At 70.7% G+C, this 172,773-nt stretch carries 152 protein-coding genes, 2 tRNA genes, 1 other RNA gene, 2 pseudogenes and 1 riboswitch; of the genes and pseudogenes, 108 read left to right on the top strand and 49 right to left on the bottom strand.

Translation table 11 applies throughout. The annotated features are described in order from the left end of the window. Window positions 1-160: 160 nt before the first annotated feature. Genes ACFYT4_RS18250 through ACFYT4_RS18230 form a run of 5 tightly spaced genes read right to left on the bottom strand, consistent with a single transcriptional unit; the run spans window position 161 to window position 5,574 of the window. Window positions 161-1,471 carry a DUF58 domain-containing protein gene (locus ACFYT4_RS18250; protein WP_389269554.1) on the bottom strand — a complete coding sequence of 437 codons (1,311 nt, stop codon included), beginning with the start codon at window positions 1,469-1,471 and terminating at the stop codon, window positions 161-163. Between the two features lie 12 nt (window positions 1,472-1,483). Next, window positions 1,484-2,476 (bottom strand): AAA family ATPase, encoded by a 993-nt coding sequence (locus tag ACFYT4_RS18245; protein ID WP_389269552.1) that lies wholly within the window; start codon window positions 2,474-2,476, stop codon window positions 1,484-1,486. Further along, window positions 2,473-3,660 (bottom strand): DUF4350 domain-containing protein, encoded by a 1,188-nt coding sequence (locus ACFYT4_RS18240; protein ID WP_389269550.1) that lies wholly within the window; start codon window positions 3,658-3,660, stop codon window positions 2,473-2,475. Before ACFYT4_RS18240 ends, ACFYT4_RS18245 begins: the two co-directional genes overlap by 4 nt. Further along, window positions 3,657-4,346 carry a DUF4129 domain-containing protein gene (locus ACFYT4_RS18235; protein WP_389269548.1) on the bottom strand — a complete coding sequence of 230 codons (690 nt, stop codon included), beginning with the start codon at window positions 4,344-4,346 and terminating at the stop codon, window positions 3,657-3,659. Before ACFYT4_RS18235 ends, ACFYT4_RS18240 begins: the two co-directional genes overlap by 4 nt. A gap of 4 nt (window positions 4,347-4,350) precedes the next feature. Then, the gene (locus ACFYT4_RS18230) at window positions 4,351-5,574 is read right to left on the bottom strand and encodes a glycerophosphoryl diester phosphodiesterase membrane domain-containing protein (protein ID WP_389269546.1); all 1,224 of its coding nucleotides are present in this window, start codon (window positions 5,572-5,574) and stop codon (window positions 4,351-4,353) included. Between the two features lie 182 nt (window positions 5,575-5,756). Between ACFYT4_RS18230 and mtnA the strand changes: the two genes are divergently transcribed. From mtnA to ACFYT4_RS18195, 7 genes are all read left to right on the top strand, one after another. Beyond that, window positions 5,757-6,899 (top strand): S-methyl-5-thioribose-1-phosphate isomerase, encoded by a 1,143-nt coding sequence (gene mtnA / locus ACFYT4_RS18225; RefSeq protein ID WP_389269544.1) that lies wholly within the window; start codon window positions 5,757-5,759, stop codon window positions 6,897-6,899. Window positions 6,900-6,903: 4 nt separating this feature from the next. After that, window positions 6,904-7,593 (top strand): two-component system response regulator MtrA, encoded by a 690-nt coding sequence (mtrA, locus tag ACFYT4_RS18220; protein ID WP_187740742.1) that lies wholly within the window; start codon window positions 6,904-6,906, stop codon window positions 7,591-7,593. A 151-nt stretch (window positions 7,594-7,744) separates the two neighbouring features. Further along, window positions 7,745-9,628 (top strand): MtrAB system histidine kinase MtrB, encoded by a 1,884-nt coding sequence (mtrB, locus tag ACFYT4_RS18215; protein ID WP_389269542.1) that lies wholly within the window; start codon window positions 7,745-7,747, stop codon window positions 9,626-9,628. A gap of 85 nt (window positions 9,629-9,713) precedes the next feature. Next, window positions 9,714-11,468, top strand: coding sequence for an LpqB family beta-propeller domain-containing protein (locus tag ACFYT4_RS18210; RefSeq protein WP_389269574.1), 1,755 nt, complete (start codon window positions 9,714-9,716; stop codon window positions 11,466-11,468). Between the two features lie 122 nt (window positions 11,469-11,590). After that, window positions 11,591-12,316: a ComF family protein gene (locus ACFYT4_RS18205; RefSeq protein ID WP_389269540.1), complete on the top strand. Its 726-nt coding sequence runs from the start codon at window positions 11,591-11,593 to the stop codon at window positions 12,314-12,316. A gap of 341 nt (window positions 12,317-12,657) precedes the next feature. Then, window positions 12,658-13,347, top strand: a complete 690-nt coding sequence (gene hpf, locus ACFYT4_RS18200; RefSeq protein WP_389269538.1) for a ribosome hibernation-promoting factor, HPF/YfiA family — start codon at window positions 12,658-12,660, stop codon at window positions 13,345-13,347. A 202-nt stretch (window positions 13,348-13,549) separates the two neighbouring features. After that, window positions 13,550-14,296 (top strand): response regulator, encoded by a 747-nt coding sequence (locus tag ACFYT4_RS18195; RefSeq protein ID WP_389269536.1) that lies wholly within the window; start codon window positions 13,550-13,552, stop codon window positions 14,294-14,296. A gap of 69 nt (window positions 14,297-14,365) precedes the next feature. Here the strand turns inward: ACFYT4_RS18195 and ACFYT4_RS18190 are convergent, their stop codons facing one another. Together ACFYT4_RS18190 and ACFYT4_RS18185 are read right to left on the bottom strand one after the other, a co-directional pair. After that, a complete protein-coding gene (locus ACFYT4_RS18190; protein WP_389269534.1) occupies window positions 14,366-15,529 on the bottom strand; it encodes a winged helix-turn-helix domain-containing protein in 1,164 nt (387 codons plus the stop codon). Window positions 15,530-15,807: 278 nt separating this feature from the next. Further along, entirely contained in the window at window positions 15,808-16,392 is a 585-nt protein-coding gene (locus ACFYT4_RS18185; protein ID WP_389269532.1) for a GNAT family N-acetyltransferase, read from the bottom strand. A 237-nt stretch (window positions 16,393-16,629) separates the two neighbouring features. Here ACFYT4_RS18185 and secA point away from each other — a divergent pair, with 237 nt between their 5' ends. After that, entirely contained in the window at window positions 16,630-19,443 is a 2,814-nt protein-coding gene (gene secA / locus ACFYT4_RS18180; RefSeq protein WP_389269530.1) for a preprotein translocase subunit SecA, read from the top strand. 298 nt (window positions 19,444-19,741) lie between these two features. Here the strand turns inward: secA and ACFYT4_RS18175 are convergent, their stop codons facing one another. Beyond that, on the bottom strand, window positions 19,742-20,170 hold the full coding sequence (locus ACFYT4_RS18175) for an Rv3235 family protein (protein ID WP_389269528.1): 429 nt from the start codon (window positions 20,168-20,170) through the stop codon (window positions 19,742-19,744). 281 nt (window positions 20,171-20,451) lie between these two features. Here ACFYT4_RS18175 and ACFYT4_RS18170 point away from each other — a divergent pair, with 281 nt between their 5' ends. Together ACFYT4_RS18170 and ACFYT4_RS18165 are read left to right on the top strand one after the other, a co-directional pair. After that, complete coding sequence (locus ACFYT4_RS18170) at window positions 20,452-20,958, top strand: DUF6912 family protein (RefSeq protein ID WP_389269526.1); 507 nt, start codon at window positions 20,452-20,454, stop codon at window positions 20,956-20,958. A 57-nt stretch (window positions 20,959-21,015) separates the two neighbouring features. Continuing rightward, entirely contained in the window at window positions 21,016-21,693 is a 678-nt protein-coding gene (locus ACFYT4_RS18165) for an HAD family hydrolase (RefSeq protein WP_389269524.1), read from the top strand. A gap of 273 nt (window positions 21,694-21,966) precedes the next feature. On the opposite strand, the gene ACFYT4_RS18160 is transcribed toward ACFYT4_RS18165, so the two are convergent. After that, window positions 21,967-22,524, bottom strand: a complete 558-nt coding sequence (locus ACFYT4_RS18160) for a DJ-1/PfpI family protein (RefSeq protein WP_389269522.1) — start codon at window positions 22,522-22,524, stop codon at window positions 21,967-21,969. A 613-nt stretch (window positions 22,525-23,137) separates the two neighbouring features. Between ACFYT4_RS18160 and ACFYT4_RS18155 the strand changes: the two genes are divergently transcribed. After that, complete coding sequence (locus tag ACFYT4_RS18155) at window positions 23,138-28,096, top strand: NAD-glutamate dehydrogenase (protein WP_389269520.1); 4,959 nt, start codon at window positions 23,138-23,140, stop codon at window positions 28,094-28,096. 354 nt (window positions 28,097-28,450) lie between these two features. On the opposite strand, the gene ACFYT4_RS18150 is transcribed toward ACFYT4_RS18155, so the two are convergent. From ACFYT4_RS18150 to ACFYT4_RS18140, 3 genes are all read right to left on the bottom strand, one after another. Beyond that, on the bottom strand, window positions 28,451-29,680 hold the full coding sequence (locus tag ACFYT4_RS18150) for a glycosyltransferase 87 family protein (RefSeq protein WP_389269518.1): 1,230 nt from the start codon (window positions 29,678-29,680) through the stop codon (window positions 28,451-28,453). A gap of 63 nt (window positions 29,681-29,743) precedes the next feature. After that, window positions 29,744-30,544, bottom strand: coding sequence for an ABC transporter ATP-binding protein (locus ACFYT4_RS18145; RefSeq protein ID WP_389269572.1), 801 nt, complete (start codon window positions 30,542-30,544; stop codon window positions 29,744-29,746). Between the two features lie 19 nt (window positions 30,545-30,563). Beyond that, window positions 30,564-31,481, bottom strand: a complete 918-nt coding sequence (locus tag ACFYT4_RS18140) for an ABC transporter permease (protein ID WP_389269516.1) — start codon at window positions 31,479-31,481, stop codon at window positions 30,564-30,566. A gap of 130 nt (window positions 31,482-31,611) precedes the next feature. Between ACFYT4_RS18140 and ACFYT4_RS18135 the strand changes: the two genes are divergently transcribed. Continuing rightward, window positions 31,612-32,217, top strand: a complete 606-nt coding sequence (locus ACFYT4_RS18135; protein WP_389269515.1) for a TetR/AcrR family transcriptional regulator — start codon at window positions 31,612-31,614, stop codon at window positions 32,215-32,217. Between the two features lie 325 nt (window positions 32,218-32,542). On the opposite strand, the gene ACFYT4_RS18130 is transcribed toward ACFYT4_RS18135, so the two are convergent. The 4 genes from ACFYT4_RS18130 to ACFYT4_RS18115 form a co-directional block, all read right to left on the bottom strand. Further along, window positions 32,543-33,424, bottom strand: coding sequence for a carbohydrate ABC transporter permease (locus ACFYT4_RS18130; RefSeq protein ID WP_389269513.1), 882 nt, complete (start codon window positions 33,422-33,424; stop codon window positions 32,543-32,545). Then, complete coding sequence (locus ACFYT4_RS18125; RefSeq protein ID WP_389269511.1) at window positions 33,421-34,770, bottom strand: carbohydrate ABC transporter permease; 1,350 nt, start codon at window positions 34,768-34,770, stop codon at window positions 33,421-33,423. The genes ACFYT4_RS18130 and ACFYT4_RS18125 overlap by 4 nt, the downstream gene beginning before the upstream one ends. Window positions 34,771-34,776: 6 nt before the next feature. Beyond that, the gene (locus ACFYT4_RS18120; protein ID WP_389269509.1) at window positions 34,777-36,129 is read right to left on the bottom strand and encodes an ABC transporter substrate-binding protein; all 1,353 of its coding nucleotides are present in this window, start codon (window positions 36,127-36,129) and stop codon (window positions 34,777-34,779) included. A gap of 197 nt (window positions 36,130-36,326) precedes the next feature. Then, a complete protein-coding gene (locus tag ACFYT4_RS18115; protein WP_389269507.1) occupies window positions 36,327-39,905 on the bottom strand; it encodes an FtsK/SpoIIIE domain-containing protein in 3,579 nt (1,192 codons plus the stop codon). Between the two features lie 455 nt (window positions 39,906-40,360). Between ACFYT4_RS18115 and ACFYT4_RS18110 the strand changes: the two genes are divergently transcribed. The 3 genes from ACFYT4_RS18110 to prfB all read left to right on the top strand — a co-directional run bounded on the left by ACFYT4_RS18110 (window position 40,361) and on the right by prfB (window position 44,913). Continuing rightward, entirely contained in the window at window positions 40,361-42,052 is a 1,692-nt protein-coding gene (locus ACFYT4_RS18110; RefSeq protein ID WP_389269506.1) for a protein kinase, read from the top strand. A gap of 391 nt (window positions 42,053-42,443) precedes the next feature. Beyond that, window positions 42,444-43,706 (top strand): protein kinase, encoded by a 1,263-nt coding sequence (locus ACFYT4_RS18105; RefSeq protein WP_389269505.1) that lies wholly within the window; start codon window positions 42,444-42,446, stop codon window positions 43,704-43,706. 100 nt (window positions 43,707-43,806) lie between these two features. Then, entirely contained in the window at window positions 43,807-44,913 is a 1,107-nt protein-coding gene (prfB, locus tag ACFYT4_RS18100) for a peptide chain release factor 2 (RefSeq protein ID WP_389269504.1), read from the top strand. 181 nt (window positions 44,914-45,094) lie between these two features. Here prfB and ACFYT4_RS18095 read toward each other — a convergent pair whose 3' ends face one another. Further along, window positions 45,095-45,610: a hypothetical protein gene (locus ACFYT4_RS18095; protein WP_389269578.1), complete on the bottom strand. Its 516-nt coding sequence runs from the start codon at window positions 45,608-45,610 to the stop codon at window positions 45,095-45,097. Between the two features lie 20 nt (window positions 45,611-45,630). Here ACFYT4_RS18095 and ACFYT4_RS18090 point away from each other — a divergent pair. The 4 genes and pseudogenes from ACFYT4_RS18090 to ACFYT4_RS18075 all read left to right on the top strand — a co-directional run. Then, a pseudogene (locus ACFYT4_RS18090) lies at window positions 45,631-45,904 on the top strand (hypothetical protein); the annotation flags it as partial. A gap of 156 nt (window positions 45,905-46,060) precedes the next feature. Beyond that, window positions 46,061-46,534, top strand: a complete 474-nt coding sequence (locus tag ACFYT4_RS18085) for a hypothetical protein (protein ID WP_389269576.1) — start codon at window positions 46,061-46,063, stop codon at window positions 46,532-46,534. Between the two features lie 152 nt (window positions 46,535-46,686). Beyond that, window positions 46,687-47,070: a hypothetical protein gene (locus ACFYT4_RS18080; RefSeq protein WP_389269503.1), complete on the top strand. Its 384-nt coding sequence runs from the start codon at window positions 46,687-46,689 to the stop codon at window positions 47,068-47,070. 552 nt (window positions 47,071-47,622) lie between these two features. Then, window positions 47,623-48,492 (top strand): hypothetical protein, encoded by an 870-nt coding sequence (locus tag ACFYT4_RS18075; protein WP_389269502.1) that lies wholly within the window; start codon window positions 47,623-47,625, stop codon window positions 48,490-48,492. Between the two features lie 139 nt (window positions 48,493-48,631). On the opposite strand, the gene ACFYT4_RS18070 is transcribed toward ACFYT4_RS18075, so the two are convergent. Further along, window positions 48,632-48,826 (bottom strand): hypothetical protein, encoded by a 195-nt coding sequence (locus ACFYT4_RS18070; protein WP_389269501.1) that lies wholly within the window; start codon window positions 48,824-48,826, stop codon window positions 48,632-48,634. A 264-nt stretch (window positions 48,827-49,090) separates the two neighbouring features. Between ACFYT4_RS18070 and ftsE the strand changes: the two genes are divergently transcribed. From ftsE to ACFYT4_RS18010, 12 genes are all read left to right on the top strand, one after another. Then, window positions 49,091-49,780 (top strand): cell division ATP-binding protein FtsE, encoded by a 690-nt coding sequence (gene ftsE, locus ACFYT4_RS18065; RefSeq protein ID WP_389269500.1) that lies wholly within the window; start codon window positions 49,091-49,093, stop codon window positions 49,778-49,780. A gap of 38 nt (window positions 49,781-49,818) precedes the next feature. Then, window positions 49,819-50,736 (top strand): permease-like cell division protein FtsX, encoded by a 918-nt coding sequence (gene ftsX / locus ACFYT4_RS18060; protein ID WP_389269499.1) that lies wholly within the window; start codon window positions 49,819-49,821, stop codon window positions 50,734-50,736. Window positions 50,737-50,803: 67 nt separating this feature from the next. Beyond that, window positions 50,804-51,964: a S41 family peptidase gene (locus ACFYT4_RS18055; protein ID WP_389269498.1), complete on the top strand. Its 1,161-nt coding sequence runs from the start codon at window positions 50,804-50,806 to the stop codon at window positions 51,962-51,964. Window positions 51,965-51,982: 18 nt separating this feature from the next. Then, the gene (gene smpB / locus ACFYT4_RS18050) at window positions 51,983-52,462 is read left to right on the top strand and encodes an SsrA-binding protein SmpB (protein ID WP_389269497.1); all 480 of its coding nucleotides are present in this window, start codon (window positions 51,983-51,985) and stop codon (window positions 52,460-52,462) included. A 207-nt stretch (window positions 52,463-52,669) separates the two neighbouring features. Beyond that, window positions 52,670-53,065, top strand: a transfer-messenger RNA (tmRNA) gene (ssrA, locus tag ACFYT4_RS18045). A 233-nt stretch (window positions 53,066-53,298) separates the two neighbouring features. After that, on the top strand, window positions 53,299-54,537 hold the full coding sequence (locus ACFYT4_RS18040; RefSeq protein ID WP_389269496.1) for a serine hydrolase domain-containing protein: 1,239 nt from the start codon (window positions 53,299-53,301) through the stop codon (window positions 54,535-54,537). A 136-nt stretch (window positions 54,538-54,673) separates the two neighbouring features. Next, on the top strand, window positions 54,674-55,288 hold the full coding sequence (locus tag ACFYT4_RS18035) for a CGNR zinc finger domain-containing protein (protein WP_389269495.1): 615 nt from the start codon (window positions 54,674-54,676) through the stop codon (window positions 55,286-55,288). 124 nt (window positions 55,289-55,412) lie between these two features. After that, on the top strand, window positions 55,413-56,060 hold the full coding sequence (locus tag ACFYT4_RS18030; RefSeq protein WP_389269493.1) for a sigma-70 family RNA polymerase sigma factor: 648 nt from the start codon (window positions 55,413-55,415) through the stop codon (window positions 56,058-56,060). Continuing rightward, window positions 56,057-56,887, top strand: coding sequence for an anti-sigma factor family protein (locus tag ACFYT4_RS18025; protein WP_389269491.1), 831 nt, complete (start codon window positions 56,057-56,059; stop codon window positions 56,885-56,887). Before ACFYT4_RS18030 ends, ACFYT4_RS18025 begins: the two co-directional genes overlap by 4 nt. A 118-nt stretch (window positions 56,888-57,005) precedes the next feature. Continuing rightward, window positions 57,006-59,522, top strand: a complete 2,517-nt coding sequence (locus ACFYT4_RS18020; protein ID WP_389269489.1) for a HelD family protein — start codon at window positions 57,006-57,008, stop codon at window positions 59,520-59,522. Between the two features lie 425 nt (window positions 59,523-59,947). Beyond that, window positions 59,948-61,384, top strand: coding sequence for an NAD-dependent malic enzyme (locus tag ACFYT4_RS18015; RefSeq protein ID WP_389269487.1), 1,437 nt, complete (start codon window positions 59,948-59,950; stop codon window positions 61,382-61,384). A gap of 332 nt (window positions 61,385-61,716) precedes the next feature. Then, window positions 61,717-61,998: an HU family DNA-binding protein gene (locus ACFYT4_RS18010; RefSeq protein ID WP_004571953.1), complete on the top strand. Its 282-nt coding sequence runs from the start codon at window positions 61,717-61,719 to the stop codon at window positions 61,996-61,998. A gap of 377 nt (window positions 61,999-62,375) precedes the next feature. Here ACFYT4_RS18010 and murA read toward each other — a convergent pair whose 3' ends face one another. Further along, window positions 62,376-63,716 carry a UDP-N-acetylglucosamine 1-carboxyvinyltransferase gene (murA, locus tag ACFYT4_RS18005; protein WP_389269485.1) on the bottom strand — a complete coding sequence of 447 codons (1,341 nt, stop codon included), beginning with the start codon at window positions 63,714-63,716 and terminating at the stop codon, window positions 62,376-62,378. Window positions 63,717-63,958: 242 nt separating this feature from the next. Between murA and ACFYT4_RS18000 the strand changes: the two genes are divergently transcribed. After that, window positions 63,959-64,519, top strand: a complete 561-nt coding sequence (locus ACFYT4_RS18000; RefSeq protein ID WP_389269483.1) for a YqgE/AlgH family protein — start codon at window positions 63,959-63,961, stop codon at window positions 64,517-64,519. On the opposite strand, the gene ACFYT4_RS17995 is transcribed toward ACFYT4_RS18000, so the two are convergent. Then, the gene (locus ACFYT4_RS17995; protein ID WP_389269481.1) at window positions 64,492-65,196 is read right to left on the bottom strand and encodes a response regulator; all 705 of its coding nucleotides are present in this window, start codon (window positions 65,194-65,196) and stop codon (window positions 64,492-64,494) included. The two genes, ACFYT4_RS18000 and ACFYT4_RS17995, sit on opposite strands and share 28 nt — an antisense overlap. Next, window positions 65,193-66,362 carry a sensor histidine kinase gene (locus ACFYT4_RS17990; RefSeq protein WP_389269479.1) on the bottom strand — a complete coding sequence of 390 codons (1,170 nt, stop codon included), beginning with the start codon at window positions 66,360-66,362 and terminating at the stop codon, window positions 65,193-65,195. Before ACFYT4_RS17990 ends, ACFYT4_RS17995 begins: the two co-directional genes overlap by 4 nt. A gap of 113 nt (window positions 66,363-66,475) precedes the next feature. On the opposite strand from ACFYT4_RS17990, the gene ACFYT4_RS17985 reads away from it, so the two are divergent. The 15 genes from ACFYT4_RS17985 to ACFYT4_RS17915 all read left to right on the top strand — a co-directional run bounded on the left by ACFYT4_RS17985 (window position 66,476) and on the right by ACFYT4_RS17915 (window position 83,668). Next, entirely contained in the window at window positions 66,476-67,303 is an 828-nt protein-coding gene (locus tag ACFYT4_RS17985; RefSeq protein WP_389269477.1) for an ABC transporter ATP-binding protein, read from the top strand. Then, complete coding sequence (locus ACFYT4_RS17980) at window positions 67,300-68,115, top strand: ABC transporter permease (RefSeq protein ID WP_389269476.1); 816 nt, start codon at window positions 67,300-67,302, stop codon at window positions 68,113-68,115. Before ACFYT4_RS17985 ends, ACFYT4_RS17980 begins: the two co-directional genes overlap by 4 nt. Before the next feature lie 64 nt (window positions 68,116-68,179). Further along, window positions 68,180-68,461, top strand: coding sequence for a DUF3039 domain-containing protein (locus ACFYT4_RS17975; protein WP_389269474.1), 282 nt, complete (start codon window positions 68,180-68,182; stop codon window positions 68,459-68,461). A gap of 263 nt (window positions 68,462-68,724) precedes the next feature. After that, window positions 68,725-70,029: an extracellular solute-binding protein gene (locus ACFYT4_RS17970; RefSeq protein WP_389269472.1), complete on the top strand. Its 1,305-nt coding sequence runs from the start codon at window positions 68,725-68,727 to the stop codon at window positions 70,027-70,029. 14 nt (window positions 70,030-70,043) lie between these two features. Beyond that, on the top strand, window positions 70,044-71,024 hold the full coding sequence (locus ACFYT4_RS17965; protein WP_389269470.1) for a carbohydrate ABC transporter permease: 981 nt from the start codon (window positions 70,044-70,046) through the stop codon (window positions 71,022-71,024). Continuing rightward, a complete protein-coding gene (locus ACFYT4_RS17960; protein WP_389269468.1) occupies window positions 71,021-71,872 on the top strand; it encodes a carbohydrate ABC transporter permease in 852 nt (283 codons plus the stop codon). Before ACFYT4_RS17965 ends, ACFYT4_RS17960 begins: the two co-directional genes overlap by 4 nt. A gap of 277 nt (window positions 71,873-72,149) precedes the next feature. Continuing rightward, window positions 72,150-73,799, top strand: coding sequence for a beta-N-acetylhexosaminidase (locus ACFYT4_RS17955; RefSeq protein WP_389269466.1), 1,650 nt, complete (start codon window positions 72,150-72,152; stop codon window positions 73,797-73,799). A gap of 288 nt (window positions 73,800-74,087) precedes the next feature. After that, window positions 74,088-74,984: an FAD binding domain-containing protein gene (locus ACFYT4_RS17950; RefSeq protein ID WP_389269464.1), complete on the top strand. Its 897-nt coding sequence runs from the start codon at window positions 74,088-74,090 to the stop codon at window positions 74,982-74,984. After that, a complete protein-coding gene (locus ACFYT4_RS17945; protein ID WP_389269462.1) occupies window positions 74,981-77,110 on the top strand; it encodes a 2Fe-2S iron-sulfur cluster-binding protein in 2,130 nt (709 codons plus the stop codon). The genes ACFYT4_RS17950 and ACFYT4_RS17945 overlap by 4 nt, the downstream gene beginning before the upstream one ends. After that, complete coding sequence (locus tag ACFYT4_RS17940; RefSeq protein ID WP_389269460.1) at window positions 77,107-79,422, top strand: xanthine dehydrogenase family protein molybdopterin-binding subunit; 2,316 nt, start codon at window positions 77,107-77,109, stop codon at window positions 79,420-79,422. Before ACFYT4_RS17945 ends, ACFYT4_RS17940 begins: the two co-directional genes overlap by 4 nt. 101 nt (window positions 79,423-79,523) lie before the next feature. Beyond that, entirely contained in the window at window positions 79,524-80,129 is a 606-nt protein-coding gene (locus ACFYT4_RS17935) for an AAA family ATPase (protein WP_389269458.1), read from the top strand. A gap of 620 nt (window positions 80,130-80,749) precedes the next feature. After that, a complete protein-coding gene (locus ACFYT4_RS17930; protein WP_389269456.1) occupies window positions 80,750-81,451 on the top strand; it encodes a hypothetical protein in 702 nt (233 codons plus the stop codon). A gap of 138 nt (window positions 81,452-81,589) precedes the next feature. Beyond that, window positions 81,590-82,528: a reverse transcriptase family protein gene (locus ACFYT4_RS17925; RefSeq protein ID WP_389269570.1), complete on the top strand. Its 939-nt coding sequence runs from the start codon at window positions 81,590-81,592 to the stop codon at window positions 82,526-82,528. A 112-nt stretch (window positions 82,529-82,640) separates the two neighbouring features. Continuing rightward, entirely contained in the window at window positions 82,641-83,087 is a 447-nt protein-coding gene (locus ACFYT4_RS17920; RefSeq protein ID WP_389269454.1) for a GntR family transcriptional regulator, read from the top strand. Window positions 83,088-83,098: 11 nt separating this feature from the next. Next, on the top strand, window positions 83,099-83,668 hold the full coding sequence (locus tag ACFYT4_RS17915; RefSeq protein WP_389269452.1) for an HD domain-containing protein: 570 nt from the start codon (window positions 83,099-83,101) through the stop codon (window positions 83,666-83,668). Here ACFYT4_RS17915 and ACFYT4_RS17910 read toward each other — a convergent pair. Both ACFYT4_RS17910 and ACFYT4_RS17905 read right to left on the bottom strand, forming a co-directional pair. Then, the gene (locus ACFYT4_RS17910) at window positions 83,656-84,129 is read right to left on the bottom strand and encodes an NUDIX domain-containing protein (RefSeq protein WP_389269450.1); all 474 of its coding nucleotides are present in this window, start codon (window positions 84,127-84,129) and stop codon (window positions 83,656-83,658) included. The two genes, ACFYT4_RS17915 and ACFYT4_RS17910, sit on opposite strands and share 13 nt — an antisense overlap. Then, a complete protein-coding gene (locus ACFYT4_RS17905) occupies window positions 84,129-84,896 on the bottom strand; it encodes a helix-turn-helix domain-containing protein (protein ID WP_389269568.1) in 768 nt (255 codons plus the stop codon). Before ACFYT4_RS17905 ends, ACFYT4_RS17910 begins: the two co-directional genes overlap by 1 nt. Window positions 84,897-85,944: 1,048 nt before the next feature. Here ACFYT4_RS17905 and ACFYT4_RS17900 point away from each other — a divergent pair. The 14 genes from ACFYT4_RS17900 to ACFYT4_RS17835 all read left to right on the top strand — a co-directional run bounded on the left by ACFYT4_RS17900 (window position 85,945) and on the right by ACFYT4_RS17835 (window position 96,585). Further along, complete coding sequence (locus ACFYT4_RS17900) at window positions 85,945-86,226, top strand: DUF6284 family protein (protein WP_389269448.1); 282 nt, start codon at window positions 85,945-85,947, stop codon at window positions 86,224-86,226. After that, entirely contained in the window at window positions 86,223-86,567 is a 345-nt protein-coding gene (locus ACFYT4_RS17895; RefSeq protein ID WP_389269446.1) for a hypothetical protein, read from the top strand. The genes ACFYT4_RS17900 and ACFYT4_RS17895 overlap by 4 nt, the downstream gene beginning before the upstream one ends. Beyond that, window positions 86,564-87,838 (top strand): hypothetical protein, encoded by a 1,275-nt coding sequence (locus ACFYT4_RS17890; RefSeq protein ID WP_389269444.1) that lies wholly within the window; start codon window positions 86,564-86,566, stop codon window positions 87,836-87,838. The genes ACFYT4_RS17895 and ACFYT4_RS17890 overlap by 4 nt, the downstream gene beginning before the upstream one ends. After that, window positions 87,838-88,218, top strand: a complete 381-nt coding sequence (locus ACFYT4_RS17885; RefSeq protein ID WP_389269442.1) for an RRQRL motif-containing zinc-binding protein — start codon at window positions 87,838-87,840, stop codon at window positions 88,216-88,218. The genes ACFYT4_RS17890 and ACFYT4_RS17885 overlap by 1 nt, the downstream gene beginning before the upstream one ends. A gap of 165 nt (window positions 88,219-88,383) precedes the next feature. Further along, on the top strand, window positions 88,384-90,519 hold the full coding sequence (locus ACFYT4_RS17880) for a cell division protein FtsK (RefSeq protein ID WP_389269440.1): 2,136 nt from the start codon (window positions 88,384-88,386) through the stop codon (window positions 90,517-90,519). 141 nt (window positions 90,520-90,660) lie between these two features. Then, the gene (locus ACFYT4_RS17875; protein WP_389269438.1) at window positions 90,661-90,912 is read left to right on the top strand and encodes a hypothetical protein; all 252 of its coding nucleotides are present in this window, start codon (window positions 90,661-90,663) and stop codon (window positions 90,910-90,912) included. A 19-nt stretch (window positions 90,913-90,931) separates the two neighbouring features. Further along, entirely contained in the window at window positions 90,932-91,126 is a 195-nt protein-coding gene (locus ACFYT4_RS17870; RefSeq protein ID WP_389269436.1) for a hypothetical protein, read from the top strand. Between the two features lie 20 nt (window positions 91,127-91,146). After that, window positions 91,147-91,614, top strand: a complete 468-nt coding sequence (locus tag ACFYT4_RS17865; RefSeq protein WP_389269434.1) for a hypothetical protein — start codon at window positions 91,147-91,149, stop codon at window positions 91,612-91,614. Between the two features lie 19 nt (window positions 91,615-91,633). Further along, window positions 91,634-91,924 carry a hypothetical protein gene (locus ACFYT4_RS17860; RefSeq protein ID WP_389269432.1) on the top strand — a complete coding sequence of 97 codons (291 nt, stop codon included), beginning with the start codon at window positions 91,634-91,636 and terminating at the stop codon, window positions 91,922-91,924. 90 nt (window positions 91,925-92,014) lie between these two features. Next, window positions 92,015-92,932, top strand: coding sequence for a bifunctional DNA primase/polymerase (locus ACFYT4_RS17855; protein WP_389269430.1), 918 nt, complete (start codon window positions 92,015-92,017; stop codon window positions 92,930-92,932). Continuing rightward, window positions 92,929-93,093 carry a hypothetical protein gene (locus ACFYT4_RS17850; protein WP_389269428.1) on the top strand — a complete coding sequence of 55 codons (165 nt, stop codon included), beginning with the start codon at window positions 92,929-92,931 and terminating at the stop codon, window positions 93,091-93,093. The genes ACFYT4_RS17855 and ACFYT4_RS17850 overlap by 4 nt, the downstream gene beginning before the upstream one ends. Then, entirely contained in the window at window positions 93,090-94,652 is a 1,563-nt protein-coding gene (locus ACFYT4_RS17845) for a YfjI family protein (RefSeq protein WP_389269426.1), read from the top strand. The genes ACFYT4_RS17850 and ACFYT4_RS17845 overlap by 4 nt, the downstream gene beginning before the upstream one ends. Window positions 94,653-95,031: 379 nt before the next feature. Then, the gene (locus ACFYT4_RS17840) at window positions 95,032-95,217 is read left to right on the top strand and encodes an excisionase family DNA-binding protein (protein ID WP_389269566.1); all 186 of its coding nucleotides are present in this window, start codon (window positions 95,032-95,034) and stop codon (window positions 95,215-95,217) included. A gap of 84 nt (window positions 95,218-95,301) precedes the next feature. Continuing rightward, on the top strand, window positions 95,302-96,585 hold the full coding sequence (locus ACFYT4_RS17835) for a tyrosine-type recombinase/integrase (protein WP_389269424.1): 1,284 nt from the start codon (window positions 95,302-95,304) through the stop codon (window positions 96,583-96,585). A 78-nt stretch (window positions 96,586-96,663) separates the two neighbouring features. Here the strand turns inward: ACFYT4_RS17835 and ACFYT4_RS17830 are convergent. Then, window positions 96,664-96,738: transfer RNA gene (locus ACFYT4_RS17830), tRNA-Cys, on the bottom strand. Between the two features lie 196 nt (window positions 96,739-96,934). Here ACFYT4_RS17830 and ACFYT4_RS17825 point away from each other — a divergent pair. The 5 genes from ACFYT4_RS17825 to ACFYT4_RS17805 all read left to right on the top strand — a co-directional run bounded on the left by ACFYT4_RS17825 (window position 96,935) and on the right by ACFYT4_RS17805 (window position 101,992). Further along, a complete protein-coding gene (locus ACFYT4_RS17825) occupies window positions 96,935-98,440 on the top strand; it encodes an MFS transporter (RefSeq protein WP_389269422.1) in 1,506 nt (501 codons plus the stop codon). Window positions 98,441-98,472: 32 nt separating this feature from the next. Next, entirely contained in the window at window positions 98,473-98,670 is a 198-nt protein-coding gene (locus ACFYT4_RS17820) for an Arc family DNA-binding protein (protein ID WP_389269420.1), read from the top strand. Beyond that, entirely contained in the window at window positions 98,670-99,038 is a 369-nt protein-coding gene (locus ACFYT4_RS17815; RefSeq protein ID WP_389269418.1) for a type II toxin-antitoxin system death-on-curing family toxin, read from the top strand. Before ACFYT4_RS17820 ends, ACFYT4_RS17815 begins: the two co-directional genes overlap by 1 nt. 156 nt (window positions 99,039-99,194) lie before the next feature. Next, window positions 99,195-100,985: a DEAD/DEAH box helicase gene (locus ACFYT4_RS17810; RefSeq protein WP_389269564.1), complete on the top strand. Its 1,791-nt coding sequence runs from the start codon at window positions 99,195-99,197 to the stop codon at window positions 100,983-100,985. A 365-nt stretch (window positions 100,986-101,350) separates the two neighbouring features. Beyond that, window positions 101,351-101,992 carry an IclR family transcriptional regulator gene (locus tag ACFYT4_RS17805; RefSeq protein ID WP_389269416.1) on the top strand — a complete coding sequence of 214 codons (642 nt, stop codon included), beginning with the start codon at window positions 101,351-101,353 and terminating at the stop codon, window positions 101,990-101,992. Between the two features lie 505 nt (window positions 101,993-102,497). Here ACFYT4_RS17805 and ACFYT4_RS17800 read toward each other — a convergent pair. Continuing rightward, entirely contained in the window at window positions 102,498-104,249 is a 1,752-nt protein-coding gene (locus tag ACFYT4_RS17800) for a N,N-dimethylformamidase beta subunit family domain-containing protein (protein WP_389269414.1), read from the bottom strand. A gap of 98 nt (window positions 104,250-104,347) precedes the next feature. Between ACFYT4_RS17800 and ACFYT4_RS17795 the strand changes: the two are divergent. Together ACFYT4_RS17795 and ACFYT4_RS17790 are read left to right on the top strand one after the other, a co-directional pair. After that, window positions 104,348-104,842: pseudogene (locus ACFYT4_RS17795) on the top strand (aldehyde dehydrogenase family protein); the annotation flags it as partial. Between the two features lie 168 nt (window positions 104,843-105,010). Then, window positions 105,011-105,799: a S16 family serine protease gene (locus ACFYT4_RS17790; protein WP_389269412.1), complete on the top strand. Its 789-nt coding sequence runs from the start codon at window positions 105,011-105,013 to the stop codon at window positions 105,797-105,799. Window positions 105,800-105,857: 58 nt separating this feature from the next. Here the strand turns inward: ACFYT4_RS17790 and ACFYT4_RS17785 are convergent, their stop codons facing one another. The 4 genes from ACFYT4_RS17785 to ACFYT4_RS17770 form a co-directional block, all read right to left on the bottom strand. Beyond that, window positions 105,858-106,334 carry a hypothetical protein gene (locus ACFYT4_RS17785; protein WP_389269410.1) on the bottom strand — a complete coding sequence of 159 codons (477 nt, stop codon included), beginning with the start codon at window positions 106,332-106,334 and terminating at the stop codon, window positions 105,858-105,860. A 1,016-nt stretch (window positions 106,335-107,350) separates the two neighbouring features. After that, window positions 107,351-107,941, bottom strand: coding sequence for a PadR family transcriptional regulator (locus tag ACFYT4_RS17780; protein WP_389269408.1), 591 nt, complete (start codon window positions 107,939-107,941; stop codon window positions 107,351-107,353). A gap of 28 nt (window positions 107,942-107,969) precedes the next feature. After that, on the bottom strand, window positions 107,970-108,848 hold the full coding sequence (locus ACFYT4_RS17775) for a hypothetical protein (RefSeq protein ID WP_389269406.1): 879 nt from the start codon (window positions 108,846-108,848) through the stop codon (window positions 107,970-107,972). A gap of 402 nt (window positions 108,849-109,250) precedes the next feature. Continuing rightward, window positions 109,251-109,736: an Lrp/AsnC family transcriptional regulator gene (locus ACFYT4_RS17770; RefSeq protein ID WP_389269404.1), complete on the bottom strand. Its 486-nt coding sequence runs from the start codon at window positions 109,734-109,736 to the stop codon at window positions 109,251-109,253. A gap of 147 nt (window positions 109,737-109,883) precedes the next feature. Here ACFYT4_RS17770 and hppD point away from each other — a divergent pair, with 147 nt between their 5' ends. From hppD to ACFYT4_RS17745, 5 genes are all read left to right on the top strand, one after another. Continuing rightward, complete coding sequence (gene hppD / locus ACFYT4_RS17765) at window positions 109,884-111,029, top strand: 4-hydroxyphenylpyruvate dioxygenase (protein WP_389269402.1); 1,146 nt, start codon at window positions 109,884-109,886, stop codon at window positions 111,027-111,029. Window positions 111,030-111,186: 157 nt separating this feature from the next. Then, window positions 111,187-111,906 carry a response regulator transcription factor gene (locus ACFYT4_RS17760; protein ID WP_389269400.1) on the top strand — a complete coding sequence of 240 codons (720 nt, stop codon included), beginning with the start codon at window positions 111,187-111,189 and terminating at the stop codon, window positions 111,904-111,906. Further along, window positions 111,893-113,908, top strand: a complete 2,016-nt coding sequence (locus ACFYT4_RS17755) for a sensor histidine kinase (protein WP_389269398.1) — start codon at window positions 111,893-111,895, stop codon at window positions 113,906-113,908. The genes ACFYT4_RS17760 and ACFYT4_RS17755 overlap by 14 nt, the downstream gene beginning before the upstream one ends. Before the next feature lie 128 nt (window positions 113,909-114,036). Further along, on the top strand, window positions 114,037-114,471 hold the full coding sequence (locus tag ACFYT4_RS17750) for a hypothetical protein (protein WP_389269396.1): 435 nt from the start codon (window positions 114,037-114,039) through the stop codon (window positions 114,469-114,471). Window positions 114,472-114,570: 99 nt separating this feature from the next. After that, window positions 114,571-115,167 carry a class F sortase gene (locus tag ACFYT4_RS17745; RefSeq protein ID WP_389269394.1) on the top strand — a complete coding sequence of 199 codons (597 nt, stop codon included), beginning with the start codon at window positions 114,571-114,573 and terminating at the stop codon, window positions 115,165-115,167. Window positions 115,168-115,280: 113 nt separating this feature from the next. Here ACFYT4_RS17745 and ACFYT4_RS17740 read toward each other — a convergent pair whose 3' ends face one another. Both ACFYT4_RS17740 and ACFYT4_RS17735 read right to left on the bottom strand, forming a co-directional pair. Further along, window positions 115,281-115,835 carry a GNAT family N-acetyltransferase gene (locus ACFYT4_RS17740; RefSeq protein ID WP_389269392.1) on the bottom strand — a complete coding sequence of 185 codons (555 nt, stop codon included), beginning with the start codon at window positions 115,833-115,835 and terminating at the stop codon, window positions 115,281-115,283. Continuing rightward, a complete protein-coding gene (locus ACFYT4_RS17735) occupies window positions 115,835-116,848 on the bottom strand; it encodes a hypothetical protein (RefSeq protein ID WP_389269390.1) in 1,014 nt (337 codons plus the stop codon). The genes ACFYT4_RS17740 and ACFYT4_RS17735 overlap by 1 nt, the downstream gene beginning before the upstream one ends. A 778-nt stretch (window positions 116,849-117,626) precedes the next feature. On the opposite strand from ACFYT4_RS17735, the gene ACFYT4_RS17730 reads away from it, so the two are divergent. Both ACFYT4_RS17730 and ACFYT4_RS17725 read left to right on the top strand, forming a co-directional pair. Beyond that, entirely contained in the window at window positions 117,627-118,271 is a 645-nt protein-coding gene (locus ACFYT4_RS17730) for a hypothetical protein (protein ID WP_389269388.1), read from the top strand. 741 nt (window positions 118,272-119,012) lie between these two features. Beyond that, on the top strand, window positions 119,013-119,621 hold the full coding sequence (locus ACFYT4_RS17725) for an SAM-dependent methyltransferase (RefSeq protein WP_389269386.1): 609 nt from the start codon (window positions 119,013-119,015) through the stop codon (window positions 119,619-119,621). A gap of 98 nt (window positions 119,622-119,719) precedes the next feature. Here ACFYT4_RS17725 and ACFYT4_RS17720 read toward each other — a convergent pair whose 3' ends face one another. Then, window positions 119,720-121,294 (bottom strand): hypothetical protein, encoded by a 1,575-nt coding sequence (locus tag ACFYT4_RS17720; protein WP_389269384.1) that lies wholly within the window; start codon window positions 121,292-121,294, stop codon window positions 119,720-119,722. 109 nt (window positions 121,295-121,403) lie between these two features. Here ACFYT4_RS17720 and ACFYT4_RS17715 point away from each other — a divergent pair, with 109 nt between their 5' ends. Beyond that, entirely contained in the window at window positions 121,404-122,780 is a 1,377-nt protein-coding gene (locus ACFYT4_RS17715) for an FAD-binding oxidoreductase (protein WP_389269382.1), read from the top strand. A gap of 169 nt (window positions 122,781-122,949) precedes the next feature. Here the strand turns inward: ACFYT4_RS17715 and ACFYT4_RS17710 are convergent, their stop codons facing one another. Beyond that, complete coding sequence (locus tag ACFYT4_RS17710; protein WP_389269380.1) at window positions 122,950-123,432, bottom strand: SsgA family sporulation/cell division regulator; 483 nt, start codon at window positions 123,430-123,432, stop codon at window positions 122,950-122,952. Between the two features lie 507 nt (window positions 123,433-123,939). Here ACFYT4_RS17710 and ACFYT4_RS17705 point away from each other — a divergent pair. Both ACFYT4_RS17705 and ACFYT4_RS17700 read left to right on the top strand, forming a co-directional pair. Further along, window positions 123,940-125,496, top strand: coding sequence for an RDD family protein (locus ACFYT4_RS17705; RefSeq protein WP_389269378.1), 1,557 nt, complete (start codon window positions 123,940-123,942; stop codon window positions 125,494-125,496). Window positions 125,497-125,712: 216 nt separating this feature from the next. Continuing rightward, the gene (locus tag ACFYT4_RS17700; RefSeq protein WP_389269376.1) at window positions 125,713-126,534 is read left to right on the top strand and encodes an RDD family protein; all 822 of its coding nucleotides are present in this window, start codon (window positions 125,713-125,715) and stop codon (window positions 126,532-126,534) included. 43 nt (window positions 126,535-126,577) lie between these two features. Here ACFYT4_RS17700 and ACFYT4_RS17695 read toward each other — a convergent pair whose 3' ends face one another. Beyond that, window positions 126,578-126,901, bottom strand: a complete 324-nt coding sequence (locus tag ACFYT4_RS17695) for a hypothetical protein (protein ID WP_389269374.1) — start codon at window positions 126,899-126,901, stop codon at window positions 126,578-126,580. Between the two features lie 383 nt (window positions 126,902-127,284). Between ACFYT4_RS17695 and ACFYT4_RS17690 the strand changes: the two genes are divergently transcribed. Together ACFYT4_RS17690 and ACFYT4_RS17685 are read left to right on the top strand one after the other, a co-directional pair. Then, the gene (locus ACFYT4_RS17690) at window positions 127,285-129,702 is read left to right on the top strand and encodes an immune inhibitor A domain-containing protein (protein ID WP_389269372.1); all 2,418 of its coding nucleotides are present in this window, start codon (window positions 127,285-127,287) and stop codon (window positions 129,700-129,702) included. Between the two features lie 145 nt (window positions 129,703-129,847). After that, window positions 129,848-130,156: a hypothetical protein gene (locus ACFYT4_RS17685; RefSeq protein ID WP_389269370.1), complete on the top strand. Its 309-nt coding sequence runs from the start codon at window positions 129,848-129,850 to the stop codon at window positions 130,154-130,156. A 288-nt stretch (window positions 130,157-130,444) separates the two neighbouring features. Here ACFYT4_RS17685 and ACFYT4_RS17680 read toward each other — a convergent pair whose 3' ends face one another. Continuing rightward, window positions 130,445-131,032 (bottom strand): isochorismatase family protein, encoded by a 588-nt coding sequence (locus ACFYT4_RS17680; RefSeq protein ID WP_389269368.1) that lies wholly within the window; start codon window positions 131,030-131,032, stop codon window positions 130,445-130,447. Window positions 131,033-131,409: 377 nt separating this feature from the next. After that, a complete protein-coding gene (locus ACFYT4_RS17675; RefSeq protein ID WP_389269366.1) occupies window positions 131,410-132,753 on the bottom strand; it encodes a nicotinate phosphoribosyltransferase in 1,344 nt (447 codons plus the stop codon). Between the two features lie 136 nt (window positions 132,754-132,889). Between ACFYT4_RS17675 and clpS the strand changes: the two genes are divergently transcribed. The 10 genes from clpS to ACFYT4_RS17625 all read left to right on the top strand — a co-directional run bounded on the left by clpS (window position 132,890) and on the right by ACFYT4_RS17625 (window position 141,396). After that, a complete protein-coding gene (gene clpS / locus ACFYT4_RS17670) occupies window positions 132,890-133,204 on the top strand; it encodes an ATP-dependent Clp protease adapter ClpS (protein WP_389269364.1) in 315 nt (104 codons plus the stop codon). Further along, window positions 133,204-133,803 carry a DUF2017 domain-containing protein gene (locus tag ACFYT4_RS17665; RefSeq protein WP_389269362.1) on the top strand — a complete coding sequence of 200 codons (600 nt, stop codon included), beginning with the start codon at window positions 133,204-133,206 and terminating at the stop codon, window positions 133,801-133,803. The genes clpS and ACFYT4_RS17665 overlap by 1 nt, the downstream gene beginning before the upstream one ends. A 1,040-nt stretch (window positions 133,804-134,843) precedes the next feature. Further along, window positions 134,844-136,214, top strand: coding sequence for an amino acid permease (locus ACFYT4_RS17660; protein ID WP_389269562.1), 1,371 nt, complete (start codon window positions 134,844-134,846; stop codon window positions 136,212-136,214). A gap of 68 nt (window positions 136,215-136,282) precedes the next feature. Continuing rightward, entirely contained in the window at window positions 136,283-136,705 is a 423-nt protein-coding gene (locus ACFYT4_RS17655) for a Mov34/MPN/PAD-1 family protein (RefSeq protein ID WP_389269360.1), read from the top strand. Window positions 136,706-136,774: 69 nt separating this feature from the next. Beyond that, window positions 136,775-136,860, top strand: a riboswitch (cobalamin riboswitch). Window positions 136,861-136,920: 60 nt separating this feature from the next. Further along, the gene (locus ACFYT4_RS17650; protein ID WP_389269358.1) at window positions 136,921-137,907 is read left to right on the top strand and encodes an ABC transporter substrate-binding protein; all 987 of its coding nucleotides are present in this window, start codon (window positions 136,921-136,923) and stop codon (window positions 137,905-137,907) included. Beyond that, a complete protein-coding gene (locus tag ACFYT4_RS17645) occupies window positions 137,904-139,070 on the top strand; it encodes a FecCD family ABC transporter permease (RefSeq protein WP_389269356.1) in 1,167 nt (388 codons plus the stop codon). Before ACFYT4_RS17650 ends, ACFYT4_RS17645 begins: the two co-directional genes overlap by 4 nt. A gap of 74 nt (window positions 139,071-139,144) precedes the next feature. After that, window positions 139,145-139,909 (top strand): ABC transporter ATP-binding protein, encoded by a 765-nt coding sequence (locus ACFYT4_RS17640; RefSeq protein ID WP_389269560.1) that lies wholly within the window; start codon window positions 139,145-139,147, stop codon window positions 139,907-139,909. A gap of 66 nt (window positions 139,910-139,975) precedes the next feature. Further along, a complete protein-coding gene (locus ACFYT4_RS17635; RefSeq protein WP_389269355.1) occupies window positions 139,976-140,080 on the top strand; it encodes a putative leader peptide in 105 nt (34 codons plus the stop codon). A gap of 78 nt (window positions 140,081-140,158) precedes the next feature. Beyond that, window positions 140,159-140,446 (top strand): MoaD/ThiS family protein, encoded by a 288-nt coding sequence (locus ACFYT4_RS17630; protein ID WP_389269353.1) that lies wholly within the window; start codon window positions 140,159-140,161, stop codon window positions 140,444-140,446. Continuing rightward, complete coding sequence (locus tag ACFYT4_RS17625; protein WP_389269351.1) at window positions 140,446-141,396, top strand: PLP-dependent cysteine synthase family protein; 951 nt, start codon at window positions 140,446-140,448, stop codon at window positions 141,394-141,396. Before ACFYT4_RS17630 ends, ACFYT4_RS17625 begins: the two co-directional genes overlap by 1 nt. Window positions 141,397-141,762: 366 nt before the next feature. Here the strand turns inward: ACFYT4_RS17625 and ACFYT4_RS17620 are convergent, their stop codons facing one another. Next, window positions 141,763-142,221, bottom strand: coding sequence for a type II toxin-antitoxin system PemK/MazF family toxin (locus tag ACFYT4_RS17620; protein WP_389269349.1), 459 nt, complete (start codon window positions 142,219-142,221; stop codon window positions 141,763-141,765). A gap of 199 nt (window positions 142,222-142,420) precedes the next feature. Between ACFYT4_RS17620 and ACFYT4_RS17615 the strand changes: the two genes are divergently transcribed. Further along, window positions 142,421-143,173 (top strand): MBL fold metallo-hydrolase, encoded by a 753-nt coding sequence (locus ACFYT4_RS17615; protein WP_389269347.1) that lies wholly within the window; start codon window positions 142,421-142,423, stop codon window positions 143,171-143,173. A 106-nt stretch (window positions 143,174-143,279) separates the two neighbouring features. Here ACFYT4_RS17615 and ACFYT4_RS17610 read toward each other — a convergent pair whose 3' ends face one another. Both ACFYT4_RS17610 and ACFYT4_RS17605 read right to left on the bottom strand, forming a co-directional pair. Continuing rightward, window positions 143,280-144,545, bottom strand: coding sequence for a PTS transporter subunit EIIC (locus ACFYT4_RS17610; RefSeq protein WP_389269345.1), 1,266 nt, complete (start codon window positions 144,543-144,545; stop codon window positions 143,280-143,282). A gap of 252 nt (window positions 144,546-144,797) precedes the next feature. Beyond that, window positions 144,798-146,093: a PTS transporter subunit EIIC gene (locus ACFYT4_RS17605; RefSeq protein ID WP_389269343.1), complete on the bottom strand. Its 1,296-nt coding sequence runs from the start codon at window positions 146,091-146,093 to the stop codon at window positions 144,798-144,800. Window positions 146,094-146,345: 252 nt separating this feature from the next. On the opposite strand from ACFYT4_RS17605, the gene ACFYT4_RS17600 reads away from it, so the two are divergent. The 4 genes from ACFYT4_RS17600 (at window position 146,346) to rdgB (ending at window position 149,052) form a co-directional block, all read left to right on the top strand. After that, window positions 146,346-146,579, top strand: coding sequence for a glucose PTS transporter subunit EIIB (locus ACFYT4_RS17600; RefSeq protein ID WP_389269341.1), 234 nt, complete (start codon window positions 146,346-146,348; stop codon window positions 146,577-146,579). Between the two features lie 324 nt (window positions 146,580-146,903). Continuing rightward, complete coding sequence (gene rph / locus ACFYT4_RS17595; RefSeq protein WP_389269339.1) at window positions 146,904-147,644, top strand: ribonuclease PH; 741 nt, start codon at window positions 146,904-146,906, stop codon at window positions 147,642-147,644. A 217-nt stretch (window positions 147,645-147,861) separates the two neighbouring features. Next, entirely contained in the window at window positions 147,862-148,245 is a 384-nt protein-coding gene (locus tag ACFYT4_RS17590) for a hypothetical protein (protein ID WP_389269337.1), read from the top strand. A 204-nt stretch (window positions 148,246-148,449) separates the two neighbouring features. Further along, window positions 148,450-149,052: an RdgB/HAM1 family non-canonical purine NTP pyrophosphatase gene (gene rdgB / locus ACFYT4_RS17585; protein ID WP_389269335.1), complete on the top strand. Its 603-nt coding sequence runs from the start codon at window positions 148,450-148,452 to the stop codon at window positions 149,050-149,052. A gap of 68 nt (window positions 149,053-149,120) precedes the next feature. Here the strand turns inward: rdgB and ACFYT4_RS17580 are convergent. The 3 genes from ACFYT4_RS17580 to bcp form a co-directional block, all read right to left on the bottom strand. Continuing rightward, window positions 149,121-149,203 (bottom strand) — tRNA-Leu (locus ACFYT4_RS17580). Between the two features lie 53 nt (window positions 149,204-149,256). Next, complete coding sequence (locus ACFYT4_RS17575; RefSeq protein ID WP_389269333.1) at window positions 149,257-150,282, bottom strand: HNH endonuclease; 1,026 nt, start codon at window positions 150,280-150,282, stop codon at window positions 149,257-149,259. A gap of 161 nt (window positions 150,283-150,443) precedes the next feature. Continuing rightward, window positions 150,444-150,911 (bottom strand): thioredoxin-dependent thiol peroxidase, encoded by a 468-nt coding sequence (gene bcp / locus ACFYT4_RS17570; RefSeq protein ID WP_389269331.1) that lies wholly within the window; start codon window positions 150,909-150,911, stop codon window positions 150,444-150,446. A 127-nt stretch (window positions 150,912-151,038) separates the two neighbouring features. On the opposite strand from bcp, the gene ACFYT4_RS17565 reads away from it, so the two are divergent. Beyond that, on the top strand, window positions 151,039-151,359 hold the full coding sequence (locus tag ACFYT4_RS17565) for a DUF3618 domain-containing protein (protein WP_389269329.1): 321 nt from the start codon (window positions 151,039-151,041) through the stop codon (window positions 151,357-151,359). A 199-nt stretch (window positions 151,360-151,558) separates the two neighbouring features. Then, window positions 151,559-151,915 (top strand): GroES family chaperonin, encoded by a 357-nt coding sequence (locus ACFYT4_RS17560; protein WP_389269327.1) that lies wholly within the window; start codon window positions 151,559-151,561, stop codon window positions 151,913-151,915. A 39-nt stretch (window positions 151,916-151,954) separates the two neighbouring features. Here ACFYT4_RS17560 and ACFYT4_RS17555 read toward each other — a convergent pair whose 3' ends face one another. Next, window positions 151,955-154,327 (bottom strand): transglycosylase domain-containing protein, encoded by a 2,373-nt coding sequence (locus ACFYT4_RS17555; RefSeq protein WP_389269325.1) that lies wholly within the window; start codon window positions 154,325-154,327, stop codon window positions 151,955-151,957. Window positions 154,328-154,492: 165 nt separating this feature from the next. Between ACFYT4_RS17555 and ACFYT4_RS17550 the strand changes: the two genes are divergently transcribed. The 5 genes from ACFYT4_RS17550 to ACFYT4_RS17530 all read left to right on the top strand — a co-directional run bounded on the left by ACFYT4_RS17550 (window position 154,493) and on the right by ACFYT4_RS17530 (window position 159,336). Next, window positions 154,493-155,293 (top strand): ABC transporter permease, encoded by an 801-nt coding sequence (locus tag ACFYT4_RS17550; RefSeq protein WP_389269323.1) that lies wholly within the window; start codon window positions 154,493-154,495, stop codon window positions 155,291-155,293. 43 nt (window positions 155,294-155,336) lie between these two features. Further along, complete coding sequence (locus tag ACFYT4_RS17545) at window positions 155,337-156,101, top strand: ABC transporter permease (protein WP_389269558.1); 765 nt, start codon at window positions 155,337-155,339, stop codon at window positions 156,099-156,101. Between the two features lie 3 nt (window positions 156,102-156,104). Then, entirely contained in the window at window positions 156,105-157,064 is a 960-nt protein-coding gene (locus ACFYT4_RS17540) for an ATP-binding cassette domain-containing protein (protein WP_389269321.1), read from the top strand. A gap of 47 nt (window positions 157,065-157,111) precedes the next feature. Continuing rightward, complete coding sequence (locus tag ACFYT4_RS17535; RefSeq protein WP_389269319.1) at window positions 157,112-157,801, top strand: DUF1707 domain-containing protein; 690 nt, start codon at window positions 157,112-157,114, stop codon at window positions 157,799-157,801. Window positions 157,802-157,998: 197 nt separating this feature from the next. After that, window positions 157,999-159,336, top strand: a complete 1,338-nt coding sequence (locus ACFYT4_RS17530; protein WP_389269317.1) for a DUF445 domain-containing protein — start codon at window positions 157,999-158,001, stop codon at window positions 159,334-159,336. A 432-nt stretch (window positions 159,337-159,768) separates the two neighbouring features. On the opposite strand, the gene ACFYT4_RS17525 is transcribed toward ACFYT4_RS17530, so the two are convergent. Then, complete coding sequence (locus ACFYT4_RS17525) at window positions 159,769-160,734, bottom strand: CHRD domain-containing protein (protein WP_389269315.1); 966 nt, start codon at window positions 160,732-160,734, stop codon at window positions 159,769-159,771. A gap of 209 nt (window positions 160,735-160,943) precedes the next feature. Between ACFYT4_RS17525 and ACFYT4_RS17520 the strand changes: the two genes are divergently transcribed. Next, window positions 160,944-161,459: a hypothetical protein gene (locus tag ACFYT4_RS17520; protein WP_389269311.1), complete on the top strand. Its 516-nt coding sequence runs from the start codon at window positions 160,944-160,946 to the stop codon at window positions 161,457-161,459. Between the two features lie 197 nt (window positions 161,460-161,656). Here the strand turns inward: ACFYT4_RS17520 and ACFYT4_RS17515 are convergent, their stop codons facing one another. From ACFYT4_RS17515 to ACFYT4_RS17505, 3 genes are all read right to left on the bottom strand, one after another. Beyond that, window positions 161,657-162,199, bottom strand: a complete 543-nt coding sequence (locus tag ACFYT4_RS17515) for an excalibur calcium-binding domain-containing protein (protein WP_389269309.1) — start codon at window positions 162,197-162,199, stop codon at window positions 161,657-161,659. A 628-nt stretch (window positions 162,200-162,827) separates the two neighbouring features. Then, window positions 162,828-163,022, bottom strand: a complete 195-nt coding sequence (locus tag ACFYT4_RS17510; RefSeq protein ID WP_389269307.1) for a DUF397 domain-containing protein — start codon at window positions 163,020-163,022, stop codon at window positions 162,828-162,830. Continuing rightward, a complete protein-coding gene (locus ACFYT4_RS17505) occupies window positions 163,022-163,867 on the bottom strand; it encodes a helix-turn-helix domain-containing protein (RefSeq protein ID WP_389269305.1) in 846 nt (281 codons plus the stop codon). Before ACFYT4_RS17505 ends, ACFYT4_RS17510 begins: the two co-directional genes overlap by 1 nt. 205 nt (window positions 163,868-164,072) lie before the next feature. Here ACFYT4_RS17505 and ACFYT4_RS17500 point away from each other — a divergent pair, with 205 nt between their 5' ends. Further along, window positions 164,073-164,720 carry an ATP-binding protein gene (locus ACFYT4_RS17500; protein WP_389269303.1) on the top strand — a complete coding sequence of 216 codons (648 nt, stop codon included), beginning with the start codon at window positions 164,073-164,075 and terminating at the stop codon, window positions 164,718-164,720. Between the two features lie 354 nt (window positions 164,721-165,074). Here ACFYT4_RS17500 and ACFYT4_RS17495 read toward each other — a convergent pair whose 3' ends face one another. Both ACFYT4_RS17495 and ACFYT4_RS17490 read right to left on the bottom strand, forming a co-directional pair. Next, window positions 165,075-168,224 carry a DUF3427 domain-containing protein gene (locus ACFYT4_RS17495; RefSeq protein ID WP_389269301.1) on the bottom strand — a complete coding sequence of 1,050 codons (3,150 nt, stop codon included), beginning with the start codon at window positions 168,222-168,224 and terminating at the stop codon, window positions 165,075-165,077. Between the two features lie 60 nt (window positions 168,225-168,284). Then, window positions 168,285-169,298, bottom strand: coding sequence for an SEC-C metal-binding domain-containing protein (locus ACFYT4_RS17490; protein WP_389269299.1), 1,014 nt, complete (start codon window positions 169,296-169,298; stop codon window positions 168,285-168,287). A gap of 105 nt (window positions 169,299-169,403) precedes the next feature. On the opposite strand from ACFYT4_RS17490, the gene ACFYT4_RS17485 reads away from it, so the two are divergent. From ACFYT4_RS17485 to ACFYT4_RS17470, 4 genes are all read left to right on the top strand, one after another. Further along, complete coding sequence (locus ACFYT4_RS17485) at window positions 169,404-170,240, top strand: class E sortase (protein WP_389269297.1); 837 nt, start codon at window positions 169,404-169,406, stop codon at window positions 170,238-170,240. Window positions 170,241-170,367: 127 nt separating this feature from the next. Next, the gene (locus ACFYT4_RS17480) at window positions 170,368-170,661 is read left to right on the top strand and encodes a DUF6412 domain-containing protein (protein ID WP_389269556.1); all 294 of its coding nucleotides are present in this window, start codon (window positions 170,368-170,370) and stop codon (window positions 170,659-170,661) included. An 86-nt stretch (window positions 170,662-170,747) separates the two neighbouring features. Next, window positions 170,748-171,494 (top strand): YidC/Oxa1 family membrane protein insertase, encoded by a 747-nt coding sequence (locus tag ACFYT4_RS17475; protein ID WP_389269295.1) that lies wholly within the window; start codon window positions 170,748-170,750, stop codon window positions 171,492-171,494. A gap of 207 nt (window positions 171,495-171,701) precedes the next feature. Then, entirely contained in the window at window positions 171,702-172,583 is an 882-nt protein-coding gene (locus tag ACFYT4_RS17470; protein WP_389269293.1) for a fumarylacetoacetate hydrolase family protein, read from the top strand. Window positions 172,584-172,773 lie beyond the last annotated feature (190 nt).

Raw genomic sequence — 172,773 nt, 5'->3', positions numbered from 1 at the left:
CCCTGTGGGAGAGTAGGACACCGCCGAACAAATTGTTGAGGGAAGGCCTCGCATCGATGGATGCGGGGCCTTTCCGCATTTCCCGACCATTTTCTGTTCGTGTGGTGCCGGACCAGGGCGAGTGCTCCTTCCCTGTGCCGGCTCGCGTCCACCGTCAGTTCTACAGGCGACCAGCTGCCTTCAGCGCAAGATATGCATCTGCCAGAGCCGGTGCGAGATTCTCCGGCGTCGCGTCCACGACCGTAACCCCATGCCTTTGCAGCTGTTCTGCCGTACGGCGACGCTGTGCCTGGCTCTGAGTCGCCGCTGCGGCGTTGTACATGGCCTCCACATCTCCTCGTGCGGCGGACATCTCCTGGACATGAGGATCCGCGACCGATGCGACGAGCACGGTGTGCCGCTGTGTGAGCTGAGGCAGTACCGGGAGCAGCCCCTCCTCGATAGGGGCGGCGTCCAGAGTGGTGAGGAGCACGATCAGGGAGCGGCGCGGGGCGCTTTTGAGGGCTGCGGCGCTCAGGCCCCGTGCGTCCGTCTCGATGAGTTCGGGCTCCAGCGGTGCCAGGGCGTTCACCATGGCGGGCAGGAGCTCGCCTGCGGAGCGGCCCAGGACCTGGGCGCGGATACGGCGGTCGTAGGCGAGGAGATCCACACGGTCACCCGCTCGGGAAGCGAGGGCGGTGAGGAGCAGGGCCGCGTCCATGGAGGCGTCGAGACGGGGAATGTCCCCGACGCGGCCGGCGGAGGTGCGGCCGGTGTCGAGGACGAGGAGGATGTGGCGGTCGCGTTCGGGGCGCCAGGTCCGCACGGCGACTGTGGACTGGCGGGCGGTGGCTCGCCAGTCGATCGAGCGGGTGTCGTCCCCGGGTACATAGTCGCGGAGGCTGTCGAATTCGGTGCCCTGACCGCGGATGAGAACGCTGGTGCGACCGTCCAGTTCGCGCAGCCGGGTCAGACGTGACGGCAGGTGCTTGCGGCTGGTGAAGGGCGGCAGGACTCGTACGGTCCAGGGGACGTTGTGGCTGCTCTGGCGCGCTGCGAGGCCCAGAGGACCGTATGACCTGACGGTGACGCGTTCGGAGCGGCGGTCACCGCGGCGGCTCGGACGCAGGTAGGTGGTGATACGGCGGCGTTCGCCGGCGGGCACGGTGAGCGTGTGCCGGGAAGCGGCCTGTTCCGTGTCCCGGGTCCAGCTGCTCGGGGGCCAGGCGTCGCGGAGCTGGGCGCGCAGGGGGCGGTTGGAGGGGTTGGAGACGGTCAGTTGGACGGCTGCCCTGTCGCCGAGTCGAACTGATGTGTCACCGCTTCGGGTGAATCGGAGCGATCGCACTGGCGCGGCGAGGGCGTAGTCGCACAAGATTGCTAGTGACAGAGGCGCATTGACAGCGAGCAACCCCGTCCAGCTGGGTGCGAGCAGGCCCACGGGGAGAGAGCCGAGTGCGGCGAGGAGTGCGGTTCGTCCGGTGAGGGCCATGGGAGCGCCGTCTCAGCGGGGGACGGGGACGTGGCTGAGGATCGCGGTGATGACGGAGTCGGCGGTGACTCCTTCCATCTCCGCCTCCGGCCGGAGCTGGATCCGGTGGCGCAGGGTGGGCAGGGCCAGTGCTTTCACATCGTCGGGGATGACGTAGTCGCGACCGGTGAGCCAGGCCCACGCGCGGGCGGTGGAGAGCAGGGCGGTGGCACCTCGGGGAGAGACACCGAGGGTGAGTGATGGGGAGTCACGAGTGGCACGACAGATATCGACGACATAGCCGGCGATCTCGGTGGAGACCGAGGTTTTGGCGACGGCAGCCCTGGCCGCCTCCAGGTCTGCCGGGCCCGCGACGGTGCGTACGCCAGCGGCTTGGAGGTCGCGCGGATTGAATCCTTCGGCGTGACGGGTCAGGACACTGATCTCGTCGTCGCGTGAGGGAAGGGGGACCGTCAGTTTGAGGAGAAAGCGGTCCAGTTGGGCCTCGGGCAGCGGATAGGTGCCTTCGTACTCAACGGGGTTCTGGGTCGCCGCGACCAGGAACGGCTCCGGGAGCGGGCGGGGGGTGCCGTCGACAGTGACCTGCCGTTCCTCCATCGCTTCCAGGAGGGACGACTGGGTCTTGGGCGGAGTGCGGTTGATTTCGTCGGCGAGCAGAAGATTGGTGAACACAGGCCCGGGCTGGAAGGAGAACTCCGCCGTTCGGGCGTCGTAGACGAGCGATCCGGTGATGTCGCTGGGCATCAGATCGGGGGTGAACTGAACGCGCTTGGTGCCGAGTTCGAGGGATGCGGCCAGCGCACGAACGAGCAGGGTCTTGGCGACGCCGGGTACTCCTTCGAGAAGGACATGGCCTCGGCAGAGCAGGGCCACGACAAGTCCGGTGACAGCGGGGTCCTGGCCGACCACGGCTTTTGCGATCTCGGTGCGCAGGGCCTCCAGGGAGGCGCGGGCGCTGTCCGAGTTCGCAGCCGTCGCAGCTGTCTCGGGGGTCGGGGCGCTCATGAGGTGCGTACCTCTCTTTCGAGGGCGTCGAGTTGGTCTGCCAGGTGGACAAGAGCGGCGTCGTCGGCCGGGGCCGGACCGAAGAGCAGGGCCATGAGGTCCTGGTCGTGGGCGGCGAGGTGGGCCGAGGCAGCGGGGAGCAGGGATTCGGGGGAGTGGGCTGCTGCGGGGGCCACGCCGAGAAGCGCGGCGAGGCGCGTCCGGGTGGCCTCCCGCAGGGTCGCGGCGGCCCGGTCGCGGGCGTTGACCTTGTGGTACAGGCGGGCCCGGCCCTCCGTGGCCTCGGAGGCGCGGATGGCCACGGGAAGCCGCTCGGTGACGAGGGGGCCGAGCCGCCGGGCGCGCCAGACGGCGGCGAGGACAGCGGCTACGAGGAGTTGGAGCGTGCCCCAGAGCCAGCCCGAAGGGATCAGTTCGAAGAAGGAGCTCTCGCTGTCGTCCTGGGCTGCGGAGCCGTCACTGAGCGAGGGGAGGTACCAGACCAGATGGGTTCGGGAGCCGAGGAGTTGCAGGGCGAGAGAGGCGTTGCCGTTCTTGTCCAGGCGGTGGTTGTAGAGGATGTCGGGCGAGCCGAGCAGGACGGTCTCTCCATTGCCCGCGGTATCGATCCTCAGAAGCGTCGGCAGACCGCCGCTCGGGTAACAGCGGTCGGCTCCGGGGACCTTGGTGTCGTAGCGCTCGCCCCCGAGGTCGGCGCTGCCTGCGGTGCGGGCGGCCGGCAGCGTGCACTGGGGGGTGCGGGCCGAAGCCCGGACCGTCGAGGTGGCGCGGACCCCGGGGGCCAGGGTGCCGACGGATCCGGGACCGGGGGAGACGAGCACCGTGCGTCCGCCGGAGGAGTCCGCCGCGGCCCGGAGGCTCTCCTGCTGGCTGTCCGTCAGCAGGTCGGGGGTGGCGACGAGGAGGGTCGTGTCCGGGCCGGCCGCGCCGGTGGCCTCGTCGAGCGTGGTGACGACACGGGTGGAGACCCCGCGGTCCTTGAGGAGTTCGGCGACGGCCCGGCTCCCGAGCCGGTCGGCGGAGCGTGGGTCCAGCCGGCCGTGCTCGTCGCCCGAGCGCAGCGCGGCCATGGTGATCCCGGCCACGATGAGGATGACCACTGCCAGCAGCAGCCCCCGGGCGCGGGTCCACACCTGGCGGCCGGTGGGGGACATGGACGTGGTGCTGCGGGCAACCGCGGTCATTCGGCTGCTCCTTGGGCCGCACCCGTCAGCTGGGGCTTGGCCCGCTCCAGGCGGAGGTCCAAGTCCCGCAGCCGCAGATACGCCTGCTGGTCGGCGGTCCGGCCACCGTATGTGACCTCGTCGAACTCGCGCGCGGCGGACCGAAGTCCATCGGCGTGGCCGGGAAGTGAGCGCCCGCCTTCTGCGGCGGCCTCGTCGGCAGTGCGGCCGGGGCGGGGGTCGAGAAGGGCCCGCTCCTCCAGCGCGCGGACGACGGCCCGCATACGCTCCTGGACGGCCTGGTTCCAGCGTCCGGCAGCCGCGTGGGCCTCGGCGGCGGCACGGTGCTCGGACGCACTGCGCGGTACATCGTCGAAGAGAGAGTCGGCTGTTGAAGGGGTGCGGCGGGGCGTGCCGAGGCGCCACAAGAGGGCGGCGATGAGGGCGGCGGCCACCAGGGCGATGACAACGAGCCCGACCACACCGCCCGGCGCGGCGCCGGCAGCGACGTCCAGGAGACCGCCGACCCACTCCCAGAAGCGGTCAAGGGCCCGTTCGAGGAGGTTCGGGTCGTTCTCGTGGTACATCGGTTTTGTCAGTTCCCGCTCCGCCGCCTCCCTGGCGGGGACTCGGGGAATGTCCACCGGTACGTCATCGTTCGCGCGGATCCGTGACCACGCCGTCGTCACACCCCCCGAAGCCGTCACCCCATCAGCTCCTGGGGGCGTTGCCGGGCGGCTCGGAGCCGTAGCCGGGGAGGCCCGCCGCACGGCCGAGTTCGAGGTCGAGGGCCTCGCGGCGGATGCGCTGGTCGACGTAGAGGAGGACGGTCACACCCGCGGAGATGGGGTACGTGATGGAGGAGGCGATCACTGCGCCGATACCCGAGATGATCAGGTACGCCCAGCCGAAGTCGGGGGCCTCCCCGTTGAGGAAGTCGCTGAACCCGCCGCTGTCCATCGCGACGGCGACCAGGCCGAAGGGCACGGAGATGATCATCGAGACGAGGAGGGTCAGCAGCATCGTCAGTGCGATGATGCCGAACGTCCGCCACCAGGCACCCTGGACGAGTTTGGCGGAGCGGCGCATGGAGGCGAAGACGCCCTGGCGTTCCAGCATCAGCGCGGGCGAGGCGAGAGCGAACCGGATCATCAGCCAGAGGACGACACCGAGGGACGCGAGACCGCCGAGCACCGCGAGTGCCATACCCGCTCCGCCGCCCAGCAGCAGACCGGGCAGGATCGCCACGGCCACGATGGCGGCGCCGATCAGCGGCAGCAGCAGGGTCAGGCCGAGGAGCTGAGGCAGCCTGGGCCGCGCCTCGCGCCAGGCCTCGGAGAGCTTCACCGGCTGCCCCAGCACCGATCGGCTGATGACCATGGTGAGGAGCGCGGTCGTGAAGAGCGTAGCGACCATCGTGATGAGCATCACCGGTCCCAGCGAGATCGTGCTGGACTGCAGGGAGTCGCCGACCTGGCGCAGGGCCTCCGACGAATCGGCGTCGGGGTCCAGTTCCACCGGGTCCGGGAGCAGATAGCGCGCGGCCAGGATGTTGCCGATCTCGGCGATCACGGAGACGCTGATCGTGATGCCGAGGACCGTGCGCCAGTGTGCGCGCAGGGTCGAGACCGCGCCGTCGAGGATCTCGCCCATGCCCAGCGGGCGGAGCGGAATGACTCCGGGCTTGGCCGCCGGCGGTGGTCCCCAGCCGTGTGGCTGAGTCCCTCCCCAGCCGGGACCCGGCTGGGGAGGTCCGGGAGTCCCGCCGCCCTCAGGGGCGCTGGGCGCGGACCACTGTCCTGCGGGTGGCTGCTCGCGGGACCACTTCGAGGCTGGGCCGGTCTGATCGGCGGGCTCGGAGGGCCGGGGCACGTTGGCGTCCTGCCCGTCGGAGGGAGCAGATCCGGGCGATGCCCAGCCCGGAGTGTCGTTCACGGTCGTCCACCTCATGGGTTGGTTGTGGGGTCGGCTCGGCCTGCCGACTTGTGCACAGCACCTGTCCGTGTACGGAGTCGGCAGGCTGGCAGCCATCGTGCCACGCGCTGCCCGCCGGTGGGTGGGCCCCTGCGTCTCCTTCGTGCCTTCATTGTCCGTTCCTCACGGGGCAGACTGGGCAGATGGCTGATCAGTACGCGCAACAGCAAGCCGACGTCGGGCCACCCCCGCTCCCGGTACTGCGCTGGGAGGAGCCTCCCGAAGGTCCCGTGCTGGTGCTTCTCGACCAGACCAGGCTGCCCGCCGAGGAGGCCGAGCTGGTCTGCACCGATGTGCCCGCACTGGTGCAGGCGATCCGGACGCTCGCCGTGCGCGGGGCACCTCTGCTGGGGATCGCGGGGGCCTACGGTGTCGCTCTCGCCGCCGTACGGGGCTATGACGTGGAGGAGGCGGCTTCGCTGCTGGCGGGGGCGCGGCCCACCGCGGTGAATCTGGTGTACGGGGTACGGGTGGCGGTGACCGCCCACCGGGCCGCGGCTGGTGGCGGGGCCGGGGCGGCGGCACAGGCGGCCCTCAGGGCCGCCAGGGAGCTGCACCGGCAGGACGCCGAGGCCAGCGCCCGTATGGCCGCACACGGGCTCCTGCTGCTCGACGAGCTGCTCCCCGGCGGGAACCTCCGGATCCTCACGCACTGCAACACCGGGGCACTGGTCTCGGGCGGTGAGGGCACGGCGTTCGCCGTGGCGCTCGCCGCTCACCGCGGAGGCAGGCTGCGGAGGCTGTGGGTCGACGAGACACGGCCTCTGCTGCAGGGGGCGCGGCTGACGGCGTACGAGGCGGCCCGCAACGGGATGACGTACACGCTGCTCACGGACAGTGCAGCCGGCTCGCTGTTCGCGGCGGGGGAGGTCGATGCGGTACTCATAGGCGCGGACCGGATTGCCGCGGACGGCTCGGTCGCCAACAAGGTGGGAAGCTATCCGCTCGCCGTACTGGCGAAGTACCACCATGTGCCGTTCGTCGTGGTCGCTCCCACGACGACGATCGACCCGGCCACGGCGGACGGGGCGTCGATCGAGGTGGAGCAGCGCACCGGTCAGGAGGTTACGGAGATCATGTCTCCGCAGTCGGCGACGGCTGCGGTGGGAACAGGGGGAGGGCTTCCGGTTGCGCCGCTGGGTACGCAGGCGTACAACCCTGCCTTTGATGTGACTCCGCCCGAGCTGGTGACGGCGATCGTGACCGAAGAAGGCACGTTGTCGCCGGTCACCGGGGGTGGGATCACGGAGCTGTGTGCCAGGTCACGCCAGGTAACGATGAGCTAATGGGATGATGTCGATTATGAAGGGACGAGTCCTTGTCGTCGACGACGACACCGCACTGGCCGAGATGCTCGGGATTGTGCTGCGTGGTGAAGGTTTCGAGCCGTCGTTCGTAGCGGACGGCGACAAGGCACTTGCCGCTTTCCGTGAGGCCAAGCCGGATCTTGTGCTGTTGGACCTCATGCTGCCCGGACGGGACGGCATCGAGGTGTGTCGGCTGATCAGGGCCGAGTCGGGTGTGCCGATCGTGATGCTCACGGCCAAAAGCGACACCGTGGACGTCGTCGTCGGACTGGAGTCCGGCGCCGATGACTACATCGTCAAGCCGTTCAAGCCGAAGGAGCTGGTCGCGCGGATCAGGGCGCGGCTTAGGAGGTCGGAGGAGCCCGCGCCGGAGCAGCTGACGATCGGGGATCTGGTCATCGATGTGGCCGGTCACTCGGTGAAGCGGGACGGGCAGTCCATCGCGCTGACCCCGCTCGAGTTCGATCTGCTGGTGGCGCTCGCCCGCAAGCCGTGGCAGGTGTTCACCCGAGAGGTGCTGCTGGAGCAGGTCTGGGGGTATCGCCACGCGGCCGACACCAGGCTGGTGAACGTGCATGTCCAGCGGCTGCGTTCCAAGGTCGAGAAGGACCCGGAGCGCCCGGAGATCGTGGTGACCGTCCGTGGCGTCGGTTACAAGGCCGGACCGAGCTGACGTGTCCGGCAGCGCCGCTCCGAGGCCCGGGGAGCCGGGAGTCCGTACGGGGCGGGCTGCCGGTCCGGGGCACGGGCCGACGGGTCCGTCGTGGTTCGGCCGTCTGCTGCGTGGCAGGCGGTCGGGCCAGGACGGTGAGCCCGGGCGGCTGATGCTCCGGCTCATCATGCGTTGGGTGCGCCGTCCGCTGCTGCCCGCAGTCCGTCTGTGGCGGCGCAATATCCAGCTCCGGATCGTGGTGACGACGCTGCTGATGTCGGTCGGAGTGGTCGTCCTCCTCGGCTTTGTGGTCATCGGACAGGTGCGCAACGGTCTTCTCGACGCCAAGGGAAGGGCGGCGGAGAGCCAGGCCGCCGGGGGCTTCGCCGTGGCGACGGAGGAGGCGAACGCCCCGCAGGGCTCCGGAGGCCCGGACGGCACGGGAGCGGACGGCCCGACCGCCACGAGTTCCTGGCGGTCCGATCTGGTGGAGCGGCTCGCGAGCGGTGGTCAGGGCGCGTTCAACGTGGTGGCGCTGAGCGCCGACTCGGAACGCCCCAGCTCAAGCCGCGGGCCCCGTACATCGGGCAGCGTGGACCCCGCGTCGATCCCCGACGCGCTGCGGGAGGCCGTGCGCCAGCAGGCCGGGACCCATGAGACGTACATCGAGATCAAGTACAACAACGGCGAGGCCGCGCCCGAGCCGGGCCTGGCCGTGGGTAAACGTCTCAACGACATCGAGGGCAGTTCCTACGAGCTGTACTACCTGTTCCCGCTGGCTCAGGAGGAGCAGTCGCTCAACCTCGTCAGGGGGACCCTCGCGACGGCCGGGCTCTTCGTCGTCGTGCTGCTGGGAGCGATCGCCTGGCTGGTCGTACGGCAGGTCGTGACACCGGTACGGATGGCCGCGGGGATCGCCGAACGGCTGTCCGCCGGCCGCCTCCAGGAACGGATGAAGGTCACCGGCGAGGACGACATCGCCAGACTTGGTGAAGCCTTCAACAAGATGGCGCAGAATCTTCAGCTCAAGATCCAGCAGCTGGAGGAGCTGTCCCGGATGCAGCGGCGCTTCGTCTCCGATGTCTCGCACGAGCTGCGGACCCCGCTGACGACCGTACGGATGGCGGCGGATGTCATTCACGAGGCCCGTGTCGACTTCGATCCCGTGACGGCGCGCTCGGCCGAGCTGCTCGGGGACCAGCTCGACCGGTTCGAGTCGCTGCTCTCGGATCTGCTGGAGATCAGCCGTTTCGACGCGGGAGCCGCGGCGCTGGAGGCCGAGCCCATAGATCTGCGCGAGGTCGTACGGCGGGTCATCGGCGGGGCCGAGCCGCTGGCCGAGCGCAAGGGCAGCCGAATAAGGGTGGTCGGCGACGAGCAGCCGGTCGTGGCGGAGGCCGACGCCCGGCGCGTGGAGCGGGTGCTGCGGAACCTGGTCGTCAACGCCGTCGAGCACGGCGAGGGCCGGGATGTGGTCGTCCGGATGGCGGTCGCGGGCGGTGCCGTCGCGGTCGCCGTACGGGACTACGGAGTGGGCCTGAAGCCGGGAGAGGCGACCCGGGTGTTCAACCGCTTCTGGCGAGCGGATCCCGCGCGGGCGCGGACCACCGGGGGCACCGGTCTCGGTCTTTCCATCGCCGTCGAGGACGCCCGGCTGCACGGCGGCTGGCTTCAGGCGTGGGGCGAGCCCGGCGGCGGGTCCCAGTTCCGGCTGACCCTGCCGCGCACGGCGGACGAGCCGTTGCGGGGGTCGCCGGTACCGCTGGAACCGGAGGACTCGCGGCAGAACCGGGACCGCGCCCTGTCCCAGGACACGGCGCTGAGGACACCGGGGCACCGGCTGGCCTCCGTGCCCGCTCAGGCGCCTGCGGGCCGTGCGCCGCTGCCGGTGCCGCCGCGGGCGCCGGTCGCACCTCGTACGGCCCCCCGCGGGGTGGATCCTGCGGCGCTGCCCGGCAGCGGCTCCAGGGTGGTGGCCCGTCCCGCGGGCGAGCGCCAGGACGACTCCGCCGCACAGGTTGCTTCGGACCGGGAGGACACGACTCGTGGGCGCTGACCCTCGTCGGAAGGGCGGCCGGGGCGCTGTGCGTCTCGGCGCGCTGCTGGGTGGCACCGGGGTGCTGCTGACCGGATGCGCCTCGATGCCCGACAGCGGTGACATCCATGCCGTCAAGGCGTCGCCGCCTGCGGACTCCCAGGTGCGGGTGTACGCGGTGCCGCCCAGGAAGGGAGCGACGCCCGAGGAGGTCGTCGCCGGGTTTCTGGAGGCGATGACCAGCGACGACGCCAATTTCGCGACCGCCCGGACCTATCTGACGCCCGCGGCGTCGCAGAAGTGGCGCCCGGAGGAGCGTACGACGGTCCTCGCCGCCGCACCCGACGTGAACGCCGCAGTGGTGGGCAGCCGGGACAACCCGGGCCGGGACGTACCGCTGGTCGGCAAGCAGATAGCGACCGTCGACTCCCAGCACGCCTATGAGGCGACCACCCTCGACGACTACCGCAAGACCATCCATCTGTCGTTGCAGAGCGGTCCGGACGGCAAGGAGTGGCGGATCGACAGCCTGCCGCCCGGGCTGGTGCTCGGCGCGTCCGACTTCCAGCGCAACTACCGGCCGGTGAACAAGTACTACTTCGCGACCGGATGGAACAAGGTGGTCGCCGATCCCGTGTTCATCCGGCAGCGGACGGACCCGGTGACCCGGATGGACCCGGTGACCCAGTCGGTCAAGGCCCTCCTCGACGGCCCGACGGACTGGCTGAAGCCGGTGGTGGAGTCGCCGTTCCCGACCGGTACGACGCTGAAGGAGGGCGTCAAGTCCCTGACGTTCGACGACCGCAACGCGCTCAAGGTGCCGCTCAACGACAAGGCGTCCCATGTGGGGCGCACCCAGTGCACCAAGATGGCGGCGCAGATCCTGTTCACTCTGAGGGACCTGTCGTCCACCCCGGTCGAGCAGGTGGAGCTGCAGCGTTCGGACGGCTCCCAGCTCTGTGTGCTCCCCCGGGGCCGGGAGGAGACCTACGCGCCGGACAGCGCTACGGGTACCTCGGCCGACCCGTACTTCGTGGACGCCGACTCCCGGCTGGCGAGACTGTCGCGGAGCGCGGAGGAAGCCAGCGTGCCGACGCAGGTCCAGGGGCCGTTCGGGGACGGGCGGGTACGGATGAGCCAGGTCGCGGTGGCCCGTGACGAGCGCACCGCCGCCGCGGTCACCAAGGACCACGGCAAGCTGCATGTCGCGTCGATCAGGACCGGGAGCGAAACCGTTCCCCCGGTGGTGGTGAGCAAGGGCAAGAAGCAGAACGACCGCCTCTCCGCGCCGAGCTGGGACGGGCGCGGTGATCTGTGGATCGCCGACCGCGACCCCAAAAAGCCCGCGCTGCTCCGGCTCGCGGGCGGCAAGGGCCCGCCTCAGGAGGTCCGGATCGTTCCGGGGCTCGACGGGGAGCGGATCGACTCGCTGAGGGTGTCCGCCGACGGCACGCGCATCGCGCTCCTGCTGGAGAAGGACGGGAAGACCACCCTGCAGATCGGGCGGGTGGAGCGTCAGGGCTCACCGGAGGACTCCGTGGTGACCGTCGCGGGGCTCAGGTCCGCGGCTCCCCAGATGGAGACCGTGACGGCTGTTTCCTGGGCCGGCCCCAGCCGGCTCGTGGTGGTCGGACGGGAAGCCGGCGGGGTGCCTCAGGTGCGCTACATGCAGACGGACGGTTCCACTCCCGCGGGCGGGGTGCTGCCGGGGCTCAACCGTGTGAAGGCGGTCGCGGCGTCGAACGAGGAGAGCCGCCCGCTGGTGGCGTACTCCGAGGACGACGGCATCGTGCGGCTGCCGCCCGGGGCCAACTGGCAGACGATGGTCAAGAAGGGCTCGTCACCCGTCTACCCCGGCTGAGCGCCTGCGCCGACCGGCATCGGCCACCCGGACCGCTCAGGAGAATCCCCGGGCCGGAGTGGTTACCCGCGAGTTATCCACAGGGGTGGCGAGCGTCTCGGACCCTTGGCACAGTGGTGGACATGCGGGGGTGGTGGCAGGAAATCTCCGGCCTGGTGCTGCCGGTCGCATGCGGTGGCTGCGGTGTTCCCCGCACGCCGCTGTGCGAGAGGTGCGCGTATGAGCTGTACGGCTCCGCTGCGCGCCGGGCGAGACCGGTGCCCGAGCCCGCGGGCCTGCCGGTGGTGCACGCGGCCGCCCCTTACGCCGACGCGGTACGGGCGGTGCTGCTCGCGCACAAGGAGCGGGGCGCGCTGGGGCTGGCCCGGCCTCTGGGTGTCGCGCTCGCCGGGGCGGTGCGGGCCGCGGTGCCCCCGGCGACGCGGGAGACGGGGCCGCTGCTGCTCGTCCCCGTGCCGTCGGCGCGGCGCGCGGTGCGGGCGCGGGGGCATGACGCGGCGCGGCGGATCGCTCGGGCGGCGGCGGGCGAGCTGCGGCGTACGGGTACGGAGGCGAGGGCGCTGCCGGTGCTGCGCCAGTGGCGTGAAGTGGCCGACCAATCGGGCCTCACGGCCCGGGAGAGGGCGCGGAATCTGGCCGGTGCCCTGAGGGTCGCGGGTGGTGCCGGGAGGCTGCTGGAGGGCGGCCGGGTGGTGCTGGTGGACGACCTCATGACGACGGGTGCCTCCCTGGCGGAGGCGGCCCGGGCGCTCACCGAGGCACAGCGGGTGGAGTTTTCGGGATTCGCACAGTTGAACGCGGCAGTTGTCGCCGCACCACCGTTTTCATTCGAAATAAACCGGAACTGACGGGGAAGGAGCAACGTTGCAGCTAGTGAGAGGAGAATTACCGCCGAACGGAGGTACGCGCTGGTAGCGGGTGCCGACACCGCTCTGATCGAGCTATGTTCGGTTGTGAAGATGTGCGGAATGAGGTCCCGTACCTCACCGAATGCACTGCCGTGCCGTCGGCCAGGGATTCGAGGCAACGGAAAACCTCGAAAGTTGGTGGGGTGGGGATCTTGTCGACTGGGGAGGAGGAGGTGAAAGTCGCCTAGTCCGAGGCTCCGGCGAAACACCGGGGTCTGGTGCAAGAGGGAGACGCTCCGCAGCCGCTGAGTAGGCGGAGCGATCCGGGAACGGAGTTCTGCGTGGACATCGTCGTCAAGGGCCGCAAGACCGAGGTGCCCGAGCGGTTCCGCAAGCACGTGGCCGAGAAGCTGAAGCTGGACAAGATCCAGAAGCTCGACGCCAAGGTGATCAGCCTGGATGTCGAGGTGTCCAAGGAGCACAACCCGCGGCAGGCCGACCGTTCGGACCGCGTGGAGATCACGCTCCACTCACGAGGCCCGGTGATCCGGGCGGAGGCATCGGCCGGCGACCCGTACGCAGCGCTTGACCTCGCCACGGGCAAGCTGGAAGCCCGCCTGCGCAAGCAGCACGACAAGCGTCACACCCGCCGTGGAAACGGCCGGCTGTCGGCCGCCGAGGTGGCCGATGTCGTTCCCGGCGTCGCGGAGTTGAATGCCAACGGCCACCTCCCGGCCGCGGAGAAGCCGGAATCCATTCCCACCACCAGGATCGGCCCGCTCGAAGTCCAGGGCGAGGGCCCGATGGTGGTCCGCGAGAAGGTCCACACCGCGGCACCCATGACACTCGACCAGGCGCTCTACGAGATGGAACTGGTCGGGCACGACTTCTATCTCTTCGTCGACTCCGAGACGAAGCAGCCCAGTGTCGTCTACCGGCGGCACGCCTATGACTACGGCGTCATTCACCTGGAGACCGATCCGCTGGCCGGGTCCGAGGCGGGCGGCGCCGGAGGAGCGCTCGGCGGCTGACGAGGCCGTCACGCAGGATAAGCGGTAGTGGTGGTGCCCCTGACGTGCACTGCGCGCCCCCGGGGCACCACCGTGCGACCACAGGACCACCGCTCTGACGTCCGGGCATGAAAGCATGGCGTCACAGGACCAACCGGTGCTCTGTGCACAGGCGTTGGCTGACACACATGACCTTCAGGCCCTGTCTTCAGGGGGAGGAACGATGGCGGACAGCTTCGGACCGGTTCAACAGGACACGGCCGCCGCCCGGGACACGGTCGTTGAGGCCGCCTCGGGCGGCTCCCGCGCCGAGCCGATCCGGGTTCTCGTGGTGGACGACCACGCACTCTTCCGCAGAGGGCTGGAGATCGTCCTCGCCCAGGAGGAGGACATCCAGGTCGTCGGCGAGGCGGGCGACGGCGCCGAGGCCGTCGACAAGGCCGCCGACCTGCTGCCGGACATCGTGCTGATGGATGTGCGCATGCCACGGCGGGGCGGTATCGAGGCGTGTACCTCCATCAAGGAGGTCGCACCCAGCGCGAAGATCATCATGCTGACGATCAGCGATGAGGAGGCCGATCTCTACGACGCGATCAAGGCGGGCGCCACCGGCTATCTCCTCAAGGAGATCTCCACCGACGAGGTCGCCACGGCGATCCGCGCCGTCGCCGACGGGCAGTCGCAGATCAGCCCGTCCATGGCGTCCAAGCTCCTCACCGAGTTCAAGTCGATGATCCAGCGCACCGACGAGCGCAGGCTCGTGCCCGCGCCCCGGCTCACCGACCGGGAGCTGGAGGTGCTGAAGCTGGTCGCCACGGGCATGAACAACCGTGATATCGCCAAGGAGTTGTTCATCTCCGAGAACACGGTGAAGAACCATGTCCGCAACATCCTGGAGAAGCTCCAGCTGCACTCCAGGATGGAGGCCGTGGTCTACGCGATGCGGGAGAAGATCCTGGAGATCCGTTAGCCGACGGGCCCGGTCAGGGGGCCCGTCGGCGGTCGGTCGGGTTGGCGCGGGACCCGGGGCCTCGCCCGGTCAGGTGAGGGCGGCGATCAGGGGGGCGGTCAGTTCGGGGCGGTCGACCCGCTCGACCCGCACCGCGTCGCAGCCCACCCACTCCGCCGCCTCCCGCAGCGCCCGCGCCATGGGCGCGACGGCCTTGGCCGTCTCCAGCGACACCTGCTTGGCGACGAGCGTCGTGCCCTCGCGAGCCGGGTCGGCACGGCCCAGGAGCCTGCCGCCCGACAGCAGCGGCATGGCGAAGTAGCCGTACACCCGCTTCGGCTTGGGGACGTAGGCCTCCAGCCGGTGGGTGAAACCGAAGATCCGTTCTGTGCGGGCCCGCTCCCAGACCAGCGAGTCGAAGGGGGAGAGCAGGGTCGTGCGGTGACGGCCGCGCGGCACGGTGGCCAGCGCCTCCGGATCCGCCCAGGCGGGCTTGGACCAGCCCTCGACGGTGACCGGCACCAGACCGGAGTCCACCACCACCGCGTCGAACTGCTCGCCCTTCAGCCGGTGGTAGTCAGCGATGTCCGCCCGTGTCCCGACCCCCAGCGACTGCCCGGCCAGCCGCACGAGCCGCCGCAGGCACTCCCGGTCGTCCAGCTCGGTGTCCAGAAGCTCCCCGGGAACGGCCCGCTCCGCCAGGTCGTACACCCGCTTCCAGCCGCGGCGCTCGGTGCACACCACCTCGCCGTACATCAGCGCGCGCTCGACGGCGACCTTGGAGGCGGACCAGTCCCACCACTCCCCGCCGTTCTTCGCGCCGCCCAGCTCCGACGCCGTGAGGGGGCCCTCGGTGCGCAGCTGCTTGATCACCGTGTCGTAGGTGCCGTCCGGCAGGTCGTGGTGCCAGGGCAGCCGGGCGCGATAGGCGCGGCGGCGGAATCCGAAGTGCGGCCACTCCTCGACGGGCAGGATGCAGGCCGCGTGCGACCAGTATTCAAAGCCGTGGCCCTCGGTCCAATAGGCGTCCTCGACGGCGCGGCGGCCGACGGCGCCGAGCCGGGCGTAGGGAATCAGCTCGTGCGAGCGCGCCAGGACCGAGATCGTGTCCAGCTGCACCGCCCCCAGATGCCGCAGCACACCGCGCACACCCGCCCGCCGGTCCTGCGCGCCCAGGAACCCTTGGGCGCGCAGGGCTATGCGGCGGGCCTCGTCGGCGGACAGTTCGGCGGCGGGCGGCGGCAACGTCGTCATGAACGCACGATAGACGCCGCAACTGACAGCGCGGCACCCGCGTGGACCGGGCCCGGCCCGGGCCCCCGCCCACGCCGTGGCCGGTGCCGCTGCGTCGGCGGGAACTCGTCGGCACGTACCCCGTCATCCCGTCGGACATCGCCTGCCCCAGGCGGGCGCGGCCCGTGCCGGGCCTCCCGCAGCTCCGGTACCACGGTCCCCCGACGCCGGGCCCGGGCGTGCCTGTGAGGCCGGTCCGCCCAGGCACCCGGGCGAACCGGGGCTCGGGAATGCGGGGCTCAGTCCTTCACCGCGGGAGCCGGGAGATACGCGTACGGACTCGGCAGGTCCACATCGGACGGGAGCAGGGAGCCCACCCAGGCGTCCCGGAGCGTGCCGTTGTTCAGCAGGGCGGCCCGCAGCTCGCCCTCCACGGTGAAACCCGCCTTCAGCGCGACCGCCCGCGAGGCCGCGTTGCCGACCTCGGCCCGCCACTCCAGGCGGGTCCCGCCGAGCCGGGTGAAGGTCCAGTGCGCCAGGGCGCCCATGGCCTCCGCCATGATCCCGCGCCCCCGGAACTCCTTGCCGGTCCAGAACCCGATCTCCCAGGTGCCCGAGAGGGCACGCAGCGTGACCGAGATCGACGCCATCAGCGGGCCGCCCCCGCGCGGGAGGACCGCGAAGGTGAACATCGTCCCCGTGCGCCAGCCCTCGGGGACCGTGTGGCCGGTGAACTCGGTCGCGTGCCGGCGTTCGTACGGAGAGGGGACCGTCGTCCACCGCTGGATCTCGGGGTCCTGGCAGAGCCGGTGGATCTCCTCCGTGTCGTCGTCCGTGAACGTGCGCAGCAGCAGGCGCTCGGTGGTCAGAGTGATGGGCTCCATGCCCGGATTCTCATAGGCTCCGCGGGTGGATGCGAGCACTTTTCATGCCGCACCGGCACCTTCCGTGCGTCCCGTGCGTTCACATGGCGGGTAACAGACGGCCCGGCCGGCTGCGGGCCTCCCGACCCGGTGGGGTCCTCGCTTACGATGGCCGTTGCGGTGGGGCCCACCTGCCGTGCCCGCGCCAGAGTCCCCCACGACCCAGCCAGGCCCGAATCGGCAAGGAGACCAGCCTCAGTGTCCGTCTTCAACAAGCTCATGCGTGCAGGCGAAGGCAAGATCCTGCGCAAACTGCACCGCATCGCGGACCAGGTCAACTCCATCGAAGAGGACTTCGTCGCCCTCTCCGACGCCGAGTTGCGGGCGCTCACGGAAGAGTACAAGCAGCGCTTCGCCAGCGGTGAGGACAGCCTTGACGATCTTCTTCCCGAGGCGTTCGCCACGGTCCGCGAGGCCGCCAAGCGCGTTCTCGGCCAGCGTCACTACGACGTCCAGATGATGGGTGGCGCAGCCCTGCACCTCGGCTATGTCGCCGAGATGAAGACCGGTGAGGGCAAGACCCTCGTCGGCACCCTCCCCACGTATCTCAACGCGCTCTCCGGCAAGGGCGTCCATCTGATCACGGTCAACGACTACCTGGCCGAGCGCGACTCCGAGATGATGGGCCGGGTCCACAAGTTCCTGGGCCTGAGCGTCGGCTGCATCCTCGCGAACATGACACCCGCGCAGCGCCGTGAGCAGTACGCCTGCGACATCACCTACGGCACGAACAACGAATTCGGCTTCGACTACCTCCGCGACAACATGGCGTGGTCCAAGGAGGAGCTCGTCCAGCGCGGACACAATTTCGCCGTGGTGGACGAGGTCGACTCGATCCTCGTCGACGAGGCCCGTACGCCGCTGATCATCTCCGGCCCCGCCGACCAGGCCACCAAGTGGTACGGCGATTTCGCCAAGCTCGTCACCCGGCTGACCAAGGGCGAGGCGGGCAATCCGCTGAAGGGCATCGAGGAGACCGGCGACTACGAGGTCGACGAGAAGAAGCGGACCGTCGCGATCCATGAGTCCGGTGTCGCCAAGGTCGAGGACTGGCTGGGCATCGACAATCTCTACGAGTCGGTGAACACCCCCCTGGTCGGCTATCTGAACAACGCCATCAAGGCCAAGGAACTGTTCAAGAACGACAAGGACTACGTCGTCATCGACGGCGAAGTCATGATCGTCGACGAGCACACCGGCCGTATCCTCGCCGGCCGCCGCTACAACGAGGGCATGCACCAGGCGATCGAGGCGAAGGAAGGGGTGGACATCAAGGACGAGAACCAGACACTCGCCACCATCACCCTCCAGAACTTCTTCCGCCTCTACGACAAGCTCGCCGGCATGACCGGTACGGCGATGACCGAGGCCGCCGAGTTCCACCAGATCTACAAGCTCGGCGTCGTCCCGATCCCGACCAACAGGCCCATGGTCCGCAAGGACCAGTCCGACCTGATCTACCGCACCGAGGTGGCCAAGTTCGCCGCGGTCGTCGACGACATCGCGGAGAAGCACGAGAAGGGGCAGCCGATCCTCGTCGGCACCACCTCCGTCGAGAAGTCCGAGTACCTCTCGCAGCAGCTCAACAAGCGCGGCGTCCAGCACGAGGTGCTGAACGCGAAGCAGCACGACCGGGAGGCGATCATCGTCGCCCAGGCCGGCCGCAAGGGCGCCGTCACCGTCGCCACGAACATGGCCGGCCGCGGTACGGACATCAAGCTCGGCGGCAACCCCGACGACCTCGCGGAGGCGGAGCTGCGCCAGCAGGGCCTCGACCCCGTGGAGCACGTCGAGGAGTGGGCCGCCGCGCTGCCCGCCGCGCTGGAGAAGGCCGAGCAGGCCGTGCGCGCGGAGTTCGAGGAGGTCACGGACCTCGGCGGGCTCTATGTGCTGGGCACCGAGCGCCATGAGTCGCGCCGTATCGACAACCAGCTGCGCGGCCGTTCCGGACGTCAGGGCGACCCCGGTGAGTCCCGTTTCTACCTCTCCCTCGGCGACGATCTGATGCGGCTGTTCAAGGCCCAGATGGTCGAGCGCGTGATGTCGATGGCGAATGTCCCCGACGACGTCCCGATCGAGAACAAGATGGTGACGCGCGCGATCGCGTCCGCCCAGTCGCAGGTCGAGCAGCAGAACTTCGAGACCCGTAAGAACGTCCTGAAGTACGACGAGGTCCTCAACCGCCAGCGCGAGGTCATCTACGGCGAGCGCCGCCGGGTCCTGGAGGGCGAGGACCTGCATGAGCAGGTGCGGCACTTCATGGACGACACCATCGACGCCTACATCCAGGCGGAGACCATCGAGGGCTTCGCCGAGGAGTGGGACCTCGACCGGCTGTGGAACGCGTTCAAGCAGCTCTACCCGGTGAAGGCCACCGTCGAGGAGCTGGAGGAGGCCGCCGGGGACCGCGCCGGGATCACCGCCGAGTTCATCGCCGAGTCCATCAAGGACGACATCCACGAGCAGTACGAGGAGCGCGAGAAGCAGCTCGGCTCGGAGATCATGCGGGAGCTGGAGCGCCGCGTGGTGCTGTCCGTTCTCGACCGCAAGTGGCGTGAGCACCTGTACGAGATGGACTACCTCCAGGAGGGCATCGGACTGCGCGCGATGGCGCAGAAGGACCCCCTGGTGGAGTACCAGCGCGAGGGCTTCGACATGTTCACCGCCATGATGGAGGGCATCAAGGAGGAGTCCGTCGGCTATCTGTTCAACCTGGAGGTCCAGGTCGAGCAGCAGGTCGAGGAGGTGCCGGTGGAGGACGCGAAGCGCCCCTCCCTCGACAAGAAGGACGCGGTGCCCGCCGCGCGCCCCGAGATCCGGGCCAAGGGTCTGGAGGCCCCGCAGCGTCCGGACCGGCTGCACTTCTCCGCTCCCACCGTGGACGGTGAAGGCGGTGTCGTCGAGGGTGACTTCGACAGTGACGGCCAGCCCGCCCGTGCGGGGCAGGACGGGATGACGCGGGCGGAGCGGCGCAAGGCGCAGAAGACCTCCGGGCGCCGTCGCAAGAAGTAGGGCTTTCCGGGAAAGGGGAGAATCCGGGAGCTCCCCGGATTCTCCGGCTTCTCGGAATGTCTCGGGGAGCCCGGAGAGAGCTCCGGAGAGCAGGGCTTTCCCGGGAGCGGGGCTTTCCGCGCGGTCCGTCGCGCGGGTACGGCCGGGTCGGGCACCGATGAGGGTGCCCGGCCCGGCCGTTCGCGTCGGCGGGCGCCGGGAAGGAGCCTCCGCCGGGCACAGGGGCGTACGGGGGGCGTACGGGGGTGCCGCCCGCCGCTCGGGGCGGGCCCGCAGGGGGTGCCGGGTGCGCCGCCGGTCACTCCCGGGCGCCGACCCGTTCCCCGCCGAGTTCGACCGCCGAGCAGCGCCAGCGGAGGTCGTCCGGGCCCTGTTCCAGCCGGAAGGCCATCGCGGTGACGCGGTCGCCCGAGCCGATCCGGGCGAACGCCTCGATCACTCCGGGCCCGGGGTGGAACTCCCCGCAGTGCCGCAGTACGGGCGTCACCCGGTCCGCAGGTCGCAGTGGGGCGCCCGGAGCGAGCCGTACGAGCTGCTCGTACGCCTCTCCGACGGTGTGGCCGAGCATCCAGTGCACCGGGCGCCGGCCGCTGAGCACCGCGAGCAGGCGGTCGGCGAACCAGTAGTGCGGCCTGTCCTGCCGCCTCGCGCGTGCCAGTGCCGATGCCGCCACCGCCGCGGGTGGCCTGCGCTGGTCGCGCCGTCCTGCGGGCCTGGTCCTGTCCATGCGTATCGCCCCCGTCGGGCCGGGCCCGGTCGATTCGATACCGGGCGGTAACTTCGTTGGTGATCTTCTACGGTGCGGGACGGGAGGGTCGCAATGGGTGGCCGGGGCGGGGGCGGCGCCGGCGGGATTCACCTATCAGAGTGAGCGGCCGTGCCGAGGGGCCCGCGGAGCACGGTCCTCCGGTGTCCCGGGTGGACGGTTCCCGGGTGGGGAGCGGCACCTCGAAGGGGGACCTCGCACGTATCCTGAAGGGCGTCTTCCGACTACGAAAGCGGCCAGCCATGCGTGTCTACGTCCCCCTGACCCTCTCCGGACTCGCAGAGGTGCACAAGACGGGTGAACTGGGCCCGGGGCCGGTGACCGCGTACGGTGTCACGCCCGGACTGCGTGAGTGGTACGTCTCCGACGACATCGAGGAGCTCGAATACGCGGCCCTCAGCCGGGCGGCCGCCGCCTCGCTGCGGCTGATCGCCGGGAACCCCGGGGTGGCCAGGCGGCGGGTCGTCGTGGCCGTCGACGTACGGGACCGGGACGCGGTCGCCGATCCGGACCGGGCCCTCGACGCCGGCTCCGTCGGCGAGGTGCGGATCGCGAACGCGGTACCGCTGGGTGCCGCGGCGGCGGTGCATGTGGACGCGGACGACGCAGTCGGTGATGTGACCGCGGCGGCGGACGCGCTCGGGGCGGCGGATCAGGGCGACGACGACGCGCAGTTCACCGTGGACGGAGCGGATGACCACGAGCTGCTCTGGTACGGCGTCCAGGAGATCCCCAACCTGGTGTCCTGACCTGCGGTTCTTTTATTGTGGAGCCCGATGTCGGACCCGGCGGGTACGGTTTTTCGCATGGGGAAGCGACTCGGGACTCAGGGCACGCATCTGGTCTGGGACTGGAACGGCACACTGCTCGACGACATCACGGCGGTCGTCGGGGCGACCAACGCCGCGTTCGGGGAGATAGGGATCGAGCCCATCACCGTCGAGCGGTACCGCGAGCTGTACTGCGTGCCGATCCCGCTCTTCTACGAGCGGATGATGGGACGGCTGCCGACGGACACGGAGTGGGAGGCCATGGATGTGGTTTTTCACCGGGCGTACACCGAGCACCGGGTGGCGTGCGCGCTCACCGAGGGTGTCGAGGAGCTGCTGCGGGCGTGGGGCCGGGAGGGCCGCAGCCAGTCCCTGCTGAGCATGTACGGGCACGACGAGCTGGTCCCGGTCGTCCGGGGGTACGGCATCGAGAGCCACTTCATACGGGTGGACGGGCGGCGGGGCCCCTCCGGCGGCTCCAAGGCGGTGTACATGGAGCGCCATCTCGCGGCGCTCGCCGGAACCGCGGAGCCCGGGCGGACCGTGGTGATCGGGGACGCGGTCGACGACGCGGTGGCGGCGGCGCACGTGGGGGCGAGGGCGGTCCTGTACACGGGGGGTTCCCACAGCAGGGCGAATCTGGAGACGGCCGGGGTACCGGTGGTGGATACGCTCGCGGAGGCGGTGGAGGAGGCGGCGCGGCTGGTGGGGTGAGGGGACCAGGGGCGCCGGGCCCGAGAAGCCGGCTCCCCGGGCCGGGCCCCGGACCGTGAGGCCCCCGGACCCGAGCCCCAGGCCCCCTGCACGGTGAGACCCGGGTCCGAGTCCGGGCCCTGAGTCAGGCCACCATCACGAGCCCGGCGCCGACCCGCGCCCCGGCCCCGAGCGCCTCGCCCCCTGAACCCCGAGGAAGTCCCCGGGCCCGCGACGCGGGCCCGCTCCCGCCACCCGGCCCCGGCTCCCGTTCCCCAGACCCACGGCCGATCCTCAGCTCTTGGACTTGAGCACCTTCAGGAATTCGCGCATCCAGGCGGGGTGGTCCGGCCAGGCGCGGGAGGAGACCAGGGTGCCGTCGACGACGGCCTCGGTGTCCTGGAACCCGGCTCCGGCGGCCTGCATGTCGAGTTCGAGGGCGGGATAGGCGGTCACCCGGCGGCCTTCGAGACCGCCGATCGCGGCGGTCAGCAGCGGGCCGTGGCAGATCTGGGCCACCGGCTTGTCCGCGTCGAAGAACGACTTGAGGATCTTGCGGAGCTCGGGATCGTTGCGGAGATATTCGGGGGCCCGGCCGCCGGGGATCACCACGGCCGCGTACTGGCCGGGGTCGACCTCGGAGAAGGCCAGGTCGGCGGGCCAGGTGTAGCCCGGCTTCTCGGTGTAGGTGTCGAAGCCCGGCTCGAAGTCGTGGACGACGAACCGGAGCGTCTTCTTGGCGGGCGCCGCGATATGGACCTCGTACCCCTCCTCCAGCAGCCGCTGGTACGGATAGAGGACCTCCAGGGACTCAGCGGCGTCGCCGGTGACGATCAGGACCTTCGTTGTCATGGCTGCTCCCGGTGTAGGGGCGGTGTGGTCCGCCTACTGGAGACGTACCCCCTCACGGGCGCCTGCCTCCCAGCGACACCGCCCCGGAGAGTGGTGGAAGCCGATCCCGGCCCGGAACCGAACCCCGACCGGATCCGAACACCGCCCGGAGTCGATTCCCGGCCGCCCCGAATACGATCCCCGGCCGCCCGGATACGAACACCGCCCCCATCCCGATACCCGCCGATGTACGCCCGGAGCCGGACCTCGGCATACATACCCGCCCAAGCGCTCCTGTCGCTGCGCAGAACGTCAAACTTCCGGTCCCGCTTTTGTACACATAAGGCTCATGACGGTTCAGGGGTGCGGAGCGATAGCCTGGAGCCGTGATCAGCGCGATACGCCCTGAGGGCAGCGAAGCCCTCGGTCTCCGCCCGGAGTGCCACAGCACCCGGGCGATCGCTGGTACCCGTGCACCGGCCCAATTGTTGAATACTGTTGAATTTCGTCGATTGCGGCTCGGGCAACTCTCATCGCGGCATAACGTCGACTCCGACCGGACACCCCGTGTCGTGGCGTTGCGTCGCTTCTTTCACCTACGTCACGCAACGGCGCGCGACAGGAGCCAGAGGACATGCAGACCAAGCTGGACGAAGCCAAGGCCGAGCTGCTCGAACGAGCGGCCCGGGTAGCTGAGAACAGTCCGGGCGGTGGTCGCCACCCGGCCGGGGCGGAGCAGGGCCGGCGTCCGGACCAGGGCACCCTGCTCGCGTACCTCCAGCGCTACTACCTGCACACCGCACCCGAGGACCTCAGCGGCCGTGACCCGGTCGATGTCTTCGGAGCGGCGCTCTCCCACTACCGCCTGGCCGAGAACCGCCCCCAGGGCACGGCCAATGTGCGGGTCCACACCCCGACGGTGGAGGAGAACGGCTGGACCTGCAGCCACTCCGTCGTCGAGGTCGTCACCGACGACATGCCCTTCCTCGTCGACTCCGTCACCAATGAGCTGTCCCGCAAGGGCCGCGGCATCCATGTGGTGATCCACCCGCAGGTCACGGTCCGCCGGGACGTGACCGGCAAGCTCATTGAGGTGCTCTCCTCCGAGAGGCGCGCGAGGACCGCCAAGGGCGGCGCGAGGGAGGGCCTCCCGCACGACGCGCTCGTCGAGTCCTGGATCCATGTCGAGATCGACCGCGAGACCGACCGCGCCGACCTCAAGCAGATCACCGCCGACATGCTGCGCGTCCTGTCCGACGTCCGCGAGGCCGTCGAGGACTGGGAGAAGATGCGCGACGCCGCGCTGCGCATCGCCGAGGGCCTGCCCGAGGAGCCCAGCGCCGACGACATCCCCGGCCAGGAGGTCGACGAGGCCCGTGAGCTGCTGCGCTGGCTCGCCGCCGACCACTTCACCTTCCTCGGCTACCGCGAGTACGAGCTGACGGAGAACGACGCGCTGGCCGCCGTCGCCGGCACCGGCCTCGGCATCCTGCGCTCCGACCCGCACCACAGCGAGGACGAGGACCACCCCGTCAGCCCCTCGTTCAGCAGGCTGCCGGCCGACGCCCGCGCCAAGGCGCGTGAGCACAAGCTGCTGGTCCTCACCAAGGCCAACAGCCGCTCCACCGTCCACCGGCCCAGCTATCTCGACTACATCGGCGTCAAGAAGTTCGACGCCCAGGGCAATGTCGTCGGCGAGCGCCGCTTCCTCGGACTGTTCTCGTCCGCCGCGTACACCGAGTCCGTGCGCCGCGTCCCCGTCATCCGCCGCAAGGTCGCCGAGGTCCTGGACGGCGCGGGCTTCTCGCCCAACAGCCACGACGGCCGGGATCTGCTCCAGATCATGGAGACCTACCCGCGCGACGAGCTGTTCCAGACCCCGGTCGACCAGCTCCGCACGATCGTCACCAGCGTGCTCTACCTCCAGGAGCGCCGGCGGCTGCGGCTCTACCTGCGCCAGGACGAGTACGGGCGCTACTACTCCGCCCTCGTCTATCTGCCGCGCGACCGCTACACCACGGGGGTGCGGCTGCGGCTGATCGACATCCTCAAGGAGGAGCTGGGCGGCACCAGCGTCGACTTCACCGCCTGGAACACCGAGTCGATCCTCTCCCGGATCCACTTCGTCGTCCGCGTCCCGTCCGGCACCGAGCTGCCGCACCTCACCGACGCCGACACCGAGCGGATCGAGGCCAGGCTCGTCGAGGCCGCCCGTTCCTGGGCCGACGGCTTCGCCGAGGCGCTCAACGCCGAGCTGGGCGAGGAGCACGCCGCCGAACTGCTGCGCCGCTACGCCAACGCCTTCCCCGAGGGCTACAAGGCCGACCACACGCCGCGCTCCGCCGTCGCCGACCTGGTCCACCTGGAGGACCTGACCCACTCCGGCCGTGACTTCGCGCTCTCGCTGTACGAGCCGGTGGGCGCCGGTCCCGGTGAGCGGCGCTTCAAGATCTACCGGCTGGGCCGGCAAGTGTCCCTCTCCGCCGTGCTGCCCGTGCTCCAGCGGCTCGGCTGCGAGGTCGTCGACGAGCGGCCGTACGAGCTGCGCTGCGCGGACCGGGCAACCGCCTGGATCTACGACTTCGGACTGCGGATGCCGCTCGGCAACGGGAACGGCGACTATCTCGCCGACGACGCCCGTGAGCGGTTCCAGGACGCGTTCGCCGCCGTCTGGAACGGCGAGGCCGAGAACGACGGCTTCAACTCGCTGGTCCTCGGCGCCGGGCTGAACTGGCGGCAGGCGATGGTGCTGCGCGCGTACGCCAAGTATCTGCGCCAGGCCGGTTCGACCTTCAGCCAGGACTACATGGAGGACACCCTCCTCAACAACGTCCACACCACGCGGCTGCTGATCTCCCTCTTCGAAGCCCGGATGTCCCCCGGCCGCCAGAAGGCCGGAACCGAGCTGATCGACGGTCTGATGGAGGAGCTGGACGGCGCGCTGGACCAGGTCGCGAGCCTGGACGAGGACCGCATCCTGCGCTCCTTCCTCACCGTCATCAAGGCCACCCTGCGCACCAACTTCTTCCAGAAGGCGGACACCGGCGGCCACCACGGCTACGTGTCGATGAAGTTCGACCCGCAGGCCATCCCCGATCTGCCCGCGCCCCGCCCGGCGTTCGAGATCTGGGTCTACTCCCCGCGCGTCGAGGGCGTGCATCTGCGCTTCGGCAAGGTCGCGCGCGGAGGGCTGCGCTGGTCCGACCGGCGCGAGGACTTCCGTACCGAGATCCTCGGCCTGGTCAAGGCGCAGATGGTCAAGAACACCGTGATCGTGCCGGTCGGCGCGAAGGGCGGATTCGTCGCCAAGCAGCTCCCGGACCCGTCCGTGGACCGGGACGCCTGGCTGGCCGAGGGCGTCGCCTGCTACAAGACCTTCATCTCGGCGCTGCTCGACATCACCGACAACCTGGTGGCCGGCGAGGTCGTCCCGCCCGCCGACGTCGTACGCCACGACGAGGACGACACCTATCTCGTCGTCGCCGCCGACAAGGGCACCGCGTCCTTCTCCGACATCGCCAACGAGGTCGCGCTCGCCTACGAGTTCTGGCTCGGGGACGCCTTCGCCTCCGGCGGCTCCGCCGGATACGACCACAAGGGCATGGGCATCACCGCCCGCGGAGCCTGGGAGTCCGTCAAGCGGCACTTCCGCGAGCTGGGCCACGACACCCAGACCGAGGACTTCACGGTCGTCGGCGTCGGCGACATGTCCGGCGACGTGTTCGGCAACGGCATGCTGCTCAGCGAGCACATCCGGCTGGTCGCCGCCTTCGACCACCGGCACATCTTCATCGACCCCAGCCCGGACGCGGCCGTCTCGTACGCCGAGCGCCGCCGCCTCTTCGAGCTGCCGCGCTCCAGCTGGTCCGACTACAACACGGAGCTGCTGTCCCCGGGCGGCGGCATCCACCCCCGTACGGCCAAGGCGATCCCCGTCAACGCGCAGATGCGCGCCGCGCTCGGCATCGAGGCCGGCATCGCCAAGCTGACGCCCGCCGAGCTGATGAAGGCGATCCTCCAGGCTCCCGTCGACCTGATGTGGAACGGCGGAATCGGTACGTACGTCAAGGCGTCGAGCGAGTCCAACGCGGACGTCGGCGACAAGGCCAACGACGCCATCCGCGTCAACGGCGACGAGCTGCGCGCCAAGGTCGTCGGCGAGGGCGGCAACCTCGGCGCCACCCAGCTCGGCCGGATCGAGTTCGCCCGCACCGGCGGCCGGATCAACACCGACGCCATCGACAACAGCGCCGGTGTGGACACCTCCGACCACGAGGTGAACATCAAGATCCTGCTCAACGGCCTGGTCGCGGACGGCGATCTGACCGTCAAGCAGCGCAACCAGCTGCTGGCGAAGATGACCGACGAGGTCGGCGCGCTGGTGCTGCGCAACAACTACGCGCAGAACACCGCGCTCTCCAATGCCGTCACCCAGTCGTCGTCCCTCCTCCACGCCCACCAGCGCTATATGCGCCGGCTCGTCCGGGACGGGGATCTGAACAGGGCGCTGGAGTTCCTGCCGACCGACCGGCAGATCCGGGAACTGCTCGGCGGCGGCAAGGGCCTGAGCCAGCCGGAGCTGGCCGTCCTCCTCGCGTACACCAAGATCACGGTGGCGGAGGAGCTGATCGGGACGACGCTGCCGGACGACCCGTATCTGCGCCGGCTGCTGCACGCGTACTTCCCGAAGCCGCTGCGCGAGAAGTTCCCCGAGGCCGTCGACTCCCACGCGCTGCGCCGTGAGATCGTCACCACGGTCCTCGTCAACGACACGGTCAACACCGGTGGTTCGACGTTCCTGCACCGGCTGCGGGAGGAGACGGGCGCGTCGATCGAGGAGGTCGTACGGGCGCAGACCGCCGCGCGCGAGATCTTCGGTCTGGGCGCGGTGTGGGACGCGGTCGAGGACCTGGACAACAAGGTCGCGGCCGATGTCCAGACCCGTGTCCGGCTGCACTCGCGGCGACTGGTCGAGCGCGGCACGCGCTGGCTGCTGGGCAACCGGGCGCAGCCGCTCAAGCTGGCCGAGACCGTCGACTTCTTCGCCGAGCGGGTCGAGCACGTCTGGAGCGAGCTGCCCAAGCTGCTGCGCGGCGCCGATCTGGAGTGGTACCAGCGCATCCTGGGCGAGCTGACGGAGGCGGGTGTGCCGGAGGAGCTGGCGCTGCGTGTCGCCGGGTTCTCCTCGGCGTTCCCGACGCTCGACATCGTGGCGATCGCCGACCGTACGGGCCAGGAGCCGCTGGCTGTCGCCGAGGTGTACTACGACATCGGCGACCGGCTGCGGATCACCCAGCTGATGGACCGGATCATCGAGCTGCCGAGGGCCGACCGCTGGCAGTCCATGGCCCGTGCCTCCATCCGCGAGGACCTCTACGCGGCGCACGCGATGCTGACGGCGGACGTGCTCTCGGTGGGCAACGGCACCTCGACGCCCGAGGAGCGGTTCAAGACCTGGGAGATGAAGAACGCGTCGATCCTGGGCCGGGCGCGGGCGACCCTGGAGGAGATCCAGAGTTCGGACACCTTCGACCTGGCGAATCTGTCGGTCGCGATGCGGACGATGCGCCAGCTGCTGCGGACGCACAGCTAGTGCGGTGACCGGAAAGGTTTGCCGGTGAGCCTGCGGCGTCCGGTGCGGTGCCGCGCAAGGCGGAGGTCCGCAGCTCGTACTCGCCGTACTCGCGTGGTCCGACAACGCAGGGGGCACCACCCGTGCCCGTAGGGCTACGGGGGAGGGGTGCCGTGCCGGGCGTCGCAGGCCGGTGAACGTTTCCGGTCACCGCACTAGCGCGCTGGCGGCGTCGGGCGGGGCTCCCCGGGTGGTGCACGGGGAGCCCCGCCCGTTCGCCGGACCTTGGGACGGGTGCCCCGGCCCCCTCCGGGCGGGATCCCCGGGTACGGCGAAGGACCCGCCACGCGGCATCGCGGGCGGGTCCTCGTCCGTTCACACCGTGGCCTTCCACAGGCGGCGGCAGGCGAGCACGGCCGCCGTGAGCAGCAGTCCGTTGCGTACGACCATGAGGGCGCAGCCGAGTGTGCTGCCCGCGACGACGTCGTCGTAGAGCAGCGGGTACGCGAGGGCGCTGACCCCCGCCGCCGGGACCATCAGCAGGGCGGTCGCGCGCTGGGTGGTGTGCCGGGAGGTGAGGCAGACGGCGGCGAGCCCGAGCAGCCAGACCAGGTACTGGGGGCTGATGACCCGGCTGGTGACGGTGAAGAGGAGCACGGCGGCGAACGCGGCGTCGAAGGGCGTGGCCGGATTCCAGCGGCGGGCCCGCACCCGCCACAGCAGCAGCCAGCCCAGCGCGGCCACGGTCAGTGCCAGCGAGAGCCCCGCCACGGTGGAGACATACGGTCCGGCGAACTCGAAGGCCCCGTACTGGAAGCGGACTTCGCCGCTCCAGCCCGCTTTCCGGGCCAGCTGGAGCACGGTCCCGCCGAGCGATTCGATCTGGACGCCCCGCGCGCCCTGCTGCCGCAGAAAGCCGAGGGTGTTGCTGAAGCCGAGCACCAGCACGGTGAGCAGGGCGGCGGCGGACGCGGCGGCGGAGAGCCAGACGGCCCGTGTCGTACGGCCCCGGGGGGTGCCCAGCACGGTGAGCAGCGGCCAGACCTTGATCATCGCGCCGAGCCCGGCGAGCGCGCCGCCCAGCCGCGGCCGGTCGCGCATCGCGAGCAGCGCGAGCACCGCGACGGCGGTGACGGGCACGTCGTACCGGGCCAGGGGCAGATTCAGCAGCAGCGGCAGGGCGCAGACCCACAGCCACGCCCCGCCCGCACCCGCGCGGGCGAGGGCGGCGGTGACGGCCGCGTCGGCGACGAGGACGAGCGCCACGAACGCCTGGAAGTAGGTCAGCCAGGGCAGCGCGCCGGGGGAGAGGAAGACGAGCGCGGCCCCGGGCGGGTACTGCCAGGTGACATCGTCCAGGGGGAAGGCGCCGCGGACGAGCTGCTCGTACCAGCCCCGGTAGAGGGTGTGCACCTCGCCCGCGACACCGCTGTCCCCCAGGCGGTCGACGACCAGCAGGGCCAGCATGCCGACGCGTGTGACCGTCCAGACGGCGGCCAGGGCCAGGCTGTGCCGCGGATGCGGACGGGGGGCCTCCAGCCGTGGGGAGGGCCTTGGGGACAGGCGGTGGGTGGGCGGCAGCGGGGCGATCCGGTGGGACGTCATCGCCCGGTACTTTAGTCCGCTTTAGGTCCGTTTCGGGTGAATGTCGCAGTACCTCATCTTGTCCTATTTCTTTCCCTTGGTGAACGCCTCGTAGGCGGCCACGACCTCCTTCGCCGGGCCGTCCATCCGCAGCGTTCCGGCCTCCAGCCACAGCGCGCGCTCACAGGTCTCCGTGATGGTGCTGTTGCTGTGGCTGACCAGGAAGACCGTGCCCGCCTCCTTGCGCAGCTCGGTGATCCGCGCCTGGCTGCGCCGCCGGAACTTGGCGTCACCCGTCGCCAGCGCCTCGTCGATGAGCAGGACGTCATGGCTCTTGGCCGCGGCGATCGCGAACCGCAGCCGGGCGCCCATGCCCGAGGAGTACGTCCGCATCGGCAGGGAGATGAAGTCGCCCTTGTCGTTGATGCCCGAGAACTCGACGATGCTGTCGTAGCGCTCGTGGATCTGCTCGCGGGACATCCCCATCGCGAGGCCGCCGAGGATGACGTTGCGCTCGCCGGTCAGATCGCTCATCAGGGCGGCGTTCACCCCCAGCAGGGAGGGCTGGCCCTGGGTGTAGACCCGGCCCTCGGACGCGGGCAGCAGCCCCGCGATCGCCTTGAGCAGGGTGGACTTCCCGGAGCCGTTCGAGCCGATCAGCCCGATGGCCTCGCCCTTGTACGCGGTGAAGCTGACGCCCTTCACGGCGTGCACCTCGCGCACACCCGGGGTGAGCCCGCCGGCCTTGCGGGCCTTGCGCGACTTCAGCGAGAGCATCCGGCTGAGCGCGGCGGTGGCGCTGCCCCGGCCGCCGCGGCCGCCGTTCACCCGGTACTTGATATGGACGTCGTCCACGACGACGGTCGGGATCCTGTCCTCGATGATGTCGGTGATCTCGGGGTTCTCAGCCACGTCCGTACCGCTCCTCCGCCTTCCAGAAGTACACGAATCCGCCCACCCCGAAGAGCACGGCCCAGCCGAGGGCGAGGGCCCACACATGCGGCGGCAGCTGCGCCGAGGTGTAGCTGTCGATGAGGGCGAAGCGCATCAGGTCGATAGAGACCGCCGCGGGGTTGCACTGGAGTGCCAGCATCGCCCATTGCGGCAGGTCGTGGTTCTTGAGCACCACGGGAATGCTCCACATCACGCCCGAGGTGTACATCCAGGTCCGCAGCAGGAACGGCATCAGCTGGGCGATGTCCGGTGTACGCGCGGCCCACCGGGCCATCGCCATCGACAGGCCCGTGTTGAAGACGGACTGCAGCAGCAGCGCCGGGACCGCGAGCAGCCAGGAAACGCTGGGAAACTGTCCGAAAATCGCCAGGATCACCGTCAGCGCGCCGAGCGAGAACAGCAGCTGCTGGAACTGCTGGAGTGCCAGCGCGATCGGCAGCGAGGCGCGCGGGAAGTGGAGCGCCCGGACCAGTCCCAGATTGCCGGAGATCGCGCGGGTGCCGTTCATGATCGAGTTGGCGGTGAACGTCCAGATGAAGACCCCGGTGACGAGAAACGGCACGAAGTCCGGGACATTCCGGCTGGTGCCGAGCAGGATCCCGAAGATGAGGTAGTAGACCGCCGCGTTCAGCAGAGGGGTCATCAGCTGCCAGAGCTGGCCCAGCTTCGCCTGGCTGTACTGGGCGGTCAGCCGGGCGGTGGCGAACGCCGTGATGAAGTGGCGCCGCGCCCACAGCTGCCCGGTGTACGCGCGCAGGGAAGGCCGTGCGCCGCTGACGCTGAGCCCGTGCCGGGCGGCGAGCGCGCCGGGGCTCTCCACGGGGCGGCCCGGCCCGGCCAGGGGCGGGGAGATCGTCTGGCTGCTCAATCTGGTCGGTCGCTTTCGCGGAGGCGGTGGGGGGACACGACGGGACGGGTCCGTTTCGTCGCTACGGCGACACTAGGGTGTTTTCACGTCGCAACGCAACCGTTTCGTCGTCATGGGTATGCTCCTCCGCATGACCACGGACCCGCGCACCCCACGACGTGCCCCCGCGGGAGCGGCAGTGCTCCGGGAGGACGTGACCGAGGCGATCCGCGCCGCCGTCTTCGAGGAGCTGGCCTCGGTCGGCTTCGCGCGGATGTCGATCGAGGGGATCGCCCGGCGGGCGGGTGTCGGCAAGACGGCGGTCTACCGGCGCTGGAAGTCGAAGCTCTCCCTCGTCCTCGACCTGGTCTCCGCCTTCGCCGCGCAGGGCCTGCCGGCGCCGGCGACCGGCTCCCTGTACGGGGACGTGCGGGCGTTGCTGGAGGTCGCCTCCCACGCGCTGCGCCACCCCGTGGCCTCCCAGGTGATCCCCGATCTCCTGGTCGAGTCCGTACGCAACCCCGAGATCGCGGACGCGATCAAGTCGGCGCTGCTGGACAGCCAGCAGGGGATGGCGGCCCATATCGTCCGCGACGCGATCGCCCGGGGGGAGCTTCCCCCCTCGACGGACCCGTACCGGCTGCTCGACGTGGCGGTCGGCCCGCTCTACTGGCATCTGGTGGTGGTCCGGGCGGATCTTCCGAAGGGCTATCTGGACGATCTGACACGGGGAGCGGTGGCGGCGCTGCGGGCCTGAGAAGGAGCCCGTGCCCCGGGCGCGCTCACGGGCCCGGGGCGCGGCCCGCCTGCGTCGGGCAACCGGGGCCGGTCCGGGCCCCGGGCGGGTCGCGGTGACCTTCCCGGCACGCCGGACCCACCACGGCGGCCCGGAGCCGGAGCCGCCCGCACCGAGCCGCTCGTACGGAGTCACCCGTACGGACCGCTCGGTTATGGGCCGCCCGCACTGAGCGGGCCGTAACCAGGCCGTCCTTAAGCGAGCGGTCCGTAAGCGAGCGGCCCGTGACCGGGCCCGAGGTGACCGGGCCGCCACCGGACGCCGCCCCACCGCTCCCGTGACGTCCCTACTTCACCGCTCCCGCCATCACCCCCGACACGAACTGCTTCTGGAACGCGAAGAACACGGCCAGCGGAATCACCATCGAGACGAACGCGCCCGGCGCCAGGACGTCGATGTTGTTGCCGAACTGGCGGACCTGCCGCTGCAGGGCCACCGTGATCGGCGCGCTCTCCGAGTCCGCGAAGATCAGGGCCACCAGCATGTCGTTCCAGACCCACAGGAACTGGAAGATGCCGAGCGAGGCGATCGCCGGACCGCCCAGCGGCATGACCACCCGCGTGAAGAGCCGCAGCTCGCCCGCGCCGTCCAGCCGCGCCGCCTCCAGCAGCTCGCGCGGGATCTCCGCGAAGAAGTTCCGCAGCAGGAAGATCGCGAACGGCAGTCCGAACGCGACATGGAAGAGGATCACACCGATCGTGGTCTCGAAGATCCCGATCTGCCCGAACAGCTTCGACACCGGCACCAGCGCCACCTGGACCGGCACCACCAGCAGCCCCACGACCAGCATGAACCACCAGTCACGGCCGGGGAAGTCCATCCAGGCGAAGGCGTATCCCGCGAGCGCGCCGATGATCACCACCAGCAGGGTCGCCGGCACGGTGATGAGCACGCTGGAGACGAGGGAGTCGGTGACCGCCTCGTTCTCCAGCAGCCGCTCGTAGTTGTCGGTGGTGATCTGCGCGGGCGTGGTGAAGACCTTCCACCACCCGCTCGCGGCGATGTCGGACGCTCCCCGGAGCGAGGAGACCAGCAGTCCGAAGGTCGGCATCAGCCAGAACAGGCCCACCAGGACGAGGAACACCCGCAGCGCGCCCCCGCCCGTCCGCGCCGCGATCCGCGCCGGGAGGGACTGCTTCGCCTTCACCACACCGTCCGTCGTGGTCATCGGCGACTCTCCCTTCGCATACGCCGGATGTTGAAGAACATCACCGGGATCACCAGCAACAGCAGCAGTACGGCGATCGCGCTGCCGATTCCCGGATGGGAGTCCGTGCCGAAGGAGGACCGGTACAACTGGAGGGCCAGCACATTCGCGTCGTCCTGTGCCGACCCGGGCGCGATGATGTAGACGAGGTCGAAGATCTTCAGGACGTTGATCATCAGGGTGACCAGCACCACCGCCAGTACCGGGGCGAGCAGCGGCACCGTCACCTTCCGGAAGACCTGCCATTCGCTCGCGCCGTCCACCCGCGCCGCCTCCAGGAGTTCGCGCGGCACGCTCGCCAGCCCCGCCGCGATGAGCACCATCGCGAAGCCCGCCCACATCCAGACGTAACTGCCGATGATCGCCGGGGTGACGAGCGAGGGGCCGAGCCAGTTGACGCCGTTGTACGGCTCCTTGAAGTTGGCGGCGGGCAGCCGCAGCAGGGCACCCTCGGCGGAGGCGGGCAGGGTGAAGACGCCGTCCGCCCCGGCCCGCGCCTCGGCCACGACCTTCCCGTCCTTCACGGCTTCCACGGTGAGGCCCTTCAGCCCCAGCTCCCTGGTGTCGATGCTGTTGGGCTTTCCGCCGCCTCCCCGGGTGAAGTCGAGCCACGCGGTGCCGGTGATCCTTCCGTCGCCCGGCTCCGCCGCCTTCGCGGGCCGCGCGTCGGACGGCATCTTCGCGGGCGGAACGCCCACCAGCGGCAGTGGGACGGGCGTCCCCGCGGTGACCGGCTCCTTGGTGATGTACGAGCCGCCCCCGCCCGGCTCCAGGGGATGCACCGGCAGCGGCCGGGCCCTCGGGAACCCGGCCGACTCGGCGAAGGTGTCGTGTACACCCACCCAGACGGCGTTCGCGACGCCCCGCTCCGGGTTCTGCTCGTACACCAGCCGGAAGATGATGCCCGCGGCGAGCATCGAGATCGCCATCGGCATGAAGACGACCAGCTTGAACGCCGTTCCCCAGCGCACCCGTTCGGTCAGCACGGCGAAGATCAGCCCGAGGGCGGTGGAGACGGTCGGCGCGACCACCACCCAGACCGCGTTGTTCTTCACGGCGGTGAAGATCGCGTCGTCGGTGAAGATCTCCGTGTAGTTGTCGACGCCGGCGAACGAGCCGCCGGCCTGGTCGAAGAAGGAGCGGTAGACCGAGTACCCGATCGGGTAGACCACGAGCGCGCCCAGCAGCACCAGCGCGGGCAGCAGGAAGCCGGCCGCGATGACTTTACGTGTGCCTGTCACGCTCTTGCGTTTGCCCGCGGGGGGACCCGGCACGGCCGGACCCCCCGCCTTCACGGCGGTGGTCATGCGCCGTCAGCTCTTGTACGCCTTGGCGGCGTCCGCTTCCAGCTTCGCCTGGGTCCCCGCGATGTCCTTCGGGTTCTTCAGGAAGTCCTGGAGCGTCTTCCAGAAGCCCTTGCCGGGCGTACCGCCGAAGGACTGCGGCATCTGGTCCGACATGTCGAAGCGGAAGTCGTCGCCCGCGTCGATCAGGGCCTTCGCGATGTCGCGCTGGACGTCGTTGGGGTACGCGGAGAGATCGAGCCCCTTGTTCGGGGAGACGAACCCGCCCGCCGCCGCCTGGATCCGCGCCGCGTCGGGCGAGGCCAGGAAGGTCAGCAGCGCCTGCGCGCCCTTGCTGTCCTTGAGCGCGACGGCCGCGTCCCCTCCCGTCACCACCGGAGGCTCGGCGCCCACCGCGGGGAAGGGGAAGACCTTCGCGTCCGTACCGACTTTCGCCTTGGTCTGCGCGATGTTGACACCCACGAAGTCACCCTCGAAGACCATCGCGCCCTTGGGGTCGGCGCCGCCGGTGAAGGTCTGGGTCACCGACACCGGGAACTCCGTCTGGAGCGCGCCGTCCGCGCCGCCCGCGATCAGCTCCGGCTTGCCGAACAACTCGGCGAGGGAGGTCAGCGCCTGTGTCACGGAGGCGTCGGTCCACTTCAGCTTGTGCTGGGCGAGCTGGTCGTACTTCTCCGGGCCCGCCTGGGAGAGATAGATGTTCTCGAACCAGTCGGTGAGGGTCCAGCCGTCGGCGCCCGCGACGGACACGGGGGTGACACCCGAGGCGGAGATCGTCTCGGCGGTGGCGAGGAACTCCTTCCAGGTCTTCGGCTCCGTCGCCCCCGCGTTCTCGAAGACCGCGTTGTTGTACCAGATCAGCGACTTGTTGGCGGCCTTGTAGTAGACGCCGTACTGCTCGCCGCCCACCTGGCCGATCTTCTGCCAGCCCGCCGAGTAGTTCTTCGCCAGCTCCGCCTTGGCCTCCGTGCCGACGGGTTTGGCCCATTTACGCTCCACGGCCTGCCGGATGGCGCCCGGCTGGGGGAGCAGCGCCACATCGGGCGGAGACCCGCCCGCGATCTTCGTACCGAGGAAGTTGACGATCGGGTCCTGCGCGGGGACGAAGGTGACCGACGCCCCGGTGCGCTTCTCGAACTCGTCGAGGACCTTGACGAAGTTCTTCTGCTCGTCCCCGCTCCATACCGCGGCGACTTCGATTTTCTCCCCGTTGAGCCTGGGGAGCTCGACACTCGCGGCGGGTTCGCCGCTCCCACCCGTCTTCGGACCCTCGTCGCCGTCTTCGCCGCACCCGGCGACCGTGAGCGCCGCGACGACGGCGAATGCTACTGCGACCTTGCTCGTGCGAAGAGTTGCGCGCATTCCTGCCCCGTTCTCTTCCTTGGCTCCGACGCGTTGCCCGACAGGTGTACGCCCGGGTGGAAGGGGCCGCAATCCACGGCGTGCGGTGATGGCTCTTTCGTGATCCCTCTGTGACGTGATGTCCTGTCAAACCGGGTGCGCGGCGGCTCGAACCCGGTGCCCCCGGCGGCCGGTTGCGGAGCCCGGGCCCGGGACCGTCAGGGGTGCCCGGGGGCCAGCGGAGGCAGCGGTACGGCGTCGACCGACCGCGCGGCCCGCTCCAGCGCACTGGCCAGCAGCGCCAGATCGGTGGGGCCGTTGCCCAGTTCGCGCACCGGCCGGCGGGCGGGCGGATCGCCCATGCGCTCCCACTCCAGCGGCACCACGGTCGGGCGCAGGGTGGCCGTGCGGGGTATCCGCCCGGTGACCCGGCCGCCCTGGAACGGCGTCGTCCGGCCGTCGGGACGGATCAGCCCCCCACGCCCCGGAAGCGGATCCTCAGGCCCGGCCGGGACGGGCGGCGCGTCCAGGACCACCCGCAGCCGGGAGCCGCGCGCCAGCTCCGTGTCCGCCGTGCGCTCCGGGCGCGCGGAGGCCGCCACCAGATGCACTCCGAGGCGCTCCCCGTCCCGCGCCACGGCCTCCAGCGCCCGTACGACCGAACCCGCCGCCGGCCGGCCGGTGCTGCCGAGCGCGGGTGCCACCAGCGCGTCGAAGTCGTCCACCAGGACCACGAGCCGGGGCAGCGGCTCCGGGACGATCGCCGTCCTCGTACGGGATCCCGGGCGCAGCCGGAGGGTCCCGCTCGGCGGGGAGTCGAGATCGCCGCGCGACGACGGGCCGCCGCCCGGGCCCTGCTCCGCCGCGCTCACCAGGCGGGGGGCCACCATCCGCTCCGCGACCTCACGGCTGGTGTGCCACTGGGCGAAGCCCATCCGGCCCAGCAGCTCGGCGCGCCGCTTCAGCTCCGCGCCGAGGGCCTGCGCGAACTCCCGCATCCGCACCGGGTCGCTCGCCACCAGATGGTCGGTGACATGCGGCAGCTCCGTACAGACCGCGAGCCCCTCGCCGCGCTCGCCGCCCGCGCCGTCGACCAGCAGCAGCCCCAGCCGGTCGGGGCGGCCGACGGCCGCGAGGGAGGCGGCGACCGAGCGGAGCAGTTCCGTACGGCCGCTGCCGGGCGGGCCCTCGATCAGAAGGTGGGGGGCGTCCGAGGCCAGATCGACCGCGAGCGGCGCGCCCGGACCCGCACCGAGGACGACCAGGCCGGAGGCGGACCGGTCCGGCTCGGCCGCCGCCGCCCAGCGAGCCATCAGGGAGGCGGGGGTGGCCCGGGCGAGTCCCAGTTCGTCCAGCAGCCGGGCGGACCGGGGCAGCGGCGCCGCGCGGCCGGGGCCCGCGGGACCTGCGGGGCCGCCCTCGGTCCGCAGGGGCGCCAGCGCCCGTGCGAACCGCTCGGCCCAGGCCGCCGACACCGCGTCCACGGCCGCCAGCGCGCCATGACCGGCGGGCAGCCCTCCCGCGGTGCGCAGCACCCGCAGCGCGGTCGCCACATCACCGCTCAGCATGCCGACCGCCCCGCACTCGCGGAAGGCGAGCGAGACGGCGCAGGCGGTCTCGTAGGTCGCCGCGACGGGGGACAGGGGTGAGGCCGAGGAGGTCTCGGCCAGGGCTATCAGATGGATCCCGGCCGCCCAGCCCGCGCTCGCGAGCCGGGCCGTCGTCTCGCGCAGCGCGGCCGAACCGGGGTCGCCGTCGACGACGACCACCGTGCGGGGGCCGTCGTACCGCCCGGCGGCGTCGGACAGGGCGGCGCGGTCCGCGCTCGGCCAGCCGGGGCCGAGCGGGCCGTCGTCCAGTCTGCGGGTCAGCTCGGCCGCGCGGGCGGCGGCCTGCTCGCGGTCGTACGCCAGCAGCAGCCGGCAGTCCTGGCCGTGGCCGGGCCGCAGATGCGGAAGCCAGCCCAGCCAGGACCACTCGGCCCTGCGCTCGTCGAGGCCACGGGCCCGGTCCGTGCTGATCAGCACGATCTCCAGATCGGTGGGGGAGTGCAGGGCGGCGAGCTGGGCCAGGGCCCAGCGGGCGACCCCGGCCAGCCGTGCCCGGGGCCCGGCGAGACCCAGCGAACCGGCTTCCCGCAGTCCCACGGTCACCGGCACGGACGGCAGCCCGTCCCGGTCGGCGGTGCCCAGCCGGAGCACCAGCGACTCGGGATGCGCGGGGCCGCGCTCCCAGAGGCGGCGGCCGGGACCGAGCGCGGTGAGCAGGACGGCGGCGGGATCCGGCCAGCTCTCGACCGGCGGCGGGGCGGGCGCCTCGGCCCGCGGCTCCGGCACGGCGGCGGGCTGCTCCACGGGCTCCTCACGGTCACCCTTGAACCGGCGGGCCCAGGCGCCTATGCCCCTTCTGCGGGTGCCGTCGCGCCCGCTCCGGCGGCTGTGCGCCCCGGGAATCCCCGGGTTTCCGGGGTCACCGGGAATCTCCGCGCCCGTGTCGCGCCCGTCGGCCGCCCGGGCGTGCGTGGTCTCCGAGGGATCGCCGCCGCCGGTCGATCCCGTCCCGCCACGGCTGTACGGCCCGAAGTCCCGGCCGGGCCCGTGGGGTGCGGGGGCGCGGCCGGGATCGTACGCCGGGCCCGCCCGGCCCGGCTCGTACGCCGAGAAGGACCCTTCCCCTTCGTACGGCGAAGGCCCGCGGCCCGGCTGGTACGGCGAGGGGTCCGGGCCGGGCTCGTACGGCGAGGGGGATCCGGCGGGCTCGTACGGCGAAGGGGATCGTTCCTCTTCGTACGGCGAGGGCTCCCTGGCCGGGGCGTACTGCGTGGGCACGCGGCCGGGACCGGGCCGGGCGGCGGGAACATCGCCCGGCGCACCCGCGGGCACGCCAGGCCCGGACGCACCGGCCATGGCGCCACCGGGCGGCGGTCCGCCCGGCACCTGGCCGCCGCCGTGCGCCGGCCCGCCACCCTGTCCCGGGAGCCCGTCCCGCGTCGGCGCACTCCCCGAAACGACCGGGGCACTCCCCGGGGCGGAGGCGGCGCCCGGCCCGGGCGCGGCGGCGTCCCGTCCCCGGGCTCCCGCAGCCGGTGAGGCGTCCGGCGCGGCGGACCCGGTCCTCGGGACCCGGAGGTGACCCTCGCCGTCGGGGGCGGTGGCCAGCCGGGGCGGGTGTTCGCCCGGGGTGATGCGGAGCGTCGATTCCCCGAGACGCAGCAGCGCCCCCCGGGGAAGGCCTACCGGGCGGGAGCCCACGGCCCGGCCGTCCAGCGCGGTGCCGTTCGTCGAGCCCAGATCGGCGACCGTGATCCTGCCGTCCTCCGCGACCGTGACCGCGCAGTGCGCACGGGAGACGTCGGGGTCGTCCAGCGGCACATCGGCGTCGGCGGAGCGGCCGATGCTGATCCGTCCGCCGTGCAGCAGATGGACCCCGCCCGCGTCCGGGCCCGCGACGACATGGAGCTGGGCCGACGCGTCCGCGCCGGACGGATCGTCCTCGGCGGCGAAGTCGCCGGGCACCTGGAGCGAGAGCACCGCGCCGTCCACCAGCGGCGGCTCGCCCAGGGTGCGGCGCTGGGCGTCCAGCCGTTCGCGGCCCGCGTACAGCACGACCGCGCCGGAGGTGTCCGGGCCCGCGACGGCCGCCGCCAGGGCCGATGCCACGGCGGCCAGCGCCGTCCCCGCGGGCGCGGTGACCAGCACATCGCACGCGCGCCCCGCGAAGGCCGGTCCCCCGGGGCCCTGCCCCGCCGGCGCGGGCTGCCCGCCGCGCGGCGCGAGAACGGTCAGCCGGATCTGCATCGCCGTCAGCAATCCCTTCTGCACCCGGTGCCCGGCGGGAGAGCCGCAATGTGCCCCCACCCGGCAGGTCGGCACGAACACAGGGCTCCCACCCCGTTACTCCGTGCTGGAGGCATCCTCGCACCTGCCGCTGACAACACGCCCGGCGACCGCCGATAAATGATCTTGAATGGTCCGCTCCGGGCGGAAAAGTGCCTGGTTGGGTCGTGATCCGTAAGCGATGTGTTGTGTACGGCACGCCAGTTCGGCAACCTTCGGCACGGCGCCCGCGTCTTCCTCCCGGAACACCACGGGCCCGCCGCCCCGGGACACACCGGTGGAGGGGCGGCCTCCGGGGTGCCTGTGGACAACCCGCCGGCACATCGTTCGACGGCACTAAAGTGGGTCGGACACTCCGGCCGGGATCACGGCGGCCAGGACCACGCAAGGACCACGATCAGCAGGGAGCGCATGACGTGCGGCCTGTAGGCAGCAAGTACCTCCTCGAGGAGCCCCTCGGCCGCGGAGCCACGGGCACCGTCTGGCGTGCCCGGCAGCGGGAGACCGCCGGTGCCGAGGCGGCCGTGCCGGGGCAGCCGGGCGAGACCGTCGCGATCAAGGTCCTCAAGGAGGAGCTGGCGAACGACGCGGACGTGGTGATGCGCTTTCTGCGCGAGCGCTCCGTCCTGCTCCGGCTGACCCATCCGAACATCGTCCGGACCCGGGACCTCGTCGTCGAGGGCGACCTTCTCGCCCTCGTCATGGATCTGGTCGACGGCCCCGACCTCCACCGCTATCTCCGGGAGAGCGGGCGGTTCACCCCGGTCGCCGCGTCCCTGCTCACCGCGCAGATCGCGGACGCGCTCGCCTCCAGCCACGCGGACGGCGTCGTCCACCGCGACCTCAAGCCGGCGAACGTCCTGCTGAAGACCGACGCCGACGGCCAGATGCACCCGATGCTGACCGACTTCGGCATCGCGCGCCTCGCGGACTCCCCGGGCCTGACGCGTACACACGAATTCGTCGGCACTCCCTCGTACATCGCCCCCGAGTCCGCCGAGGGCCGCCCCCAGACCTCCGCGGTCGACGTCTACGGCGCCGGCATCCTGCTGTACGAGCTGGTCACCGGCCGTCCGCCCTTCGCCGGGGGCACCGCGCTCGAAGTGCTCCACCGCCACCTCAGCGAGGAGCCCCGCCGCCCCACCACCGTGCCCGAGCCCCTGTGGACGGTCATAGAGCGCTGTCTGCGCAAGGAGCCCGGCGAGCGCCCGAGCGCCGAGAACCTCGCCCGGGCGCTGCGCACCGTCGCCGCCGGCATCGGGGTGCACTCCTCGTCCGCCCAGGTCGACGCGGCGCTCGGGGTCGGCGCGCTGCTCGCTCCCGACCCCTCGCCGGCCCCCGTACCCGAGACCCCCGGCGCGGCCGACCCCACCCAGGTCCTGCCGAGCAACGCGGGCTCCTTCGATCCGAACGCGGCGACGAGCGTGCTGCCGCACACCGGCGGCCCCTCCGGCGGCGCCGACCCCACCGCGGTCCTGCCGCCCGTGCCCCCGCGCCCGGACGGCAGTCCCGGCGGGCCCCGGCCCGAGGACCCGCACCCCTGGCAGTCCCAGCTGCGGGCCGCCCGTGACCGCAACGAGCAGACGCAGGTGCAGTACCTGGACCCGAGCCAGGACCCGCTGCGCCGCCGTCCGCAGCGCCAGCCCCAGCGGCCCCCGCAGCAGCCGCCGGGTGCCCAGCAGCCGTACGCGCCCCCGCAGCCGGCCCCGCCGGGGCCCCAGCAGCGCCGTCAGCCCCAGCGCCAGCAGTACGCGCCCCAGGCCCAGCCCCAGCCGTATGCGCCTCCGCAGCCGCCGGCGCCCCAGCAGCCCCAGCAGCCCCAGCCGCCCGCTCCGCGTCAGCCCCGGCCGCCGCGGCAGCGCAGCTCCAGCCCGATGCGCATTCCCGGCCTCGGCTGCCTCAAGGGCTGTCTGGTCTCGGTGGTCATGCTCATCGTGGCGGGCTGGCTGATCTGGGAACTCACGCCGCTCCAGGACTGGGTCGCCCAGGGCAAGGGGTACTGGGACGCCATCGGCGACGGCATCTCGACGGTCTCGAACTGGATCTCGGACCTCGGCGGCTCGGACCCCTCCACGAGCGAACCCACCACGCCGCCCGTCGGCCAGTGACCGTCCGGCGCCCGGGTGCCGGACGCGCCGGTGCCGGACGCGCCCGGGCCGAAGGCGCCCCGCGCCCGGGCCGAAGGCGCCCCGCGCCCGGGCCCGACGCACCCCGAGCCGTGGCACCGCGAGCCGGACGCACTCCGCCCCGGACCAACCCGCCCCCGGACGCCCCGCCCGCCGCCTCCGGTTCCCCGCGCCGCCCGCGCCACCGGGAAGCGGAAGCGGTGCGACCGGTGGCATCGGCCCGCACCTCGGCCGCTGAGTAGCTTTGTCGACTTCCGCGGGCCGATTTCCCAGGAGTTTCGCCCGCGGAAGTGACGGTTGGCGCCATCCGGGGCACACAGGCCCGGGACAGCCGCGTACTTTATGGGCAACGCCAGCCGCTGAGGGAGCAGTCTTGGCACGGAATATCGGCAGCCGGTACACGGCCCATCAGATCCTCGGGCGGGGAAGCGCCGGCACGGTGTGGGCCGGCGAGGGACCCGACGGGCCCGTCGCCATCAAGCTGTTGCGCGAGGACCTCGCGTCCGACCAGGAGCTGGTCGGGCGTTTTGTCCAGGAACGCACCGCCCTGCTCGGACTCGACCACCCCCGGGTCGTCGGCGTCCGCGATCTTGTCGTAGACGGAAACGATCTCGCACTCGTCATGGACCTGATCCGGGGCACCGATCTGCGCACCCGCCTCGACCGCGAGCGCAGGCTCGCCCCCGAGGCAGCGGTCGCGATCACCGCCGATGTCGCCGACGCCCTCGCGGCCGCCCACGCCGCCGGGGTCGTCCACCGCGACGTCAAGCCGGAGAACATCCTGCTCGACATGGAGGGCCCGCTCGGCCCCGCGGGCTCCCACCCGGCACTCCTGACCGACTTCGGCGTCGCCAAGCTCATCGACACCCCGCGCCGCACCAGATCGACGAAGATCATCGGTACACCGGACTACCTCGCCCCCGAGATCGTCGAGGGCCTGCCGCCCCGGGCGGCCGTCGACATCTACGCCCTCGCCACCGTCCTCTACGAGCTCCTCGCCGGCTTCACCCCCTTCGGCGGCGGCCACCCCGGAGCCGTACTGCGCCGCCATGTGACCGAGACCGTCGTCCCGCTCCCCGGCATCCCCGAGGAGCTGTGGCAGCTGATCGTCCAGTGCCTGGCCAAGGCCCCCGCCTCCCGGCTGCGCGCTTCCGAGCTGGGCGCGCGCCTGCGCGAGCTGCTGCCGCTGCTGGCGGGCATGCCCCCGCTGGAGGTCGACGAACCGGACACCGAGCCCGCCCCGGAGCCGTACGAGGAGGCCGAGCCCGCACCCGTCGGCGAGGTCCGCCGCCGCGGCGCGGTCCCTCTCGTCCCCGGCGCGGCTCCCGCCGACTCCAACCGTGACACCCACACCTCGATGCGCGTCCCGGCCCCCGACGAACTCGCGGGCGGCGCCCACGGCACGGCCCGCGCGCCCCGCGCCCCCGGCCAGCCCCGCCCCGGCTCGGCGCGCAACCGGCCGGCGAGATCCACCGGGCCCGGCGGCCCGGGACGGGCGTCCGTCAGGCTCCGCAGGATCATCGCCGCCCTCGTCGCCGCCGTGATCATCGGGGCCGGAGGCTGGCTGGCCGTGTCCGACGGTGATCGCCCGTCTCCGCCGGACGACCCCGGCCGGTCGTCCCCCTCAGGGCCGTAGCGGCCCCCGGAAGCCCGTATTCCAGGCCCGGGGGCCGGTGAGCGCGGCCCCCGGAACCCTGGCGGGCCGCAGTGCCGCGCCCAGCCGTTACGCTGGACCCGTGGCATTCGACGATGTATCCGATGAGCTGAAGTCCCTCTCCTCGACCATGGAGTCGATCGAGGCCGTCCTGGACCTCGACAGGATGAGGGCCGACATCGCCGTGCTCGAAGAGCAGGCCGCGGCGCCCTCCCTCTGGGACGACCCGGAGGCGGCGCAGAAGATCACCAGCAAGCTGTCCCACCTCCAGGCCGAGCTGCGCAAGGTCGAGGCGCTCCGGTCCCGTATCGACGACCTCGGAGTGCTCTTCGAGCTCGCCGAGTCCGAGGACGACGCCGACACCCTCGCCGAGGCCGAGACCGAGCTGGCGGACGTCCGCAAGGCCGTCGACGAGATGGAAGTACGCACCCTTCTGTCCGGTGAGTACGACGAGCGCGAGGCCCTGGTCAACATCCGGGCCGAGGCGGGCGGCGTCGACGCCTCCGACTTCGCCGAGCGCCTCCAGCGCATGTATCTGCGCTGGGCCGAGCGCCACGGCTACGCCTCCGAGGTCTACGAGACGTCGTACGCGGAGGAGGCCGGCATCAAGTCGACCACCTTCGTCGTCAAGGCGCCGTACGCCTACGGCACCCTCTCCGTCGAGCAGGGCACCCACCGCCTCGTGCGTATCTCGCCCTTCGACAACCAGGGCCGCCGCCAGACCTCCTTCGCGGGTGTCGAGGTGCTCCCGGTCGTCGAACAGAGCGATCACGTCGTGATTGACGAGGCCGAGCTGCGCGTCGATGTCTACCGGGCGTCGGGCCCCGGTGGACAGGGTGTCAACACCACCGACTCCGCGGTCCGTATCACCCATCTCCCCACCGGCATCGTCGTCTCCTGCCAGAACGAGCGCTCCCAGATCCAGAACAAGGCGAGCGCGATGAACGTTCTCCAGGCGAAGCTGCTGGAGCGCCGCCGCCAGGAGGAGCAGGCCAAGATGGACGCCCTCAAGGGCGACGGCGGCAATTCCTGGGGCAATCAGATGCGTTCCTATGTCCTCCACCCGTACCAAATGGTCAAGGACCTGCGGACGGAATTCGAGGTCGGAAATCCGCAGTCGGTGCTCGACGGCGAGATCGACGGCTTCCTGGAGGCGGGGATCCGCTGGCGTAAGCGCCAGGAGAAGTAATCCCGTTATGGGGGTGAAAAAGGGGCCGGATCGCCGAATGGCGTTCGGCCCCTTTCCGTCGCACCCGAACCACCGCGCATCCCGCTGATTCCAGGGGTCCCGGCCTCTATCACCGATGGGCACACCTGTCGCACGGCGATGTCCCAGGGGCCGGAACAGCTATGACGGGAACCGCTTTTCCCTACTGCTCGGACACCCTTTGACGTGCCCATGTGGTGACGCTCACCATTCCCTCACTCGGAGCGTGTGCTCTCTTCTCGTTGGGGGTGGCGGTGTCGGTACGCGGCAGGATTCCATGGCGCAGAAGAACCATCACGGCGGTCTTGACAGGTGCTCTGCTGGGGGTGGGAATGCCCACGGCGATGGCCGCTCCCGCCCAGGCCGGACCCGCCCAGGCCGGACCCGCCCAGGCCGGACCCGCCCAGGCCGGACCCGCCCAGGCCGGACCCGCCCAGGCCGGACCCGCCCAGGCCGCTCCGAAGGCGGCCGGTGAGGAGCGGCGGGCACTGGAGCGGGCCGCGGAGACCGGTGAGCGGGTGGAGGTCGTCGGCGCCCGGACCGAGTTCGAGACGACGTACGCGAATCCGGACGGGGTGTCGTTCCGGCTGGAGCAGTCGGTCGTTCCGGTCCGGGTGAGGAACCGTGCCGGTGACTGGGCGGCGCCCGATCCGACGCTGGAGCGGCGGTCGGACGGCACGGTCGGCCCGAAGACGGCGGCGGTCGGTGGACCTCGTGCGCACCGGCAACATCTCCACGTCCACCTCCTGGTCCAGCCGTCCCATCCATCTGGACCTCATGGTCGACCGCCATGTCTCCGCGGGCAGAGGCTCGCTCTGCGCCCCGGACTCCCCGGACGCCCCGATCGAGTTCAACGACAACCCGGCCGAGTCGAACGAGAACCTGACGGCGACGGTACGGAGTTTCGCGGCGGGCGAATTCGACCACCCGACCTTGATGATCAAGGCCAATGACGAGGGCGACACCAGCGCCTGCCGAAACCGAAGCCGTCGAAGCCGAGCCCAAGCCCAAGCCGAGGCCCGTACCTTCGCCGTCCCCGAATCCCCCGCCCGTACCTCCGCCCGGTTGGACACCCGGAAAAGGCGGCGGGTCAACCGGTGGCGGCTCCGTCTCCCCGCGCAAGATCGTCATGGCCCCCTACAACTGGAAGAATCTCCTCAACGGCTCGAACGTGATGGCCGCCACGTACGCCGGGACCCTTTCCGACAACTGTGAGCGCGGAGCCAAGCAGTACATCTGCTACGGCGGCTCACCCGCGTTCGATCAGCCGATAACGGTGGGGGACGTGCTCTTCTTGCCGTACAGCAAGCAGCAGTTGACGCGTAACCTCAAGGAGGAGGCGGACACGCGCCGTTCTATCGAAAGGGTCGCGGGACCCACGGTGGCCAAGAAATACGGGCCGGATCTGCTGAGACACGAAGTGGTGCACAGCAAGCAGTGGGCGAGGTACTCGAATGCCGGAGCGTATATCGCCGCCTACACGGCCGAGTCGGTCAGATCCCCATCACAGTCGGGTGTCGTCGCCGCGGCGAACAGGTTCGAGGAGGAGGCGAACCTGTGGTGGGGCGGATATCTGAGATGGGGTCCCGCACGCGCGGATTGAAGCGCCCGGGCCAAGGGGAGGGTTGCGATGCGGCGAGCCGTCCGGGCTGACGTCGGGTGCCGCGTGGCTCACGGCAGCGGCGGTCCTGGGGGCGGGATGCACTCTGGCCCCGGAGCCGATCATCGCCCGTCGAGCGCGGCGAGGGCGGGAGCGTGCGTCTCCTGCTCGCGAAGCGCCCGGGCTACACGGCCCAGTCCTTCAGCGTGTTCGCCGATGTGGAGGAGGGGGAACTGAAGGACTGGTCCGCCCGCAATCCCGACCGGGTGGCCACCCCGCGTGAGATGGAGCTCTTCCAGGTCCCTGCGGGCTGGGAGGCTTCTGCGATCGCCCTCACCGCCCAGTCCGACGGCGTGCCCTACGTCGCCGATGTCGACGGTGGCCTGGGAGGGAAGGGTCTCGACGCCCGGGTGCCCTTCACCCTCGCCGATGTGGGGGACCTGAAGCCCGGACAGGTCCTGATCTCCGCGGGCGGCGAGAAGAACAAGGCCGTCGACCGCGACGACTTCCTGGGTGACATTCCGCCGGAGTGCGACTGAGCCCTCCGCCGGCAGCGGGGAGATGCCGGGCCTTTCACGGGCCCTGCATCCTCTGCGTCCAGGGCACGCGATGGCCTTTTGCCGTGCCGTGGCCACGGCGAACGGAAGAGATCCGAAGGGCCTGTCCCGGATTCCGGTTCTCTGTAGGGGAGCTGACGGCCCGTGGTGGAATCGGGCACCCGCGATCGGCGGAAAGGCCGTCACTTCCGAATGGTGCGGTCCGGATGGCACACATCGGGGCCGGCGGGTAATCCTGTGGGCGGGCTTGGATCGACGGGGTATCAACTCGCTTTGTCGACAAGGTGGCCGAGGGGGCGCGGTGGTCGCTCCTTGTTAGGTCACAGTTGCATTCCCGCAGGTCAGACCAACCTGTCCTATACCGGACAACGCACGCGCAACGCGCTTGACGCGTCTTCGGAAACTGGGAAGGGTGGCGTGCGGCATGCGTGTCTGCGGGGTGTCCGTGAGCCGGGGGGAAGAGTCCAACTCCCCTGTGGCCACCGCCTCCAGACCCGGCTCAATCGACAGAAGGCTACTGGGGGTAGCAGTTAGATGACCAAAAAGACGCGGATGCGTGTGGCGCGAGTCGCCGCCGGTGTGGTGATCGCCGCCGGTGCGTCGCTGACCGCTGCGGGTGCGGCCTCGGCTATCAACGTGGGTCCCCTGACCGTTGACAGCGATGTCCTGAACGACGAGAACCCCACCAACGGTGGCGCCGGTGACCCGGGAGGCGGCGTCGACGAGGGCCAGCAGGCCGGTCAGCAGGAAGGCCAGCAAGAAGGCCAGCAGGCGGGACAGCAGGGACAGCAGGAAGGTCAGCAGCAGGGACAGCAGGCCGGTCAGCAGCAGGGCCAGCAGGCCGGCCAGCAGCAAGGTCAGCAGGCGGGTCAGCAGCAGGGGCAGCAGGCGGGACAGCAGGCCGGTCAGCAGGCGGGACAGCAGCAGGGCCAGCAGCAGGGCCAGCAGGCGGGACAGCAGCAGGGACAGCAGGCGGGACAGCAGCAGGGCCAGCAGGCGGGACAGCAGCAGGGACAGCAGGCCGGTCAGCAGCAGGGCCAGCAGGCGGGACAGCAGCAGGGCCAGCAGGCCGGTCAGCAGGCCGGTCAGCAGCAAGGCCAGCAGCAGGGCGGCAGCGACGCCGGCGGCACCGACAACGGTGACAGCGCCACCAGCGGAAGTGCCACCGGCAGCGCCGGCGGCAGTGGCAACGGTGGCAGTGGCAACGGTGGCGGTGGCGACAACACCGACACCAACAACGCCGGCTCGCAGCCCGTCGAGCAGGGCAAGGCCACGGAGGAACTCGCCGAGACCGGCGCCATGGAGACCACGTTCCTCGTGATCGGCGCCGCGACCATGATCGCCGGTGGTATCGGCTTCCGGATGCTCCCGCGCCTCGTGGGCGGCAACCGCACCGCCGTCTGAGTGACGCGGTGTGACCGGCCGTAGCGGCCGGTCGGCGGAACCGACGTGAAGAAGGGCCCGGGGTGCGGCACAGCACCCCGGGCCCTTCTTCCTTGTCCGCGGTTTGTCTACGGCATGTGTGGCATACCCATGGACCGGGTTACGCGGGACGCAGCGTCGCCAGCACCGCCACCGCTCCTATCAACAGGACCAGCAGCGTCAACAGCGCCACCGGGCTGAGGCCCCCGAACGGGCCCTCTTGCTGGAGCCGCTCGCGGTGGGCACGGCACACCTGGCAGCGGCCCTCGGAGACCGGGGCCGCGCAGTTGGCGCACACCAATCGGTCGTAGGTCATGCGCTCTCCTCCTCCCGCGCGCCGGAGCCGCGGGCGCGGACCGTCAGCACAGTTCTCTCCAGACAACGCCCGAAGAAACGCGCCTGTTCCCCTACCACTGTGCCAGCTCCGGCGCTTTTCGGCGCGGCCCGCCGGATCACGCCCGTTCCGGTACGTCACAAATCAGGTGACAAACGGCGCATCCCCGACCGGTGACTCCACCCCGCAGCCGCGTTCGCGTAGTGTCACGCACACCTCTACTCCCTGCTGACCCGTGGTGCACCCGTGATCCGATTCGACAACGTCTCCAAGACCTACCCCAAGCAGAACCGCCCCGCCCTGCGCGATGTCTCCCTGGAGATCGAGAAGGGTGAGTTCGTCTTCCTGGTGGGATCGTCCGGCTCCGGCAAATCCACCTTCCTGCGGCTGGTTCTGCGCGAGGAGCGCGCCAGCCACGGCCTGGTGCACGTGCTCGGCAAGGACCTGGCCCGGCTCTCGAACTGGAAGGTCCCGCACATGCGCCGCCAGCTGGGGACGGTCTTCCAGGACTTCCGGCTGCTGCCCAACAAGACCGTCGCGGAGAACGTGGCCTTCGCCCAGGAGGTCATCGGCAAGCCCCGCGGTGAGATCCGCAAGGCCGTGCCCCAGGTGCTCGACCTCGTCGGCCTCGGCGGCAAGGAGAGCCGGATGCCGGGGGAGCTGTCCGGCGGTGAGCAGCAGCGCGTCGCGATCGCGCGGGCCTTCGTCAACCGGCCGATGCTGCTGATCGCCGACGAGCCGACCGGCAACCTCGACCCGCAGACCTCCGTCGGCATCATGAAGCTGCTCGACCGGATCAACCGGACGGGCACGACCGTGATCATGGCGACCCACGACCAGAACATCGTCGACCAGATGCGCAAGCGTGTCATCGAGCTGGAGAAGGGCCGACTCGTGCGAGACCAGGCCCGCGGCGTCTACGGCTACCAGCACTGAGCCACCCGGACTCCAGGAAGAAAGGCTGAACGCACGCGATGCGCGCCCAGTTCGTACTGTCGGAGATCGGCGTCGGTCTCCGCCGCAATCTCACGATGACCTTCGCCGTCATCGTCTCCGTGGCCCTCTCCCTCGCCCTCTTCGGCGGTGCGCTGCTCATGCGTGAGCAGGTCAGCACGATGAAGGACTTCTGGTACGACAAGGTCAACGTCTCGATCTTCCTCTGCAACAAGAACGACGCGACGACCTCGCCGCAGTGCTCCAAGGGCGCGGTCACCACCGAGCAGAAGACGCAGATCGAGGCCGACCTCAAGAAGATGGCCGTGGTCGACAAGGTCCACCACGAGTCGGCCGAAGAGGCGTACAAGCACTACAAGGACCAGTACGGCGACACCCCGATCGCCGCCACCATCACGCCGGACCAGATGCAGGAGTCGTTCCGCGTCAAGCTCGACGACCCGGAGAAGTACAAGGTGGTCGCGACCGCCTTCGCCGGCCGGGCGGGCGTGCAGTCCGTCCAGGACCAGCGGAACATCCTGCAGAACCTGTTCGACCTGATGAACGGCATGAACATCGCCGCCATCTTCGTCATGGCGCTGATGCTGGTCATCGCCCTGATGCTGATCGTCAACACGGTGAGAGTCTCCGCGTTCAGCCGCAGGCGTGAGACGGGGATCATGCGGCTCGTGGGAGCGTCCAGCTTCTACATCCAGATGCCGTTCATCATGGAGGCCGCCTTCGCCGGACTGCTCGGCGGTCTGGTCGCCGCGGGCATGCTGCTCGTCGGCCGGTACTTCCTGATCGACAACGGCCTGGCGCTCGCCGAGAAGATGCAGCTGGTCAACTTCATCGGCTGGGACGCGGTCGTCACCAAGCTTCCGCTGGTGCTCGCGATCGGTCTCCTGATGCCCGCCCTTGCCGCTTTCATCGCACTGCGCAAGTACCTCAAGGTGTGACATCCGCCCCTGGCGTCGTACGGGCAACAGACGTACGGCGCCTTTCTCTTGTCCTAGACTCAACGCCATGCCGGGCCCGGAGTTCTTTCCTCGGCCCCGCCGCATCCGCCGCGGGGCGGCCCTGACATTGGTCTTTCTGAGCGTCCTCGCCACCGGGGCCGCCACCGACGCGCTGCCGCACCAGCCCGACGCGGAGCCCCGACCGCTCGCCGCCCGGCCCGCCGCCGCGACCGTCGACCGCGACGATGTGGCCCGCGCCGCCGCCGAGGCCGTGGCGGAGGGCAAATCCGGTACGAAGGCGGCCGAGGAGGCCGTCAGCCGCAGCGGCGACCGGTGGGGCGCGGTCTACGACAGGCACGAGTACCAGGAGTTCCAGCGGTCCCTCGACGGCGAGTACACCGGGGTCGGCCTGTGGGCCCGCCGCTCCCGGGACGGCCTCGTCGAGGTCGCGCGGGTCCAGCCCGGCGGCCCGGCCGACCGCGCGGGCATCGCGGCCGGCGACCGGCTGCGCACGGTCGACGGCCGGGCCGTGGACCGGCGGCCCGTCACCGAGGTCGTGGCGCTGCTGCGCGGCGGTGAGCGCACGAGCGTGGTCCTGGGCCTGGAGCGCCGGGGCCGGACCTGGACCGAGACGCTGGTCCGTACGACGGTGCCCACCGAGTCCGTCGTCGTCGAGAGCCTCGACGGCGGGGCCGTGATGATCAGGGTCGACTCCTTCACCAGGGGCTCCGGCGACCGGGTGCGGCAGGCCGTCGAGGGCGCGCCCGAGGGTGCGGGCGTCCTGCTCGACCTGCGGGGCAACAGCGGGGGACTGGTCGCCGAGGCCGTCACCGCCGCCTCCGCGTTCCTGGACGGCGGTCTGGTCGCCACGTACGACATGGAGGGCGAGCAGCTCGCCCTGTACGCCGACCCGGGCGGGGACACCGACAGGCCCCTGGTTGCGCTGGTCGACGGCGGGACGATGAGCGCGGCCGAGCTGGTCACCGGGGCGCTCCAGGACCGGGGCCGGGCGGTCACCGTCGGCTCCCGCACCTTCGGCAAGGGGTCGGTGCAGATGCCGAGCAGGCTGGCCGACGGTTCCGTCGCCGAGCTGACCGTCGGGCACTACCGCACGCCCTCGGGCCAGAGCGTCGACGGGCGGGGCATCACCCCGGACCTCTCGACGGCGGGCGAGGACGCGCAGGAGAGGGCCGAGCTGGTATTGAGTGGCCTCGGGACGGGGTCGTAGTGCGAAAATGGCCGCACTATGGCTAAGGAACAAGGGCGCAAAATGATCGCGCAGAACAAGAAGGCGCGGCACGACTACCACATCCTCGACACCTATGAGTGCGGTCTCGTGCTGACCGGCACCGAGGTGAAGTCGCTGCGTCAGGGACGTGCCTCGCTGGCCGACGGATTCGTCCAGATCGACCAGCACGAGGCGTGGCTGCACAATATCCATGTGCCGGAGTACACCCAGGGCACCTGGACCAACCACAGCGCGCGGCGCAAGCGGAAGCTGCTGATGCACCGGGCGGAGATCGACAAGCTGGAGTCCAAGTCCCAGGACACGGGTCACACGATCGTGCCCCTGGCCCTGTACTTCAAGGACGGCCGGGCGAAGGTCGAGATCGCGCTCGCGAAGGGCAAGAAGGAGTACGACAAGCGGCAGACCCTGCGCGAGCGCCAGGACCGCCGCGAGACGGACCGCGCGATGTCGGCGGTCCGCCGCCGCCAGCGGGCCTAGGGGCGGGATCCGCCCCACGGAACCCCGGACCCGGACCCTGGGCCTCGCGCCCGGACCCGGGACCAGGGCCCCTGTCCGCAGGGCCGTCCGGAGGCTGCCGGCCCGGCCCGGAGGAATACGCTGGCACCCGGGGCCGTTGGTCACGTACGATGGTCCTGCTCCTCATCGAGGGGCGATCTGCGTCAATGCAAATTGACAAATCAATATGGGGATGATCGGTTTCGACAGCGGATGTCGAAGCAGGGGAAGCGAGCCGAGGAAGCGGCAATGATCTCGTAAACCATATGTCGCAAACAATAATCGCCAATTCTCAGCGCGATAACTCCGAAGCCTTCGCCCTCGCTGCCTAATTAGGCAGTAGAGCGAACCTTCACTCATGGAGCGTCAGCCCGGGGACTGTTCCCGACCCGGTTCCTGGCGTCAGCTAGGGGACTAAACCTCTGAACCCGGTCACGGGGTCCAGAGGGAAATCAAACAGTGACTGAGCCCGTCGGAGACTTGTCCGCGTGATCTCCGGGGCCGAGAAAATCACAGCGGACTGCGCTCGGAGAAGTCCTGGTTCCGCACCGTTGGACGCGGGTTCGATTCCCGCCATCTCCACCAGTGCGGCTCGTCCGGCACCCCGCCAGGGGCGCCCGGACAGCCCGTACGGTCATCCCATAACGACGACGGCGCCTTCCTCAGGGAAGGCGCCGTCGTCGTCTGTCCGGGGCCGGGGAAGCAGGATCGCCCGCCCCAGGATGCAACCCGGGCCCGGTTCCCGTGCGTACAGGTGGTGCCGTCGTCCGCGTTCGCGGCGCGGTCCTCCACAGAACCGGAATCGGGAGAACAACCAGATGCTCTCAGGCAAGGTGGGCAAAGGCACGGCGCTCGGCGCGGTCGTGCTGTCCCTCCTGACAGTCCCCGCGCAGGCCGCCGGCGCGGCACCGGCCCCCGCCGGCACCACCACGGCCCACGCGCCCCGGACACCCGCGCCCGACCTCGTCGGAGTGCGCGCGGCCCTCACCTCGGCCCTCGCGAACGGCGCGCCGGGCGCGATGGCCAGAGTCGACGACCACGGCACGGTCCACCGGCTCGCCGAAGGCGTCGGCGACCGGGCCACCGGGCGCGCGATCACCGCCGGCGACCGCTTCCGGGTCGGAAGCGTCACCAAATCCTTCTCCTCGGTCGTGCTGCTCCAGCTGGTGGACGAGGGCGAGCTGGATCTCGACGCCACGGTCAACACCTATCTGCCCGGACTGCTCGACGAGCGGATCACCGTCCGCCACCTCCTCAGCCACCGCAGCGGTCTGTACGACTACACGAACGACATGTTCGCCCGGACGGTCCCCGGCTTCGAGTCCGTACGGAACCGGGTGTTCACCCACCGGGAGCTGGTGGACGTGTCCCTGGCGAAGCCGCTGACGGTCACGCCCGGGGCGGCGTACTCGTACTCCAACACCAACTTCGTGGTGGCGGGCATGCTCATCGAGAAGCTCACCGGCAACTCCGTGCGCACCGAGTACGCCGAGCGGATCATCGAGCCGCTGAGGCTGCGCGACACGTACTACGTCCACCCGGACACCGCCGTGCCCGGCCGGCACGCCAAGGGCTACCTCACCCCCGACGAGGCGGGCGCGCCGCTGGTGGACTCGACCCGCCAGACCGTCTCCTGGGCCCAGAGCGCGGGCGCGGTGATCTCCAGCCCCCGCGATCTGAACACGTTCTTCTCCGCACTGATGCGCGGCAGGCTGACCTCCGCCGCCCAGCTGGAGCAGATGCAGCGGTGGACCCCGGTCAACGCCACCCAGGGGTACGGCCTCGGGCTGCGCCGCCGTGATCTGTCGTGCGGAGTGTCCGTGTACGGGCACACCGGCACCGTCCAGGGGTACTACACCAGCTCCTTCACCTCGAAGGACGGCCGCCGCAGCATCACCGCGGTCGCCAACACCTCCAACAACGGCACCGTGCTCAACACCCTGCCGCGGGCGCTGGAGGCGGCCTTCTGCGGAAAGCCCGCACCCGTTCCCTCCGCGCGGTCCACCGCGCCCGTGGAGCGCTACGAGGACATCGCCCCGGGCATCGCTCGCGACTGACGCACCACCCGTACCGGCGGACGTACGGCCGGAGCCGGACAGAACGGGGGGTTCCGGCCGCACGTTCGGGCAGGCACTCTGGAGGGAAACCCCGGCGGTGACCCTGAGGCAGTGACCTTGAGGCGGTGACAGGCGCATGACGGCACGTGCGACCCGTACGGCTCCCTACGACTGGCGGTTCGACTCGGGCCGCCTCTGCCTGGATCTGGTGGCGACCGCGGACGTCCCCTGGAGTACGGGCCGGCAGGAGCCGCTGGCGGGCGAGGGCGGCCTCGGCAGCTGGCTGGTGGGCGCCCGGCTCGTCCCGGCGGGCACCCCGCTGGCCGCCGTGGACGGGCGCTGGGTCGAGCGCTTCGTCGAACTGCGCGGCAGACTCGGTCAGTTGGTGCGCGCCGAGATCGACGGCCGGTTCGCCGAATCCGCCCTGGAGCGCGTGAACACCCTGGCGGCGGGGGCGCCGCCGGCCGTCCGGGCCGTCCGGGACAGCCGCAACGGCACTCTGGTGTGGACCCTGGCGACCGCGCCCGAATGCGGTCAACTCCTCGCCGCCGTCGCCCGCGACGCCGTGGAGCTGCTGACCGATCCGCTCGCACGGGCCCGGCTGCGGGAGTGCGAGGGGGAGAGCTGCCGCCGTGTGTACTTGGACACCTCGCGCGGTCGGCGCAGGCGCTGGTGCTCCAGCGAAGTCTGCGGAAACCGCGAGCGCGTGGCCCGTCACCGCCGCCGTGTGGCGGCCACGGCACGGGCCTGACACAGCCCGAATCCCCTGGGGATCAGCCTCAATTGGGGCAAACGAGTACCGATTCGGCTTTCCGAAAAGATCTTGAGGATTTTTCGGCACCTCATTGAGTGATGCGCCCGGCACCCCCGTAGTGATGGGGGACAAGCATGTCAGCCGAGTACACCGAAATCAGGGTCTCGACCGGGAGGTTCAGGTGCGCAAGGATGCCGCCGTGGCCGATGACCGTCCGCAGAGGGCACGCCATCGCAGCGACAAGCCACGCACCGATTCCTCGGCACCTGACGAGGAACTCATGCGCGCGCTCTATCGCGAACACGCGGGACCTCTGCTCGCCTATGTACTGCGCCTTGTCGCTGGTGACCGCCAGCGTGCCGAGGACGTGGTGCAGGAGACGCTCATCCGTGCCTGGAAGAACGCCGGTCAGCTCAACCGTGCAACCGGCTCTGTCCGACCCTGGCTGGTGACGGTCGCACGGCGCATCGTCATCGACGGTCACCGCAGCCGGCAGGCCCGGCCGCAGGAGGTCGACCCGTCGCCGCTGGAGGTCATGCCCGCGGAGGACGAGATCGACAAGGCGTTGTGGCTGATGACGCTCTCAGATGCGCTCGACGATTTGACACCCGCTCACCGGGAAGTACTACTCGAGACGTATTTCAAGGGGCGTACGGTCAATGAGGCGGCCGAGACGCTCGGCATACCCAGTGGGACGGTGCGGTCGCGGGTGTTCTACGCACTCCGTTCCATGAAGCTCGCTCTGGAGGAGAGGGGGGTCACCGCATGACCATGCGTGAGCAGGAATCCATCCACGATGCCGTCGGGGCGTATGTGCTCGGCGTACTCGACGACGCCGACGCGTCCGCGTTCGAGATGCACCTCGCGGGTTGTGACATCTGCGCCGCCCACCTTGAGGAATTCTCCGGAATGGAGCCGATGCTGGCCATGCTGGCCGAGGCCCCCGCCCCCGCGGCCCCGGACCCGAACGTGGTCAACCTGCCGGGCATGCGGTCCACCGGATGGGCGGATGTGCCACCGCCACGGCCCGTCCCGGTGGTGCCCGCGCCTCCGAGCCCCCAGGTGCTCGGCGGGCTTCTCGACGAGGTCGCCGCCAAGCGGGCCGCCAAGCGCAGGCGCGGGATGTTCCTGGTCGCGGCAGCCGCCGCCCTGATCATCGGCGGCCCCGTCGCCGCCGTGGTGCTCACCGACAACGACACCGGGAGCAATCAGGCGGGCGCCCACCCCACCTCCCCGGCCGAGGACGCCTTCTTCAACCACATGGACGAGAAGGTCGAGGCCACGGACGCGACGACGAGGGTCAGTGCGGCCGTCGGCATGGAGAAGAAGGGCTGGGGCACCCACACCGTCCTGGAGCTGAAGAACGTCAAGGGCCCGCTCAAGTGCAATCTCATCGCCGTCTCCAAGACCGGCGAGGAGGAGATAGTCACCTCCTGGGCGGTCCCGAAGTGGGGCTACGGCATCGAGAACGGCCCGACCAAGGCGTCCAAGAACCCGCTGTACGTCCACGGCGGCGCGGCCATGGACCGCGAGGACATCGACCGGTTCGAGGTCCGTACCTTCGACAATCAGAAGCTCGTCGAGATCGACGCCTGACCCGCTGCCGGTCCCGGCCGCCGGATCGCACCCGATCACCTGCGAGCCCCAGCCTGACAGAACCGCCCCCTTCGCGTACGGTTGACGGCTGCCCAGTGCACGTCAGAAGGGGGCCTCGGTGGCCGCGCAGGAAGCCGCTGTGGACGCGATCACGAAGGACACGGCCCGGGAAGACACCGGCGACGGTGTCCGGGACCGTGAGATCGCGCTTGAGCAGGAACATCTCGACCGGGTGTACCTCCGCCTTGAGGAGAAGATCCACGAGGCCGAGTTCCTCATGCACGACGCCGCGAAACTCGGCCAGGTCGGCACGCCCGGCGCGCTGGCCGAGCGCGATGCCCAGGTCTTCCGGGCCGGCGTCCACCTCAACCGGCTCCACAGCGAGTACGAGGACTTCCTCTTCGGCCGCATCGACCTGCTGCCCGGCAAGGACGGCAAACGGGGCCCGGACGGCGCGTACACCTCGGTGGAGCCCGCCGACGACGCCGTACGCCCCGACAACACCGCCGACATCGGGGAGACCCTCCACATCGGCCGGATGGGCGTGCTCGACGAGGAGTACGCGCCGCTGGTGATCGACTGGCGCGCGCCCGCCGCCGCCCCCTTCTACCGCTCGACCCCGGTGGAACCGGGCCGGGTGGTACGCCGCCGGGTCATCCGCTCCAAGGGCCGCCGGGTCCTCGGGGTCGAGGACGATCTGATGCGCCCCGAGCTGAGCGTCCGCCTCGGGGGCGCCGCGCTCCCCGTGATCGGCGACGGCGCGCTGATGGCCGCGCTCGGGCAGGCCCGCAGTCACAGCATGCGGGACATCGTCGCCTCCATCCAGGCGGAGCAGGACCTGGTGATCCGCGCGCCCGCCGCCTCGGTGACCTATGTCGAGGGCGGGCCGGGCACCGGCAAGACCGCGGTGGCGCTGCACCGGGCCGCGTATCTGCTCTACCAGGACCGCAGGCGGTACGCGGGCGGCATCCTGATCGTCTCGCCGACCCCGCTGCTCGTCGCGTACACCGAGGGTGTGCTGCCGTCGCTGGGCGAGGAGGGGCAGGTCGCGATCCGCGCCGTGGGCCATCTGGTCGACGGCGCGGAGGCCACGGTGTACGACGAGCCCGCCGTGGCGCGGATCAAGGGCTCCTCGCGGATGCTGAGGGTGCTGCGGAAGGCGGCGCGGGGCGCGCTGGAGGTGCCCGGCGGCCCGCCGTCGGCGCCCTCGTCGTCCGCTTCGGCGGCGGGTTTCCCGTCCGGGCAGCTCGCCTTCGACGACCAGCCCGACGAATCCGACGCGCCGGCCGGCCGGGTGCGTACGGATCTGCTGCGGGTGGTCGCCTTCGGCCGCCGGCTGGAGCTGGAGGCGGAGGAGCTGGACCGGATCCGGCAGAGCGTCCTCGGCGGCACCGCGCCGGTCAATCTGCTGCGGCCCCGGGCCCGCAGACTGCTGCTGGACGCCCTGTGGGCCAAGTCCGGGGCCGTGAACCGGCACGCCGACCCCGAGCTGGCCGCCGAACTGCGGTCCTCCTTCGACGAGGACGTCACGGGCGAGGACGGCTTCGCCGACTTCCTGGACGCCTGGTGGCCCGAGCTGACCCCGATGGGGGTGCTCACCGCGATGGCCGACGAGCGGCGGCTCGGGCGCTGGGCGCGGCGGGTGCTCACCCCGGGCGAGGTCCGCAGGCTGGCCCGCTCGCTGCGGCGGCTCGGCGGCGGCCCGGGCCCGGCGGCGGGCACCGGCCCCGCGGGCGGACCCGGTCCGGCGGGTCGGGGCAGGGGCCCGGGGGAGCGCGGGCCGTCGCTGTCCGTGCACGACGTGGCCCTCCTGGACGAGCTGGAGACGCTGCTCGGCACCCCGGCCCGCCCCCGGAAGAAGCGCGATGCCGACCCGCTGGACCAGCTCACCGGCCTGGAGGAGCTGATGCCCCAGCGCCAGGAGACCCAGCGCGAGCGCGCCGAGCGACTGGCCGCCGAGCGCACCGAGTACTCCCATGTCATCGTCGACGAGGCCCAGGACCTCACCCCCATGCAGTGGCGCATGGTCGGCCGCCGCGGCCGTCATGCCACCTGGACGGTGGTGGGCGACCCGGCCCAGTCCTCGTGGCCGGAGCCCGCCGAGGCCGCCGAGGCACGTGACGAAGCTCTCGGCACCCGTCCGCGCCGCCGCTTCGAGCTGACCGTGAACTACCGGAATCCCGCCGAGATCGCCGAACTGGCCGCGAAGGTCCTGGCGCTGGCGATGCCCGGCATGGAGTCCCCGTCCGCGGTCCGCTCCACGGGAGTCGTGCCGCGTTTCACCGCCGTACGGGACCCGGGTCTCGGCCCGACGGTACGCGCCGAGGCCGAACGGCTGCTGGCCCGGGTCGACGGCACCGTGGGCGTGGTGGTGGCGATGAACCGGCGTGAGGAGGCCGCGCGGTGGCTCGACGGGCTCGGCGACCGGGTGGTGGCGCTGGGTTCGCTGGAGGCGAAGGGCCTGGAGTACGACGCGACGGTCGTCGTGTCTCCCGCGGAGATCGCCGACGGCACGGCGGTCGGGCTGCGGGTGCTGTACGTGGCGCTGACCCGGGCGACCCGGGAACTGACGGTCGTCTCGGACCGCCGTGACGCACCGGACGAGGACGGGGTGCCGGAGCTGCTGCGGGGCTGAGCGGCAGCTCCGGCCGCCGGGTTCGGGCCTGACGAGGAGTCAACCGGTGATGGGGGAATCACTTACCGGGGTGGTTTGTTAGCCTGGGTGAGGCACCGGCTCGATCCAAGCCCCCGGGCCCAACCTTCGTCGCTTCGAGCGACCACTTGCCGCGAGGCGAGCATGGCGGGTCGGTGCCACTTTTAGTACCCGACGCAGGTCCGCGTCACCCCTGGGGTGACGCGGACCTGTTCTCGTTCCGGACCCGGCTTCCGCCGTGCCGTACGCATCTCGTATGGTGGAATCCAGTTTCCGGAAACAATACGACCATTACTACCTGCTACCGGCAGGTAGGTGCGACCATCGGAAAGCGCCGCCGGGGCCTGAGGACTTCCAGGGCCCGGCCCGCTGAGCGATGAAGCTAGGGAAAGCAGAGGAATCCGGCCATGGCAACGGCGCCAAGCGTCTCGTACTCGATGACGGTCAGGCTGGAGGTGCCCGCGAGCGGAACCGCGGTCTCCCAGCTCACCACGGCCGTGGAATCCTCCGGCGGATCGGTGACCGGTCTGGACGTGACCGCGTCCGGTCACGAGAAGCTGCGGATCGACGTCACCGTCGCGGCGACCTCCACCGCGCACGCCGAGGAGATCGTCGAGGAGCTCGCCAAGATCGAGGGCGTCGTCCTCGGCAAGGTCTCCGACCGTACGTTCCTGATGCACCTCGGCGGCAAGATCGAGATGCAGTCCAAGCATCCGATCCGCAACCGCGACGACCTCTCGATGATCTACACCCCGGGTGTGGCGCGGGTCTGCATGGCCATCGCGGAGAACCCCGAGGACGCCCGCCGGCTGACCATCAAGCGCAACTCCGTCGCCGTGGTCACCGACGGCTCCGCCGTGCTCGGTCTCGGCAACATCGGCCCCATGGCCGCCCTGCCCGTCATGGAGGGCAAGGCGGCCCTCTTCAAGCGCTTCGCGGGCATCGACGCCTGGCCGCTGTGCCTGGACACCCAGGACACCGACGAGATCGTCGCGATCGTCAAGGCGATCGCGCCCGGATTCGCCGGGATCAACCTGGAGGACATCTCCGCGCCCCGCTGCTTCGAGATCGAGGCGCGGCTGCGCGAGGCCCTCGACATCCCCGTCTTCCACGACGACCAGCACGGCACGGCGATCGTCGTCCTCGCCGCGCTGACGAACGCGCTGCGGGTCGTCGGCAAGGCGATCTCGGACGTACGGGTCGTGATGTCCGGCGCGGGCGCCGCGGGCACCGCGATCCTGAAACTGCTGATCGCGGCCGGTGTGAAGCACGCCGTCGTCGCCGATATCCACGGTGTCGTCCACGCGGGCCGCGAGGACCTCGCCGACGCCGCCACCGCGGGACCCGCGCTGCGGTGGATCGCCGACAACACCAATCCCGAGGGTGTGACCGGCACGCTCAAGCAGGCCGTCGTCGGCGCGGACGTCTTCATCGGCGTCTCGGCGCCCAATCTGCTCGTGGAGGAGGACGTCTCCGCCATGGCGGAGGGGGCGATCGTCTTTGCACTCGCGAACCCCGACCCCGAGGTGGATCCCGCGGTCGCCCGCCGGACGGCCGCGGTCGTCGCCACGGGCCGCTCCGACTTCCCCAACCAGATCAACAACGTGCTGGTCTTCCCCGGTGTCTTCCGCGGGCTCCTGGACGCGCAGTCCCGGACCGTCAACACGGAGATGATGCTCGCGGCGGCGGCGGCGCTCGCCGAGACCGTCACCGAGGACGAGCTGAACCCGAACTACATCATCCCCTCGGTCTTCAACGACAAGGTCGCCGGGGCGGTCGCGGGGGCGGTCCGCACCGCTGCGAAGGCCGGCGGCCCCGCTGTGACGGGTCCCACGTCCCCGTGACCTCCGGCGCGTCGCGGGTCGCGGGGCCCCCGGCGCCGATCTAGGGTGGCGGACCATGGCCCGGACGACTCCAGGCAGTCCCCGCAGAGTGGACGGAACGTCACCACGACGAGGCAGTGGCGCTTTTCGTGTGACTCGGGAGGGTGCCGGATTGGCGTTCCCGCCGTTGGTGGGGGCAGGATGCTTCCCCGAGGACCTGCGTCCCTGGGGAGATTCCACCGGACAAGGAGGGTCTGACGTCAGACCCCGGTTCGGGGGACTGTCAGAGGGCCCTGGCAGCATCGGCTTCGATCTCACGCCTCACAGGCAAGAAGAAACACGGGAGTAAGAACATGAACCGCAGTGAGCTGGTGGCCGCGCTGGCCGACCGCGCCGAGGTGACCCGCAAGGACGCCGACGCCGTGCTGGCCGCCCTCGCCGAGACCGTCGGAGAGGTTGTCGCCAAGGGCGACGAGAAGGTCACCATCCCCGGCTTCCTGACCTTCGAGCGCACCCACCGTGCGGCTCGTACCGCGCGCAACCCGCAGACCGGTGACCCGATCCAGATTCCGGCGGGGTACAGCGTGAAGGTTTCGGCGGGCTCGAAGCTGAAGGAAGCGGCGAAGGGGAAGTAATCCTCTTGAGCATCGGCCCTGGTGCGGTCTCCGCACCGGGCACGACAGGGGCGGCCGTCCGATCACATCGGACGGCCGCCCCGTCCGTGTTACGGGCCCGTCTCCGGGCGCCGGACGGGCCGGAGCGGTGCGTGCCGCTCCGGCCCGTCCGCCGCGGTCCGGTGCGGGCCGTTCCGGTTCTCTGGCCGGAGCGGGGGCCGTGCCGGTCGCGCGGCCCGTGCTCCGGCGCCTTGTGCGCCCTCAGCCGCCGGACGGGCCGGGGGGACGGAGGCGCACCGTCCGCCGGGGGTGCCCGGTGCGGACGGTGCCTGTTCCGTGGCCGGTGCTCCGGCTGCGTACTCCGGCGCTCCGGCGCACGGTCCGCCCGGGCGGGCGGGTCAGACGAGTTTGGCGGTGGGGAGCTCCACCTTGGCCCCCAGCTCGACGAGCTTCTCCATGAAGTTCTCGTAACCCCTGTTGATCAGGTCGATCCCGTGCACCCGTGACGTCCCCTGCGCCGCCAGGGCCGCGATCAGATACGAGAAGCCGCCCCGGAGGTCCGGAATCACCAGATCCGCGCCCTGGAGCTTCGTGGGGCCGGACACCACCGCCGAGTGGAGGAAGTTGCGCTGGCCGAATCGGCAGTCGGAGCCGCCCAGGCACTCCCGGTACAGCTGGATGTGCGCGCCCATCTGATTGAGCGCGGAGGTGAAGCCGAGCCGGGACTCGTACACCGTCTCGTGGACGATGGACAGGCCCGCCGCCTGGGTCAGCGCCACCACCAGCGGCTGCTGCCAGTCGGTCTGGAAGCCCGGGTGCACATCCGTCTCCAGCGCGATCGCGTTCAGAGAGCCCCCGGGGTGCCAGAAGCGGATGCCCTCGTCGTCGATCTCGAACGCGCCGCCGACCTTGCGGTAGGTGTTCAGGAAGGTCATCATCGAGCGCTGCTGGGCGCCCCGCACATAGATGTTGCCCTCCGTCGCGAGCGCAGCCGACGCCCAGGACGCCGCCTCCAGCCGGTCCGGGAGCGCCCGGTGCGTATAACCGCCGAGGCGGTCGACACCGGTGATGCGGATCGTCCGGTCGGTGTCCATGGAGATGATCGCGCCCATCTTCTGCAGAACGCAGATGAGGTCCTCGATCTCCGGCTCCACCGCCGCGTTGGACAGCTCGGTGACGCCCTCCGCGAGCACCGCGGTCAGCAGCACCTGCTCGGTGGAGCCCACCGAGGGGTACGGCAGCCGGATCTTGGTGCCGCGCAGCCGCTGCGGAGCCTCCAGGTACTGGCCGTCCGCCCGCTTCTCGATCTTCGCGCCGAACTGGCGCAGTACGTCGAAGTGGAAGTCGATGGGCCGGCCGCCGATGTCACAGCCCCCGAGCCCGGGGATGAACGCATGGCCCAGCCGGTGCAGCAGCGGGCCGCAGAAGAGGATCGGGATGCGTGAGGAGCCCGCGTGCGCGTCGATGTCGGCGACATTGGCGCTCTCGACGTGCGTCGGGTCGAGCACCAGCTCGCCGGGCTCGTCACCCGGACGGACCGTCACCCCGTGCAGCTGGAGCAGCCCGCGCACCACCCGGACATCGCGGATGTCGGGCACATTGCGCATTCTGCTCGGTTCGCTCCCCAGCAGAGCGGCGACCATCGCCTTCGGCACCAGGTTCTTGGCGCCTCGGACGCGGATCTCGCCCTCCAGCGGGGTTCCGCCGTGGACAAGCAGTACATCGTCTGTGCCGGTCATGAATCTCGCGTTCCGGAGTGGGGGCAGAGGGTCAGGGAAAAGGGTACGGGGCGTAGGGCCCCCTCTTGTAAGGGCGAGGGCGGTGCAGGAGCGTAATGATTCTGGTACAACACGCTCGGTCCGGCCGATTTTGCTCAGCGTCACCCTCCGCCCCGGGCGAAGGCCGGCGCGCTGAGCTGCGCCGGGACCCCACTGTGCCGCTCCGCCCCCGCGGAGCGAGAAGATGCGGGATCATGTCTCGCATGACCGAGGTGTCCTCGCTCACAGGGCGGCTACTCGTCGCCACCCCCGCCCTCGCGGACCCGAACTTCGACCGGGCGGTGGTTCTGCTGCTCGACCACGACGACGAGGGCACGCTCGGCGTGGTCCTCAACCGACCCACGCCCGTGGACGTCCGGGACATCCTGGAGTCCTGGGCGACGCTCGCCGGTGAGCCGGGTGTGGTCTTCCAGGGCGGTCCGGTCTCCCTGGACTCCGCGCTCGGCGTCGCCGTCATCCCCGGCGACGAGGGCCCGCTCGGCTGGCGGCGGGTGTACGGCGCGATCGGCCTGGTCGATCTGGAGGCGCCGCCCGAGATCGTCGGCGCGGCCCTCGGCTCGCTGCGCATCTTCGCGGGGTACGCGGGCTGGGGCCCCGGCCAGCTGGAGAGCGAGCTGAACGAGGGCGCCTGGTACGTCGTCGAGTCCGAGCCGGGCGACGTGTCCTCGCCCCGGCCGGAGCAGCTGTGGCGGGCGGTCCTGCGCCGTCAGCGCAGCGAACTGGCCATGTTCGCGACCTACCCGGACGATCCCTCGCTGAACTGAGCCCCGGGCTCCTGTCCACCGCCGGGCACGACCAGGCCCGTCTCGTACGCCACGATCACCAGCTGTGCCCGGTCGCGCGCGCCGAACTTGCCCAGCAGATGGCTGACATGCGTCTTCACCGTGGAGAGCCCGACGAAGAGCCTGCGGGCGATCTCGCCGTTGTTCAGCCCCCGGGCCACCAGTTCCAGCACCTCCCGCTCGCGGCCGGTGACCGAGCCGAGCCCGCCGGCGCCGGGCCGCGCCGGTCCCGGGCGCGCGGCGAACTCGGCGATGAGCCGGCGGGTGACGGCGGGAGCGATCAGGGCGTCGCCCGCGGCCACCACCCGCACGGCCGAGAGCAGTTCCGCGGGCGGGGTGTCCTTGAGGAGAAAGCCGCTGGCACCCGCGCGGAGCGCGCCGTACACATACGCGTCCAGGTCGAACATGGTGAGCATCAGCACCCGGGTGTCCGCCGTCTCGGGTGCGGAGCAGATCCGCCGGGTCGCCTCGATGCCGTCGGTGCCGGGCATCCGTACGTCCATCAGCACCACATCGGGGCGGGTCTCCCGCGCCAGCCGTACGGCCTCGTCGCCGTCGGCCGCCTCCCCGGCGGGGGCGAGCCCGGGCTCGGCCTCCACCAGGAGCCGCAGGGAGCCGCGCAGCAGGGCCTGGTCGTCGGCGACCAGGACACGGATCACCGGGCCGTCACCTCGCCGGGGGCGTACGGCAGGGTGGCGCGGACCTCGAAGCCGCGGCCGCCGCGCGGACCGGCCGTGAACGTCCCGCCGTACAGCGCCACCCGCTCCCGCATCCCGGCGATGCCGTGGCCCTCCGGCCCGGCCGGCGCCGGCGGGCCGTCGTCGCTCACCGTGATCCACACCTCTCCGTCCACGTCCTGCACCGACACCCGGCTCGCCGCGCCGGGCCCGGCATGCCGCAGGACATTGGTCAGCGCCTCCTGCACGATCCGGTACACCGTCAGTCCGACGCCTTCCGGCAGCCGGTCCAGATTCCCCGTCCGCAGCTCGGCCCCGGCGCGCCGGGCGAGCCCGGGCAGGTCCCGGGCGCCGGGGGCGGGACCGAGGGCGGCGGGCAGCCGTTCCCCGGACTGCGAGCGCAGGACGCCCAGCATCTGGCGCAGCTCGGTGAGCGCGCCCCGGCCGGTCGCCTCGATGACGCGCAGCGCGTCGTGCGCCACATCGATCTCGCCGGGCCGGGTCCGTACGACATGGTTGGCGACCCCGGCCTTCACCACGATGAGCCCCATCGAGTGGGTGACCACATCGTGCAGTTCCCGGGCGATCCGCAGCCGTTCCTCGGTGACGGCGCGCTGGGCGAGCTGTTCTCCGGTGCGTACGGCGAAGGCGCGCCGCTCCCGGGCGGCGCGGCCCAGCTCCCAGGCACCGAGCAGCGTGCCGAAGCCGAGGAGGATCAGCCCGGGGCCGTCGGCCCACCAGAAGCTTCGCCCCGGGTGGACCGGCCCGACCGCGAGCATCGCGCAGAGTCCGAGCGCCAGGATCGCGAGCCCCGGCAGCCACCGCCGCCACCAGCGGTCCGTGCGTCCCTCGACGGCGACGGTGTAGAGCGCGAAGGAGGCCGGGACGAACGGGTCGTGCACCGCGTCGAGCAGGACGGCCGCGCAGGTCGCCGCGAGCACCCCGCCGAAGACGGGCAGCGGCCAGAGGCGGCGCAGCACGGCCGGCAGGACCGTCACGGCGAGCATCGCCATGAGCAGCCAGGCGGGCGCGGCCGTCTCGCGGACACCGCCCGCGGGCCCGGTGAGGGCGATCACCGCGAGGTATCCGGCGACGGCGATCGCGTCCCGTGCCATCAGCCGCTTGTCGGGCTGTCCGTCGACGGTCATCCCCCGACCGTAGGGCCCGGACGGCGGTGCGCGCCTCCGTCCCGGGACGGAGACGGGCCGCTCCCTCCCCGGTCCGATGCGCGGGCCCGGGCCGGCACGGGACGGTGCTGCGCATGAGAGGCGTGCTTGAAGTTTCCGATCTGACCAAACGCCACGGGCGGACCGTCGCCGTGGACGGCCTGACGTTCACGGTCCGGCCGGGCGGGGTGACCGGCTTCCTCGGGCCCAACGGCGCGGGCAAGTCCTCCACGATGCGGATGATGCTCGGCCTGGACCGGCCCACCCGGGGCTCGGCGCTCTTCGACGGGGTGCCGTACGGGGAACTGCGCCACCCGCTGCGGACGGTCGGGGCGCTGCTGGAGGCGGACTCCGCGCACCCGGGGCGCTGTGGCCGCGCTCATCTGCGGGCGCTCGCCCGTACGCACCGGATCCCCGCCGCACGGGTCGAGGAGGTGATCGGGCTGACCGGTCTCGGCGAGGCCGCCGGCCGGCGGGCGGGAACGTACTCGCTGGGCACGGGCCGGCGGCTGGGTATCGCGGCGGCGCTGCTGGGCGACCCCGGGGTGCTGCTGCTGGACGAGCCGGTGAACGGACTCGACCCGGAGGGCATCGTGTGGATCCGCACGCTGATGCGGGAGTGGGCACGGCAGGGCCGTACCGTCCTCGTCTCCTCGCATCTGATGGGGGAGGCGGCGCTCACCGTGGACCGGGTGGTGGTCATCGGGCGGGGGCGGCTGCTGGCCGAGGGCGGTGTCCGGGAGATCACCGAGGCGTACGCCTCGCCGGGCGGCTCGCTGGAGGAGGCGTTCATCCGGCTGACGACGGGTGGGGCGGGTGCGGCCGGGGCGGCGGGGCCGTCCGGCGGGCCGGGAGCGGTGGGCGCGGGGCCCGGCGCCCCGCGTTCCGGCGGTCCGGCCGGCCCGGCGGGGGGTGCCCGATGAGCGCCGCGGTGCCGGGGGCGGCGGCTGCGTCCGGGCGGTCGGGGCGGTTCACGGTCGGGTTCCGTGACGCGGCCGCGGCCGAATGGCTGAAGCTGCGCAGTCTGCGCTCGACCTGGTGGACGCTCGGGGGGACCTTCGTTCTCACGGTCGCCGTGGGCCTGCTGTACGGCGCGACGATCGGGAACAACCCCGAGGACTTCAGCAAGTCCGGGTTCGACCCGGTGCTCATGGGCTTCGCCGGGGTCTCGATGAGCCAGATGGCGATCGTCTGCTTCGGGGTGATGGCGGTCAGCGGTGAGTACGCGACCGGGACGATCCGGGCCTCCCTGGCCGCGGTGCCGGACCGGGCCGTGTTCTGGGCCGCCAAGACGGCGGTGCTGGGCGCGATGGCGCTCGCCGTGTCGCTGCCGACGGCGTTCGCGACCTTCTTCGCCGCGCAGTCGACGATGGGCGCGGAGCTGAACGCGCGGCTGGGCGATCCGGGCGCGCTGCGGGCCACGTTCGGTCTCGCGCTCCATCTGACGCTGCTGTGCCTGGTGTCGGCGGGGGTCGCGGCGATCCTGCGCGGCACGGTCGTGACGCTGGGGGTGCTCGTACCGCTGTTCTTCATCGTCGGTGACATTCTGGCCAATCTGCCGGGCGTCGGGACGGTCGCCCGGTACCTGCCGAATCTCGCGGGCACCAGGCTGATGTCCACCGTCCCGGACCCGAGGTTCGGGTACGGGCCGGGGACGGGGCTCCTGGTGATCCTGGCGTGGACCTGCGCGGCGCTCGCGGGCGGACTGGTCGCGCTGAGGCGGCGGGACGCGTGAGGTACGGCCGGGGCACCGGGTGCCCGGGAAGCGGGCGCCCGCGGCACAGGTACCCTTGGAGTTCATGAGCACTCTTGAGCCCGAGCGCGGGACAGGGACGGGAACCCTCGTAGAGCCGACGCCGCAGGTGTCGCACGGCGACGGCGATCACGAGCGCTTCGCCCACTACGTCCAGAAGGACAAGATCATGGCGAGTGCCCTCGACGGCACTCCCGTGGTGGCACTGTGCGGGAAGGTCTGGGTACCGGGGCGCGACCCCAAGAAGTATCCGGTCTGCCCGATGTGCAAGGAGATCTACGAGTCCATGGGCCCCGGCGGAGACAAGGGCGGCAAGGACAAGAAGTAGCACTCCCCGGGAGGCCGGTGGTACCGGTCTCCCGGGGGTGGTGAACGGCCTCCGGGGCGCGCGATCATGCGCGCCCCGGAGGCCGTTTTGCATGCTTTCGCCGGCCGGGCCGCGCGTTGCACAGGGCGCTCCCGCCGGTCACAGAGTGGTAGAGACCTCTTGTCTCCGTGTTTGAGCCGTTCTAGCCTCCTCCCTGTTGTGCATCACGAAACGCACGTTGCGCATGCTGCAACGCGCCCCTTCGCTACTCACAGGGACCGCCCATGAAGCTCCGCTCCCGAATAGCCGCACCCGTCGCCGCACTTGTCCTGGCCGGGCTCACCGCCACCGCCTGCGCACCGCAGACCTCCGACAGCAGCTCCTCGAAGGACGAGAAGTCCGGCACCCTGCGCGTCTGGCTGTTCCAGGAGGTCAACAACGACCCGAAGAAGAAGGTCGTCGACGAGGCCGTCGCCGCGTTCACCAAGGAGAACAAGGACGCGAAGGTCGAGGTCGAGTACATCCCGGTCGAGACCCGGGCCCAGCGCATCAAGGCCGCCTTCAACGACCCCAAGAGCGCCCCGGACCTGATCGAGTACGGCAACACCGACACCGCCGGCTACGTCAAGGACGGCGGTCTCGCCGACGTCAGCGAGGAGTTCGGGGCCTGGAACGAGGCCAAGGACACCGACCCGACCGCCACCCAGTCCGTCACCGTCGGCGGCAAGGTCTACGGCGCGCCCTTCTTCGTCGGCGTCCGCGCCCTGTACTACCGCACCGATGTCTTCAAGGAGCTGGGGCTCCAGCCGCCCAGGACCCAGGACGAGCTGATCTCCACCGCCAAGCAGATCCGCAAGGCCAAGCCCGAGCTGTACGGCATCGCCGTCGGCGGCGCCTACACCTACGGGGCCATGCCGTTCATCTGGGCCAACGGCGGTGAACTGGCCGACGAGGCCGGCACCGGCTACAAGTCCGCCATCAACAGCGCCGCCTCCCGCAAGGGCATCACCGCCTACACCTCGCTCTTCGGCGACGACAACTGTCCGGCCGCCAAGTGCGCCTCCATGGGCGGCAACGCGACCGTCACGGCCTTCGCCTCCGGGACCGCGGCCATGGCCATCGGCGGCGACTTCAGCCACCAGGCCGTCGAGGCGGGCAAGGTCAAGGGCAAGTACGCCGTCGTACCGCTGCCGGGTGTGAAGGCGGGCGAGATCGCCCCGGCCTTCGCGGGCGGCAACAACATCGGCGTACTCAAGAGCACCACGCACCGCACGCTCGCGGTCGAGCTGATGAAGAGGTTCGCGGGCAAGGACACCCAGCGCAAGCTGTTCGACGCGATGGGCTTCCTGCCGACCTACACCGATGTGCGGGCCGAGGTCGCGAAGAAGGACCCGTTCGTCGAGCCGTTCGTCAAGACCCTCGGCGCCGGGACCAAGTTCGTGCCCGCCTCCGCCGGCTGGGGCCAGATCGACGCCTCCACCGTCCTGCCGACGATGTTCCAGGAGATCGTCAGCGGCAAGAAGAACGTGGCGGCGGCCTCGGACGACGCGGCGAAGAAGATGGACGCGGCCTTCTCCAGCGCGGGCTGAACGGGCCGAACGACATGACGCACCATGTGACAGCCGGGACGGACGCGGTCGTGCGGAAGACCGCGCCGGCCCCGGCCGAGGCCCCCGTACGCGGGGGCGGCCGCGGCGGCGCGGGCCAGCGGGGCAGCCGCTGGACGCCCTGGCTCTATCTCGCGCCCGCGCTCGTCGTCCTCGCCGGACTGCTCGTCTACCCGATCTACCAGCTCGGTCTGATCTCCTTCCTCGAATACACCCAGGCACAGGTCAGCGGTGGCGAACCCACCACCTTCAAGGGCTTCGGCAACTACCAGGAGCTGTTCGCGGACAGCCAGTTCTGGCAGGTCCTGCTCGCGACCGTCGTCTTCGCCGCCGCCTGTGTCGTCGCCACCCTCGCCGTCGGCTGCGCGCTCGCCGTGCTGCTGACCCGGATCCGGGCGCTGCCCAGGCTCGCCCTGATGCTGGCGGCGCTCGGCGCCTGGGCGACCCCCGCCATCACGGGCTCCACGGTCTGGGTCTTCCTCTTCGACCCCGACCACGGCCCGGTCAACCGGCTGCTCGGCCTCGGCGACTTCTCGTGGACGTACGAGCGCTACAGCGCCTTCGCCCTCGTGCTCTTCGAGGTCGTCTGGTGCTCGTTCCCCTTCGTCATGGTGACCGTGTACGCGGGCATCAAGGCGATCCCCTCCGAGGTGCTGGAGGCCGCCTCGCTGGACGGCGCCTCCCAGTGGCGGATCTGGCGTTCGGTCATCGCCCCGATGCTCCGGCCCATCCTGATCGTCGTCACCATTCAGTCGATCATCTGGGACTTCAAGGTCTTCACCCAGATCTACGTGATGACGTCCGGAGGCGGAATCGCGGGACAGAACCTCGTCCTCAATGTGTACGCGTACCAGAAGGCGTTCGCGTCCTCGCAGTACAGCCTGGGGTCCGCGATCGGCGTGGTCATGCTGCTGATTCTGCTGGCCGTCACGCTCGTCTATCTGCGCCTTATGCGACGCCAGGGAGAAGAACTGTGAGCAGCCGTGTCAGCCAGTTGCGCATCCGCCGCCCCTGGCGGCTCGCCGCCGAGGCATCAGCGCTCGTCATCGCGGCCGTCGTGGCGTTCCCGCTGTACTGGATGGTGCTCTCCGCCTTCAAACCGGCGGGCGAGATCCAGTCGACCGAAGCACGTCCCTGGACACTGAACCCATCGCTCGACTCATTCCGGCGCGTGTTCGAACAGCAGGAATTCGGACGCTATTTCCTCAACAGTCTGCTCGTCGCGAGCGCGGTCGTCCTGGCCTCCGCGCTGATCGCCTTCCTGGCGGCCACGGCGGTGACGCGCTTCACGTTCAAGTTCCGCACCACGCTGCTCATCATGTTCCTCGTGGCACAGATGGTGCCGATCGAGGCGCTGACGATCCCGCTGTTCTTCCTCATGCGGGACATGGGCCAGCTCAATACGCTCTGGTCGCTGATCCTGCCGCACATCGCATTCTCGCTGCCGTTCGCGATCTGGATGCTGCGGGGCTTTGTGAAGGCGGTTCCGGAGGCCCTGGAGGAGGCCGCGTACATCGACGGCGCGAGCCGCACCCGCTTTCTGTGGCAGATCCTCTTCCCGCTGGTCTTCCCCGGGCTCGTGGCGACGAGCGTCTTCTCCTTCATCTCGACCTGGAACGACTTCCTGTTCGCGAAGTCGTTCATCATCAGCGACACCTCCCAGTCGACCCTGCCGATGGCTCTCCTCGTCTTCTTCAAACCGGACGAGAACGACTGGGGCGGAATCATGGCGGGTTCCACGGTGATGACCGTGCCCGTGCTGATCTTCTTCGTCCTCGTACAGCGGCGCCTGGTCTCCGGGCTCGGCGGCGCCGTGAAGGACTAGGGCGTGTTTCGAAAGTAGCGTCGTCCGCCCGGAGGGCGGGGCCTGCGGCGTCCGGTGCGTGCAATCGCAAGGCGGAGGGTCGCCCTCGTACTGGACGTACTTGGGTGATTCCGGCAACGCAGCGAGTGTGCGTGCTGGGCGTCGCAGGCCAGGCGGGACTTTCGCAACACGCCCTAGGCACTCACCGGGAACAGCCGGGCTCGCGTGCCCCGGTACCGGACCCGCCCACCGATCCAGCCCGACCACCCGAAAGTCCCCGGGAAAGGACCCGAACGTCATGACCGCAGACCTCACCTCCGCAGGGCTCGTTCCGGCTCCGGACTCCGCCGAGACCGCCGGCGGCGACGGCTTCGTCCTGGACACCGCCACCACGCTGTACGCGGGCCCGGGCACCGGAACCACCGAACGCTGGCTGCGCTCCGCGGTCGGCGCCGCCGTCGGCCTTCCCTTCGCACCGGGGGACCGGGCCGCGCCCGGCGGGATCACCCTCCTGGTCGACGACACCCTCGAACCCGAGGGCTACCGGCTGCGGATCGGGTCCGGTACGGGCGTCGAGATCCGCGGCGGCAGCGGCGCGGGCGTCTTCTGGGGCGCGCAGACCCTGCGCCAGCTGCTGGGCCCGGACGCCTTCCGCGCGGCCCCCGCCGGCGGGAACGGCCCCCGGACCCTGCCCGCCGTCACGATCGAGGACGCGCCCCGCTTCTCCTGGCGCGGCACCATGCTGGACGTCGCACGCCACTTCACCCAGAAGACCGACGTCCTGCGTTTCCTCGATCTTCTCGCGGCCCACAAGCTGAACGTCTTCCACTTCCATCTCATCGACGACCAGGGCTGGCGCATCGAGATCAAGCGCTATCCGAGGCTCACCGAAGTCGGCGCCTGGCGCGCGCGCAGCAAATGGGGCCACCGCGGCTCCGATCTCTGGGACGAGAAGCCGCACGGTGGCTACTACACCCAGGACGACATCCGCGAAATCGTCGCCTACGCGGCCGAGCGGCATATCACCGTCGTTCCCGAGATCGGTCTCCCGGGTCACTCGCAGGCCGCGATCGCGGCCTATCCGGAACTGGGCAACACCGATGTGACCGACACCGCCGCCCTTTCCCCCTGGGACGACTGGGGTGTCAGTCCGAACGTCCTCGCGCCCACCGACACCACCCTGCGCTTCTACGAAGGGGTGCTGGAGGAGGTCCTGGAGCTGTTCCCCGCCTCGACGTCGCCGTACATCCACATGGGCGGCGACGAGTGCCCCAAGGACCAGTGGAAGCGGTCCGCGACCGCCCAGGCGCGGATCGCTGAGCACGGACTCGACGGCGAGGACGGGCTCCAGTCCTGGATGATCCGCCACTTCGACGACTGGCTCACCGCGCGCGGCCGGCGGCTGATCGGCTGGGACGAGATCCTGGAGGGCGGCCTCGCGCCGGGGGCCACCGTCTCGTCCTGGCGCGGTTACGGCGGGGGCATCACCGCCGCCGAGGCCGGTCACGACGTCGTCATGTGCCCGGAGCAGTATGTGTATCTGGACCACCGTCAGGACGGTGGCCCCGACGAGCCGATGCCCCTCGGGTACGTGCGCACGCTGGAGGACGTCTACCGGTTCGAGCCCGTACCGCCCACGCTCTCGCCCGAGGCGGCCGCCCATGTCATCGGCACCCAGGCCAATGTGTGGACCGAGGTGATGCAGGACCGCTCCCGCGTCGACTACCAGGTCTTCCCCCGGCTGGCCGCCTTCGCCGAGGTCGCCTGGTCGGCGCTGCCCGGGCCCGCCGAGCGCGACTTCGCCGGCTTCGAAGCGCGGATGGGCGCCCACTACCGCCGCCTTGACGCCCTCGGCGTGGCGTACCGGCCGCCCGGCGGCCCGCTGCCCTGGCAGAAGCGCCCGGGTGTGAAGGGCTTCCCCCGGGAGGGCGCGCCCCCGAACGTGTGAGTCCGGCGCAAGCCCGGTGCCCGCCGCCCCGGACTCTGGGACCGTTGAACCGCCGGAAGGAACAACTCGTACAAGCACCGTCGAAGAGTGGCAATCCGCCTGGGGTGCCGATGTTCCGCCAAAACGGGGCATCGGCACAACAAGGGCACATCCGTTACGGATGTGCCCTTCGTGGACCCTCTCGTCGGTCGGCTCGGAAGATGTGCCAGAGTTGCCACGTCCGGGCTGTGAGCACGTACGGTACGGCAACACAGGCGGGACGCCGGACACCGGGAAGGGGCAGCTGGGGTGACCACGCACGCACCGCAGACATCGCAGTCGGTGACGCTGCCGGCTTCGCTCGACGAAGCCGTGGCGGCGCTGGGCGCCATGCCCGCCGCCGTGCCGGTCGCCGGGGGCACCGACCTCATGGCCGCCGTCAACAAGGGCCAGCTCAGGCCCGCCGGACTCGTCGGCCTCGGCCGCATCAACGAGATCCGCGGCTGGCGCTACCAGGACGGGCACGCCCTCCTCGGCGCCGGACTCACCCACGCCCGGATGGGACGGCCCGACTTCGCGGCCCTCATCCCCGCGCTGGCCGCGTCCGCGCGCGCGGCCGGACCGCCCCAGATCCGCAACGCGGGCACCCTCGGCGGCAATATCGCCACCGCGGCGCCGACGGGCGACACGCTGCCCGTCCTGGCCGCCCTGGAGGCGGACCTGATCATCGCGGGCCCCGGCGGCACCCGGCGCGAGATCCCGGTCTCGCACCTTCTGGCGGGCCGCGAGATGCTCGCACCGGCCGAACTCATCGGCTACGTACGGGTGCCCCTGCTGCACGCCCCGCAGGTCTTCGTGAAGGCGACCGGGCGGACCGGCCCCGGCCGCGCCACGGCGTCCGTCGCGGTCGTCCTGGACCCGCAGCGGCGCGGGGTGCGCTGCGCGGTCGGCGCCATCGCGCCGATGCCGCTGCGCCCGCTGGAGGCCGAGCGCTGGATCGCCTCGCTGATCGACTGGGACGGCGAGCGCGGGCTCGCGGGAGAGGCGCTGGCGGCCTTCGGCGAGTACGTCGCCGCCGCGTGCATCCCCGACCCGGAACCCGCCCCGCAGGGCGAGGAGCAGCAGGTGCTGCCGCCCGCCGTACTGCATCTGCGGCGCACCGTCGCCGCGCTGGCCCGGCGTGCACTGGGGAGGGCACTGTCGTGAGCAACGAGGAGAACCCGCACGGGCACCCCGCCGACCAGCAGGGGCACGCGCAGCAGCAGGAATTCCCGCCCGACCCGCAGGGATTCGTGCCTCAGCAGCAGGGATTCCCGCCCGGGCACGGGGGCTGGCAGCCGACCCCCCAGGGGGAGTACGACGCCGAGGCCACGGCCTTCGTGCAGCTGCCCCCCGAGGACACGCTGCACGCCGCGCCGCTGGAGGCGCCCGGCCACGGCTATGTGCCGCCGATGATCCTGCCGCTGACGCCCGCCGCCGAACCGCAGATCACGGGCGGCGGCTGGCACGGACACACCGGGCATCCCGACCCCGCGGCGCACCCCGGCCACACCGGGCATCCGGCGCAGGGCGCCGGTGAGCACGACCCGCACGCCACGGGCCAGTGGGTGTTCTCGGAGGCCGAGCAGCAGCCGCCGCCCCCCATGGATGTGACCGGGCAGTGGACGATCCCGGTCGCGCGGGGGGACCTGCCGGAGGAGACGGGGGAGTTCACCGCCTCCATGCTCCAGAGCCAGTGGAACTCCGCGCCCGCGACCCTGCCGGGCGGTGCGCCCGCGCCGTGGGCCACCGAGCCCCCGGCGACCCTGCCCGGAGGCGCGCCCGCGCCCTGGGCGCAGGACGCGCTGCCCGAGGCACAGCAGCCGGAGGCCGGGACCGGGCTCCAGGAGCCGGCCGTGACCGCTCCGGCGGAGCACGCCGAGCCGGTGGGGCCGGCCGCCTACGCGGACCAGGCACACCAAACAGAACAAGCTGAACAAGCAGCACAGACAGAACTGACGGACCAGACAGAACAGACCGAGTACGCGGAACAGACCGACTACACCCAGCACACCGAACACGCGGCGCGGCCGGAGGCCGTGGAGCCGCATCCCGAGCACGCCGGGCACGACGGGCATGCCGAGCACACCGACCGTCCGGAGTACGCCGACCACCCCGGGCACCCGGAGCAGGCGGAGCACGCCCCGTACGCCGAGCCCGTGGAACACCCCGGGCACACCGAGCCGGTGGCGGCCCCGGACCTCGTGGCCGCGGAGCTCCCGGACGCCGTGGCGGAGCCCGCCGTGGCCGCCGGTCCCGCGGAGCCCGCCGTGGCCGGGGAGCCGGAGGCCGTCCCGCCCGCCGGTGAACAGGCGCCCGAGCCCGAGCCGGAGCCCGCCACCCTGTCCGCGCCCGCCGACGAGGCCGCGCCCGCGCCCGGGTCCGCCGCCGAACCGGCTCCGGAAGCGGGCGGGGTAACCGCGCCGGAGGCCGGCCCGGACTCGGATTCGCCACCCGGCACCGCGACCACGGCCGTGAGCGACGCCTCGGCCGTGACCGACACCGTGAACGTGCCCGACACCGTGACGGAGTCGCCCGCAGAGCCCGGGGCCGAGTCCGGGCCCGGTGCCGAATCCGAGTCCGGGCCGGCCCCCGCGGACCCCGCCCCGGCCGACGGGCCCGCGCCCCACGCCGCGGACGACCCGGCGGACGCGCCTCCCGGGCAGACCGCCGCCGTACCCGCCCCGGTCATCGAGGAGCACCCGCCCACCTCGTACGTCCTGCGGGTCAACGGCACCGACCGGCCCGTCACCGACGCCTGGATCGGCGAGTCCCTGCTGTACGTCCTGCGCGAGCGCCTCGGCCTCGCCGGGGCCAAGGACGGCTGCTCCCAGGGCGAGTGCGGCGCCTGCAACGTCCAGGTCGACGGCCGGCTCGTCGCCTCCTGTCTGGTCCCCGCCGCCACGGCCGCCGGCACCGAGGTCCGTACGGTCGAAGGGCTCGCCGCCGACGGCGAACCCTCCGACGTACAGCGGGCCCTGGCGGCCTGTGGAGCCGTCCAGTGCGGCTTCTGCATCCCCGGCATGGCGATGACCGTCCACGATCTGCTGGAGGGCAACCACAGCCCCACCGAGCTGGAGACCCGCCAGGCCCTGTGCGGCAATCTCTGCCGCTGCTCCGGTTATCGCGGAGTGCTGGACGCCGTACGGGACGTGGTCGCCGAGCGCGAGGCGAGCGCCGCCGCGGCGGCCGAGTCCGGCGAGTCCGGCCGCCAGGAAGCCCGGATCCCCCACCAGGCGCCCCCCGGCGCCGGTAGTGTGCAGCCCCACCCGCATGACGGAGGCATGGCGTGAGCAACGACGCGGCCACCACCGCGACGCCCCGGACGTCCGACTCCCCCCGGCCCGAGCAGCCCGCGCACGGCCTCGGAGCCTCCCTCCCTCCTGCCGACGCGCGGGCCAAGACCGAGGGCACGTTCCCCTATGCCTCCGACCTGTGGGCCGAGGGGCTGCTGTGGGCCGCCATCCTGCGCTCCCCGCACCCCCACGCCCGGATCGTCTCCGTCGACACTTCCGGCGCGCTGGAGATGTCCGGCGTACGGGCGGTCGTCACCCACGAGGACATCCCCGGCGACACGGCCTACGGCCGGCGGATCGCCGACCGTCCCGTCTTCGCCTCCGATCTGGTCCGCCACCACGGCGAGGCCATCGCCGCCGTCGCCGCCGACCACCCCGACACGGCCCGCCTCGCCGCCGCGGCCATCGCCGTCGAGTACGAGGTGCTCGAACCGGTCACCGACCCCGAGAAGGCGTTCGAGGCCGAACCCCTCCACCCCGACGGCAATCTGATCCGCCACATCCCCCTGCGCTACGGCGACCCGGACGCCATGGGCGAGGTCGTCGTCGAGGGCCTCTACCGCATCGGACGCCAGGACCCGGCCCCCATCGGCGCGGAGGCCGGACTCGCCGTGCCGCGCCCGGACGGCGGGGTGGAGCTGTACGTCGCCTCGACCGACCCGCACACCGACCGCGATCTGGCCGCCGCCTGCTTCGGGCTGGCGCCGGACCGGGTCAAGGTCGTCGTCACGGGCGTGCCCGGCGCGACCGGCGACCGCGAGGACCCGGGATTCCAGCTGCCGCTCGGTCTGCTGGCCCTGCGGACGGGCTGCCCGGTCAAACTGACCGCCACCCGCGAGGAGTCCTTCCTCGGCCACGCCCACCGCCATCCCACCCTGCTCCGCTACCGCCACCACGCCGACGCCGAGGGCCGTCTGGTCAAGGTGGAGGCCCAGCTGCTGCTCGACGCGGGCGCGTACGCGGACGCGTCCTCCGAGTCCCTCGCCGCCGCCGTCGCCTTCGCCTGCGGACCGTACGTGGTCCCGCACGCGTTCATCGAGGGCTGGGCCGTCCGTACGAACAACCCGCCGTCCGGCCATGTGCGCGGCGAGGGCGCGATGCAGGTGTGCGCCGCGTACGAGGCCCAGATGGACAAGCTCGCCGTCAAGCTCGGCCTCGACCCCACCGACATCCGGCTGCGCAATGTGCTGGCGACCGGGGACATCCTGCCCACCGGCCAGACGGTCACCTGCCCGGCCCCTGTCGCCGAACTCCTTGAGGCCGTACGGGACTTCCCGCTGCCGCCGCTGCCCAAGGACTCGCCCGAGGACGACTGGCTGCTGCCGGGCGGCCCGGAGGGCGCGGGGGAGCCGGGCGCGGTCCGCCGCGGGGTCGGCTACGCCCTGGGCATGGTCCATATGCTCGGCGCGGAGGGCGCCGACGAGGTCTCCACCGCCACGGTCAAGGTCCACGACGGTGTCGCCACGGTCATCTGCGCGGCCGTCGAGACCGGTTCCGGCTTCTCCACCCTCGCCCGCCAGGTCGTCCAGGAGACCCTCGGGATCGACGAGGTCCATGTCGCCTCCGTCGACACCGACCAGCCCCCGGCCGGTCCGGCGGCCCACGGCCGCCACACCTGGGTCTCCGGCGGCGCGGTCGAACGGGCCGCGAAGATGGTCCGTACGCAGCTCCTCCAGCCCCTGGCGCACCAGTTCGGGATGTCGACCGAGCTGCTCCAGATCGCCGACGGCAAGATCACCTCGTACGACGGTGTGCTGTCCGTGACGGTCACGGAGGCGCTGGACGGCAAGGAGCTGTGGGCCACCGCCCAGTGCCGCCCGCACCCCACCGAGCCGCTGGACGAGTCGGGGCAGGGCGACGCCTTCGTGGGCATGGCGTTCTGCGCCGTACGCGCGGTGGTGGACGTGGACATCGAGCTCGGCTCCGTCCGGGTGGTCGAGATGGCGGTCGCGCAGGACGTGGGCCGGGTGCTGAACCCGGCCCAGCTCGCGACCCGGATCGAGGCGGGTGTCACGCTCGGTGTCGGCACCGCCCTCACGGAGAACCTCCGTACGGCCCGCGGTGTCATCCGCCGCCCCGATCTGACCGGTTACGCGCTGCCGACCTCGCTCGACGCTCCGGACATCCGGATCGTGAAGCTCATCGAGGAACGGGACGTCGTCGCCCCCTTCGGCGCGAAGGCGGCGAGCGCGGTCCCGGTGGTGACCTCCCCGGCGGCGGTCGCGGCCGCCGTCCGCGCGGCGACGGGCCGCCCGATCAACCGCCTCCCGATCCGCCCGCAGGCGGCGGTCGCACCGCCGAACGTCTGAGCCCGGCCCCGGGGCGCGGGGCCGCTCGCCGAAGGCCGTCCGCCGGAGGGCCGCCGGGAATCAGGTGGAGACTCCGTCGCCGCCTCCCGTAGCGTCCTGCCATGACCGACCCCCTGCGCTCCGCCGTCGTCCTCGTCACCGGTGTCATGGCCTCCGGGAAGTCCACGGTCGCCCAGCGCCTCTCCGAACGGCTTCCCCGGGCCGCGCACATCCGTGGGGACGCCTTCCGCCGGATGATGGTGTCCGGCCGCGCCGAGATGACCTTCGACGCGGGGGAGGAGGCCCTGGAGCAACTCCGGCTGCGCCACCGTCTCTCCGCGACGGCCGCGGACATCTACGCGGAGGCGGGCTGGACGGCGGTGGTCCAGGACGTCGTCATCGGCCCCGAACTGCCCGCGTATCTCTCCCTGGTCCGCACCCGCCCCCTGTACGCGGTCGTCCTCGCCCCGAGCCGTGAGGCCGTCGCCGCCCGTGAGGCGGCCCGCCCGAAGACCGGCTACGGCGCGGGCTGGACGGTCGCCCGGCTCGACGCGGTGCTGCGCGAGCAGACGCCGGGAATCGGTCTGTGGCTGGACAGCAGCGATCTGACACCGGACGAGACGGTGGACGCGATCCTCGCGGACCTGGACGAGGCGCGTATCGGTGAGGCGCGTATCGGCGAGGCGTCTATCGGGGAGGGAGGGGCCCATGGCGGCGGACGGGTGTGACCGGCGGCGGTGCGACGTACACCGGCCGCGCGTGCGGCTTGGGCCGCGGCTCCCGGCCGGACCGCGAACCGGCGCCGGGACCCCGCGTACGGGAACCCCCGGGCACCCGTCCGGAGAGGGACGGGCACCCGGGGGCCGGGTGGAGGCCGTGACCGGAATCGAACCGGCGTGCCTCGCTTTGCAGGTTTGTCTGTGCTGGTCAGGGCGTGATCCGCACTCGTTCACCAGCGTTCAGACTCGTACGAATGCCGCGTCTGAAGAGGCGTGGCGAACGAACCCGCACGACCCCGCACGACGGTGAACGAGACGGAAACTGAGACGGCCGTGCCCTCCCGCGAGGGCGCGGCCGTCGACCCTCTGACGGAAGGTGGCCGCGTGGAGGCTCGCTGGGAGGGGGAAGTTCAGCAAGGGCATGCGGGCCACGCTCAAGGTGCGATACAAGATGACCATGGTCAAAGTGCTCGAATCCCTGATCTCTGAGCAAAGAAGACAGGTTGGGCGGCAGGACTCGGCAGCCTCGGTGCGATCCGCCTTGAGGCTGCCAGCCTGGGGCTCATCTAGGTAGCGAACGGGCGCGGCGATTCGCCCGTTGCGGAAGGTCTCACGAAGGGCTATTTGCGGTGAAGCTATTTATGGACGAGTCAGGAAACGGAAATACCTCCCAGCCGCTGATCGTTGGCGCGGTTGAACTGGGTGAAGATGCAGATGACATAGAGGAGAGAATTCGGGATTTGCAAAAAAACCTATGCGCGAGGAGGAGCTTGGCCGGACTTCCCAGCTTCGAAGAGTTTCGTAAGAATGGTTTTCACAGCTCGACCGATCCTCTAGAGGTCTCCGGCCCATTTCTAGAGCTCATGCGGACCATCTTCTTTAGGGCATACATGGTCGTCACTGATCGAACGAATGTTCCTGGCGACGCGGAATTCGAGCAAATCGAGTTCATGTATGCAAAGTTGTTGAGTGATCTATCGCTCCGGCATCGCCATGAACCCGAGTTGCTTTGCTATATAGAGCAGAGCGAAGGCATGGCGTCGATTATTCGCCGACTTCCCCATAGTGTCGTCAGGCAGGCCTGCAGAACGACCGGTAAAGTCGCACCGTTGCCGCAGCTGAATATCACAATGGTCGCCAAGCATGATTACATGTCTACGGCCATTATCGACTATGTCATGGCGGCCGTAAGTAGATGGCTCCAAGCAGGCTGTACTACGAACCCGAAAGACTGGCCCTATAGAGCATTCCGTGCCATTGAACCGTCCATTTCTCTGCTCTATTCGTTCGAGCATGGTCGCATCTCTAGTCGAAAGGACCCCCTTCATTGATGTATGATAAGATTGAGTAGGGGGTAGGGTCGTGGTCAATGTTGTGCGCGAGTTTGCGTGCGTTGCATGATAGCCCTTCCACGGGAGTGCGACCCTACCCCCTGACGTCCCAACTCGGGGGGGCTAGTGCCGTACTTGGTGGATGATCTGGCGGAGCAAGCCGACGTATCGGTTGAAATTCTGGAATGGCTATCCCTGAATCTTCCTGCGAGCGCCGGGAAGCTCTACGGTCAGCGGATATTTCGGAAGAGGCACGGCGGAATACGGGAAGTATTCGAGCCGAAGCCGCCATTCGATGCCGTTAGCAAGAATTTGCATCGGAGCTTTACGAGCCTGTTCTCGTATGAGGTTCCCGGTCATGTTCACGGATTTGTTCGCGGGCGTTCTACGATCAGCAACGCCAGTCAGCACCTAGCGAAAAAGTGCGTATTGCGCATGGATCTTGAGGATTTCTTTCCGTCGATTGACGCCGCAACAGTAAAGGGTTTGCTGCAAGAGCAAGGTTACGAGGGGAAGGCTGTGGACCTTGCCGTCAATCTTGTTACTATCGGCGGCAAACTACCAATCGGACTGAGTACGTCGCCCCTATTTTCCAATTTGGTCTTCCTGGGTACAGACCACCTCCTTGCTGAGTATGCGCGGTCGGAGGGCCTGTCCTTTACGCGCTATGTGGACGATCTAACATTCTCTGGCGACGTTACCGACCGCCACGCAGCGGATATCGCTCGCATTCTCGACGGCGCTGGCTGGTCGGTAAACACGCGCAAGACCGCATTCATGCGCCGCGGTGGTCCCCAATACGTTACCGGCTTGTATGTCGGGGAATCGGACAAGCCGCGGATTCCGCGTAAGGTAAAGCGTGAGATGCGCTGGATCTTGCACGTGATATCGAGATTCGGCTACGAAAGATATATGGCAGAGTTCGGCGGCGAGGACAAGGGGATGCATCGGCGTCGACTGTTGGGCTGGGCATGCTATATCGCCGCAGTCGAACCAGATGTGGGATACCCACTACTGCGAGCATTCGAGCAACTTGTTCCGGAGGGGGATGAAGAGGACCAATACGACCTGCCCTAGCCGACGGACACATCAGGTCGAGCGGCGAGGAGGTAGGGGCGCCCAGATCCGCGTTTGACGCAGCCGTGCGACCCTTGGCAGCGAGCGATGGAGAGATGCGAGAGGAGCGTAAGTGCCGGAGGCCAGTCCACGCGGAACCTACCTGGTCATTGCGGAGACGCTGCGAGGCGAGATTCAGGCGGAGCAGGGTGGCGACACGTTGCCGTCAGAGGCCCACTTGATGGACTTGCACGGCGTCTCCCGGAACACGATCCGTCGTGCGCTCAAGGTTCTCGAAGCTGACGGGGTTGTCGAGTCTGCTCCCGGGATTGGGTGGCGCGTGGTCCGGGGAGGTGACCGCCGGTCGCTCTCGGAGCGCATGGCGGACGTGATCGCGGAAGATTCACTGTCGGTGGGGGACACGTACCCATCTGAAGCGAAGCTGTGTGAGCGGTTCAGCGCGTCCCGGACCGCTGTGCGCCGTGTTCTTGCCCAGATGGAGGGGAACGGCTTGCTCGCCACCGTGCACGGTAAGGGGCGTACCGTGCGCGCCCTCCCGTCTCCCACCGCCCGGCCGTAGTCTTGGCCGCCATGGGACTGACTGAGTGGGCGTACACGCTCTCTGAATCGCTGCTTTCCGATCCGCTACCGCGTCGGTGGGCGCACTCCCTCGGGGTCGCCAAGCGCGCCCGTTCCTTGCGCCCGATCCTGGGAGACGACGCGGAACTGATGGAAGCCGCCGCGGTGCTGCATGACGTCGGATACTCGCCGGCCGTCGCGGCCACTGGATTCCATCCGCTGGACGGAGCACGGTTCCTCAGGGATCAAGAGGGCGCGAATGAGCGGGTCGTTCGCCTTGTGGCGCATCACTCCTGTGCCTTGCTCGAAGCGGAGGAACGAGGGTTGAGGCAAGAGCTTGAGGTGGAGTTCGAGCTGGAGCGCCCCGACCTGGTCGACGCCTTGCTGTACTGCGACATGACGACGACGCCGGACGGGACACAGACGACGCCTGCTGAGCGGCTGGATGAGATCGTGCGGCGATACGGCCCCGACACGATCGTTGGGCGGTTCATTCAGCGCGCTGCACCTGAGATCCATGCAGCGTCCGAGCGTATCGGGGAGCGGATGGCACGAGTCTCGGTCGGCGGTCAGCCGATGTAGGGTTCTCGCCGCGCGTCGTCGAGACCGTGCCTGATGCGCAGCATCATCGAAGGGTGGATGTCCAGCCCGTCAAGGTCCGCCGGATCAATCCAGCGGACCTCTTTCGATTCGCTGCTTGTCCGTAGGGAACCGCCGACTGGGTGGGCTCGGAAGCAGATGGAGAACTGTTGCCGGACTTCGCCGTCGTCGTACGCCAAAACGTGCTCGGGGTCGGTGTAGAGCCCGACGATGTTGTCAACCTCAACGTCGATACCGGTCTCTTCCCGTACCTCACGAACAACCGTCTCCGCGATGCGCTCGCCGATGTCGTGACCGCCTCCCGGCAGGGCCCAGAGGTCATTGTCGGTCTTGTGGATAAGCAGCAGCCGCCCGGCGTCGTCTTGAACTACCGCCGTCACCGAGGGGACCACCGAGTTGGCCCTTGGAGCGTTCGGGTCCCGGAAGTAGTCGATCCGGCTCATCAGCGCGTGCCCTTCCAATCGGCAGGTGAGGAGATCGTGCGGGCTGATTCCCACACCCTCTCCACGCTCTCAGCGTAGGCGTCGAAAAGTTCACCGCCGGGGACGCGCCGTAGATGGAGCACCGGAGCCATGTAGGCGCCGACCCCGTAGAGGTGGCCATTCGCCAGCATCTCGTCATCGGCCCGGTAGATCGAGTTGTAGAGCGTGGTGCGGTGCAAGCGGAACTCGACACCCGGGAGACCGAAGAGCGGGGCGTAGTTGATGAGGGCGTTGCGAATCTTGCCCGCCATGGCGGCCCCGATCCCTTCGTCCTCGCCCCTAACCGCCACCGCAGGTGAATCGGGTTCTCCCAGGATGAAGCGGATGGGTACTCCGTTGGCCGCCTTCTCCTTCACGATGCGATGAAACGTCGCGTCCTCGGTGAGCCAGAACCCCGAGTACACCAGAACGTCGAACCGTCGGGTCGCCTTGGAGTACAGGTTCGTCCAGAGAGTCTGCATCACGACGGAGCGATGCGGATACAATCTGACCAACTCCGCGTTCCCGGAGGCTGTCACTTCGGCCGATGTCCGTTCGTCCGGCCACAGGTACGAGACTTCGCACTTCAGAAGTGAAGCTGTCGCGTACTGGAAGCGACGATACGGCTTTCGGTCCGGGTCGTTGATCCAGCGTTCGACCGTCTTGGCCGAGACGCCGAGACTGGCGGCCACCTCGTCCATAGTCAGGCCCAAGTCGACGATCGCGCCCCGTAGTCGCTCGTTCGCCACTTCCAACCCCCGTTCCTTCAGGACGACTTGGTACGACTTCACGCTAGCCAAGAACTACCTGAGTCGTACAGGTGCGGGGTCGAACGTCGCCGTCGCTGGCGCCACCCTGTAGGTACATCGAGCGCAGGGGAGCGCGAACTCCAACAGCCGAAAGGCTTGACGGGGCGTACTCTCCTCTGCAAGATGAGGGACAAGTGATACATGTTCCTCTCGATCGGGTCGCTTCGTCGACCCGGTCGAGCGCACGGCAAGGGGCCCGGGACAGAGCGGGCCGAGGGACCCGGACCCCTGGTCAACCGGAGGGCTGAGACCGAAAGGTCACATCTCCATATGCCTGAAACGGGAGCCCGTGTTCCCGAAGGAGATACGCACCACTGCTTGCCGTGCCGGACACAAGTCCGGCCTGGCAGGCACTGCATCACCTGTGCGCGAGCGCACACGGTCCGCGATCTCCTCGCTCAACGGGGAGATCGCGGACCGTGGCCGCTCGACACCGAGAGGTCAAAACAAGTGCGGCACCCGGGTTGCCCCCCGGATGCCGCGTACAGGCACACCTGATGTGGAGGTCACCTGTGGTGACGAGTTTGTCAGATGTACGGGCGGATCATCCGGGGGATTCGGAGGGTCCGCGTCCTCACCCGGTTCCGCCGCCGCCGTTGCCCCGCCGGAATCCTGGGGGGGCGCTGTGACGTGCTGCGGACGGCCCATGCAGCAGCAGGGCGAGCAGATGGTGTGCGGGAAGTGCGGCGCGTGGGTCCAGGGCGGTGCCCGATGACGATCCTCGACCCCGCTGCCAGTGAGGCCCTGCGCCGTGCTGAGGCTGCCCGTCAGGCTGCCGAGGCGGCTCGCCGGGCCGCTGAGGCGCAGAGGGCGGCACGCCGCTGAGCCGCTGAATCACCCCTTCTACCGCCCCGATGGTCGCAGGCCGGGTTCGACTCCCGACCGGGGCACTCACACCCTTCTGTCCTTGAACGGCGCGCGGCCCCGGTGCTCGAACACCGGGGCCGCTGGTTTGGGCCGTTCCCATCCTGCTGAGGAGTTCTGACCCATGAAGTCCATCGTTGCTGTTCGGGCGGTTGTTACCGCCCCTGATTCCGGCCCCGACCGGGAGCCGACCGGTGTGGAGCTGGAGGCGATCGAGCGGGAGATGCCGCTCATCGACGCGGAGATGGCGCTGTTGGACGCGCAGATCACCGCGATCGACCGGCCCGCCATGTTGCTGGACTGCCGGCGGATCCGCCGGGCACGTCGCCGGGTCCTGGCCGCCCGGCGGGCGCTGGCCAACCGGTCCGCCGACACCGTGACGGGCACGCCGGGGGGTGCGGCATGAGCGCTCCCACTCTGGGGGAGCTGAAGGCTCCGCTGCTGGTCCTGCGGATGCTCGCGGTGGAGTTCGCACACCTTCCGGCCCCGTGCGTGTCGGTGTCCGCGGTCTACCCGAACCGGCTGGACCTGTCCGTCCACGACGACCTCACCGCGTTCGAGGCGTGGCGCGAGGCACTGGGGCTCGCGCCCGAGTCCGTGAGCTACCACGAGCAGAGCGACGGCCGCACCCGCGTCCTGGAAGCACAGACGCAGTACGCCGGGGCACAGCTTCACCTCACCGGATACGCCAAGGCTCCTGCTCCTGCTCGGCCGGTGTACCTCGCCGGAACAGGGGGTGGGGGGTGAGTACGGCGACGGACTACCGTGCGGAGCGGCGTGCGGATCACGCCGCTGAGGCTGAGCAGCGGCGGTTGGACGCTGTCGCGGCTGATGCGCGGCGTGCGGAGCGTGAGCGGGTTGCCGATGAACGGGCGGCACGCCTGCGGGAGCAGCAGCGTGCCGGCCGGGTGGAGCGACGGGCTGAACGGGCGGCGCGGCGCGCGCAGGCGTGGACGCCGGGCAACATCTACCGCACGGGCACGCTGGCTCTGGTGGTGGCGTCGGGGCTGGCGTCGCTGCCTGCGCAGGTGCTGCACTTCGTGCACATCTCCCCGATGCTGCTGCCGCTGCCGTTCGCCCTGGAGGGCGCGGCATGGGTGATGGCCGCCGGGGTCGCCTACGCCGACCACCGGGGCCTCTCAGCCGGGGTGCGGTGGCTGCTGCGCGGGTTCGTCGTCGCTGCTGCCGGGTTCGCTGCCAGCATCAACTACTCCTACGGCACCACTCTGGCGGGCCTGTCCCCTGCGGAGGCACGGACCGCCGGTCTGGGCCTTGCAGCGGTGACGCTGCTCGGTCCGCTTCTGTTCGAGATCCGGCAGTGGGTCTCCACCCTCGCCGCGTCAACGGGCGGGCCCGAGGACCGGGAGCGCAACAAGCACACCCGGAGGCGGCGGCGCCATCACCGCAAGGTCGCCCGGATCGCCGACCGACTCATGTCCGCCGCCCCGCATGGAACGCTCCCGGCCGAGGACGCGTGGGAGCGGGCCTGGACGATTGTGTACGGCGCCGGTGAGCCCGGGATGACGCCCGACCTGCACCGCCGCGCGGTCAAGTCGGCCGCCGCACTCACTGCCGCCCAGAACCCTACGCAAGCGGCCCGAAAAGGCAGGAAAGCGGTTCAGACGACTGTGGAACGGTCGATGTCTGATCTGCACCAGTCGACCCCCGACCGGCCCGCCGTGGTGCCTGCCGAGTCGACCCCCGCACCGGTCCCGGTCGACCCGGCTCCGGTCCGGGCGGTTGCTGCGGTCGACTCCGGCCCGCGCCGGTCGACCGGCCGGGTTCCTGAGTCGGCCCGCACCGCCCGACCGGCCCGCACACCCGACCAACTGCTGTCCGAGGCCCGGTCGGTTACTGCCGATTGGCCGGACGCTGCTCTGACGGCTGAGGCGATCCGTAAGGCGGTGCGGACGTCGTCCGCGAACGGGCGCACCCTGCGGGACGTGCTCCGGGCGGAGCGCGACGGCAACGCCGTTACTGGTTCTCGTCAGTCTGACGTAACGGTGGTGGCGGTGTGATGTCCCCGGCGTTCGGCAAGTGCTACGACCCGACCGGCGCGCTCCACGGGATACCGACGTTCCCATGGCGGTACGCCCCGGACGGACTGGCGACGCGCCGCCAGTTACGGGCCCGCGGGTTGCGGCCGGGCGGGCAGGAGATCGCCGCTCAGGTCATGCGCGGCAGCCGGTACGGCGGGGTGCGGGTTGCGTTCCTGTACCGGATCGACCGGGCGAAGCCGGTGCGGCCGATGACCCCGGCGAAGTGGGGTGCGCTCGCGCTGGCGATGCTCGCCCGGCGTACCTGCCCCGCCTGCCGCCGGGATGCCGGATACGTCATCCCGGCATCGCTCGGCACCTGCGTGCCCTGCGCCGACCCCGGGGAACAGTGCCCTTCTTGATCAGTCCGGTTTCGCAGGGGCCCGACCGCCGACTTTCCACGGCTTGCGGTCGGGCCCCTCTTACTCCCGTGAAGGAGCAGATCCATCGTGACGGAAACAACCCGCATTCCGCCCCCCGACGGGGCGGGCAACGCTGAGGGAACAGCCGCTGTGCTGCCGTTTCCAATGAACAAGACACCCGAGACGGCGGTTTCGGGTGAGGTGAAGCCGGGGGAGTGGGAGGCCCAACTCCCCGACACCGACGACCCGGAGGCCGAGGGACTGAGCGAGGGGGCGCCGGTCGACCCGCCGCGCGAGGTCTACCCGCCCTCGGTCGCGGATTGGATGGAGGCCAAGGACAACGCTCGTATGCCGGTGCTGCCGGACTGGGTGAAGCTCCCTGACCAGCGCACGGCGGTCCGCAAGTGGGCCATCCGGCACTACTCGGCTGTGGCCGGCTATCACGCGGTCCGGCTGCCGCTGGTCTACACGCCGAAGATCTGCGTGTACTCGCCGCGCGGCGCGTGGCGGTGGTCGACCGCGATCGGCCGATGGGTGTTCGACGCGGAGGGCAAGAGGCTGCGGCTCGCCTCCGTGGCCAACGAGGACGCGGCGGAGTACCTGAAGCTGTCGCGGCAGCGCAACGACCGCGTCCGGCTACGGGGGATCGTGGCGGTGATCGCCGGTTTCGTCGGTCTGGCCGCCGCGCTGACCCTGTACGTCATGGCGCCGTCGTGGCTGCTCATGCTGGCCATGGCGACGCTGACCACCACCCTCGGTGTGGTCGGGGCGCCGGCGGACCGGCCGCTCATCGACATGGCCAAGGTGACGTTCCGCAAGCGCAAGCTGTCCTCGGACATCGTCATCCGCGCACACGAGGCGGCCGGGCTGACCACCAAGGATCAGACGATCGCCTTCCCGCGCCCGATTGGCCGGGACGGGGACGGCTGGCGCGTGATCGTGGATCTGCCGTACGGCAAGACGTTCGAGGACGCGATGAAGGCTCACGCCCGCCTCGCCTCCGGTATGGACATCGCCCCCACTCAGCTCTTCCTCGACAAGGACGAGACGAGCGGCCGACGGGTGTCGTACTGGATCGCCGACCGTGACCCGCTCGCCGTCCCGTCGGGCAAGTCGCCGCTGCTGGGGGCGACGCGGGTGGACTTCTGGAAGCCGTTCCCGTGGGGTGTCGACGAACGCGGCAACCCGGTCATGGCCACGATGCTGTGGCTGTCCCTGCTGGTAGGCGCCGTGCCGCGCCAGGGCAAGACGTTCTCAGCCCGCACGATCGCGCTCGCCGCGGCGCTGGACCCGTACGTCAGGCTGTACGTGTTCGACGGGAAGGCGTCGCCGGACTGGCGCACGTTCGCCAAGGTCGCCCACCGCATCGGTTTCGGCATCGTTCCGAAGAACGGGGTCGACCCGGTTCAGCACCTGCTGACTTCGCTGCGGGAACTCAAGGCGGACGTCGAAGACCGGTACCACCGACTGTCCGAACTGCCGCTGCACGTCTGCCCGGAGGGCAAGCTCACCCCGGAGATCAGCCGGGACAAGAAGCTGAACATGCCCCTCACGCTGTTCGTGGTGGACGAGGTGCAGGAGTACCTGACCCACCCCGAGCACGGCAAGGAAATCCTGTCCCTGATGGTCTACCTAGCCCGGGTCGCCCCGGCCGTCGGTGTCTCCGTGATGACGGCGACGCAGAAGCCGGACGACAAAGCGTGCCCGTCTGAGCTGCGTGACCAGCATCAGGCCCGGTTCGCCCTGCGGGTCGGCGCCTACCAGGTGTCGGACACGATCCTCGGTGCGGGGTCGTACTCGGAGGGGTTGGACGCGTCCAAGCTGCTGAAGTCCCACAAGGGCGTTGGTCTGCTCAAGGGCATGTCCGACGACTTCGGGATCGTGCGCACCTACCTCGCCGACGGCCGCGACGCCGAACGTGTCCTGACCAGGGCCGCCGCGCTGCGCGAGGCAGAGGGGACCCTGTCGGGTGACGCGGTCGGTGAGGTACCGGCGGCGGAGACGTCCGCGACGATCCTTGACGACGTCGCGGCCGTACTCGGCAAGGGCGAGACCAAGGCGTGGTCGGAAGCGATCGTGGACCGGCTTGCCGACCTGCGCCCGGACGTCTACGGCCCGTGGGCGGAGCTGGAGCCCAAGCCCAAGGCCGAGGCACTCACCGCCGCACTCAAGCCGCACGGCATCGGCACGATGCAGATCAGCCGGCGCATCGACGGCGAACAGGTCAACAAGCGCGGCATCAAGCGCGACGACATCGCCACCGCGATTACGGAGCGCAACAAGAAACGGGACGCCGGATAGGTCTCGCAGCCTGCTACCGGTAGTGGCAGACGTTGCTACCGGTAGCAACCCTGCTAGCGACCGAAACCGCCCCTGATCAGGCTGCTAGCACGTAGCGGCCGACCTGCGGAAACCCCCTTCAACCCCTCTGGGAGGCCCCTGATGAGCCTTGCTGTGCTCGCTACCGCATTCCTCCTGTTCATCACCCTCGGTTACGTCATCAAGTGCTGGCTGAGTCCGTTCGGGGACTGCCGCAAGTGCGACGGCATGGGCCACGGCTTCAAGACCGACCGCAAGGGCAAGACCAGGCGCGGCAAGGACTGCCGCCGCTGCCAGGCGACCGGCAAGCGCATACGCGTCGGCCGCTGGGTCTACAACCGCGCCGCGCGCACCTACCGCGCTGGCACCCGCTGACGCCCGCCTTGGAGGCCCCGTGACCCTCACCATTCCGCTCGTTCTGCTGCTCGCCGTCGGCGTCGTGCTGCTGCTGCGGTTCAAGGCCGTGGGTGCAGGTGCGGCCATGGCCATTGCGCTCTTCGGCTTCTACCTCGCCCACACCGGCGCGGCCGACACCGTAAACCAGCTCGTCACCGCCTTCACCGACGCCCTGCCAGACGTCGGCCGCTGACCCGAAGGGAGAGCAGCACAGTGAACGAACCCACCGCGTACGGCCGTCCGGCTGGACACGAGACGGCTGCCGTGGAAGTCCACACGCCCACCCCGATCGCCCCGGCGTACATCGCCCCGCTCATGCCCGTGCAGCCGGGCACGATCCCGGCCGTGGCGAGCGTCGTCCTTCCCGACGGCCGCGTCGTCACCGGCTACGCCATCGAGCCCGCCAAACCCGAACCGGTGGTGGCCAAGCCGGCCGTCTCCCGTGCTGCGGTGAACATCGGGCTCGGGGGCGTGGGGTTCCTCGCCGTGTGCGGCGGACTGCTCATGCTCACCGCCTTCATCACCGCCCTGACCGCCCTGGTCACCCAGCTTGTCATCCTCGCCGCCGTCGTATTCGGCGGATGGATCGCCGTGCAGGTGTTCAGTGCGAGCGGCCACGGCGGCGGAACGACGGTCAACATCCGCAAGGCCGTCATCAAGCGCAACAAGTTCTACGGCTGACAAAGGGAGATCAACACCCGTGATCCGACCGCGCATTCAGGTCGCCCACTGGCCCCGCCGGGCCCTGGTCTTGACCGACACACCCCGCCCCGACTGCCGCGACTGCGACGGCGAAGGCGGGTTCGAGTACGACTACGGCGACCACAACGGCGAGTACGCCGGCACCGACTGGGAGCCCTGCGACTGCTGGAACGAGACCCGCCGGTGGCTCCTGATGCCCTTGCCGCGGCTGCCCCGGTGGCTGCGTCGCCGCGACATCGGCCGTGACCCGTGGGGGCCCGGCGGCTACAGCGACGAACCGCCCTTCTAGCTCTTCCCGTGGGCGGCGGCACTCCCGGACAAGGACAGCCCGCCGCCCACGGTCTCCAATCCCGACGTAGCAGAACAGGAGACCTACAGCATGACACTTGACTGCAAGGCCCAGCTCCCCGCCGACTGGAACCACCCGGACGGGGGCCACCTGCGTACCGCGCTGCAACTCGCCGCGACCGGCGTCCCGGTCCTGCCCCTGCGGCGGGGCAAGGTCCCGTTCGGCAACTGCCGCACGTGCAAGGGGAGCGCGTGCGGTGGGCGGCCCAATATGAAGGCGGCAGGTTCCTGCCGGTGCCCCGCGCCGTGCCACGCGTGGGCCGCCGCGACCACCGACCCTCACATCCTCATCTCGCCCGCGTGGGCACCGGCGTGGCGTGAGGCGGTGGCGGTCGCCTACCACCCCGGCGGGGCCGGGCTGACGGTCGTCGACCTGGACAACGTGGCTGCCATCGCATGGGCCCGTGAGACCCTGCCCGCCACCCGCACGGTGCCGACGACGCGGGGTGAACACTGGCTGTATCGGGGCGCCATGCCGTCGTCGAACGCGGTCCGGTCCGGTGTCGACATCAAGTCCCTGTCGCAGTACGCCCGCTGGCTCGGTCCCGGGGCCGGTCGGATGGCGGTTCTCCCCGCAGCCGTGCGCGCCCTGATGGTGAAGGAAGAGACCACCCCCGCCCCGGGGGAGGTGGCATCTTCCCTTCCCGTCCGCGTCGCGTGGGGCCGGTCGGTGGCCACCGGATGTCGCCATACCGAGCGCTACGTTCGGACCGGCCTTGATCGTGGCCTCGCCCTGGTTCGGGCTCGCGCCGAGTCCGGCGCCGGTTCTCAGGCGTTCGGGGTCGCGCGGTTCCTCGCCGCACAGCACACCAGGTGCCCCGGACCGTGCGAACTCGTCGCGATCGGTGAAGAGATCGTGTCCGCTGCCGTCCTGGTGGGCGTCCCGGAGACCTACGCTCGCCGCGCGGTCGCCAACGGCCTTGAGGCGGCTGTGGAGCGCACGGCATGAACAAAGCATCACGAACCCCTTTGAACGGCTCGGAGGGCGCCGTTCACAGCGCGCCACAGATGGCCATGGGCGAACTGAAGGTCGTCGCCCGTAAGGGCGTCCTCTCTGTCGTTGGCTCTGACCTGCACCTCACCACCGCGAAGGGGAGGGCCGCCGCATGACTCCACAGCCTGTGGGCGGCCCGGACCTGTGGGCCGGGCTGCCCGTCCTGGAAGAACCGCCCGGGGAGAACGAAGCGGCACCGGACTTGTGGGAGGACCCCATTCCCCTCACTGGTCGGCGTGAGCGTCCACCGTTCCCCGCCCACGTCCTCCCTGCCTGGTTGGGGGAGTTCGTGGCGGCCGTTGCGGAGGAGACGCAGACCCCGGTGGACCTCGCCGGTTCGATTGCTCTCGCCGTGCTCGCCACGGCGGCCGGCGGTCGGTCGGTGGTCCACGTGCGGGGGAACTGGCGTGAGCCGACCAACCTCTACACGGTGGTTGCGCTCCCGCCCGCCAACCGAAAGTCCGCCGTCTTCGCTCTGTTGACCAACCCCCTCTATGAGGCGGAGAAGCAGCTCAAGACCGCCATGCAGCCGGTCATCGTCGAAGCGGAGCTGACGGCCCGACTGGCCAAGGAAGCGGCGGACAGGGCCGCTGCCAAGGCCACCTCCGCCGAAGGTAATAAGCGGGATGAGATGGTGGCGACCGCTGTGGGCCTCGCGCAGACGGCCGACACGCTCACTGTCCCCGCCGAACCGGTCCTGTTGGCGGACGACTCGACACCGGAGACGGTGACCTCGCTCATGGCGGAACAGGGCGGGCGGCTGTCGGTGATGAGCGCCGAGGGCGGCATCTTCGACATCATCGCGGGCCGCTACTCCGGCGCCCCCAACATGGAGGTCTTCCTCAAGGGGCATGCCGGGGACCGGCTGCGGGTGAACCGGCAGACCCGGCGCGAGTACATCGACGCCCCCGCTCTGACCATCGGCCTCGCCGTCCAGCCGGACGTGCTGAAGGACATCGGGAAGGTGAAGGGGTTCGAGGGACGCGGACTGCTGGCCCGCTTCCTGTACTCCCTGCCGACTTCCACGGTCGGGGACCGCGAGATCATCACCGACCCGGTCCCCGAGACGATGGCCGCCACCTACACCGCGCGGGTCATCGATCTCGCCCTGTCCCTGGCGGAGTGGACCGACCCGGCCGTCATCCAGCTCAGCCCGCAAGCGGACGCGGCCCTGATCGCCTACCAGAAGCGCATTGAACCGCAGCTCAAGGCACGCGGCGGAATGCTGGGCCACATTTCCAACTGGGCCGGAAAGCTCGCCGGGGCGACCGCCCGCATGGCCGCGTTGCTGCACCTCGCCGAACACGGCGGCAATGGCTACGCCCACCCGGTCACCGGGGACACCATGGGCGCGGCGATCGAGCTGGGGGAGTACTACACCGCCCACGCCCTCGCCGTGTTCGACGTCATGGGCGCCGACCCCGTCCTGTCCCGCGCTCGCAGCGTCCTGGAAGCGCTGAGGGACAACCGGTGGGATGACGTCAGCCGACGGGACGTCTTCACGGTCCTCTCTCGCAGCGAGGTCCCCACGGTCGCCGACCTTGAACCCGCCCTCGCGTTGCTGGAAGACCACGGATACCTACGGTCCTACCAGCCCGAGCGCACCGGCAAGCGCGGACGCCCACCGGCACCCCGCCTACTGGCCCACCCCGCCCTGTCGCAGGGCGGCCGGTGACGCGGTCGACGCGCACAAACCGTCCCGCACAAACCGCGAAATCCGCGATAACCCCCGGACACCCTCGCTGACCTGCGACGCGCCCTCGCCCCACCCCGGCCGGGGGCCGCGTCGCACAATCCCGCGATATTCCGCAAAAAACCGAGTACCACCCCGCCACCGGGGTCGGTCGACGGCCGCCCCTGATTTTTGCGGAATATCGCGGGTTTCTGCGGAGCGCAGTCCATCCCCGCCCGTACACCGAATCACTGCAGGTCGGCAGCCATCCCCGGCTTTTCTGCGGATATTGCGGTTTGTGCGGCGGCACCTGCCCATGAACTCAGCCCCACAGGAGCGAGCCTTGGACGAACACGACAACCTCGCGACCGCTGCCGACGACATGACCCTTGTCCTTCTCAAGGTCGAAGAGGCCGCCCGCCGACTCCGCATCGGCCGGACCACGTGCTTCGCCCTCATCCGCACCGGCGAACTGGAGTCGGTCATGATCGGCGGCCTCCGCCGCGTCCCTGCCGACGCCCCGGCCGCTTACGTGACCCGACTTCGCACCACCCAACGCGCTGCTTGACGACGTCCGGGGCGGCGGCACTCCCGGACAGGACAACCCGCCGCCCCGGTCCCCATCCCGACACCACGAAACAGGAGCCTGCCTGTGGCAGAGGAAAAGAAGAAGCGCACCCGACAGCCCAACGGCCGTAGCTCGATCTACTTCGGCAAGGACGGCAAATGGCACGGCCGCGTGACCGTCGGCATCCGCGACGACGGCAAGCCCGACCGCCGCCACGTCGAACGCAAGACCCGTGCTGAAGTGACGGCCGCGGTACGCGAGTTGGAAAAGCAGCGCGACGCCAAGACCGTGAAGAAGCCGGGCAAGGCGTGGACGGTCAAGGCATGGCTGACTCACTGGATTGAGAACGTCGCGCCCCTCGCCGTCAACGACAACACCATGGTCGGGTACGGCGTTGCGGTCCGGAAGCACCTCATCCCCGGCTTGGGCGCCCACCGTCTCGACAGGCTCAATCCTGAGCACATTGAGGCGTTCTACGCCAAGATGCAGGCCAACGGCAGCAAGTCCGCGACCGCCCACCAGGTGCACCGCACCTTCCGCACCGCCCTCAATGAGGCCGTGCGGCGCGGCCATCTCGGCAAGAACCCCGTTCAGTTGGCCAAGGCCCCGAAGACGGGGGAGTACGAGGTGGAGCCCTACAGCGTCCAAGAGGTTCAGCGACTGCTCAAGGCCGCTGACCAGCACCGCAATTCCGCCCGGTGGGCCGTGGCCCTCGCCCTCGGGTTGCGCCAAGGGGAAGTGCTCGGTCTGAGGTGGGATGACGTGGACCTTGATGGTGGGTTCCTTGTGGTCCGGCGTAGTCGACACCGGCCGCAGTACGCCCACGGGTGCGTGGACCCCTGCGGGCGCAAGGCCGCCGGATACTGCCCGCAGAGGCGACGCACGAACCCGGAGTTGGCCACTACCAAGTCCCGCGCCGGGCGCCGCGCCGTCGGCGTCCCCGAACAGCTCGTTGACCTACTCCGTGCCCACCTCAAGGCACAGGAAGGGGAGCGGGCAGCGGCCGGGAAGCGCTGGGAGGAGAACGGGTTGGTCTTCCCGGACGAACACGGGCGTAGCCCGTCCCACCGTCGGGACTGGGCCGAATGGAAGGGGCTTCTCGCGGAGGCGAGCGTCCGGGACGGCCGTCTGCACGACGCGCGCCACACGGCCGCGACGGTTCTACTCATCCTCGGCGTCCCCGAACGCGCGGTCATGGGCCTCATGGGGTGGTCGACCACCGCCATGGCCGCCAGGTACCAGCACATGGTGGACGCGGTGCGCGCTGACGTCGCGAGGCAGGTGGACAGTCTGATCTGGAAGCCCGAGACGGACCGGCCGGACGATGACGACGACAGCGCGACTGGCGTGCTCGTACCGGCCGACTGAGACGGGAACTGAGACGGACGGACAAAAGGGCGGCACCAACGAAGCGGTGCCGCCCTTTCCTTTGCCTGGTCAGGCAGGTGGAGGCCGTGACCGGAATCGAACCGGCGTGCCTCGCTTTGCAGGCGAGTCCCTCAGCCACTCGGGCACACGGCCGTGGGTTTCTCCACTGCTCCGACCGTAGGCACCCGGGCCCCGGGTGCCAAGGGATCGCCGGGTGCCGCAACACGACTGCCATACGGCGTTCACAGTCGTACGACCTTGGAACCAGTCGTCCGTACGACCAAGGAACCAGTCGCTTCCCCGTCCAGCGACAGGTTTCACCTGGATCTACGCCCCTTACCCTTGGCCCATGACCGCCCTCGAACCCCGTGACGCCGACGCCGGTGTCGCCTCGCCGACAGCCGACCCCGCCCCGACCGGCGCGGCCGGCGGTCCCGGAGGTCCCGGCGGTTCCGGCCGCGAGGAGGGCGGGATACTCGGGCGGAGCCACCGGGCGCTCAGTGTCGGGATCATCGCCGTCGTCCTGCTGATCGCCTTCGAGGCCACCGCCGTCGGGACCGCGATGCCCGTCGCGGCACGGGAGCTGAACGGCATCGGCGTGTACGCCTTCGCGTTCTCCTCGTACTTCACCACCAGCCTCTTCGCGATGGTGCTCTCGGGGCAGTGGGCCGACCGGGACGGACCGCTGAGGCCGCTGGCGACCGGGATCACGGCCTTCGGGGCCGGACTGCTGCTGTCGGGCACCGCGGACACGATGTGGATGTTCATCCTCGGCCGGGCGGTGCAGGGCCTCGGCGGCGGACTGGTGATCGTCGCGCTGTACGTGGTCATCGGGCGGGCCTACGAGGAACGGCTGCGGCCCGCCATCCTCGCCGCGTTCTCCGCGAGCTGGATCATCCCGTCGGTCGTGGGGCCGCTGGCGTCCGGGACCGTCACCGAGCACCTGGGCTGGCGGTGGGTGTTCGTCGGCATCCCCGTGCTCGTCGTCTTCCCGCTGGCGCTCGCGCTGCCCGCGATCCGGCGGATGGCGTCCGGGCCCGCGGACCCGGACGCGCCGAGGGCGCCGTTCGACGCGCGGCGGATACGGCTGGCGCTCGGGATCTCGCTGGGCGCCGGGCTGCTCCAGTACGCGGCCCAGGACATGGCGTGGCTCTCCCTCCTCCCGCTGGCGGCGGGCGGCGCGCTGCTGGTGCCCGCGGTGCTCGGGCTGCTGCCGAAGGGCACCTACCGGGCCGCCCGGGGGCTGCCGTCCGTGGTGCTGCTGCGCGGGGTGGCGGCCGGGTCCTTCATCGCGGCCGAGTCCTTCGTACCGCTGATGCTCGTCACCCAGCGCGGGCTGTCCCCGACGGCGGCCGGGCTCTCCCTGGCGGTCGGCGGCGCGACCTGGGCGCTGGGCTCGTTCCTCCAGTCCCGGCCGCGCCTGGAGCCCCACCGGGAGCGGCTCACCGTGGCCGGCATGATCCTGGTCGCCGTGGCGATCCTGGCCGCGCCGGCCGTACTGATCGACGCCGTGCCCGCCTGGATCGTGGCCGTCGCCTGGGGGATCGGCTGCCTCGGCATGGGCATGGTGATCGCCTCCACGAGCTTCCTGCTGCTGAAGCTGTCCGCGCCGGAGGAGGCGGGCGCGAACTCCGCGTCGCTCCAGATCTCCGACGGCCTGTCCAACGTCATCCTCCTCGCGGTGGGCGGGGCCGCCTTCGCCGCGCTCGGCGGCGGCTCGGTCGCGGGCCACGCGACGGCCTCGGCGACGGGTTCCCACCCGGCGGCCTTCGCGGCGGTGTTCCTGCCGATGGCGGCGGTGGCGCTGGTGGGGGCGTGGGTGGCGACGAGGGTGCGCGTTCCGGAAGCGCGGTGACACCGGCTGGTACCGCGCGGTACCGTTGACTCATGGCTGGTCTGAATGTCAGGTTCACGGAAGAAGAGCTCCAGGCCCTGCGGGAGCGTGCCGAGGCGGAGGGCCGGAGCATGCAGTCCTTCGCGCACGACGCCGTCGTCAGGGCCGTCAACGAACACGCGCGGCTGTTCAACGAAGCAGCCGACCATGTGCTGAACGTGAGCGAGGAGCTGAACCGGAGGCTCGCCTGATGCAGTACCTGACGCTTCCCGAACTGCTGAACCTCGCGGAGCGGCTCGGGACGCCGGACGTCCGGGACTACGGCCTTCTCGACTCGGCACTCGCGCGGCCCCAGTCGAGTGTCTTCGGCCAGGACGCTTACCCGGATGTCTGGCACAAGGCCGCGGCGCTGATGGAGTCCATCGCCCGCAATCATGCGCTCGTCGATGGGAACAAGCGCCTCGCCTGGTACGCGACCTGGGTCTTTCTCCATATGAACGGCCATCCGCTGGACGCGGCCTTCGACGTGGACGCGGCCGAACAGTTCGTTCTGGAGGTCTGTCAGGGCGAGCGCGATGTGCCCGAGATCGCGGCACGGCTCCCCCTGTTCGCGCGCTGACACCGAGAGGCGACAGCCAGCCCGTGTGAGCTCCCTCGCACATCCGATCGGCGCGGCCCCGTCCGGACCGGTCCCGCGCGATCACACCGGTAGGGTGGCCCGGTTGTCATATCCGTGACTCTCAGCCCCGCCCGGACGACCGCCGAACCGGAGACCGTGACTACTACCGCCTCCCACTCCCACCATCTGTCTCCCGCCTTCCCCGGCCGCGCCCCCTGGGGCACGGCCGGCAAGCTGCGCGCCTGGCAGCAGGCGGCCATGGAGAGATACCTCCAGGAGCAGCCGCGCGACTTCCTCGCCGTCGCCACCCCCGGCGCGGGCAAGACCACCTTCGCGCTCACCCTCGCGTCCTGGCTGCTGCACCACCACGTCGTGCAGCAGGTGACCGTCGTCGCGCCGACCGAGCATCTGAAGAAGCAGTGGGCCGAGGCGGCGGCGCGGATAGGGATCAGGCTGGACCCCGACTACAGCGCGGGACCGCTCAGCAAGGAGTACCACGGGGTGGCGGTCACGTACGCCGGTGTCGGCGTACGGCCCATGCTGCACCGCAACCGCTGCGAGCAGCGCAAGACGCTCGTCGTCCTCGACGAGATCCACCACGCCGGGGACTCCAAGTCCTGGGGCGAGGCATGCCTCGAAGCCTTCGACCCGGCGACCCGGCGGCTCGCGCTGACCGGCACGCCCTTCCGGTCGGACACCAACCCGATCCCCTTCGTTGCGTACGAGGAGGGGAACGACGGCATCCGCAGATCCGCCGCCGACTACACCTACGGCTACGGCAACGCCCTCGGCGACGGTGTCGTGCGGCCCGTCATCTTCCTCTCCTACAGCGGCAACATGCGCTGGCGCACCAAGGCGGGCGACGAGGTCGCGGCCCGCCTCGGCGAGCCGATGACCAAGGACGCGATCTCGCAGGCCTGGCGCACCGCGCTCGACCCGCGCGGCGAGTGGATGCCGAATGTGCTGCGCGCGGCCGACCAGCGGCTGAGCGAGGTCCGCAAGTCGATCCCCGACGCGGGCGGCCTCGTCATCGCCACCGACCAGGACTCGGCACGCGCGTACGCCAAGCTGATCCGCGAGATCACCGGGGCGAAGGCGGCCGTCGTCCTCTCCGACGACTCGGGCGCCTCCCAGCGGATCGACGACTTCAGCGAGGGCGACGACCGGTGGATGGTCGCCGTCCGGATGGTGTCGGAAGGCGTCGACGTACCCCGCCTCGCCGTCGGGGTGTACGCCACCACCATCTCCACGCCCCTGTTCTTCGCACAGGCCGTGGGCCGTTTCGTCCGGTCCCGGCGGCGCGGCGAGACGGCCTCCGTCTTCCTGCCGACCATCCCCATGCTCCTCGGCTTCGCCAACGAGATGGAGGTCGAGCGCGACCATGTGCTCGACCGGCCGAAGAAGGACGGCGACGAGGACCCGTACGCCGAGTCCGAGAAGGAGATGGACGAGGCGAACCGGGAGCAGGACGAGGACACCGGCGAACAGGACATGCTGCCCTTCGAGGCGCTGGAGTCCGACGCCGTCTTCGACCGGGTGATGTACAACGGCGCCGAGTTCGGCATGCAGGCGCACCCCGGCAGCGAGGAGGAGCAGGACTACCTGGGCATCCCCGGGCTCCTCGAACCCGACCAGGTCCAGCTGCTGCTCCAGAAGCGCCAGGCCCGGCAGATCGCGCACAGCCGCAAGAAGCCCGACGCCGAGGCCGATCTGCTGGAACTGCCCGCCGAGCGGCGCCCGGTCGTCTCCCACAAGGAGCTGCTGGAACTGCGCAAGCAGCTCAACACGATGGTCGCCGCGTACGTCCACCAGAGCGGGAAGCCGCACGGAGTCATCCACACCGAGCTGCGCCGGGTGTGCGGCGGGCCGCCGAGCGCGGAGGCCACGGCCGGTCAGATCCGGGAGCGGATCAAAAAAGTGCAGGAATGGGCGACCCGGATGCGCTGACTTCGCCGCCGCACCGGCCCGCGCGTGCGACCCTGTCCTGAACCCGGGCACTCCCGCCCCTTACGGACGTACCGTCGGCCCGGCGCGGCGGTCGACCGCCGACTCTTGTATCACCTCGTGCAGTTAATGGGTGAATCAGGAGGAAACGGTCCGATATCGCTGCGGTACGCCCGGATTCTGGACGAGGTCTTCCGCTCAGCGAACCTGATCGCTACTGTCCGGACAACCAACGCCCCGTGGCGGCACAGCCGCGGAGCGCAGCCGGTCTGCCATGGCCTGCCGGCGGCCCCCGGACGCTCGCCGGCGGAACCGGTGCGCGGCACCCGGGAGCGTCCGCCGTCACTCACTCCGAAGGAGAGGGCGTCGTGACCGCGGAGACCTCCCAGACCCTCGACCGGGGACTGCGTGTCCTCAAACTGCTCGCCGACACGGACCACGGGCTGACCGTCACCGAACTGTCCGGCAAACTCGGTGTCAACCGGACCGTCGTCTACCGGCTGCTCGCCACCCTGGAGCAGCACGCCCTCGTCCGCCGTGACCTCGGCGGCCGGGCCAGAGTGGGTCTCGGCGTACTGCGGCTGGGCCGTCAGGTGCACCCCCTCGTCCGGGAGGCCGCGATGCCCGCACTGCGCTCGCTCGCGGAGGACATAGGCGCGACCGCGCACCTCACCCTCGTCGACGGCGCGGAGGCGCTCGCCGTCGCGGTCGTCGAACCGACCTGGACCGACTACCACGTGGCCTACCGCGCGGGCTTCCGCCACCCCCTGGACCGGGGCGCCGCCGGCAAGGCGATCCTGGCGGCCCGTCAGAGCCCGGCGGGCGAACCCGGTTACACCCTCACCCACGGAGAACTGGAGGCGGGCGCCAGCGGGGCCGCCGCACCGCTCGTCGGAGTGACCGGCATCGAGGGCAGCGTCGGGGTGGTCATGCTCGCGGACTCGGTCCCGGAGCGGGTCGGGCCCCGGGTGGTGGACGCGGCGCGGGAGGTGGCGGACGCGCTGCGTTAATTTTTGGCGCTCGGTTCGCCTCCGAGGCGCCTAAGCGTGTACCGACGGTCGATCGTGCTCGACCGCTCGTTCCTCGCGGCCTCCGCGCGTTCTTCCTTTCGGTACCCGCGCGCCTCTTCGGCTCACTCGCGGAAGACTCGGGAACCCTCACTCCGCGGCGGCACCCGCGCGCGTCTTCGGCTCGCTTGCGAACACTCGGGACCCCCCCACGCCACGGCAGTACCCGCGCCTCTTTGACTCGCTCGCGGAAGACTCGGGAACCCCCACCCCGAGGCAGTACCCACGTGCGTCTTCGGCTCGCTTGCGAATACCTGGGCCCCCGCGCCACGGCATGACCCGCACGCGATTTCGGCCTACTCGCGGAAGACCCGGGAACCCCCACCCCACGGCGGCACCCGCGTGCCTGTTCGGGTCGCTCGCGGGCGGCTCGGGGGGCCTTGTTCTTTGATGTGTCGCAGGGGTGGCCGTGGGCTTCCTCTGTGGCTGGACGGCTTGGTTGGGGGCGTCAGGGGGTGGCGCGGTGGAGGAAGCCGGTCAGGACGTTGTCGGTGATGCGGGCGATGTCGTTGTCGTAGCCGTTGTGGGAGAGGCTGCCCGCCCAGGAGCAGGAGCCGACGCTGAACACGGCGCCGCCGCCCGGGCGTTCGAGGTGGACCACGTCCGAGCGGACACGGTCGCTGGTGCTGCCCGTGACCTCGGCGACCGTGACGTCGAGGTCCTCGACGGCGAGGAGGTACGAGTCGGGGTGCAGGCCCTGTGAGGTCATGAGGACGACACCGTGGGCGGGGGAGCCCGCGCGGGGGTCGTAGCGGTCGATCTCGTAGCCCGCGGCTCCGCCCAGGCTCAGCCCGTAGTCGCCGATGACCTTCGCGTCCGAGACGCCGTCGAAGATCCAGGCGTGGGCCGGGTCCTGGGCGGCGGGGGTCCGCCGGTAGCCGGGTGCCCGGTCGCGGCCGTCGGACTGGGCGGCGAAGCCGACGCCGGTCAGCCGGTGCGGCGGCCGGTCCCGGTAGCGCCACAGGCCCCCGGGCTCGCCGGTGGTCTGGTGGCGCGTCTCCCCGGGACGGGAGTTCCAGGCGCGGGTGCCGTTGATTCCGCGCCGGACCTCGGCGAGGTGCGGCCGGTCGGGGTCGATGCTGGTCACCCAGTAGAAACCGTTGCCGCCGAGGTACATCACCCGCCCGCCGCCGTCCAGGTAGGACTCCAGGGCGAGGAGCATCTCCCGGGTGCTGTACTCGGGATGGGTGCCGGTGACGATCACCGGGTAGCGGGCGAGCAGTCCGGCGCCCTGCTCATGGAGATCGTGGTCGGTGAACGCGTCCCACGGCTCGCCCCGGTGGTCGAGGAAGTCCGCGATGTACAGGTCCGCGCCGAAGCGCTCCGGGGCGCCGGTGTTCCACCAGACGAAGTCCGGGCGCAGATTGGGGATCGGGCGGAGCAGGGAGACCAGCGAACAGCCGGAGCCGTCGGTGTGCTTGTCGTAGACCGAGAGCCCCGCCTCCGGGTGCGCGGCGAGCCAGCGGTCGGCGGGTGCGGGCTCGGTGGTCCCGTCGGCGGGCACCATGCCGCCGTCGCCCGCGGCGACCAGGCGTTCATTGGCGTACGCCAGATAGGTCAGGGTCGGCAGCAGAAAACCGATGCGCGCGGCGGCCGTGCCCCGGGGCGGGGTGACCGTGAACGGCACGTGGTCCACCAGCCCTGCGCCGTCGCGCACCCGGAACGCGTACACGCCGCTCGGCAGACCGTCCGGGACGGTGAGTTCGGCGGTCGGGGTGAAGCCCGCGTCCTCGACGTCGTCCTCGTGGAAGTGCACGGCCGCGTACTGGGCGGGCGCGGAGCGGAAGTCGGTGGTGTCGTCCTGCCAGTGCCGTCCGGTCACCGCCAGCGTGGGGCCGTTGACCAGGCGCAGTGCGCGTACATCGTGGACCCGGGTGCCGAGCCGCAGCTCTTCGATCTTGCCGGTGAAGTGCTCGTGCCCGGCGCCGCTCGCCGCCACCGTCACGGGGCCGGCGGGGGCACTCGCCCCGCACGGGGCCGACCGGATGTCGTCACCCGCCTCCAGCCGCAGGAACCCGGGGCCGAGGGTCACCCCGAGCCTCGTCCAGCGCTCGGCGTCCAGCGGGCGGGCGGACGTCAGCAGGGTCTCGCCGACGCGTGCGGCGGGCGTCCCGTCGCCGTCGAGGAACAGCTCCAGATCACCACGGCTGAGCACCACCTGGCGGCTGCCCCGCGCCGGGCGGGCCGTCCACAGCCACACCGAGAGCCGGTCGGCGGGGCCGGCGTCGTCGAGTACGCCGTACGAGCCCGCCCGGATCCGCTGCAGGCCGCCGGGGTGGGGGCCGTCGACGGCGGAGGGGACCGGCGGTGGGACCGCCGGGGGAGGAGGGCACCGAGATGGGCCCGCTCATCTCCGCCGCCCACCGCGACCGGGTGGCGTCCTACGTGGACGGCGCGCCGGTCGCCTTCGCCGGGGACGCCCCCCGGGGCCCGGGATTCTGGTTCCCGCCGACCGTGCTCGCCCCGGTGTCGCCCCGGCACCGCGCCGTCACGGACGAGGTCTTCGGGCCCGTCGTCGCGGTGCTGCCGTTCGACGACGAAGCGGACGCGGTACGGCTCGCGAACGACACCGAGTACGGCCTCTCCGGCTCGATCTGGACCCGTGACGTCGGCAGGGCCCTGCGGGTCGCGCGCGGGGTCGAGTCCGGGAATCTGTCCGTGAACTCGCACTCCTCCGTCCGTTACTCGACCCCCTTCGGAGGTTTCAAGCAGTCGGGCCTCGGCCGCGAGCTCGGCCCGGACGCGGTGGCCGCGTTCACCGAGGTGAAGAACGTCTTCATCAGCGACCTGTAGGGGCGTACGAGGTGCGGGCGCGGCTCGCGGGCCGACGGCGGCCGTACGGCACGGCGACGGGCTGCTGGCGCCGCGGGGCCCGGCTCCGGGCCGCGCCCGTACCGGGGCCGGGTACGGGCGGCCACCGTGGGTCCCGGCCCCCGGCCGCGCCCGGATAGATTGGCACCCGTGCTCTCCAGCCTCACACGTACCCGTGCCGTCCTCCTCAGCTCCGTGCCCGTCGTCGCGCTGCTCGCCGTCGCCGCGTTCGCGCCGTTGCCGTTCGTCATCGCGCAGCCCGGCAGCACCGCGAACGTGCTGGGGGAGAACAACGGGACCCCGGTGATCTCGATCACCGGGGCGCCGGTGCGCAAGACGGAGGGCGCGCTGCGGATGACGACCATCCTCGCGAGCGGGCCGTCCGCCGACGTGGACGCGCAGGACGTGGTGGACGGCTGGTTCCGGGAGGACCGCTCGGTCCTGCCGAGGGACTCCGTCTACCCGTCGGGCAAGTCCGGGAAAGAGGTCGAGAAGGTCAATCTGCGGGCGATGGAGGAGTCGCAGCACGAGGCCACCCGGGCCGCGCTCGCGTATCTGGGGGAGGACCCGGCCAAGGTCAAGGTCGACCTCAGCCTCGCCGATGTCGGCGGGCCCAGCGCCGGACTGCTCTTCTCCCTCGGGATCGTCGACAAGCTCGACGGCGACGGCGCGGGCGGCGATCTGACCGGCGGCCGGAACATCGCCGGTACGGGGACGATCACCGCCGACGGCCGGGTCGGCGAGGTCGGCGGGGTGTCCCTGAAGACGCAGGCCGCCAAGCGGGACGGCGCGAGTGTGTTCCTCGTCCCCCGGGGCGAGTGCTCGGACGCCCGCGCCGAGCTGCCCGAGGGCCTCCGGCTGATCCCCGTCACCACCCTGAAGGGCGCGGTGGAGTCCCTCCGGGCGCTGGAGCGGGGCGGCGGCGTTCCGTCCTGCTGATCCCCGCGTACCCGGGCGCATCGCCCGGCCCCACGGTGCCCCGGTTCGTCATTCCTGGTCAGGGGTGCGGGGCCTTGAGCGGCCAGATCCACAGGAGCCACTCCTCGACGCCTTCGTAGTACAGCTCCTCGCCGACGAGTAACGCGGCTTCGGCCCGCCCACGGCAATGAGCGCGCAGCCGGTAGGCACCGGGACCCCCGATCCGTACCGGCGAGCCGACCGGGCCGCCGTCCCACTCGCGCAGCAGTACCGTCCCCGCCACGGTGACGAAGCCGGCCTCTTCCACAACCTCCCAGAGCGACTCGTCACCGGGAAGCGGGGCCTCGGGGAACGCTTCGATCCGCACGTACGGGTAGAAGTCGTTCCCTCCGGTACGCAGCACGACGCCACGGCCCCCCGCCACCACGATCCCGGACGACGCGGCCCATCCTTCGGGCGGCGCCACCACGGCGCCCTCGTCGACGAGCTGGAAGTGGCGGTATTCGATGCGGGGAGAGACGTCCTGTACGGAGGAAGGCACCGCGGGAGTGGGCATGTGACCGGTCCTGTTCACTGGATGAACGCCCCCTTCACCGGGCCGGTGAGCACAATGGAGGGGGCTTGGCGACCCATTCGTCGACCTGTCGGAGCTCCGTGCAATGCCGGGGATCGGTGCGGCGGCCCTGAGTGAGCCTGTTGAGGCAGGCTCTTCCATGAGGGTGACCACGGTCTCGGGCTTGCCCGGAGACTGCGCTGCGTCGGCAGGTGTCCCGGCGATCCCCACCAGGAGACACGCGGCGAACGATAACGCGGTAACTGACCGTATGAATTGCTGCATGTATGTCGCCTTCCGTCGAGGACAACAGGCCACGCAGCGCCCCGCCAGCATGTCCATCTGGTGCCTGCAGCTCCAACGGCGCCTGTGGGCCCACGGCGTGAAAGCCAGGGTGGCGGAAGCGAAACCTGGTGGTGAGGTGACCTTGCTCTGTCCCAGGGGAAGGGCATGCCAGGAGGCCTGGACGCCATCGGCGATGGGGCCCGCCACTCACCACCCAGAATGGCTAGAACGCTGTGAAGTGATAGCTCGCCGGAGCCCGGCAGCGGGGGAGCCGGTGAACCGTGCCCGGCCAAGGTCGGGAATCGCCCGGTGAAAGCGTCCGGTGGCGCGGCTGATCCTTCTTGATGTACCCCTGCGTGATCAGCCAGTCCTTCCCCGCCTCGTACGGGGTCCTCACTCGCCAAGTCGACCTGGGCGTTCAGCTCCTGCGCGACGGCCGTGCGCTCAGCTGACCCAGTAGTTCCGCGATCACCGGCCACTGCTCGCACGTCTGCTGCGGATCACGGGTGCCGCGTTGCAGCTGGCGAAGAAGCGCCTGTTGTCCACGAGCGTGCCAGGTCCATCCCATGATCCGGCGGTCCGCGGATCGAAGCGATGCCCGTCAGCATCCCGAGTGGAGACCCGGATCAGGTGAGGATCGGCGGTTAGGGCGTGTGTGATGTTGTGATCAGTGGGTGGGGTTTCAGCCACGCACCGTCGAGCGCGGGCCCTCTTTCGCGCTGCGGAGTGCGGCGTCACTCCGATCGGTTGGTGTGCAGTGTCCGCCAGAACGCACCGAACTCGGGGCCACCCCCGGTGACCTGGTGCCGGAATCGCTTGAGGAACCGCAGTTCGGCCTCGGTCTGACCGAGGCGGTACTCATGCTCGATGAGCCACAGCGGGTCGATGTCCTTCTGCGCGAGGCGGCCTTGCAGCTCCACGGCCCGTTCCTCCAGGGCCCCCTGACGCTGGTCGAGCAGGGCGGTGACCTCGTCCGGCGGCAGCACCGCGATGAGCGCGAGCGCCGCCTCGAAACGGGGGTACTCCTTGACGGGGACGGCCACCAACTCCCGCATTCGATCGCGAAGTTCGGCCGTACCCGTGGGAGTGAGGCGGTAGACGGTGCGCTCGGGACGCTGCCCCTCGCGCACCGTCTCCTGTGCCTCGATGTACCCGTCACGGCTGAGTTGGCCGACGACCATGTAGAGCGAGGCGTGCCGGTACTTGATGCTTTCCTGCGCGTTGCGCTGCTTGAGCAGCTTGCCCAGTTCGTAGGGGTGCATGGGGCGTTCCATGAGGTACGCGAGCACGGCGAGAGCCAACGGATTACTGACGTGCCTGCCCATCCGTCGCCTCCTCGAACCGGCCCTCAGATTACGCCCGGGGCGCGGTCGCCCGCCCGGCGGGACGGGCGGCCTGCCTTCGGCCGCGTCGCGTTCTGCCGCCGGGCTTGTAGAGGGAGAGCAGCAGCGCGGCGACCAGGCTGAAGAGCGCGGTGGTGAACCCCCACAGTACGACCTCCGCGTTCGCGTCGACCTCCGCGACAGTGCCGCCGGTGCGCATGAGCTGCTCCGACTGCTCGACGGCGGACACCACGGCGTCGTGCAGGAAGCCGAACGCCATGACGAGGACGCCGACGGAGATCCCCAGCTTGATGGCCACCCAGCGGTACCTGATCAGGCCCCACTTGGTGGTCAGGCCGAGCGCGACGCCGGTGAGGGTGGTGGCGACGTTGGCCCACGGCAGGAGCGTCTGGTCGAACGTCTCCATGAGCTCGTACGTGACGTGTACGGCGTGGAGATCCGTCCCGGTGAGGGCGACGACGGAGAGCGCGACGAAGACGACGCCGATCCCCACCCAGGCGGCCGAGCTGACGGCATGCACGGCGACCAGAGCCTTGCGCGGGTTCTTGCGCAACTGCCCGGCAAGCAGAGCGAGCGCGGCGACCGCAAGCCAGGAGGCGAGGAGGAGCGCGGCGATGTCGCCCACAAGGAAGCCGTTGACGGCCGCCAGCAGCACCTGTAGCCAGCCGAGCGCGAGCAGGACGGCCCGCGGTGTGCGGGGCCGCACGGTCACGAGCACGGTGAGGGCGCCGGCGACGAGAGCGATGGCACTCCAGAGGGGAGTGCGTAACGCGGGGAGTGTGGCCGGAAAGATGGGCGGCAACTGCGTCATGACCAGCGCGAACACAGTTTGGACGCACAGGAGGGTGCGGGCGCTGGTGGGTATGGATGGCGAGGGATTGACGGGCATGGGCGGGTCCTTGGCCGATTCGGTTAGTCAGTTTCGACTAGTCGATATCGACTATAGGGCCGCGCGTGACCGACCACGAGCCCCATGCGAGGAACTGGGGGGCAATGCGGGGCATCCCCTAGGGCAGGGGCAGCTCCACCCACGGCAGCCGGACCGTACGGGACATCCCGTACCCTTCTCCGTGTCCACCCGCGACGGATCGATCCCGCTCAGCCCGGCGACCCGAGGTGCGGGCGATCGGGAGTAGCCCGTACATCGTCCGGGCGATCGAGGCCGGCACCCCGAGCCCCACGGTCCGTGCCCACCGCCCGCGTCGGCCTGGTCCGTGCCCACCGCCCGAGCCCCACGGTCCGTGCCCACCGCCCGCGTCGGCCTGGTCCGTGCCCACGCCCCGGTTCCGGGTCAGCCCGGGGCGTCCTCCGAGTCCCCGGCCGCCTGCTCGACCAGGGGGATGATCCGCATCGGCACCGGGTTCTCCATGACGATCGCCGTGGAGGCCCGGACGATGCCGTCGAAACCGACGACCCGGTCGATCACCCGCTGGAGATCGGCGTTCGAACGGGCCACCAGACGGCAGAGCATGTCCCCGTGCCCGGTTGTCGTGTGCAGTTCCAGCACCTCCGGCACCCCGCCCAGATGGGCCCGTACATCCGCGCCCTGGCCCTGCTTGATCTCCAGCGTCGCGAAGGCCGTGACGGGGTAGCCGAGGGCCGCCGGATCGACGTCCGGGCCGAATCCGCGGATGACTCCGTGCGACTGGAGCCGGTCCATCCGCGCCTGCACCGTCCCGCGCGCCACGCCCAGCCGGCGCGACGCCTCCAGTACGCCGATACGGGGCTCGCGCGCCAGTAGCACGATGAGCCGGCCGTCCAGTTGATCGATCGCCACAGGGCATCTCCCCCAGAGTGGTCCGCACCGTCGTTCCGATGGTCATCCTGTACAGATGGCCCCCTCATCCTGCATCCGGGCTAGGCAGAATGCCCAGGGGAATGACGAACTATTGCGCACCTTGTGGAACGGGAGGAGCCTGCCCCTATGACTGAGACCATCCATCACCACCCGGACACCGCGCGCGAGGCCGACCCCTTCCCGGTCAAGGGCATGGACGCGGTCGTCTTCGCCGTCGGCAACGCCAAGCAGGCCGCGCACTACTACTCCACGGCGTTCGGCATGAAGCTCGTCGCGTACTCCGGACCGGAGAACGGCAACCGTGAGACGGCCGGTTACGTCCTGGAGAACGGCGCCGCCCGGTTCGTCTTCACCTCCGTCATCAAGCAGTCCACCGACTGGGGAGCCTTCCTCGCGGACCATGTCGCCGCGCACGGCGACGGTGTCGTCGACCTGGCCATCGAGGTCCCGGACGCCCGCGCCGCGTACGCCTACGCCACCGGGCACGGCGCCCGCGGTCTCACCGAGCCGTACGAGCTGAAGGACGAGCACGGCACCGTCGTCCTCGCCGTGATCGCCACCTACGGCCAGACCCGGCACACCCTGGTCGAGCGCTCCGGCTACGACGGCCCCTACCTGCCCGGTTTCACCGCCGCCGACCCGGTCGTCGAGCCGCCCGCCAAGAGGACCTTCCAGGCCATCGACCACTGTGTGGGCAATGTCGAACTCGGCCGCATGAACGAGTGGGTCGCCTTCTACAACAAGGTCATGGGCTTCACCAACATGAAGGAGTTCGTCGGCGACGACATCGCCACCGAGTACTCCGCCCTGATGTCGAAGGTCGTCGCCGACGGCACGCTGAAGGTGAAGTTCCCCATCAACGAGCCCGCCATCGCGAAGAAGAAGTCGCAGATCGACGAGTACCTGGAGTTCTACGGGGGAGCCGGGGTCCAGCACATCGCGCTCGCGACCAACGACATCGTCGGGACGGTACGCGCGATGCGCGCCGCCGGGGTCCAGTTCCTGGACACCCCCGACTCGTACTACGACACCCTCGGCGAGTGGGCCGGGGAGACCCGCGTACCGGTCGAGACCCTGCGCGAGCTGAAGATCCTCGTCGACCGCGACGAGGACGGCTATCTGCTCCAGATCTTCACCAAGCCGGTGCAGGACCGGCCCACGGTCTTCTTCGAGATGATCGAGCGTCACGGCTCGATGGGCTTCGGCAAGGGCAACTTCAAGGCCCTGTTCGAGGCGATCGAGCGCGAGCAGGAGAAGCGCGGCAACCTCTGAGCGTGCGGGGCGCCCGGCCCTCGGCCTTCGGCACGCGGGTGACGGTACGCCGGGACCGACCGGGTGAGCGGCGGCAGGGATCGGCGCGGGCGCTCCACCCGGTCCCGGAGCGCCCCGCCCGGGTCCGGCCACCCCGCCGCTGCTTACGATCGAGCCTGTGTGCGCACATGTGATGATCGCCGAGGACGACGAGAAGCAGGCCGAACTCGTCCGCCGCTACCTCGAACGGGACGGCCACACCGTCACCCTCGTACACGACGGCCGCGCCGCCGTCGAGTCCGTCCGCCACCGCGCCCCCGACCTGCTCGTCCTCGATGTGATGATGCCGAGAACCGACGGCCTGGACGTCCTGCGCATCCTGCGGGCCGAGAAGTACGAACTGCCGGTACTGATGCTCACCGCCCGCTCCACCGAGGACGATCTGCTGCTCGGCCTCGATCTCGGCGCCGACGACTACATGACCAAGCCCTACAGCCCGCGCGAGCTGATGGCCCGCGTCCGCACCCTGCTGCGCCGCACCCGCAGACCCCCGGAAGCCGCTCCCGAGCACCTGCTGACCGCGGGCCCGCTCGTCATCGACCCCGACCGGCACGAGATCACCGTGGACGGTGAGCGGATCGACTGCACCCCCGGGGAGTTCCGCATCCTCGCCGCCATGGCCGCCGAACCCGGCCGGGTCTTCACCCGCGAGCGGCTCCTCCGCGAACTCCACGGCTACGCCCGCTACATAGGCGACCGGACCGTGGACGTCCACATCATGAACCTGCGCAAGAAGATCGAGCCCGCGCCCCGGAGGCCCGCCCTGCTCCTCACGGTCTTCGGCGTCGGATACAAACTGGCCGACCCGGCGAAACGGACCGGCCGTGCGCGACCGTAGGCAGGGACAGGGACAGGGACAGGGACGGCGGCGGCTGCCGCTGCGCAAGAGCCTGCTGGGACGGCTGCTCGCCGTCTCCGCCCTCGTCGCCGCCTGCTCGGTCGCGGCCACCGCCTGGATCGCCGTCCAGACCACATCCGGCGCGATCAAACAGCAGCAGGGACAGAACCTCACCGACGACGCCCGGATCTACAACACCCTCCTCGACCACGCCGCCACCCGCCCCCAGTGGGGCGGAGTGCAGAAGACCGTGCGCGACCTCGCCCGGAAGTACGACCGCCGGATCGCCCTCACCACCCAGAACCGGGAGCCGATCGCCGACTCCGCCACCGGGACGAAGCCCCCCGCGCTCCCGGAGAGGCGTTCGGCCGTCGTCGACCCGCTCGCCACGGACACCGTCCTCGGCCCGACGGCGCCGCGGTACGGCGGCGACACCACCGACCGCATCGACCACCGCGCGGTCGGCCCGTTCCGGCTGACCCGGGCCGAGCGCGACGAACTGCAAGGTGCCGCCGAGAAGGTCGTGGCCTGTCTGCGGGACCTGGGCACCGACGCGGACATCGTCCCGGCCCCGAGCGGACGCCCGTTCGTACGCGTCGTCGGCGCCGAGTCGGACAAGACCGAGCCCTCCTGGTGCGGGTCCGACCGGCTCGGCAAGCCCACCGTCACCGAGCAGAGGGCCCTCCGCGCGCTCAACGGTCTCACCGACGACTGTCTGCGGCGCCAGGGCAGAGACGCCGTACGGCTGCGCCTGGATTTCGCCTCGGAGCCCGAGATCAGGATCGTCCGGGTCGACGGCGTGTTCGTCGTCGGTGCCGGGCAGGGCATCCGTCCCGCGCCGGTCGAGTCCGCCCCCGTGGTGCTGCGACTGGACCCCCAGAAGGCGGGTGCGGACCGGGCCGTCGCGACCTGTGTGGAGGCCGCCCGCCGCGAACAGCTCGCCCCCTATGTCTCCCCTGCCGCCCTGCTGTTCATCGGCGACTCCGGCACCCCCACCGTCCCCGGCTTCGATCTCTCACCGCGCAACACCGCGCGCATCGCCGGAGCCGCCGCTCTCGTCCTCGCCCTGACCGTCGGCGCGTCCGTGCTCGCCGCCACCCGGCTCGTACGGCCGCTGCGCGCGCTGACCGGCGCGGCCCAGCGGCTGAAGGACGGCGAGAGCGCCGATCCCGTACCGGTCCGCTCGGACAACGAGATCGGGCGCCTGGCCGCCGCGTTCAACGACATGGCCGCCCACCGCGCCCGGCTGGAGTCCCAGCGCCGGGAGATGGTCAGCGACGTCGCCCATGAACTCCGTACACCCCTCAGCAATATCCGGGGCTGGCTCGAAGGCGCCCAGGACGGCATCGCCGACCCCGACCCCGCGTTCGTCGCCTCGCTGCTGGAGGAGGCGCTCCAGCTCCAGCACATCATCGACGACCTCCAGGACCTGGCCCAGGCCGACGCGGACGCGCTGCGGCTGCGGCCGGAGCCGGTCCGCCCCGCTGAACTCCTCGGCCAGGTCGCCGCGGCGCACCAGGTCGGGGCCGACTCGTCCGGCGTCACCGTGAAAGTCTCGGTCCCCGCCGGCACACCCCCGCTGACGGCCGATCCGGTACGGCTGCGGCAGGCCGTCGGCAATCTGGTCTCCAACGCCGTACGCCACACACCGCACGGCGGCACCGTCACCCTGCGGGCGTACGGGGACGGGTACGGAGACGGCTCCGGCGACGGCGAGGACACCGGACGGTATGTCGTCCTGGAGGTCGCCGACACCGGCGACGGCATCCCGCCGGACGACCTCCCCCATGTCTTCGACCGCTTCTGGCGGGCCGAGAAGTCCCGCAGCAGGCGCACGGGCGGCAGCGGGCTCGGCCTCGCGATCGTACGGAAGCTGGCGGAGGCACACGGCGGTTCGGCCTCCGCGGAGAGCACGGTGGGGGAGGGGTCGGTCTTCACCCTGCGGCTGCCCGTCGCGGGGCCGGACGGCCCGGCGGCCCACCGGCCGCCGCCCTCGCCCTGATCGCCGCCACACAACGATCTGACAGCTTCTTCACAACTCCGGTCCAGCCTGGCGGTCATGCCCGGACGGCCCGTCACCACGAGGTCGCGCCGGGCACCGAGTCCGAGCTGGAATGGAGCCATCCCCTTATGTCCCCGCGTACCATCCTGCGTTCCCTCGCCATCGCGACCGTCGCCGTCGGCGCCACGGTCGTCCCCATCGCCGTCGCGTTCGCGGAAGCCTCGCCCTCACCCAAGCCCGCGCCCGTCGCCTCGGACCGGAAGGCGGACGACCCGTGCGTCATCTTCTTGGACAAGGAAGGTGTAAAGGACAAGAAGGGTACGAAGGGTGGCAAGGCCGACCCTGACGCCGTCGCGAAGGCCAAGGCCGCGTGCCCGACGGGCGTCATCGTCGATGCCGTACCGCGCGGCGGGGTCGCGGCGGGCGAGCGGCCCGGCACCGCTTCGACCGCGCAGGACGGCGGCACCACCGCGGCCATCACCGGATCGGCCACCGCCGTGCTGCTCGCGGCCGGCGGCTATGTCCTGATCGGCCGCCGCAGGGCCGCGCGCCACGACGGCTGATCCCGCACCCGCCGCGGTGGCACCGCCCCCACCGTCTCACCGGCCGGGCGCTGCCACCGCGGCGGAAGTCCGCAGCCGCCTGGTTCCTGGAGCCCCACGATGACCCGCGTGTCCGTCCGCGCCGCCCTTGCCCTCGCACTCGCCTTCGCCGCCGCCACGGCCTGCTCCCCGGCCACCGTGCCGGAGACCTCACCGCCGTCCGTGGCCCCCGCACCGGCCCCCGCCGCCTCCGTCCCCCCGGCCCGGCCGAACGCCGCCGCTCCCGTCCACGTCACCATTCCCGCCATCGGCGTCAACAGCTCCCTCATGCGCCTCGGCCTCAACCAGGACGGCACGGTCGAGGTCCCGCCCCCCGAGAAGGGCATGACCGCGGGCTGGTACACCGGCGGCGCCGTCCCCGGCGAGCCCGGCCCCGCGGTGATCATCGGCCACAACGACACGAGGTTCGGCCGGGCGGTCTTCCACGACCTCCGCAAACTCACCAAGGGCGCGGACATCTCCGTCCGTAACAGCAAGGGCGTCACCTCCCGCTTCACCGTGACCCGCACCGAAACCGTCAAGAAGACGGCCTTCCCCACCCAGCGCGTCTATGGCCCGGTGAATGGTCGCGAGCTGCGGCTGATCACCTGCGACGGCGGTTTCGACCAGGACGGCCACCCGGTGGACAACCTCATCGTGTACGCGACGCTGGGGTGAGGGGAGTTCGCGTTCTGGGTGGGTTCGGTGGCCCATGAGCGAAGGAGGGCCGGCACGTCGACGGTCGTGATCGCGCAGACCACCGTCGACAACGAGAGCGTTGACCGTTCGCCCTACTGGTCGCCCAGTTCGAGGACCATCGCGGTGTAGAACGGGGCTTCCTCCCAAGGGTGGGACAGGCCGACTTCGCGGTACCCCCATGACACGTACGCGGCCTGAGCCGGGGCCGCCTCAGGCTCGGGCCGCACCGTGAGTGTCACCCGCTCCACGGTCAGGCCCTCCAGCAGCGCGGCATGGAGACCGGCGGCCACGCCCCGCCGACGCCACAGCTTGCGGACCGCGAGCTCAAGGACCGCCCACGTGCGGGCCCCGTCCTCCTGCGTGAAGTCCGCAGGCAACGGCTTCTGCACGCTGCTCCACCAACCGGTGTCGGAAGGCAGCAGGTATCCGTACGTGAATCCGACCACCTGGTCGCCGTCCCGGGCGATGACCAGGCGCATGCCCGGCCGCTGCACATGAAGGACGTAGTGGTCGATGAACTGCGCGACATCGCCGGGGCCTTCCAGGTACGGGGGCTCGGCGTACACCTCCTCGTAGGCGGGGAGGAAGTCGTCGAGCCGGGCGGCGGCCTCCTGGCCCTCGTGGCGCTCAAACGTCAGGTCGGGCATCACGCCGCTCCCTTCGCTTTGCTGTACTGGGTCAGTTGCTCGGCCGCGTCTCTGGCTGAGACTGCGTCGACGTGTCGCAGTGCCCCGGCCACCTCGGCCAGTCGTCGCATGACGCGGCCGGACTCGACCTCTTCCAGGTGTTCCAGGGCTTCTACTGCGCGGGCAGCGCCCTCGTCGACCTCCCCAGCGTCGATCAGGCTGCGGACGAGGGTGAGCCCGTAGAGGGCACGGTTGCGGCCGTAGCTGCTCTCCTGGTGGGCCAGTGCGGCGCGGAGGAACTGGGTGGCGGCCTGGTGGTTGCCGAGTTCGGCGTAGAGGAGGCCTTGGGCGTATTCCAGTTCCGTCGGCCCGTGGAAGGCCGCCCATTCGGGGGAGGGGCGCCCGCGCCCGTTGCGGTCGAGGAGGCGCATGGCGTCGGCCAGGCGTCGGCGGGCCCTCGTGCCGTCGGCCATCAGGGCCAGAGCGCGAGTTCCCCGGGTGGCGCTGATGGATTGAAGCACCGGCGAGCCGAGGCTGGTGGCGCGTTCTTGGGCGGCGCGTGCCAGGTCGAGGCCGTCACGTGCCCGGCCTTCATAGGTCGCCTGCAAGCTCATCTGGGAGAAGACCCGGATTTCGAGATCGGCGTCCCGGAGCACGGTTGCTGTGGTCAGGGCTTCGCCCCAGTATCGGCGGGCGTTGTCCTGGTCGTCTGCGTCGAAGTGCAGCCAGCCGCAGTATCCGGCGATCTCCCCGGACAAGAGTTGGAGCTGACGGCCGATCGTGTCGGGGTACTTGCCGGTGTTGATGACTCGGCGGACGCGGCGCAGGTGCCGGATGGCCAGCGAGCGGACGGCTGTGCCGCCGTAGGCATCGTCGAGATGGTAGAGGGAGCGCAGTCCTTCACGGAGCTCGACGAGATGGGTTGTGCCGACGGCACCGGAGTTCCCAGGCGGAGTTAATGGCCGGACGTGTGCGGGCAGGCGTACGGCCGCGGCTGCGCCGAGGGAGTCGGCAAGGAATGCGCGTCTGTCCACGGGAGGCGTACCTCTCTCTGCGGTGAAAGGTTCACCCCCCACCGTTGCACCTGGCGGGGGCCCGGGAAAGCCGAGTTGGCTCGGGCAGACGCCGAACATGGTGTGCAGCACTCGCCAGGCACGTGCCCTGGGCGCCGGTGGCGCGGGCTGCCGCCAGCGGCGGTACTGGCGGTCGGTCAGTGTGACCGCCTCACCGAGAACGTCCGCAGCCGCCTGGAATGCCCGTAAGAAGTCCGCCGGCCTTTCCCAGCCGTGCGTGATGCATGCGCGCTCGAAGGATGTCAGGTCCACCCGTAACCCCCGGTGATCTGGTCGCACTGACCGTAGCGGTCCTGGGGTGGATGGAAAGACCGCTTGCGGTGAAAAGTCCGGCCCAAAGTCCGTCTGAACGTCCGGCGGCGCCCATTGCCCGGTAGTTGGCTCGTATATCAGGAAGCCGACGAGGTGAGTCCAACCGTTGGCTGTCGCAATAGACCAGCTTGGGGGCGTCGAGCAATGCCGAGCACACACATTCCAGAACCGGCAGCGGTTCTTGCTGCCGTGCCGACGACCGGACGGTGAGGGCGTTGGTGAGCCTCGAATCCCCCGAGTCGGGTGAGCCGCCCGTGCGGTCGGCTCTGTGGTGGCCGCCGTGTACCTGTGGACGGCCGGTGTGTCCGGACGCGCCTGCCGCCGAGGGGCGAACGGAGCCGCAAGAGGTGGGGTCGGACTCGCCGACGATACGGGATCTGCGGGCCCGCATGCGGGAGGCCAACTCCCGGCCCGAGCGGAGGATCTGATGGACCTCCACACGTGGAAGGCGGCTCGCGACAACGCGGGGCGCGCGGCGGAGGGCCTTCGGGCGGCGCTGCGTGAGGTCGGTGTGCCGGAGCGGGACTGGACTCCGATCCGTCCGGTGGTGCACCCTGCCCGGGCGTTCGTGTATGTCGGGATACTCCGGGTGGACGCCGTCGACCGGCTCGTCGCCTCCGTGCTGCCGGAGCGGTGGCGACCTGCCGGGGCGGGGACCACCTCCGGGGTGGGGACCACCTCCGGGGTGGGCGACACCGACGAACCGGCCGGCGTTGATGCCTTACGGACCATCTGCGGTGCGCGGACCGTGCTGCCGGCGGAGATCGTTGAGCACGCGGTCGACCTCGTCACCGAGGACGAGCCCCCGTCGGTCTGCGTGAGTCCGCGGTGTCTCATGGAGGCCCATGCCGGTCCTCATTGCGGCAGAGTGCGCCACCTCGACGACCCCCGGCCCGGTGAGGTGTGGGCCGAGTGGGACGGTGCCGGGCGGCACCGGCTCCTGCTGCGGCCCGACTGCCCCGCCCTGAAGGGGACGGGCTCCCAGGAACAGGCGTGCGACCTGTATGCCCTGCACCCCGGCGCGCACAGCTTCGGCCTCGCCGAGCCGCCGCAGGCCGAGCCCGAACCGTAGAGACTCCCCGCCCGCGTCGCACGTCCCGGCCCGGTGTCCGGACGCCCGGACCGGTCGGCCTTCCGAGGAACTGGATCAGCCATGCCGCATGCCCTTGCCCGACGGTTCGCCCGCTTGGTCCGCTTACTGTCCCACCGTCGCCACCGGGTCGGCCGTCACCGCACCCGGACCCGAGCCACCCTGCCCGTCCCGGTGCCGCCGGGGCCCGGGAGCCCGTGGTCCCGCCCCTGGACGAGTCCCACGAAGGAGGAGGCCCGCGCGTACTTCCGGGAGCTGTCCGAGACGACGCTCCCGCTGCGCGTCGTGAGGCCCCGTCGCTCACCCCTGTACATCGCCCCGCACGGCATCGCCCTTCAGCAGATGGCGGACGTCCCGGGACGGCCCGGATGACCCTGGAGAGCCTGCTCGCCGACCTGCCGCCCGCTCTGGCCGAGGTCTGCTGCGTCTGCGAACGGATCACGGTCGCGCCCGTCGAGGCGGGGCGCGGTCGCTACGTCTGCCCCGAGGACGCGCCCGCAGTCGTCCCGGGCCCCGTGCCCGGGGAGTACGCCACCTGCGCCCCCGAAGGAATATCCGGTGAGCCTTCTCCCCGTGAGCATCGTCCGCCCAGTGAGTACCGCCCGCCTCAATCACGCGGCCCTCGGTGAACCGGAGGCCGGGGGCGCGTACATCGCCGACGAGCGCCTGGTGCGGCTGTTGGCCCACCTGGGCTCCCCGTGAGCGACTCGGCACGCGCGAACCGTGCCTCCACGTCCGCGCCATGCGCTTCGTGCCGGAGAGCCGGTCATCCGTCAGGTGCTGGAGACCGGCCCCGGTCCGCCTCCGCACACCACCCCCGCCACGCATAGGATTTTCCGGCAGCACCGCGGCAGCCGGTCCCGTGTGCTGTACGCCGATCACGACCCGATGGTCGTGGCACACCTCAACGCCTTCGGCGGGGGAGACGGCGTCCGGTCCGTCGTCGCGGACCTGTGCAGACCTGCGCAGACCTTGCTACCGGCCAGTGGGAGAACGATGGACGCGAACACCTGGGAGCCGGTCTACCGGCTCCGTGGATGGCTCGATGAGAACGCCGGCGGTCAGACCGAGAGGGAGCGCTGTCTCCTGCGCGTACTCAAGATCGGCGAGGAGTACGGAGAGGTCGCCGAGGCGGTGCACGGTGTGATGGGCGCCAATCCCCGCAAGGGCGAGTCCCACACCTGGGACGACGTCCACAAGGAGTTGTGCGACGTGATCGTGACGAGCATGGTCGCGCTCGCCACCTGTACGCCGGACGCGGCGAAGGTGCTGGACGACCGGCTTCGGCACCTCGTCGACCGTGCCCTGCCGACCGGCGAGGACGCGCGGTAGCGGGGTGGCTTCCGCCTGGTGGGCCGAGGCGGGCCGAAGCGGTGGGCGAGTGCAGGTCAGGGCGTTGTGAAGGGCCCCGAGAGGGGGCTTCGGGGGCCTCACTCGCGGGTCGTACCCGTGCCCCGGGCAACGGTGCCCGCACCCGGAGTACCCGCACCCGCACCCGCCGCCGTACCGGAAGCACCCGCCGCACCCGCCGCCGTACCGGAAGCACCCGCCGTACCGGGAGCGCCTGCCGCCGCGCCCGGGGCTCCCGGCGCCCCACTCGTGTCCCCGCCCTCGCCCTCCCCTTCTCTCCCCGTCATCCCCTTCGGTCCCCCTTCCCCCGGCTCCCCCAGAGCCGCCAGCGTCCTGCGTGCCGCGGGCGCGAGGAGCGGAGAGAAGTAGGGGTTGATGCGGAGCGCCTCCGCGATATGGCGCCGGGCGGGGCCGTCCAGCGCGAGAGCCCGCTCGATCTCCCCGCGGTGGTAGGCGAAGAGCGGACGCCGCGGCCCGTCCTTCGTCGCCCGCCTCGCGAACGGCAGCGCCTCCCTCGCCCGGCCCGCCCGGAACAGCGCCCACCCCAGCGCGTCCGCCATCTGCACACTGTGCCGCCCCCGGTCCCACTCCGCCCGCAGCCTGCGGACCGCCGCGTCCGCATCCCCGTGATCCGCCTCGTACCGGCCGAGCACCAGCTCCACGTTCACCCCGTGCTCCGCCGCCTCCTCCGCGGACGTGCGCACTCTCTCGTACTGGCTGACCGCGCCCCCGTCGAGACCCAGCGACGAGTACAGCTCGGCCACCTCCAGCGCGTACTCCGGCAGCGGCATCTTCGCCAGCGCCGCCTGGTAGTCGCGGAACGCCTCCTTCGAGCGGCCGAGCGCCCCCAGCGCCCGCCCCCGGGACGCCAAGGCCACATGGTGGTCGGGGGCCAGCCGCAGCGCCACGCTGTAGCTGTCCACCGCCTCCGCCGGCTCACCCCGCTCCCACGCCAGCTCCCCGAGCCGCCACAGCGCGGCCGCCTTCTCCGCGGGGCCCTGCGCGGCGCCCACCGCGTCGTACGCGTTCGCCGCCGCGTCCTCACGCCAGCCCCGGTCGCGGTAGACCTGCGCGGACACCGCCCGCGCCCGCGAACCGGCGTACAGCTTCTGCAGGCTGTCCAGCGACTTGCCGACGGACTTGTGGTCGCCGAGCCCGCTGTACGTCTCGATCAGCACCGGGTACACCGTCCACCGGCGCGGCCGCTGCTTCCGCGCCAGCTCGGCGAAGCCGCGTGCCGCGGGGAAGTCCTGGCGCGCGTTGGCGAGCGCCGCGAGCCCGAGCAGCGCCTCGGTGTTGCCCTTCTCGCCCGGCATGACCTTCAGCGACCGCCGCAGTGCCTTCTCCGCCTTCGGATACGCGGTCCACTCCGCGAGCCGCACTCCCCGCTCGGTGTACGCGGCGCCCAGCACCGCCCAGGACTCCTCGTCCCGGGGGTGCTTCGCCAGCCACCGCTCCCGGTCGGCGATCAGCGCGCCGAGATCCGCGAGCGACGCGGGAGCACCCGCACCCGCCGCGGCCCTGGCCCGCGCGGCCGCTCCCGGTGAGGGCGGCGGGGCCGGCTCATCCCTGGGGACGAGTACGACGACCCCGGTGGCCAGGGCCCCGGCGACGAGCGTGCCGACCGCCGCGTTCTTCCACACTTCGCCGTTCATGACGATCACTGTGCGTCAGGTTGACGTCGGTACGAAGAACGCTCCCCGCCCTGTGCGGCGGAAGGGGGGACGGGTTCACACCGATGGCCCCGGGTGCGACGCTGGGATCATGGACGATCCCGCGGAACTCCTCGTACGACTGCGCGCCGGGCTCCCCGCCGAGGCCCTGATCACCGACCCGGACGTCATGACCTCCTACGGACGGGACATGGCGAGCTTCTGCGACGCGGGCGCCCCCGCCGCCGTGGTCCTGCCGCGCACCGTCGAGCAGGTCCAGCACGTGATGCGCACGGCCACCGCCCTGCGGGTGCCGGTCGTCCCGCAGGGCGCCCGCACCGGCCTGTCGGGCGCGGCCAACGCCTCGGACGGCTGCATCGTGCTCTCGCTCACGAAAATGGACCGCATCCTGGAGATCAGCCCGGTCGACCGCATCGCCGTCGTCGAACCGGGCGTGATCAACGCCGTGCTCTCCCGCGCGGTGAACGAGCACGGCCTCTCCTACCCTCCCGACCCCTCCAGCTGGGAGACGTGCACGATCGGCGGGAACATCGGCACCGCGTCGGGCGGACTGTGCTGTGTGAAGTACGGGGTGACGGCGGAGTACGTCCTCGGTCTCGACGTCGTCCTCGCCGACGGCCGGCTGCTGTCCACCGGCCGCCGCACCGCGAAGGGCGTCGCCGGATACGACCTCACCCGGCTCTTCGTCGGCTCCGAGGGCAGCCTCGGCATCGTCGTCAAGGCGGTGCTGGCGCTGCGGCCCCGGCCGCCGGAGCAGCTCGTGCTGGCGGCCGAGTTCCCGAGCGCGGCGGCGGCCTGTGACGCCGTCTGCGCGATCATGGAGCGCGGCCACACCCCGTCGCTGCTGGAACTGATGGACCGTACGACGATCCGCGCCGTCAACGCCCTGGCGAACATGGGGCTGCCCGACTCCACCGAGGCCCTGCTGCTGGCCGCGTTCGACACCCCCGACCCGGCGGCCGACCTGGCCGCCGTCGGGAAGCTGTGCACGGCCGCGGGCGCCACCGAGGTCGTGCCCGCCGACACGGTCGCCGAGTCCGAACTCCTCCTCCAGGCCCGCAGGCTGTCGCTCACCGCCCTGGAGGCCGTGAAGTCGGCGACGATGATCGACGACGTGTGCGTACCGCGCTCCCGGCTGGGCGCGATGATCGAGGGCACGGCCGCCGTCGCCGGCAAGTACGGCCTCACCATCGGCGTCTGCGCCCACGCGGGCGACGGCAACACCCATCCCGTCGTCTGCTTCGACCACACCGACCCGGACGAATCCCGGCGCGCCCGGGAGTCCTTCGACGAGATCATGGCCCTCGGTCTGGAACTCGGCGGCACGATCACGGGCGAGCACGGGGTCGGCGTCCTGAAGAAGGAGTGGCTGGCACGCGAACTCGGCCCGGTGGGCGTGGAGGTGCAGCGGGGCATCAAGCGCACGTTCGACCCGCTGGGCATCCTCAACCCGGGCAAGCTGTTCTGAGCGGGCGCCCGGGCCGTTCGGCCGGGCGGGTCCTGGCCCGTCCGGCCACGCGCGGGCGCCGGCGCCGGTACGGACCGGGTGACCCAGCCGGTACGGACCGGGCGGCGACCCGGGCAGGACGGCCGGGTCCCCGCCGGGAGAGGCAGGGGGAGGGCCCGGCCGCGCGCTCTCAGGCATCGCCGTCCGGGAACTCGTCCGAGGGAAAGGGAATCGGCCCCCGTGCCCAGCGTCCGTCGGCGGGGTGGTGCGCGAGCAGCCCGGCGATCCCGTCGTCGATGTCGAGCGCGGCGGTCTCCGACCCCGGCGGGATCACCCGGAGCGTCCGCTCCAGCCACGCCGACACCACGGCGGACGGCGCTTCGAGGAGCGCGTCGCCGTCGGGGGAGCTGAGCGCCATCAGGATGACGCTCCTGCCCTCCGCCTTGGTCGGCCAGATCCGCACATCGCCGTGCCCGCAAGGCCGGAACACCCCTTCCACCAGCAGCTCGCGCGCGAACGTCCACTTGACGGGGTTGTCGGAGCCGATGTGGAAGGTGATGTGCACGGCGTACGGGTCGTCCGTACGGTAGGCCAGCCGCGCGGGCACCGGGATGCTCAGCTCCGGCGACAGCACCAGTTTCAGTTCCAGTTCGCGTTCCACCACGGAGTGCATGACAGGTTCTCTCCCCTATGTCCGTACGGACCCGGTGTGGGTCCTGCCAGGAGAGAGCGGGCCCGTGGCGGTTCATTACGCGACTTCGGGAGACTTTTTTCGGACTACTTTCCGTAAAGCTCGGGCCCATGGTCAGGCCCGAGTTCCGCCGCGGGCGGGCGGAGGGCAGTCGGACGGGGAGCAGCGGGCGACGGCGGACGGGGAGCAGCGGGCGGCGGCGGACGGGGAGCAGCGGGCGGCGGCGGACGGGGAGCAGCGGGCGGCGGCGGACGGTGGGCAGGTGGGTGCGGGGCGCGTGGGGCGTCGGCCGGAGAGGGCGACGGAAGCGACGGCCAGGACGGCACGAGACAAGGGGAGACAGAAGGGAGAGGTGCGGCGAAGCCACCGTAAGAGGGTGAGGGAACATACCGGAAAGTGGCCGTTACTCCGGGACGGGCCCGGGGTTGTGTGAGGGTCTGATAGATGTGGAGCCTTGAACAAGGCTCGCGAGGAGATACGGGACCGGTGATGAGCGCCCCAACCCCGCACGGCGGCGACGGCAGTCCGACGCCCGGCTACTATCCGGATCCATCCATCCCGGGATATGTCCGGTACTGGAACGGTGCGGCCTGGGTGCCGGGTACCAGCCGTCCCGCGCCCAAGGACGACGACGCGGCGGCCGTGACATCCGGCCGGGCGGCCGCCGACCGGGCCCCGGCACAGTCCGCAGCCCCGTCCGCCGCCCCGGCCCGGGCCGCCGACCGCACCCCGGCGCCGGGAACGAACCCGCCCCCGCCCGGCGCGAGGACCCCGGAGCCCTCCGCGTCCGCCCGGACTCCCGCACCCGCCACGCCCGCCACGCCCGCCACGCCCACGCCCGCCACGCCGTCGACACCCGCCGCCGCGGCGCCCGCGCCCGCGCGCCTGGAGGAGACCGGTCCGGTCTTCCTCGACGAGGAGCCGTCCGACCAGCCGTCCCGGCCGGAACCCGCCACCGCCTGGCAGGCCACCACCTCGCGCCAGACCGGGTTCGGCGGCGAGCGGGACAACCGGGTCGCGTGGGGCGGCCCCGAGCCGGCCGCGCCCTCCGCCGATCCGCGCGTACCGCCCCAGGGCGCCTCCTCGTCCGGCGGCGCACCGTCCGCCGATCCGTCCGGCGGCGCGCTGCCCGGCGTACGGTCGGCGGCGCCGGGACCGCAGCGGGAGGCCGCCGCCCTCGTGCAGCGGCCCCCGGCATCCGGTGCGGGCGCGGCTCCCGAGCACACCGTCACCATCCGCGCCCAGGGCCCCCGGTCCGCCGCCGGGCAGCAGCCCGAACAGGCGCTGAGCGTGCGGTCCATGACCCCCGGCGCGGGACCGGCGTCGCCCCTTCCGCCGGCTCCCGCTCCCACGCCGTCCCCCGCACAGCCCCAGGTGCCCGAGCAACCGCGGGCGGCGCAGCCCGACCCCGTCACCCCCGGCCCCGGCGGAGGCTCGGCCTCGTGGGCGCAGGAGGTGCACCGGCTCGCCCGGCCCGAGGGGGAGCAGCCCGTCGTGCCGTGGAAGCCCCCGGCCGACGACCCCTTCCTCCGGGCCGCCCAGGCGCAGGCCGCCGCCCGGCCCGCGCCGCTCGGCAAGCGGCTGGTCGCCCGGCTGATCGACAGCGTGGTGCTCGGCGCCCTCGTGGGGGCCGTCGCCGTGCCCGTACTGTCCCGGACGGTCGCCCACATCGACGAGAAGATCGAGGCGGCCAAGCAGTCCGGCGAGACGGTCACGGTCTGGCTCCTGGACGGCACCACCGGCGTGCATCTCGCGATCGTCCTCGGCGCGCTGCTGGTGCTGGGGACGCTGTACGAGGCGGTGCCGACCGCGAAGTGGGGCCGTACGCTCGGCAAGAAGCTGTGCGGGCTCACGGTGGTGGACATCGAGTCGCACGAGCCCCCGTCGTTCGGGACGGCCCTGCGCCGCTGGCTGGTCTACTCGGTGCTCGGTCTGATCGTCGTCGGCGTGGTCAATGTGCTCTGGTGCCTGGTCGACCGGCCGTGGCGGCAGTGCTGGCACGACAAGGCCGCGCACACCTTCGTCACCCGGCGGCCCGCCCGCTGACCCCGCCGGTTCCGGCACCCTGGCCGGGGGGCGTCGGCCGAACCCCCGTCGGCCGAACCCCCGTCGGCCGGACTCCCGTCGGCCGATGGTGGCCCCAGGGCGGCCCGGCCCCCGCCCGCTCCCGGCGGCGCCCCGGCTGACCGGTCATCAGCGGGCGTTCGCCCGAACGGCGTGCGAGCTTTTGCGGGGGCTCCGGGCGCGGGGTGCACTGCCCTCATGAGTAACGATCAGCCACCGCCGTCCGGATGGGGGGACCCGGAATCCGGCCGGCCCCCCGGGAACGACCCCTTCAAGAAACCGCCCGCCCCGCCCGGAGGACAGGGCGGAGAAGGCAGTGGGCAGGGCAGTGGACCGGAACAGCCTCCCGAGGGCCCGCCGCCGGGTCCGCCCGGGGGTCCGCCGCCGGGCTCTCCTTACGGCGGTGGCCAGGGCGGCCCGTACGGCGGGCAGGGCGGCCAGGGCGGTCCGTACGGCGGCGGGGCGGGCGGCACGCCTCCCCCGTACGACCCCAACGCCTACGGCGGCGGACCGTACGGGGGCACCCCCGACCCCCTCGCCGGAATGCCCCCGCTCGCGGACTTCGGCAAGCGGTTCGCGGCCCGGGTCATCGACGCCCTGATCATCTTCGTCCCGCTGTTCCTGATCTCCCTGCTCGCGGGCGGCTGGGACAACAGCGCGAACAGCGGCGACAGCTGGGACGACATCGCCAACCAGGTGAACACCGGCCGCCAGTGGCTGTGGTCGCTGGTCTCGCTGATCGCGTACGTCGGCTACGACACCCTCATGGTGAAGAAGCACGGCCAGACCATCGGCAAGCGCCTGCTGAACATCCGGGTCGCGATGCTGAACGACGGCAGCACCCCGGACACGGGCGCGTCGCTGATGCGCGCGGCCGTGCTCTGGGTGCCGGCGCTGGTCTGCTGCTTCTGTCTGTGGTGGATCGTCATCATCATCACGATCCTGACCGACAAGCCCTACAAGCAGGGGCTGCACGACAAGGCGGCCAAGACGGTGGTGGTGACCGTGCCCCAGCAGTGAAGCGGAGGGGCACGCGAGCCCGGCAGGAGCCGGACGGGACGCCCTAACGGCCCAGCGAGTGCTCGCCGACCCTGGCCTCGGCTCCCGCCGCCGCGTGCGCGCGGGGGCCGGGCACCCGGGTGGCGAGCCCGTCGGGGGACGCCGCCGGCGGGGCGGGGACACGGTCCGGCCGGACCCGGTGCGACGCCCGGACCGCCCGGCTCATCGGCAGCGCGGTGGCCACCAGCAGGCCGAGCGCCATCGAGGCGACACCGATGGCGGCGACACCGAGAGCGTGGGTGGTGCGGGTGAACAGCAGCAGGGCGAGCGCCGAGAAGACGACGGTGGCCGAACCGGAGGCGAGCTGTGCGGCAGTCGGACGCGGCATGACGGTATCCGTCCTCAAGACAGGCTGGGGGGCTTCGGGCGGGGATGTCGCTCAACGCGGTCGCACTGTCAAGTGACTCTACGGTGCTGAATGCCCGGCCGGAACGGGGGGTAAGCGTGACCTTCTGCACGCCGCCGGTGCATTGGGGGCGCACGGATTCATACGTCCCAACAGGTGACCCATTCGATGCGCCCGCCTCCGGCCACTTACTGTCCGGTTTCCGGAACTCGACTCCTGCATAGTGCAGTTGGTGTGTTCAAGTCAAGGACTGTCTTTTCTTCCGGGACTACGGTCGAATGCCGTCACTTGAGACGCGGTCTCCCGCCCGGACAACACCAATTTCTGGTCCGTGGCGCAGGAGCGCGGAGGAGGATTTTCATCAAGTGACCACTAAGAGACGGACGATCAGAGCGTCCGCGGTGCTCGTCGCGCTGGCCGCGACCACCGTGGCGGCCTCGGCGTTCAGCACCGCCCAGGCGGGGAATCAGGGGTCCCCGGCCGCGGCGGCGATCGAACGCCAGGACCCGGCGCCGCAGAAGGAGCGGGTCGAGCACGATCTCGACGGCCCCTTCAGCAAGCAGCAGGAGCAGCAGCGCGAGGCGGCGCTGGAACAGGTCATATCCGGGGACGCGACCGTGCAGCAGCGCGGCGCGTCCAAGGTCGTGAAGCTCGGCCACAGGAAGTACGTCGAACTGGGCCGGGAGAAGACCGACAGGATCTTCACGATCCTGGTCGAGTTCGGCGACAAGGTCGACGACACCACGCTGTACGACCCGGACGGTCCCGACGGCCCCGAGCCGCCCGTCAAGAAGTACGGCGGCACCCCGGGCCCGCTCCACAACACGATCGCCCGCCCGGACCGCAGGTCCGACAACTCCACGGCCTGGCAGGCGGACTACAACCGCCGGCACTTCGAGGACCTCTACTTCGGCACCGGCAGTGACACGTCCGGCAAGCCGAAGGAGTCCCTGAAGACCTACTACGAGAAGACGTCGTCCGGCCGCTACTCGGTCGAGGGCGCGGTCTCGGACTGGGTCAAGGTCGACTACAACGAGGCCCGCTACGGTTCCAACTACTGCGGCGACTCCAACTGCGCCAACGTCTGGGACACCGTCCGCGACGGCGTCACCGCATGGGTCGCCGACCAGAAGGCACAGGGCCGTGACGACGCCCGGATCGCGGCGGATCTGGCCGGATACGACCAGTGGGACCGCTACGACTTCGACAACGACGGCAACTTCAACGAGGCCGACGGCTACATCGACCACTTCCAGATCGTCCACGCCGGCGAGGACGAGTCGGCGGGCGGCGGAGCCCAGGGCGGCGACGCCCTGTGGGCGCACCGCTGGTACGCGTACGGCACGGACGCGGGCAGTACCGGCCCGGCGTACAACAAGGCCGGCGGCACCCAGATCGGCAGCACCGGCATCTGGGTCGGCGACTACACCGTGCAGCCCGAGAACGGCGGCCTCGGTGTCTTCGCCCATGAGTACGGTCATGACCTCGGGCTGCCCGACCACTACGACACCTCGGGCCGCGGCGAGAACTCCACCGGCTTCTGGACCCTGATGTCGTCGGGCTCCTGGCTCGGCACCGGCAGGGACTCCATCGGCGATCTGCCCGGGGACATGACCGCCTGGGACAAGCTCCAGCTCGGCTGGCTCGACTACGCCAAGGGCAGGGCGGCGACGCCGTCCACGCACAAGCTGGGGGTGGCCGCGTACAACACCAGGCGCCCGCAGGCACTGGTCGTGGAGCTGCCGGAGAAGCCCGTCACCACGACCGTCGTCAAGCCCGCCGAGGGCTCCCGGCAGTGGTGGAGCGACATGGGCGACGACCTCCGCAACACCCTGTCCCGCCCGGTCGATCTCACCGGCAGGACGTCGGCGTCGCTGGCGCTGTCGGGCTGGTGGGACATCGAGACCGGCTACGACCACCTCTACGCCGAGGTCTCCACGGACGGCGGCGCCAACTGGACGCCCGTCGACGGCACGGCCGACGGGGGGCCGATCCCGCGCGACGCGGCCGACAAGCCGGCGCTGACCGGTACCTCGGGCGCGTACCGGAACCTCGTCTATCCGCTGGACGCGTACGCGGGCCAGAAGATCGACCTCCGCTTCCGCTACCAGACGGACGGCGGCGCGGGCGGCAAGGGCTTCGCGGCCGACGGGATCTCGGTGACGGCCGACGGCACCGCGCTGTTCACCGACAGCGCCGAGGGCGACGACGCGGGCTGGACGGCCAAGGGCTTCTCGCGGATCGGCGAGTCCTTCACCAAGGACTACGAGCAGTACTACATCGCCGAGAACCGTCAGTACGTGTCGTACGACAGGACGTTGAGGGGCGGCCCGTACAACTTCGGCTTCACCGCGCCGAAGGACAGCTGGGTCGAGCACTACCCGTACCAGAACGGTCTGCTGATCTGGCTCTGGGACACCTCCCAGAAGGACAACAACACCAGCGTCCACCCGGGCCGGGGGCTCGTCCTGCCGGTCGACGCGCACGCCAGGCCCATGAAGTGGGCGGACGGCACGCTGATGCGGAACCGGATCCAGGCGTTCGACTCCACCTTCAGCCGGCGGCCGACCGATGGCTTTACGCTGCACCGGGCCGATGTGCCGACCCGGATCGCGCCGCAGCGGGGCAACCCGGTCTTCGACGACCGCAAGGGTGTCTACTGGTACGCCGAGAACCCGACGGCCGGTGTCAAGGTAACTGACACCAACACCAGGATCTCCATTGTGGGTGAACGGCTGAATGGCGAAACGATCACCGTGAAGGTCGGTCCGTCGACCAGGTAGCCAATGTTTTCGCAGGTCAAACCATGATCGGCCGTTGCCCTCTAGCGGGCGGCGGCCGATCGTGTTTAGGTGCGTTGGTGCGAGTCTCTTATTGACACGCGTACACAGGCACCGACCGGCCAGCTCACGGGGGAGTGGTTCTTTCATGCCAGGCGGAGGTTTCAGCAAGTTGCCGAACGGCAGCGTCGTCGTCGCTCTCAGCCTGCCCAGTCCGATGGACGACGGCAGGACGGCCCGGTTTCTCGTCCATGCGGCGAATCGCGCGCGAGCGCTGACGCGGCTACGGAATCTGGGCCTCCGGGCGGTCTATCTGCGCGGGAACGCGGAGCCGCCCACGCCGGACGAGATCACGGCGGTGCTGCACCACCCGGACGGGCTGCTCTGGCGCACCCAGCCGGTTCCGGGAGCGGTGGCGGAGCTGTGGCACCCGCTGGGGTGGGGCCGCCCGGTGTAGCGGCCTCCCGCGGAGCCGTACGCGGGGGAGCGGGCGGGCCCGCGAGCGCGGCCGGACCGCGGACGGGAGGGCCTGCGGACCGGCCGGGGCCGCCTCCCGCCCGGACGGCCGGGAGGCAGGTGCCTGACGGGCCCGCCGGGCCGGTGTCCGGTCGCTGGCCGGGCGCGGCACAGGCGGGACGGACGCGGAGGCCGGCGCGGGTGATGGGTCCGGACGGGCGCGGAACCGCCGGGAGCCGGGCGCTCGCGCGGCCCGGGAGGCCGGAGCCAGGGGGTCAGACCACGGAGGTCACACCACGGGGATGCCCGTGAGCTTGACGCCGGCCCTACGGAGCGTTTCGAGGGCGCGTGCGGTGGAGTCCTCGGCGACACCCGCCGTGAGGTCCAGGAGAACCTGGGTGGTGAAGCCCTCACGGGCCGCGTCCACGGCCGTCGCCCGGACGCAGTGGTCCGTGGCGATGCCGACCACGTCGACCTCGGTGACCCCGTGGTCCCGCAGCCACTCGGCCAGCGTCATCCCGTTCTCGTCCGCGCCCTCGAAACCGCTGTACGCCGCCGCGTACGCGCCCTTGTCGAACACCGCGTCGATCGCCCCGGACGCGACCGCGGGCGCGAAGTTCGGGTGGAAGCCGACCCCCTCCGTACCGGCCACGCAGTGACGCGGCCAGGAGTTCACATAGTCCGGCGTGTCGGAGAAGTGGTCACCCGGATCGATGTGGTGGTCACGGGTGGCGACGACATGGCGGTATCCCGCGGGCGCGCTCTGCCCGATCAGATCGGTGATGGCGGCGGCGACCTCGGCACCCCCCGCCACCGCGAGGCTTCCGCCCTCGCAGAAGTCGTTCTGAACGTCGACGACGATCAAGGCGCGGTGCATGGCTGCTGTCCTTCGCGGCTGTCGGGGATAGGGGAATGTCGGTGGTGCCCGGTGGTATCGGCGATACCAGTGATACCGGTGATATCGCTGGTACCGCCGATGCCGTGTAACGAGTGGTACCCGTGGGGAACGGGTGGTGTGCGGCTTCGCCGGAGCCCAGAGCCTCGGGTGACCGCACGGGAGTGGCGTACGCGGCGGGGCACCGGCGAGCTCCGCGAGCACCCCTCCGCTCGGGAGCGTCCCCCCGGATCCGCGTCCCACACGTACCGCGCCGGGATTCACGCGTCCGCCACCCCGGTTCGCCCCGGTGGCGGGGCCGGGCCGGGGCGCCGGCCGCGGCTGCCCGGGGGCGCGGGTACCCCGTATCGGCCACCCCCCTACCAGGTACTCAGCGCCAGATACTCCGTCGGCAGCACCGGCTCGCCCTTCGACAGCTGGGTCGCCGACACCGGCAGCCGCCCGCGCGCGGCGACATGGCGCTCCCGGGCCGCGTCCAGGGGCTCGCGGGCGACGATCTCGCCGCCCTTGACCAGCTCCACCAGAAGCTGGTGGTCGGCCAGCGGCGCCGGTACGGGACCGGCGCCCAGCACCTCCGCCTCCGCGACACCACCGGTGTCCACCCGGCGCGCGGCCCACTTGCGTCCGCCGACGGAGGACTTCGAGCCCATGGACTTCTTGGCCACCGGCTCCAGCGGTGCGGCGGGGTCGGCCGAGCGGGCGCGGGCGACGAGTTTGTACACCATGGAGCAGGTGGGGTGGCCGCTGCCGGTCACCAGCTGGGTCCCCACCCCGTACGCGTCGACCGGCGCCGCGGCCAGCGAGGCGATCGCGTACTCATCCAGGTCCGAGGTGACCGTGATCTTCGTGCCGCGCGCGCCCAGCTCGTCCAGCTGCTGCCGCACCCGGTGCGCCACCAGCAGCAGGTCCCCGGAGTCGATCCGTACCGCGCCGAGGTCCGGACCGGCGATCTCCACGGCCGTGCGGACCGCCTCGGCCACGTCGAAGGTGTCGACGAGCAGGGTGGTGCCCCGCCCCAGCGACTCCACCTGCGCCCGGAAGGCGTCGCGCTCGCTGTCGTGCAGCAGGGTGAAGGCGTGCGCGCTGGTGCCGCCGGTCGGGATCCCGTAGCGGAACCCGGCCGCCAGGTCCGACGTGGAGTCGAAGCCGCCCACGTACGCGGCCCGGGACGCGGCCACCGCCGCCAGCTCGTGGGTGCGCCGCGCGCCCATCTCGATCAGTCGCCGCCCGTGCGCCGCGACGGACATCCGGGAGGCCGCCGCCGCGATGGCGGAGTCGTGGTTCAGGATTGACAGGACCACGGTCTCCAGCAGCACGCACTCCGCGAAGGAGCCCTCGACCCGCAGGATCGGCGAGCCGGGGAAGTACACCTCGCCCTCCGGGTAGCCCCAGATGTCGCCGCTGAAGCGGTAGGACGCGAGCCACTCCAGCGTCGGCTCGTCCACGATTCCCTTCTCGCGCAGAAAGCCGATGACGCCCGGCTCGAAACGGAAGTTCTCCACCGCGTCCAGCACCCGCCCGGTGCCGCCCACGACGCCGTAGCGGCGCCCCTCGGGCAGTCTGCGGGTGAAGACCTCGAAGACGGAGCGCCGGTCCGCCGTCCCGGCCCGCAGCGCCGCCTGGACCATCGTGAACTCGTACTGGTCGGTGAAGAGCGCCGTCGAGGGGACATCCACCGGCAGCCCCAGGTCCGCAGTGTTCACGCCACTCAGCCTCACGCTTTCGTCTCGGGCGCCCGGGAACCCCGGGCGATCCAGCCATGGCCAGATGTTACCGCACATTTCGTCAGACTGACGAGATGTGGTGCCGTTTGTGCGATACCTCTCCCGGAGTGGCAGCATGGACCGGGTGAGTGTTGCTCCTACAGAGATCGAACGCCCCGAGTCGGCGGAGGAGAGTGCCGTCGTCCCCGAGCCGGATGTGCCGTGGGTGACACTCGTCCACAACGACCCCGTCAATCTGATGAGTTACGTCACCTATGTCTTCCAGGCGTACTTCGGATACTCCAAGGACAAGGCGCGCAAACTGATGCTCGACGTCCATCACAAGGGACGCGCCGTCGTCTCCAGCGGCAGCCGCGAGGAGATGGAACGGGATGTGCAGGCGATGCACGGTTACGGACTGTGGGCGACCCTCACCCAGGACCGCACCTGATGCCGGGACACTTCGAGGCGGTCCCCGGCGGTGGCGCGGCCGTCACCCTCGACGAGGTCGAGATCGCCATCCTGCGCTCGCTGGCCGTCCAGATGGTGGAGCTGATCGGGCCGGGTGACCAGCCCGTCGAGGGTGAGGACCCGCTGGCGGCGCTGTTCGCCGAGGGCCCGAGCAAGCCTCCCGCCGACGAGGCGCTCGCCCGGCTCTTCCCGGACGGCTACACGGGCCCCGAGGCGGACGCCGCGGACGAGGAGCTGAAGGCCGCCTCCGCGGAGTTCCGCCGCTTCACCGAGAACGATCTGCGCACCCGCAAGCGCGAGGACGCGCTCTCGGTCATCCGCGACCTGGACTCCCTCACCGTGAACGGCGAGGGCGAGGCCGTGCTGAAGCTCACGGCCGACGACTCCCGGCGCTGGCTCGGCGCGCTCAACGATCTGCGCCTGACCATCGGCACCCGGCTGGAGGTCAGCGACGACGAGGACGACGAGGGCGCCGGGCTCTACCGGCTGCCGGACTCGGATCCGCGCAAGCCGATGGTGATGGCCTACCTCTGGCTCGGCATGCTCCAGGAGACGCTCATCGAGACGCTCCTGCCCTGACGGGCCCGCCCGGGTCCCTCCGGCGGGGGAGCCGCCGCACACGCCCGCCGGGCGCCGGCGGCTCCTGCCGTACGGGTCGTACGCGTCCCGGATCCCCGAGCCCGTTCGGGTCCGGGTCCGCGGTGTGGTGCGGCCCGGATGGCCGCATCCCGCCCGGCCCGGGGTGGCTTCTGCCGTACGGGTCGTACGGGTCCCGTACAGACCCCGTGGTTCCACCTGTGCGAAACCGGGTGGCTTCTGCCGTACGGGTCGTACGGGTCCCGGATCCCCGAGTCCGTTCGGGGCCGGGTCCGCGGTGTCGTCCGGCCCGCGTGGCCGCGACCCGCCCGGCCGGGGCGGGTCCCGTACAGACCTCGGAGCCCGAACCGGTACCGGCACCCGCGTACGGGCGGGGCGGGGCCGGAGCCCGGGGTGGGTGTCCGTACGGACCCGTGCCGCCGCTCCTCCGTACGCGCCCGCTTCCCGCCCCGGAGGCCCCGCCGGGCGCCCCTGCCGCGCCGGAACCGCGCGGGAACCGCACCCGGGCCCACCCCGTGCCCGACCCGCGCCATCCCGTGGACGTTCGCTCAACGGACGCTCAAATCCGGATAACGATCTCGCCACCACCCCGGTGAGCTGTGCTCGCCGGGGTGTCCTTTGTCCGGTTCTCCCTGTGGCGCGTGCCATAGTCACCGTCGTCGATTTCCCACGCAACCGTGATAAATCTTCACGACCGCCAGGAGCACCACCACCGCCCCCGGCGGCGCTTGGGCCGGCGGACCGCCGGTGGCACTCCATCCATATCCGGGGGGATCAGGACCTGATCCGTGACCGCGCGCCCTGTGCCGCGGAGCCGGATCGGCATGGAGAAAGGGCGCAACACCATGACCTCGGTGCACGTCGGCGAGCACGATGAGAACGGCGCACACGACGGACCCGGCAACCGCAAGCGCGGCACCGGTCGCGAGAGCGAGGACGGGCACCACCGCGATGCCGGCGGCGGCCCGCCGGGACCCGACGACCAGGGCTACCACCGCGGCCTCGGCGCCCGCCAGATCCAGATGATCGCGATCGGCGGCGCCATCGGCACCGGCCTCTTCCTCGGCGCGGGCAAGGGCATCTCCAAGGCGGGCCCCAGCCTCATCCTGGCCTACGCCGTCGCGGGCGTGGTCATCTTCTTCATCATGCGGGCGCTGGGCGAACTGCTCATGTACCGCCCGGTCTCGGGCTCGTTCTCCGACTACGCCCGTGAGTTCGTCGGCCCCTTCGCGGGCTTCGTCACCGGCTGGACGTACTGGCTGTTCTGGGTCGTCACGGGCATGACCGAGGTGACGGCCGCCGCCGGATACATGACGTACTGGTTCGACATCCCGCAGTGGATCTCCGCACTCGCCTTCACGGTCGTCCTCTACGGCGCGAACCTGATCTCCGTGAAGATCTTCGGGGAGCTGGAGTTCTGGTTCTCGATGGTGAAGGTCACCGCCATCGTCGGCATGATCCTCATCTGCGCCGGAATCCTCACCCTCGGCTTCTCCGACGCGGGGGACACCGCGTCCGTGTCGCTCCTGTGGGACGACGGCGGCTTCTTCCCGCAGGGCATCGGCGGCACCCTGATGACCCTGCAGATCGTGATGTTCGCCTTCCTCGCCGTCGAACTCGTCGGCGTCACCGCGGGCGAGTCCAAGGACCCCGAGAAGACCCTGCCCAAGGCCATCAACACCGTGCCGTGGCGGATCGCCGTCTTCTACGTCGGCGCGCTGATCATGATCCTGTCGGTGGTCTCCTGGACCACCTTCCGGCCGGGCGTCTCCCCCTTCGTCGCCGCCTTCGACACCATGGGCCTCCAGGCGGGCGCGGGCATCGTCAACTTCGTCGTCCTCACCGCCGCCCTCTCCTCCTGCAACTCGGGCATGTACTCCACCGGCCGGATGCTGCGCGACCTCGCGCTCAACAGCCAGGGGCCGCGGCTCTTCACCCGGCTGACCCGGAGCGGCACCCCGCTCGTCGGCACGACCTTCTCGGCCGCGCTGATGCTGATCGGCGTCTGGATCAACTACCAGTGGCCGGGCGAGGCGTTCCACAAGATCGTGTCCTTCGCCACCATCTCCGGCATGTGGGCCTGGATCATGATCCTCGTCTGCCAGATCCGCTACCGGGCCAAGGCGGACCGCGGTCTGCTGCCGCACTCCTCCTTCAAAGCCCCCGGCGCCCCCTGGACCAGCTGGTTCGCGCTGCTGTTCATCCTGATGGTGGTCGTGCTGATGGGCATCGACGAGGACGCCCGGATCTCGCTGTACGTCGCCCCGCTGTGGGCGCTCGCCATGGGCGTGGCCTACCTGGTGCTGAAGGCGAGGAACCCCGGGGGCGCGGCCTTCGCCCGGAGCGGCGCGAAGGACGAGCCCTCCGCGCGGAAGGCGGGCGTCGACGGCTGACCGCGGCCCCCAGGGCGGGCGGGTACCGAGCCGCGGTGCCCGCCCGCCCTCTGCTTATGCTGATCGGCATGCTGACCCTCACCCAGGCCCTGTTCGACCAGATCGTCGCGCACGCCCGCGCCGACCACCCCGACGAGGCATGCGGAGTCGTCGCCGGCCCCGAGGGCAGCGGTCGTCCCGAGCGCTTCATCCCCATGCTCAACGCGGCCCGCTCGCCCACGTTCTACGAGTTCGACTCCGCGGACCTGCTGAAGCTCTACCGCGAGATGGACGACAACGACGAGGAGCCGGTGATCATCTACCACTCGCACACGGCGACCGAGGCATACCCCTCCCGTACGGACATCACCTACGCCAACGAGCCCGGCGCACACTACGTCCTGGTCTCCACGGCCGACACGGACGACTCCGGCCCGTTCCAGTTCCGCTCCTTCCGCATCGTCGACGGCGAGGTCACCGAGGAGGACGTCGAGGTCGTCGAGGCATACTGACCGCCACGGCCCGGAGCACGGCCCTTCCGCCCCTCCGGCCACCCAACTCCATACACGGGCGGCAGGACCCAGGAAGCCGGTGCGAATCCGGCGCGGTCCCGCCACTGTGACCGGGCGTCCGCGACCACGCGGCCACGCCCGTCAGCCAGGAACTGACCGGCCGCCCTTCTCCCACACCCAGGGGACGTGGAAATCCCCGGAGGAGGCCCATCCGCATGTCCAGGCGCCGTTCCGCCGCCCGCCGAGCCGCTCTCATCGCCTCGGCCGTTCTGCTTCCGCTCACCGCCTGCGGTACGGGAGCCGCCGAATCCGGCAAGCCCCGGGCCGATGAGCCCGCCCCCGGATTCCCGTACACCGTCGACAACTGCGGCACACGGACCACCTACCAGGCGCCCCCGGAGCGCGCGGTCACCATGAACCAGCATGTCACCGAGATCATGCTGGAACTGGGACTGGAGAAGTCCCTCGTCGGCACCGCCTACCTCGACGACGAGGTCCTCCCGCGCCACGAGAAGGCGTACCGGTCCATACCGGTCATCGCCAAGGAGTACCCCTCCAAGGAGAAGCTCCTGTCCGTCGGCCCCGACTTCGTCTACGGCGGTTACGCCAGCGCCTTCGAGGCCAAGGACGGCCGCACCCGCGCCGAACTGGCCGAGTCCGGCATCAACACCCGGCTCAACCTGGAGAACTGCGCCAAGGGCAGGACGACGCTCGACGACGTCTACCGGGAGGTCGACGAGATCGGACGCACCTTCGGCGTCGGCGACCGCGCCCGGAAGTGGATCGCCGCCGCCCGCGCCTCGGTCGACAGGACCGCGTCCGCAGGCGACGGGCGCGCGCCCGTACCCGTCTTCGTGTACGACAGCGGCGACAGGACCGCGTTCACGGCGGGCGGCAAGGGCATGGGCAACGAACTGATCACCCGCGCGGGCGGCCGCAATGTCTTCGCCGACCTCGACAAGAGCTTCGGCGACGCCTCCTGGGAGGAGGTCGTGGCCCGCAAGCCGGAGGTCATCGTCATCTACGACTACGGCTCCACCACCCTGGAGCAGAAGAAGCGGCGGCTGCTCGACGACCCGGCGCTGAAGGACGTACCGGCGATCAGGAACAGGAAGTTCGCCGTGCTGCCGCTCTCGGACGCGGTTCTCGGAGTGCGCGCGCCCGACGCGATCGCCAAGCTGGCCCCGCAGCTCGCGCGGTGACCTCCCCGAGCGAGAAGGCCCCGCCCGCCATGCCGTCGCGGGCGGGCGCCGCGCCCCCGGACTCCCCGACGGCCACACCCGGGCCCGGTCCGTCCGCCGCGGCTTCCCCCGCCTGTTCCCCCTCCTTCTCTTCCGCCTCTTCGGGCCGCGCGTCCCGGCTGCGGTACGGGGCCGTCGCCACCGGTCTGCTGCTCGCCCTCGCGGCGGCGGTCGTCGCCGGACTCGCCCTCGGGTCCGTGCACATCCCGCCCGGCGAGGTCCTCCAGGCCCTGCGGCCGGACGCGCCCCCCGGCCCCCAGCGGACGATCATCGTGGACGTGAGGCTGCCCCGGGTCCTCCTCGGCGCGGTCGTCGGCGCGGGGCTCGGTGTCGTCGGTGTCGTTCTCCAGGCCCTCGTACGCAACCGGCTGGCCGACCCCTTCCTGCTCGGCATCTCCTCCGGCGCCTCCACCGGCGCGGTCCTCGTGCTCACCCTCGGCGTCGGCGTCACCACCGCCGTCGCCATGCCCGCGGGAGCGTTCGCCGGCGCGCTCGCCGCGATGACGCTCGTCTACGGGCTGGCCCGGCGCGGCGGCTCGATGACCGGCACCCGGCTGGTCCTCGCCGGGGTCACCGTGTCGTACATCTTCACCGCCCTCACCACCCTCGTCCTCGTCGCGTCCGCCCGGCCCGAGCACTTCCGGGAGGCCCTGCACTGGACGCTCGGCGGCCTCGGCAGCGCCCGCTGGGACACCCTGTGGCTGCCCGGCGCGGTGCTCGGCCTCGGACTGCCGCTGCTGCTCGCGCTCGCCCGGCCGCTCGATCTGCTCCTGGCGGGGGAGGAGGGCGCGACCGTGCTCGGCCTGGACGTGTCCCGTTTCCGCGCGGCCGTCTTCGTGCTCGCCTCGCTCGTCACCGCCGTGCTCGTGTCCGTGAGCGGCGCGGTCGGCTTCATCGGGCTGATGGTCCCGCACGCCGCCCGGCTGCTCGTCGGCGCGACCCACCGCGCCCTGCTGCCGGTCGCCGCCATCGGCGGCGCCCTCGCCCTCGTCGTCGCCGATCTCGCGGCCCGTACCGTCGCCGCCCCGCAGGACATCCCCGTCGGCGTGCTCACCGCCCTCATCGGAGGCCCGCTGTTCCTGTGGCTGATGCGCTCCCGTTCCGTGGAAGGAGCCGTACGGTGAGCGAGCCCCGAAGCCGCCCCGCGAGTAACTCCCCGGGCGGCACCGCGACCGGCGCCCCGGCGAGGGCCGCCGCCCTGGCGGTGACCGGAGTGCGGTACGAGACCGACGGCCACGCCCTCCTCACCGGCATCGACCTCGCGGCGCACCCCGGCGAGACCGTCGGCCTCGTCGGCCCCAACGGCAGCGGCAAGACGACCCTGCTGCGCTGTGTCTACGGCACGCTGCGCCCCACGGCCGGGCGGATCCTCCTCGACGGCGACGACCTCGTCACCCTCGGCCCCAAGGCGCGCGCCCAGCGGGTGGCGACCGTGCCGCAGGAGAGCCCCGCGGAGTTCGAGCTGACCGTGCGCGAGACCGTCCTCATGGGCCGCGCCCCGTACAAACGGTTCTGGGAGGCGGACACGGCCGAGGACACCGCGCTCACCGACGAGGCCCTCGCCCGGCTCGGCATCGCCGGCCTGCGCGACCGGGCCTTCCCGTCCCTGTCCGGCGGCGAGCGCCAGCGCGCCCTCGTCGCCCGCGCGCTCGTCCAGCGGCCCGCCCTCCTCGTGCTCGACGAGCCCACGAACCATCTCGACATCCGGTACCAGCTGGAGATCCTCGGGCTGATACGGACCCTCGGGACCACCAGCCTCCTCGCCCTGCACGACCTCAACCTCGCCGCGTACTACTGCGACCGGGTCTGCGTCCTGAACGCCGGCGCAGTCGTCGCCTCCGGCGCCCCCGGGGAGGTCCTCACCTCCGAACTTCTCGCCGACGTCTACCGGGTACGGGCCGACGTCACCGTGCACCCGGCCACCGGAGCACCCTCCATCACCTATCTCCCTTCCGAATGGTGAGCGGGCCACGTCCGTCATGCGAGATCACATTCCGGATCCCGGACCGGGAATCGATACGATGACCGCATGGTTCATCCAGACATGCGAGACAAGACGCCGGGCGGGCCGCCGCTGCTCGTGGCGCGGCTGCATGTCGACCTGTGCCGCCTCGCCAGCGCGATGTGTACCTGAGCAGTCAGCTCATCCCCATCCCACCCTCGCGCGGGGGCCGAGCCGCGCGCCCACCGCCCTTCGACTGGAGTCCACGCCATGGCCATCGAGGTCCGCATCCCGACCATCCTCCGCACCTACACCGACGGCGCCAAGGCCGTCGAGGGCAGCGGGAACACGCTTGCCGAGCTGTTCGCCGACCTGGAGACCCGGCACACGGGCATCCGGGACCGCATCGTGGACAAGGCCAACGGCGACCAGCTCCGCCGCTTCGTCAACGTGTATCTGAACGACGAGGACGTCCGCTTCCTCGACGGCATCTCCACCAAGCTCTCCGACGGCGACAACGTCACGATTCTTCCCGCGGTCGCGGGCGGAATGCACTGATGCGCTACGACTCCCCGCTCGCCGCGGTCGGCAACACCCCGCTGGTCCGACTCCCGCGGCTGTCGCCCTCGGACGACGTCCGCATCTGGGCCAAGCTGGAGGACCGCAATCCGACCGGCTCGATCAAGGACCGCCCCGCGCTCCACATGATCGAGCAGGCGGAGAAGGACGGCCGCCTCACACCCGGCTGCACGATCCTGGAGCCGACGTCCGGCAACACCGGCATCTCGCTCGCCATGGCCGCGAAGCTCAAGGGCTACCGCATCGTGTGCGTGATGCCGGAGAACACCAGCGACGAGCGCCGCCAGCTCCTCGCGATGTGGGGCGCGGAGATCATCTCGTCCCCGGCGGCGGGGGGCTCCAACACCGCCGTCCGGGTCGCGAAGGAACTGGCCGCCGAGAACCCGTCCTGGGTGATGCTCTACCAGTACGGCAACCCCGCGAACGCGGGCGCCCACTACGCCACCACGGGCCCCGAGATCCTCGCGGACCTCCCCTCCGTCACCCACTTCGTGGCGGGCCTCGGCACCACCGGCACGCTCATGGGCGTGGGCCGCTACCTCCGCGAGCACGTCCCCGGCGTCCGTATCGTCGCGGCCGAGCCCCGCTACGACGACCTCGTCTACGGGCTCCGCAACCTCGACGAGGGCTTCGTCCCCGAGCTGTACGACGCCTCCGTACTCACCACCCGCTTCTCCGTCGGCTCCGCGGACGCCGTCACCCGCACCCGTGAACTCCTCCAGCAGGAGGGCATCTTCGCGGGCGTCTCCACCGGCGCGGCGCTCCATGCCGCGATCGGCGTCGGACGGAAGGCCCTCACCGCGGGCGAGGCCGCGGACATCGTCTTCGTCGTCGCCGACGGCGGCTGGAAGTACCTCTCGACGGGCGTCTACACCGCCCCGACGACCGAGGCGGCGATCGAGACGCTGCGCGGCCAGCTCTGGGCCTGACCCCCGGCGCCCGGGGCCGGGGGGCATGACCGACCGCGGTCACGGTACGGGCCGGGGGCGCGGGCCGGGGTGCGATTCCAGCCCGTCCGGCGTGTGAGGACGGCCGCCACGGCCGACCGCGGTCACGGTACGGGCCGGGGCGCGTCGCCGTCTCGGCCCCGGCGGGCGTCGTGCACCGCCGGGACCGGGTGCACTCGCGGCCCGTCCGGCGTGAGGACGAAGGGCACGCGCAACCGCGGTCACGGTCCGAGCGCGACGCGCGGGCCGCCCGCCCGACGCGCCCCTGACGCGTCCCGTCCACGTCACGGACCGGGACGCCCCGTCCAGCCCGCCCGGCGTGTGAGGACAGAACCGGCACGGCCACCGTCACCGCGCCAGGTACCGCACCCTCTCCCACACCCCCGGATCCACCGCCCCCACGCGCCGCCGGAACCGCCCCAGCGGCACCCTCCGCAGCTCCTCCGTCTCCAGAAAGCTCGCGCGGCCCAGCTGATCCCCCACCGCGCCGTGCGGCAGCGCGATCACCCCCGGCCGGCCGTCGTGCCGCCTGCTGGTGATCTTGGCGACCTCGGCCGTGGCCCCCCGTACCGACAGCACCAGACAGGGCCGGTCCTTCGACCCCGGACCGTCCTCGTAGGGCACATCCGCCCACCAGATCTCGCCGGGCTTCGGCCGGTGCCGGCGCAGCGGCCCCGACGGCCGGCCCGGAGGGCGCGTACGCCCCCGCGGCGACCCACCGGCGCGCCGCCGCCGCGCGTCCACCACCGACACCACCAGGGCCACCAGCACCACCGCGCCGAGCACCGGCCACCACCACGTGTCCATACCGCCGACGGTACCGGCACCCCGCGCGACCTGCGCGCCCCGCACACACCCGGCCGCGCGCCCTCCGATTCAGTGACAGCGCAGGTGAGTTCCCCCACACCCCCCCTCTCCGGAGGAGCGGCCACTCCTTTTGCGCTTTACGCTCGACGAACCGCACGATCCACCCCCAGCCCTCCCCGTCAACGGAGGTTCAAGCTCCATGAAGCTCACCGTCGTCGGCTGCTCGGGGTCGTTCCCGTCCGCGGAATCGGCCTGTTCGAGCTACCTCGTAGAGGCCGACGGCTTCCGGCTGCTCCTCGACATGGGCAACGGTGCCCTCGGCGAGTTGCAGCGCCATGTCGGTCTCTACGACCTCGACGCCATCTTCCTCAGCCATCTGCACGCGGATCACTGCATCGACATGTGCGGGTACTTCGTCGCCCGCTACTACCGCCACGAGGGCGGCCGGTGCGACGCCATCCCCGTCTACGGCCCGGAAGGCACCGAGCAGCGCCTGACCACCGCGTACGGCGACACCCCGTCCTCGTCCTCCATGAGCGAGGTCTTCGACTTCCACACCCTGAAGCCCGGCAGCTTCGACATCGGCCCCTTCACCGTCCGTACGGAACGGCTCGCCCACCCCGTCGAGGCGTACGGCATCCGCCTGGAGCACGGCGGCCGGACGCTGACGTACTCCGGTGACACGGGTGTCTGCGACGCCCTGCACGAACTCGCGGACGGAGCCGACCTGTTCCTGTGCGAGGCGTCCTTCACCCACGGCAAGGAGGACATCCCGGATCTCCACCTCAACGGCCGCGAGGCCGGAGCCGAGGCGCGGCGCTCACGGGTGGGACGGCTGGTGCTCACCCACATCCCGCCGTGGACGGACGGCGCCCAGAACCTCGCGGACGCCCGCGCGGTCTACCCCGGCCCGGCGGAGATCGCGGCGGCCGGCGCGGTGTACGAGGTCTGACGCGCTCACCGGCCATCGCCACGGCCCGCCCGGGGCGCGCGCACGACCGGGGCCCCGGACCGTACGCGACGGTACCGGGGCCCCGGCCCGAGCGGCCGGCAGTGGTCTACTTGGCTTCCGCCTTCTGAAGCTCCGCCAGTTCGTCGTCCGACTCACGCCCCGGTGTCGGCAGATTGAACCTGGTGATCGCGAACCGGAACACGGCGTAGTACACCGCCGCGAAACCGAGACCCACCAGCGCCAGCCCCCACGGGTTGGACGCGATCCCCAGATTGAGCAGGAAGTCCACCGCGCCCGCCGAGAAGCCGAAGCCGTCCTTCATGCCGAGTGCCCAGGTCAGCGCCATGGAGACACCGGTGAGCACCGCGTGGATCGCGTACAGCACCGGCGCGATGAACATGAACGTGAACTCGATGGGTTCCGTCACACCGGTGACGAACGAGGTGAGCGCCAGCGAGAACATCATGCCGCCGACGACCTTGCGCCGCTCCGGCCGCGCACAGTGCACGATCGCGAGACACGCGGCGGGCAGGGCGAACATCATGATCGGGAAGAAGCCCGTCAAGAACTGTCCGGCGCTCGGGTCACCGGCCAGGAAGCGTGCGATGTCACCGCTCTTGCCCTCGTACTCACCGGCCTGGAACCAGGGGAACGAGTTCAGCAGATGGTGCATGCCGATGGGGATCAGCGCACGGTTGACCACACCGAAGATGCCCGCGCCCACGGCGCCGGAGCCGACCAGCCACTCGCCGAAGTTGTGCAGACCCGTGCCGAGGACCGGCCAGATGAAACCGAAGACGATGCCGATGATCAGTCCCGCGAAGGCGGAGAGAATCGGGACCAGCCGCCGGCCGCCGAAGAATCCCGCCCAGTCGGGCAGCTTGGTGCGGTAGAAACGCTGGTAGAGAAGGGCCACGACCAGGCCCATCACCACACCGCCGAGGACCTTGGCGTCCACGGGCGCGTCGGTCATGACTATCTTGCCGTCGACGACCTTCGCGACCTTCGGCAGATTGCTGTCGGTGAACGTGGCCAGCACATTCTTGAACACCAGATAGCCGGTGACCGCCGCGAGCGCTGTGGAACCGTCCGACTTCTTTGCGTAACCGATCGCGATACCGACGGCGAACAGCAGCGCCATATTGTCGAGAATCGCATTGCCACCGGCCGCCATATATCCGGCGATCTTGGTGATGAAGGTCGGGAACGACTCCCGTCCGAGCATGTCGGCATTGCCGAGCCGGACCAGGAGCGCGGCGGCGGGCAGCACCGCGACCGGCAGCATGAGGCTGCGGCCGATGCGCTGCATGACCGCCATCGCGCCCGCGCCCTTCTTCTTGTCAGCCGCGGGGGCTGCGCTAGCCGTGGACATCAACATCCTCCAGGGGAACAAGGCGTCGCCAGGGGGGCGGAGCAGGGGGAAGCGACGTCTCAGGGGGGAACGCGGCGCCGTGGCACCGCGTGGTCTAAACCACTCAGTGGTGTAGACCTGTTGTAGCACGTGAGGGATAGATAAGGAACCTTCGAATTCCGCGCAGTCCCGCATCGAGCGCCATTCGTGACACAAGGCCCGGGGTGCCCCCGTGAGCCGCGGGGTCCCCCCGGCCTTGTCCGCCGCCGGCGTCTATGTGATGTTGTCGCGCTCCAGTTCCTCCGCCACCTCTTCCGGTTCCCGTCCCGGTGTCGGCAGATTGAACCTGGTGATCGCGAACCGGAAGATCGCGTAATAGACCACCGCGAAACCGAGCCCGATCGGAATGATCAGCCAGGGTTTTGTCGCCAGGCCCCAGTTGATGACGTAGTCGATCAGGCCGGCCGAGAAGCTGAATCCGTCCTTGACGCCCAGCGCCCAGGTCAGCGCCATCGACACACCGGTGAGCACCGCGTGGATCGCGTACAGCACCGGGGCGACGAAGAGGAACGAGTACTCGATCGGCTCGGTGATCCCGGTCACGAAGGACGTCAGGCCGACCGACAGCATCAGCCCGCCGATCTCCTTGCGGCGGTGCGGTTTCGCGGAGTGCGTGATGGCCAGCGCGGCGGCGGGCAGGGCGAACATCATGATCGGGAAGAAGCCCGTGGTGAACTGGCCCGCGTTCGGGTCGCCCGCCAGGAACATCGTGATGTCGCCGTGCACCACCGTGCCGTCCGGCTTGGTGTAGCTGCCCAGCTGGAACCAGATGGGGACGTTCAGGAACTGGTGCAGGCCGATGACCAGCAGCGCCCGGTTGGTCACCCCGAAGATGCCCGAGCCCCAGGCTCCGAGGCTCACCAGCCAGTCGCTGAAGCTCTCCAGCGCGTCGCCGATCGGCGGCCAGATCCACAGGCAGAGCGCGGCGAAACCGATCGCGACGAACGACATGATGATCGGGACGAGCCGGCGGCCGTTGAAGAAGCCCAGCCAGTCGACCAGCCTGGTGCGGTGGTAGCGCTGCCAGAAGTAGGCGGCCAGCAGGCCGATGACGATACCGCCGAAGACCCCGGGGTTCTGATACGTGAACGGGACGACCGTCCCGTCCGCCCCCTGGCACCCCGTGAGCACCACCTGGCCGCCGACCTCGCAGTCCTTGGGGAACTGGCGCAGCACGTTGTAGTAGACGAGGAAGCCCGCGACCGCGGCGAGCGCCGTCGAGCCGTCCGACTTCTTCGCCATCCCGATCGCCACGCCCACGCAGAACAGCAGCGGCAGGCCGATGTTGGCGTCGAGCAGCGCACCGCCGGCGCCGGCCATCACCTTGGCGACGTCGTTCCAGCCGAGGCCGTCCTGCCCGAAGACATCGGGCTGGCCGAGCCGGTTGAGGATGCCGGCCGCCGGCAGTACGGCGATGGGGAGCTGAAGGCTGCGGCCCATCTTCTGAAGCCCTTGGAACAGCTTGCTCCATACCGACGGCTGCGGTGCGGCCGTGCTCTCAGGGGCCATCGGCATCCTCCCGGGACTGTGCCTGGTGCGGCAGGTGTTGCAGACTGGTGTAGACCAGTCGTGGGTAAGGCCCCGGAGGCCGGCCTCGGGCGGGCCGTGGCCGGAGTACCGGTGAACGTCATCATTGGGGACGAAGCGGTTACTCGCCCGTGAACATGGGCCAACCGTGCGTTACCGTGACAAAGCGGACCGATGGTGGGCCGAGGCAGCGCTGAGCGCCCTCCGGGCGCCCTTGAAGATCAGGGAGAAGACATGGCCAGCAAGGCTGAGAAGATCGTCGCCGGGCTCGGTGGTATCGACAACATCGAGGAGATCGAGGGCTGCATCACCCGCCTCCGCACCGAAGTCACCGACCCCGCCCTCGTCGACGAAGCCGCGCTCAAGGCCGCGGGTGCGCATGGCGTCGTCAAGATGGGAACGGCGATCCAGGTCGTGATCGGCACGGACGCGGACCCGATCGCCGCGGACATCGAGGACATGATGTAGCCGCCCGGCTTCCTGTCCGGCTCCCTGCCCCGGGACCCCCGGGGCGGTCGGCCGTCCCGGGCCCTGCTCCCTCCGGGACAGGGCCCTCACACATGGCCGAGTCGCCTGGGGGCGCCGCGTGGAGCCCGAGGCACCGCGGGGGCCCCTGCCGTGCCCCGCCCGCCCCGTGCCCGCCCTCGCTCCGGGCCTCGCTCCGGGCCCGGGGAGCCTCCCGGCGAGGTCCGGAGCGCGGGCGGGACGCGGTACGGGCAAGGAGCGCGGACCCGTGGGCGACGGGTCCGGGCACGGGCGGGAGCCCGGTGAGGGGCGGATAGGCTCATGGCCATGTCTCGAATCGACGGCCGCACCCCCGAACAGCTCCGCCCGGTCACCATCGAACGCGGATGGAGCAAGCACGCCGAGGGCTCCGTCCTCATCTCCTTCGGCGACACCAAGGTCTTCTGCACCGCCTCCGTCACCGAGGGCGTACCGCGCTGGCGCAAGGGAAGCGGCGAGGGCTGGGTCACCGCCGAGTACTCGATGCTGCCGCGCTCCACCAACACCCGCGGCGACCGCGAGTCCGTACGCGGCAAGATCGGCGGCCGTACGCACGAGATCAGCCGGCTCATCGGACGCTCCCTGCGCGCGGTCATCGACTACAAGGCCCTCGGCGAGAACACCATCGTCCTCGACTGCGACGTCCTCCAGGCCGACGGCGGCACCCGCACCGCCGCGATCACCGGCGCCTACGTCGCCCTCGCCGACGCCGTCGCCTGGGCCCAGAACAAGAAGCTCGTACGGGCCGGCCGCCAGCCCCTCACCGGCACGGTCAGCGCGGTCTCCGTGGGGATCGTGGGCGGTACGCCGCTGCTCGACCTCCGCTACGAGGAGGATGTGCACGCCGACACCGACATGAACGTCGTCTGCACAGGTGACGGCCGCTTCGTCGAGGTCCAGGGCACCGCCGAGGCGGAGCCCTTCGACCGCAAGGAGCTCAACGCGCTGCTGGACCTCGCCACCGCGGGCTGCGCGGACCTCGCCGCCCTCCAGCGCGCGGCGCTGGAGCGCGGTCAGCCCGCAGGCTGACGGGAACAACCCGCGCTCCCCCTCGGCCCTCGGGGCCGGACGGCGGGGCGCCGACGGCCGGAATCCCCCCTCCCGGATCCCGGGAGGGGCCCCGCGCGTGCGGACGGCGGACCCCCGGGTAAAGAGGCAACCAAGAGCGCCCTCGCGGGCGTCGTACACGTCACGGGCGCACGGGCCGAACCGTGCGCCCGTCCACACCCGGGGAGGGAACGTTCACATGCCTGCGCGCCGCCGCATCGCACTCACGCTCGCCACCGTCGCACTCATCGTGCCGGTCACCGCCGGCTGCAGCGCCGTCGACAAGGTCCTCGACTGTGTCGAGACCGCCGACGCCATCGCCACCAGCGTCGACAAGCTCCAGCAGGCCGTCTCCAGCGCGGCCGACGACCCGACCAAGGCACGTGAGGCCCTCGACTCCATCGACAAGGAGCTGGACAACCTCAGCGACAAGACGGACAACGCGGACCTGAGCAAGGCCGTCGACGACCTCAACACCGGCGTCGACAATGTGCGCAAGTCGATCGAGAGCGGCGACGCGACCCCCGACCTCAAGCCGGTGACGGACGCGGCGACCGAGATCGGCAAGGTCTGCAGCCCCTGAGAGAGCGAGGCGCAGCCCACGCACCCCTTCCGGAGCGGTAGCAGCGCGCCCCTTCCGGAGTGGTGCAGACGGACAGCCGTTCAGACGCGTACCCGACGAGCGGAAACAGCCGGAACGCGTACGCCGGCCCGCACCCGGCAGGGGATCCGGGGGCGCGAGAGGGGCCCGGCGAAGGGCGGGCCCGGGGCGCCGGATAATCGGGGCATGACCCGTATCGTCCTCGCCACCCGCAACGCCGGGAAGATCACCGAACTCAGGGCCATCCTCGCCGACGCGGGACTGCCGCACGGCCTCGTCGGCGCGGATGCCTACCCCCACCTCCCCGACGTCAAGGAAACCGGCGTCACCTTCGCGGAGAACGCCCTGCTCAAGGCGCACGCCCTGGCCCGGGCCACCGGTCTGCCCGCCGTCGCCGACGACTCCGGCCTCTGCGTCGACGTCCTCGGCGGCGCCCCCGGTATCTTCTCCGCACGCTGGGCCGGCACCCACGGCGACGACACCGCCAACCTCGATCTGCTCCTGGCCCAGCTCTCCGACATCGAAGCCCCCAACCGGGGCGCGTACTTCGCCTGCGCCGCGGCCCTCGCCCTCCCCGACGGCACGGAACGCGTGGTCGAAGGCCGCCTCACCGGCACCCTCCGCCACACCCCCGCCGGCACCAACGGCTTCGGCTACGACCCGATCCTCCAGCCCGACGGCGAGACCCGCACCTGCGCCGAACTTTCCCCCGCCGAAAAGAACGCCATCAGCCACCGCGGCAAGGCCTTCCGCGCCCTGATCCCGGTGATCCGGGAGCTGGTGGGCTGAGGCCGGGGCATACACCTCGACGGATACGCCGAAGGGCGCCCCGGGAACGGGGCGCCCTTGTGGTGCTGTGCGGCCGATGGGATTCGAACCCACATGGGCGTTGGCCCAGAGGCACCTAAAACCTCCGCTTATACCATTCAGCAACGGCCGCGGACAGCCTGCCACGGTACTCGGCAGGCGGCCCTCAGTGTACGGCGACGGAGGCTATGAGGCGAGGGACCTTTTTCTCCCCTTCCGGCACCATGTCGCGGTGAGTGCGTGGCAATTGGGGCACAGATACCGGAGATTCACGGCCCGGTTGTCCAGCCAGTCCCCGCTGACGTGATCGATCTGAAGGGTGATCGGCCGCCCGAGCCACTCGCCCGGGTTGCCGCACGACACACAGCGGTAGGGGACACCGGTCTCCTCAAGAGCCCGGTGCAGCCGGGCCCGATTGGTACGGGGCGAGCCCTCGGGCAGGACCACCAGGACATCGGCGGCAACGGGTCTCGGCGCGGGTACCCGCACGGTCCCCCACGGGCGCCGTCGGAAGTGGCCGGTGTCGATGCCCAGCTCGATCACCCTGCGGCGCACACGGCGGTGGTTGGTGTCGTTCACCTCCATGCCCAGGGCACGCATCACCTCGGCAAAACTGGAGGCCGTGGCCACCGCCGCGCGCAGCGCCTGCTCCGGGACGATCCGGCGTGCGTGGCGGAAGTGCGCCGTATCGATACCGTGCTCCCGGAGCATCCGCCCGAGCGCCCCACGGGAACGGCCGTCGTCCGGAACGCCCAGAGCGCGGGCCACCCCTCGGACGCTGTGCGCGCGGGCGGCGGCTTCCGAGAGTTCCGCGCGGGTGAAGGGCAGATCGAGCCGTCTTCGGTTCATACCGGGAAAGTGGGCGATGTCGATACCCGCGGCGTCGATCCGGCGGCGGATGTGCGACAGCGTGCCGCTCGCCGGACTCGCGCCCAGCTTCTCCGCGACCTCGCGGAGAGTGGTGGAGGTGGCCGCCGCTTCCGCTATGGCCTCGTCCGGATAGGTTCGCCAGGGGTTGCGGTGGGTGAAGTGACCGGTGTCGAGGCCGTGTTCGGCGACCTCCTTCTGGAGCGCGCGACGCCTGCCACCGCTCTGCCTCAGCCCGAGGCGTCGCATCAGATCGGCCCAGTTCCTCGCTTCGGAGACGGCGACGGCCAGTCTCTCCCGCCCGTGCGGACCGGTCGGCTGTTCCCCGGTGTCCCTCACGCCCATGTCGTCTCTCCGTCCCGGCCGCGGATCCGCGACTCGAACTGATCAACGAACCGGCATGCGGGCGGTCACGTCCGAAATGCGGAATGGCCCGCATCACTTTCCGGCGGATTCCGGGAAGGGTGACGCAGGCCATTCAGGCCGCCGCGCGGCGGTGGGGGAGGTCAGATCCCCAGGTCCTTGATGATCTTCGCGACGTGGCCTGTCGCCTTCACGTTGTACAGCGCCCGCTCGACCTTGCCCTCCTCGTCCACGACCACCGTGGAGCGGATGACACCGGTCACGACCTTTCCGTACAGCTTCTTCTCGCCGAAGGCGCCGTACGCGGTCAGGACCGACTTGTCCGGGTCGCCGACCAGGGTGACCTTGAGGTTCTCCTTCTCGCGGAACTTCGCGAGCTTCTCGGGCTTGTCGGGGGAGACGCCGATCACGTCGTATCCCGCGTCGGCCAGCAGCTCCAGGTTCCCCGTGAAGTCGCAGGCCTGCTTGGTGCAGCCGGGGGTCAGGGCCGCGGGGTAGAAGTACACGATGACTTTCCGGCCCTTGTGCGCCGCGAGGGAGACCTCGTTGCCGTCGGCGTCGGGCAGGGTGAAGTCGGGGGCGGTGTCGCCGGGCTGGAGTCGCTCGCTCATGGGTCTCCTCGGAAGGCGTGCGTGGTGTACGCCGTCGAGCGTAATGGGGGTGCCGCCGGGTGCGGCGGCGGCCGAGCTGACAGACTGTCGAGGAAGGACCACTGGATACGACCACGGAGGCGGCGCGGTGTCGGACGCGAGGACCCCTGCGCAGATCGAGGCGGACATCGTCCGCAGGCGCGACCAGCTTGCCGAGACGCTCGACGAGATCGGGGTGCGCGTGCACCCGAAGACGATCATCGGCGATGCCAAGGCCATGGTCGCCGCGACCGTGGACCAGACGACGGGCCGCGCGATGGACGCCGTACACCGTACGGTCGCGGACGTCCGTCTGAAGTTCGTCAAGGAGGACGGCGCGCCCCGGCTGGAGCGGCTCCTTCCGGTGGCCGCGGTCGTCGTGGGCGTCGTCGGGCTGCTCGCCGTCTCCGCGCGCCGCCGCAAGGACTGACCCGGGCCGACCCCGGGCGGCAGAATCCCGGAACCGCAGGCCCCGGGTGGCAGGAGCCCGGAGCTGCCGGGTCAGGCCCCGCCCGGCTGGGCGGCGGGAGCCCCGAGCGCCCCGTCCTCGCCTCGGGGGGATCGCGAGGGGGCCGGAGCCGCCGGACCCGGAGGCGTACGGAATCCTCCGGGGCAGGTAGGTTCGACGCGTGAGCGCCAACAGCCATGAACACAGCACCCAGCACGACAAGCTCCCCATCCGGATGCTGCACGACCGTGTGCTGGTCAGGACCGACATCCCGGAGGGTGAGCGGCGTTCCAGCGGCGGCATCGTGATCCCGGCCACCGCGGCGGTGGGCCGCCGTCTCGCCTGGGCCGAGGTGGTGGCCGTAGGCCAGAACGTGCGGACCGTCGAGCCCGGCGACCGGGTGCTGTACGACCCCGAGGACCGCGCCGAGGTCGAGGTGCGCGGGGTGGCGTACGTACTGATGCGGGAGCGGGACCTCCACGCGGTGGCCGCCGATCGCTTCCAGGGCTCCGAGGACACCACGGGCCTGTACCTGTAGCCCCCGGCCGCGGTTCTCGCCCATCGCGCGGTGGCGGGGTCACCGACGCGGTATGGGGGCGGCGGGAAGGCCGCCCGCGCCCCTGCCCGTACCCCCGCCCACCACCGCCGGGGTGCTGCCGCCCCCGTCGGAGCCCGGGCCGCCCGGCCGTTCCCCGCCGGCGAATCCCGGAGCCGAGTCGTCGGCCGACTGGTCCCCCGGGGGCGCGCCACCGGGCGTGAGCCCCGGCCCGGACGGCGGCATCTGGGTCTCCCCGGGCGGCGGCGGGCTCGCACCCCCGCTCGCGCCGGGTGTGCCGGAGACCCCGGGGGAGGACGACGACTCGCCCGGGGTCTCCTGTCCCGGTGTGGCGGTGGACGGCGGCGGGGACTGCTCCTCGGCCGCGCCCGGCTCCAGCCGCAGATCGAACTCCACGATCTCCTCGCCCGCCAGCGCCTCGCCCGTGAACCGGCCCCAGATCCTCGCGGGCGCTCCGCCGCCGTTGATCCGCGGCAGCCCCAGGGCCCCGTACAGCGGTTTCTGCACCCCGGTGTCCGGGTCCTGGCCCATCACCGCGACGACCGTCGCCAGTTCGGGTGTGTACCCGGCGAACCAGGCCGCCTTGTCCTCCTCCGCCGTGCCGGTCTTGCCCGCGGCCGGCCGGCCCGCGGACTGGGCGGCCGTGCCGGTGCCGCCCTCGACGACGCTCTGGAGCACCGAGGTGGTGGTGTCGGCGGCCTCGCGGCTGACGACCTGTTCGGGCGCCGTCCGCGGCAGCCGCACGTCCACACCGTCCTTGGTGACCTTCGAGACGAGGGTGTACGTGCCGTGGCGCCCGTGGTTCGCGAGGGTCGCGTACGCCTCCGTCATGTCCAGGACGCTCGCCGTGGCGGGCCCGAGCGCGATGGAGGGCGAGGGGCCCAGGTCGGGGGTGTTCGCCGGGATGCCGAGGCCGATCGCGGTCTGCTCGACCTTGGCCGGGCCGACGTCCACGGCCATCTGCGCGTACACCGAGTTCACGGACTTGTCGGTGGCGGTGCGCACGGTGATCGGGCCGTAGGAATGCCCGTCCTCGTTCTCGGGGGCGTACGGATTGCCGCTCCAGCCCTGGACCGGGCGCCGGTCCGTGCCGTCGTAGACGGTGTTGGGGGTGATCCGGCGGCCGTCCTGCGTGCGGGACCCGTTCTGGACGGCCGAGGTGAACACGAACGGTTTGAACGTGGAGCCGACCTGGTAGTCGCGGCGGGTCGCGTTGTTGACGTACTGCCTGGTGTAGTCGACTCCGCCGTACATCGCCACGACCTGCCCGGTGGCCGGGTCGATCGACGCCCCGCCGACGCGTACGTTGCGGTCGGCCTTGCGGGCCGGGTCCAGCCGGGACATCACCTCGTCGTCCACGGCCCGGGCGAACGCCTCCTGCTTCGCGCGCTGGAGCGTGGTGGTGATGCGGTAGCCGCCGGCGGCCAGGGTGTTCTCGTCGATGATGCCGTTGCCGGTCAGATACTCCTCGACGGCCTGGACGACATAGCCGCGCTGTCCCGAGAGCCCGTTCGCGGGCTTGGCGCGTTCGGGTTCGGGGAAGGTCATCGCCGCCCGCTCGGCAGGGCTGAGCCAGCCCTGCTCGACCATGCCGTCGAGGGTGTACTTCCAGCGCCCGAGTGCGGCGGGTTTGTTCTCGGGGTGGGTGGTGACGTCGTACGCGCTCGGCGCGTTCAGGAGCGAGGCGAGATACGCGCCCTCGGCGGTGTCGATGCCGCTGATGTCCTTGCCGTAGTACGCCTGGGCCGCCGCCTGGATGCCGTAGGCGTTGCGCCCGAAGTAGCTGGTGTTGAGATAGCCCTGGAGGATCTCGCTCTTGCTCTGCTCGCGGCTGAGCTTGATCGCGATGAAGAACTCCTTCCACTTCCGGGAGAGCGTCTGCTCCTGGCCGAGGTAGTAGTTCTTGACGTACTGCTGGGTGATCGTGGAGCCGGACTGCTTGCCCTTGCCGGTGAGCGTGTTCCAGGCCGCGCGGACCATGGCCTTGGGGTCGACCGCCCGCTCCGCGTAGAAGTTCCGGTCCTCCGCGGCCAGTACGGCGTGCTGCACCGTCAGCGGGACCTGCGCGAGCTGCACGTTCTCGCGGTTGACCTCGCCCTCGCGGGCGATCAGGGTGCCGTCCGCGTACAGATAGACATTGGACTGGGCGGTGGCCGTGGCGTTCGCGGGCGGGATGTGGACGAGGGTGTATCCGGCCACGAATCCGCCGATCAGCAGCAGCGCGACGCCCAGGACCGCGCCGAGGACCATGCGCCAGGTCGGCAGGAGCCTGCGCGGGCGGCGCGGCCTCCCGGGCGGGCGCTCGGGACGGCCGGACGGGCCGCCGAGCGCGTACGCCGGACCGGCGGCGGTCTCGTCCCGGGGGTTCCAGCCGTGCGGTGGCTCCTGGCTCATACGCACATAGTGCACTTTTCGGCGAGATATCCCCTGGATCTCACTCAAAAATGCCTCGCGGAGGTCCGCCCGTGCGTACTAGGCTCGCGCGCTTTGGCACCTTCGGGTCTCGGGTCTTTCGTCTTTCCGGGGCCTCTGGTTTTCGCGTGGTGGGGGGAGGGGAACGTGCGGCTGTACGGTGTCGTGGCCGCCGGCTCGTTCCGGCGCTACGCGACCTACCGGATGGCGACGGCGGCCGGGGTCTTCACCAACACGGTCTTCGGTTTCATCCTGGCGTACACCTACGTCGCCCTGTGGGACGAGCGCCCCCACCTCGGCGGCTACGACGTCTCGCAGGCGCTCACCTATGTCTGGCTCGGGCAGGCGCTGCTGATGGCCTGCGCCATGATGGGCGGCGGCTTCGAGGACGAGCTGGTCGAGCGCATCCGTACCGGAGACGTCGCCGTCGACCTCTACCGTCCCGCGGACCTCCAGCTCTGGTGGCTCGCGGGCGACCTGGGCCGGGCCGCCTTCCATCTCCTCGGCCGCGGCGTCGTCCCCCTGGGGCTCGGCGCACTCGCCTTCGATCTCGCCCTGCCCAGCTCCCCCGTGACCTGGCTCGCCTTCCTGGTGGCGGTGTTCCTCGGCGTGATGGTGAGCTTCGCCATCCGCTTTCTGGTGGCGGTCTCCGCGTTCTGGCTGCTGGACGGCGCCGGAGCCGCCCAGATCGCCATGCTGGCGGGGCTGTTCTTCTCCGGGATGCTGCTGCCGCTCACCGTCTTCCCCGGGGCCCTGGGCGAGGTGGCACGCGCCCTGCCCTGGTCGGCCCTGCTCCAGATCCCCGCCGATGTCCTGCTCGGCAAGCACACCGGCCGGGGACTGGCCGGGGCGTACGCCTTCCAGGCCGGCTGGGCCGCCGTGCTGCTCGCGGCCGGGCGGGCGCTGCAGTCGCTCGCCACGCGCCGGGTGGTGGTCCAGGGTGGCTGAGACGCTGACGGCCGGCCTGCGCGCCTACGGACTCATCGCCGTGATGTGGATGCGCTCCACCATGACCTACCGGGCGTCCTTCGCGATGACGGCGTTCGGGAACTTCGCGGCGACCGCCTTCGACTTCGTCGCCATCCTGCTGATGTTCTCGCACGTCGACGCCCTCGGCGGCTACTCGCTCGGCGAGATCGCCTTTCTGTACGGGGCGGCCGGAACCGCCTTCGGCCTCTCCGACCTGCTGCTGGGTTCGGTGGACCGCATCGGGCGCCGGGTGCGCGACGGCACCCTCGACACCCTTCTCGTACGCCCCGCTCCCGTGCTCGCCCAGCTCGCCGCCGACCGTTTCGCGCTGCGCCGGCTGGGCCGGATCACCCAGGGCCTGATCGTCCTCGGCTACGGACTGACGGCGGTGGACGTCGACTGGACGCCCCTGAAGGTCCTCATGGTGCCGATGATGCTGCTGAGCGGCGCGGCGATCTTCGGGGCGGTGTTCGTCGCCGGGGCCGCGTTCCAGTTCTGGGCACAGGACGCGGCCGAGGTGCAGAGCTCGTTCACCTACGGCGGCAGCACGCTGCTCCAGTATCCGCCGACGGTCTTCGCCCGGGATCTGGTGCGCGGGGTGACCTTCGTCGTGCCGCTGGCCTTCGTCAACTGGCTGCCCGCGCTGTATGTGCTGGACCGGCCCTATCCGCTCGATGTGCCGCAGTGGCTGGCGTTCCTGCCGCCCCTCGTCGCCGCCGGGTGCTGCTGGTCGGCCGCGCTGGCCTGGCGCGTCGGCCTTCGTTCGTACCGGAGCACAGGGAGCTGATCCATGGACCACATCGAGCTGGAGAACGTGGAGAAGGTCTTCGACGTACGGCGCAGGGCGGGGCTGCTGCGCCGCGAGAAGCACCGGGTGCGCGCGGTGGACGGCATCAGCTTCCGGGTGCCGCACGGCGAGATGGTCGGCTACATCGGCCCGAACGGCGCGGGCAAGTCCACCACCATCAAGATGCTCACCGGAATCCTCACCCCGAGCGGTGGCCGGCTGCGGGTCGCGGGCATCGACCCGTCCCGCGAGCGCACGCGGCTGGCGCGGCGGATCGGGGTGGTGTTCGGCCAGCGCACGACCCTGTGGTGGGATCTGCCGCTGAGGGACTCGTACCGCCTGGTCCACCGGATGTACCGCATCCCGGACCGGCGGTTCCGGGAGAATCTGGACCGCTGTGTCGAACTCCTCGACCTCGGTGAACTGCTGGAGGTGCCCGTACGGCAGCTCTCCCTCGGCCAGCGGATGCGCGGCGACATCGCGGCGGCGCTGCTCCACGACCCCGAGGTGCTGTACCTCGACGAGCCGACGATCGGGCTCGATGTGGTCTCCAAGGCGAAGGTCCGGGAATTCCTGCGGGAACTCAACGCCGGGCAGGGCACGACGGTGCTGCTCACCACCCACGACCTGACCGACATCGAGCAGCTCTGCCGCCGGGTGATGGTGATCGACCACGGCCGTCTGATGTACGACGGCCCGCTGACCGGTCTGCACCAGGTGGGGGAGAGCGAACGCACCCTGGTGGTGGATCTGGAGCGTGAGCTGCCGCCGGTGGTGCTGGATCTGGCCCGTACGGTGAGGGTGGAGGGCCCCCGGCAGTGGCTGGCCTTCCCGGCGGACCAGTCGGCGGCCCCGCTGGTGGCGGCGCTCGCGGACAAGTACCCGGTGGTGGATCTGTCGGTACGGGAGCCGGACATCGAGGCCGTGATCGCGAAGATGTACGCGCAGGGGCCCGGCAGGTGAGCCATGCAACCCCTGGGGAGCGCCGGGGCGCTGACTATTCTTCCTGTATGAGCGAACTTCCTGAGATGCGGGCGTCGGACACCGAGCGCGAGCGGATCGCCGAGGCCCTGCGGGACGCGGTGGCGGAGGGGCGGCTCACGATGGAGGAGTTCGACGAACGCCTGGACGCCGCCTACAAGGCCCGTACCCATGGTGAGCTGACCCCTCTCATCAGCGATCTCCCGGCGCCGGGAGCCGCGCCGGCGTCCCCGGTGCCGGCCACCGGCCGGGTCCGCTGGGCCGATCGGATCGGCGGGCCCGCCACCTCCAGGATGGCGTTCGCGTTCTGGGGCGCTTTCGAGCGCAAGGGCCGGTGGACCGCGCCCCGGCAGTTCACGGCCTTCGCGATGATGGCGGGCGGGGAACTCGATCTGCGCGAGGCCCGGTTCGAGGACCGCGAGATCGTGATCCGCTGCTTCACCATCATGGGCGGGATCGATGTGGTCGTGCCTCCCGAGGTGAATCTGCAGGTCAACGGCTTCGGTCTGATGGGCGGCTTCGGTGAGGAGGGCACCGATGTGGATGTGGAGCCCGATCCGTCCGCGCCGGTGGTGCGGGTCACCGGCTTTGCGCTGATGGGCGGTGTGGGGGCACGGCGCAAGCGTACGAAGGCGGAGAAGGCCCGCCTGAAGGCGGAACGCGAGCAGGCGCGGCTGGAGCGGGGCGACGAAGGGCAGGGCCGCAAGAAGCTGGGCTGAGGCGGCCGGGCCGGGGTGGGGTGCGCGTGCTTGTCGGTTGTTTTCAGCCGCTCCGGGCTGTCTGTTCTCGCCGGTCTCTCCCGTCCCTCAGGTGATCCCGTGTGCTCTCCTGCGCTCCACGGGAACTCAGGGTGCTCGCCGGGAGTCCCTGAGGTAGGGACAATGCGTACGCGGTGTGCGTCGACGGGTGGAGCGGGATGAATCGTACAGATCGGGAAGAGCTGGAGGGGGCCGTGCCCGGGGAGGGCCGTGCCCCGCGGTCCGGGCTGCCCTCCTTCGCGTACACCGAGGCCGACGCCGAGAAGCAGCGTGGCGTACGCCGTATGAAACTGACCGCCACCGGACTGCTCCTCTTCGTCGCGCTCGTCTTCGTCCTCGCCACCTGGGCGAAGAACTCGGGCGCGGGCCCCTGGGCGGGCTATGTCGCCGCCGCGGCGGAGGCGGGCATGGTCGGCGCGCTCGCCGACTGGTTCGCGGTCACCGCGCTCTTCCGCCATCCCCTCGGCATCCCGATCCCCCACACGGCGATCATCCCGAACAAGAAGGACCAGCTCGGGGCCTCGCTCGGCTCCTTCGTCGGGGAGAACTTCCTGTCGGAGGACGTCGTACGCGGCCGGCTGCGCGCCCTCGGGATCGGCGGCCGTCTCGGCGCCTGGCTCGCCGAGCCCGCCCATGCGGACCGGGTGACCTCCGAGCTGTCCACGGCGCTGCGCGGCGCGCTCACCGTCCTGCGGGACTCGGACGTCCAGGCGGTCGTCGGCGAGGCCATCACCCGGCGCGCGAACGCCGCGGAGGTCGCGCCGGGCATCGGCAAGACCCTGGAGAAGGTCGTCGCCGACGGAGCCCACCGCCGTGCCGTCGACCTGATCTGCGCCCGCGGCCACGACTGGCTGGTGCTGCACTCGGACTCGGTCATGGACGCGGTGGAGGGCGGCGCGCCCGGCTGGACCCCGAGGTTCGTGGACCGCAAGGTCGGCGAGCGGGTCTACCGCGAGCTGCTGCGCTTCGTGACCGAGATGCGGGACATGCCGGACCATCCGGCGCGGGGCGCGATCGACCGCTTCCTGTCGGACTTCGCGTCGGATCTCCAGTCGGACACGGAGACCCGTGCCCGGGTGGAGCGGCTGAAATCGGATCTGCTCTCCCGTACGGAGGTGCAGGACGTGATCGCGTCGGCCTGGTCCTCCGTACGCGCGATGATCATCTCCGCCGCGGAGGACGACCGCAGCGAGCTGAGGCTGCGGGCCCGGGCCTCCCTGCTCTCGCTCGGCGCGCGGCTGGCCACCGACGAGCGGCTCCAGTCCAAGCTGGACGGATGGGTCGAGGACGCGGCGGTGTACGTGGTCACCACCTATCGTGCCGAGATCACCTCGCTGATCTCGGAGACGGTGGCGAGCTGGGACGCGGAGCACACCTCGCGCAAGATCGAGGCCCACATCGGCCGGGATCTGCAGTTCATCCGGATCAACGGCACGGTGGTCGGCGCGCTGGCCGGCCTCCTCATCTACACGGTGGCGCACGCGCTCGGCGGCTGACCGCGGGCCGGTGGCGGGGGCGGTTGCGGCGCGGGGTGCCGGGAGTGGGGCTGACCGCGTGCCGGCGGGGGCGGTTGCTGCGGCGCGGGGAGTGCGGCGGGCGCCGGGGAGCAGGGCCGGGCCTGGCGGGTGAACGCGCCGACCGGAGACGGCCGGACCCCAGGAGAACGCGCCGGGCGCGTGACCGCTTGCTGTCCGCGGTCACGCGCCCGGTCACTGGGGGAGGTGTGATGGAGTACGTACGGCGCCCCGGTCGCGTTCAGCGTCGCCGGTCATCCGCCGCACGTACCCCGTAGGGCTTCCCGCCCCACCTCCCGTATCCGCCGGTCTCCCGTTCCGCTGCCCCGTCCGCCCGTGGCTCCCGCCTGCCGGTGGGGCCCGGCTGCCCGCGGGGCTCGCCGGTCCGTCGCTGCCGGCTGTCCGGCGGCCCGGTCAGCCGAAGAGCTGGCCGCGGACGGCTCCGTCGGGGAACTCCGGAGTGTGGATGTTGGAGTAGTAGCTGCGCGGGTTGGCGCGCACGCGCTGCACGGCATCGGCGTTCTGGCCGTTCAGCTTGCCGGCGACGGCGAAGACGCCGTCCGGAACGGGCCGGTTGAAGAAGTTGAAGACGACATCGCCGTTCTGCCCGAACCTGCCCTTGTGGATGTGCCCCAGGCTGGGGCTCTTGATGTTGATCCACGCCAGCGAGTAGTCGACGCTGGTGCCCTTGGGGCTGAGGAAGGTCACGGCGCGCCCGTCGGGGTCGCCGACCCGGGAGGTCTCGTTCTTCGGGACCTCCTGCTCGCCGTTGGAGAGTGCCCGCAGCTTGCCGCCCTTGATGATGCTCAGCGGGTTGACGTTCTTCTTCAGCGGCTTGAGCTGCCCGCGTACGGCACCGCCCGGAAACTCGGCGCTGTGCAGGTTCACATAGAACCCGGCCGGGTTCGTACGGATCTCCTGGGCCAGCCCGGCGTCGGAGAGAGCCACCTGACCGGCGGCGGAGTGCACGGAGTCGGGCATCGCGGTCCCGAACAGCCCCACCTTCACGGCACCGTTCTGTCCGGCGCGCCCCTGGTGGATGTGCCCGAGGCTGGGCACGAAGCCCTGCCACTGGAGGGCGAAGGTGACCCGGTCGCCCTTCACCTTCACCAGGGCGACGGCCCTGCCGTCGGGGTCGTTCACGGCGGGGCCGCCCGCGACGGGCACCTCGTTGGCGCCGGAGAGCTGCGCGATGAAGCTGACCGCGCGCCCGGTGGACGCCGTGCCGAACGAGGCCGCCTCGGTGACACCGGAGCCCTGGACGGCGGCACCGTTCCCGCTGTGCTCGCTGTGGCCGTTCCCGCTCTGTCCGCTGCCGCTGTGTCCGCTGTGCCCGTCCCCGTGTGCGACGGCCGGAGCAACACCGGCAACACCGAGCACAATTGCACTTGCCGCCACAGAAATGAATCGCTTCCGCATTGTTCTGATCCTCCCCTGGAAAGCCGACTGGTCTTGGTCGGTCGCCGAGGAGTACGCGGCCCGCACTCGGCTTGTTCAACGGGAAATTTCTTTTATTCGATTGAACCGCGGGTCAGTTGCCTCCGTACAACCTGGCAGACCCATCGACCACCTCATACCGGGGGATCATCATGCGCGGCAACCGATCAGTCATGCTCTCCGCCGTCTCCGCGGCCACGCTCGCACTCCTCACGCTGACCGCCTGCGGCAGCGGCTCCGACGGCTCCGGGGACGCCACCGGAACCCAGGGCTCAGGCAAGGGCGCCACCGCGTCCCCGAAGCCCGCGGCCATCTCCTCCATCAAGATCGCCGACTCGTCGCTCGGCCGGATCCTCGTCGACGAAACCGGCCGTACGCTCTACGGATTCACCAAGGACAAGCCCGGAACCACCACCTGCGACGCCGACTGCATCGCCGTCTGGCCGGCCCTCACCTCGGCCGAGAACATCTCCGCCGGCCCCGGCGCCGACGCCTCCCTCGTCAAGGAGACCACGCTCGGCGAGGGCGCGGAACAGACCACGTACGGGGACTGGCCGCTCTACTACTACGTCGGCGACGCGACCCCCGGGGACGTCAACGGACAGGGCCTGGACAGCGAGTGGTTCGTGATCGCCGCGGACGGAAAACTCATCCGGAAGGCGACCTGATACGCGGCCGTCACCGACCCGTGACAAATCCCGGATGGATTCACTGAATTCCCGGTTCTTTCATCTTTCTCATCCGCATCTCATTTTCCCGCACCGCGACCGCGACGGCCGGAACCACCCCCGCCCGTCGCGGCCGCTTTTCCGGGTGGCCGAATTTCTCAGTGGCGACCCGCTCCCGGGAGTGCGGCCGGGCTCACTCACTCACACGCGACGCCGTCCCCGTCCCGGTCCAGGTGCCGCCCGTACCCCGGATCCCCGCTCCGGATGGGGTCGGCCCCCGCGGCCCGTACGGCGGTGCAGTTCTTGTAGTAGGTGCTCCCGCCCCCGCCTCCACCCCCGGTCGAGCTCCCACCGGACGCGTCGCTCTTCGCCGGCGCCGGCTTCCGGGGCTTCTTCGCCTTCGGTGTGGGCGTAGACGTGGGCACCGGCGCGGCCACGGTGATCCGCACGACAGCAGTCCCGGTGAGCGTCCCCGTCCCCTTCACATCCACCCGGTACGTGAACTCGTCCTCGCCCGCGTACCCGGGCGCGGCGGTGTACACCACGCTGCTCCCGTCGACCTTCGCACTCCCATGCGCGGGCGCACTCTCCACGGCCACGCTCACCGCGGCACCGCCGTAGGCAAGCTGCAGCGGCCGGCTCGCCCCACCCGCCCTCGTAACGGAGTCATTGCCGAGCACCTTCACCACGAGCGCCGTCCCTGCCTTGGCGCTCTCCTTGTCATCGACAAGCGCGAGCACATCCACGGGAGTAGCCGTGGGCGTGGGCGCCGGCGCGGTCGCCGCGCTCTGGGTCTCGCGAGCCGCCTTGCCCTCCCCTCCTGCCCCACTTCCACACCCGGTGATCCCCACCGCGACGACCCCGACTGCTGCGACCGCGATGCGCCCACGCGTACGTATCCGAGACATGTGCCCCCCAAGGCTGACAGATCCGAACTGAGGGTGCCGAGCATGGCGTTCCGGACGCCGACGGCGGGGGGACCTTGACCACTCGATGCCTAGTTGTGATGAAAGTGTGGAGCTGTGTGCCCGGCTGGCAGCGCCCCACACCGCGCCGCATCATGCGGCGCGGTGTGGGGCCGGCTGATCCTGCGGCTCAGCTGGTGCGGTTCCGCAGGAGAAGCGACCGCGCCCTCGGCACCGCCAGGGCGCCGGGCCACTCGGCGCGGTCCAAGCGGTCCGGGGGCGCGGCATGTGGTTCAGAGCTTGGGCACGATGGGGAACGGCAGCTGCGCTGCCCACGGCTAGGCGAGTGCCAGCACCCGCGCGGCAAGCGCGATCCGCTGCCTCGTCTGCCTATGCTTCGCCACCCAGGACGCGTCTCGTGCCGAACGAAGGTGTCAAGGGGACGAGGTGTTGCGAACGCGGGTCACGCCAGGTGGTTGCCTTGGAGAGCAGCGACGAAGTCGGCCCACACTGGACTGGAGAACGTAATCCGCGCTCCAAGCGGATCCTTGCTGTCCCGTACGGCGGCCCTTGTGCCCAGCCGGGCGGTCTCGACGCATTCGGTGCCACTCCCTCCGCTGTAGGAGGACTTGATCCACCGAACGTCGTGGCGATCCATCACAGCTCCTGGCAGGCTCGATCGAGGAGCGCAGCCGACGAAGGGATGTCCAACGCCTGGGCGCGCAAGTAGTCGAAGGCCAACTTATAGCGCTCAAGCTCTTCACGCTTCTCCATGAAGAGACCACCACCGATGATGTCCACGTACACCACATCCAGTTCAACGGCGGGCCCACCCAGGATGACAAAGCTGCCTACAGCGGCGGCGTGCGCTCCACTAGCGAAGGGCAGCACCTGAACGGTGATGTGAGGCTGGATAGTCAGCGCGACCAGGTGTTCCAGCTGCTTACGCATGATGCGGCGGCCGCCCACCACGCGTCGGATGACTGCCTCGTCGACCACGGCCCAGATGTGGGGCGGGTCCTTCCGTGCCAGTAGTTCCTGCCGCTTCATCCGGATGTCAACCATATGTGCGATCTCGGCCTCGTTGCACCGCATTTCAGAGGCCCGGTGTACAGCCTCGGCGTAGGCGCGTGTCTGTAGAAGCCCTGGGACGTACATGCAGGCGTAATGATCCTCGCGTACGACCTCGTCTTCCAGGGTGAGCATGAGGTTCATGGACTCGGGGATGGGGTCGGCCAGTGAACGCCACCACCCTTGGATCTTGGCCCCCTTGGCAAGCTCAACGAGGGTGTGCCGCTCTTGATCAGTGGCCCCGTAGGTGCGGCAAAGGGCATCCACCACAGGCCACTTGACCGTGCCCTCCTTGGTTTCGTACCGACTGAGAGTCGCCTTCGAGATGCCGACCTGTGCCCCTGCCTCATCGAGGGTGAGCCCCTTGTCCTCCCGAAGTCGACGCAGATCGGCGCCCAACTGGCGCCTGCGGGTGGTCGGTCCAACTGCCATGGTCAAGGCCTTCCGATGTGATCTCCACGAGCGTGCCCCGCAACCCTTGTGGAGACAAGGCGGCGTGCGCCGGGGGCGCGTACGGCTGCTCGTACTTACAGAGACGGCATCTTGAGAGTTCCATTTTGAGAGTTCCAGTGTCACGCTGTGGCGCAGCGGAGGCACGCAAGGTAGTGACTTCATCGGGATCCTGGAGGGAACGGGCATGGACGTATGCCGGTGTGAGGTGTCAAGGAAGGCGTTCGAACTGCCATTTCTCGCTGAGGCGAGAGAGTTGGTCGCGCTTCGTCGTATCACGCGACTTCACTTGAACCACTGGGGCCTTCCTGGCTTGATCGATGCTGCTCAACTCTGCGTCAGCGAACTGGTGGGCAATGTGATCCGGCATATCGGTGACGAGACGCCCACTACGCTCAGGCTCGCCATGAACAACACTCGGCTCCGCATTGAGGTGCAGGACCCTGACCCTCGGGTCTTGCCTACGGTGCTCTCGGCCCGGGCTGAGGATGAGTCCGGGCGTGGCTTGGCCCTGGTGGAGGGGATGGCAGCATGCTGGGGTGTCATCTTGCGGGATGACTCCAAGGTCACGTGGTGCGAGCTGGAAACGAGCCTCACCTCTCCGCGTGGCCACGTCAGCAAGCCGGGGATCGCTAGGGCTGAGGCTCTCTTAATCCTCTATGGCGCCATTCGTCGGCCCGAGGCGGCGCAAGAGCGAGGCTTGGACCCCGCCGTCGTCGAAGAGTCGGCCATCGACGTGTTGGCTGATGTACTGCAGTGGCTTCGCGCTCACGGGCGCGATGCGGAGGCCGCCATGGATCGTGCGCACATGCACTGCGAGAACGAGCTGCGCTAGAGACGTTTGCTCCGCGCTCGCGCCGGCCTGATTAGCGGAGATATCGGTGCCTACTCGCGCTACCCGGAGGATCTAGTGCGGTGACCGGAGAGGTTTGTCGGTGAGCCTGCGGTGTCCGGTGCGGCGCGAGGCGGAGGTCTGCGGCTCGTACGCGCCGTACTCGCGCGGTTCGACAACGCAGGGGGCACCACTCGTGCCGGCAGGGCTACGGGGGAGAAGTGCCGTGGCCGGGCGTCGCAGGTCGGTGAACATTTCCGGTCACCGCACGGGGCATCGCGTCGATCTGGCAGGCCGATGACGGATGGCAAGGGTCCCCCACGGCTCCGAGTGGAACCGGGTGGGGTGACTGAAGTGCTATCCCGCCGCGATCGTCGAGTAGGTCCAGACGTCGGCCGGGATGTCGTGCCGTAGCTTCCAGGTGATTCCCATGGGTTTGCTGCCTTTGTGCTCTACGTAGTCGGCGGGCCCGAGGAGCATCCACGGTTGAGGCCCTCCGATGTCCGTCTTCTTGTAGCGACGGACGAACAGAAGGATGTGGGTGCCCTCCTTCTGGTGATGCTGGTACCGGACCCCTGTGCGGGATGCCTCCGAGGTTTGGTTCTGAGACTCCCAGTGGAAGAGCGAGTCGCTCAGGGCGTAATCCCGATAGCGGGTCTGAGGGGAGAAGTCCTTCTCATCCTTCTCCAAGGTGATCATCAGCGCATCCGTCCGGGTGCTCTCGCACCACCTCACGCCCTCACGGAAGTGACCTGGCATCAGGCCACCGATGAACGACTGACCTAGGGCAGGGAGGATCTCCTCGCGACTGTAAGAAGCGTGCACGGTGAGGGGGAGGCCGGACAGGTCGCCCAAGAGGGGGATGGGCAGGTGCTCCGTGTGATCGAGGACGTGGGCCAGCACCTGGCGGAGTTCCGTGCGGAAGGACCGGTGCGGCTGGAGTGATTCCAGGGCGTTCTGATAGGTGCTGAAACCGCCGAGTGGCCAGAGCGAGAAGAGGAACATTCGCGCATACGCTTGCTCCCGCTCGTCGAGTTCGTCGTATGCAGGGCTGTTGTCCTCCAGGAGCTTGGTGTACGCCGCCACACGCGCTGGATCATCGACATGGAGGAACGCGGGAACCCGCTTCAGGAGCGCTGCTTCGCCTTCCGGAGCGGGATCAGCTAGTAGGTGTGCCCGACGCAGTAGCCCTGTCCAGGAGTTTCCGTTGCCCCGGTAAATCTCCTTGAGCTCGCGCCCGCTCTCCCGGAGATAAGCCGAGAGTCGCCGCTCACCGTATTGACCGACCTCTCGGGCGAGCTGGATCACATTGACGCTCAGCTGACTGCGGATATTCTCGATGATCAATTCCTTGGCCTTGGACTCAAGGATGATCTGGCAGCCCGAAGGCAGTTGCGGGAAGTCGTGCTCGACGCTGCTGAGTAGCCGGTTACGGGTCAGATTGGTGAGCGCCCGGAACTGCTCCTCAAAGCGAAACTCTTTGCGGTGCTGGCCGATGAAGTCGAGGACCGTGAGCACCGCCTTGCCTTCGCTTCTGCGGAGCCCGCGCCCCAGTTGCTGAAGAAAGACGGTGGCGCTGGACGTTGGTCGCAGTAGCAGCAGGGTGTCAACATCCGGGATGTCTAGCCCCTCATTGAAGAGATCCACCGAGAAGATGACGTGGAGTGCGCCGGATTTAAGGTCGGCAAGTGCCGCCTTCCGCAGTTCTCGGGGTGTCTCACCCGACAGTGCGACGGCCTTGAACCCGGCACGGCAGAAGAAGTCCGCCATGAAGTGAGCGTGCGGGACTGAAACGCAGAATCCCAGCGCACGCATGGAGTGAGGGTCGGCCACCTTGTCCATGATGGCCTGCACAACGAGACGGGCTCGGGCGTCGTTCCCGGTGAAGAGGTTGCTGAGCTCCGAGATGTCATAGGCGCCACGCTTCCAGGCGATGGCACCCATATCGGTGTTGTCCGTCACCCCGAAGTAATGAAAGGGACTGAGGAGATCATTCTCCAGTGCCTCCCATAGTCGCAACTCCGCTGCGATACGGCCACCGAAGAACTCATCCTGAACGTTTCGCCCATCCATCCGTTCCGGTGTGGCCGTCAGGCCAAGCAGCTCAACGGGGGCAAAATGATCAAGGATCCTTCGATACGTGGGCGAGACTCCGTGGTGGAACTCGTCGATGACGATAACGTCGAAGTGATCGGGCGAGAGTGACTCCAGTGTCCGAGGATTCAAGGACTGAACGCTGGAAAAGACATGGGTCCACTCCGCGGGGAGGATTCCACTATGCAGTTCCTCTCCGAAATTAGCGTCGACGAGCACATCTTGATAGGTCCGTAGGGACTGTCGCAGGATCTCCTGGCGGTGAGCAACGAACAACAATCGTAGATCCCGGCCGTGCTGCTGCCGTAGGCGCTTGTAGTCCAATGCTGCCATCACGGTCTTGCCCGTGCCCGTTGCCGCGACCAGGAGATTGCGATGCCGATCGTGAACCGTACGCTCAACCTCAAGTCTCTCCAGCATGTCCCGCTGGTGAGGGTACGGGCGTACTTCAAGGCCGGATAGGGAGATCCGGTGGCCATCGGACGCAGATGCGCCACCGGTGCCGCGGCCAGCGAGGTGAAGGGCCTCATCGAGGCGGGTGGCGTCGCGATCGGGGTCGTACAACTCGAAGGCGGAATCGTTCCAATAGGAATCGAAGGTCGCTTCAAACTTGCGCAGTACATCAGGGGTGGCGATCGAGGACAGGCGGACATTCCACTCCAGTCCGTCCAGCAGCGCGGCTTTCGAGAGGTTGGAGCTTCCGACGTATGCGGTGTCATAGCCGCTGTTGCGTCGGAAGAGCCATGCCTTGGCGTGGAGGCGCGTTGAGCGGAGCTCGTAGTTGACCTTCACCTCGGCGTTGAACTTCTCGACGAGCTTGTCCAGCGCTCGCCGCTCAGTAGCGCCGATATAGGTGGTCGTGATGACACGGATGGGGACGCCTCGGTCACGCGCCGCCTCCAACGACTGCTCGATGACCCGAAGCCCATGCCATTTGACGAACGCACACAACAGATCCACCCGGTCCGCGGTGACGAGCTCGGCACGCAGCTCGAAACCAAGGCTGGGGTCATCGGGGGCATTGGTGATCAGTGCGGTCTCGGACAGAGGTGTCACGGGCCGGATGGAGTAGACGCCCTTGGCTTCCTGCTCTGCGATGGCCAGGAGCTGGCGAGGCCCTTCGGCGACCAGATCCACCCACTCCTGCGCGCCCTCGATGGTGTTCATCGATTCAAGGATGTGGTTGGCCGCGTGCACCCGCTCAGCCGCAGGCAGCCTTTCCAGCACGTGTTTCATCGTCTGAGCCACATGTCTGGCAATGACATGGGGGGACGACTCCGCCCCCACCTCGCCGTCGATGGCGCGCCAGCCGCCATCTGCGCTGAGTTCCCTGAGCTGATTCTCCAGGCGCAAGGTGATCAGCTGTTCATACAACCCGGCAACCGGCTGTTGACCATCGACGAACCCCGTCATCGCGGCACCTTCCCCCCGTTGGCTACCGCCCAGTGATACCAGGCGCCGCTGACAGAAGGGTCAGGTACGGCTCACTCCGTGACAGTCCCTGTACGCCGTCCCCGACCCGCACCAGCACGGGGCGGTTTTGGCCGGGGGCCAGGGGAGGGCGCGGCCGCGGGCCGCGAGGGTGGTGGCGTACTGGGGGAGGAGGTCGGCGTTGGCGGGGGAGGACTGTTCGGAGGCGGCGAAGGCCTCGTAGGAGGGAACCGTCGAGGTCACGATGCCGAGGTTCGCGGTGCCCGTGGAGGCGAGGTCGCGGAGGGAGGTCTCGATGTCCGTGAGGTGGGCCGCGTGGCTCGGGTACTCGGAGGTGAGGCCGGGGTACGCGGTGAGGAGCTCGGTCAGTTCGGGCTCGGGCCAGTGGAGCACCGCCACCGGGAAGGGGCGGGAGAGGGCGGAGCGGTAGGAGCCCAGCTCGGAGCGGAGGCGGGCGATCTCCGCGCGGAGTTCGGCGGGGTTGTCGGAGCCGAGCGACCACAGGCGGTTCGGGTCGTGGAGCTCGTCCAGGGAGATGGTGGCGTGCGCCGTGTGGACCTTGTCCGCGAGGGCGTCCCACTCGTCGTGGGGGCGGCCCAGCATGCGGCGGACGCGGTGGCGGCCCGTGAGGAGGGACTGTGTGTCGTAGGGGACGTCGTCGTCACCGGGGGTGAGGAGCAGGGTGATCGCGGTGGTGAAGCAGTCGTGGGACGCTTCGAGTTCGTCGTGGGACTCCAGCGTCTCGGCGATGATCTCCCAGGGTGCCGGGTCCGTGGGGGCCGCCGTACGGATGCCCGTGATCAGAGCGCGGGCCTCGGCCTCGTGGCCGTACTCCCACAGGTTCGCCGCCTGGAGGGCCTTCACCAGGAGGGGGTTGTCGGCGCCGGAGGCGAGGAGGCGGTCGTAGAGGGAGGAGGCGCGTTCGCGGTCGCCGGCCAGTTCGAGGTGGGCCGCGGCTTGGAGGAGCAGGGGTTCGTCGTCCTCGGGGTACTGCGTCGCGGTACGCAGCAGGCGCTCGGCTTCGGCGATGTGGTCAGCAGGCGTGTCGGGGCGCATGGGTGACACCGTACTGCCGTACGGGGGCCGGCAGGGATGGCGTCCGGTCCCGTCAGTGGCCGCACGGCTCTGGTGGGTTCAGGGGCGAGGACCTATCGTGCGCCCGTGCGGGAGCGGATACCGGTGGTGGTTCAGGGGCGGGGGCCGCGGCGGCGGGCGCGGCTGGCCCGTGGGCTGTGGGCCTCCGCGGAGATCACCGTCACACTCGGGATCGCCGTGCTCCTCCTGGTGGTGCACCAGCTCTGGTGGACCAACCGCGAGGCCCGCGAGGGCGCCGGGGAACAGGTGCGGGCCCTGGAACGCGAGTGGAGTGAGCCGGCCCCGGAGGGCGAGTCACCCCTCAGGGAGATCCCCGCCGGCCCGGAGCCGGGGTCGGAGCGCGGCGACGGTCAGGGCGACGGCGGCCGGGGGGAGGCCGGGCCGGAACAGCGGGCCCGCGGCGCCCCGGGGAGCGGGAACACCGCACGCCGCGCCCCGCGCCCGCCCCGCTGGGACCAGGCGTACGCCATCCTCCGCATCCCCCGCCTCGGTGTCGTCGCGCCCGTCGCCGAGGGCATCGGCAAGAGGGGCGTGCTCGACAAGGGATACGTCGGCCACTACCCGGGAACCGCCCAGCCCGGCCGGGCCGGGAACGTCGCCCTCGCCGGGCACCGCAACACCCACGGCGAGCCCTTCCGGTACATCAACCGCCTGAGGGCCGGTGACGACATACGCGTCGAGACCCGGGACGCGATCTACGTCTATGAGGTGGACAAGGCACTGGCCCGGACTTCCCCGCGTGATACGGGAGTGATCAGACCCGTGCCGCGCAGCCTCGTCACTCCCTCCGCCGGGTACGGCGAACCGGGCTACTACCTCACCCTCACCACCTGTACACCCGAGTACAGCTCCAAGTACCGGCTGATCGTCTGGGGAAAGCTGAAGTCCATGGCGCCCCGGTAGGCTGGTGCCTCACGGCCCCGGGCGCAGCAGCCACACCGAGGGGCCGACACGATAGCCCGGCGGACCCGGCCGGGCTCAGGGCAGAGAGGACAGAGGGGAGCGCATGGAGCGTCGCCGCGCGGCACACATGCCGCAAGCCCTCGCCCTGGTCTTCGCCCTCCTCTCCGCGTTCCTGGTCCTCGAGGGCGGCCCGCTGGCCGCCCTCGCTCTCGCGGCGACCGCCACGGCCGCCGCGGGCTCCGCGCTGGTCGTGTGCTCGGTCATCAGCGCACGCTGCGCGCCCGTCGTACCGCGTACCCGCGTACGCACGGCCCTCCGCGACCGTGAGCAACGGACCGCCTTCCTGCCGCAGTGCGACCCCGACGCCCGGGGCCGCACCCGGCCCCGAGCGCCCGGCCGGGCCCTTCCGACGGCCGCGTAGGGGCACACCTTCCCGACACCCTTGTCCCCTCCGCGGGCCGTCATGTCTCCGTTTCCCGGCACGACGAGACCCACGGAGGGCTCCCCATGTCCGTCTTCGCGCAACTGGTCGAGCAGCTCGCCGACCTGCTCCATCCCCTGTTCCAGGCGTCGGCCACCGCCGCCGCGATCATCGTTTTCACCGCGCTCGTACGCCTCGCGGTCCACCCGCTGTCCCGCGCCGCCGCCCGCGGGCAGAAGGCCAACGCCCGGCTGGCGCCCCGCGTGGCCGAGCTGCGCAAGAAGCACGCGAAGAACCCGGAGCGGATGAAGCAGGCGCTCGTCGAGCTGTACGCGCAGGAGAAGGCGTCGCCGATGTCCGGATGTCTGCCGAGCCTGCTCCAGCTGCCCGCGTTCTTCCTGCTGTACCACCTGTTCTCCAACAGCAGCATCGGAGGCGAGCCCAACGGGCTGCTCACCCATACCCTCTTCGCCGCGCCGCTCGGCGACCGCTGGGCCGACGCGCTCGCGAACGGCGGGGTCCTCGGTGGCGCGGGTGTCGTCTACCTCGGGCTGTTCGTGCTCGTCACCGTGGTCGCGGCCTTCAACTACCGGCGTACGAGGAGGCAGATGTCGGCCGCTCCGGCGCCGGACCCCGGCGTCCCGGGCATGGGCACGATGGCCGCGATGACCAAGGTGCTGCCGCTGATGTCGTTCGCCACCCTGATCACGGTCGCCGTGGTGCCGCTGGCAGCCGCGCTCTACATCGTCACCAGTACGACCTGGTCCGCGATCGAGCGTGCCCGCCTCTACCGCGACATGCCGGCGGCCGGTGCGCTGGCCGCTCCCCTGTAGCGGGCCTTTCGCGGGTCTGTGGCGGGGGTCCGGCCGCAGGCCCTTTCGCGGGCGGAAGGCCGAGCCGGTCCGGGTGATGAACAGGGCCTTGTGGGGCGATCCGCCCTCTTGGAGGATCAACCGAATTCTGGCCGGTGATCGCCACCCGCCACCGCACGGGCGCGTACTGCATCAGGCTGAGGCAGGGGAGACGGAAGGGAGAGGGAGATGAAGCTGCTGCGTGTCGGGGTGGCGGGCGCGGAGCGTCCGGCGCTGCTCGACCAGGACGGGACGACCCTGCGGGACCTGACGGGCCTGGTCGCGGACATCGACGGGGACCTCCTCGCCGACGCGTTCGCGCTCGACCGGATACGGGCCGCCGCGGGTGCCGGGGTGCTGCCCGCGCTGGACGCGGAGGGGATACGGGTGGGGCCGCCGGTCGCCCGTATCGGCAAGGTCGTGTGCATCGGGCTGAACTACCACGACCACGCGGCCGAGGTGGGCGCCGAGCCGCCGCCCGAGCCCGTCGTCTTCCTCAAGGCGGCAGACACCGTCGTCGGGCCGTACGACACCGTCCTCGTGCCGCGCGGCAGCACCAAGACCGACTGGGAGGTCGAGCTGGCCGTCGTCATCGGGCGCACCGCCCGCTTTCTGTCCGACGCCGAGGACCCGCTGTCGTACGTCGCCGGGTACACGATCGGGCACGACGTCTCCGAGCGGGAGTTCCAGCTGGAGCGCGGCGGCACCTGGGACAAGGGCAAGAACTGCGAGACCTTCAACCCTCTCGGGCCCTGGCTGGTGACGACGGACGAGGTGCCGGATCCCCAGGCGCTGAGCCTGAGACTGTGGGTCAACGGCGAGCTGAAGCAGGACGGGACGACCGCCGGGCAGATCTTCCCCGTACGGGAGCTGGTGAGGTACGTCAGCCGGTTCATGACCCTGTATCCGGGTGACGTGATCAACACGGGGACACCGGCGGGGGTGGCCCTGGGGCGGCCGGAGCCCAGGGAGTTTCTGCGGGCGGGGGACGTGGTGGAGCTGGAGGTGGAGGGGCTGGGCAGACAGCGCCAGGTCCTTGAGGACGCGAAGGCGCCGCCCGCTGCGGGGTAGCCGGTGAGGTGGGGTGGGCGCCTCGGCCCGGTCCCCGGGCGCGGTCTGACGGCGCCCGGCGCCCGGCGCTCGGCGCGCCGTCACCCTGGCCGGAACACCTAGGGCGTGTATCGAAAGTAGCGCCGTCCGCCCGGAGGGCGGGGCCTGCGGCGTCCGGTGCGTGCAATCGCAAGGCGGAGGGTCGCCCTCG

The sequence above is a fragment of the Streptomyces sp. NPDC004609 genome, assembly GCF_042873655.1.
Lineage (GTDB): Bacteria > Actinomycetota > Actinomycetes > Streptomycetales > Streptomycetaceae > Streptomyces.
This window is presented reverse-complemented; position numbering and strand designations above follow the sequence as displayed.

What these genes read in the sequence shown, in the direction of transcription:
- ACFYT4_RS17705 (WP_389269378.1), top strand. Translation starts at nt 123,940, where the DNA reads ATGAGCGCCCCAACCCCGCACGGCGGCGACGGCAGTCCGACGCCCGGC.
- ACFYT4_RS17750 (WP_389269396.1), top strand. Translation starts at nt 114,037, where the DNA reads ATGTCCCCGCGTACCATCCTGCGTTCCCTCGCCATCGCGACCGTCGCC.
- ACFYT4_RS17660 (WP_389269562.1), top strand. Translation starts at nt 134,844, where the DNA reads ATGATCGCGATCGGCGGCGCCATCGGCACCGGCCTCTTCCTCGGCGCG.
- ACFYT4_RS18125 (WP_389269511.1), bottom strand. Translation starts at nt 34,770, where the DNA reads ATGACCACCGCCGTGAAGGCGGGGGGTCCGGCCGTGCCGGGTCCCCCC.
- mtnA (WP_389269544.1), top strand. Translation starts at nt 5,757, where the DNA reads ATGGCTGATCAGTACGCGCAACAGCAAGCCGACGTCGGGCCACCCCCG.
- ACFYT4_RS17845 (WP_389269426.1), top strand. Translation starts at nt 93,090, where the DNA reads ATGACTCCACAGCCTGTGGGCGGCCCGGACCTGTGGGCCGGGCTGCCC.
- ACFYT4_RS17655 (WP_389269360.1), top strand. Translation starts at nt 136,283, where the DNA reads ATGCTGACCCTCACCCAGGCCCTGTTCGACCAGATCGTCGCGCACGCC.
- ACFYT4_RS17490 (WP_389269299.1), bottom strand. Translation starts at nt 169,298, where the DNA reads ATGCGCCCCGACACGCCTGCTGACCACATCGCCGAAGCCGAGCGCCTG.
- ACFYT4_RS18210 (WP_389269574.1), top strand. Translation starts at nt 9,714, where the DNA reads ATGCCCGACAGCGGTGACATCCATGCCGTCAAGGCGTCGCCGCCTGCG.
- ACFYT4_RS18190 (WP_389269534.1), bottom strand. Translation starts at nt 15,529, where the DNA reads ATGACGACGTTGCCGCCGCCCGCCGCCGAACTGTCCGCCGACGAGGCC.
- ACFYT4_RS17620 (WP_389269349.1), bottom strand. Translation starts at nt 142,221, where the DNA reads ATGGACACGTGGTGGTGGCCGGTGCTCGGCGCGGTGGTGCTGGTGGCC.
- ACFYT4_RS17715 (WP_389269382.1), top strand. Translation starts at nt 121,404, where the DNA reads ATGGACGATCCCGCGGAACTCCTCGTACGACTGCGCGCCGGGCTCCCC.
- ACFYT4_RS17500 (WP_389269303.1), top strand. Translation starts at nt 164,073, where the DNA reads ATGGACGTATGCCGGTGTGAGGTGTCAAGGAAGGCGTTCGAACTGCCA.
- ftsX (WP_389269499.1), top strand. Translation starts at nt 49,819, where the DNA reads ATGCGCGCCCAGTTCGTACTGTCGGAGATCGGCGTCGGTCTCCGCCGC.
- ACFYT4_RS17520 (WP_389269311.1), top strand. Translation starts at nt 160,944, where the DNA reads ATGCGCGGCAACCGATCAGTCATGCTCTCCGCCGTCTCCGCGGCCACG.
- ACFYT4_RS18170 (WP_389269526.1), top strand. Translation starts at nt 20,452, where the DNA reads ATGCGTGTCTACGTCCCCCTGACCCTCTCCGGACTCGCAGAGGTGCAC.
- ACFYT4_RS17975 (WP_389269474.1), top strand. Translation starts at nt 68,180, where the DNA reads ATGAGCACTCTTGAGCCCGAGCGCGGGACAGGGACGGGAACCCTCGTA.
- ACFYT4_RS17680 (WP_389269368.1), bottom strand. Translation starts at nt 131,032, where the DNA reads ATGCACCGCGCCTTGATCGTCGTCGACGTTCAGAACGACTTCTGCGAG.
- ACFYT4_RS17590 (WP_389269337.1), top strand. Translation starts at nt 147,862, where the DNA reads ATGCCTGCGCGCCGCCGCATCGCACTCACGCTCGCCACCGTCGCACTC.
- ACFYT4_RS17775 (WP_389269406.1), bottom strand. Translation starts at nt 108,848, where the DNA reads ATGCCCGTCAATCCCTCGCCATCCATACCCACCAGCGCCCGCACCCTC.
- ACFYT4_RS17990 (WP_389269479.1), bottom strand. Translation starts at nt 66,362, where the DNA reads ATGACCGTCGACGGACAGCCCGACAAGCGGCTGATGGCACGGGACGCG.
- ACFYT4_RS17745 (WP_389269394.1), top strand. Translation starts at nt 114,571, where the DNA reads ATGACCCGCGTGTCCGTCCGCGCCGCCCTTGCCCTCGCACTCGCCTTC.
- ACFYT4_RS18030 (WP_389269493.1), top strand. Translation starts at nt 55,413, where the DNA reads ATGGGGGACAAGCATGTCAGCCGAGTACACCGAAATCAGGGTCTCGAC.
- ACFYT4_RS17605 (WP_389269343.1), bottom strand. Translation starts at nt 146,093, where the DNA reads ATGGCCCCTGAGAGCACGGCCGCACCGCAGCCGTCGGTATGGAGCAAG.
- ACFYT4_RS17730 (WP_389269388.1), top strand. Translation starts at nt 117,627, where the DNA reads ATGGACCTCCACACGTGGAAGGCGGCTCGCGACAACGCGGGGCGCGCG.
- ACFYT4_RS17630 (WP_389269353.1), top strand. Translation starts at nt 140,159, where the DNA reads ATGGCCATCGAGGTCCGCATCCCGACCATCCTCCGCACCTACACCGAC.
- clpS (WP_389269364.1), top strand. Translation starts at nt 132,890, where the DNA reads ATGGACCGGGTGAGTGTTGCTCCTACAGAGATCGAACGCCCCGAGTCG.
- ACFYT4_RS17825 (WP_389269422.1), top strand. Translation starts at nt 96,935, where the DNA reads ATGACCGCCCTCGAACCCCGTGACGCCGACGCCGGTGTCGCCTCGCCG.
- ACFYT4_RS17850 (WP_389269428.1), top strand. Translation starts at nt 92,929, where the DNA reads ATGAACAAAGCATCACGAACCCCTTTGAACGGCTCGGAGGGCGCCGTT.
- ACFYT4_RS18070 (WP_389269501.1), bottom strand. Translation starts at nt 48,826, where the DNA reads ATGACCTACGACCGATTGGTGTGCGCCAACTGCGCGGCCCCGGTCTCC.
- ACFYT4_RS17880 (WP_389269440.1), top strand. Translation starts at nt 88,384, where the DNA reads ATGAACAAGACACCCGAGACGGCGGTTTCGGGTGAGGTGAAGCCGGGG.
- hppD (WP_389269402.1), top strand. Translation starts at nt 109,884, where the DNA reads ATGACTGAGACCATCCATCACCACCCGGACACCGCGCGCGAGGCCGAC.
- ACFYT4_RS18205 (WP_389269540.1), top strand. Translation starts at nt 11,591, where the DNA reads ATGCGGGGGTGGTGGCAGGAAATCTCCGGCCTGGTGCTGCCGGTCGCA.
- ACFYT4_RS17575 (WP_389269333.1), bottom strand. Translation starts at nt 150,282, where the DNA reads ATGGGCGTGAGGGACACCGGGGAACAGCCGACCGGTCCGCACGGGCGG.
- murA (WP_389269485.1), bottom strand. Translation starts at nt 63,716, where the DNA reads ATGACCGGCACAGACGATGTACTGCTTGTCCACGGCGGAACCCCGCTG.
- ACFYT4_RS18015 (WP_389269487.1), top strand. Translation starts at nt 59,948, where the DNA reads ATGGCAACGGCGCCAAGCGTCTCGTACTCGATGACGGTCAGGCTGGAG.
- ACFYT4_RS17840 (WP_389269566.1), top strand. Translation starts at nt 95,032, where the DNA reads ATGACCCTTGTCCTTCTCAAGGTCGAAGAGGCCGCCCGCCGACTCCGC.
- ACFYT4_RS17915 (WP_389269452.1), top strand. Translation starts at nt 83,099, where the DNA reads ATGGGACTGACTGAGTGGGCGTACACGCTCTCTGAATCGCTGCTTTCC.
- ACFYT4_RS18250 (WP_389269554.1), bottom strand. Translation starts at nt 1,471, where the DNA reads ATGGCCCTCACCGGACGAACCGCACTCCTCGCCGCACTCGGCTCTCTC.
- ACFYT4_RS17700 (WP_389269376.1), top strand. Translation starts at nt 125,713, where the DNA reads ATGAGTAACGATCAGCCACCGCCGTCCGGATGGGGGGACCCGGAATCC.
- ACFYT4_RS17855 (WP_389269430.1), top strand. Translation starts at nt 92,015, where the DNA reads ATGACACTTGACTGCAAGGCCCAGCTCCCCGCCGACTGGAACCACCCG.
- ACFYT4_RS17820 (WP_389269420.1), top strand. Translation starts at nt 98,473, where the DNA reads ATGGCTGGTCTGAATGTCAGGTTCACGGAAGAAGAGCTCCAGGCCCTG.
- ACFYT4_RS17695 (WP_389269374.1), bottom strand. Translation starts at nt 126,901, where the DNA reads ATGCCGCGTCCGACTGCCGCACAGCTCGCCTCCGGTTCGGCCACCGTC.
- ACFYT4_RS17540 (WP_389269321.1), top strand. Translation starts at nt 156,105, where the DNA reads ATGGACCACATCGAGCTGGAGAACGTGGAGAAGGTCTTCGACGTACGG.
- ACFYT4_RS18165 (WP_389269524.1), top strand. Translation starts at nt 21,016, where the DNA reads ATGGGGAAGCGACTCGGGACTCAGGGCACGCATCTGGTCTGGGACTGG.
- ACFYT4_RS17615 (WP_389269347.1), top strand. Translation starts at nt 142,421, where the DNA reads ATGAAGCTCACCGTCGTCGGCTGCTCGGGGTCGTTCCCGTCCGCGGAA.
- ACFYT4_RS18240 (WP_389269550.1), bottom strand. Translation starts at nt 3,660, where the DNA reads ATGACCGCGGTTGCCCGCAGCACCACGTCCATGTCCCCCACCGGCCGC.
- ACFYT4_RS18175 (WP_389269528.1), bottom strand. Translation starts at nt 20,170, where the DNA reads ATGGACAGGACCAGGCCCGCAGGACGGCGCGACCAGCGCAGGCCACCC.
- ACFYT4_RS17740 (WP_389269392.1), bottom strand. Translation starts at nt 115,835, where the DNA reads ATGCCCGACCTGACGTTTGAGCGCCACGAGGGCCAGGAGGCCGCCGCC.
- ACFYT4_RS18195 (WP_389269536.1), top strand. Translation starts at nt 13,550, where the DNA reads ATGGCGGACAGCTTCGGACCGGTTCAACAGGACACGGCCGCCGCCCGG.
- ACFYT4_RS18185 (WP_389269532.1), bottom strand. Translation starts at nt 16,392, where the DNA reads ATGGAGCCCATCACTCTGACCACCGAGCGCCTGCTGCTGCGCACGTTC.
- ACFYT4_RS17965 (WP_389269470.1), top strand. Translation starts at nt 70,044, where the DNA reads ATGACGCACCATGTGACAGCCGGGACGGACGCGGTCGTGCGGAAGACC.
- mtrA (WP_187740742.1), top strand. Translation starts at nt 6,904, where the DNA reads ATGATGTCGATTATGAAGGGACGAGTCCTTGTCGTCGACGACGACACC.
- ACFYT4_RS17470 (WP_389269293.1), top strand. Translation starts at nt 171,702, where the DNA reads ATGAAGCTGCTGCGTGTCGGGGTGGCGGGCGCGGAGCGTCCGGCGCTG.
- ACFYT4_RS18000 (WP_389269483.1), top strand. Translation starts at nt 63,959, where the DNA reads ATGACCGAGGTGTCCTCGCTCACAGGGCGGCTACTCGTCGCCACCCCC.
- ACFYT4_RS18160 (WP_389269522.1), bottom strand. Translation starts at nt 22,524, where the DNA reads ATGACAACGAAGGTCCTGATCGTCACCGGCGACGCCGCTGAGTCCCTG.
- ACFYT4_RS17900 (WP_389269448.1), top strand. Translation starts at nt 85,945, where the DNA reads ATGAAGTCCATCGTTGCTGTTCGGGCGGTTGTTACCGCCCCTGATTCC.
- ACFYT4_RS18010 (WP_004571953.1), top strand. Translation starts at nt 61,717, where the DNA reads ATGAACCGCAGTGAGCTGGTGGCCGCGCTGGCCGACCGCGCCGAGGTG.
- smpB (WP_389269497.1), top strand. Translation starts at nt 51,983, where the DNA reads ATGGCTAAGGAACAAGGGCGCAAAATGATCGCGCAGAACAAGAAGGCG.
- rph (WP_389269339.1), top strand. Translation starts at nt 146,904, where the DNA reads ATGTCTCGAATCGACGGCCGCACCCCCGAACAGCTCCGCCCGGTCACC.
- ACFYT4_RS18130 (WP_389269513.1), bottom strand. Translation starts at nt 33,424, where the DNA reads ATGACCACGACGGACGGTGTGGTGAAGGCGAAGCAGTCCCTCCCGGCG.
- ACFYT4_RS17535 (WP_389269319.1), top strand. Translation starts at nt 157,112, where the DNA reads ATGAGCGAACTTCCTGAGATGCGGGCGTCGGACACCGAGCGCGAGCGG.
- rdgB (WP_389269335.1), top strand. Translation starts at nt 148,450, where the DNA reads ATGACCCGTATCGTCCTCGCCACCCGCAACGCCGGGAAGATCACCGAA.
- ACFYT4_RS17545 (WP_389269558.1), top strand. Translation starts at nt 155,337, where the DNA reads ATGTGGATGCGCTCCACCATGACCTACCGGGCGTCCTTCGCGATGACG.
- ACFYT4_RS17510 (WP_389269307.1), bottom strand. Translation starts at nt 163,022, where the DNA reads ATGGATCGCCACGACGTTCGGTGGATCAAGTCCTCCTACAGCGGAGGG.
- ACFYT4_RS17480 (WP_389269556.1), top strand. Translation starts at nt 170,368, where the DNA reads ATGCCGCAAGCCCTCGCCCTGGTCTTCGCCCTCCTCTCCGCGTTCCTG.
- ACFYT4_RS17955 (WP_389269466.1), top strand. Translation starts at nt 72,150, where the DNA reads ATGACCGCAGACCTCACCTCCGCAGGGCTCGTTCCGGCTCCGGACTCC.
- ACFYT4_RS17895 (WP_389269446.1), top strand. Translation starts at nt 86,223, where the DNA reads ATGAGCGCTCCCACTCTGGGGGAGCTGAAGGCTCCGCTGCTGGTCCTG.
- ACFYT4_RS18040 (WP_389269496.1), top strand. Translation starts at nt 53,299, where the DNA reads ATGCTCTCAGGCAAGGTGGGCAAAGGCACGGCGCTCGGCGCGGTCGTG.
- ACFYT4_RS17530 (WP_389269317.1), top strand. Translation starts at nt 157,999, where the DNA reads ATGAATCGTACAGATCGGGAAGAGCTGGAGGGGGCCGTGCCCGGGGAG.
- ACFYT4_RS17635 (WP_389269355.1), top strand. Translation starts at nt 139,976, where the DNA reads ATGGTTCATCCAGACATGCGAGACAAGACGCCGGGCGGGCCGCCGCTG.
- ACFYT4_RS17935 (WP_389269458.1), top strand. Translation starts at nt 79,524, where the DNA reads ATGACCGACCCCCTGCGCTCCGCCGTCGTCCTCGTCACCGGTGTCATG.
- ACFYT4_RS17780 (WP_389269408.1), bottom strand. Translation starts at nt 107,941, where the DNA reads ATGGGCAGGCACGTCAGTAATCCGTTGGCTCTCGCCGTGCTCGCGTAC.
- ACFYT4_RS18035 (WP_389269495.1), top strand. Translation starts at nt 54,674, where the DNA reads ATGACGGCACGTGCGACCCGTACGGCTCCCTACGACTGGCGGTTCGAC.
- ACFYT4_RS17970 (WP_389269472.1), top strand. Translation starts at nt 68,725, where the DNA reads ATGAAGCTCCGCTCCCGAATAGCCGCACCCGTCGCCGCACTTGTCCTG.
- ACFYT4_RS17910 (WP_389269450.1), bottom strand. Translation starts at nt 84,129, where the DNA reads ATGAGCCGGATCGACTACTTCCGGGACCCGAACGCTCCAAGGGCCAAC.
- ACFYT4_RS17665 (WP_389269362.1), top strand. Translation starts at nt 133,204, where the DNA reads ATGCCGGGACACTTCGAGGCGGTCCCCGGCGGTGGCGCGGCCGTCACC.
- ACFYT4_RS18150 (WP_389269518.1), bottom strand. Translation starts at nt 29,680, where the DNA reads ATGACGTCCCACCGGATCGCCCCGCTGCCGCCCACCCACCGCCTGTCC.
- ACFYT4_RS17600 (WP_389269341.1), top strand. Translation starts at nt 146,346, where the DNA reads ATGGCCAGCAAGGCTGAGAAGATCGTCGCCGGGCTCGGTGGTATCGAC.
- ACFYT4_RS17505 (WP_389269305.1), bottom strand. Translation starts at nt 163,867, where the DNA reads ATGGCAGTTGGACCGACCACCCGCAGGCGCCAGTTGGGCGCCGATCTG.
- ACFYT4_RS18025 (WP_389269491.1), top strand. Translation starts at nt 56,057, where the DNA reads ATGACCATGCGTGAGCAGGAATCCATCCACGATGCCGTCGGGGCGTAT.
- ACFYT4_RS17650 (WP_389269358.1), top strand. Translation starts at nt 136,921, where the DNA reads ATGTCCAGGCGCCGTTCCGCCGCCCGCCGAGCCGCTCTCATCGCCTCG.
- ACFYT4_RS17985 (WP_389269477.1), top strand. Translation starts at nt 66,476, where the DNA reads ATGAGAGGCGTGCTTGAAGTTTCCGATCTGACCAAACGCCACGGGCGG.
- ACFYT4_RS17710 (WP_389269380.1), bottom strand. Translation starts at nt 123,432, where the DNA reads ATGCACTCCGTGGTGGAACGCGAACTGGAACTGAAACTGGTGCTGTCG.
- ACFYT4_RS17625 (WP_389269351.1), top strand. Translation starts at nt 140,446, where the DNA reads ATGCGCTACGACTCCCCGCTCGCCGCGGTCGGCAACACCCCGCTGGTC.
- ACFYT4_RS17875 (WP_389269438.1), top strand. Translation starts at nt 90,661, where the DNA reads ATGAGCCTTGCTGTGCTCGCTACCGCATTCCTCCTGTTCATCACCCTC.
- ACFYT4_RS17555 (WP_389269325.1), bottom strand. Translation starts at nt 154,327, where the DNA reads ATGAGCCAGGAGCCACCGCACGGCTGGAACCCCCGGGACGAGACCGCC.
- ACFYT4_RS18120 (WP_389269509.1), bottom strand. Translation starts at nt 36,129, where the DNA reads ATGCGCGCAACTCTTCGCACGAGCAAGGTCGCAGTAGCATTCGCCGTC.
- ACFYT4_RS17815 (WP_389269418.1), top strand. Translation starts at nt 98,670, where the DNA reads ATGCAGTACCTGACGCTTCCCGAACTGCTGAACCTCGCGGAGCGGCTC.
- ACFYT4_RS17610 (WP_389269345.1), bottom strand. Translation starts at nt 144,545, where the DNA reads ATGTCCACGGCTAGCGCAGCCCCCGCGGCTGACAAGAAGAAGGGCGCG.
- ACFYT4_RS17685 (WP_389269370.1), top strand. Translation starts at nt 129,848, where the DNA reads ATGCCAGGCGGAGGTTTCAGCAAGTTGCCGAACGGCAGCGTCGTCGTC.
- bcp (WP_389269331.1), bottom strand. Translation starts at nt 150,911, where the DNA reads ATGAGCGAGCGACTCCAGCCCGGCGACACCGCCCCCGACTTCACCCTG.
- ACFYT4_RS17495 (WP_389269301.1), bottom strand. Translation starts at nt 168,224, where the DNA reads ATGACGGGGTTCGTCGATGGTCAACAGCCGGTTGCCGGGTTGTATGAA.
- ACFYT4_RS18155 (WP_389269520.1), top strand. Translation starts at nt 23,138, where the DNA reads ATGCAGACCAAGCTGGACGAAGCCAAGGCCGAGCTGCTCGAACGAGCG.
- ACFYT4_RS17980 (WP_389269476.1), top strand. Translation starts at nt 67,300, where the DNA reads ATGAGCGCCGCGGTGCCGGGGGCGGCGGCTGCGTCCGGGCGGTCGGGG.
- ACFYT4_RS17885 (WP_389269442.1), top strand. Translation starts at nt 87,838, where the DNA reads ATGTCCCCGGCGTTCGGCAAGTGCTACGACCCGACCGGCGCGCTCCAC.
- ACFYT4_RS17785 (WP_389269410.1), bottom strand. Translation starts at nt 106,334, where the DNA reads ATGCCCACTCCCGCGGTGCCTTCCTCCGTACAGGACGTCTCTCCCCGC.
- ACFYT4_RS18115 (WP_389269507.1), bottom strand. Translation starts at nt 39,905, where the DNA reads ATGCAGATCCGGCTGACCGTTCTCGCGCCGCGCGGCGGGCAGCCCGCG.
- ACFYT4_RS18055 (WP_389269498.1), top strand. Translation starts at nt 50,804, where the DNA reads ATGCCGGGCCCGGAGTTCTTTCCTCGGCCCCGCCGCATCCGCCGCGGG.
- ACFYT4_RS17475 (WP_389269295.1), top strand. Translation starts at nt 170,748, where the DNA reads ATGTCCGTCTTCGCGCAACTGGTCGAGCAGCTCGCCGACCTGCTCCAT.
- ACFYT4_RS18135 (WP_389269515.1), top strand. Translation starts at nt 31,612, where the DNA reads ATGACCACGGACCCGCGCACCCCACGACGTGCCCCCGCGGGAGCGGCA.
- ACFYT4_RS18245 (WP_389269552.1), bottom strand. Translation starts at nt 2,476, where the DNA reads ATGAGCGCCCCGACCCCCGAGACAGCTGCGACGGCTGCGAACTCGGAC.
- mtrB (WP_389269542.1), top strand. Translation starts at nt 7,745, where the DNA reads ATGCTCCGGCTCATCATGCGTTGGGTGCGCCGTCCGCTGCTGCCCGCA.
- ACFYT4_RS18075 (WP_389269502.1), top strand. Translation starts at nt 47,623, where the DNA reads ATGACCAAAAAGACGCGGATGCGTGTGGCGCGAGTCGCCGCCGGTGTG.
- ACFYT4_RS18085 (WP_389269576.1), top strand. Translation starts at nt 46,061, where the DNA reads ATGGCCCCCTACAACTGGAAGAATCTCCTCAACGGCTCGAACGTGATG.
- ACFYT4_RS17720 (WP_389269384.1), bottom strand. Translation starts at nt 121,294, where the DNA reads ATGAACGGCGAAGTGTGGAAGAACGCGGCGGTCGGCACGCTCGTCGCC.